This window comes from Rhodocyclus tenuis (genome assembly GCF_014197755.1).
GTDB classification, from domain to species: domain Bacteria; phylum Pseudomonadota; class Gammaproteobacteria; order Burkholderiales; family Rhodocyclaceae; genus Rhodocyclus; species Rhodocyclus tenuis.
The window spans coordinates 55,980-282,636 of the sequence record NZ_JACIGE010000002.1 but is presented as its reverse complement, the minus strand read 5'-3'; the positions used below and the strand labels follow the sequence as shown (position 1 = coordinate 282,636).

The 226,657-nt window shown below is 65.2% G+C and carries 202 protein-coding genes, 1 tRNA gene, 1 other RNA gene, 1 pseudogene and 1 riboswitch (2 of these 206 only partly in view); of the genes and pseudogenes, 112 read left to right on the top strand and 93 right to left on the bottom strand.

The features are described 5' to 3' along the window. Positions 1-310 carry the final stretch of a hypothetical protein gene (locus GGD90_RS03920; RefSeq protein WP_153114505.1) on the top strand. Its footprint begins 512 nt before the window's first position, so the window shows 310 of its 822 coding nt (coding positions 513-822); its start codon lies beyond the left edge, outside the window; the stop codon is at positions 308-310. A 145-nt stretch (positions 311-455) separates the two neighbouring features. On the opposite strand, the gene GGD90_RS03915 is transcribed toward GGD90_RS03920, so the two are convergent. The 18 genes from GGD90_RS03915 to GGD90_RS03830 all read right to left on the bottom strand — a co-directional run bounded on the left by GGD90_RS03915 (position 456) and on the right by GGD90_RS03830 (position 18,283). After that, complete coding sequence (locus tag GGD90_RS03915; protein ID WP_153114504.1) at positions 456-1,262, bottom strand: alpha/beta hydrolase; 807 nt, start codon at positions 1,260-1,262, stop codon at positions 456-458. Between the two features lie 42 nt (positions 1,263-1,304). Next, positions 1,305-2,093 carry an ethylbenzene dehydrogenase-related protein gene (locus GGD90_RS03910; RefSeq protein ID WP_184414917.1) on the bottom strand — a complete coding sequence of 263 codons (789 nt, stop codon included), beginning with the start codon at positions 2,091-2,093 and terminating at the stop codon, positions 1,305-1,307. A gap of 80 nt (positions 2,094-2,173) precedes the next feature. Next, complete coding sequence (locus GGD90_RS03905; protein WP_153115977.1) at positions 2,174-2,755, bottom strand: NapC/NirT family cytochrome c; 582 nt, start codon at positions 2,753-2,755, stop codon at positions 2,174-2,176. A gap of 328 nt (positions 2,756-3,083) precedes the next feature. Then, a complete protein-coding gene (gene ccmI / locus GGD90_RS03900; RefSeq protein WP_153115976.1) occupies positions 3,084-4,376 on the bottom strand; it encodes a c-type cytochrome biogenesis protein CcmI in 1,293 nt (430 codons plus the stop codon). Further along, positions 4,373-4,945, bottom strand: coding sequence for a cytochrome c-type biogenesis protein (locus tag GGD90_RS03895; protein ID WP_153115974.1), 573 nt, complete (start codon positions 4,943-4,945; stop codon positions 4,373-4,375). Before GGD90_RS03895 ends, ccmI begins: the two co-directional genes overlap by 4 nt. Then, positions 4,942-5,526 carry a DsbE family thiol:disulfide interchange protein gene (locus GGD90_RS03890; protein ID WP_153115972.1) on the bottom strand — a complete coding sequence of 195 codons (585 nt, stop codon included), beginning with the start codon at positions 5,524-5,526 and terminating at the stop codon, positions 4,942-4,944. The genes GGD90_RS03895 and GGD90_RS03890 overlap by 4 nt, the downstream gene beginning before the upstream one ends. 106 nt (positions 5,527-5,632) lie before the next feature. Then, positions 5,633-7,624 carry a heme lyase CcmF/NrfE family subunit gene (locus GGD90_RS03885; RefSeq protein ID WP_153115970.1) on the bottom strand — a complete coding sequence of 664 codons (1,992 nt, stop codon included), beginning with the start codon at positions 7,622-7,624 and terminating at the stop codon, positions 5,633-5,635. A 42-nt stretch (positions 7,625-7,666) separates the two neighbouring features. Next, positions 7,667-8,131, bottom strand: a complete 465-nt coding sequence (ccmE, locus tag GGD90_RS03880; RefSeq protein WP_153115968.1) for a cytochrome c maturation protein CcmE — start codon at positions 8,129-8,131, stop codon at positions 7,667-7,669. Continuing rightward, on the bottom strand, positions 8,128-8,328 hold the full coding sequence (gene ccmD, locus GGD90_RS03875) for a heme exporter protein CcmD (RefSeq protein WP_153115966.1): 201 nt from the start codon (positions 8,326-8,328) through the stop codon (positions 8,128-8,130). The genes ccmE and ccmD overlap by 4 nt, the downstream gene beginning before the upstream one ends. 71 nt (positions 8,329-8,399) lie before the next feature. Further along, positions 8,400-9,158 (bottom strand): heme ABC transporter permease, encoded by a 759-nt coding sequence (locus tag GGD90_RS03870; RefSeq protein ID WP_153115965.1) that lies wholly within the window; start codon positions 9,156-9,158, stop codon positions 8,400-8,402. Positions 9,159-9,171: 13 nt separating this feature from the next. Further along, positions 9,172-9,840: a heme exporter protein CcmB gene (gene ccmB / locus GGD90_RS03865; RefSeq protein ID WP_153115964.1), complete on the bottom strand. Its 669-nt coding sequence runs from the start codon at positions 9,838-9,840 to the stop codon at positions 9,172-9,174. A gap of 1 nt (position 9,841) precedes the next feature. Next, complete coding sequence (ccmA, locus tag GGD90_RS03860) at positions 9,842-10,459, bottom strand: cytochrome c biogenesis heme-transporting ATPase CcmA (RefSeq protein WP_153115963.1); 618 nt, start codon at positions 10,457-10,459, stop codon at positions 9,842-9,844. A 129-nt stretch (positions 10,460-10,588) separates the two neighbouring features. Then, positions 10,589-11,347 (bottom strand): 5,6-dimethylbenzimidazole synthase, encoded by a 759-nt coding sequence (bluB, locus tag GGD90_RS03855; RefSeq protein WP_153115961.1) that lies wholly within the window; start codon positions 11,345-11,347, stop codon positions 10,589-10,591. Positions 11,348-11,359: 12 nt separating this feature from the next. Beyond that, positions 11,360-12,685, bottom strand: coding sequence for a cobyrinate a,c-diamide synthase (locus GGD90_RS03850; RefSeq protein WP_153115959.1), 1,326 nt, complete (start codon positions 12,683-12,685; stop codon positions 11,360-11,362). Between the two features lie 7 nt (positions 12,686-12,692). Next, positions 12,693-13,469, bottom strand: a complete 777-nt coding sequence (locus tag GGD90_RS03845; RefSeq protein ID WP_153115957.1) for an ABC transporter ATP-binding protein — start codon at positions 13,467-13,469, stop codon at positions 12,693-12,695. A 2-nt stretch (positions 13,470-13,471) separates the two neighbouring features. Then, positions 13,472-14,464 carry a FecCD family ABC transporter permease gene (locus GGD90_RS03840; RefSeq protein ID WP_153115955.1) on the bottom strand — a complete coding sequence of 331 codons (993 nt, stop codon included), beginning with the start codon at positions 14,462-14,464 and terminating at the stop codon, positions 13,472-13,474. Between the two features lie 9 nt (positions 14,465-14,473). Continuing rightward, positions 14,474-16,324, bottom strand: coding sequence for a TonB-dependent receptor domain-containing protein (locus GGD90_RS03835; RefSeq protein WP_153115954.1), 1,851 nt, complete (start codon positions 16,322-16,324; stop codon positions 14,474-14,476). A gap of 111 nt (positions 16,325-16,435) precedes the next feature. Then, positions 16,436-18,283, bottom strand: coding sequence for a TonB-dependent receptor domain-containing protein (locus tag GGD90_RS03830; RefSeq protein WP_153115953.1), 1,848 nt, complete (start codon positions 18,281-18,283; stop codon positions 16,436-16,438). Between the two features lie 127 nt (positions 18,284-18,410). After that, a riboswitch (cobalamin riboswitch) is annotated at positions 18,411-18,620 on the bottom strand. Positions 18,621-18,825: 205 nt separating this feature from the next. Between GGD90_RS03830 and GGD90_RS03825 the strand changes: the two genes are divergently transcribed. The 4 genes from GGD90_RS03825 to GGD90_RS03815 all read left to right on the top strand — a co-directional run bounded on the left by GGD90_RS03825 (position 18,826) and on the right by GGD90_RS03815 (position 20,620). Further along, positions 18,826-19,053, top strand: a complete 228-nt coding sequence (locus tag GGD90_RS03825; protein WP_153115952.1) for a hypothetical protein — start codon at positions 18,826-18,828, stop codon at positions 19,051-19,053. Between the two features lie 9 nt (positions 19,054-19,062). Continuing rightward, complete coding sequence (locus tag GGD90_RS03820) at positions 19,063-19,425, top strand: cell division protein ZapA (RefSeq protein ID WP_153115951.1); 363 nt, start codon at positions 19,063-19,065, stop codon at positions 19,423-19,425. Between the two features lie 49 nt (positions 19,426-19,474). After that, positions 19,475-19,655: non-coding RNA, 6S RNA (gene ssrS / locus GGD90_RS18435), on the top strand. Between the two features lie 158 nt (positions 19,656-19,813). Continuing rightward, the gene (locus GGD90_RS03815) at positions 19,814-20,620 is read left to right on the top strand and encodes a sulfite exporter TauE/SafE family protein (protein WP_153115950.1); all 807 of its coding nucleotides are present in this window, start codon (positions 19,814-19,816) and stop codon (positions 20,618-20,620) included. A 62-nt stretch (positions 20,621-20,682) separates the two neighbouring features. Here the strand turns inward: GGD90_RS03815 and GGD90_RS03810 are convergent, their stop codons facing one another. After that, entirely contained in the window at positions 20,683-21,462 is a 780-nt protein-coding gene (locus GGD90_RS03810) for an enoyl-CoA hydratase/isomerase family protein (protein ID WP_153115948.1), read from the bottom strand. A gap of 163 nt (positions 21,463-21,625) precedes the next feature. After that, positions 21,626-22,384 carry a GntR family transcriptional regulator gene (locus GGD90_RS03805; protein WP_153115946.1) on the bottom strand — a complete coding sequence of 253 codons (759 nt, stop codon included), beginning with the start codon at positions 22,382-22,384 and terminating at the stop codon, positions 21,626-21,628. 123 nt (positions 22,385-22,507) lie between these two features. On the opposite strand from GGD90_RS03805, the gene scpA reads away from it, so the two are divergent. From scpA to accC (GGD90_RS03785), 4 genes are read left to right on the top strand one after another with little or no spacing between them, the layout of a single operon-like run. After that, on the top strand, positions 22,508-24,670 hold the full coding sequence (gene scpA, locus GGD90_RS03800) for a methylmalonyl-CoA mutase (RefSeq protein WP_153115945.1): 2,163 nt from the start codon (positions 22,508-22,510) through the stop codon (positions 24,668-24,670). An 18-nt stretch (positions 24,671-24,688) separates the two neighbouring features. Next, positions 24,689-25,687, top strand: coding sequence for a methylmalonyl Co-A mutase-associated GTPase MeaB (gene meaB / locus GGD90_RS03795; protein WP_153115944.1), 999 nt, complete (start codon positions 24,689-24,691; stop codon positions 25,685-25,687). A 28-nt stretch (positions 25,688-25,715) separates the two neighbouring features. Further along, positions 25,716-27,248 (top strand): acyl-CoA carboxylase subunit beta, encoded by a 1,533-nt coding sequence (locus GGD90_RS03790; protein ID WP_153115943.1) that lies wholly within the window; start codon positions 25,716-25,718, stop codon positions 27,246-27,248. Positions 27,249-27,268: 20 nt separating this feature from the next. Then, complete coding sequence (accC, locus tag GGD90_RS03785; protein ID WP_153115942.1) at positions 27,269-29,257, top strand: acetyl-CoA carboxylase biotin carboxylase subunit; 1,989 nt, start codon at positions 27,269-27,271, stop codon at positions 29,255-29,257. A gap of 96 nt (positions 29,258-29,353) precedes the next feature. On the opposite strand, the gene GGD90_RS03780 is transcribed toward accC (GGD90_RS03785), so the two are convergent. The 3 genes from GGD90_RS03780 to lgt all read right to left on the bottom strand — a co-directional run bounded on the left by GGD90_RS03780 (position 29,354) and on the right by lgt (position 32,578). Further along, positions 29,354-31,141 (bottom strand): hypothetical protein, encoded by a 1,788-nt coding sequence (locus GGD90_RS03780; protein WP_153115941.1) that lies wholly within the window; start codon positions 31,139-31,141, stop codon positions 29,354-29,356. A gap of 166 nt (positions 31,142-31,307) precedes the next feature. Further along, positions 31,308-31,781 (bottom strand): VOC family protein, encoded by a 474-nt coding sequence (locus GGD90_RS03775; RefSeq protein WP_153115940.1) that lies wholly within the window; start codon positions 31,779-31,781, stop codon positions 31,308-31,310. After that, a complete protein-coding gene (lgt, locus tag GGD90_RS03770) occupies positions 31,778-32,578 on the bottom strand; it encodes a prolipoprotein diacylglyceryl transferase (RefSeq protein WP_153115939.1) in 801 nt (266 codons plus the stop codon). Before lgt ends, GGD90_RS03775 begins: the two co-directional genes overlap by 4 nt. Before the next feature lie 131 nt (positions 32,579-32,709). Here lgt and GGD90_RS03765 point away from each other — a divergent pair, with 131 nt between their 5' ends. The 9 genes from GGD90_RS03765 (at position 32,710) to GGD90_RS03725 (ending at position 44,323) form a co-directional block, all read left to right on the top strand. Then, complete coding sequence (locus tag GGD90_RS03765; RefSeq protein WP_153115938.1) at positions 32,710-34,497, top strand: dienelactone hydrolase family protein; 1,788 nt, start codon at positions 32,710-32,712, stop codon at positions 34,495-34,497. A gap of 124 nt (positions 34,498-34,621) precedes the next feature. After that, positions 34,622-36,475, top strand: a complete 1,854-nt coding sequence (gene ilvD, locus GGD90_RS03760; protein WP_153115937.1) for a dihydroxy-acid dehydratase — start codon at positions 34,622-34,624, stop codon at positions 36,473-36,475. Between the two features lie 225 nt (positions 36,476-36,700). Continuing rightward, the gene (locus GGD90_RS03755; RefSeq protein ID WP_153115936.1) at positions 36,701-38,866 is read left to right on the top strand and encodes a thioredoxin domain-containing protein; all 2,166 of its coding nucleotides are present in this window, start codon (positions 36,701-36,703) and stop codon (positions 38,864-38,866) included. 41 nt (positions 38,867-38,907) lie between these two features. After that, positions 38,908-39,252, top strand: coding sequence for a c-type cytochrome (locus tag GGD90_RS03750; RefSeq protein ID WP_153115935.1), 345 nt, complete (start codon positions 38,908-38,910; stop codon positions 39,250-39,252). 182 nt (positions 39,253-39,434) lie between these two features. Beyond that, a complete protein-coding gene (locus tag GGD90_RS03745; protein ID WP_153115934.1) occupies positions 39,435-40,727 on the top strand; it encodes a branched-chain amino acid ABC transporter substrate-binding protein in 1,293 nt (430 codons plus the stop codon). A 132-nt stretch (positions 40,728-40,859) separates the two neighbouring features. Beyond that, positions 40,860-41,783: a branched-chain amino acid ABC transporter permease gene (locus GGD90_RS03740; RefSeq protein WP_153115933.1), complete on the top strand. Its 924-nt coding sequence runs from the start codon at positions 40,860-40,862 to the stop codon at positions 41,781-41,783. After that, the gene (locus tag GGD90_RS03735) at positions 41,780-42,859 is read left to right on the top strand and encodes an ABC transporter permease subunit (protein ID WP_407690631.1); all 1,080 of its coding nucleotides are present in this window, start codon (positions 41,780-41,782) and stop codon (positions 42,857-42,859) included. Before GGD90_RS03740 ends, GGD90_RS03735 begins: the two co-directional genes overlap by 4 nt. Then, positions 42,856-43,626: an ABC transporter ATP-binding protein gene (locus GGD90_RS03730; RefSeq protein ID WP_153115932.1), complete on the top strand. Its 771-nt coding sequence runs from the start codon at positions 42,856-42,858 to the stop codon at positions 43,624-43,626. Before GGD90_RS03735 ends, GGD90_RS03730 begins: the two co-directional genes overlap by 4 nt. Beyond that, a complete protein-coding gene (locus GGD90_RS03725; RefSeq protein WP_228273675.1) occupies positions 43,619-44,323 on the top strand; it encodes an ABC transporter ATP-binding protein in 705 nt (234 codons plus the stop codon). Before GGD90_RS03730 ends, GGD90_RS03725 begins: the two co-directional genes overlap by 8 nt. A gap of 36 nt (positions 44,324-44,359) precedes the next feature. Here GGD90_RS03725 and GGD90_RS03720 read toward each other — a convergent pair whose 3' ends face one another. Next, positions 44,360-45,517 carry an EAL and HDOD domain-containing protein gene (locus GGD90_RS03720; RefSeq protein WP_221227648.1) on the bottom strand — a complete coding sequence of 386 codons (1,158 nt, stop codon included), beginning with the start codon at positions 45,515-45,517 and terminating at the stop codon, positions 44,360-44,362. A 140-nt stretch (positions 45,518-45,657) separates the two neighbouring features. Here GGD90_RS03720 and GGD90_RS03715 point away from each other — a divergent pair, with 140 nt between their 5' ends. From GGD90_RS03715 to GGD90_RS03705, 3 genes are read left to right on the top strand one after another with little or no spacing between them, the layout of a single operon-like run. After that, positions 45,658-46,551 (top strand): SDR family oxidoreductase, encoded by an 894-nt coding sequence (locus GGD90_RS03715; protein WP_153115929.1) that lies wholly within the window; start codon positions 45,658-45,660, stop codon positions 46,549-46,551. Further along, positions 46,539-46,952, top strand: a complete 414-nt coding sequence (locus GGD90_RS03710; protein WP_153115928.1) for a CopD family protein — start codon at positions 46,539-46,541, stop codon at positions 46,950-46,952. The genes GGD90_RS03715 and GGD90_RS03710 overlap by 13 nt, the downstream gene beginning before the upstream one ends. Positions 46,953-46,960: 8 nt before the next feature. Beyond that, the gene (locus GGD90_RS03705) at positions 46,961-48,103 is read left to right on the top strand and encodes a THUMP domain-containing class I SAM-dependent RNA methyltransferase (RefSeq protein ID WP_153115927.1); all 1,143 of its coding nucleotides are present in this window, start codon (positions 46,961-46,963) and stop codon (positions 48,101-48,103) included. 323 nt (positions 48,104-48,426) lie between these two features. On the opposite strand, the gene GGD90_RS03700 is transcribed toward GGD90_RS03705, so the two are convergent. Together GGD90_RS03700 and GGD90_RS03695 are read right to left on the bottom strand one after the other, a co-directional pair. Beyond that, positions 48,427-49,563 (bottom strand): PilT/PilU family type 4a pilus ATPase, encoded by a 1,137-nt coding sequence (locus GGD90_RS03700; RefSeq protein ID WP_153115926.1) that lies wholly within the window; start codon positions 49,561-49,563, stop codon positions 48,427-48,429. Positions 49,564-49,621: 58 nt separating this feature from the next. Beyond that, on the bottom strand, positions 49,622-50,665 hold the full coding sequence (locus GGD90_RS03695; protein WP_153115925.1) for a type IV pilus twitching motility protein PilT: 1,044 nt from the start codon (positions 50,663-50,665) through the stop codon (positions 49,622-49,624). 111 nt (positions 50,666-50,776) lie between these two features. Here GGD90_RS03695 and GGD90_RS03690 point away from each other — a divergent pair, with 111 nt between their 5' ends. The 4 genes from GGD90_RS03690 to GGD90_RS03675 are packed head-to-tail and all read left to right on the top strand — an operon-like array spanning position 50,777 to position 53,231. Further along, positions 50,777-51,481: a YggS family pyridoxal phosphate-dependent enzyme gene (locus GGD90_RS03690; protein WP_153115924.1), complete on the top strand. Its 705-nt coding sequence runs from the start codon at positions 50,777-50,779 to the stop codon at positions 51,479-51,481. Between the two features lie 59 nt (positions 51,482-51,540). Continuing rightward, on the top strand, positions 51,541-52,389 hold the full coding sequence (gene proC / locus GGD90_RS03685; RefSeq protein WP_153115923.1) for a pyrroline-5-carboxylate reductase: 849 nt from the start codon (positions 51,541-51,543) through the stop codon (positions 52,387-52,389). Then, positions 52,386-52,931, top strand: coding sequence for a YggT family protein (locus GGD90_RS03680; protein WP_153115922.1), 546 nt, complete (start codon positions 52,386-52,388; stop codon positions 52,929-52,931). Before proC ends, GGD90_RS03680 begins: the two co-directional genes overlap by 4 nt. A 9-nt stretch (positions 52,932-52,940) precedes the next feature. Beyond that, positions 52,941-53,231 carry a DUF167 domain-containing protein gene (locus GGD90_RS03675; RefSeq protein WP_153115921.1) on the top strand — a complete coding sequence of 97 codons (291 nt, stop codon included), beginning with the start codon at positions 52,941-52,943 and terminating at the stop codon, positions 53,229-53,231. Positions 53,232-53,288: 57 nt separating this feature from the next. Here the strand turns inward: GGD90_RS03675 and GGD90_RS03670 are convergent, their stop codons facing one another. The 13 genes from GGD90_RS03670 to GGD90_RS03610 form a co-directional block, all read right to left on the bottom strand. After that, positions 53,289-54,536 (bottom strand): dihydroorotase, encoded by a 1,248-nt coding sequence (locus GGD90_RS03670; RefSeq protein ID WP_153115920.1) that lies wholly within the window; start codon positions 54,534-54,536, stop codon positions 53,289-53,291. Positions 54,537-54,540: 4 nt separating this feature from the next. Beyond that, positions 54,541-55,500 carry an aspartate carbamoyltransferase catalytic subunit gene (locus tag GGD90_RS03665; RefSeq protein ID WP_153115919.1) on the bottom strand — a complete coding sequence of 320 codons (960 nt, stop codon included), beginning with the start codon at positions 55,498-55,500 and terminating at the stop codon, positions 54,541-54,543. Continuing rightward, complete coding sequence (pyrR, locus tag GGD90_RS03660) at positions 55,493-55,999, bottom strand: bifunctional pyr operon transcriptional regulator/uracil phosphoribosyltransferase PyrR (RefSeq protein WP_153115918.1); 507 nt, start codon at positions 55,997-55,999, stop codon at positions 55,493-55,495. The genes GGD90_RS03665 and pyrR overlap by 8 nt, the downstream gene beginning before the upstream one ends. 36 nt (positions 56,000-56,035) lie before the next feature. Further along, positions 56,036-56,500, bottom strand: a complete 465-nt coding sequence (gene ruvX / locus GGD90_RS03655; protein ID WP_153115917.1) for a Holliday junction resolvase RuvX — start codon at positions 56,498-56,500, stop codon at positions 56,036-56,038. Next, positions 56,493-57,053, bottom strand: coding sequence for a YqgE/AlgH family protein (locus GGD90_RS03650; protein WP_153115916.1), 561 nt, complete (start codon positions 57,051-57,053; stop codon positions 56,493-56,495). Before GGD90_RS03650 ends, ruvX begins: the two co-directional genes overlap by 8 nt. Positions 57,054-57,159: 106 nt before the next feature. Then, entirely contained in the window at positions 57,160-57,342 is a 183-nt protein-coding gene (locus tag GGD90_RS03645) for a hypothetical protein (protein WP_153115915.1), read from the bottom strand. Positions 57,343-57,344: 2 nt separating this feature from the next. Continuing rightward, a complete protein-coding gene (locus GGD90_RS03640) occupies positions 57,345-57,923 on the bottom strand; it encodes an electron transport complex protein RnfA (protein WP_153115914.1) in 579 nt (192 codons plus the stop codon). Continuing rightward, on the bottom strand, positions 57,916-58,572 hold the full coding sequence (rsxE, locus tag GGD90_RS03635) for an electron transport complex subunit RsxE (protein ID WP_153115913.1): 657 nt from the start codon (positions 58,570-58,572) through the stop codon (positions 57,916-57,918). Before rsxE ends, GGD90_RS03640 begins: the two co-directional genes overlap by 8 nt. Then, entirely contained in the window at positions 58,569-59,279 is a 711-nt protein-coding gene (locus GGD90_RS03630) for an FMN-binding protein (protein ID WP_221227647.1), read from the bottom strand. The genes rsxE and GGD90_RS03630 overlap by 4 nt, the downstream gene beginning before the upstream one ends. After that, a complete protein-coding gene (locus GGD90_RS03625; RefSeq protein WP_153115912.1) occupies positions 59,276-60,415 on the bottom strand; it encodes an RnfABCDGE type electron transport complex subunit D in 1,140 nt (379 codons plus the stop codon). The genes GGD90_RS03630 and GGD90_RS03625 overlap by 4 nt, the downstream gene beginning before the upstream one ends. Then, on the bottom strand, positions 60,412-61,779 hold the full coding sequence (rsxC, locus tag GGD90_RS03620) for an electron transport complex subunit RsxC (protein WP_153115911.1): 1,368 nt from the start codon (positions 61,777-61,779) through the stop codon (positions 60,412-60,414). Before rsxC ends, GGD90_RS03625 begins: the two co-directional genes overlap by 4 nt. A 92-nt stretch (positions 61,780-61,871) precedes the next feature. Further along, positions 61,872-66,818, bottom strand: coding sequence for a 2-oxoacid:acceptor oxidoreductase family protein (locus GGD90_RS03615; protein ID WP_153115910.1), 4,947 nt, complete (start codon positions 66,816-66,818; stop codon positions 61,872-61,874). A gap of 166 nt (positions 66,819-66,984) precedes the next feature. Continuing rightward, positions 66,985-67,866 (bottom strand): (Fe-S)-binding protein, encoded by an 882-nt coding sequence (locus GGD90_RS03610; protein WP_153115909.1) that lies wholly within the window; start codon positions 67,864-67,866, stop codon positions 66,985-66,987. A gap of 467 nt (positions 67,867-68,333) precedes the next feature. Between GGD90_RS03610 and GGD90_RS03605 the strand changes: the two genes are divergently transcribed. The 3 genes from GGD90_RS03605 to GGD90_RS03595 are packed head-to-tail and all read left to right on the top strand — an operon-like array spanning position 68,334 to position 70,612. After that, complete coding sequence (locus GGD90_RS03605; protein WP_153115908.1) at positions 68,334-69,809, top strand: cryptochrome/photolyase family protein; 1,476 nt, start codon at positions 68,334-68,336, stop codon at positions 69,807-69,809. Positions 69,810-69,869: 60 nt separating this feature from the next. Next, entirely contained in the window at positions 69,870-70,388 is a 519-nt protein-coding gene (locus GGD90_RS03600; protein WP_153115907.1) for an acyl-CoA thioesterase, read from the top strand. Continuing rightward, positions 70,385-70,612 carry a TIGR02450 family Trp-rich protein gene (locus GGD90_RS03595; RefSeq protein WP_153115906.1) on the top strand — a complete coding sequence of 76 codons (228 nt, stop codon included), beginning with the start codon at positions 70,385-70,387 and terminating at the stop codon, positions 70,610-70,612. Before GGD90_RS03600 ends, GGD90_RS03595 begins: the two co-directional genes overlap by 4 nt. Positions 70,613-70,632: 20 nt before the next feature. Here GGD90_RS03595 and GGD90_RS03590 read toward each other — a convergent pair whose 3' ends face one another. Further along, positions 70,633-70,908, bottom strand: a complete 276-nt coding sequence (locus tag GGD90_RS03590; RefSeq protein WP_153115905.1) for a hypothetical protein — start codon at positions 70,906-70,908, stop codon at positions 70,633-70,635. A 526-nt stretch (positions 70,909-71,434) separates the two neighbouring features. Here GGD90_RS03590 and GGD90_RS03585 point away from each other — a divergent pair. Next, a complete protein-coding gene (locus GGD90_RS03585) occupies positions 71,435-73,834 on the top strand; it encodes a bifunctional diguanylate cyclase/phosphodiesterase (RefSeq protein WP_153115904.1) in 2,400 nt (799 codons plus the stop codon). Positions 73,835-73,982: 148 nt separating this feature from the next. On the opposite strand, the gene GGD90_RS03580 is transcribed toward GGD90_RS03585, so the two are convergent. From GGD90_RS03580 to GGD90_RS03555, 6 genes are all read right to left on the bottom strand, one after another. After that, positions 73,983-76,040 (bottom strand): nucleoside recognition domain-containing protein, encoded by a 2,058-nt coding sequence (locus GGD90_RS03580; protein WP_153115903.1) that lies wholly within the window; start codon positions 76,038-76,040, stop codon positions 73,983-73,985. 102 nt (positions 76,041-76,142) lie between these two features. Then, a complete protein-coding gene (locus GGD90_RS03575) occupies positions 76,143-82,055 on the bottom strand; it encodes an Hpt domain-containing protein (protein ID WP_153115902.1) in 5,913 nt (1,970 codons plus the stop codon). Positions 82,056-82,083: 28 nt separating this feature from the next. Further along, complete coding sequence (locus GGD90_RS03570; protein WP_153115901.1) at positions 82,084-84,273, bottom strand: methyl-accepting chemotaxis protein; 2,190 nt, start codon at positions 84,271-84,273, stop codon at positions 82,084-82,086. 77 nt (positions 84,274-84,350) lie between these two features. Further along, positions 84,351-84,860, bottom strand: coding sequence for a chemotaxis protein CheW (locus GGD90_RS03565; protein ID WP_153115900.1), 510 nt, complete (start codon positions 84,858-84,860; stop codon positions 84,351-84,353). Between the two features lie 10 nt (positions 84,861-84,870). Beyond that, on the bottom strand, positions 84,871-85,233 hold the full coding sequence (locus GGD90_RS03560; protein ID WP_153115899.1) for a response regulator transcription factor: 363 nt from the start codon (positions 85,231-85,233) through the stop codon (positions 84,871-84,873). A gap of 43 nt (positions 85,234-85,276) precedes the next feature. Next, positions 85,277-85,678 carry a response regulator gene (locus tag GGD90_RS03555; RefSeq protein WP_184414916.1) on the bottom strand — a complete coding sequence of 134 codons (402 nt, stop codon included), beginning with the start codon at positions 85,676-85,678 and terminating at the stop codon, positions 85,277-85,279. A gap of 341 nt (positions 85,679-86,019) precedes the next feature. Between GGD90_RS03555 and thiD the strand changes: the two genes are divergently transcribed. From thiD to hemL, 3 genes are read left to right on the top strand one after another with little or no spacing between them, the layout of a single operon-like run. Next, positions 86,020-86,910 carry a bifunctional hydroxymethylpyrimidine kinase/phosphomethylpyrimidine kinase gene (thiD, locus tag GGD90_RS03550; protein WP_153115898.1) on the top strand — a complete coding sequence of 297 codons (891 nt, stop codon included), beginning with the start codon at positions 86,020-86,022 and terminating at the stop codon, positions 86,908-86,910. Then, a complete protein-coding gene (gene thiE, locus GGD90_RS03545) occupies positions 86,903-87,634 on the top strand; it encodes a thiamine phosphate synthase (protein WP_153115897.1) in 732 nt (243 codons plus the stop codon). Before thiD ends, thiE begins: the two co-directional genes overlap by 8 nt. Continuing rightward, positions 87,631-88,917, top strand: a complete 1,287-nt coding sequence (gene hemL, locus GGD90_RS03540; protein WP_153115896.1) for a glutamate-1-semialdehyde 2,1-aminomutase — start codon at positions 87,631-87,633, stop codon at positions 88,915-88,917. The genes thiE and hemL overlap by 4 nt, the downstream gene beginning before the upstream one ends. A gap of 103 nt (positions 88,918-89,020) precedes the next feature. On the opposite strand, the gene GGD90_RS03535 is transcribed toward hemL, so the two are convergent. Then, positions 89,021-89,923, bottom strand: a complete 903-nt coding sequence (locus GGD90_RS03535) for a DMT family transporter (protein WP_153115895.1) — start codon at positions 89,921-89,923, stop codon at positions 89,021-89,023. Between the two features lie 238 nt (positions 89,924-90,161). Here GGD90_RS03535 and GGD90_RS03530 point away from each other — a divergent pair, with 238 nt between their 5' ends. The 3 genes from GGD90_RS03530 (at position 90,162) to GGD90_RS03520 (ending at position 92,775) form a co-directional block, all read left to right on the top strand. Next, positions 90,162-90,698: a DUF924 family protein gene (locus GGD90_RS03530; protein WP_153115894.1), complete on the top strand. Its 537-nt coding sequence runs from the start codon at positions 90,162-90,164 to the stop codon at positions 90,696-90,698. Positions 90,699-91,267: 569 nt separating this feature from the next. Further along, positions 91,268-91,687, top strand: a complete 420-nt coding sequence (locus GGD90_RS03525; RefSeq protein ID WP_153115893.1) for a hypothetical protein — start codon at positions 91,268-91,270, stop codon at positions 91,685-91,687. An 11-nt stretch (positions 91,688-91,698) separates the two neighbouring features. Further along, positions 91,699-92,775: a beta family protein gene (locus GGD90_RS03520; protein ID WP_153115892.1), complete on the top strand. Its 1,077-nt coding sequence runs from the start codon at positions 91,699-91,701 to the stop codon at positions 92,773-92,775. Positions 92,776-92,778: 3 nt separating this feature from the next. Here GGD90_RS03520 and GGD90_RS03515 read toward each other — a convergent pair whose 3' ends face one another. After that, positions 92,779-93,567, bottom strand: a complete 789-nt coding sequence (locus GGD90_RS03515) for a sce7726 family protein (protein WP_153115891.1) — start codon at positions 93,565-93,567, stop codon at positions 92,779-92,781. Between the two features lie 381 nt (positions 93,568-93,948). On the opposite strand from GGD90_RS03515, the gene GGD90_RS03510 reads away from it, so the two are divergent. Next, a complete protein-coding gene (locus GGD90_RS03510) occupies positions 93,949-94,224 on the top strand; it encodes a helix-turn-helix domain-containing protein (protein ID WP_153115890.1) in 276 nt (91 codons plus the stop codon). Between the two features lie 88 nt (positions 94,225-94,312). On the opposite strand, the gene mgtE is transcribed toward GGD90_RS03510, so the two are convergent. Continuing rightward, positions 94,313-95,755, bottom strand: a complete 1,443-nt coding sequence (gene mgtE / locus GGD90_RS03505; RefSeq protein ID WP_153115889.1) for a magnesium transporter — start codon at positions 95,753-95,755, stop codon at positions 94,313-94,315. A gap of 208 nt (positions 95,756-95,963) precedes the next feature. Here mgtE and GGD90_RS03500 point away from each other — a divergent pair, with 208 nt between their 5' ends. Continuing rightward, entirely contained in the window at positions 95,964-96,458 is a 495-nt protein-coding gene (locus GGD90_RS03500; RefSeq protein ID WP_153115888.1) for a hypothetical protein, read from the top strand. A gap of 22 nt (positions 96,459-96,480) precedes the next feature. Here the strand turns inward: GGD90_RS03500 and mtgA are convergent, their stop codons facing one another. The 7 genes from mtgA to GGD90_RS03465 all read right to left on the bottom strand — a co-directional run bounded on the left by mtgA (position 96,481) and on the right by GGD90_RS03465 (position 103,644). Then, positions 96,481-97,176 carry a monofunctional biosynthetic peptidoglycan transglycosylase gene (gene mtgA, locus GGD90_RS03495; protein WP_153115887.1) on the bottom strand — a complete coding sequence of 232 codons (696 nt, stop codon included), beginning with the start codon at positions 97,174-97,176 and terminating at the stop codon, positions 96,481-96,483. Then, positions 97,173-98,126 carry a shikimate dehydrogenase gene (aroE, locus tag GGD90_RS03490; RefSeq protein WP_153115886.1) on the bottom strand — a complete coding sequence of 318 codons (954 nt, stop codon included), beginning with the start codon at positions 98,124-98,126 and terminating at the stop codon, positions 97,173-97,175. Before aroE ends, mtgA begins: the two co-directional genes overlap by 4 nt. A 29-nt stretch (positions 98,127-98,155) precedes the next feature. After that, a complete protein-coding gene (locus GGD90_RS03485) occupies positions 98,156-99,049 on the bottom strand; it encodes an energy transducer TonB (RefSeq protein ID WP_153115885.1) in 894 nt (297 codons plus the stop codon). A 1-nt stretch (position 99,050) separates the two neighbouring features. After that, a complete protein-coding gene (locus GGD90_RS03480) occupies positions 99,051-101,153 on the bottom strand; it encodes an RNB domain-containing ribonuclease (protein WP_153115884.1) in 2,103 nt (700 codons plus the stop codon). A gap of 160 nt (positions 101,154-101,313) precedes the next feature. Continuing rightward, complete coding sequence (locus GGD90_RS03475; protein WP_153115883.1) at positions 101,314-102,138, bottom strand: undecaprenyl-diphosphate phosphatase; 825 nt, start codon at positions 102,136-102,138, stop codon at positions 101,314-101,316. Positions 102,139-102,257: 119 nt separating this feature from the next. Further along, positions 102,258-103,355: an NADH:flavin oxidoreductase/NADH oxidase gene (locus tag GGD90_RS03470; protein WP_153115882.1), complete on the bottom strand. Its 1,098-nt coding sequence runs from the start codon at positions 103,353-103,355 to the stop codon at positions 102,258-102,260. A gap of 28 nt (positions 103,356-103,383) precedes the next feature. Further along, the gene (locus GGD90_RS03465; protein WP_153115881.1) at positions 103,384-103,644 is read right to left on the bottom strand and encodes a YkgJ family cysteine cluster protein; all 261 of its coding nucleotides are present in this window, start codon (positions 103,642-103,644) and stop codon (positions 103,384-103,386) included. Between the two features lie 206 nt (positions 103,645-103,850). Between GGD90_RS03465 and GGD90_RS03460 the strand changes: the two genes are divergently transcribed. Continuing rightward, on the top strand, positions 103,851-105,041 hold the full coding sequence (locus tag GGD90_RS03460; protein WP_228273674.1) for an MFS transporter: 1,191 nt from the start codon (positions 103,851-103,853) through the stop codon (positions 105,039-105,041). Between the two features lie 157 nt (positions 105,042-105,198). Here GGD90_RS03460 and thiC read toward each other — a convergent pair whose 3' ends face one another. After that, positions 105,199-107,115 carry a phosphomethylpyrimidine synthase ThiC gene (thiC, locus tag GGD90_RS03455; protein ID WP_153115879.1) on the bottom strand — a complete coding sequence of 639 codons (1,917 nt, stop codon included), beginning with the start codon at positions 107,113-107,115 and terminating at the stop codon, positions 105,199-105,201. A gap of 340 nt (positions 107,116-107,455) precedes the next feature. Between thiC and GGD90_RS03450 the strand changes: the two genes are divergently transcribed. Continuing rightward, complete coding sequence (locus tag GGD90_RS03450; RefSeq protein ID WP_153115878.1) at positions 107,456-108,856, top strand: carbonic anhydrase; 1,401 nt, start codon at positions 107,456-107,458, stop codon at positions 108,854-108,856. Between the two features lie 20 nt (positions 108,857-108,876). On the opposite strand, the gene GGD90_RS03445 is transcribed toward GGD90_RS03450, so the two are convergent. Then, positions 108,877-110,280: an aminotransferase-like domain-containing protein gene (locus GGD90_RS03445; protein WP_153115877.1), complete on the bottom strand. Its 1,404-nt coding sequence runs from the start codon at positions 110,278-110,280 to the stop codon at positions 108,877-108,879. 211 nt (positions 110,281-110,491) lie between these two features. Here GGD90_RS03445 and GGD90_RS03440 point away from each other — a divergent pair, with 211 nt between their 5' ends. After that, positions 110,492-111,073 carry a hypothetical protein gene (locus GGD90_RS03440; RefSeq protein WP_153115876.1) on the top strand — a complete coding sequence of 194 codons (582 nt, stop codon included), beginning with the start codon at positions 110,492-110,494 and terminating at the stop codon, positions 111,071-111,073. Here GGD90_RS03440 and GGD90_RS03435 read toward each other — a convergent pair. Further along, positions 111,066-112,892 (bottom strand): bacteriohemerythrin, encoded by a 1,827-nt coding sequence (locus GGD90_RS03435; RefSeq protein ID WP_153115875.1) that lies wholly within the window; start codon positions 112,890-112,892, stop codon positions 111,066-111,068. The genes GGD90_RS03440 and GGD90_RS03435 overlap by 8 nt on opposite strands. 285 nt (positions 112,893-113,177) lie before the next feature. Here GGD90_RS03435 and GGD90_RS03430 point away from each other — a divergent pair, with 285 nt between their 5' ends. The 5 genes from GGD90_RS03430 to GGD90_RS03410 all read left to right on the top strand — a co-directional run bounded on the left by GGD90_RS03430 (position 113,178) and on the right by GGD90_RS03410 (position 120,430). Further along, complete coding sequence (locus GGD90_RS03430; RefSeq protein WP_153115874.1) at positions 113,178-113,897, top strand: TetR/AcrR family transcriptional regulator; 720 nt, start codon at positions 113,178-113,180, stop codon at positions 113,895-113,897. Further along, the gene (locus GGD90_RS03425; protein ID WP_153115873.1) at positions 113,894-115,006 is read left to right on the top strand and encodes an efflux RND transporter periplasmic adaptor subunit; all 1,113 of its coding nucleotides are present in this window, start codon (positions 113,894-113,896) and stop codon (positions 115,004-115,006) included. The genes GGD90_RS03430 and GGD90_RS03425 overlap by 4 nt, the downstream gene beginning before the upstream one ends. Then, positions 115,003-118,110: an efflux RND transporter permease subunit gene (locus GGD90_RS03420; RefSeq protein WP_153115872.1), complete on the top strand. Its 3,108-nt coding sequence runs from the start codon at positions 115,003-115,005 to the stop codon at positions 118,108-118,110. Before GGD90_RS03425 ends, GGD90_RS03420 begins: the two co-directional genes overlap by 4 nt. Before the next feature lie 172 nt (positions 118,111-118,282). Further along, a complete protein-coding gene (locus tag GGD90_RS03415; RefSeq protein WP_153115871.1) occupies positions 118,283-118,936 on the top strand; it encodes a protein-L-isoaspartate O-methyltransferase family protein in 654 nt (217 codons plus the stop codon). Positions 118,937-119,077: 141 nt separating this feature from the next. Further along, positions 119,078-120,430: a TolC family outer membrane protein gene (locus tag GGD90_RS03410; protein WP_411841040.1), complete on the top strand. Its 1,353-nt coding sequence runs from the start codon at positions 119,078-119,080 to the stop codon at positions 120,428-120,430. A 74-nt stretch (positions 120,431-120,504) separates the two neighbouring features. On the opposite strand, the gene waaA is transcribed toward GGD90_RS03410, so the two are convergent. Both waaA and waaC read right to left on the bottom strand, forming a co-directional pair. Next, positions 120,505-121,863, bottom strand: a complete 1,359-nt coding sequence (waaA, locus tag GGD90_RS03405; protein WP_153115869.1) for a lipid IV(A) 3-deoxy-D-manno-octulosonic acid transferase — start codon at positions 121,861-121,863, stop codon at positions 120,505-120,507. Continuing rightward, positions 121,863-122,975 (bottom strand): lipopolysaccharide heptosyltransferase I, encoded by a 1,113-nt coding sequence (gene waaC, locus GGD90_RS03400; RefSeq protein ID WP_153115868.1) that lies wholly within the window; start codon positions 122,973-122,975, stop codon positions 121,863-121,865. Before waaC ends, waaA begins: the two co-directional genes overlap by 1 nt. A gap of 62 nt (positions 122,976-123,037) precedes the next feature. Between waaC and GGD90_RS03395 the strand changes: the two genes are divergently transcribed. The 26 genes from GGD90_RS03395 (at position 123,038) to GGD90_RS03270 (ending at position 151,132) form a co-directional block, all read left to right on the top strand. Next, the gene (locus GGD90_RS03395) at positions 123,038-123,886 is read left to right on the top strand and encodes a glycosyltransferase family 2 protein (RefSeq protein WP_153115867.1); all 849 of its coding nucleotides are present in this window, start codon (positions 123,038-123,040) and stop codon (positions 123,884-123,886) included. Beyond that, positions 123,883-124,890, top strand: coding sequence for an NAD-dependent epimerase (locus GGD90_RS03390; RefSeq protein ID WP_153115866.1), 1,008 nt, complete (start codon positions 123,883-123,885; stop codon positions 124,888-124,890). Before GGD90_RS03395 ends, GGD90_RS03390 begins: the two co-directional genes overlap by 4 nt. Positions 124,891-124,915: 25 nt before the next feature. Next, positions 124,916-125,980, top strand: coding sequence for a dTDP-glucose 4,6-dehydratase (gene rfbB, locus GGD90_RS03385; protein WP_153115865.1), 1,065 nt, complete (start codon positions 124,916-124,918; stop codon positions 125,978-125,980). Continuing rightward, the gene (rfbD, locus tag GGD90_RS03380) at positions 125,977-126,894 is read left to right on the top strand and encodes a dTDP-4-dehydrorhamnose reductase (protein ID WP_153115864.1); all 918 of its coding nucleotides are present in this window, start codon (positions 125,977-125,979) and stop codon (positions 126,892-126,894) included. Before rfbB ends, rfbD begins: the two co-directional genes overlap by 4 nt. Before the next feature lie 37 nt (positions 126,895-126,931). Then, entirely contained in the window at positions 126,932-127,828 is an 897-nt protein-coding gene (rfbA, locus tag GGD90_RS03375; protein WP_153115863.1) for a glucose-1-phosphate thymidylyltransferase RfbA, read from the top strand. Then, positions 127,825-128,367, top strand: coding sequence for a dTDP-4-dehydrorhamnose 3,5-epimerase (gene rfbC / locus GGD90_RS03370; protein ID WP_153115862.1), 543 nt, complete (start codon positions 127,825-127,827; stop codon positions 128,365-128,367). Before rfbA ends, rfbC begins: the two co-directional genes overlap by 4 nt. Positions 128,368-128,552: 185 nt before the next feature. Further along, positions 128,553-129,005 (top strand): MarR family EPS-associated transcriptional regulator, encoded by a 453-nt coding sequence (locus GGD90_RS03365; protein WP_153115861.1) that lies wholly within the window; start codon positions 128,553-128,555, stop codon positions 129,003-129,005. Continuing rightward, complete coding sequence (gene fcl / locus GGD90_RS03360; RefSeq protein WP_221227646.1) at positions 129,002-129,985, top strand: GDP-L-fucose synthase; 984 nt, start codon at positions 129,002-129,004, stop codon at positions 129,983-129,985. Before GGD90_RS03365 ends, fcl begins: the two co-directional genes overlap by 4 nt. Before the next feature lie 11 nt (positions 129,986-129,996). Beyond that, on the top strand, positions 129,997-131,091 hold the full coding sequence (gmd, locus tag GGD90_RS03355) for a GDP-mannose 4,6-dehydratase (protein WP_153115860.1): 1,095 nt from the start codon (positions 129,997-129,999) through the stop codon (positions 131,089-131,091). A gap of 149 nt (positions 131,092-131,240) precedes the next feature. Next, the gene (locus tag GGD90_RS03350) at positions 131,241-132,008 is read left to right on the top strand and encodes a class I SAM-dependent methyltransferase (RefSeq protein ID WP_184414915.1); all 768 of its coding nucleotides are present in this window, start codon (positions 131,241-131,243) and stop codon (positions 132,006-132,008) included. A 40-nt stretch (positions 132,009-132,048) separates the two neighbouring features. Then, on the top strand, positions 132,049-133,074 hold the full coding sequence (locus GGD90_RS03345) for an acylneuraminate cytidylyltransferase family protein (protein WP_153115858.1): 1,026 nt from the start codon (positions 132,049-132,051) through the stop codon (positions 133,072-133,074). Between the two features lie 101 nt (positions 133,075-133,175). Continuing rightward, a complete protein-coding gene (locus GGD90_RS03340) occupies positions 133,176-134,675 on the top strand; it encodes an N-acetylneuraminate synthase family protein (protein ID WP_153115857.1) in 1,500 nt (499 codons plus the stop codon). Positions 134,676-134,680: 5 nt separating this feature from the next. Then, positions 134,681-135,586, top strand: coding sequence for a class I SAM-dependent methyltransferase (locus GGD90_RS03335; protein ID WP_153115856.1), 906 nt, complete (start codon positions 134,681-134,683; stop codon positions 135,584-135,586). Between the two features lie 8 nt (positions 135,587-135,594). Then, positions 135,595-136,248, top strand: a complete 654-nt coding sequence (locus GGD90_RS03330) for a hypothetical protein (RefSeq protein ID WP_153115855.1) — start codon at positions 135,595-135,597, stop codon at positions 136,246-136,248. 40 nt (positions 136,249-136,288) lie between these two features. After that, on the top strand, positions 136,289-137,173 hold the full coding sequence (locus GGD90_RS03325) for a capsular polysaccharide export protein, LipB/KpsS family (RefSeq protein WP_184414914.1): 885 nt from the start codon (positions 136,289-136,291) through the stop codon (positions 137,171-137,173). A 954-nt stretch (positions 137,174-138,127) separates the two neighbouring features. Further along, positions 138,128-138,814: a class I SAM-dependent methyltransferase gene (locus GGD90_RS03320; RefSeq protein WP_153115853.1), complete on the top strand. Its 687-nt coding sequence runs from the start codon at positions 138,128-138,130 to the stop codon at positions 138,812-138,814. Positions 138,815-138,823: 9 nt separating this feature from the next. Next, entirely contained in the window at positions 138,824-140,089 is a 1,266-nt protein-coding gene (locus GGD90_RS03315; RefSeq protein WP_153115852.1) for a lipopolysaccharide biosynthesis protein, read from the top strand. After that, a complete protein-coding gene (locus tag GGD90_RS03310; RefSeq protein ID WP_184414913.1) occupies positions 140,086-141,501 on the top strand; it encodes a hypothetical protein in 1,416 nt (471 codons plus the stop codon). Before GGD90_RS03315 ends, GGD90_RS03310 begins: the two co-directional genes overlap by 4 nt. Positions 141,502-141,788: 287 nt before the next feature. After that, the gene (locus GGD90_RS18200) at positions 141,789-142,715 is read left to right on the top strand and encodes a glycosyltransferase family 4 protein (RefSeq protein ID WP_184414912.1); all 927 of its coding nucleotides are present in this window, start codon (positions 141,789-141,791) and stop codon (positions 142,713-142,715) included. A gap of 129 nt (positions 142,716-142,844) precedes the next feature. Beyond that, positions 142,845-143,984 carry a glycosyltransferase family 4 protein gene (locus tag GGD90_RS03300; protein WP_153115849.1) on the top strand — a complete coding sequence of 380 codons (1,140 nt, stop codon included), beginning with the start codon at positions 142,845-142,847 and terminating at the stop codon, positions 143,982-143,984. 59 nt (positions 143,985-144,043) lie between these two features. Then, complete coding sequence (locus GGD90_RS03295) at positions 144,044-144,916, top strand: class I SAM-dependent methyltransferase (RefSeq protein ID WP_221227645.1); 873 nt, start codon at positions 144,044-144,046, stop codon at positions 144,914-144,916. 46 nt (positions 144,917-144,962) lie between these two features. Beyond that, the gene (locus GGD90_RS03290; RefSeq protein WP_153115848.1) at positions 144,963-146,102 is read left to right on the top strand and encodes a glycosyltransferase family 4 protein; all 1,140 of its coding nucleotides are present in this window, start codon (positions 144,963-144,965) and stop codon (positions 146,100-146,102) included. Beyond that, positions 146,102-147,082, top strand: coding sequence for a UDP-glucose 4-epimerase family protein (locus GGD90_RS03285; RefSeq protein ID WP_153115847.1), 981 nt, complete (start codon positions 146,102-146,104; stop codon positions 147,080-147,082). Before GGD90_RS03290 ends, GGD90_RS03285 begins: the two co-directional genes overlap by 1 nt. A gap of 140 nt (positions 147,083-147,222) precedes the next feature. After that, positions 147,223-148,191 carry an MraY family glycosyltransferase gene (locus GGD90_RS03280; protein WP_228273672.1) on the top strand — a complete coding sequence of 323 codons (969 nt, stop codon included), beginning with the start codon at positions 147,223-147,225 and terminating at the stop codon, positions 148,189-148,191. Positions 148,192-148,351: 160 nt separating this feature from the next. Continuing rightward, positions 148,352-150,271, top strand: coding sequence for a polysaccharide biosynthesis protein (locus tag GGD90_RS03275; protein WP_153115845.1), 1,920 nt, complete (start codon positions 148,352-148,354; stop codon positions 150,269-150,271). A 27-nt stretch (positions 150,272-150,298) separates the two neighbouring features. Further along, positions 150,299-151,132, top strand: a complete 834-nt coding sequence (locus GGD90_RS03270; protein WP_153115844.1) for a symmetrical bis(5'-nucleosyl)-tetraphosphatase — start codon at positions 150,299-150,301, stop codon at positions 151,130-151,132. Between the two features lie 84 nt (positions 151,133-151,216). Here the strand turns inward: GGD90_RS03270 and GGD90_RS03265 are convergent, their stop codons facing one another. The 11 genes from GGD90_RS03265 to GGD90_RS03215 all read right to left on the bottom strand — a co-directional run bounded on the left by GGD90_RS03265 (position 151,217) and on the right by GGD90_RS03215 (position 160,773). Beyond that, a complete protein-coding gene (locus GGD90_RS03265) occupies positions 151,217-152,083 on the bottom strand; it encodes a lysophospholipid acyltransferase family protein (RefSeq protein ID WP_153115843.1) in 867 nt (288 codons plus the stop codon). 161 nt (positions 152,084-152,244) lie between these two features. Then, the gene (locus tag GGD90_RS03260; RefSeq protein WP_153115842.1) at positions 152,245-153,003 is read right to left on the bottom strand and encodes a GNAT family N-acetyltransferase; all 759 of its coding nucleotides are present in this window, start codon (positions 153,001-153,003) and stop codon (positions 152,245-152,247) included. Positions 153,004-153,184: 181 nt separating this feature from the next. After that, positions 153,185-153,658, bottom strand: coding sequence for an outer membrane lipoprotein (locus tag GGD90_RS03255; protein ID WP_153115841.1), 474 nt, complete (start codon positions 153,656-153,658; stop codon positions 153,185-153,187). 84 nt (positions 153,659-153,742) lie between these two features. Beyond that, a complete protein-coding gene (locus GGD90_RS03250; RefSeq protein ID WP_153115840.1) occupies positions 153,743-154,678 on the bottom strand; it encodes a carbohydrate kinase family protein in 936 nt (311 codons plus the stop codon). A 146-nt stretch (positions 154,679-154,824) separates the two neighbouring features. Next, entirely contained in the window at positions 154,825-156,093 is a 1,269-nt protein-coding gene (locus GGD90_RS18290; RefSeq protein WP_153115839.1) for a DUF3426 domain-containing protein, read from the bottom strand. Positions 156,094-156,096: 3 nt separating this feature from the next. Continuing rightward, positions 156,097-156,990 (bottom strand): 50S ribosomal protein L11 methyltransferase, encoded by an 894-nt coding sequence (prmA, locus tag GGD90_RS03240; RefSeq protein ID WP_153115838.1) that lies wholly within the window; start codon positions 156,988-156,990, stop codon positions 156,097-156,099. Between the two features lie 5 nt (positions 156,991-156,995). Then, on the bottom strand, positions 156,996-158,360 hold the full coding sequence (gene accC, locus GGD90_RS03235; protein WP_153115837.1) for an acetyl-CoA carboxylase biotin carboxylase subunit: 1,365 nt from the start codon (positions 158,358-158,360) through the stop codon (positions 156,996-156,998). Between the two features lie 5 nt (positions 158,361-158,365). Next, the gene (accB, locus tag GGD90_RS03230; RefSeq protein ID WP_153115836.1) at positions 158,366-158,830 is read right to left on the bottom strand and encodes an acetyl-CoA carboxylase biotin carboxyl carrier protein; all 465 of its coding nucleotides are present in this window, start codon (positions 158,828-158,830) and stop codon (positions 158,366-158,368) included. Between the two features lie 70 nt (positions 158,831-158,900). After that, a complete protein-coding gene (aroQ, locus tag GGD90_RS03225; RefSeq protein ID WP_153115835.1) occupies positions 158,901-159,404 on the bottom strand; it encodes a type II 3-dehydroquinate dehydratase in 504 nt (167 codons plus the stop codon). Between the two features lie 165 nt (positions 159,405-159,569). Next, complete coding sequence (locus GGD90_RS03220; RefSeq protein ID WP_184414911.1) at positions 159,570-160,121, bottom strand: TlpA family protein disulfide reductase; 552 nt, start codon at positions 160,119-160,121, stop codon at positions 159,570-159,572. A gap of 49 nt (positions 160,122-160,170) precedes the next feature. Next, positions 160,171-160,773: a hypothetical protein gene (locus tag GGD90_RS03215; protein WP_153115833.1), complete on the bottom strand. Its 603-nt coding sequence runs from the start codon at positions 160,771-160,773 to the stop codon at positions 160,171-160,173. A 248-nt stretch (positions 160,774-161,021) separates the two neighbouring features. Between GGD90_RS03215 and mpl the strand changes: the two genes are divergently transcribed. Beyond that, the gene (mpl, locus tag GGD90_RS03210; RefSeq protein ID WP_153115832.1) at positions 161,022-162,377 is read left to right on the top strand and encodes a UDP-N-acetylmuramate:L-alanyl-gamma-D-glutamyl-meso-diaminopimelate ligase; all 1,356 of its coding nucleotides are present in this window, start codon (positions 161,022-161,024) and stop codon (positions 162,375-162,377) included. An 84-nt stretch (positions 162,378-162,461) separates the two neighbouring features. Here mpl and rpoH read toward each other — a convergent pair whose 3' ends face one another. After that, positions 162,462-163,310: an RNA polymerase sigma factor RpoH gene (rpoH, locus tag GGD90_RS03205; protein ID WP_153115831.1), complete on the bottom strand. Its 849-nt coding sequence runs from the start codon at positions 163,308-163,310 to the stop codon at positions 162,462-162,464. Positions 163,311-163,455: 145 nt separating this feature from the next. Then, positions 163,456-163,671 (bottom strand): CsbD family protein, encoded by a 216-nt coding sequence (locus GGD90_RS03200; protein ID WP_153115830.1) that lies wholly within the window; start codon positions 163,669-163,671, stop codon positions 163,456-163,458. A 447-nt stretch (positions 163,672-164,118) separates the two neighbouring features. Here GGD90_RS03200 and GGD90_RS03195 point away from each other — a divergent pair, with 447 nt between their 5' ends. From GGD90_RS03195 to GGD90_RS03185, 3 genes are all read left to right on the top strand, one after another. Beyond that, positions 164,119-166,200, top strand: a complete 2,082-nt coding sequence (locus tag GGD90_RS03195; RefSeq protein WP_153115829.1) for an AAA family ATPase — start codon at positions 164,119-164,121, stop codon at positions 166,198-166,200. 264 nt (positions 166,201-166,464) lie between these two features. Further along, positions 166,465-167,571, top strand: a complete 1,107-nt coding sequence (locus GGD90_RS03190; RefSeq protein WP_153115828.1) for a hypothetical protein — start codon at positions 166,465-166,467, stop codon at positions 167,569-167,571. Positions 167,572-167,647: 76 nt separating this feature from the next. Further along, entirely contained in the window at positions 167,648-168,427 is a 780-nt protein-coding gene (locus GGD90_RS03185) for a glycine zipper 2TM domain-containing protein (protein WP_184414910.1), read from the top strand. A 55-nt stretch (positions 168,428-168,482) separates the two neighbouring features. Here GGD90_RS03185 and GGD90_RS03180 read toward each other — a convergent pair whose 3' ends face one another. Together GGD90_RS03180 and GGD90_RS03175 are read right to left on the bottom strand one after the other, a co-directional pair. Next, positions 168,483-168,680 carry a hypothetical protein gene (locus GGD90_RS03180; RefSeq protein ID WP_153115826.1) on the bottom strand — a complete coding sequence of 66 codons (198 nt, stop codon included), beginning with the start codon at positions 168,678-168,680 and terminating at the stop codon, positions 168,483-168,485. Between the two features lie 318 nt (positions 168,681-168,998). Beyond that, complete coding sequence (locus GGD90_RS03175; RefSeq protein WP_153115825.1) at positions 168,999-170,738, bottom strand: PAS domain-containing sensor histidine kinase; 1,740 nt, start codon at positions 170,736-170,738, stop codon at positions 168,999-169,001. A 351-nt stretch (positions 170,739-171,089) separates the two neighbouring features. Between GGD90_RS03175 and GGD90_RS03170 the strand changes: the two genes are divergently transcribed. Then, positions 171,090-171,650 carry a hypothetical protein gene (locus GGD90_RS03170; RefSeq protein ID WP_153115824.1) on the top strand — a complete coding sequence of 187 codons (561 nt, stop codon included), beginning with the start codon at positions 171,090-171,092 and terminating at the stop codon, positions 171,648-171,650. A 90-nt stretch (positions 171,651-171,740) separates the two neighbouring features. On the opposite strand, the gene ftsX is transcribed toward GGD90_RS03170, so the two are convergent. Genes ftsX through ftsY form a run of 3 tightly spaced genes read right to left on the bottom strand, consistent with a single transcriptional unit; the run spans position 171,741 to position 174,273 of the window. Continuing rightward, entirely contained in the window at positions 171,741-172,637 is an 897-nt protein-coding gene (gene ftsX / locus GGD90_RS03165) for a permease-like cell division protein FtsX (protein ID WP_153115823.1), read from the bottom strand. After that, positions 172,634-173,311 (bottom strand): cell division ATP-binding protein FtsE, encoded by a 678-nt coding sequence (locus tag GGD90_RS03160; protein ID WP_153115822.1) that lies wholly within the window; start codon positions 173,309-173,311, stop codon positions 172,634-172,636. The genes ftsX and GGD90_RS03160 overlap by 4 nt, the downstream gene beginning before the upstream one ends. Further along, positions 173,308-174,273 carry a signal recognition particle-docking protein FtsY gene (gene ftsY / locus GGD90_RS03155; RefSeq protein ID WP_153115821.1) on the bottom strand — a complete coding sequence of 322 codons (966 nt, stop codon included), beginning with the start codon at positions 174,271-174,273 and terminating at the stop codon, positions 173,308-173,310. The genes GGD90_RS03160 and ftsY overlap by 4 nt, the downstream gene beginning before the upstream one ends. A 207-nt stretch (positions 174,274-174,480) precedes the next feature. Between ftsY and GGD90_RS03150 the strand changes: the two genes are divergently transcribed. The 5 genes from GGD90_RS03150 to GGD90_RS03130 all read left to right on the top strand — a co-directional run bounded on the left by GGD90_RS03150 (position 174,481) and on the right by GGD90_RS03130 (position 178,662). Then, entirely contained in the window at positions 174,481-175,848 is a 1,368-nt protein-coding gene (locus tag GGD90_RS03150) for a M16 family metallopeptidase (RefSeq protein WP_153115820.1), read from the top strand. Positions 175,849-175,859: 11 nt separating this feature from the next. Further along, positions 175,860-177,155 carry a M16 family metallopeptidase gene (locus GGD90_RS03145; RefSeq protein ID WP_153115819.1) on the top strand — a complete coding sequence of 432 codons (1,296 nt, stop codon included), beginning with the start codon at positions 175,860-175,862 and terminating at the stop codon, positions 177,153-177,155. Positions 177,156-177,268: 113 nt separating this feature from the next. Continuing rightward, on the top strand, positions 177,269-177,814 hold the full coding sequence (gene rsmD / locus GGD90_RS03140) for a 16S rRNA (guanine(966)-N(2))-methyltransferase RsmD (RefSeq protein ID WP_184414938.1): 546 nt from the start codon (positions 177,269-177,271) through the stop codon (positions 177,812-177,814). Between the two features lie 85 nt (positions 177,815-177,899). Then, a complete protein-coding gene (gene coaD / locus GGD90_RS03135) occupies positions 177,900-178,382 on the top strand; it encodes a pantetheine-phosphate adenylyltransferase (RefSeq protein WP_407690632.1) in 483 nt (160 codons plus the stop codon). 19 nt (positions 178,383-178,401) lie between these two features. Continuing rightward, on the top strand, positions 178,402-178,662 hold the full coding sequence (locus GGD90_RS03130; protein WP_153115817.1) for a YfhL family 4Fe-4S dicluster ferredoxin: 261 nt from the start codon (positions 178,402-178,404) through the stop codon (positions 178,660-178,662). A 166-nt stretch (positions 178,663-178,828) separates the two neighbouring features. Here the strand turns inward: GGD90_RS03130 and GGD90_RS03125 are convergent, their stop codons facing one another. From GGD90_RS03125 to mutM, 3 genes are all read right to left on the bottom strand, one after another. Beyond that, complete coding sequence (locus GGD90_RS03125; protein WP_184414909.1) at positions 178,829-180,424, bottom strand: sensor domain-containing diguanylate cyclase; 1,596 nt, start codon at positions 180,422-180,424, stop codon at positions 178,829-178,831. Positions 180,425-180,563: 139 nt separating this feature from the next. Continuing rightward, entirely contained in the window at positions 180,564-182,564 is a 2,001-nt protein-coding gene (locus GGD90_RS03120) for a dynamin family protein (protein WP_407690630.1), read from the bottom strand. A 114-nt stretch (positions 182,565-182,678) separates the two neighbouring features. After that, positions 182,679-183,506, bottom strand: coding sequence for a bifunctional DNA-formamidopyrimidine glycosylase/DNA-(apurinic or apyrimidinic site) lyase (mutM, locus tag GGD90_RS03115; protein ID WP_153115815.1), 828 nt, complete (start codon positions 183,504-183,506; stop codon positions 182,679-182,681). Positions 183,507-183,762: 256 nt separating this feature from the next. Between mutM and GGD90_RS03110 the strand changes: the two genes are divergently transcribed. The 9 genes from GGD90_RS03110 to gluQRS all read left to right on the top strand — a co-directional run bounded on the left by GGD90_RS03110 (position 183,763) and on the right by gluQRS (position 192,051). Continuing rightward, complete coding sequence (locus tag GGD90_RS03110) at positions 183,763-185,661, top strand: tetratricopeptide repeat protein (protein WP_153115814.1); 1,899 nt, start codon at positions 183,763-183,765, stop codon at positions 185,659-185,661. A 95-nt stretch (positions 185,662-185,756) separates the two neighbouring features. Next, positions 185,757-186,398, top strand: coding sequence for an outer membrane lipoprotein LolB (locus tag GGD90_RS03105; protein WP_184414908.1), 642 nt, complete (start codon positions 185,757-185,759; stop codon positions 186,396-186,398). Between the two features lie 2 nt (positions 186,399-186,400). Further along, entirely contained in the window at positions 186,401-187,282 is an 882-nt protein-coding gene (gene ispE / locus GGD90_RS03100) for a 4-(cytidine 5'-diphospho)-2-C-methyl-D-erythritol kinase (protein ID WP_153115812.1), read from the top strand. 107 nt (positions 187,283-187,389) lie between these two features. Next, positions 187,390-187,466: transfer RNA gene (locus GGD90_RS03095), tRNA-Gln, on the top strand. A gap of 78 nt (positions 187,467-187,544) precedes the next feature. After that, positions 187,545-188,495: a ribose-phosphate pyrophosphokinase gene (locus GGD90_RS03090; RefSeq protein WP_153115811.1), complete on the top strand. Its 951-nt coding sequence runs from the start codon at positions 187,545-187,547 to the stop codon at positions 188,493-188,495. Between the two features lie 127 nt (positions 188,496-188,622). Then, entirely contained in the window at positions 188,623-189,222 is a 600-nt protein-coding gene (locus GGD90_RS03085; protein WP_153115810.1) for a 50S ribosomal protein L25/general stress protein Ctc, read from the top strand. A gap of 138 nt (positions 189,223-189,360) precedes the next feature. Continuing rightward, a complete protein-coding gene (gene pth, locus GGD90_RS03080; protein WP_153115809.1) occupies positions 189,361-189,927 on the top strand; it encodes an aminoacyl-tRNA hydrolase in 567 nt (188 codons plus the stop codon). A gap of 14 nt (positions 189,928-189,941) precedes the next feature. Further along, complete coding sequence (ychF, locus tag GGD90_RS03075; protein WP_153115808.1) at positions 189,942-191,033, top strand: redox-regulated ATPase YchF; 1,092 nt, start codon at positions 189,942-189,944, stop codon at positions 191,031-191,033. Positions 191,034-191,070: 37 nt separating this feature from the next. Next, positions 191,071-192,051 (top strand): tRNA glutamyl-Q(34) synthetase GluQRS, encoded by a 981-nt coding sequence (gene gluQRS, locus GGD90_RS03070; RefSeq protein ID WP_153115807.1) that lies wholly within the window; start codon positions 191,071-191,073, stop codon positions 192,049-192,051. Between the two features lie 80 nt (positions 192,052-192,131). On the opposite strand, the gene clsB is transcribed toward gluQRS, so the two are convergent. The 4 genes from clsB to GGD90_RS03050 form a co-directional block, all read right to left on the bottom strand. Further along, positions 192,132-193,292 (bottom strand): cardiolipin synthase ClsB, encoded by a 1,161-nt coding sequence (clsB, locus tag GGD90_RS03065; protein WP_153115806.1) that lies wholly within the window; start codon positions 193,290-193,292, stop codon positions 192,132-192,134. Next, positions 193,282-194,145, bottom strand: coding sequence for an endonuclease/exonuclease/phosphatase family protein (locus GGD90_RS03060; protein ID WP_153115805.1), 864 nt, complete (start codon positions 194,143-194,145; stop codon positions 193,282-193,284). Before GGD90_RS03060 ends, clsB begins: the two co-directional genes overlap by 11 nt. 41 nt (positions 194,146-194,186) lie before the next feature. Continuing rightward, positions 194,187-195,296 (bottom strand): quinolinate synthase NadA, encoded by a 1,110-nt coding sequence (nadA, locus tag GGD90_RS03055; protein ID WP_153115804.1) that lies wholly within the window; start codon positions 195,294-195,296, stop codon positions 194,187-194,189. Positions 195,297-195,433: 137 nt separating this feature from the next. Next, positions 195,434-195,883, bottom strand: coding sequence for a rhodanese-like domain-containing protein (locus GGD90_RS03050; protein WP_153115803.1), 450 nt, complete (start codon positions 195,881-195,883; stop codon positions 195,434-195,436). Positions 195,884-196,205: 322 nt separating this feature from the next. On the opposite strand from GGD90_RS03050, the gene glnA reads away from it, so the two are divergent. The 19 genes from glnA (at position 196,206) to GGD90_RS02955 (ending at position 216,184) form a co-directional block, all read left to right on the top strand. After that, positions 196,206-197,618 (top strand): type I glutamate--ammonia ligase, encoded by a 1,413-nt coding sequence (glnA, locus tag GGD90_RS03045; protein ID WP_153115802.1) that lies wholly within the window; start codon positions 196,206-196,208, stop codon positions 197,616-197,618. A gap of 128 nt (positions 197,619-197,746) precedes the next feature. Then, positions 197,747-198,208: a DUF4124 domain-containing protein gene (locus GGD90_RS03040; RefSeq protein WP_153115801.1), complete on the top strand. Its 462-nt coding sequence runs from the start codon at positions 197,747-197,749 to the stop codon at positions 198,206-198,208. Positions 198,209-198,333: 125 nt separating this feature from the next. Then, the gene (glnL, locus tag GGD90_RS03035) at positions 198,334-199,410 is read left to right on the top strand and encodes a nitrogen regulation protein NR(II) (RefSeq protein ID WP_153115800.1); all 1,077 of its coding nucleotides are present in this window, start codon (positions 198,334-198,336) and stop codon (positions 199,408-199,410) included. Between the two features lie 82 nt (positions 199,411-199,492). Next, positions 199,493-200,917 carry a nitrogen regulation protein NR(I) gene (gene ntrC / locus GGD90_RS03030; RefSeq protein ID WP_153115799.1) on the top strand — a complete coding sequence of 475 codons (1,425 nt, stop codon included), beginning with the start codon at positions 199,493-199,495 and terminating at the stop codon, positions 200,915-200,917. Between the two features lie 242 nt (positions 200,918-201,159). Further along, positions 201,160-201,975 (top strand): biotin--[acetyl-CoA-carboxylase] ligase, encoded by an 816-nt coding sequence (locus tag GGD90_RS03025; RefSeq protein WP_153115798.1) that lies wholly within the window; start codon positions 201,160-201,162, stop codon positions 201,973-201,975. Then, complete coding sequence (locus GGD90_RS03020) at positions 201,972-202,697, top strand: type III pantothenate kinase (RefSeq protein ID WP_153115797.1); 726 nt, start codon at positions 201,972-201,974, stop codon at positions 202,695-202,697. The genes GGD90_RS03025 and GGD90_RS03020 overlap by 4 nt, the downstream gene beginning before the upstream one ends. A 117-nt stretch (positions 202,698-202,814) precedes the next feature. After that, entirely contained in the window at positions 202,815-204,173 is a 1,359-nt protein-coding gene (locus GGD90_RS03015; protein ID WP_153115796.1) for a TrpB-like pyridoxal phosphate-dependent enzyme, read from the top strand. Between the two features lie 10 nt (positions 204,174-204,183). After that, positions 204,184-205,059 carry an SPOR domain-containing protein gene (locus GGD90_RS03010; protein WP_153115795.1) on the top strand — a complete coding sequence of 292 codons (876 nt, stop codon included), beginning with the start codon at positions 204,184-204,186 and terminating at the stop codon, positions 205,057-205,059. Next, positions 205,056-205,679: a dephospho-CoA kinase gene (gene coaE / locus GGD90_RS03005; RefSeq protein ID WP_153115794.1), complete on the top strand. Its 624-nt coding sequence runs from the start codon at positions 205,056-205,058 to the stop codon at positions 205,677-205,679. Before GGD90_RS03010 ends, coaE begins: the two co-directional genes overlap by 4 nt. Before the next feature lie 57 nt (positions 205,680-205,736). Then, positions 205,737-206,492, top strand: coding sequence for a cell division protein ZapD (gene zapD / locus GGD90_RS03000; protein ID WP_153115793.1), 756 nt, complete (start codon positions 205,737-205,739; stop codon positions 206,490-206,492). A gap of 172 nt (positions 206,493-206,664) precedes the next feature. Then, complete coding sequence (locus GGD90_RS02995) at positions 206,665-207,903, top strand: tyrosine-type recombinase/integrase (RefSeq protein ID WP_153115792.1); 1,239 nt, start codon at positions 206,665-206,667, stop codon at positions 207,901-207,903. Between the two features lie 974 nt (positions 207,904-208,877). Next, positions 208,878-209,405: a hypothetical protein gene (locus GGD90_RS02990; RefSeq protein ID WP_153115791.1), complete on the top strand. Its 528-nt coding sequence runs from the start codon at positions 208,878-208,880 to the stop codon at positions 209,403-209,405. A 378-nt stretch (positions 209,406-209,783) separates the two neighbouring features. Continuing rightward, positions 209,784-210,128 (top strand): helix-turn-helix domain-containing protein, encoded by a 345-nt coding sequence (locus GGD90_RS02985; RefSeq protein WP_153115790.1) that lies wholly within the window; start codon positions 209,784-209,786, stop codon positions 210,126-210,128. 100 nt (positions 210,129-210,228) lie between these two features. Next, the gene (locus tag GGD90_RS02980; RefSeq protein WP_153115789.1) at positions 210,229-210,906 is read left to right on the top strand and encodes a hypothetical protein; all 678 of its coding nucleotides are present in this window, start codon (positions 210,229-210,231) and stop codon (positions 210,904-210,906) included. A 113-nt stretch (positions 210,907-211,019) separates the two neighbouring features. Continuing rightward, positions 211,020-211,223, top strand: coding sequence for a helix-turn-helix transcriptional regulator (locus tag GGD90_RS02975; protein ID WP_153115788.1), 204 nt, complete (start codon positions 211,020-211,022; stop codon positions 211,221-211,223). Next, a complete protein-coding gene (locus GGD90_RS02970; RefSeq protein WP_153115787.1) occupies positions 211,220-211,519 on the top strand; it encodes a hypothetical protein in 300 nt (99 codons plus the stop codon). Before GGD90_RS02975 ends, GGD90_RS02970 begins: the two co-directional genes overlap by 4 nt. Then, on the top strand, positions 211,516-211,725 hold the full coding sequence (locus GGD90_RS02965) for a hypothetical protein (RefSeq protein WP_153115786.1): 210 nt from the start codon (positions 211,516-211,518) through the stop codon (positions 211,723-211,725). Before GGD90_RS02970 ends, GGD90_RS02965 begins: the two co-directional genes overlap by 4 nt. Before the next feature lie 12 nt (positions 211,726-211,737). Then, positions 211,738-214,599, top strand: coding sequence for a DUF927 domain-containing protein (locus tag GGD90_RS02960; RefSeq protein WP_153115785.1), 2,862 nt, complete (start codon positions 211,738-211,740; stop codon positions 214,597-214,599). Positions 214,600-215,965: 1,366 nt separating this feature from the next. Then, positions 215,966-216,184 carry a DNA gyrase inhibitor YacG gene (locus GGD90_RS02955; protein WP_153115784.1) on the top strand — a complete coding sequence of 73 codons (219 nt, stop codon included), beginning with the start codon at positions 215,966-215,968 and terminating at the stop codon, positions 216,182-216,184. Between the two features lie 106 nt (positions 216,185-216,290). Here the strand turns inward: GGD90_RS02955 and GGD90_RS02950 are convergent, their stop codons facing one another. Beyond that, positions 216,291-217,397 carry a Nudix family hydrolase gene (locus tag GGD90_RS02950; RefSeq protein WP_153115783.1) on the bottom strand — a complete coding sequence of 369 codons (1,107 nt, stop codon included), beginning with the start codon at positions 217,395-217,397 and terminating at the stop codon, positions 216,291-216,293. Positions 217,398-217,489: 92 nt separating this feature from the next. After that, positions 217,490-218,344: pseudogene (locus tag GGD90_RS02945) on the bottom strand (ATP-binding protein); the annotation flags it as partial. Between the two features lie 62 nt (positions 218,345-218,406). On the opposite strand from GGD90_RS02945, the gene mltA reads away from it, so the two are divergent. After that, on the top strand, positions 218,407-219,750 hold the full coding sequence (gene mltA / locus GGD90_RS02940; protein WP_153115782.1) for a murein transglycosylase A: 1,344 nt from the start codon (positions 218,407-218,409) through the stop codon (positions 219,748-219,750). A gap of 32 nt (positions 219,751-219,782) precedes the next feature. Here the strand turns inward: mltA and GGD90_RS02935 are convergent, their stop codons facing one another. Further along, positions 219,783-221,474 (bottom strand): cation:proton antiporter, encoded by a 1,692-nt coding sequence (locus tag GGD90_RS02935; protein ID WP_153115781.1) that lies wholly within the window; start codon positions 221,472-221,474, stop codon positions 219,783-219,785. A gap of 4 nt (positions 221,475-221,478) precedes the next feature. After that, the gene (locus GGD90_RS02930) at positions 221,479-222,372 is read right to left on the bottom strand and encodes a universal stress protein (protein WP_153115780.1); all 894 of its coding nucleotides are present in this window, start codon (positions 222,370-222,372) and stop codon (positions 221,479-221,481) included. Positions 222,373-222,657: 285 nt separating this feature from the next. On the opposite strand from GGD90_RS02930, the gene GGD90_RS02925 reads away from it, so the two are divergent. Further along, positions 222,658-223,860, top strand: a complete 1,203-nt coding sequence (locus tag GGD90_RS02925) for an ammonium transporter (RefSeq protein ID WP_153115779.1) — start codon at positions 222,658-222,660, stop codon at positions 223,858-223,860. A gap of 369 nt (positions 223,861-224,229) precedes the next feature. After that, a complete protein-coding gene (locus GGD90_RS02920) occupies positions 224,230-224,895 on the top strand; it encodes a hypothetical protein (protein WP_153115778.1) in 666 nt (221 codons plus the stop codon). A 222-nt stretch (positions 224,896-225,117) separates the two neighbouring features. On the opposite strand, the gene GGD90_RS02915 is transcribed toward GGD90_RS02920, so the two are convergent. The 3 genes from GGD90_RS02915 to GGD90_RS02905 all read right to left on the bottom strand — a co-directional run. Beyond that, positions 225,118-225,525: a GNAT family N-acetyltransferase gene (locus tag GGD90_RS02915; protein WP_153115777.1), complete on the bottom strand. Its 408-nt coding sequence runs from the start codon at positions 225,523-225,525 to the stop codon at positions 225,118-225,120. Between the two features lie 92 nt (positions 225,526-225,617). Then, positions 225,618-226,046, bottom strand: a complete 429-nt coding sequence (locus tag GGD90_RS02910; protein ID WP_153115776.1) for a VOC family protein — start codon at positions 226,044-226,046, stop codon at positions 225,618-225,620. 111 nt (positions 226,047-226,157) lie between these two features. Next, positions 226,158-226,657, bottom strand: the 3' end of a protein-coding gene (locus GGD90_RS02905; protein WP_228273670.1) for a TonB-dependent copper receptor. The gene runs 1,555 nt beyond the window's last position; only the last 500 of its 2,055 coding nucleotides appear in the window; its start codon lies beyond the right edge, outside the window; the stop codon is at positions 226,158-226,160.

The window sequence follows — 226,657 nt, the reverse complement described above, 5'->3', positions numbered from 1 at the left end:
GCTGATGGAACCCGTTGCCGCGCACGTCATCCTCGACGACGAATTGCTGATCGGCGGGCTGACGCTGTACTACCGGCCGGTATACGCGTTCGAGTTCGCTTGGCGCGACAAGCGGGGCGTGGTCGAAATCGACGCGCTCACCGGCAGCGTCAACCGCGAGGGCAGCATGTTGAGCAGCATGGCCCGGCAGATGGTGACGCGCGACGTACTGTTTGACGTCGGCGCCGAACTGGCAAGTTCGCTGGTGCCGGGCGGCGGTGTGGTGGTCAAGCTGGTCGGTGCGGCGACCAGACCGGTCACGCCGCCCTGATGTGCGCTCCCGTGCCAGGAGAATTCCGCTGTCCGGAATGATGCCGACGGTTCTGCACCTGCCGCGCCGAGTGCAGTCGCCATTCGCGGCGGAACTTGGTGTGGCCGCATCGGCGCTACAAGTTAAGGCTGTGGCGGGTTTTCGCTCAGCGCGGCGATAACAGGGCAGCAGCTGCCCGCAGCAACGCGGCGCGCACCGCCGCCTGGCGTTCGGGAGTGGTGGCACCGCAGAGATGAGTGCATACGCCGTCGGTCGGCGACTCGAAGTCGCAGTGACTGGCGTTCTCGATCAGCCGCTCCTCGCGCAAGTCAGGCATGGCGGCGGCCCACGGCGCTGCCCTGCGGAAGACATTGCAGGCACTGGGTGGGCCGTGCAGCAGCACGGCCGGAATTTGCAGGTGATGCGCCGCCGCCAGTCCTTCGCGGTCGGGAAAATCGACCGGGTCGAGCGCGATGTAGCCGGCCAGATCAGGCGTATTCACGGCAGCGAACAGTGCCGCCAGCGCGCCGGCCGAGAAACCCGCAAGGACAATGCGCTCGACCGGCATGCCAAGCGCTCCGGCACGCATCAGTGCTAGCAGATCGGCGAGCGCTTCGCCGTTGTCGCGGGCGCTGACGCCGTAAGGCAGATCGCTGGCTACCGTGAGATATCCCGCCTCTGCCAATGCTGCGGCGTGTCCGGCGAGCGAGGCGCGCGTGCGCATGAAGCCATGCGCGAGGACGACGGCATCGCGCCCCTTGCCGGCGGGCGCATGGACGTCAACGCGCACCGGCCGCTCGCTCAATGTCAAAGTGAGCGTGCGCACCGCGTTTGCCGCGTCTTCGCGGGTCTCTCCGGCCGCTGAACTGCGCATCTGTGCCGCGACCTGCGGCGAAGAGACGAGCACGCAGACGGCGAGTGCCGCGGCTGGCAGCGCTCGCCAGCGCGGCACGCCGGGCGGGAATGGCAGCATCGTTGCCGCAGTGCCGTGCGCCGGGGTTGTCGCCGCTCGTCGCTACTGCTTCGCCGCCTGCACCTCACCCGGCGCGCCGCCGATGCCGAGCCGGTAGCCGAGCGAGACGTAGTGCATGCGGCCGGCCGCACGGTTGGCGTGGATGGCGATGCCGAAGGGAACGCTGCGCCCCTCGACGACGGCGCCGCCGAGCTTGCGCGAGAAAGTGACGGTAGTCCTGTCGCCGTCCTTGCCGCTTTCCACCTTGACGCCGGCCGGCAGCGCCGCCGACGTCTTGCCGCTCTTCCACTGCAGCAGCTCGAAGCTGCCGGCGCTGACGTACTTGCCCTTCTTCGCATCGCCGCCGGGCATGCCGCGCATGTCCTTGTGGCAGCTCGTCCAGCAGCCGGCGAGCTTGGCCTGCGGCACCTTGTCGTCGAGCAGCATGATCGCCGCCTTGAGTTCGTTGTCGGCGTCGCTACCGGTCTTGCTGTCGGCCGGCGGTTTGAACGACAGGCGCACATTGAGCGTTCCCTTTTCCACTGCTGCCTGCACGCTCACCGGGAAGCTCACGGTCTTCGGCATTGCCTGCGCGTCGGGTTCGCGCGGCGCCAGTTTCTTGGCGGTGTAGTCGAGGCCCTTCTTCGTTTCGTGACAGATGATGCACGGCTGCCCGGCCTTGACGATGCTGGCGCCGGGGTGCTCGCTGCCGATCCACTCGAACGAGGTTGCACCGGCGTGGAACACCGTGATCTCGCGCGCCGGAATCTTGCTCCAGTCGGGCGCGGCAAACGCGGCGCTGCAGGCGAGCGCGAGCGGGAGAACGAGGGCGAGGCGGGTCGATGGCTGCATGACACTCCTTTCAGATCGGTCAGACGGAAGTCGGCGAGGCTGGCCGGTCGTGCAAGCGCGTTGCCGGCCGGGGCAGGGTTTCATTCGCCCTCGGGCATGTTCTCGGGCAGCTGGTGGGCGATTCCCTTGTGGCAGTCGATACAGGTGCGGCCATCCTGGCCGATCATGCTGTGCATGGCGCCGGCGCGCGGTGTCTGCTTGTCGGCCGACATGCCGTCCACCTGGTGGCAGCTGCGGCATTCGCGCGAGTCGGTGGCCTTCATGCGCGCCCATTCGTGCTGCGCGAGTTCGAGGCGCTTGGCGGCGAATTTTTCGGGCGTGCTGATGCTGCCGGTGATCTTGCCCCACAGTTCCTTGGCCGAGACGATCTTCTTCTCGAGTTTCGGGCCGAGCGGCTGCGGGATGTGGCAGTCGGCGCATTCGGCGCGCACGCCGCTGCGGTTGCTGTAGTGCACGCTCTGCTTGTACTCCGCGCTTACCGTCGCCATTTCGTGGCAGGCATCGGCGCAGAACTGCGGCGAGCTGGTGACTTCGAAGGCGTAGTGCGTGCCGCCGATGAAGGCGACGCCGGCGAGGAAGCCGACGACGAGCAGCGTCAACAATGAGTAGCGTGCTGACGGGCGCAGGAAGGTCGCCCAAAAGCCGTGTTTTTCACGGAACATGTGCTTCTATCTCCGCTTTGGGCCAGCCGTGGCAGCTTGCATTGCCGCCGCTGGCGTTTGCCGACAGGGAAGGCAGGCAACGCGAGAACCGCGTGTGCTTGCCCGTGAGTCCGGACGCCGTGCTCCCGGCGCGCTCCTGAACAAGGTGAGGCTGACCGGGCGTAACGACAGTGCAAGTCTAACCCGGCACGCCCGCAGCGCCTTTGATTCAGGCCGGCTTGCGCGCCCCGGCAAGGGAGCGGCGGCCCGCGTCGCGCCCGCCGGCGGCAGCGGGCGCCTCTTCCGGAGTGGTGCGCGGGACTGCGCCCTTGCCCGGGGCGCGCCGCTTTCAGGGCTCGATCTTGTCGATCAGCAGCTGCAGGCCGCTGCTGCCGGGACGAACGCCGGCAACCCGGCCATAGAGGTCGCCGCTGCTGCTTTGGGCAATTCCCGCGCGGGCGATACGCGCTTCGACGACGACCGTCGCCACCTCCGACATCTTGCGTCCGCCGGGTAGCGCCGCCGCGTCGTCGAGATGGAAGCGCAGCGGCAGGTTGGCGGCGTTGCCGCGCAGCGCGGCGAGCGGCCGGCGTTCGCCGTCTTCGGCACGGGCAAAGACGAAGATCACGTCATCGGGTTTGACGCGTGCGGCCAGCGCCGGTGCCAGCTTCACCTCGCCGGCAATGCTGCTGTCCGCGGCGGCGGCCTTGCTCTTGCGGCCGTCGTTCGACTGCGCGGCAGCGCCTGCGGCCGGTGCGGCCGTCGCGCTGGCGCCGTGCCGGGCGATTTCGCGCGCCTTGGCTGCGGCGTCGGCGAGCGCACGCGTTTCCTCGCCGTTCGGGTCCATCTGCTTGAGCAGGCGCTCCCAGTAGTCGGCAGCGGCGCCAAACTGCCGCTCCTCGCTGGCCGCAGCGCCAGCCAGGAACAAGGCCTGCGGCTCGTCGGGGTTGATCTTGAGCGCCTGTGCGATCAGTTCCTGCGGCCGGCCGAGCAGGCTGCCGTTGGCAATCTGACCGAGCGTTTCGGCGTAGTCGGCAAGCAGCGGCGCACTTTCCTCGACCATGCGGCCGCCGCGGGCGTAGGCACTGGCCGCTTCGGTGTAGCGGCCGAGCGTCTTGTACGAGCGCGCCAGCGTCACCCAGCCTTCGAGGTCGTCGGGCTTGGCCTTGAGCCGCTCGGCCAGCTGCTCGACCAGCGCCAGCATCTGCTGCTCGCTCACTTTCGACGCCGGCTGCGTCAGCTGCGGGTTGAGCGCGCGCGGTTCGCCAAGCGCGGCGTAGCCGGCGGCGATGGCAATCGGTAGCGCCAGCAGGACCAGCAGCGCCGACTTGCGGCCGGCAGCGGCGCTGGCAGCGCTCGGCGCTGTGGCGGGCTGCGCTTCTTCGGCCTGAGTTTCTTCAAGCAGACGACGTTGCAGTTCGCCCTTGCCCTGTTCGAAATCGGCATCGGAGAGCGTGCCTTCGCGGCGCTCGTTCTCGAGCTCGGCGAGCTGGTCGCGCAGGATCGCCAGATTGGCTTCGCGCCGGTTGCTGCCGCTGGCTGCCGTGCTGCTTGCCGCCGCATCGCGGCGCAGCAGCGGCACGGCCATGATCAGGATGGCCGCGGCGACGAGCAGCGCGGCGAGTACGATGAATTCGGTCATGACTTGTTGCCGTGTTGGTCGCTGTTGTCCGCGCTGCCGGCGTTGAGCAGCGCGTCGGCGCGACGCGCTTCGTCGGCCGATAGCGGCGTCGCGGCGATGGCGACGTTGCGTTGGCGCAGATAGCGGAACAGCGCGAAGATGCCGATCAGCAACAGTGCCGCCGGGCCGAGCCAGAGCAGCAGCGTCGAGCTCTTCAGCGGCGGCCGGTAACGCACGAAATCACCGTAGCGGCTGACCAGGAAGTCCATGATCTCGGCGTCGCTCTTGCCGTCCTTGATCAGGCCGCGGATCTCACGGCGCAGATCATTGGCGAGTTCGGCCTGCGAGGCGGCCAGCGTTTCGTTCTGGCAGACGAGGCAGCGCAGTTCCTCGGAAATCGCCAGCAGGCGCTTCTCGGTCACCTCGTCGGCGACGAGCGGCGCTGCCTCGTTGGCTACTGCCGCCGGCGCCAGCAGCGGCTGCAGTGGCGGCAGCAGCGCGCCGATGGCGAGCACGGGGGCGGCGAAGAGCAGTGCGCGCAGCAGCGAGCGCGCAGAGGTCAGCGCGGACGTCTGCCAGCCGCGCCTCATTTCGACAGCTCCGCCACCAGCGGCATGATCTTGCCGGAGAGGGCCTCGGGCGTCAGCGGCCCGGTGTGCTTGAGGCGGATGATGCCGGCCTTGTCGATGACGTAGGTCTCGGGAACGCCATAGACGCCGTAGTCGATGCCAACGCGGCCGTCGAGGTCGAGCGCGGTCAGCGTGTACGGATTGCCGTGCGCTTCCAGCCAGCCGGCAGCGCGCTGCCGTGCCTGCCTTTCCTCGTCGTCGGCGCCGATGCGGCTCATGTCGACGCCACCGTCGCCACGCAATTCCTTGTAGTTGAGGCCGATCAGCGGCACCGCCTGCTTCTTGCCGAATTCGACCAGCAGCGGATGCTCCTGCCGGCAGGAAACGCACCACGAGGCCCAGACGTTGAGCAGCCACACCTTGCCGCGCAGGTCCTGCGGCGAGAAGGTCTGGTCGGCTGCACCGAGCTGTTTCAGCGTGAACGCCGGCGCCGGCTTGCCGACCAGCGGCGAGGGCACATCGCGCGGGTTGAGCGTCAGCCCGACGCCGAGCAGGGCAACGAGGACGGCAAAGCCGACGAGCGGCCAGAGGAACTTGTTCATGCGGCTTGTCTCCCGAAACGGAGTGCGCGCCGACGCGACGGCCGGCAGGCGGAAACGAAGGGGGCGGGCAGGCGCGGCGAAGCGCGCTGCGGCAGGTCGCCCATGCTCAGGCGCCCTGCATCTGCGTCGCCGATGCCGGCGCGGCGGCGCGCGCGCGCAGGCGGTAGCGACGGTCGAGCATGGCCAGCAGGCCGCCCAGCGCCATCAGGCCGCAGCCGCCCCAGATCCAGTCGACGAAAGGCTTGTAATAGACGCGTACCGCCCAGGCGCCACCCGGATTGCTGCGGTCGATCGGTTCGCCGAGCGAAACATAGACGTCGCGCAGCAAGCCCGAGTCGATCGCCGCTTCGGTCATCGGCATCGACGACGACACATAGTTGCGCTTTTCCGGGGAGAGCGTGCGCAGCACCTTGCCGTCGCGCGACAGCTCGACTTCGCCGACCAGCGCCAGATAGTTGGCGCCCTGTTGCTGGCTGACGCCCTTGAAGGTGAAGGTGTAGCCGGCAACCTCGACGTGGTCGCCGAACTCCATGCGCACGTCCTTTTCCTGTTCGTAGCCCTTGACCATGCTTACGCCGACGACGAAGACGGCAATGCCGAGGTGCGCCAGCTGCATGCCGTAGAAGCTTTTCGGCTGGCGCGCCAGGGCGGCGGCGAAGGAGCCGCCGGCACGCGTCGCCTGTGCGCGCTGGAAGATGCCGAGGAACACGGTCAGCGCGATCCACGCCGCCAGCAGCAGGCCGCAGGCAACCAGCGGCGACCAGCTGCCGTAGAAAAAGGGAATGGCGATGCCGACGACGGCAGCGACGACGAAGGCGACGCGCAGCGTGCGCACCAGCTCGCCGGCCGAAGCCTTCTTCCAGCGCGCGAACGGGCCGACGCCGATGAGGAACAGCGCTGGCGCCATCAACGGCGCAAAGACCGTGTCGAAGTAGGGCGGGCCGACCGACAGCTTGCCCAGGCCGAGCGCGTCGACCGCCAGTGGGTAGAGCGTGCCGAGCAGCACCGAAGCGCAGGCGACGACCAGCAGCACGTTGTTGGTGAGCAGCAGCGATTCGCGCGAGAGCAGGCCGAAGCGGCCGCCGAGGCCGATGTTTGGCGCGCGCCAGGCAAACAGCGCGAGCGACGAACCGATGACGGCGACGAGGAAGCCGAGGATGAAGATGCCGCGGCCCGGATCGGTGGCGAAGGCGTGTACCGAGCTGAGTACGCCGGAACGGACGAGGAAGGTGCCGAGCAGCGAGAGCGAGAACGCTGAAATTGCCAGCAGCACCGTCCAGTTCTTGAAGCTGCCGCGTTTTTCGGTGACTGCCAGCGAGTGCACCAGCGCCGTGCCGACCAGCCAGGGCATGAACGAGGCGTTCTCGACCGGATCCCAGAACCACCAGCCGCCCCAGCCGAGTTCGTAGTAAGCCCACCATGAGCCGAGCGCGATGCCGATGGTGAGGAACACCCAGGCGGCGGTGGTCCATGGCCGCGACCAGCGCGCCCAGGCGGCGTCGAGGTTGCCCGAGAGCAGCGCGGCGACGGCGAAGGCGTAGGCCACCGAGAAGCCGACGTAACCCATGTACAGCATCGGTGGGTGAATGACGAGGCCGGGGTCCTGCAGCAGCGGGTTGAGGTCGCGCCCTTCCTCGGCGCCCGGCAGCAGGCGCTCGAAGGGGTTCGAGGTGATCAGGATGAACAGCAGGAAACCGGCGGCAACGAGGCCGAGCGTGCCGAGCACGCGCGCGCGCATGCGTTCGGGCAAGTCGCGCGAGAAGATCGCGACGGCCAGCATCCACAGCGCCAGCATCAGCGCCCACAGCAGCAGCGAACCCTCGTGGCCGCCCCAGACGGCGGCGACGCGGTAGGTCAGCGGCAGCAGCGAGTTCGAGTGCTGGGCGACGTAGAGCACCGAGAAGTCGTTGTTCACGAAGGCCGTGGTGAGACAGGCGTAGGCGGCGATCAGCATCAGCGTGAAAGCGAAGGTCGCCGGCCGCGCCAGTGCGATCCACGCCTGCCGGTTGCGGTGCGCGCCGACCAGCGACAGCGTGCCCAGCGTCAGCGCGATGCAGAGAGCGGCAATCAGCGCGAAGTGGCCGAGTTCAGGAATCATGCGTTCATCCGGTTGTGGTTCGGGCGCTTGCGGTGGCAGCGCCTATTGCTTCAGGCTGTGCGAGGCCTTTTCGTTGACCGCGCGGCTGCCGGCATCGTCGAGCGCCTTGGCGGCTTCCGGCGGCATGTAGTTCTCGTCGTGCTTGGCGAGCACTTCGCTGGCGACGAATACATCGCCCGCGCCGAGCTTGCCCTGCGCGACGACACCCTTGCCCTCCTTGAACAGGTCGGGAAGGATGCCCTTGTAGTTGACGGTCATCTCGCGCGCCGTGTCGGTGACGACGAAGCGCATGGTGACGCCGTCGGCCTCGCGCGTCAGCGAGCCTTCCTTGACCATGCCGCCGATGCGGAAGACGCGGTCCTTCGGCGCTTCGCCCGAGGCGACCTGCGTCGGCGAGAAGAAGAAGACGAGATTGCTCTGGAAGGCGTTGAGGACCAGCGCGGCGGCGATGCCGAGCACGGCGAGGCCGCCGACGATCAGGGCGATGCGTTGCTGACGCGCTTTCATGCCGGACTCCTGCGCTGCGTGTGCTGATTGCGCTCGGCGCGGAACTGGCGCTGCAGTTGCGTCGTCAGCGCGCTGTTGCGCCGCGCGATGATGATCGGCTCAAGCATCATCAGCAGCGCCGTCGCGCCGACCGAGCCCCAGACGTACAGGCCGTAGCCGCCCATTGCCAGAAAATCGGAAAAGCTGTTCCAGACCATTGCGCACTTTCCTTGGTTGCGGCGCGCCGTCGGACGCGGCGAGCCGTTCTTGCAGATTCTGCTGGTCGCGTTCAGCGGCCGGCGGCAGCCATCGTCACCTGCTGTTTCACCCACTCGCTGTTGCGTTCGCGTTCGAGGATGATTCCGCGCACGCGCATCAGCGCGACGGCGACGCTGTACATCCAGAACGCCAGCGCGCAGAGCAGCATGGCCAGCAGCATCGTCTGCGCCATCGACGGTGCTTTCGTCAGGCTGACCGAAGCGCCCTGATGCAGCGTGTTCCACCATTTCACCGAGAAATAGATGATCGGGATGTTCACCACGCCGACCAGCGCGAGGATGGCACCGGCCTTGTCGGCACGGCGCGGATCGTCGATCGCCGCCTGCAGCGCGATGAAGCCGATGTAGAGGAAGAACAGGATCAGTTCGGAGGTCAGCCGTGCGTCCCACACCCACCAGGCGCCCCACATCGGCTTGCCCCAGAAGGCGCCGGTCCACAGCGCGAGAAAGGTGAACATGGCGCCGGTCGGCGCCAGCGCGCTGGCCATCATTCCCGACAGGCGCGTCTTGTAGATCAGGCCGATTGCCGCCCAGAAAGCCATCACCAGGTAGATGAACATCGACATCCACGCTGCCGGAACGTGCAGGAAGATGATGCGGTAGCCCTCGCCCTGCTGCGCATCGGTCGGCGCAACGAAGAAACCGAGATAGAGGCCGGCGACGCCGAAGATCACGGCGAGCGCCCAGAAACCCGGAATCATTTTCCCGGCGAGCGGGAAGAAGCTTTGCGGCGAGGCAAATTTGAACCAGTTGAGCAGACGGTTATTCATTGCATCCTTCGCATCATTCAAGAGCCACGCGCAGGGCGGCGGCAGTGGCCCACGGCGCAAAGAACAGGCCAGCGAGCGAGAGCGCGCCGAGCACCGACAGGTGCGCCTGCGCGCCGAGCCCGCCGGCCGTCGCGTCGACCGCGCCGGCGCCGAAGATCAACACCGGAATGTACAACGGCAGCACCAGCAGTGACAGCAAAACACCGCCGCCGCGCAGGCCGAGCGTCAGCGCCGCACCGATGGCACCGATCGCCGACAGTGCCGGTGTGCCGATCAAGAGCGCCAGCACCAGCATCCACACGGCGTCGGCCGGCAGGTCGAACTGCGCGCCGATCAGCGGCGAGAGCAGGGTCAGTGGCAGTCCCGACGACAGCCAGTGCGCCAACGTCTTGCCGAACACGGCGACGGCCAGCGGCTGCGGTCCGAGCGCCAGTTGTTCGAGCGTGCCGTCGCGGAAATCGTCGGCGAAGAGCCGTGGCAAGGAGAGCATCGTCGCCAGCAAGGCCGCCACCCAGAGCACGCCGGGCGCCAGCCGACGCAGCAGATCGGCTTCCGGGCCGACGCCGAGCGGGAACAGGCTGACGACGATGATGAAGAAGAACAGCGCTGAAACGATGTCGGCCTGCCGGCGCATGGCCAGGCGCAGGTCGCGGGCGACGACCGTTTTGAGTAGCGCGAGCATCTCAGCTGCCCAGCCGCAGTTCGCGGATGCTGCCGGCGGCGACGGCCACCGGCTGGTGTGTCGTCAGTACGGCCAGCCCGCCGCGTTGCAGGTGCGCGCCGATCAGGCCGGCGACCATGTCGACCGCGGCAACGTCGAGCGCGACGTAAGGCTCATCGAGGATCCACAGCGCGCGCCGCTCATGCACCAGCCGCGCCAGCGCGACGCGCCGCTTCTGCCCTTGCGACAGGTAACGGCAGGCGAGGTCTTCGCGGCCGGCGAGTCCAACCGTTTCCAGCGCGTCGAGCGCATTGTCCTCAGCCAGCGGCTCGCCGGCGAGCCGGGCCGAGGTGAGCAGGTTCTCGAGCGGCGTCAGCTCTTCCTTGATCGCGTTGTGGTGTCCGAGGTAACAGAGCTCGGCGCGGAATTCGCCGCCGAGCTTGGCCGTCGCTTGCCCGCGCCAGCGGATTTCGCCGGCGGCCGGCGCGGTCAGGCCGCAGAGCATGCGCAGCAGGCTGGTCTTGCCGGAGCCGTTGGCCCCCTGCAGAGACAGCAGTTCGCCCGCGTCGAGGCGAAAACCGACGCCGGCAAACAGGCGGCGCTCGCCGCGTACGCACTCCAGATTCGACGCTTCGAGCATGCGGCTAAGGGTCCGGGAAAACCATCGGGCGTTATTGTGCAGGCGCGAGTTTAGCCTTGGATTGACCAGAGTCAAAATCGGCGCCGGGCGCGTCTTCCCGATGGCACCGCCGCCGCCATGCCGATGGGCTCAATAGGCCGGTGGCGTCGTCGTCTGCAGCGCGTCGGCGTCGGCCGGCCAACGTTCTTCGAAAAGTAGCGATGCGAGCGGCAGGCGACGGCCCCAGCCGGCGTCCTCGAACATCGGCCGCGGGTAGAACTCGCGCACGCGGCCGATGCAGAGCACGGCGAGCGGGCGGGCGCCGGCGGGGAGCTCGAGCAGGGCGGCGAGCGCGTCGGGGTCGTAGAACGACACCCAGCCAAGACCGATGCCTTCGGTGCGTGCCGCCAGCCACATGTTCTGGATGGCACAGCCGAGCGAGGCGACGTCCATCTCGGGCAGCGTGCGCCGGCCGACGATGTGCGCTTCGCGCCCCGGCATCAGGCAGGCGACGAGCACTTCGGCGCAGTCGAGGATGCCCTCGATCTTGACTGCGCGGAACTCATCGTTGCGCGAGGGCAGCAGCTCCGCCGTGCGCAGGCGCTCGGCTTCGACCAGCGCGTGGATGCGCTCGCGCTGCTCGCGGCTGCGGATGCGGATGAAGCGCCAGGGCTGCATGAAGCCGACCGAGGGCGCCAGATGCGCGGCTTCGACGAGACGCTCGAGCGTGCCTTCGGGCAGTGCGTCGGCGACGAAATGGCGCATGTCGCGGCGTTCGCGCAGCGCGCGCCACAGCGCGGCGATCTCGGCATCGCTGTAGCGGTCGGCGTTCGGCGTGTCGTTCCGGGCTGCCGGCGCGTTCTTGGCGGCTGCCGGAACGGTGTCGTTGGAATTTGCGGAGGTATTCATCTGGAGTCTCGTTTACGGCAGGAACAGTTGCGCAGCGGCGCGCGGATTTGACGGAAAGTAGAAGTGCATGTAGCTCGCCGTCAGCCGCTGCTGGCGGTAGATCGCCTCGCCCGGCCGGCCATCGGCGCGCAGCGCGCGGGCGAACGGCGTCAGCGGCGTTTCGGCGCGAGAATAGTGGAAGCTGTGGCCGCGCAGTTCGTCGTCGGCAGTCGCTTCGCCGGCAGCCACCGGCAACCGTGCGGCGCACATGCCGAGCGCTGCGAGCCGGCGCTGCATGAAAATCTCGCCGGGCAGCAGTCCGGCCATGGCGTGGCGTCGGCCGTCGCCATCGGTGATGCCGGCGAACAGCGTCATCATGCCGCCGCATTCGGCGAGCAGCGGCTTGCCGGCGGCGACATGCGCGGCCAGCGCCGACCACAGCGCGCTCTGCGCCGCGAGGCGTTCGCCGTGCAGTTCGGGGTAACCGCCGGGCAGCCACACCGCGTCGCAGTCGGGCAGCGCTTCGCCGGCCAGCGGCGAGAAGAAGACGAGCGTCGCACCGAGTGCGCGCAGGCAGTCGAGGTTGGCCGGGTAGAGGAAGCAGAAGGCGGCGTCGCGCGCGACGGCGATGCGCCGGCCGGCGAGCAGCCCGGCAATCGCCGGCGCCCGGCTGGCGGCGATGCGCGAGAAATCGAGCGGCGGCGGCAGTGTCGCCGCGGCGGTGGGCGCCAGCAGGTCGGCGAGACGGTCGAGGCGTGCGTCGAGTTCGGCAATTTCGCCGGCCGGCAGCAGGCCGAGATGGCGTTCGGGCAGCGCGCTGTCGGCATCGCGTGCCAGTGAACCGTACCAGTCGATGTCGGCCGGCAGTCCGGCGCGCAGCAGTTCGGCGTGGCGTTCGCCGGCGACACGGTTGGCCAGCGCGCCGACGAGGTTCGTTCCCGGCCGGTAGTGCTTGAGACCGTGCGCGATGGCGCCGAAGGTGGCGGCCATCGACGCGCCGTTGATCACGGCGAGGATCGGCAGTCCGAAGCGCGCGGCGATCTCGGCACCCGAGGGCTCGCCGTCGTAGAGGCCCATCACGCCTTCGACCAGGATCAGGTCGGATTCCCTGGCTGCGGCGGCGAGCCGCCAGGCGCCGTCGGCCTCGCCGCACATCCACAGGTCGAGGTTGTAACAGTCGGCGCCGGCGGCGACGCGGTGGATCTGAGGGTCGAGAAAGTCCGGGCCGCACTTGAACACGCGCACGCGCCGGCCGAGTCGCGTGTGCAGGCGCGCCAGCGCGGCGACGATCGTCGTCTTGCCCTGGCCGGAAGCGGGGGCGGCGATGAATAGCGCCGGGCAGGCAGTGGTGGTGTTCATGGTTCGCTTAGCGCGGGATGAAACAGCTGCGGCCATCGATATTGGCGGCAAGCAAGGGGTGCTGGTAGAGCGCCGACAGACGCTCGGCGGTGAGCATTGCCGCAACCGGACCTTCCTCGGCACGGCCGTCGCCGTGGAGCAGCAGCGCGCGGTCGGCAAAGCGCAGCGCGAGGCCGGGATCGTGCAGCGACATGGCGACGGCGACGCCGTCTTGGGCGGCGCTGGCGAAGAGTTCGAGCAGCGCGATCTGGTGGTTGAGGTCGAGGTGCGCGATCGGTTCGTCGAGCAGATAGAGCTGCGGCGCCTGCGCCAGCAGCGTGGCAACGGCCAGTCGCTGGCGTTCGCCACCGGACAGCGTGAGTACGTCGCGCGCTTCGAAGCCCTGCAGACCGACGGCGGCGAGCGCCTGCCGCGCGATGTCGGCGTCGTCGGCCGATTCCCAGTGCCAGCGGCCGAGATGCGGATGACGGCCGGTAAGCGCGGTTTCCAGCGCGGTCGAACCGAAGGCGTCTTCGCGTTGCTGCGCCAGCCAGCCGCGGCAGCGCGCCGACTGGCGCGGACCGAGCGCGGCGTAAGTCTGGCCGGCCAGCAGCAGCTCGCCGCTGGCCGGCGCGCGCAGCCCGGCCAGCGTTGTCAGCAGCGTCGTCTTGCCGGCGCCGTTGCGACCGAGGATGGCCAGACGTTCGCCGGCGGCAAGCTTGAGATCGAGCGCGTCGCAGACCGGCTTGCCGGCGATGCTCACCTTGAGCGCGCGCGTTTCGAGCAGCGGTGTGCTGGTGTTCATGGTCAACGCCTCGCCAGCGGCGCGCGCGCCAGCAGATAGAGAAAGACGGGGACGCCGATCAGCGCGGTCAGCACGCCGACCGGAAGCTGTTGCGGCGCAACGACGGTGCGCGCCAGCGTGTCGGCGATCACCAGCAGGCTGCCGCCGGCGAGCGCGGCGGCGGGCAGCAGCAGGCGCTGGTCGTTGCCGAGCGCGAGGCGCACCAGATGCGGAACGATCAGGCCGATGAAGCCGATCGAGCCAGCGTAGGTGACGACGATGGCGGTGGCCAGCGAGGCGACCAGATAGACGCCAGCGCGCAGGCGGCCGACGGCGACGCCGAGCGTCTGCGCCGTGTCGGCGCCACGCGCCAGCAGATTGAGTTCGCGCGCGAAGGGCAGCGCGACGGCGAGCACCAGCGCCAGCGCCGCCAGCGGCAGCAGCGGGTCGCCGCCTTGTGCCAGGTCGCCCATCAGCCAGAAGAGCATGCCGTGCAGCTTGTGTTCGGGCGCCACCGACAGGGTCAGCGCGACCACCGCGCCGCAGCCGGCGGCAACGATGACGCCGGTGAGCAAGAGCCGCGTCTGCGTCCAGCCGCCGTCGCCGTGCGCCAGTCCGAAGACCAGCAGCATGGCGGCGAGTGCGCCGACGAAGGCGAGGCCGTTCACGCCGCTCACCGACAGGCCGAAGAGGATCGCGAACATGGCGCCGACACCGGCGCCGCCGGAAATGCCGAGTACGTATGGGTCGGCCAGCGGGTTGCGCAGCAGCACCTGCAAGAGCGCGCCGGCCAGCGCCAGCAGCGCGCCGCAGGCGAAACCGCCGAGCGCACGCGGCAGGCGCAGGCTGCGCACCACATCGCCGCTCATGCCGTCGCTGCCGCTCGCGAACAGCGTGGCGAAAACCTCGTTCAGCGGCACGTGGATGCTGCCCACCGACAGCGCCAGCGCAATGCTCAGCAACGCCAGCCCGGCGAGGACGGCGAGGATGAGTACGGCGCGGCGGCGGGTGGGCATCGGCCGATTTTACTTCTGTGCGTAGCGGATGCCGACGAAAACGCTGGCGCCGGGGGTGAAGTAGTCCTGCACCAGCGTGTATTGCTTGTCGAAGACGTTGTTGGCGCGGACGAACAGCGAGACCTCCCGGTCTATGCGGTAGCTGGCGTTCAGGTTGAGCAGCGTGTAGCCGCCCAGGCGAACGATGCGCTGCCGCCCGGGGGCGCTGGCGGCGTAGACCGAGTCGTTGCGCATGCTGCTGCTGACGAGTTCGCTGCCGAAGGACCAGCGGCCGCTCTGGTAGTCGGCGCCGAGGCTCGCATGCTCGCGCGAGCGGCGCAGCAGCCGGTCGTCGCTGGTTTCGTTGCGCGGGTCCTGCAGGTCGATGCTGGTGCGCAGCGAGAACGGCCCGTAGTTGCCCTTCCAGGCGAGCGTCCAGCCGGTGATGCGCGCCGCGATGTTGCGCGGTTCCTTGGTGGCGCCCGAGTAGTAGGCCCATTCGATGAAGTTGTCGATGCGGTTGTCGAACCAGGTCAGCGATGCCTTCTGCTGCGGCGTGTCGTAGTGCAGCGACAGCTCGCGGTTGCGCGCGTACTCGGGCTTGAGGTCCGGGTTGCCGACGCCCATGCCGGGAATGTTCGAGTACAGGTCGTTCAGCGTCGGCAGCTTGAACGCCGTGCCGTAGGCAGCGGCAGCACGCCAGGCGTCGGTGAACTGGTAGCCGTAGGACGCCGCGCCGGTGCTTTTTGCTGTCTGTCCGGAAACGTCATCGTGGCGGGCGTTGAACTGCCAGCGATGGGCGCCGGCGGCAGCGCCCCAGCCGGCGAGCAGCGAGCTGATCGTGCGTCCGGTCTTGTCGTAGCGTCCCGACGTCGTCAGATCCTGCTTCAGCCATTCGGCGGCCACGAGTGCGCGGCCGAGCGGCAGGTCGATGTCGTTCTGCCAGGAAACCTGATCCTGCTCGGTGCGGTAGTAGTTCTTGGGTACGCCGTCGGTGTGGTCGGTCGAGTCGTCGATCGAGTGGCCAAGGCGAACGCTGCTCTGCCACGCGGGACGAAGGCGGTTGCGTGAATACAGGCTGTAGCTGCTGACGCTGTTGTCGATGCGGTAGTCCTTGGTCTTGCTCAGACCGTCGTACTGGTTGCGCCCGTCGCTGCTGAAAGCGTTCAGGCCGACTTCGTTGTCGGCGTCAAATTGATAGGCGAGCTTGCCGCTGAAGCTGCTGTCGCGAAAGCCGTCCTTGTCCGGGTTGGCGTTGAGCTTGTTCGAGTAGCCCGCCGTTTCGTCGCGCGCTGCCTGGAAGCTGTACTTCCAGCGTTCTGCCTGGCCGCTGACGCCGGCCGTCAGCCGCGTGGTGTTGTAAGTGCCGTAGCCGGCTTCGGCGTTGAATCTGGCCGGGCCGCTGCCCTGCCGGGTGAATATCTGGATGACGCCGCCAATGGCGTCGGCGCCGTAGAGCGAGGATGCCGGGCCGCGCAGGATCTCGATGCGCTCGATCTGGGATAGCGGAATCCGCGACAGGCTCGCCTTGCCCATCGTCGCGGTATTGATGCGCATGCCGTCGATCAGCACCAGCGCGTGTTCGCTGTTGCTGCCGCGGATGTAGAGGCTCATCGTGCTGCCGGCACCGCCGTTGGCATCGAATTCGATGCCCGCTTGCCGGCCGAGCAACTCCGGCAGGCTGCTTTGTCCGGCGGCTTCGATTTCTTCGCGCGTGATGACCGAGACGTCGCTGAGCAAGTCGTTGCTGCGCGCTTCCTGGCGGGTGGCGGTGACGATGATCGGGTCGATTGCGTCCGCGGCGCGTGTTGCATCCGCAGCAAGAACGAGAAGAAGCGTGGCCAGCGTTTTCGTCGCTCGAAGGGGGTGGATGGTGTTCATGAAATCTCCGCATGCAGGCGCGCTCGCGCACGCCCGTATTCGTTCAGGTGTGCGAATGGCCGCCGCCGCCGCCGCCGGTGTCCGGCGCGGCGGCGGGGCGAAGCGTGTTGGCTACTTCTGCTGGTAGCGGACGCCGACGAAAACGCTGGCGCCGGGGACGCCGTAGTCGCGCACAATTTCGTAATCGCGGTCGAAAATGTTGTTCGCACGGGCGAATAGCGTCCATTCGCGGTCGAGGCGCTGTTCGACGAACAGGTTAAGCAGGGCATAGCCACCTTGACGTTGCCTGTTGGTGGCGTCGTTGAAACGATCGCCGACTGCCTGCCACTCGCCTCCGAGTTTCGTTACGCCGTGGGTCCACGCGAGGTGGACTTTCAACTGTTCGTCGGCACGGTGCGCCAGGCGACGGCCGGTATCGTCATCGCGCGCGCGCTGCAGGTCGATCGTGACGCCGCCGGAGAAATCGCCATGACTGCCGCGGTAGGCGAGCGAGGTGCCCGAGAGTGTCGCTTTGCCAACGTTACTCGGCAGGTAAGTCGGCGGCGGCGAGATGATCAAATCCTCGACCTTGTTATGGAAGTAGGTAGCGGACAAGCGTTGCCCCTGCTTTTCCCAAGTCACGCTGCCTTCGGCGTTGCGCGAGTTCTCCGGCTTGAGATTCGGGTTGGAGTAGCCGGGATAATAAAGATGACTGAACGAAGGGGCCTTGAATGCCGTTCCATAGGACATGCCGGCGCGCAATTCGGGAGAGAACTGATAGCCGTATGCGGCTGATCCCGTGGTTTTGCCGCCGAATTGCGAATTGTCGTCGTGGCGCAGGTTGAACTGCAGTCGATTGTCGCCGATGCTGCCATTCCATCCAGTCAGCAGGGACTTGACGCTGCGTTCACGCGACAGAGCCGCCGACGTTGCCGAAAGCTCTTCCTTCAGATATTCGGTCGCAATCAGTGCCCGACCAAGCGGTAGCTGGATGTCGTTTTGCCAGGAAGCCTGGTCCTGGCGGGTGTGGAAGACGTCGGCAGCGATGCCGTTGTTGAGATTGGTCGAGTCATCGAAACTGCGTCCGACGCGCAGCGTGCTGGTCCAGTCGCTAGTCAGGCGGTTGCGCGAGTAGAGCGACACGCTGCCGATATCCTGCTGGGCGGCTTTGTCGTTGGTGGCGCCGTCGTCGTAGTGGCTCTTGCCGTTGGCGAGCAGGAAGCTGGCGCCAACTTCGTGGCCAGCTGCCGGGCGAATCGCGAGGCTGCCACTGGTGCTCTGGTTGCGGAAGCCGTCGCGGTCGGCGTTATAGATGCCCCAAGGTGCTTGCGGATTGCGGACGGTACTGAAGCCCTTGGTCTCGTAATGGCCGGCTTGCAGACTGTAGGAGACGGTCTCGTTGCCGCCGGAGACACCGAGCGTGCTGTCGCTGGTGCCGTAGCTACCGTAGCCGGTGCTGGCGTTGATGCGCGCCGGGCCTTCGCCGCGGCGAGTAAATATCTGGATGACGCCGCCGATGGCGTCGGCGCCGTAGAGCGATGACGCTGGGCCGCGCAGGATTTCGATGCGCTCGATCTGTGCAAGTGGCAGGCGCGAGAAGTCGGGACCGCCCATGAGCGAGCCGAAGCGTTGGCCGTCTATCAGAACTACCGTGTGGTCGCTGTTGGCGCCGCGAATGGATACGCTGCTGCTGCTTCCTGGGCCGCCATTGGCCCAGAACTCGATGCCCGGTTGCTGCGCGAGCAATTGCTCGATGCTCGTCTGTCCGGCCTGTTCGATCTGCTCGCGTGAGATCACCGTCACGTCGGAGAGGAGTTCGTTGCTGCGTGCTTCCTGGCGCGTTGCAGTGACGAAAATGGTGTCGCTGTCAGCTGCCTGCGCGCCGGATGCAAAGCAGCTGGCAAGGGCGGCGGCGAGCGGAGCGATGCACTGCAGGGTAATGCCGGCCGTGGCGTGCCGAAGGGGCTTCTGATGCTTCATGGATGTTTTCTCCCTGACTCCGGCAGGCGTCCCCGCGTACCGGATGATCGATGTGTGGAAACATCGGGAGAGAAACGTCGGTCGGGCGTGCCAAGGCCCAGCTGCCGCCGTCGCCTCCCCGCGACGCTTCCGCTCTTCGTGCCAAGGCCGGTATCCGGGCTCGCGAGTCTTGATGCGTCGCCTTCCCAGGTGTTCACCCAGTGGCATATCGACGCACCCGCACTCGCTGACCGTTGCGGGGGCAGCGCAGGCTTTGCATCCCTGAAGGACGCGCACCTGCTTCCCGTTTAACCGCTGCGAAGAAATCGCGCGCGGCACCTTGCACGTTGTCTTGCCGCCCACAGGCGGCAAGAGCGCGAATTATAGGCGTGGCGTCCTTACGCGGCGTCGTTCGCGCAGGAAAGCGCGCTGCCGGGCCGCTGCCGGCGTTGTTTGGCTGCAACGAGCGACTTGCGCCGGCCCTGTGCTTTTCCGATAAACAACTTTCAAAAAAGCAGCTTAGTCCTTGACCGGTTGTGGTTTTTCCCTCTATATTCGCCGCCATGGTCAATGAACTCAACGCGCTCGAGAGCAAGATCGCCCAAGTGGCGGCCTTGTGCCGTTCACTGCGCGCCGAGAATTCGGAGCTGCGCCTGCAGCTCTCGGCCGCCGAGGCAGACCGGGTGCGCGCGATTCAGCGCATGGACCTGGCGCGCGAACGCATTGAGGCGCTCGCGCTGCAACTGCCGGGTTCGGCTGAAGACGCTGCCGATCCGGCGTGCACAGACTGAGGTTGCGCCATGTCCGACGAAAGCCGCTTCCTCGATATCTCTCTGCTCGGCAAGGAGTACCGCGTCGCCTGTCCGCCGAACGAGCGCGAGGCGCTGCTCGCGGCGGTCGCGCTGGTCGACGGCAAGATGCACGAGATCGCCGAGAAGACGAAGAGCAATATCGCCGAGCGTATCGCCGTCATGGCCGCGCTCAACATCGCTCACGAACACCTGAGCTTCCGCGACGAGCAGGCGCGGCTGGCAAAAACCGGCGCTGAGCACACTGACATAGCGAAAAATCCGGGTTTGGATTTCGGCGCGGTCCGTCGTAGAATCGTCGACATGGAGGCACAGCTTGACGTGGTTCTCCGGCCACAGGAAAAGCTGCTCTAGCGGGTCTTCGGAGTTGTTATTGCCGATCCGTCTGCCTGCCTCCGCCAAGTGTTCCCTGCGGTGTTCGTCAAGGTCATACATTCCTTGAACCAATGCTGTATGGCGTCGGCTGCTGACCGTTGAAACCGCTGTTGTGCGCGCCCTTCGCCGGGTGTGCCTGAAGCGGGAGGGAAGTGGCCAAACTGAACCCAGGTTCAGGATGCCGGCCTGACGGCACTCGCGGGGAGCCAGAATGCGACAGCGCGGAAAGCCTGCTTTCCGCGCTGTTTCTACTTTGGGCCTGCCTTTGATGCATCGGCTCCGGCAAGGCGAAACGGAGTGAGCCGATGTACGCCGCCGGTTCCCTTGCTTGCCCGTTCATCGTCGCCGGTCCGGCTTGGAGCGTTGCTTGATCTGGTTGCTGTCCTATCTGGCGCTGGGCCTCTTTGCCGGCTTTTTTGCCGGCATGCTCGGCATCGGCGGCGGTACGGTGATGACGCCGTTGCTGGTGATGCTGTTTGCGGCGCAGGCGGGTTTTCCTGCTGGCGAGATATTGCATCTTGCCCTCGGCACCTCGATGGCGACGATCCTGTTCACCTCGCTTTCCAGTCTGCGCGAGCATCACCGGCATGGCGCCGTGCTCTGGCCGGTGGTGCTGACGATCACGCCGGGAATCCTCTGCGGTACGCTGGCCGGCACGCTGCTCGCTGCACGCGTTCCGGCGCAGCCTTTGGCGATCTTTTTTGCGGCCTTTGTCTGCATCGTCGCGCTGCAGATGCTGCTCAACCTGAAGCCGAAACCGACGCGCGAGCTGCCGGGCAAAGGCGGGCTGTTTGGCGTCGGCGCCGGCATCGGCGCGGTGTCGGCACTGGTGGCGATCGGTGGCGGCGCGCTCACCGTGCCCTTCCTCTCCTGGTGCAATGTGCGTGTACACAACGCGATCGGTACGTCTTCGGCGATCGGTTTTCCGATCGCCGTCGGTGCATCGCTCGGCTACATCTTCAACGGCTGGGGCCATGCCGGCTTGCCGCCGTGGAGCTTGGGCTTTGTCTATCTGCCGGCATTGGCCTGCCTAGCGGTGGCGAGCATGCTGGCGGCGCCGCTCGGCGCGAAGACGGCGCATCGTCTGCCGGTAGCGACGCTGAAACGGGTTTTCGCCGTGCTGCTCATCCTGTTGGCGACGAAGATGGTGTTCGACATCTTCACCGCCGGCTGAGCGCGCTCGTCAATGCGCCGGCGTGTGTTTGACGCCGGCGCCTCTGCGTACCGGTCGCCGCTCTAGCAGCCGCGAAACTCCGGCTTGCGTTTCTCGAGGAAGGCGTGCAGCCCTTCCTGATAGTCGGCGCTGTCGAGGTAGGCAAAGGAGCTGCGCAGCTCGTCGGCGCTGAGCGCTTCCGGGGCTTGCAGGCGGCGTACCCACTGCTTGTGCCAGCGCGCGACCAGCGGTGCGCCTTCGGCGATGCGCCGGGCGCAGGCGTCGACTTCGGCGTCGAGTTGCGCATCGGGAATGACGCGCGTCACCAGTCCGCGCATCAGCGCTTCGTCGGCGTCGAGGATGCGCCCTTCGATGAGCAGTTCCAGCGTCGTTGCCGGTCCGGCCAGGCGCAGCAGGCCCTGCATTTCTTCCGGATACATCGAGAAGCCGAGCCGGTTGATCGGCACGCCGAAGCGCGCCGTCTTGCTGCACAGGCGCAGGTCGCACTGACTGGCGATTTCGAGGCCGCCGCCCATGCAGGGGCCTTCAATGGCGGCGATGGTCGGGTGCGGGCACTCGGCGATGGCGCGCAACGCGCCGACGACTTCGGCGTGATAGATCTGCGCGTGTTCAAGCGTTTCGCGTTCGGTCAGGAATTCCTCGATGTCGCCGCCGGCAGCAAAGGCTTCGCCGCCAGCGCCGCGCAGGACGACGCAGCGCAGCGTGTCGTCGGCAGCAAGGCTGCGCAGCGTTGCCGCCAGCGCGCGCCACATGCCGAGGTCGAGCGCGTTGCGTTTGGCCGGATGGTCGAGTGTGACCGTGGCCGTGTTGTTGTTGATCTGACAGAGAATGCGACCGCTCATGATGATTGACGTAGGTAGTGATGAAAGAAGGTCAAGGCGCAGGAGGCTGCACTGCGCAGCGCAGCGGAGCAGCCGTTTCCCGGGCGAGCAGCGGCGTCGCTGGTCTGAATACGGGGCCGATCATTTTGGCGCTGTGCTGACGGTTTGCCGTAGTGCCCAAAGCTCAAGCAGCCGGGGGGCGTGCGCCGAGTGGACGGGCGAGCGCCTTGCGGCCGGCGAGCAGGTGATCCCGCATCGCTGCTTCGGCGGCGTCGGCATCGCGCTGGCGCAGGGCGGCCATGATCACCTGGTGTTCGGCCATGGCTTGCTGCAGGCGGCCGTCGACGGTGAGTGAATACATGCGCGTCAGTTTGAGTACCTTGCGCAGATCCTGCGCCAGTTGCAGCAGCCAGCGATTGCCGGAAAGCTCCTGGATCAGCCGGTGGAAGTCCTGATTGGCTTCGAAGAACAGGTCGACCTGGTTGGCGGCGGCGTAGGACTCGAGCCTGGCGTGGATTTCCTCGAGTCGTGCGAGGTCTTCGGGCTGACACTTGCGGGCGGCTTCCCAGGCGCTGCGACCCTCGAGCATCGCCATCAGCGGAAAGATGTCGTCGAGGTCCTGCTCGGAAACTTCGGTCACATAGCAGCCGCGCCGCGGCTTCAGGGTCACCAGTCCCTCTGTGGCCAGCACCTTGAGCGCTTCGCGCAGCGGCGTGCGGCTGATGCCGTAATCGGCAGCGAGCGCCTGCTCGTCGACCCAGTCGCCCGGTGCCAGTTCGTGAGCGAAAATGCTCTGCCGCAGCCGCTCGGCGACTTCGAGATAAAGGGCGGTCTGCGCGATGCGTGCGGGGGGCGCGACGCCGCCCGGAGCGTCGCCGTTTCTGGCGCTGTTTCCGGCGTCGCCGACAGGCGTCGAATTGGGTGGTTGCGGCCTTGCATTCATAATTATGGATACAGTATTATCAAGGGTTTCGAGTGTCAAGCTCGCGCGTTGTCTTGCCCGGCGTCGATGCCCGGCAGGCGTCGGCAGGCGCTTCGTCGATCCGCTTTCGTGAAAGGTTCTTACATGTCCCAATCGAGCAAGCCCGCCCAGTTTGATTCCACGCAGCTCGACGCATGGAAGAAAGCCGCCGCCAAATCTGCGCCGGGGGGCGACGTCGACGCGCTGACCTGGGTAACGCCCGAGGGGCTCGCGGTCAAGCCGCTGTACACCAAAGCCGACGTCGCCGGTCTGCCGAACGCCGATACGCTACCGGGTTTTGCGCCCTTCGTGCGCGGCCCGCAGGCGACGATGTACGCGGTGCGGCCGTGGACGATCCGCCAGTACGCCGGCTTCTCCACCGCTGAGGCGTCCAACGCTTTCTATCGCAAGGCGCTCGCCGCCGGTGCGCAAGGCGTTTCCGTCGCTTTCGACCTGGCGACGCACCGCGGCTACGATTCAGACCATCCGCGCGTTACCGGCGACGTCGGCAAGGCCGGCGTGGCGATCGACTCGATCGAGGACATGAAGATCCTGTTCGACGGCATCCCGCTCGACAAGGTGTCGGTGTCGATGACGATGAACGGCGCCGTGCTGCCGGTGCTCGCCGGCTACATCGTCGCCGCCGAGGAGCAGGGCGTTGCGCAGGACAAGCTGTCGGGGACCATCCAGAACGACATCCTCAAGGAGTTCATGGTCCGCAACACCTACATCTACCCGCCGGCGCCGTCGATGCGCATCATCGCCGACATCATCGGCTACACCGCGCAGCACATGCCGAAGTTCAACTCGATCTCGATTTCGGGTTACCACATCCAGGAAGCCGGTGCGACGCAGGCGCTGGAACTGGCGTTCACACTCGCTGATGGCCGCGAGTACGTGAAGACCGCGCTCGCGTCGGGGCTCGATGTCGATGCCTTCGCCGGCCGGCTGTCGTTCTTCTTCGCCATCGGCATGAACTTCTACCTCGAAGTCGCCAAGCTGCGCGCTGCCCGCTTGCTGTGGCACCGCATCATGAGCGATTTCAAGCCGAACAATCCGAAGTCGCTGATGCTGCGCACGCACTGCCAGACATCGGGCTGGTCGCTGACCGAGCAGGACCCGTACAACAACGTCGTGCGCACCACCATCGAGGCGATGGCTGCGGTGTTCGGCGGCACGCAGTCGCTGCACACCAACGCGCTCGACGAAGCAATCGCGCTGCCGACCGAGTTCTCGTCGCGCATCGCGCGCAACACGCAGTTGATCATCCAGGAAGAAACGGCAATCACCAAGGTCGTTGATCCTTGGGGTGGTTCGTACATGATGGAGTCGCTGACGCAGGACATCGCCGACAAGGCTTGGGCGCTGATCGCGGAAGTCGAAGCCATGGGCGGCATGACCAAGGCGGTCGAATCGGGCTGGGCCAAACTGAAGATCGAGGAATGCGCTGCCGACAAGCAGGCACGCATCGACTCGGGCAAGGACGTCATCGTCGGCGTGAACAAGTACCGGCTGGCCGAAGAGGCGCCGATCGAGATTCTCGACATCGACAACGTCGCCGTGCGCGATTCACAGATCGTCAGGCTGCAAAAGATCCGCGCCACGCGCGACAATGCGGCGGTGACGGCAGCCCTCGCGGCGCTGACCAACTGCGCCGCCGGCGCCGAAGGCAACCTGCTCGCGCTGGCCGTTGATGCGGTGCGTGCGCGTGCTTCGGTCGGCGAGATTTCCGACGCGCTGGAAAAGGTCTGGGGCCGTTTCCGCGCCACCACGCAAACCGTTTCCGGAGTCTATGGCGCCGTGCTCGAAGACGACAATGGCTGGAACTCGCTGAAGGCCGAGATCGACCAGTTCGCCGAAGAAACCGGCCGCCGGCCGCGCGTGATGATCGCCAAGCTCGGCCAGGACGGTCACGACCGCGGCGCCAAGGTGGTTGCCAGCGCCTTCGCCGACCTCGGCTTCGACATCGACGTCGGTCCGCTCTTCCAGACGCCGGAAGAAGCCGCACGGCAGGCGATCGAGAACGACGTGCACGCCGTCGGCATGTCGACGCTGGCCGCCGGCCACAAGACGCTGGCGCCGGCGCTGATCCAGGCGCTCAAGGCGCAGGGCGCCGACGACATCATCGTCTTCGTCGGCGGTGTCGTGCCGGCGCAGGACTATGCCTTCCTCTTCCAGTCCGGCGTACGTGCCGTCTTCGGTCCGGGAACGCGGATCGAGGATTCGGCGCGCCGCGTGCTCGAAGAGATCCGCAAGATTACCGACTGACGCAAACGGCCCGGCCCGATGCGCGAGCCCACGCCGTCGCTTTCGCCCGTTGATCAGGCACTGGTCGACGGCGTTCGCACGCGTGGCCGGCGCGCGCTGGCGAAGACCATCACGCTGATCGAATCGACTCGTGCCGATCATCAGCAGCGCGCGCGCGCTGTCGTCGCTGAGCTGCTGCCGCACAGCGGCAATTCGATCCGCATCGGCATTTCCGGCTCGCCGGGTGCCGGCAAATCGACCTTCATCGAAGCACTCGGCAATCACCTGCTCGACGCCGGCCATCGGCTGGCGGTGCTGGCTGTCGATCCTTCGTCGTCGATTTCAGGTGGCTCGATCCTCGGCGACAAGACGCGCATGGAAAGCCTGTGCCAGCGCGAGGAAGCCTTCATCCGGCCGAGCCCGTCGGCGGGCAGCTTAGGCGGTGTCGCCGAGATGACGCGCGAGGCGATCCTCGTCTGCGAAGCCGCCGGTTTCGACGTCATCATCGTCGAGACGGTCGGCGTCGGTCAGAGCGAGACCACCGTCGCCGGCATGGTCGATGTCTTCGTCCTGCTGCAGTTGCCGAACGCCGGTGACGATCTGCAGGCGATGAAAAAGGGCATCGTCGAGATCGCCGACCTCGTCGTCATCAACAAGGCCGACATCGATCCGCGCGCCGCCGCTGTCGCGCGCAGCCAGATGCAGACGGCAATGTCGATGCTGCGCCCGAGCATCGCCGGTTGGCGGCCGGCGGTGCTGGTCCTGTCGGCGCTGCAGAAGCAGGGAATCGACGCCTTCTGGGCTGAAATCGAACGTTACCGGACAAACATGACGGCCTGCGGCGAATTCGCCGCCCGCCGCCAGCGGCAGGCACTAGACTGGATGTGGGCGCAGATCGATTCCGGATTGCGCCGGCGTTTTCACGCCCATCCGGCAGTGCGCGCCGAACTCGAACCCCTCTCCGCAGCGGTCGCGGCCGGGCGCACGACGCCCGCCGCAGCTGCGCAAACCCTGCTCGACCATTTGCAGGTTCGCTGATTCTGAATCCGAACTTAGGGAGCACTTCATGCACGACATCATCCGCCAGCTCGACGAGAAACGCGCCGCTGCGCGCCTCGGCGGCGGTCAACGGCGTATCGACAGCCAGCACAAGAAGGGCAAGCTGACTGCCCGCGAACGCATCGAGCTGCTACTCGATCCCGATTCCTTCGAAGAATGGGACATGTTCAAGGAACACCGCTGCAACGACTTCGGCATGGCCGAGCAGCTGATTCCGGGCGACGGCGTCGTCACCGGTTACGGCACCATCAACGGCCGCCTGATCTTCGTCTTCTCGCAGGACTTCACCGTTTTCGGCGGCGCCCTGTCGGAAGCGCACGCCGAGAAGATCTGCAAGATCATGGACCACGCGCTGAAGGTCGGCGCGCCGGTGATCGGTCTGAACGACTCGGGCGGCGCGCGCATCCAGGAAGGCGTTGCCTCGCTCGGCGGCTACGCCGACGTCTTCCAGCGCAACGTGATGGCCTCGGGCGTCATCCCGCAGATCTCGATGATCATGGGCCCCTGCGCCGGCGGCGCGGTGTATAGCCCGGCGATGACCGACTTCATCTTCATGGTGAAGGACTCTTCGTACATGTTCGTCACCGGCCCGGAAGTGGTGAAGACGGTGACGCACGAAGAGGTTACCGCCGAAGAGCTCGGCGGCGCTGTCACGCACAACACCAAGTCGGGTGTTGCCGACCTCGCTTTCGAGAACGATGTCGAGGCGCTGAACATGCTGCGCCGGCTGATGAACTACCTGCCGGCGAACAACCGCGAGAAGCCGCCGGTCGAGAAGACCAACGACCCGGCCGACCGCCTCGACTTCTCGCTCGATACGCTGGTGCCGGACAACGCCAACAAGCCGTACGACATGAAGGAGCTGATCATCAAGATGGTTGATGACTGTAACTTCTTCGAACTGCAGCCCGACTACGCCAAGAACATCATCATCGGTTTCGCGCGCATGGACGGCAATCCGGTCGGCATCGTCGCCAACCAGCCGCTGGTGCTCGCCGGCTGTCTCGACATCAAGAGCTCAATCAAGGCGGCGCGTTTCGTCCGCTTCTGCGACGCCTTCAACATCCCGGTGGTGACGCTGGTCGACGTTCCCGGCTTCATGCCCGGCACGGCGCAGGAATACGGCGGCATCATCAAGCACGGCGCCAAGCTGCTCTACGCCTACGCCGAATGCACGGTGCCGAAGGTGACGCTGATCACGCGCAAGGCCTACGGCGGCGCCTACGACGTGATGAGCTCGAAGCACCTGCGCGGCGACGTGAACTTCGCCTGGCCGTCGGCCGAAATCGCCGTCATGGGTCCGAAGGGCGCGGTCGAGATCATTTTCCGCGAGGAAAAGAACGACCCCGCCAAGCTCGCCGGACGCGAAGCCGAGTACAAGGCCAAGTTCGCCAACCCCTTCGTCGCCGGCGCGCGTGGCTTCATCGACGATGTGATCATGCCGAACGAAACGCGCAAGCGCATCTGCCGCTCGCTCGCCATGCTGCGCGACAAGAAGCTCGAAAATCCGTGGCGCAAGCACGGCAACATTCCGCTGTGAGCCGCGAGAGGACAGGACCCATGTTCAAGAAAATTCTGATTGCCAATCGCGGCGAGATCGCCTGCCGCGTGATCAAGACTGCCCGCAAGATGGGCATCGCCACCGTCGCCGTCTATTCCGAAGCCGACCGCGACGCGCGTCACGTCGAGTACGCTGACGAAGCCGTCTGCATCGGCCCGGCGGCGTCGAAAGAGTCGTATCTGGTGATGGACAACATCATCGCCGCCTGCAAGCAGACCGGCGCCGAGGCCGTGCATCCGGGCTACGGCTTCCTTTCCGAGAACGCCGAGTTCTCGCGTCGCCTGGAAGAGGAAGGCATCGTCTTCATCGGCCCGAAGCACTATTCGGTCGCCAAAATGGGCGACAAGATCGAGTCGAAAAAGCTGGCAATGGCGGCCGGCGTCAACACCATCCCCGGCTACAACGCGGCCATCGCCGGCCCCGACGAGGCGGTCGAAATCGCGAAAAACATCGGCTATCCGGTGATGATCAAGGCCTCCGCCGGCGGCGGCGGCAAGGGCCTGCGCGTTGCCTACAACGACAAGGAAGCGCACGAAGGCTTTGCCTCCTGCGTCAGCGAAGCGCGTAACAGTTTCGGCGACGATCGCGTCTTCATCGAGAAGTTCGTCGTCGAACCGCGCCACATCGAAATCCAGGTGCTCGGCGACGCGCAGGGCAACACGGTTTACCTGTGGGAACGCGAGTGCTCGATTCAGCGCCGTCACCAGAAGGTGATCGAAGAAGCGCCGTCGCCCTTCCTCGACGACGCCACGCGCAAGGCGATGGGCGAGCAGGCGGTGGCACTGGCCAAGGCGGTGAATTACCAGTCGGCCGGTACCGTCGAGTTCGTCGTCGGTGCCGACCGCTCGTTCTACTTCCTCGAAATGAACACGCGTCTGCAGGTCGAGCATCCGGTCACCGAAATGATCACCGGTCTCGACCTCGTCGAACTGATGATCCGCGTTGCCGCTGGCGAGCCGCTGCCCTTCGCGCAGGAAGACATCCGCCGCGACGGCTGGGCGATGGAATGCCGCATCAACGCCGAAGATCCGTTCCGCGGCTTCCTGCCGTCGACCGGACGTCTGGTGAAGTTCGAGCCGCCCGCCGAAATCGAAGGCCGCGTGCGCGTCGATACCGGCGTCTATGAGGGCGGCGAGATCTCGATGTTCTACGACTCGATGATCGGCAAGCTGATCGTGCATGGCACCAACCGCGCGCAGGCCATTGCGCGCATGCGCGGTGCGCTCAACGCCTTCGTCATCCGCGGCATCAACACCAACATCCCGTTCCAGTCGGCGCTGATGCAGCACCCGCGCTTCCAGTCGGGCAAGTTCAATACCGGTTTCATCGCCGAGGAATACCCGAAGGGCTTCGACGCGTCGATGGTGCCGCCCGACGATCCGGCCTTCCTGATCTCGGTTGCCGCTTTCGTGCATCGCCGCTTCATGGACCGCGCCGCGCACGTCTCCGGGCAGTTGCCGGGCCACGAGCGCAAGGTCGGCGACGACTGGGTCGTCCTGCGCGACGGTGTGCAGCATCAGGTCGTTGCCCGGCCGATCGACGGCGGCTATCTGGTCGACTACCAGGGACGTCACTTCGAGATCGTTTCCGGCTGGCGCCTCGGCGAGCCGATCATGCGCGGCATCTGCAACGGCGAGGAATTCACGCTGCAGCTCGAACGCCACCGCATGAAGTACCGCTTCTTCCACTGGGGCGCGCAGATCGACCTCACCGTCGTCACCGCGCGCGCTGCCGAACTGCTGGCGCTGATGCCGGAAAAGGCGCCGCCCGATCTGTCACGCTTCCTGCTGTCGCCGATGCCGGGCCTGTTGCGCGAGCTTGCCGTGCGCGAAGGTCAGGAGGTCAAGGCCGGCGAGAAGCTGGCGGTGATTGAGGCGATGAAGATGGAAAACATCCTCAAGGCCGAGCAGGACTGCAAGGTGAAGAAGATCGTCGCCAAGACCGGCGAGAGCCTGTCGGTCGACGAGGTGATCATCGAGTTCGAATAAGCGCTCGGGTCAGCTGCGGGCGCCGGACAGCTTTCCTGCTCCCGCAGCCCGGCAAAAAGCCGCCGCCATCATTGGCTGCGGCTTTTTTCTTGCAGCTCAGGGCGCGGCGCTGCACTCCCAGACTTCATCGCCGACGCCGTGTTCGCGGCACTGCAGCAGCCGATAACGGTGCTTGTCGCTGCCATTGAGGGCGAGCGCGCTGCTGCGGCCGGGCAGCCCTGCCGGCACGACGGCCAGATACTGCTGTTTGCCGTCGCCTGGCTGCGGGACATCGTCCTGGCCGGTGAGCGAATCGCTGGCCGCCGCTGACTCCGTGATGGCCAGCAACAGCGCTGTTTCGCGCAGCTGGCGGCCGCCGCTGCGCTCGCGCGCTTCCGCCAGCAGCGCCTGTGGCGTGCCCGGCAGCAGATGAACGAGCAGCGACAGCGATCCGTCCAACCGGGCGAGGACGCTATCGACGCGCAGCAACTGCACGCCCGTTTCGCCGGGCAGCTTGGCTGCGATCAGTTCGCGCGGCGACAGGCGACCACTGCCTGTGCCGGCCGGCCGGCACAGGCGGAGCTGGCGCTGGTTGGCCTTCGCCGGATCGGTACCAGCGTCTTCGGCCTGACAGGCGTCGCATTCTTCCTGCGCCAGCTGCCAGACTTCAGGTGTGATCGCCGTTGCCTCGTTGCGCACGACATGGCCGAAGATGGCGATCTGTTCCTGTTCCCGCCGCTGCAGGCGCAGCGCTGCGTCGTCTGTCGCCGCGAGCGTCGGGCCGCCCAACCAGTGATAGATGTCGGGCAAGCCGGCAACGACGCCGAGACGCGGGGATTCGCTGCCGTTCGTTCCGTCACAGGCGCGCAAGGGCGCTCGCCGCGCGGCTTCCTTCAGGCGTGCCATCAGCGTATCGAGCAGCTTGCTGCAATCGTCGGCAGACAGTTCGCTGCCGAGTTTCAGCGCTTCCGGCGATTCGCCCTCGGCCAGCGCACGCCGGCGCTGCCGCATCTTGCGCAGTACGCCGTCGAGCACCAGCCAGCGCGGGATGCCGGGAACCTCGCCGCGACGCGGCAGGGCCCGGTCGAGCGCGAGGTCGAGGGCGAGCAGTCGCGTCGGCGCTGCCGCAGCGGCTTTGCCGGAGGCGTCGTCCCGCTGTGGGCGTTCGCTCAGCACGGGTACTGTCTCGCGCCAGCGGGCAAACCAGCGGCTGCAAGCCAGGAACTGCACGCGCGATAGTGACCAGGCCTGCGCCAGGTGAAGCAGCAGCGCCATTGCGTACTGGCCACCGATCGTTGAATCGCGTGTTTCGCCAAGCAAGCGGTCAACTACCGTCGTGTCGCGCACGCCGAACTCTTCCGCCGTCGCCAGTATCGCGTGCAGATTCCGCCACAGCGTGCCATCGGCTTCGTGTGCGGCGAGCAGGTTGTTGGTCAGTTCGAGACGCAGGCTGACCAGCGCGCGGTGCGCGACGCAGGCGGCGAACTGCGTAATGCGAGCCGGATCGCCACCGGACGCAGTGGCATCGACCGCGCTGCGCAGGCAGTGCAGATAGCCGGTCGCCGCGGCGTGCCAGAGGCGGCGCGCGGTGTCGAACACCCGTTGCTCGTTCTCGGCCAGCGGCAGCGGCTTGCGCTCAAAGCGTCGCCGGCATTCGTCGTCGACGGCAAACAGCGTCTCGCGCAAAGCCTCGAGTGCGTCGAAGCGCTTTTGCGCCGGCAGGCGCCAGCCGTTCATCGCTTCCAGCGCCTGCAGCAGCGAGCTCTGCAGGCCCAGCGCATTGGCCTGCGGTTGCCGTGCCAGCCAGGCGCTGGCGCTGGCCGCGTCAACGACGACGGGAGTGGCGGCATTGGCACCGTCGCCGCTCGGCGGGTCTTGCGTCAGCGGCAGGTTGAACCAGGTCATGGGGCGCTGTCCTCGACGTGTTCTCGCTGCCCGGCGGGTCGCCAGGCGGTATTCAGCGTAGCAGTTGCGCGCTTGCCGCGCGCAGCTTTCGCAGCCACGCCGGCAGGGTAGTAGCGCAGTACGGTGCGGATCTTGCCGGCGATCCGCAGCATGGAAGACGGTGGTTTTAAGGGGCGAGCCGGGCGAAAGCCGCGACGACTTCCGGCGGTGCCTGCACCAGTTCGATCAGCACGCCTTCGCCGGCGATGGGGAATTCGTCGCTGGCTTTCGGGTGCAGGAAGGTGATGTCGAAACCAGCGGCGCCGCGGCGGATTCCGCCCGGCGCGAAGCGCACGCCCTGTGCCGTCAGCCACTCCACCGCCACGGGCAGGTCGTCGATCCACAGGCCGACGTGGTTGAGCGGTGTCGCATGCACGGCCGGCTTCTTTTCGGCGTCGAGCGGCTGCATCAGGTCGACCTCGACCTTGAACGGACCGCTGCCGATGGCGGCGATGTCCTCGTCGACGTTCTCGCGTTCGCTGACGAAGTTGCCGGTGATCTCAAGACCGAGCATCTCGATCCACAGCTTGCGCAGCCGGGTCTTGTCGGGTCCGCCGATGGCGATCTGCTGGATGCCGAGGACCTTGAACGGGCGATTCATCGAGACTCCTTGCGATAGAAATGGATGAGCAGGGCAACGCCGACGACGATCATCGGCAGCGACAACCACTGCCCCATGCTGATCGTGTAGGACTGGCCGAAAATGCCGTCGTCGGGCGTGCGGAAGTACTCGGCGACGAAGCGGAAAGCGCCGTAACCGATCAGGAAAACCGCGGAAACGGCGCCGCGCGGCCGCTCGCGTCGCGCGAACAGCCACAGGATGACGAACAGCGCCAGACCTTCGAGCCCGGCCTGGTAGAGCTGCGATGGATGGCGCGGCAGCGCGTCGACCTGCGGGAAAACCATCGCCCACGGCAGCGAGGCGTCGGCAGCGCGGCCCCACAGTTCGCCGTTGATGAAGTTGCCGAGGCGGCCGGCGGCCAGTCCCAGCGGTACCAGTGGCGCGATGAAATCGGTGATCTCCCACCAGCTGTGGCCGGTCTTGCGCGAGTAGATCGCCATCGCCACCAGCACGCCGAGGAAACCGCCGTGGAAAGACATGCCGCCTTTCCAGACGGCGAGCATTTCCAGCGGGTTGGCGAAGTAGTAGCCGGGGTCGTAGAAGACGATCTGGCCAAGGCGGCCGCCGACGATGACGCCGAGCACGCCGTAGAAGAGCAGGTCGTCGAGCTGCGTCACCGTCCAGCCGCTGCGCGCAAGCCAGGGCTGGCTGGCGATGCGTTGCCGGCCGAGCCACCAGAACTGGACGAAGGCGAGCAGATACATCAGCCCGTACCAGCGCACGGACAGTGGGCCGAGCGAGAAGGCGACGGGATCGAACTGCGGATGAACGAGCATGCGGGAGTGGTGTCGAAACGACCGTTGCGCGGGAAGCCGGCAAGGACGTTACGAAAATGACGGATGCCGGGATTCTAGCGCAGAGCGGGCCGCCCCGTCCGGCGGCCTTGCCTTGATAATGGAGTCAATGCATGTCGATGTTATTCCGCAAGTCCTCCCGTTCGGGCGGCGCATATCCAGCGGCGCTGCTGGTGGCGTTTGCCGCGCTGCTCGCGCTGGCGGCGGCAGTCTGGCATTTCACGCGTGCTGCGGATGGCATCAGCGTCAGCCGCCTGGTCATCGGCCAGACGCCAGCGACGCTGTTTGCGCCGGCGTCCGGAGCAAAGGCGCCGGTGGTTGTCATCGCGCACGGTTTCGCCGGTTCGCAGCAACTGATGCAACCCTTCGCGCTGACGCTGGCGCGCAACGGCTACGTCGCGCTCAGCTTCGACTTTCCCGGCCATGGCGCCAACCCGCAGCCATTGGCCGGTGGCGCCGACGACGAGGCTGCGCTCGACGCCAGTACGCGCGCGCTGCTGGCGTCGCTCGGCGAAGTGGTCGCTTACGCCCACACGCTTGAGCAGGGTGACGGCCGGCTGGCGCTGGTCGGTCATTCGATGGCGTCCGACATCGTCATCCGCTATGCGCGCGAGCATCCGGAAGTCGCTGCCACGGTTGCCGCCTCGGCTTTTTCCAAGGAAGTGACGGCGACGTTGCCGAAGAACCTGCTGGTGATCTACGGCGCGCTCGAACCATCGATGCTGCTCGATCAGGGGCGTGAGATGGTGGCGCAGGCGAGTCCGGCAACGCCGCCGACGCAGCTGCGCGAACGCGAAACCTTCGGCAGCTTTGCCGACGGTACTGCGCGCCGGCTGGTACTGTCGTCCGGCGTCGAGCATATCGGCGTTCTCTACTCGCGCGAAACGCTGGCCGAAACGGCCGACTGGCTCGACCATGCCTTTGCCCGCAGCGGCGGCAGCGCTGGCAGCGCTTTCATCGATGCGCGCGGCGGCGCCATCGGCTTGCTTTACCTCGGTCTGCTGCTGCTCGCCTGGCCCTTGTCGTGCCTGCTGCCGCGGCTGTCGCCGCAACCGCTCGGCGCCGCATTGAGCTGGCGCGAGGCGTGGCCGGTGATCGTGCTGCCGGCGCTTGCGACACCGCTGCTACTGGCGTACGCGCCGGCCGATCTGCTGCCGCTGCTGCTCGGTGGCTATCTGGTACAGCATTTCGCACTCTACGCCGTGCTCAGCGCACTCGGCCTGCTCTGGGTCGAGCGCACACGCCGGCGGCAACAGCGGCCGCCGGTCATCGCCGCCTCCGTGTCGCGCCGCTTTCTGCAAACACCGTTCATCGGCCGCCACCTTGTTGCCGACGAAGGTGTTGCCGCGCGTCTGGCACTGGCCGACGGCAGCCCGGATGTGCTGTCGCTTGGCGCTGGTGCGGCACCCGCTGCTGGCACTGGCGGGCCGGAATCTGCGCCAGCGTCGCTCACCGCTCGCGGCACGCAGCCGCTGCTGCTCGCCGTGCTGGCGACCTCCGCCTACAGCCTGTTCGCCGTCGGCCTGCCGACCGGCGCCTGGGTGTCGAACTTCATTCCGGACGTGTCGCGCGCGCCGCTGATCGCCGCGCTGCTGCTTGGTACGCTGCCTTTCTTCGTCGTCGAGGAATGGGCAACGCGCGGCGTCGGCGCGCCGCGCGCTCTGGTGCCAGCGAGTCGCGCCGCCTTCCTCGTTTCGCTGATGCTCGCCGTCGCCGTCAATGCCTCGCAGCTGTTCTTCCTGGTGATCATCATTCCGGTGATCCTCGTCCTCTTCCTCGTCTATGGTCTGTTCAGCGAATGGGTGTATCGCCGCACCGGCCAGCCGCTGATCGGCGCGGTCGCCAGTGCGCTGAGCTTCGCCTGGTTGATCGCGGTGAGCTTTCCGGTGATGGCGCGCTGAACGTCGCGCCAGCCCGCCGGGCGCCGCCCCGGTGGCGGCGGTCTTCGGTAGAATTCAGGGTTTCCGCGCGGCGCCAACATCGCAGCCCCGCCTTGCCACCGACATCCCGTTCCGGAGTCCCGCCATGCCCGCCTATCGTTCCCGTACCTCGACCCACGGCCGCAATATGGCCGGCGCCCGCTCGCTGTGGCGTGCCACCGGCGTCAAGGAAGGCGATTTCGGCAAGCCGATCATCGCCGTCGTCAATTCCTTCACGCAGTTCGTTCCGGGCCACGTGCACCTGAAGGATCTCGGCCAGCTGGTGGCGCGCGAGATCGAGGCGGCCGGCGGCATCGCCAAGGAATTCAACACCATCGCCATCGACGACGGCATCGCCATGGGCCACGACGGCATGCTCTATTCGCTGCCCTCGCGCGACCTGATCGCCGACTCGGTCGAGTACATGGTCAATGCGCACTGCGCCGACGCCATGGTGTGCATCTCCAACTGCGACAAGATCACGCCGGGGATGCTGATGGCGGCGATGCGCACCAACATCCCGACGATCTTCGTTTCCGGCGGGCCGATGGAAGCGGGCAAGGTCGAGTGGCAGGGCAAGACCATCGCCGTCGACCTGATCGACGCGATGATCAAGGCCGGCGACGACAAGGTCTCCGACGCCGAGGTCGACCAGTTCGAGCGTTCCGCCTGTCCGACTTGCGGTTCGTGTTCGGGCATGTTCACCGCCAATTCGATGAACTGTCTGACCGAGGCGCTCGGTCTGTCGCTGCCGGGCAACGGCACCATCGTCGCCACGCACGCCGACCGCAAGGGCCTGTTCCTCGAAGCTGGCCGGCGCATCGTCGAACTCGCGCGCCGCTGGTACGAAGAGGACGACAGCTCCGTGCTGCCGCGCGCCATCGCCAGCCGCGCCGCTTTCGAAAACGCGATGGCGCTCGACGTCGCCATGGGCGGTTCGACCAACACCGTGCTGCATCTGCTGGCGGCGGCGCAGGAAGCCGGCGTCGATTTCACGATGGCCGACATCGACCGCATCTCGCGCCGCGTTCCCTGTCTGTGCAAGGTCGCGCCGGCGACGCAGCAGTACCACATCGAGGACGTGCATCGCGCCGGTGGTGTCATCGGCATCCTCGGCGAACTCGACCGCGCCGGGCTGCTCAAGCGCGATCTGCCGACGGTGCACGCGAAGACGCTGGGCGAGGCGATCGACCTCTGGGACGTGATGCGCGCGCACGACATGCGCGTCTTCGACTTCTTCCGCGCGGCGCCCGGTGGCGTGCCGTCGCAGGTGGCGTTCTCGCAGGATCGCCGCTACCCGGAACTCGATCTCGACCGCACGCACGGCTGCATCCGCGACCTCGCCAGCGCCTACAGCCGTGAGGGTGGGCTGGCGGTGCTCGCCGGCAACATTGCGGTAAACGGCTGTATCGTCAAGACCGCCGGCGTCGATGAGAGCATCTGGAAGTTCTCCGGCCGCGCGCGTGTCTTCGAAAGCCAGGACGAGGCGGTCGCGGCGATTCTCGGCGACGCCATCGTCGCCGGCGACGTGGTGGTGATCCGCTACGAAGGCCCGAAGGGCGGTCCGGGAATGCAGGAAATGCTCTACCCGACCTCGTACCTGAAGTCGAAAGGGCTCGGCAAGGCCTGTGCGCTGCTCACCGACGGCCGCTTCTCGGGCGGTACCTCAGGCCTGTCGATCGGCCACGCCTCGCCCGAAGCTGCCGACGGCGGTGCCATCGGACTGGTGGAAGAGGGCGATACCATCGAGATCGACATTCCGGCGCGCAGCATCCACCTCGCCGTCAGCGACACAGAACTCGCGCGCCGGCGCGCCGCCATGGAAGCCAGGGGCGACGCCGCCTGGCAGCCAGTCAAGCGCCAGCGGCAGGTGTCGGCGGCACTGCAGGCCTACGCGCTGATGGCGACTTCGGCCGACCGCGGCGCCGTGCGCGACGTGACGCAGATCCGCCGCCGCTAGCGATCGCAGCGCGGAGGGCGGTAGCCGCCGCACGCATCACGGCCTGTCTCCCGGCTCTTTTCTCGATTGCCGGCGAAAGCGACGGTCGCCTTGCGACTGGCTGATGGCCTTCGCCTGAACAGCGGCGCCACACGCTGATGACGCGTGTGGTGGAACTCGCGCCGGCCTTTGCCGTCGGACTCGCAGCCCGGGGTTTTTCTCGCGCAGCCATGGACGGAGCCGACGATGAGCAAGCGACTTTCCCGCGAGACCTCGCCTTACCTGCGCCAGCACGCCGACAATCCGGTCGACTGGCATCCGTGGAGCGCCGCAGCACTGGCGCTGGCGCGCGCCGAGGATCGGCCGATCCTGCTCTCGATCGGCTATTCCGCCTGCCACTGGTGCCACGTCATGGCGCACGAGTCTTTTGCAGACGAGGCGACCGCGGCGCTGATGAACGCGCACTTCGTCAACATCAAGGTCGACCGCGAGGAGCGGCCCGACCTCGACCAGATCTACCAGACCGCGCACCAGATGCTCACCGGCCGCGCCGGTGGCTGGCCGCTGACGCTGTTCCTGACGCCCACCGGCGTGCCGTTTTTTGGCGGCACCTACTTTCCGCCGGCGCCGCGCCATGGCCTGCCGGCCTTCGGCGAACTGCTGTTGGCCGTTGCCGACGCCTGGCAGCAGCGCCGCGGCGAGATCGAGGCACAGAACCGCGAACTGACACGCGCGCTGGCGCAAACGGTCAGCAAGGGCGCGACGGCGGCAGCTGACTTCGTCAGCGACCCGCTGGCGCTTGCCGTCGCTGAACTGGCCGCGAATTTCGATGCGCAGGACGGCGGCTTCGGCCCTGCGCCGAAGTTTCCGCACGCCAACGACCTCGACCTGCTGCTGCGCGTCGGTACGCCGGAAGCACTGACGATGGCGACGACGACGCTGACGCGCATGGCTGAAGGTGGACTGTTCGACCAGATCGGCGGCGGCTTCTGCCGCTACTCGGTCGACGAGCGCTGGGAAATTCCGCACTTCGAGAAAATGCTCTACGACAACGCGCAGCTGCTGCGCGTCTATGCCGATGCGTGGACGCTGACCGGCGACGCACGCTATCGCGACGTCGTCGAGGCGACGGCCGCATGGGTGCTGCGCGAGATGCAGTCGCCCTCGGGCGCCTACTACGCCTCGCTCGACGCCGATTCCGAGGGCGGTGAGGGCGCCTTCTACGTCTGGCAGCGTGCGGAGTTTGCCGCAGCGCTGAGCGCCACCGAGGCAGCCGTTGCCAGCGCGCACTGGGGGCTCGACGCGCCGGCAAATTTCACCGACGAGGAGGGGCAAAGGCGCTGGCACCTCAAGGTCGCACAGCCACTCGGCGAAGTCGCCGCCGCGCAGGGGCTGTCACCGGCGCAGTGCCGCGAACTGCTCGCCTCGGCGCGCGAGAAGCTCTTTGCCGTACGCAGCCGACGCCCGCCACCGGCGCGCGACGAGAAGATCCTCGCCGGCTGGAACGCGCTGATGATCGAAGGCATGGCGCATGCTGGGCGCGTCTGCGGTCGTCCCGACTGGGTCGATTCGGCGCGGCGCGCACTCGCCTGCGTGCGCCGCGAGCTGTGGCGAGACGGCCGTCTGTACGCCAGTTGTCGCGACGACGCTGTTTCGCTCGCCGGCGGCACGCCAGCGGCGCCTGACGCGGCCGCCAGCCAAGCTCCGAACAAGGCCGGCCTGCTCAATGCCTACCTCGATGACCACGCCTTCCTGCTTGCCGCCATCCTCGAGTTGCTGCAGGACGAATTCGTTGCCAGCGACCTCGACTTTGCGGTCGATCTTGCCGACGAGCTGGTCGACGCTTTCGCCGATGTCGGTATGCCGCCAGCCGCGCAGGTAGCGCTCGTCGCAGACTCGGGGAATCCCTATCGCGGCTTTTTCTTCACCCGTCACGACCATGAGCCGCTGATCCACCGGCCGAAGCCCGGGCACGACAACGCCACGCCTTCGGGCAACGCCGTTGCCGCGCGTGCGCTGCTGCGTCTTGGACAGGTCACCGGTGAAACGCGCTGGCAGGCAGCGGTGGAAGGCGTAGTGTCGCTTTTTCACAACGAAGCGACACGTTCGCCGGCCGGCTTCGCGTCGTGGCTGATGGCGCTCGAAGAGTTCCGGCAGCCGCCGCGGCGCGTCGTCCTGCGCGGACCGCAGACCGGGTTCGCCCCCTGGAAATCTGCGCTGAGCAGTCGCTATCTAGATGATTTAATGGTCGTCTTCTTGCGCAATGGCGAACGGGATCTGCCGCCGCCGCTGAGGCTGCCGGAAAGCGATCACGTCAACGCCTGGGTATGTACGCGCGTTACTTGCTTACCGCCCGTTTCCACCCCCGAATCCTTGATCAAGGAGCTTTTCAAGGCGGGGGAACTGAAATAACATCCGCGGGGTTTCAAACTTATTACCTAACGGAGTCATTGATGAAAGCAATTTACGTTTCGCTGCTGGTCGCCGCCGGCCTGTTCTCCGCCGCCGGCGCGCAGGCAGCTGGCGCTGAAGACCTGGCCAAGACCAAGGGCTGTCTCGCTTGCCACGCCCCGGACAAGAAGGTCGTCGGCCCGGCTTATGGCTGGGTTGCCAAGAAGTACGCCGGCGACGCCGGTGCGGTTGCCAAGCTGTCCGACAAGGTCATGAAGGGCGGCGCGGGCGTCTGGGAAAAGCAGCTCGGCGCCAAGATTCCGATGCCGGCGAACAACGTCACCAAGGACGAAGCGACCACCCTCGTCAAGTGGGTGCTCAGCCAGAAGCCGCTCGACTACAAGTAAGCGACTTTTCTGCAGGGAAAATGCCGGCCGGTGGCCGGCTTTTTTCTTGGTGCGGCGTTTTCGCAGACAAACTTGCTGAGCCCTTAAGCACATCCCGTTATTGACAAGGGGTGATGCGCTCCGCAGAATCAGGCGCCCGCTTTTGTTCTGTCCGAATCACTTTCTCTCCTGGAGGTTAAGCCATGCAATTCCCGCGTCTTACCAGCATGTCACTCGCTGTCGCTGCTGCTCTGGCCCTCGCCGCATGTGGCGACAAGAAGGAAGAACCGGCACCGCCGCCCGCTGCTCCTGCCGCTCCGGTCGCGAAGCCGGAAGTGACGGTCAACATCGGCCACGTCGCGCCGCTCACCGGTCCGCAGGCGCACCTCGGCAAGGACAACGAGAACGCCGCCCGTCTCGCCATCGAAGAACTGAACGCCAAGGCACTGGAAATCGGCGGCGCCAAGATCAAGTTCGAGCTGCTCGCCGAAGATGACCAGGCCGATCCGAAGCAGGGCACCATCGTTGCGCAGAAGCTGGTCGATGCCAAGGTCAACGGCGTCATCGGCCACCTCAATTCGGGGACGACGATTCCCGCTTCCAAGCTCTACTCCGACGCCGGCATCCCGCAGATTTCGGGCTCGGCGACCAATCCGAAGTATACGCAGCAGGGCTTTGCCACGACCTTCCGCGTCATGGCCAACGACGTGCAGCAGGGCCATGCGCTCGGCGAGTTCGCGGCGCAGGCGATCAAGGCCAAGACCGTCGCCATCATTGACGACCGCACCGCGTACGGCCAGGGTCTGGCCGACGAGTTCGAGAAGGCGGTCCTCGCCAACGGCGGCAAGGTCGTGACGCGTGAATTCACCACCGACAAGGCAACCGATTTCGCCGCCATCCTGACCAAGATCAAGTCGAAGCGCCCCGATGTCGTCTTCTACGGCGGCATGGACGCGCAAGGCGGCCCGATGGTCAAGCAGCTGAAGTCGCTTGGCCTGAAGGCGAAGTTCCTCACCGGCGACGGCGGCTGCACACCCGAACTGATCAAGCTCGCCGGCGCCGCTGCCGAAGGCCAGTACTGCTCGCTGCCGGGCGTGCCGCTCGAACAGATGCCGGGTGGCAAGGAATTCGGCGACAAGTTCTCGGCCAAGTACGGCCAGATCCAGCTCTACGCGCCCTACGTCTATGACGCGGTGTATGTCATGGTCGAGGCGATGAAGCGCGCCAACTCGGTCGAGCCGGCCAAGTACCTGCCTGAAGTGGGCAAGACCGACTTCCAGGGCGTCAGCTCGAAGATTGCCTTCGACGCCAACGGCGACCTGAAGAACGGTGCCATCTCGCTGTATCAGGTCAAGGAAGGCAAGTGGGAGTATCTGCAGACGATCGGTGGTGCTGCCGCCGAGCCGGAAGCTGCGCCGGCACCTGCTGCCGACGCCGCCAAACCGGCCGAAGCGGCGCCGGCTGCTGCGCCCGCTGCAACACCTGAAAAGAAATAAGTCACACTCGCTTGATCGTGGACGGCGCCTGCGGGCGCCGTTCGCGTATCCTTGCGGCGCTTTTCCCCTGAACGCGTTTTCCCCGTTATTCCCGGTTTCTCCGGCATCACCGACGATCGGCAACAGGCTCCGATGGATATCTTCATTCAACAAATCATCAACGGCCTCGTGCTCGGCAGCATCTATGCGCTGGTCGCGCTCGGCTACACGATGGTCTACGGCATCATGGGCCTGATCAACTTCGCGCACGGCGAAGTGGTCATGATCGGCGCCATGGTCGCACTCACGGTCATCAATCTCCTGCTCGGCAGCGGTCTGCCCGGCGTCGTCATGGCGCTGATCGGCCTCGCTGCTGCGGTGCCGGTGTGCATGGCCACCGGCTTTGCCATCGAGCGCATCGCCTACCGGCCGCTGCGCAATGCGCCGAAGCTGGCGCCGCTGATCACCGCGATCGGCGTTTCGATCGTCTTGCAGAACGTGGCGATGCTCGTCTGGGGACGCAATTACCATGCTTTCCCGCCGATTCTGCCGTCCGTGGACTTCGAGGTGTTCGAGGCGACCATCACCGGCGTGCAGGTCGCCATCATCGCCATCGCCGCGCTGATGATGATCGGCCTGACCTTGCTCGTGCAGCGCACGCGTCTCGGCCGCGCCATGCGCGCCACGGCGGAAAATCCGTCGATCGCGCAGCTGATGGGCGTCGACACCAACCGCATCATCTCGCTGACCTTCGTCATCGGCTCGTCGCTGGCCGCCGTCGCCGGCTTCATGGTCAGCGCCAACTACTCGATCGCGCATTACTACATGGGCTTCATTCTCGGCCTGAAGGCGTTTACCGCGGCGGTGCTCGGCGGTATCGGCAACCTCGCCGGCGCCATGCTCGGCGGCATCCTGCTCGGCCTGATCGAATCGCTCGGCGCCGGCTACATCGGTGACCTCACCGGCGGCTTCCTCGGCAGTCACTATCAGGACGTTTTCGCTTTCTTCGTCCTCATTCTCGTCCTCGTTTTCCGGCCGTCTGGGCTGGTCGGGGAGAAGGTCGCGGAGCGCGCATGATGCGATTCGAAGCTCTCCGGCACGACAAGCGTGCCGCCATCGCCGCGACTGTCCTTATCGGCATCCTGCTGGCGGTGGCGCCCTTCCTGATCGGCTCTGCCGCCGGCTCAACCTGGCTGCGCATCGTCGATTTCGCGCTGCTCTACATCATGCTCGCGCTCGGGCTGAACATCGTCGTCGGTTTTGCCGGCCTGCTCGACATGGGTTACATCGCCTTCTACGCGGTCGGCGCCTACATGTACGCGCTGCTGGCCAGCCCGCAATTCGGCCTGCATCTGCCGATGTGGGCGATCCTGCCCGCCGGCGCCGCTGTCGCCGGCATCTTCGGCGTGCTGCTCGGTGCGCCGACGCTGAGGTTGCGCGGCGACTATCTGGCCATCGTCACCCTCGGTTTCGGCGAGATCATCCGCATCTTCCTTAACAACCTCAACGCGCCGGTGAATATCACCAACGGCCCGCAGGGGATTTCGGGCATCGATCCGATCCGCATCGGCGGCGTTTCGCTGTCGAAACCGATCGACCTGTTCGGCTTCACCCTGCCGTCACTGCACGCCTACTACTACCTGTTCCTGGCGCTGGCACTGGCGATTGTTTTCGTCACCATCCGTCTGGAGAATTCGCGCATCGGTCGCGCCTGGGTGGCGATCCGCGAGGACGAGATTGCGGCCAAGGCCTGCGGCATCAACACGCGCAACATCAAACTGCTCGCTTTCGCCATGGGCGCCTCCTTCGGCGGGGTCGCCGGTGGCCTGTTTGCCGGCTTCCAGGCCTTCGTCAGCCCCGAATCGTTCAGCCTGATGGAATCGGTGATGGTGCTGTGCATGGTCGTGCTCGGCGGCATGGGCAACATTCCGGGCGTCATCCTCGGCGGCATCCTGCTGACCATCCTGCCCGAGCTGTTCCGCCATGGCGCCGGACCGGTGCAGCAGGCGGTGTTCGGCAAGATCCTGCTTGATCCGGAAGCGCTGCGCATGCTGCTCTTCGGTCTGGCGCTGATCGTCGTCATGCTTTATCGACCCGCCGGCCTGTGGCCGTCGACGCGACGTCGGCGCGAGTTCAAGGGGGGCGCGGCATGAGCGCGCTACTGCTCGAGGCGAGGAACATCGCCAAGCACTTCGGCGGTGTCAAGGCGCTGCGCGACGTCTCGCTGACCATCCGCGAAGGCGAGATCTACGGTCTGATCGGCCCCAACGGTGCCGGCAAGACGACCTTCTTCAATGTGCTCACCGGGCTGTATACGCCCGATGGTGGTGATCTCGTCTTCGCCGGCCAGAAGCTGGTGGCGAGCGCGCCGCACAAGGCCGCGCAGCGCGGCATCGCACGCACTTTCCAGAACATCCGTCTGTTCGGCAACATGACGGCGATGGAAAACATCATGGTCGGTCGCCATGTGCGCACCTCGGCCGGCGTCATCGGTGCCGTGCTGCACGATCGCCGCACCTGTGCCGAAGAAGCGGCGATCCGCCGGCGTGCCGAGGAACTGCTGCACTACGTCGATATCGCCGACCGTGCCGACGATCTGGCGCGCAACCTTTCTTACGGCGATCAGCGCCGGCTGGAGATCGCGCGCGCGCTGGCGACCGATCCGAAGCTGCTCGCGCTCGACGAGCCGGCCGCCGGCATGAACGGTACCGAAACCGCCGAACTGCGCGTGCTGATCGAGGGAATTCGCGCCGACGGCATCACCGTCCTGCTCATCGAGCACGACGTCAAACTGGTCATGGGGCTGTGCGACCGTGTCGCCGTGCTCGATTATGGCGCCAAAATCTGCGAGGACGTGCCGGCGGTGGTGCAGCACGATCCGCGCGTCATCGAAGCGTATCTGGGAGGCGCCGTTGCTTGAGGTTACCGGACTCCGTGTCGCTTACGGCGGCATCCAGGCCGTTCGCGGCATCAATTTTCACGTCGCCGAAGGCGAGATGGTGGCGCTAATCGGCGCCAACGGCGCTGGCAAGACGAGTACGCTGAAGGCGCTGGCGCGGTTGCTCAATGCCGCTGGCGGCAGCGTGCGTTTCCGTGGCGAGGAAATCTCGAAACTGGCGCCGCATGCGCTGGTATCGGCGGGTATCGCGCTGGTGCCGGAAGGCCGCGGCGTCTTCCCGCGCATGAGTATCGTCGAGAATCTGCAGATGGGCGCCTATTGCCGCAGTGACAAGGACGCGATTGCTGCCGACATCGAGCACATCTTCGGACTTTTTCCGCGTCTGAAGGAGCGCGCGCGGCAGATGGCCGGCACCATGTCGGGCGGCGAACAGCAGATGCTGGCGCTCGGCCGCGCGCTGATGAGCCGGCCGAAGATGCTGCTGCTTGACGAGCCGTCGATGGGCCTGGCGCCGATCATGGTGCAGAAGATTTTCGAGGTCATCCGCACGGTCGCCAGCGAGGGAATGACTGTCCTGCTGGTCGAGCAGAACGCCAAGCTGGCGCTGGAAACCAGCCAGCGCGGTTACGTCATGGAAAGCGGCGAGATCACGCTAACCGGCGACGCCGCCGACCTGCTTTCCGACCCGAAAGTGCGCGCCGCCTATCTCGGCGAGTAGAACGCGGCGGGCGGTGCCGCCCGCCCGTCTGCGCGGCTAGAACTCCATCGCCTCGGCGAAAGCCAGCGCCGACAGTTGCGCGCGGTTGAGCCGTTCGGCGCTGATGCCGAGCATTCCGGCCTGCTCCGCGAGCGCTTCGCGGTCGTTGCCTTCGCAGGCGGCGGCGAGGTCGAGGAAGGGCGCGTAGAGGCCGCCCTCGCCAAGCAGCGCATCGCTGATCGGCTGCGGCAGATGCATCGCTTCGAGCGCGTGTTCCATGCTCACGCCAAGCAGCGCGTCGAGCAGCGAGAAGGCGCCGGTGATGAACAGGTTGTCGTGCTCCTGGCTGTCGACCAGGCCGTCGCCGAGCAACTCCATCAGTCGCGCCCGCGTCAGCGCCGTGTGCATCAGTGCCGGTGCCATCGATGCCTTGCTTGCCGTTGCCAGCAGCAGCGACAGCCATTTGTTCAGCTTGCCGTAACCGAGGATGGTCACGGCGTGGCGGAACGACTGGATTTCGCAGGACAGGCCGAACCCGGCCGAGTTGATGTAGCGCAGCAGCTTGTACGAGAGTGCGACGTCCTGCTTCAGCGCGGCTTCGATTTCGCGGAGGTCGGCGTTCTTGCGCACCAGATTGAGCACGCGAATGATGTGCGCCTGTCCGGGATTCAGCGTCTTTGCCGGTGCACTCGTCGGATGCTTGAAGAACCAGCTGGCAGCAGCGGTCATGCCGGCTTCCAGCGTCGCCTTGAAAGCCTTTTCGGAATCGACATTGAGCGCGACGCCGATGCCGTAGGGCTGCATCTTTGCCGCCAGCGTTTTCAATTGCGCGACCGTCTGGCTCTTCGCGTCGTAGGCGATGAAGCGGAAAGCGAGGCCGGCAGCGAGTGCCTCGCCGGCCTGTTCATCGTAATCGAGGCAGAGCGAAGGGCGTTGCCGGTGCAGCGCGGCGAGCAGTTCGCCGGCGCGCGCGTCGCAAAAGGCGGCACCGGGAAATTCCAGCGTGGCGTTGGCCGGAATGTTCCAGTCGAGCAGGCGGCCGTCGGCGTCGGGGCAGGCGACGAAGACCGGCCGCTCGCCCTGCGGCCAGACGTCGGCCAGTGCGTTGAGCATGCGTGCAGCGTCGCCGCTGGCTCCGTGCAGGCGCAGGCGCAGCGCGATGATCCGGCTCTGCCGGTTGACCAGCGGTTGGCGGGTGATGAAGACGTCGGACATGATGGGCGATTAAGTGGGCTGATCAGACGGAACGGGAAAACAGTTTACCTGCGTCCGCCACGCGGTGCCGGCCGCCGGCTGGACTTTGAGCGAAAAACGCATCGACTCTTCCTGTCTTCCGAATCCGGTAAAATCCGCTGGTGCAGAACTTGTTGATCGTCGGCTGCGGTGATGTCGCCCGCCGCGCCTTACCCGCCCTGCTTGCCCGCTACCGCGTCTTCGCCCTGTTGCGCGACCCGGCGAAGGCTGCTGTCTGGCGGGCTGCCGGCGCTGTCCCCATTCTTGCCGATCTCGACGACGCCGACAGTCTCGCGCGCATTGGCGGGATCGCCGATCTCGTCCTGCATATGGCACCACCCGGCGAGCATGGCTGCATCGACCTGCGCACCCGGCGCCTGCTGGCAGCGCTGGCGAAAGGGCAAAGTCTACCACAGCGCCTTGTCTACATTAGCACCAGCGGCGTCTATGGCGACTGCATGGGCGAGCGTGTCGACGAAACGCGCCGGGCGCGGCCGGCAACGGCACGCGGCCAGCGCCGGCTTGATGCCGAGCGGCAGCTGCGCGCTTTCGGCCGGCGTTACGATGTCGTCGTCAGCATCCTGCGCGCGCCCGGCATCTATGCCGCCGACCGCCTGCCGCTTGATCGCCTGCGCGCCGCTCTGCCGGTGTTGAACGCCGAAGATGATGTATTTACCAACCACATCCACGCCGACGATCTGGCGACGATCGCCGTCGCCGCGCTGCGGCTCGGACTGCCCAACCGCGTCTACAATGCGAGCGACGACTCGGCGATGAAGATGGCCGGGTATTTCGATCTGGTTGCCGACCGCTTTGGCTTGCCGCATCCGCCACGCGTTGCGCGCGCCGACGCCGCCCGGCACCTTTCGCCGGCACAACTCTCGTTCATAAGCGAGTCGCGCCGGCTCAGCAACTGCCGTATCAAGAACGAACTCCGGGTCCGCCTGCGTTATCCCTCGGTCGGGGATGGCGTCGAGGCGGCCTGGCAACAAAGGAACAAGCAATGCTCGAACTGAAGGCCCTGCACATTTCGTTGGTCATCGCCTGGTTTGCCGGGCTGTTTTACCTGCCACGCATCTTCGTCAATCTGGCGATGGTCGAGCCCGGTACTCCCGAACGCGAGCGCCTGCTGCTGATGGCCGGCAAGCTCTACCGTTTCATGACGCCGCTCGGCGTGCTGGCACTGGCTTTCGGTACCTGGCTGTGGCTCGGCTACGGCTTCGCCGGCGGCTGGCTGCACGCCAAGCTGGCGCTGGTCGTCGTACTCGTTGCTTACCACCTTTACTGCGGCCGTCTGCTCGCCGGCTTTCGCGCCGGCCGTGTCACGCGCGGCCATGTCTGGTTCCGCTGGTTTAACGAGATGCCGGTGCTGGTGATGTTCGCCGTCGTCTTTCTCGTCGTCCTGAAGCCGTTCTAGGAAATACCGTGGAAAAATTCTTTGCCAGTTGCCCGCGCGGTCTCGAACCGCTGCTCGCCGAGGATCTCGCCGCTGCCGGCGCGATCGACATCCAGACCCTGCCGGGCGGCGCGCATTTCCGCGGCGACTGGGCCAGTTGTTACGCCGCCAACCTCAACTCGCGCATCGCCACGCGCATTCTCTGGCGCGTTGCCGAAGCGGCGTATGCGCGCGAGGAAGACGTCTACAAGCTGGCGCTCGAGGTGCCGTGGCCGCGCCTGTTTGCCGTCGAGCGGACGATCCGCGTCGACATCACCGCGGTGAAGAGTCCGCTGAAGAGCCTCGATTTCACGACGCTGCGCATCAAGGATGCGGTCTGCGACCGCTTTCGCCGCGAAACCGGCGCCCGGCCGAGCGTCGATACGCGCGCCGCCGAGGTGCGCATTTCCGGTTTTCTCACCGCCGACCGCTGTACTCTTTACGTCGACACTTCGGGCGCGCCGCTGCACCAGCGTGGCCTGCGCCAGAAGACGGTGACCGCGCCGCTGAAGGAAAACCTCGCCGCCGGCATCCTGCGTCTTTCCGGCTGGCAACCGGGAGCGCCGCTGCTCGACCCGATGTGCGGCGGCGGCACCTTCCTGCTCGAGGCCGCGCAGCTGGCGCTCGGCATCGCGCCGGGTGCGCGCCGCGAGTTCGGTTTTATGCGTCTGGCGAGCTTTGATGCCGGCGTCTGGAATAAGCTGCTGGCTGACGCTCACGCCCGCGAACTGCCGGTGGCACCGGCGAATATCTACGGTGCCGACCGCGACCCGGTGGCGCTGCGTGCGGCGCTCGCCAACCTCGACCGCGCCGATCTGCTCGACGCGGTCGAACTGATCGAAGCCGACATCCTTGATCTCGACGCGCCGGCGCCGGCCGGCGTCATGGTCGCCAACCCGCCCTACGGCGAACGCCTGTCCGAACTCGAAGAACTGGCGACCTTCTACCCGCTGCTCGGCAGCGCGCTGAAGCGCAGCTTCGCCGGCTGGAACTGCCACATCTTCACCGCCGACACGCGCATGCCGAAACTGATGCGCCTGTCGCCGAGCCGCAAGACGCCGCTCTACAACGGCGCGCTCGAGTGCCGGCTGTACGAGTTCAGGATGGTCGCCGGGAGCAACCGGCCGAAGTAGCGCAAGCACGGGGCTGGAGCTAAGGAATTACTCGGCCCGTGCCGGCGGCGCGCCTCCAGAATTCTTTGGCGCCAGGGAATCAAGTCCGGAGCGCGATCCCGCCCCAGTCAAGGCGAAGGCGAGACAAGGCGGCAAGCTGTGCGGCAACGAGACGGTGGCAGCGCCGCGGCGAGGTGCCGCCATCGTTTACATGGAGGCCGCGGGTCGGCCGAACCGTGATCACCCTTCCCTCGGGGAAGGGGTTGGGGGATAGGCCGATTGATCGCGAGCGACGGGCCGCCCCGAGCCGCGATCCCTTCAACGCAGTATCGCCGAGCGAGTGATCAGACGATGTCGAGGTGGCCGATGCCGGCCGACAGATCCCGATCCTTCGACTCCTTGCCGTGCAGCTTGATCTGCAGGCGCAGGTCGTTGATCGAGTCGGCGTTCCTGAGCGCGTCCTCGTAGCTGATGCGGCCGGCTTCGTAGAGGTCGAACAGCGCCTGGTCGAAGGTCTGCATGCCGAGTTCGCGCGACTTCTTCATGATCTCCTTGATCTCGTGCACTTCGCCCTTGAAGATCAGGTCGGAGATCAAGGGCGAGTTGAGCAGCACCTCGATCGCCGCGGTGCGTCCCTTGCCGTCGCGCAGCGGCAGCAGGCGCTGCGAAACGAGCGCGCGCAGGTTGAGCGAGAGGTCCATCAGCAGCTGCTGGCGGCGCTCTTCCGGGAAGAAGTTGATGATGCGGTCGATCGCCTGATTCGAGTTGTTGGCGTGCAGCGTCGCCAGACAGAGGTGGCCCGTCTCGGCGAAGGCCACCGCGTAGTCCATCGTTTCGCGGTCGCGGATTTCGCCCATGAGGATGACGTCGGGTGCCTGACGCAGCGTGTTCTTCAGCGCCGACCCCCAGGAGTCGGTGTCGACGCCGATTTCGCGTTGCGTGACGATGCAGTTCTTGTGCTCGTGGATGTACTCGATCGGGTCCTCGACGGTGATGATGTGCCCGTAACTGTTGCGGTTGCGGTAATCGACCAGCGCCGCCAGTGAGGTCGTCTTGCCGGTGCCGGTGCCGCCGACGAAGATCACCAGACCGCGCTTGGTCATGGCGATGTCCTTGAGCACGGTTGGCAGGTTGAGTTCGTCGAGCGTCGGAATGCTCATGTTGATGGTGCGCAGGACGACGGCGACGCGGCCCTGCTGCACCAGCGCATTGACGCGGAAGCGGCCGATGCCGGCCGGCGAGATGGCGAAGTTGCACTCCTTGCTCGACTCGAACTCGGCCGCTTGCCGGTCGTTCATGATCGAGCGCGCCAGTTCCGAGGTGTGCTGCGGCGTCAGCACCTGGTTGGATACCGGCGTCACCTTGCCGTCGATCTTGATCGCCGGCGGGAAACCGGCGGTGATGAACAGGTCCGAACCCTTCTTCTGCGCCATCAGGCGCAGCAGGTCGTGCATGAATTTCAGTGCCTGATCGCGTTCCATGTGCAGACTTCTCCGGGAATTGTGGGCGGTCGCTGCCGATTCTGCGAATTGGGGCGGCTTAGCCGGGGAAGTTGTCCTTGTTGGCAGCCTTGCTGCGCGCTTCCGCCGGGGAAACCAGATTGCGGCGAACGAGTTCGATCAGGTTCTGGTCGAGCGTCTGCATGCCGAACTGCTGCCCGGTCTGGATCGACGAGTACATCTGCGCGACCTTGTTCTCGCGGATCAGGTTGCGGATGGCCGGCGTGCCGATCATGATTTCGTGCGCCGCGATGCGGCCCTGTCCGTCCTTGGTCTTCAGCAGCGTCTGCGAAATGACCGCGCGCAGCGACTCGGAGAGCATCGCGCGCACCATTTCCTTCTCGGCGGCGGGGAAAACATCAACGATACGGTCGACCGTCTTTGCCGCGCTCGAGGTGTGCAGCGTGCCGAACACCAAGTGGCCGGTTTCGGCGCCCGAGAGCGCGAGACGGATCGTTTCCAGATCGCGCATTTCGCCGACGAGGATCACGTCCGGGTCTTCGCGCAGCGCGCTGCGCAGCGCGTTCGAGAACGAAAGCGTGTGCGGCCCGACCTCGCGCTGGTTGATCAGGCACTTCTTCGAATCATGGACGAATTCGATCGGGTCCTCGACGGTGAGGATGTGGCCGTACTCGTTTTCGTTCACGTGGTTGACCATCGCCGCCAGCGTCGTCGACTTGCCCGAGCCGGTCGGTCCGGTAACGAGAACGATGCCGCGCGGATACTCGGCGATGTCCTTGAAGATCTTCGGGCAGTTGAGTTCTTCGAGCGTCAGCACCTTCGACGGAATGGTGCGGAAGACGGCGGCGGCGCCGCGGTGCTGGACGAAGGCATTGACACGGAAACGCGCCAGATTGGGGATTTCGAAGGAGAAGTCGCACTCCAGCGTCTCTTCGTAATGCTTGCGCTGGCCGTCGTTCATGATGTCGTACACCATCGCGTGTACGTCCTTGTGCTCCATTGCCGGCAGGTTGATGCGGCGGACATCGCCGTGCACACGGATCATCGGTGGTAGGCCCGACGAAAGGTGCAGGTCGGACGCCTTGTTCTTGACGCCGAAAGCAAGCAACTCGGTGATGTCCATCAGGAGGAATCCTTGGGCTGGAGGCGGGGGGGCGGACGGCGGGTCCGGCAGGTGGCGAGGGGGCGGCTGGGGCTGGTGTTATACTCGCCGCATGCCTTGCGCCGCCTGATTATGACTAGAATCGCCGCCAACCTGCAAGCCGTGCGCGCGCGCATCGACGCCGCCGCCCGCGCTGTCGGCCGTGCCCCCGAAAGCGTGACGCTGCTCGCCGTGAGCAAGACCTGGCCTGCCACCTGCGTGCTGGATGCTGCTGCCTGCGGGCAGCGTGCTTTCGGCGAAAACTACCTGCAGGAAGGGCTCGACAAGATTGCCGCGCTCGCCGCGACAGAGTCGCCTGGCGGACTCGAATGGCATTTCATCGGCCCCTTGCAGAGCAACAAGACGCGGCCGGTGGCCGAGAACTTCGCCTGGGTGCATTCTGTTGATCGGCTGAAAATCGCCGAGCGCCTTTCGGCACAGCGTCCCGCCGGTCTGCCGCCCTTGTCGGTCTGTCTGCAGGTCAACGTCAGCGGCGAGGCGAGCAAGAGCGGCGTCGCGCCGGACGATGTGTCCGAACTGGCACGGCAAATCGCCGCGCTGCCGCAACTGCGCCTGCGCGGGCTGATGGCGATTCCGGCACCAAGCGACGATCCGGCCACGCAGCGCGCACCCTTCCGCGAGTTGCGCCAGCTCTTCGAGCGCCTGCGCGCCGACGGCCTGCCGCTCGATACGTTGTCGATGGGCATGTCACACGATCTCGAAGCGGCGATTGCCGAAGGCGCGACGCTGGTACGCATCGGCACCGCCATCTTCGGCGACCGTAGCGCGTCGGTTTAAACCGACGCCGTGATCCGCTGCTATCCTCTGTCCCAACTTTCGTTTTCAGGAATCCGAGCATGAAAATCACCTTCATCGGCGGCGGCAACATGGCCAACGCGCTGATCGGCGGTCTCGTCAATACCGGTTTTGCTGCCGCCGATCTCTGTGCCGTCGATATTTCGCCGGAGAGTCTGGCTCGCCTCGAACGCTCCTTCGGCGTGCGCACGCAGGGTGTCGCCGACGCTGCCGCGCTCGCCTGCGACGTCGTCGTGCTGGCCGTCAAGCCACAGCAGGCGCGCGCCGTCTGCCTGGCGCTGGCACCGCTGCTCGAGCGGCAGCTGGTGGTCAGCATCGCTGCCGGCCTACGCATCGATGATCTGTCGCGCTGGCTCGGCGGCCACGCCCGGCTGGTGCGCGCGATGCCCAATACGCCGGCGCTGATCGGCGCCGGCATCACCGGCCTGTGTGCCGCGCCGGCCGTTTCGGCCGACGAGCGCGATGCGGCCGAGCGCGTGCTGCGCGCCGTCGGCGAAACGCTGTGGGTCGCCGACGAAAGCCAGATTGACGCCGTCACCGCCGTCTCGGGCAGCGGCCCGGCCTACCTCTTCCTGCTGATCGAGGCGATGCAGCAGGCCGCCAGCGAACTCGGCTTTTCCGCCGACGATGCGCGCCGCCTGTCGGTCGGTACCGCGCTCGGCGCCGCGCGTCTGGCGGCGCAGTCGAGCGAAGCGGCAAGCGTGCTGCGCGAACGCGTCACCTCCAAGGGCGGTACCACCGCCGCGGCGCTGGCGGCGATGGCCGAGCACGGCGTCAAGGAAGGCATCGTCGCCGGCGTTCTCGCCGCTGACCGGCGCAGCCGCGAGCTCGGTGTCGAACTCGGTGCCGACCCGGTCGCTGTCACTCCTCCCGCGGCAGGCAAGCCATGAGTACGGCGACGCAGGCGGGACTGTTCCTGCTCGACACGCTGCTCGGCTTCTTCAGCGTCGCGCTACTGCTGCGCTTCTTCATGCAGGCGTTTCGCGTCTCTTTCGCCAATCAGGTCGGTGCTTTCGTCGTGCAGCTGACCAACTGGCTGGTGAAACCGCTGCGGCGCATCCTGCCGGGGCTGTTCGGCCTCGATCTTGCCAGCCTGCTGCCGGTGTATGTGGCGCAGGTACTGCTGATGCTGGCGCTGGTCGCCAGCCGCGGCGGTTTCGATCTGGTGCCGCTCGAGAGCATCGTCGCGCTGGCCCTGTGGCAGGGGCTGCTGGCGACGCTGCGCCTGTGTCTCTATCTGCTGATCGGCGCGCTGATCGTGCAGGCGGTGCTGTCGTGGGTGGCACCGTATTCGCCGCTGGCGCAACCGCTCAACCAGCTGACGCGGCCCTTCCTCGCGCCAGTGCGGCGCGTCGTGCCGCCGATCGCCGGCATCGACCTGTCGCCGCTGGTCGTGCTGCTGCTGTTGCAGCTCGTCCTCTTCTTTCTCTGAGTCTGGCCGATGGCCGAGTGGCTGGATGCCGTTGCCGGCGGCTGCCTGCTGACCTTGCATATCCAGCCCGGCGCCAAGAAGAGCGAGGTCGTCGGCGTGCATGGCGACGCGCTGAAAATCCGTCTGGCGGCGCCGCCGGTCGATGGCCGCGCCAACGAAGCGCTGATCGCTTTCCTCGCCACGCGTCTCGGCTTGCCGAAGTCGGCGCTGACGCTGAAGAGCGGTCAGAGCAGCCGGCGCAAGCGCATCGAAGTCAGCGGCGCGCCGGCCGACGCTGAAAGCCGCCTGCTCGGCGGCTGAGTCGGCCGTTCTGCCGGCCGGCGCTGTCGCCGGCAAGCCGCACGCGCCTAGCGCCGCTCAGGCGCCGAAGACGACGCGCCCGCCGACCAGCGTCGTGCGCACGCGTCCGGCAAGTTCTTGGTTGAGGAAGGGCGTGTTCTTGCCGCGGCTGAACAGCGCGTCGGCGCTGACCTGCCAGCGCGCTTCCGGGTCGAAGATGCAGATGTCGGCGGCGTCGCCGACAGCCAGCGCCCCGGCACTGATGCCGAGGATTGCCGCCGGGTCGCTGGTGATACGCGCCAGCGCCGTCGGCAGCGGCGTTGCCGTTTCGTTCGCCCAGCGCAGCGTCAGCGGCAGCAGCAGTTCGAGTCCGGTGGCGCCGGGGTCGGCTTCGGCGAAGGGCAACTGCTTGCCGTCCTCGTCGACCGGCGTGTGGTCGGAGCTGATCGCGGCGACACCGTCGGCGACGGCAGCACGTAGCGCCTCGCGGTCGCTGCTCGCGCGCAGCGGCGGATCGAAGCGCGCACTACTGTCGAAGAAACCGATGTCGGCTTCGGTCAGGTGCAGGTGGTGAATCGACACGTCGCAGCTGACCTTGTCGCCGCTCGCTTGCGCGGCGCGCACCAGCGCGATGCCGGCGGCCGACGAGAGCCGCGCCAGATGCAGGCGGACGCCGGTGGCGCGCGCCAGTTCGAGGCTGCTGGAGACGGCGACCGTTTCGGCGCAGACCGGAATGCCGGCGAGGCCGAGCCGCGAGGCGACCTCGCCGTCGTGCGCGACGCCGTCGGCAGCCAGCTGGTAATCCTGCGGCTGCAGACGGATGGCGTAACCGAAAGTGGCAGCGTACTGCATCGCGCGCAGCAGCACCAGACGGTCCTGGACAGGTTTCTTGGCCTGCGAGAAACCGATGCAGCCGGCGCGGGCGAGGCTGTGCATTTCGGCCAGACGTTCGCCACCAAGCTGCTGCGTGAGCGCGCCGATCGGGTAGACGCGCGCCAGACCGAGCGCGGCGCTGCGCCGCACCAGACGATCGACCAGCCCCGGTTCGTCGAGCGGCGGATTGGTGTCGGGCGGGCAGGCGAGCGAGGTGACGCCACCGGCGACGGCGGCCGCGAGTTCGGTTTCGATTCCCGACAGGCGCGTCGACAGGTCGACCAGCCCGGGGCAGACGATACCGCCAGCGGCATCGATCGTGCGCTCGGCGACGAAGCCGGGCGGTGGCGTGCCGATGGCGGCGATGCGGCCGTCGGCGATGAAGAGATCGAGCGTGCCGTCGACGCCGTTCTTCGGGTCGATCAGGCGGCCGTTGATGATCTGAGTGCGCATTGTTTCAGTTCCCCGCCAGAATGCTCATCACCGCCATCCGCACGGCGATACCGAAAGTGACCTGCGGCAGGATCACCGCCTGCGGCCCGTCGGCGACTTCCGAGTCAATCTCGACGCCGCGGTTCATCGGTCCCGGATGCATGACGATGGCGTCGGGCTTGGCCAGCGCCAGCATCGCCGGCGTCAGCCCGTAACAGTGGAAGTACTCGCGTGCCGACGGCAACAGTGCGCCGTTCATGCGTTCGTTCTGCAGGCGCAGCATGATGATCACGTCGGCGTCGCGCAGACCGGTGGCGAGGTCGTGGCAGACGCGCACGCCCATCTTGTCGAGCGCCGACGGCAGCAGCGTCTGCGGGCCGACGGCGCGCACCTCGCCGGTGCCGAGTGCGGCCAGCGCGTGCAGGTCGGAGCGGGCGACGCGCGAGTGCAGGATGTCGCCGACGATGGCCACCGTCAGCTGGCTGAAGTCCTGCTTGTAGTGGCGGATGGTGAACATGTCGAGCAAGCCCTGCGTCGGGTGCGCATGACGCCCGTCGCCGGCATTGACCACGTGCACGTCGTCGCGGCCGACGCGCTGCAGGTGTTCGGCGATCAGGTAGGGCGCGCCCGACGAGGCATGGCGGACGACGAACATGTCGGCGTGCATGGCGACGAGGTTGTCGATGGTGTCGAGCAGCGTTTCGCCCTTGGCTGTCGACGAACGCGATACGTCGAGGTTGATGACGTCGGCCGACAGCCGCTTGGCGGCGATCTCGAAGGTCGTACGCGTGCGCGTCGAGTTTTCGAAGAAGAGGTTGAAGACGCTCTTGCCGCGCAGCAGCGGTACTTTCTTCACGTCGCGCGTCGAGATTTCAAGGAAGCTCGACGCCGTGTCGAGGATCTGCGTGATCACCTCGCGCGGCAGGCCGTCGGTCGACAGCAGGTGCGTCAGTTCGCCGGCGTCATTGAGTTGCGGATTACGCATCGCGGGCGACCCTCCAGTGCAGGTGGCCGTCGTCGGCAGACTCGAGGATCAGTTCCTCGTCGTCGTCGAGGTCGATCTGCCAGGCGCAGAACTGCGGCTCGATCGGCAGTTCGCGCTCGCCGCGGTCGGCAAGAACGGCGAGATCGACGCGCGCCGGCCGGCCGTAGTCGAACAGTTCGTTGATCGCGGCGCGCGTGGTGCGGCCGGTGAACAGCACGTCGTCGACGAGGATCAGCGGCCGGCCTTCGACCGAGAAGGGAATCGAGGTCGGCCGTACCTGCGGGTGCAGGCCCTTTTCGGAGAAGTCGTCGCGGTAGAAGGAAACGTCGATCAGGCCGATTTCTTCCTGCAGGCCGAGCAGTTCGCGCAGGCGGCGGGCGATCCAGACGCCGCCGCTGTGAATGCCGATCAGCGCGCTGTCGGGGGCAAGATGAGGTCTGATCATTTCCGCCAGTTCGGCGCATTGCGCCTCGGCGTCGGGGAGTTCAGCAGGCAGCATCGGGAGTGTCTTCCGGTTGTGAGGCGAACGGGGTAGTCAGCGGGCGTCGGCATGCGCTTCGAAGTAGGACTGCAGGATGATCTGCGCGGCGACGGCGTCGATCTTGTCGCGCGCCGAACGCGCGTCGTGGCCGCTTTCGCGCAGGAACTGGCCGGCTTCGAAGGACGAGAGGCGTTCCTCCGCATAGTCTACCGCCAGCGCGAAGCGGCCGCGCAGCTGATTGGCAAAACGCGTGCAGCGCGCGGTCATCGCATGCGGCGTGCCGTCGAGTGCAACGGGCAGGCCGACGACCAGGCACACCGGCTGCCATTCCTTGATCAGCGCCGCGATGGCGGCGAAGCGCTCGGCGTTGGCGGCGGTGTTGATGACGGTCAGCGGGTGCGCCTGCGCCAGCGAGGTCTCGCCGATGGCAACGCCGATACGTTTTTCGCCGAAGTCGAAAGCGAGCACCGCGCCGCCCGGCCGGGCAGCCGGCGGCGGCGTTGCGGCCGTTTCAGGCATGGCCGGCTTCCCCGGCGAGCTGCGTGAAATCGATACCGAGGCTCTTCATTGCCGAGTCGAGCCGGTCGACGAAGGGCATGTCGAAGAGGATGCGTTCGTCGGCTGGCGTCGTCAGCCAGGCGTTATCGGCGAGTTCCTGCTCGAGCTGGCCCGCCGACCAGCCCGAATAGCCGAGGGTGACGATCAGGTCGCCCGGTTCGCCGCTCTCGCCGACTGCCTGCAGGATGTCGCGCGAACTGGTCAGGCCGATGCGCTCGTTCACCGCCAGCGTCGATTGCCAGCGGCCGATCGGCCGGTGCAGCACGAAGCCGCGGTCGGTCTGCACCGGGCCGCCGAAATAGACCGGCTGCTCGACCAGAGCGGCGGCCTTGACCGGCGTCTCGATCTTTTCCAGCAGCGTCGCCAGATTCATGTCGGTCGGTCGGTTGACGATCAGGCCGAGCGCGCCGCGCTCGTTGTGTTCGGCGATATAGACCAGCGAACGCGCGAAAAACCGGTCACCCATCGCCGGCATGGCGATCAGGAAGTGGTCGGTGAGATTGACGCTGTGCATGGCGGCATTCTATCGGCGTCGACGCGCGAGTCCAAGCGCCTGGCCGGAGATGTCGTGCGCGCCGCTCTTCGCGCAGCGGCCGAGCACCGCCGCTGCGCCGCCCTGCTCAGTCGCAACTGCTGGCCGAACAGCCCTTGTCGCGTTGCGCGCAGCAGCTGCAACCGTCACTGCTGCGATACGGCCCGAGCTCGGGGTTGCGCGCGGCAAAGCGGCGGTAGACGCGGTCGACGGCGATGCCACCGGCGAGCAGCGCGAAGATCGCGGCAATGGCAGCAAGTGTCGTCAGCACGATCAGCTGCCGATGCCGGCGAAGCCCATGAAGCCGAGCGAGAGGATGCCGGCGAGCACCAACGTCATCGCCGTTCCCTGCGCAATGCCCGGCACGTCCGAGAGCTGCAGGCGTTCGCGCACGCTGGCCATGAGCACCAGCGCCAGCGTGAAGCCGGCGCCACCGCCGAGGCTGAAGGCCAGCGACTGCAGGAAGTCGTATTCGCGTGCGGTCTGGAACAGCGCGACGCCGAGTACCGCGCAGTTGGTCGTGATCAGCGGCAGGAAGATGCCAAGCGCGCGGAACAGCGTCGGGCTGCGCTTCTTCAGCACCATTTCGACCAGTTGTACCGCCGAGGCGATGATCACGATGTACGAGATCAGGCGCAGGAACTCTAGATGCAGCGACGAAAGCAGCAGGTTCAGGCCGAAGGCGCAGAGCGAGGCGACGAGCATGACGAAAGTGGTCGCCACGCCCATCGGGAAGGCCGTATCGAGGCGCGCGGAGACGCCGAGGAAGGGGCACAGGCCGAGGAACATGGCGAGAACGAAGTTGTTCGCCAAGAGCGCGCTGATGAATATCTGGGCGGCTGACTCATGCATGTTGGTGACCCTCCGCAGCCTTGTCGGCCGGCAGCGCGGCCTTGTCGCGGCGCTTTGCCCACCAGGCAAAGAGCAGCAGCCAGCCGCCAAGAACGAAGAAGCCGCCGGGTGGCAGCACCATGATCACCCACGGCTGGAAGTTGGCGCCAAAGAGCGAAATGCCGAACAGCGTGCCGTTGCCGAAGATCTCGCGCACCGTTCCGAGCGCCAGCAGACCGATGGTGAAGCCGGCGCCCATGCCCGCGGCGTTGATCACCGCCGTCAGCGGCGAGACCTTCGAGGCATGCGCCTCGGCACGGCCAAGGATGACGCAGTTGACGACGATCAGCTGGATGAAGGCACCGAGCGCGTCGTACAGCGTCAGGCTGATCGCCTGGATGGCGTAGTCGGTGACGGTGACGAAGGTGGCGATGATGACGATGTAGGTGGCGATGCGCACCTCCTTCGGGATCACCCGGCGCAGCAGCGACACCAGCAGGCACGAGCAGATCAGCACGAAGGTGGTGGCGACGCCCATCGACAGCGCGTTGATCGCCGAGACGGTGACGGCGAGCGTCGGGCACATGCCCAGCGCCATCACGAACACCGGGTTCTGGCGCCAGATGCCCTCCATGAATTCATCGAAGGTTTTCGCTTGGCCGAGGTTCATGGCTTGGTCCTGATCGAATCGAGGTGCGGGGCGACGCGCGGCAGCAGCGCCTGCGCGGCTTCGTTGATGCCGCGGCCGACCGCGCGCGAGGTGATCGTCGCGCCGGAAATCGCGTCGATCTGCCACGGCTGCGTCTTGGTGCCGTGCTTGACCGTCTTTACCTCGTTGGCGAGCGCGTTCATGTCAGCGTTGAGGCGAACGTCGAGCTCCTTGAAGTTGGCCAGAAAGTCGCGGTCGACGAGGATCTTGTCGCCGATGCCGGGCGTTTCGCGCGAAGACACCAGGCCGAAACCGGTGACGCACTGGCACTCGGGAATCCACGCGAAGAGGATGCGCACGACGTCGGCGTAGCCCTTGGCGGCGCCTTCGGCGGCAACGCCGGCGAGCTTGCCGTCGGCGTCGTAACCGGCGTAGAAGCGGATGGCGCCGGGGGGCGTATCGCCGCTCGCCGGCGTGACGCCGTTGGCGGTGGCGAAATACTCGCCGATCGACCTGGCGCTCGGAATCACCTTGAACACCGCGCGTTCGAGCGCGATGCGCTTGTTTTCCTGCACCGCCGAGAACGAGCCCTGGTAGGCGCCGACGATGATCAGGCCGCAGATGGTCGCGACCAGGCCGAGCGTGCGGATCATCGCCGCCGTCGGCGTGGTGGGCGCGCTCGGCGGGACAGGAGCGCTCGACGACTCGGGAGGCTGGGGCGCGTTCATGACTTCACCTTCGGTTTGAAGAGCTTCTTCGGCGCGCTGGCGCCGTCTTCTTCACGCGAAATGTACGAGGGGTGCAGCGGATAGGTGGCGCGGCGCACGCGACCGCCACGGCCGCGGCCGAACGGCGTCGGTTGCGTGATCTTCTCGATCAGCGGCGAGGCGGCGTTGGCGATCAGGATCGCGTACATCACGCCCTCGGGCAGGCCGCTGTAGTAGCGGATGACCACGGTCAGTACGCCGATCAGCGCGCCGTACACCCACATGCCCTTCGGCGTCACCGGCGAGGTCGCCATGTCGGTCGCCATGTACACCGCACCGAGCACCAGACCACCGGAAAGCAGCATGAAGAAGGGGTTCGGGTAACGCACCGGGTCGAAACCGTAGAGCGCCAGCGCGGTGATGCCGGCGGCGCCGAGGATCGACACCGGAATGCGCCAGTCGAGGTAGCGGCGCGACGCGAGATAGGCGCCGCAGATCAGGATCAGCAGCGGCGACGGGCCGACCGCCATGTGCCCGGCGAGCGAGGTGAGCAGCTCGTCGGCGCCGGCGACGATGCCGTCGAACTTCCACTTGGCGAGCGGTGTCGCGCTGGTCAGCGCGTCGATCGGCATCGCCTTGACCCAGGCCTCGGTCGACGCCGGCTGCATGAACGGCAGCGCCAGCGACGAGGGGATGAACTCGCTGAAGCGGCCGGGCAGGAAGGACGGCGTGTAGCTGGCGATCGCCGTCGGGAACGCCGCCTGCACGAAGGCGCGACCGACCAGTGCCGGGTTGAAGACATTGCGCCCGATGCCGCCGAACAGCGACTTGCCGATGGCGATGGCGACGATGCCGGCAACGGCGCCCATCCACAGCGGGAAGCCCGGCGGCAGCGACAGCGCCAGCAGGATGCCGGTGATCGTCGCCGACCAGTCGGAAACGTCGCCGGCCTGACCGCCCTGACGAACGAACAGGCGCTCGGTGGCGAGGCAGGAGGCGGTGACGACGATGATCAGCGCCGCCGCCGAAATGCCGTACTGGTAGATGAAGAAAAGACAGATCGGCAGCAGCGAGAAGACCACCTGCTGCATGATCTTTTCGACCGTGCGCCGGCCCTTGACGTGCGGCGCCGTGCGCAGTTCGATGCGTGCGCTCATTTGGCAGCCCTTTCGCGCAGCATCTGCTTGGCGATGCGGAATTGTTGAACGAGCGGAATGTTCGACGGGCAGACGTAGGTGCAGCAGCCGCATTCGAAGCAGTCGCCGAGGTGGTATTGCTCGCCCATCAGCTCGTAGTCGCGCTTGCCCGCGAGCATGCCGAGCTGCGAGGGGTTGAGTCCCATCGGGCACGATTCGACGCACTCGCCGCACTTGATGCACGGATAGATGCGGTGGCGCTCGCGGAACGAGATGTCGTCGCCGCGGAAGACGAGCACGCCGGAAACGCCCTTGGTGATCGGGATGTCCAGCGTCGGGATCGATTGCCCCATCATCGGCCCGCCGAGGATCACCTGGCGCGATTCGGCCGGCGCGCCGGCATAGTCGAGGATGAACTTGAGCGGCGTGCCGAGCGGCACGCGGTAATCGCCGGGACGCGCGACGCCGGGGCCGGTGACGGTGACGACGCGCTCGGTAAGTCCCTGCCCGAGCGGCAGCAGGCGGCCGAGCGCCGCCAGCGTGCCGACGTTATTGACCACCATGCCGAGCGAGATCGGCAAGGCGCCAGCCGGCACCTCGACGCCGAACAGCGCCATCAGCAGCATCTTTTCCGAACCCTGCGGATATTTGGTCGGCACCGCCTCGACGAAGATCTCGTGCTCCGGGTGGCGGCCGCTCGCCTTGTTGCGCGCGATCGCCGCGTCGATCATGTCGATCGCCTCGGGCTTGTTGTCTTCGACACCGATGATCGCGCGCAGCGCGCCGGTGGCACGCAGCGCGAAATGGATGCCGGTGATCAGATGGTCGGCTTCCTCGACCATGACGCGGTGGTCGCAGGTGAGGTAGGGCTCGCACTCGCAGCCATTGACCACCAGCGTGTGCGCCTTCGCCTGTTTCGGTACCGACAGCTTGGCGTGCGTCGGGAAGGCGGCGCCGCCCAGACCGACCATGCCGGTATCCCAGATCGCCTGCAGGATGTCCTGACCGCTTGCCGCGGACAGGTCGCGCGCTTCGCCCCACAGGTCTTCCTGGCTTGAGCCCGGGTGCACGCGGATGACGATCGCCGTCGCCCACGGGCCGCGGGCGCTCGGGCGCAGCTCGATCGCTTCGACGATACCGGAAGCTGGCGCGTGGTGCGGGATCGACAGCCAGTCGTCGGTGCGCGCGATCGGCTGACCGCGAACGACTTCCTGACCGACGCGGACGATGGCGCGCGGCGGCTTGCCGATGTGCTGCGACAAGGGCACGACCAGACGCGGCGCAAACGGCAGGCGGCGGATCGGCGTGTTCGCCGTCAGCTTCTGCGACGGCGGGTGAATGCCGCGCTGGAACGCCTCACCGCGAAAAAACGAAGAGATTTTCATGGCTCGCTCTGTTGCCGCGCACCGCGCAGGCAAAAGGGAGCGGTGCCGCTGGCACCCTCCCTTTCACCTGGCGCGTCGCGCAGCGCTTCCGATCAGTTGAACTTCGCGGCGCGTGCGATCAGCTTCTGGACACCCGGCTCGGCCATGTTCCACGGCGTTCCCGGATGGATGCAGCTGGCGGTGCACTTCTCGGCAGCCTTGACGATGTCCCCGAACTTGGCGCCCTTGGCGTCGATGACGATTGCCTGCTTTTCATCGTTGTAGTCGAAGACCTTCGGTGCGATGTTCATGCACTCGTCGCAGGCCGTGCACTCGGGACTTTCGACCCACACCGCGTCGTGCCCGCCCGCTGTCGCCGGCGCTGCGGCAGCCGGGGCCGGTGCGGCAGCGTCGGCGGCAGCAGCGACCGCGACGGCAGCGGCGGGCGCCGCTGTCACGGCGCCGCCAAGGCTGGCGGTGACGCGCTGGATCAGTTCGGCACGAATGCGTTCGGCAACGACTTCGGGGTTCTCCGGTTGCGGCCGCACTGCCGCCACATCCTTCAGCTGATGCCAGAACTGCAGGCGTTCCTCGCTGGCCAGCACCAGTTCCTGCGAAACGAGCAGACGCGACAGCTGGTTCTTGCGGTCGACCGCCCAGATGTACGGGAACTTGCCGTCGCGCTCGTCGGCGTCCATCTGCAGGAAGTCGGCGAGCGGGATCATGTCGGCGTTCCACGTCTCGGCCGGCGCGCGCTTGAACTGCTTGGCAAAGCGCGCTTCGGTCGCGGCGAAGTCGGCAAAGGTCATCGGCAGCGTCAGCGACTGCTCGTTGCCCTTCGGATCGCGGTAGCGCAGCGTGTAGGTCGGCCAGTCGGTATCGAGCGACGGGTTGCCTTCGAGGCTGACGCACTCGCTGAAGGTGGTGCCGGCATCCGGGTCGAACTTGAACAGCGGATAGGCGCGGCCTTCGACGGCGAGCTTGCTCTGCGCCGTCGTGCGGTCGTCGCCGACGCCGTGTTCCGGCGGGCAGACGGCGTAGATGTTGAACAGCGCCGGACGGCGGCTGTTCAGACCGTCGATGAAGCCTTCGAGCAGGTGCGTGACGTTGGCGACGGTGCTCTGCATCACGTAGGCGGTGCGGTGTGCCATGCCGATCAGCGAGATTTCCTTGCGCGCTTCGCGCTTGCCCTTGCCGGCGGCGCCGTACGGGGCCATGTCCGATACCTGGCTGATGAAGCCCGAGGTGCAGGCCTGGCCGCCGGTGTTGGAGTACACCTGCGTATCGACCACCAGCACCTTGATCGGCATGCCCGACATCAGTGCGCGCGACAGGTTCTGGAAGCCGATGTCGTACATCGCGCCGTCACCACCGACGCTGACCACCGGCGGGCAGAGGTGCCATTCCTCTTCGCTGAACTGTTCCCAGGCAAAGCGGCGGAAGAAGTCTTCGTGCTTCTCCTGCGAGTATTCGCCGGCCAGTTCGAGTTCGGCCATGCGCACCGCCTTGAAGCCTTCGGCCATCTTCGCCATGTGCCCTTCGAACAGGCCCATCGCCACCGAAGGCGAGTCCTGGAAGAGATGCGAGGTCCACGGGAAGGGGTAGGGGTGGTAGGGGTAGGTTGCCGCCCACACCGAGGTGCAGCCGGTCGAATTGACCATGCCCATCTCGGCGCGGCCATTCTTGCTCGGGCCTTCGACGTAGCGCCACTTCAGGTCCTTCAGCTTTTCGAGCAGCTGCGCGGTGGCGCGCACCCACTGCGGGTCGAGCGGACGCGAGGGCTTGTCGGCCATCACCTTGGCCGACAGTTCGGCCAGCGTCAGGTCGCGGTCGCGTGCGGCGTCGACCGCCGCCACCATTGCCGCCGTGTCGCCGATGTCGATCGACTCGGTCAGGCGCATGCGCAGGTGCTTCTCGAGGCGGGCGATGAGGTCGTCGATGCGCGCCACGAAGGCCTTCACGCGCGGCTGCATCAGCGCCGTCACCGTCGAGGTGAACAGGTGGATCGCCGTCTTTTCGCCGCAGCCGAGGCAGGCGCCGTCGCCGCAGCTCATCGAGTTGTAGTTGTGCTTGTCAAGCAGCAGCGTGTCGAGCGCGCCGATCTTCTCGTCGAGGCTGTCGATGCGCGAGAACTGCGCCGGCGTCGTCGGCAGATCCATCCACAGGTTCCAGTCGCGCTTCATCTTGGCGACCGTCTCGTCGGTTTGCGGCGTCATCTTCAGCGCGTCGTCCTCGCAGACCGCGACGCACAGGCCACAGGCCTTGCAGGTGTAGGGATTGACGGTGATCGAGAAGAGGCCGCCGCTGCCCTTGGCCTTCTTTTCCAGTTGCGACCAGTAAGGCTTGGTCGCGGCGACGCGGAAGTCGCCGATCTGCGCGTTCAGCCAGCCGAGCTCCTCTGCGGTCTTCTCGCGTTCGGCTTCGGGCGTTTCGGCCAGCGTCGAGGCGATGGCGCTGGCCAGCGCCGCGGCGACGTTGGCGCCGTCAGCGCTGATCTGTTCGCGCAGCTTCTTTTCCAGCGTGCGCGACGCACGGCGCAGGAAGCGCGTCGGCTGACCGCCCTTTTCGATGCGGTTGATCGCCGTCGCGAAAACGTCGCCGACCGTGGATACGAGGCCGGGGATGGCGCTGTCCGGGCACTGCGTGTAGCACTTGCCGCAGGCGGTGCAGTTCTCGGCGATCCATTCCGGCTGCTCGAAGCGGATGCCGGTCATGTCGCGGAAGATGCCCGTCGCTGCCGGCATCATCGACATGCCGATGAACGGATCGACGAGGTTGTCCGAACCGTGACCGGTGGCGTAGAAGTGGCCGGTCTGTTCCCAGAAGCGCTGGATGTCGAACAGCTTGCCGTCGGCCTGCGGCTGCAGTTGCACCAGCGTCGGCAGGCCGCTGCTCTTCGGTGCGCCGCCCTTGCGCGTGACGCCGACGACCTTGTCGGTGATTTCGCTCAGTTCGCGGAAGCCGCGTTCGACGACGCGCAGGTTGTTGGTGACGACGCTCTTGCCCTTGCCGCCGAACTTGGCCTGCAGCTGGTCCTCGATGGCCTTGAACAGCGCCGGTTCGCTCAGGTTGGCATTCTGCATCACCGGGCTGGCGGCGAAGAAGGCGCCCTGGAAGGCGTTGCCCTGCATGCGCAGTTGCAGTTCGGGGCTGCCGGCTTCGTCGCGGGCGATCTGGAAGGCATCGAGATAGAAGACGCGGATTTCCTGGTCGACGATCTGCTTCTGCGCCCACAGCGGGAAGTGCGCCCAGGTTTCGGCGCCGAGGCTCGACTGGATGATGAAGACGCCGCCCTTCTTCAGGCCGGAGAGCGGGTTGCTGTGGCCGAACACCGCCGGGTCGGGCGAGAGGACGACGTCAACGAACAGGTATTCGCTGTTCACGCGGATCGGTTCCGGCGCAGCCGACAGGTAGTAGGTGGTCGGCTGGCCCTTCTTTTCGGAGCCGTACTTCGGGTTCGCCTTGATGTCATAGCCGAGCAGTTCGAACAGCGTCACGGCGAGGTTCTTGCCGGTGGTGATGGCGCCCCAGCCGCCGATCGAGTGCATGCGCACGGTGATCGCGCCCTTCGGCAGCAGGTTCGGGTTTTCCGAACCACGCACCGACAGTTCCTTGATGCGCGGGTAAGCGGCGATGATTTCCTGCTGGTGGATTTCGTCCTTCGGGTTGAGCGCTTCGCGCTGGAAGTCGACCGAGAGGTAGTAGAACTTGCGCTGCGCGCCGTCCGGCAGCATGTTCTCGATGGCGCCGACGATCGCTTCCGGCTGCATGTCGCGCGAGCCGAGGCCGTAGCAGCCCGAGTACAGACGCGGCATTTCGCCCTGGCTGTAGCAGGCGTAATCGGCATAGACCGGGTTGTTCGGGCTCATGCCGTTTTCGACGCACTTGATCACGGTGGCGCGCACTTCGCGCATCAGCGGCAGGTCTTCGGAGAGCGGCTGGTCGGTACGCTCGAGCACGGCGACGCCCTTCTTGCCGCGCAGCACGTGGCCGAGCAGGTCGCCGGGGAAGGGGCGGAACATGGTGATGTTGACCACGCCGACCTTGAGACCGCGCGTCGCGCGCAGGTAGTCGGCGACGGCTTCGGCCTGGACGATCATCGAGCCCATGCCGACGATCAGGTAGTCGGCGTCAGCGGCGGCGTAGGTCGACACGCGGTTGTAGCGACGACCGGTGAGTTCGGCGAACTCGGCCATGCACTTTTCGGAGAGGTCGGAGATGTGCGCGAAGAAGTAGGGGCGCTGCGCGGCGACGGCCTGCATGTAGGCGTCCTGGTTCTGCACGACACCCGAAACCATCGGCGTGTCAACGTCCCAGATCGCCGGTACGCGGCGGCGCTTCGGACCGTAGATCATCTGCTGCGCCGGCGTCGGCGAGTCGATCAGATCGTCCGGGCGGCCGAGGAATTCGGCGACGAGTTCGCGCTCGGGCAGGCGTGCCGATTCGATCAGGTGCGTCGTCAGGAAGCCGTCCTGGCCGATGATCGCCGGCGTCAGCGACAGCTCGGCGGTCTTGCGTGCGATCAGGTTGAGGTCGGCGGCTTCCTGCGCATTCTTGGCCATCACCTGGATGAAGCCGGTGTCGTCGACGCAGTGGTAGTCGTCGTGGCTGCAGTGCACGTTCAGACTGGCCTTGGTGATGGCGCGGCAGCCCATGTTGAGCACGTAGGGCAGACGCTTGCCGACGGCGCCGTAAAGCGACTCGTGCATGAATGCGACGCCCTGTGCCGACGAGAAGTTGACGGCGCGCAGGCCGGTCATTGCCATGCCGGCGGTGACGCCGGCGGCGGCGTGTTCGGATTCAGGCTCGATGAAGATCAGCGGCCGGTCGGAGATGTTGAGGTGGCCGGCGGCGACTTCCTCGGCCCAGTACTCGCCCATCTGCGTCGACGGCGTGATCGGGTAGGCGCCGGCGGCGTCGGACGCTTCGCGTTCGACGTGGATGACGGCGGTGTTGCCGTCCACGGCGTCGCGCACGCCGGGGTACTTCACGGTCTGGCCTTCCTTAGCGCTGGCAGTACCGCTTTCAAGCAGCGAGAAATGAAACAGTTTCTTCAGCATGGCAGATGCTCCGGATCAATGAATTCGTTGGTCGACGCGCCGTTCAGCGGGCGTCGTGGGCGGCAGCGCAGGCGTGCGTGCGCTGCCGCGGATGTTCTGCAGAGGGGCGCCATGGCGCTGGTGGGCCGTGGCGGGGATGGCGGGTGTCAGCATCGGGCGTCCTGTCTCAGGATTCGAGCAGCGGCAGCGGCTCGTTGCGCAGGACCTTGTGCGCCGACTTGCCCTTGACTGGCCGATCAGGCGTTTCGAACCAGACGATGGCGCCGGTCGAGCAGCGGTCGATCACGCTGCGCTCGGCCTTGTCGATCAGCGCCGGCTCGATCACCGCCAGATTGCGGTCCACGCGGATCAGCTCGGGCGCGGCGTCGGCGACGCACTTGCCGCAGGCCGTGCACGCCACTTCGCAGGCGGCTTCGGCAGTATCGCCGTCGGCCTGGTTCTTGCACGCGACCCACAGCTTGCTGCTGATCAGTTCGAGCGAGAACAGGCCCTTCGGGCAGACTTCGACACAGTCATTGCAGGCGGTGCATTTTTCGGGATCGACGACGGGCAGGCCGTGACTGTCGAGCGAGAGCGCGCCGAACTTGCAGACGCTGACGCAATCGCCGAGGCCGAGACAGCCCCACGCGCATTCCTTGCCGCCGCCGCCGACGACCGTTGCCGCGCGGCAGGTTTCCAGACCGGCGTAGCGCGCACGCAGAAAGGCAACGTGACGGCCGCCGCCACAGGCCAGGCGGGCGATCTTCCTGGCGATGCTGCCGGCGTCGACGCCGAGCGTGCTGGCGATTTCGGCGCGCTGCTCGGGCGAGCTGACCGTGCACTGCGCCGGAACGACGTCGCCGTTGACGACCTTCTCGGCGAAATCGCGGCAGCCGGCCTGACCGCAGGCGCCGCAATTCGATTTCGGCAGCAGTTCTTCGACCTCGCCGATGCGCGGGTCTTCCCAGACGTAGAGTTTACGATTGGCGGCCGCCAGCATGGCCGCCAGGAAAACGCCCAGCCCGGCCATGAACACGCCAGCGATTGCCAATGTCGATAAAGATTCCATTGCGCGCTCCGCCCCTGCCGCTGTCGGCCTGGGGCTCATGTTGCTCGTTGCACGAGTGACACGGTCGCGAAAGACAGGACAGCCGCGCCACTGTTGCGGCGCAGCAAGAGACAGTCAATTCGCGATCTGGGCCCGGGCTCAGCGTCCGCTGCCTTGAGGGCACGGGCCGCGAGGCCGGTCACGGCGCGGCCGGAGGTCTTGTCCGGCCTGCATGGCGGGAGGCGGCTTACTGCTTCCCGAGGTTGAGACGCGAGCGACTTCGGTAAGTCGCGCACGTTCGTGAGGCGTGCATTATAGAAACTTCGCCGCAATGCAACAACCCGTTCTTTTAGTCAGGTTTTGTGCGCCGTTCGCTGCCGCCTGCGCGACGATAGCGACGCTTTGCCGCTGCGTTCACGCATCCTTCGCCGATAATGGCCGTCAAGCCGCCCAGCGGGCACAGCTTTCGTCACTGCCGACTCATGAAAATGCTCGATTCCATCCTCGTCTGGTTTCGTCGCGACCTGCGCGACGACGACAACGCCGCTCTCGCCGAAGCGCTGCGCCGCGGCCGCCGCGTGCATTGCGTCTTCATTTTCGATCGCGACATCCTCGACGCGCTGCCGTCCCCGGCCGATCGCCGCGTTGATTTCATCCACCGCAGCGTCGGCGAGCTCGACGCTGCGCTGCTGGCGCGCGGCGGCGGCCTGATCGTCGCTCACGGCCGCGCCGGTGACGAGATTCCACGGCTGGGGCGCCAGCTCGGTGTCGACGCGGTGTTCGCCAACCGCGATTACGAGCCGTCGGCGAAGGCGCGCGATGCGCAGGTGGCGGCAGCGCTCGCCGCCTACGGGATCGGTTTCGAGAGTTTCAAGGATCAGGTGATCTTCGACGGCGCCGAGGTACTGACGCAGGCCGGTCGCCCGTACACGGTGTTCACGCCCTACCGTAACGCCTGGCTGAAGCGGCTCGGCGGCGACGATCTGGCGCCGGCCGATGCTGCCGCCGGTGGCGCCGGCAAGGGCGCTCTGCAGGCGCCACCGGCGGCGCTGGCCGGGCTGCCGACGCTGGCGGCGCTCGGCTTCGTGCCGACCGGGCTCGACCGGCTCGCCATCGTTCCCGGAATGAGCGGCGCGCGCGCGCTGCTCGACGACTTCCGCGGCCGTCTTGGCCGCTACCACGAGCAGCGCGACTACCCGGCCTTGCGCGGTGTTTCCTACCTGTCGGTGCATCTGCGTTTCGGCACGGTCTCGATCCGGCAACTGGTGGCGCTGGCGCAGGCGCAGGTGCGGCAGGGCGGCGATGCCGCGGCCGGTGCGCAGGTGTGGCTCAGCGAACTCGTCTGGCGCGATTTCTATTTCATGATCCTCGACCAGTTTCCGCACGTCGTCGGCCATGCTTTCAAGCGCGAGTTCGAGCGCGTCGAATGGGAGAGCAGCGCGCGTGCCGACGCCGATTTTTCCGCGTGGTGCGCCGGGCGCACCGGCTATCCGCTGGTCGACGCGGCGATGCGCCAGCTGGCGTACAGCGGCTACATGCACAACCGCCTGCGCATGGTCGCCGCGTCTTTCCTGTGCAAGGACCTCGGCATCGACTGGCGGCGCGGCGAGGAATTCTTCGCCGCGCAGCTCAACGACTTCGACCTCGCCGCCAACAACGGCGGCTGGCAGTGGTCGGCGTCGACCGGCTGCGACGCGCAGCCGTGGTTCCGCATCTTCAACCCGGTGACGCAGTCGGAACGCTTCGACCCGCAGGGCCGCTTCATTCGCCGCTACGTCCCCGAGCTGCAGAACGTTCCCGATCGCCACATCCACGCGCCGTGGTGCATGAGCGTGGCCGAGCAATCGGCCTGCGGCGTGCTCATCGGTCGCGACTACCCGCCGCCGCTGGTCGACCACGCCGCGGCGCGCACGCGCACGCTGGCGCGCTACGGCGTCGTCAAGGATGCCGATGACAAGCGATAGAATGCGCGTGCTTTTCGGCCCAGCCCCCTTTCCTCAATTTTTCCGGACTCCCTTGCGAACATGACGACCCCCGGCCTTGCGAACGCCACGCCCACGCGGCAGATGACGATGACGCTGTTGATGACGCCGGACATGGCCAACTTTTCCGGCAACGTGCACGGCGGCATCATCTTGAAGCTGCTCGACCAGATGGCCTACGCCTGCGCCAGCCGCTACGCCGGCAAGTACGTGGTGACGCTGTCGGTCGATCAGGTGATGTTCCGCCGGCCGATCCACGTCGGCGAGATGGTGACTTTCCTCGCCTCGGTCAATTACGCCGGCAAGACCTCGATGGAAGTCGGCATCAAGGTCATCGCCGAGAACATCCGCACGCAGGAGCTGCGCCACGCCAACAGCTGCTTTTTCACCATGGTCGCCGTCGACGACGACGGCAAGCCCTGCGCCGTGCCGCCCTTTCATCCGGCCAACGCCGAAGAGCAGCGGCGTTTCGATTCGGCCAAGATCCGCCGCGAGCTGCGCCAGGAATTCGAGCAGCGCATCAAGGCCGTCAAGGCGCACTATCTGGCGCAGAACGCTTGAGCCCGGTTCGGCTGAACCCGCGCAAACTGCTGCTCAGCAAATGGACGGCAGTGGCGCCGCAGTACAAGGAAAAGCACTTCATCGTCACGCGCCTGGTCGAGCCGGCAGACCCGGCAGCGCCGCTTGAAGAAATTGAGCTGGAAGCTGTTCATTCGCGGCGCAGCCGGATCATGCCGTGGCGCGAGTTGTGCGACGAGACGCGCTGGCGGCAGGGCTGGCTGTAACCGGGCCGGACGCGCGAGCGCTAAGCCTGTTCCTCGAACTGCCAGCGCAACTCGCCGGCGCTGAGCAGCAGGGCCGGCGGGCTTTCCTGGCGGACGACTTCAAGGCCCGCGAAAGTGAGCGAGTGCGCCACCTCGAAGCTCGCGGTGGCTTTGCCGGCGCAATAGCCGAGCTTGAGCTGGCCGTTTTCCGGCTGGATTTCAAAATATCCCTGACAGTGCGGACAGCGTGCGCCGAGCACGCCGAGATCGGCATCCACCAGCTCGTTGCAAGCGTCGATGATGTTGTTCGGGGTCATGGTTGCCCCGCACAGCGGGCAGCTCGATTCGCGTTTTATCACGTGGCACCTCGGATTGGCAGAGACGGGCAGGGAGATATATACCACGCGGGCGGCGCAGGCCCGGCTTGCGCGTAACTGCGGTGCCAGGGTTGTCGTGCGCGATCAGCGGCGAGGAATCTCCATGACTCCTCAGTGGCACATGCACACGCTATCGAGCGCAACGAAGGTCAGCAGCGACTGTCCGGCGAGGCGCTCCTGTCCTTTCCGTGCACTGGCGAGCGCATCCCGGGCCGGTTTTGGTGGCGCGAGAAAACAGGCCCTAGCCGGGCACGCGGTCGCTGGCTTCAACTCCAGACGAGCCTGCAGGAAAAATACCGGGTGGTGCTGGCTATTTTTCAAAGAAACAGTGGCTTATCAATATTTCTGCTAACCTTTCAGCGCCGACTGAGCGATGAAATCACGGGGGCACCATCGCTGCTGCTGCACCGGCGTGCCTGATCATCAGGATCAGCCATGAAGCTCGACTTTCAGCCGGGATGACGATTTGAGCCTGCGCGCCCGCATTCTCCTGCTGGTACTGGTGGCCTCGATGCTGCCGGTGCTGGCCATGTTCCTGCTGCTGCTGGAGAACCGCACGGCAACGGTGGTTCAGGCCCGGACGCAGCTGCTGGTGCGGGCGGAAACCATCGCCGTCGAGCTTGACGACAAGATTGCCGGCACCGCTCAGTTGCTGTTCGGCCTGGCTCGTGTGCCTGTCCTCGGCGGCAATGACAAGCTCGCCTGTTCGGCATTTCTGGCTGACGTACTGAAAGAGCACCCGCAGTACACCGGCATCCTGACGCTCAGGCCGGATGGCAACATGCATTGCGACTCCTTGCGCAGCGGCCGCAGCCTGAATGTAAATGATCGCCAGTACTTTCAGCGCGCACTCGCGTCACGGAGCCTCATCGTCGAGCCTGCCATCGGGCGGCTCTCAGGCAAGAGCGTGCTGCAGATCGCCTACCCGGTGCTGAATGCTGAAGGCGGCGTCAACTACGTGCTGCTTGCCTCGCTGGACATGGACAGCTATGGCCGCACGGTGGCGCAGGCGCTGCCTTATCCAAGGATGCACTTCCAGGTCTGGAACCGCGACGGTTCCATCATCATGGACACCCCCGGGATTGGTTCGCAGCGGCTTGAAGTTGAGCCGGAACTGCGCCAGTTCATGCTGCATTCAGCCCAGCAAACACTGACGCTCGGGTCTGACGAGCAGACCCGCATCTGGGCCAAAGCCCCGCTGCTGGGCTCTCCCAATATCGGCATGAGCTTGGCGCTGAGCGTCCCGGAAGCCGATCTCAACGCCCAGGTCGATGGTCAGTTCAAGCGTACCCTGGCCGGCATTGTCACCTTGTCAGTCCTCATCTTTGTCGGTGCTGCTGCCCTCGGCGAATTTGCGGTCAGGCGGCAAACCAATCGCATCATGCAAGCCATTTCGCGCATGGACAATGGCGACTACAGCCAGTCCATCGGCGAGCCGTACCCGCGCGGTGAGTTGGGGCAGGTGATGCAGGCCATCGACCGGATGGCCGAGTCCCTGACGCAGCAGCGTCACGAGATTGCACGAAACACTGAATCGCTGGAGCGCCAGGCGCGGATAGATGCGCTCACCGGTCTTGCCAACCGCCACATGCTGAGTCTCCGGCTCGATCAGGCGCTGGCCTATGCGGGCCATGCCCAACGCGTTGCCGGCGTGCTCATGCTTGACCTTGATCGCTTCAAAACCGTCAATGACAGCCTTGGCCACAATCACGGAGATCTGTTGCTGCAGGAAGTGGCAAAGCGTCTGAGCCAGTGCATACGCGAGGACGACACGGTGGCTCGCCTTGGCGGCGACGAATTCGTGGTGGTGCTGGCTGACATGGCCAAACTGGAAGATATCGTACCGGTGGCGCAGAAGATCCTGCGCGCGCTGGCTGCGCCGCTGAAAGTCGGGTCGCAGGTGCTTTCCATCACCACCAGTCTCGGTGTTGCGGTCTTTCCGCGCGATGGCGACACCGCCGACGCACTCCTGCAATATGCGGACACGGCGATGTATCGCGCCAAAGAGCAGGGCGGTAATGCGATGACCTTCTTCTCGCCGGAGATGATGCAGACCATCCTTGACCGTCTGCAGATCGAGGCTGGTTTACGCCGTGCGCTTGAGCACGGCGAGTTACGCCTCCATTACCAGCCGATCATCGACGCCAAGACCGGGCACGTCAGCTCCGCCGAAGCGCTGATCCGCTGGCAGGATCCGCAACGCGGGCTGATCGCTCCCATTCATTTCATTTCCGTCGCGGAAGAAACCGGGCTGATCGTGCCGATTGGCGACTGGGTGCTGCGTGAAGCCTGCGCACAGGCGCGCGCCTGGCAAAGCAGCGGCCTGGGTGAGATACCGGTTGCCGTCAACCTGTCGGCATTGCAATTCAGCGCGCCATCGCTCGACGAGTCCGTCGTCCAGGCGCTGCGTGCCAGCCAATGCCCGGCCTCGCTGCTGCAACTGGAAATCACCGAAAGCTCGATCATGGCGCAGCTCGATCAGGCACTGGAGACCATGCGCAAGCTCACCGCTATCGGCGTGCAACTGATGATTGATGATTTTGGTACCGGCTATTCGTCGCTCAGCCAGCTCAAGCTCTTCCCTGTCAGCACCCTGAAGATCGACCGCACTTTTGTGCGTGACATCAACATCGATGCCAATGACGATGCGATCGTCGATACCATCATCACGCTGGCCAGGAAGCTCGGCCTGCGCACGGTTGCCGAAGGTGTCGAAACCCTCGAGCAAGTCGCCTTTCTCGAGGCACGTTGCTGCGACAAGTATCAGGGCTTCCTGTTTGCCCGCCCCTGTTCGGCAGAGGACTTCGAGAAGATCGTGCGCGAGCGCAATGCGACGACGGCATGCGCGCCCATCGCATCTGGCTGACATCTGCCCACCTTCTCCTGTGACATCACGCCGTCGTCAGGATTAACACGTTGCCCGAAACGCGGGACCGCCGGCGCAGCGCTTTTCATCGCCGTCGAGAAGCTGCTGGTATCGTATCTGCGCGACGCGCGCTTGCGCGAATCCGCGCTCAGACGACAAGCCGCAGTGCTTCCCCAAGCACCCTTGCCAGCCCGGCGAGGGCCAGCGCGCCGACCACCGAGAGCAGCACCGAGAACAGCGCGTCACGCCGGCCGAGGGTGCGCAGCATCACGGCAAAGGTGGAGAGGCAGGGGATGTAGAAGGTGAGGAAGACGAGGAAGGTGAATATCTGCACCCAATCGAGCAGCGGCACGATTTCCTGCGTGCCGAGCGCCTGATAGATCATCAGCAGCGACAGTTCCTTGCGCAGGATGCCGAACAGGATCGGCACGCCGAGAACGACCGGCAGTCCGAGCCACCACAGCGTCACCGGGGTCAGCGCGCTATTGATCACGGCGTCGGCGCCGAAGTGGCTGAGCAGCGCGAGGACGACGCTGCCGACGACGAGCAGTGGCGTGACGACGGTGACGATGTCGCTGGTGCGCTCCCAGGTCTTGCGCCACAGCGCGTTCCACGCCGGCAGCCGGTAGGCGGGGATTTCCTGCACCAGGCCGGGGGTGTCGTCGGCAAAGCGGTGCGCCAGCGCCCGGCCGAGGATGGCAATCACCAGCAGCGGCAGCAGGAACAGCACAAAGACGCCGAGCACGCCGAGATACTTGCCGCCGAGCGCGAGGATGATCGCCGAACGCGCCGAACAGGGAACGAAGGTGATGAGGATTGCCGCCACCACGCGCTCGCGCCCCGACGAGGTGGCTGCCGCCGCCGAAATCGCTGGCACGTTGCAGCCGAGCCCCATCAGGAAAGGCACGGCAACGCCGCCGTGCAGGCCGATACGGTGGAAACCGCGGTCGAGAACGAAAGCGACGCGGTACATGATTCCCGACTCTTCGAGTGCGACCAGCAGCAGCACCAGCGGCAGCATGTAGGGAACGACAATGCCGACCAGGCCGACGAGGCCGTCGGCAACGGCGCGGCCGATGACACCGCTGGTCGTCTCGGGCTGCCACTGCTGCACCCATTCGTTCAAGCGCGCCGAGCTGAGCGAATCGAGAACAGCGCTGACTTCGAAGACGAAGAAGAGCACCACGGCAAAAACCGCCAGACTGCCGAAGAGGCCCCAGCGCGGGTGCAGAAAGACTTCATCGAGCCAGCGCCGCCACGGTGCGCCGTGTTCGGGCGCGCGCGCGCTGGTTACCGCCTCGAACAGCATCGCCGCGCGGTGGTGGCGGTCGGCGTGCAGTTCTTCGGCCAGCGGTCGCGGCAACGCTGCGTCGGCGGCGTCGCGGGCGGCAAGCAGTGCCGGCATCACCTGCGGGAAATGCGTCGCGAGTTCGTTCCAGGAATAGCCGTCGTTGCCGGCGAGCAGCGACACCAGCAGTCGCCGCGGCATGCGGAAGGCGGCGTCGATCTCGGGCTTGCCGATGATTCGGTTGATCGTCTCCAGGCTGTCGCCCAGATGCTTGCTCGCCGACTGCGGCAAGGGGCAGCTGTTGCTGCGCGCGGCGGCAACGACGGTCTTGAACAGTGTCGAAATGCCCTTGCCCATGTGTGCGATGGTCGGCACCACCGGCACGCCGAGGCGCTCGGACAGGCCGCGCACGTTGATGTACAGCCCCTTGCTGCGCGCTTCGTCGAGGCGGTTGAGCGCGATCACCAGCGGCCGGCCGAGGCGACTCAGTTCGAGGCTGAGTTCGAGATCCTGCTTGAGGCTGGTGGCGTCGACCACCTGGATGAGCACGTCCGGTTCGGGGAATGCTGTCGCCGGCTGTTCGCCTTCGTGCCCGGCAATCGCCGGCCAGCGGTCGCCCCAGAGCAGGTAGCGCAGCACCACCTGGTCGCTTTCCGGCAGATGCAGCAGCGAGCGGATCGACGGCAGGTCAACGAGCGAAATCTGGTCGAGCCCGACTTCGACGATGCACTCCTGGTAGGCGCCACCGAGTCCGGCGAGGTGTTCGTGGCGTACCGCCGGGCTGGCGGCGGCGGCGAAGATCGTGCTCTTGCCGGTCAGCGCGCGGCCGACCAGCGCCACGCGCGGGCGTCGTTCACCACGCAACAGCGGACCATTCAACGGAATACGGGTGACAGTGGCGGCGGACGCAGTGCTCATGGGCGAAGGATAACCGAACTTACTGCGATCCGTTCGCATTCCTGCGTGCTGCTGCCGGCGCGCCGGCAACGGGCGGGGCCGGCGTGGCGGCGTTCGCTGCGATCAGCGATGTCCCTTGCGCACAAACTCGGCGACGGTGGCGAGCAGCTCTTCTTCCTGGAAGGGTTTGCCGAAGTAGCGGTCGACGCCGACGCTCGTCGCGTACTGGCGGTGCTTGTCGGCGGTGCGCGAGGTGATCATCACCACCGGCACGTCCTTCAGCCGCGCGTCGGCACGCACATTGCGCGTGAAGTCGAAGCCGTCCATGCGCGGCATCTCGATGTCGACCAGCAGTACGGCGGGCACGACGTCGAGCAGTTGCTCGAGCGCGTCGACGCCGTCCTTGGCGGTGAGCACGCGGTAGCCCTCGCGCGTCAGCAGGCGGCCGGTGATCTTGCGCACGGTCAGCGAATCGTCGACCACCATGACCGTCGGCGCGCTCGGCGCTTGCGCTGCGGGGGCCGGCGCGGCGGGCTTCAGCGACAGTAGCGGCGGCCGGCCGGCGAGCGCCACCGGGTTGATGATGAGCACGATCTGGCCGTCGCCGAGCACGGTGGCGCCGTCGATGCCGACGACGCGGGAGAGCTGCGGGCCGATGTTCTTGACGACGATTTCCTGCGCCCGCGACAGCCCGTCAACCTGCACGGCAACGCGCTGCGCGCCGCTCTTGAGCAGTAGCACCCAGGTCTGTCGCGGCGTCACCGGTATGCTCGGCGGCGCTGCGCCGAACAGCTCGCCAAGCACGCGGAAGGGATAACGCGCGCCCATCCACTCGGCGGCGCCGGCCTCGCGGATGCGTTCGAGTGCCGCCGCCTTGAGGTCGAGCGCCTGCGCGATCATCGTCGAGGGAATCGCGTAGGTGGCGCTGCCGGCGCGCACCAGCAGTGCCTGCGTCAGCGCCAGCGTCAGCGGCACGTAGAGGCGGAAGGCACTGCCCTGCTGCGCGCTGGAAACGACCTCGATACGGCCGCCGAGGTGGCCGATCTCGGTCTTGACCACGTCGAGGCCGACGCCGCGGCCGGCCACCTGCGACAGCTCGGCGGCGGTCGAGAAGCCCGGCGTGAAGATCAGTTCGACCAGCCGCAGTTCGTCGCTGGCGGCATCGTCGGTCAGTTCGTCGGCAGCGAGCAGGCCGGCGGCGATGCCGCGTTCGCGGATTGCCGCGAAATCGAGGCCGCCGCCGTCGTCGGCCAGCGTCAGCAGCAGTTCGTTGCCGTCCTGCACCAGCGTCAGCGTGATTTCGCCGATCTCGTTCTTGCCGCGCTGGCGGCGCAGTTCGGGCGCCTCGATGCCGTGGGCGACGGCATTGCGCAGCAGGTGTTCGAGCGGCGCGGCCAGATTGTCGAGCACACCGCGGTCGATTTCGATGCTGGCGCCGCGCAGGTCGAGGTTGGCGCGTTTGCCGAGCTCCTTGGCCGTCTGCCGCACGATGCGGTGCAGCCGGTCGGCGAGCTGGCTGAACGGCGCCTTGCGCACCGCGAGCAGTTCCTGCTGCAGGTCGCGGTTGAGGCGCGCCTGCGCGAGCAGCGCGGCGTCGGTGTCGTCCACGTGCTTGAGCGCCTGATGCTGCACGGTGGCGACGTCGTTGACCGTCTCCGCCATCATCCGCGTCAGTTCCTGGAAGCGCGTGAAGCGGTCGAATTCGAGCGGGTCGAAGCCGGCGTGGCGCTCTTCGCTTTGCGCGGTGCGCGACTGCATCTGCGTTTCGGCCTGGATGTCGACGTCGCGCAGCTGACGGCGCAGACGGATCACGCTTTCGGTCAGTTCGAGCAGAGAATCCTTCAGCGCGCGCATTTCGCCTTCGATGCGCGTGCGCGCGATCGACAGTTCGCCGGCGTCATTGACCAGCCGGTCGACCAGATCGGAACGCACACGCAGGCTGGCGCGCAAGGCGGTGCCCTCGTCGTCGACATCGCTGGCGCGCCGGTCTGCGGCGGGCGCCTCGCCGGTTGCGGCCCTGGCGGCCTTGTCGGCGGCTGTCGCCGGCTTGCCGGGCGCGCGCTGATCGTCACGCAGGCGGTCGATCAGCTGCGCCAGCGAATCGACGGCGGACTCGATCTCGTCGACCGCTTCCCCGTTGACCGCGCCGCTGAACTGCAGCGCCTCGACGCGCGTTTCGATGACGTGCGTGAATTCGCCGATGGTCATTGCGCCGGCCATGCGCGCGCTGCCTTTCAGCGTGTGCAGCAGGCGCGCCAGCGCGTAGGCGGCTTCCTCGTTGGTCGGCATCGCCTGCCAGTCGCGCAGCGCGGCGGCGATGCTGTGTTCGAGTTCTTCGGCTTCTTCGAGGAACAGCGGCAGCAGCTGTTCGTCGAAATCGTCGCGCAAGGCTGGCGGCGCTTCCAGGAAGTCCGCTGCCGGGCGGGCGTCCGGCTCGTTGCCGGCAGCAGGCGGCGAGGGCGCATCGCTGGCCGGCTCGCGCGCTGCCTCGCGCTCGCTGGCGTCGCCGGTTGCGGCCGCGTTTTCGTCGTCGGTCGGCGCCGCTGCCGGCGCCTTGTCGTCGCTGGTGAGCGTTTTCTCTTGCGCCGGGTAGAGCATGTCGAGCGCCGCCAGCAGTTGTGGCGCTTCTTCCGGCGCGCTGTCACGCGCGACGGTGGCGAGCATCAGCTCGAGTTCGGCAATCGTCTGCCGGATCACCTCGATGGCTTCGCTGCTCTCGGGTCGGGCGGCGTGCTGGCGGCGCAACAGCGCGTGTTCGAGCGCCAGCCCGAGGCGGTTGATCGCCGGCAGGCCGACGGTGCCGGCAATGCCGCCGAGCGTATGCGCGGCGCGATGCAGCGGCGCGCTGGTCGGCGCAGTCGGTGCTGCGACGAGGGCGGCGAATTCGTTCTGCAGGGTGGCAAGGTGCGCCTGCGCTTCCTCGAGGAAGATGTTCCACAGCGACGAAGAGACGCGGATGCGCTGGCCCGAGGTGTCGGGACGGGCTTTGTCTGCCGCGGCTGGGGCGTCCGCGTCCGCTGCCGGCGCGGCGTCGATGACGACGATGTCGTCTGCCTTTTCGTCAAAGGTCTCGGCAAACGCTTCGTCCGCAGGCTGGGTGTCGGCCGGGGCGATCGGGAAGTCATCCGCCAACTGTACCGACTGCGCGTCGGACAGTTCGGGCTCCGCCTGCGCTGCTGCCGCAGTTTCCGCTTCTGCCAGCGGCGCGGATTCGTCGTCTGCGGCCGTCTCCGCTGCCGGCTCAGCCCCGGACTCGATTGCGGGCGGCGACTCGCCGGCCTGTTGCTCCGCTGATTCCGGCTCCGGCACGGCGGCGCCGTTGGCGGCATCTTCGTCGCGTGCGGCGCGTTCAGCGCGGACGCGGTCGAGCGCGATCACCTCCGCGCCCTGCGGTGCTGTGCTGGCTTCGCTTTCAGCAGCGGTCGGTGGCCTGCCGCCACTGACTTCGTCCGCTGGCGCCCGGTTGGCGGCGGCTATCTCCTGCGCTTCTGGCGTCGGTGGCGCGATCTGGCTTGCGCCGTGTTCCGCCAGCGCTTCGTCGATGCGTTCCTTGCCCGGCCGCAGGGATTCGGCCAGCGCCACCAGCGGACGCGCGTCGGGGACGCCGCTGCCCGGATTGGCGAGGTGTTCGACCCAAAGCTCGAACAGCGCCTGCGCGTCATCGAGCAGGCCGCGCAGCGCCGGTGTGACCGCCAGTTCCTGACGCAGCCAGAGGTTCAGGGTCTGTTCGACGGCCCAGGCGATTTCTCCCAGCTCGCGCAGGCCGACCATGCGGCCACTGCCCTTGAGCGTGTGGAAGGCGCGGCGGATCGCCATCAGCGCTTCGTCATCGTGCGTCTGCACGGCGATGCTGGCGCGGTTCTCGGCGATGGCGGCGAGGACTTCCCGTGCTTCTTCGAGGAAGATCTCGAGCAGTTCGGCGTCGATTTCCTCGCTGCTGGCTTGCGACAGCTGCAGCGTTTCCGGCGATGGCGGCGGCGCCGCTGCAGCTTGCGGTGCCAGCGCGCTGTGCTTCGCTTCGGCCGCTGCGATGGCGAGCGCTTCGGCTGGCGTCCCGCTTTCCGCCTCGGCGGCGGACGGTGGCGCGTCGAGCGTTGCCAGCGCTTCGGCGGCTTCCTCGCCGAGGTCGCTGTCGCCGACCAGATCGGCGTCCTTTTGCAGCGCGCTGAGGCTTTGCCGCAACTCTTCGCGCACGCTGGCGTCGGCCGGTTGCTCCTGATAGGCGCTGAGCAGCGCCTGCGCGGCCTGTTTCTGCCGCTCGATCTCGGCTTCGACGCTGCCGCCGCTTTGCGTGGCCGGCGCGTCTTCGATTTCGGCGGATTCATGGCTGGCGGCGGCTTCCGCCGGATGTTGCAACTGGTGGCAGAAACGCGCGAAATCGCTGGCGCCCTGCGCCAGCGCGTCGACGAAAAAGCCGATCAGCGACAGCGTTTCGGCAACGCGTTCGAATTCGCCGGCAAGCGGCGTGTGCCCCGCACCGGCAAAGCCGGCGATGTCGGCCGCGCACTGGCGCAAGGCTTGAGCAGCGTCGTCGTGGCCGAGCATCGACAGCGCGCCGCCGACCTGCTTGAGCGGCGCATCGAGTTCGGCGAGTTCTTCCTGGCGGCCGGGGTCGCGGAAGAAGCTGTCGAGCGTCTGCTCGATGCGGCCGAGATTGTTCTGGATCTCACGCGCCACCTGCGCGATGAGCAGTTTTTCCTGCGCCCGCCGCGACATCTCGTCGAGCACCGGAACGTCGGCGCTTGCCGCCGGTGCGCTGCCGGCGATGCAGGCGTGCACGCGCGCCACCATGACGTCGACCTGCGGCGCGAAATCGGCACCGATATGCGGGTAGCGTTCCTGCGCGTTCTGCGTCAGCAGGATCGCCGTCGCCACTTCCATCGCCAGCGCTTCGCTCTGCCGCGCCGGGTCGTCGCTGAGCCAGCTGGCGGCAGCGAGAACGCATTGCGCCAGCCGTCGGCAGTCGGTGTTGCCAAGCTGCTTGGCGGCAGCAGTCAGCGCCTGCGCGTGTTCGATGAACAGCGGCAGCACCGCGGCACCGGCGCACAGGCGGCTCCACGATTCTTCGGCGGCATTGGCCGCATCGCGCAGGCGCCGGCGCGTCGCTTCCTGTTCAGCCGGCACCACTTCGTCGCTGCCGGGCAGCAACGCGGCCAGCTGGTAGGCGTTCTGCACCTCGCGCACGGCGGCATTGCTGCCGTCGGCGATGGCGACGTAGTAGAGCACGTCACGCAGCAGCCGTTCGGCGACGTTCTTCGAACCGTCCTGCTGGCGGCGCAACTGCATGTCAAGCCGGCCGCACAGCGGGCGCAGGTCGAGCCCCGGCGGCAGTGCGCCGCCCGCCAGCGCGCTCAGGAAAGCGCTGGTGACGCGCCAGAAGGTCCGTTCGCCGGCGCCTTCCTGCACCATCTCGACACGCTCGACGGCGGCGCGCATTTCGTTGGCGGCGGCAGCCGCCGCGGCACCGCCACCCGGCGCGGCGCGCAGCCAGTTGATCAGTCCGCGCTGGAAACGCGCGCGCTCGCGGCGTAGCAGCAGAGCGCGCTGCGCGTCGTTGATCGGCGGCAGCGCCGTGCCGCGGCGCGGCAGACGGACCGAGAGATCGGGGAAGAACAGGTCGGTCGGGCTGGCGTCGCTCTTGCCGCGCGCCGCCTGCAGTTCGCGATACAGCGGCAGCAGGCGCAGCGGCTGGTTCGGCGCGCCGCCGAGCAACGCGTCGAGTGTCTGGCCGATGGCGGCGATGGCGCCTTGCGTCAGCGAAACCGTGAGTTCTTTGCCGCCAGCGGCGAGTCGGCCGGCTTCGGCGTCTTCGAGCAAGGCCTCGGCGGTCTCGGCGAAGCGCGTCAGACCGTCAAGGCCGACGATGGTCAGCGCGCCCTGCACCTGGTGCAGGTGGGTGCGGCAGAAACGCAGCTGCGTCGTGTCGCCGCCGTCGGCGAACTGCTGCAGCGCCTCGCCGGCGCGCGTCAGCGCGTGATCGATTTCGCTCTTCACCCAGCCGAGTGGGCCGGTATCGAATTCGCTGGCAGCGTTCATCGCAGGCGCATCTCCGGTCGGCGACGACTCAATCGACCTTGAAGCCGGCGACCGAACCCTTCAGTTCGGTCGCCAGCCCGGCCAGTTCGCCGACCGCCTGCGCGGTGCGCTGCGTACCGGCGGTGGTCTGTTCGGTAATGTGCAGGATGTCCTGCATCTTCTCGGCAACACCGGTCGCCGAACTCGCCTGCTCTTCGGTGGCGCTTGAAATCCGGTCGATCAGCTGCGCCAGATTGCGCGACACCTGACCGATCTCGGCCAGCGCCTGGCCAGCGGCGTCGGAGCGCTTGGCACCCTCGACGACGCCCTGCGTCGACTGCTCCATCGCCGAGACGGCGTCCTGCGTGTCGGTCTGAATCGTCTTGACGATGGCGGCGATCTGCTTGGTCGCCTCGCCCGAGCGTTCGGCCAGCCGCTGCACTTCCTCGGCAACGACGGTGAAGCCGCGTCCGGCCTCGCCGGCCGACGCGGCCTGGATGGCGGCGTTTAGCGCCAGCACGTTGGTCTGCTCGGTAATGTCGGAAATCAGTTCGACGATTTCGCCGATCTCCTGTGACGATTCGCCGAGACGCTTGATGCGCTTCGAGGTTTCCTGGATCTGCTCGCGAATTTCGTTCATGCCCTTGATCGAATCCTGCACCGCCTGCGTGCCCTTGCCGGCGGCGGCCAGCGATTGCCGCGCCACCAGCGCCGACTGGCCGGCTTCGCCCGACACCTGTGTCATCGAGTTGGCCATGCTCAGGATCGAGCGGCCGGTGTCCTGAATTTCGCCCGACTGCCGCTGCGCGGCGGCGAGCAGCTCGGCCGAGGTCTTCTGCGCGATTTCGGTCGATTGCGTGACGCGACCGGCGGCATCGTTGATGCGCCGCACCAGCACGCGTAGTTCCTCGATGGTGTAGTTGATCGAGTCGGCGATGGCGCCGGTGATGTCTTCCGACACCGTCGCGGTGACGGTCAGGTCGCCGTCGGCGAGGTCGCCGAGTTCGTTCATCAGGCGCAGGATGGCGTCCTGGTTCTGCCGGTTGCGCGCTTCCGATTCCTGCCGGCTGCGTTCGGCCTCTTCGGCGCTGCGCCGCGCGTCGTCGAGGTAGACCTTGGCCATCATCGCCAGCGCGCCGACAGCGAGAGCGACGAGGACGGCGAGCGCGAAGCCGTAGGTCGCGCGTTCGGCCAGACTGGTGTGGTAAGCGCTGGAGAGCTGGTCGCTGCCGTCGAGCAGCGCCTCGCTGTCGCGCGAGATGCGCGCGCCGGCCTGTTTGGCCAGCACCAGTTTCTGCATTCCGCCGAGAATGCCGCCGACCGCCGCCTGGTATTCCTTGAAGCTGGCTTCGAGTTCGCCGAGTTTCTGCCGTGTTTCGCCTTCATTGGCGGCATTGATGCGCAGCGTTTCGCTACCCTTCTGCAACGCGGCGAGCAGGTCACGGAAGCTGTTCACGTCCTTGCCGAGCAGGAAGGCGACTTCCGGGTCAATCACCGCGCCGACCTGCAGCGCGTTGGCGTTCTTGGCGATACGCTGTGTCAGCATGACCAGCTGATTGGCCGCGGCGATTTCGCGCGCGCTGGCGCCGCCCTGCAGCTTCAGCGCCGCCACCTGCTCGGCGAGTTCGAGCAGTTGCGGGTTCTTGTTGTTGATCAGCGCCACGTCGCGGCCGAGCGAGACGAGGTTCTTCTCCATTTCGAGCAGTTGCGCAGCGTTCTTTGCCGTTTTTTCCCACTGGCCGGCGATCGACTGCAGTTGCGGCTGGATCGAATCGGGCGAGGGCGGAACGCTCACCTCATTGAGTTCGCCGCCTTGCGTCAGCCGCTCAAGGCGATCGGCGAAGGCATCGCGCGATTCGCGCAGCTGGCGGAAGGCCACCGGATCGCCCTGCAGCGCCAGGCTCGACGACTTCGCCAGGCGTTGCGAAAGCATGCGCATTTCGCCGGCGGCGGCGACGTACGCCGTTCCCCAGGTCGATTCGCGGTTGTCGTGATAGACGATGGCGGCAATGCCGAGCATCACCGCGAGCAGGCCACCACCGAGGATCTGCAGTTGCCGGGCGACCGGGTACTTGCCCAGCGGACCGACGCCCGTTCCCTTGCCGGCAGCCGCTGCCGGGGCAGCTGCGCTCTTGCTCGAGCGCGGGCGGGCGGCCGCGGGTGGGGCACCGGTGATGGTGGTGTCGGACGGGGTTTGCTTGCCTGCAAGAAAGGGAGGCAGCTTGATTTTCAACGCCATTTCGGTTCTCCGGGGGCGGGAGTCTGTGCGTGCGATCGGCCAGGGGCGGGAAGTTCGCGCATGTCTTCGGCGATGCTTCAGGCGCCGATTTCGAGAAACTGTTCGTCGACGAGCAGGCGGGCGACATCGAGCCGGCGCCAGCGTTGTCCTTCATTGTCGGTGAATTCTTCGCCGGCCCACGCCGGCGCATCGCCGGCCGCCGGGGCCGGCGTGAGCGCGTCGACGTTGCGCAGGCCGAGCAGGCGGTTCACCAGCAATGCCGCGTTGACGCCGTGACGCGCGCCGACCAGCAGCAGGCGCGACTGCGCGTTGCGCGGTGTCGCCTCGCCGCCGAGAAACGCCGAGAAATCGCTGACCGCGTAGAGCACGCCGCGGACATTGGCCAGACCGGCGAACCACGGCTGCGTCAGCGGCGCCGGCGTCAGCGGCGGCAGGCTGACGATTTCGCCGGAATCGGAAAGATTCGCCAGCCAGCGCTCGTTTCCGGACTGAAAGCCGAGCAGGCTGGCGGCGCGCTCGCTGCCGCCACCGCCGAGACGCGTCGCCAGATGTTCCTGGAATTCGCGGAGGCTGATCTTGCGCGCCATGAGCCGTCGATCAGAGCGCCGCGATGCGCGCGAGGAGTTCCTCGCCGTTGACCGGCTTGACCAGATAATCGAGCGCGCCCTGGCGCAGGCCCCAGATCTTGTCGGTTTCCTGGCCCTTGGTGGTGCACACGATGATCGGAATGTTCTTGGTCTGTTCGTCGCGCGTCAGCGTGCGCGTTGCCTGGTAGCCGTTGAGGCCGGGCATGACGACATCCATCAGCACCAGATCGGGCCGTTCGGACTTGGCCTTGGCGATGCCTTCTTCACCGCTTTCGGCGGTGATCACCTGATAGCCGGCTTCGGTGAGCAGTTCGCCGAGGAAATGACGTTCGGTCGGAGAGTCGTCAACGACGAGGATTTTCTTTATGGACATGGTCGGATTCCCTTGTTCACCACGAAATGTCGGTTGCGCAGGCTTACGCCGGTTTCGGCGCGAATTCGCTGACGCACTGCAGGAGGCTGTCCTTGGCGAAAGGCTTGGTCAGATACTGGTCGGAGCCGACCATGCGGCCGCGCGCACGGTCGAACAGGCCGTCCTTTGACGAGAGCATGATCACCGGCGTTGCCCGGAAACGCGGGTTCTTCTTGATCAGCGCGCAGGTCTGGTAGCCATCGAGGCGCGGCATCATGATGTCGCAGAAGATCACTTCCGGCTGGTGGTCGGCGATCTTGGCCAGCGCATCGAAGCCGTCCTCGGCGAGCACCACCTGACAGCCGGCCTGCACGAGGAAGATTTCCGCGCTGCGCCGGATGGTGTTGCTGTCGTCGATGACCATGACCTTGACGCCGCGCAGCGTCGACGCTTCAGCCAATTCCATTCTCCAAGGATTCGGGTATGACGCCGTCGCGAATGCCGGCGCCTTCCGCATTGTCGCCGAATACTATACCGGAATGGTCGCTGATACGACCTTTTGCATACCCTTTTGCCCGGCTTTACGCAGCGCTTGCCTGCCCGGACGCTGGTGTTTTTCCGGCTGTTTCGTGTTTTTCCCCGGTTTTGCCGTGCTTTCCCACGCTTGTCGGGCGGTCGGGCGCCTCTTGGCGGCTTCAAGTGCGGCGCTGGCCGGCGCCCGTGCCGGCCGCTGCGGCTTTTCGCGGTAGAATCCGGGGCTATCCCGTCTTTCCTGCTGCCGCCGTCTGGCGGTCCTCTGCCTGCCGCATGGAACAAACCGCCCGGCCCCTGCCTGCCTCCTCGCCGCCGATCGTGCTCAGCTTCGCTGCCAGCGATCCTTCGGGCGGCGCCGGTGTGCAGGCCGATCTGCTGACGCTGGCGGCGAACGGCTGTCATCCGCTGTCGGTGCTGACGGCGATCACCGTGCAGGACACGGCTGGCGTCGAAGCGGTATTGCCGATCGACGCCAACTGGGTCGGCCGGCAGGCGCGCACGCTGCTCGCCGACATGCCGGTGGCGGCGTTCAAGATCGGCCTGATCGGTAGCGCCGACAATATTGCGGTGATCGCCGCGATCCTCGCCGAACATCCCGACATTCCGGTGGTGCTCGACCCGGTGCTCGCTTCCGGGCGCGGCGACGAGCTCGCCAACGCGGCCGCCATCGGCGCCTTGCGCGAGCTGCTGCTGCCGCGGGTGAGCGTGCTCACGCCGAACAGCCTCGAAGCGCGCCGCCTGCTCGCGGACGACCAGGAATTCCAGCGCCGCCATGGCGATTCCGGCGACGCCGGCGAACCTTCATTGGCCGATTGCGCGGCGCGACTGATCACGCACGGCTGCCGCACGGTGCTGGTCACCGGCACGCACGAGAACACCGCGCAGGTGGTCAATACGCTCTACGACGCCAGCGGCTGCCTGCGGCGCGACGTCTGGGACCGGCTGCCCGGCGAATATCACGGTTCCGGCTGCACGCTGGCATCGGCAATCGCCGCCGGGCTGGCGCACGGCCTGCCGCTCGCCGAAGCGGTACGCGCCGGGCAGGACTACACCTGGCGCACGCTCGCCGCCGGTTTTCGCGCCGGCAGGGGGCAGTTCATCCCCGACCGCTTTTTTGACCGGTTCTGCGACCACGCCGCACAGCAGCGGAGCAGCAATGCCTGAACGCGCCCTGCGCCCGACGCGTTCGCCCGTGCAGCCGGTAGCGCTGCGCGGCCTCTACGCGATCACGCCCGACGGCCTGCCCGAGGCGACGCTGCTGGCGCAGGCCGAAGCGGCGCTGGCCGGCGGTGCCGCCGTGCTGCAGCTGCGCGACAAGTCGAGCGACGCCGCCCGTCGTCTGCGCCTGGCGCAGGCGCTCGCCGCGCTGTGCCGCCGCCACGGCGCGCTGTTCATCGTCAATGACGATCTGGCGCTGGCTCTTGCCGTCGGTGCCGACGGCGTGCATCTGGGCGCCGACGACGGCGATCCGCTCGCCGCGCGCCAGGCGCTGCCGCCGGGCGGCATCGTCGGCGTTTCGTGTTACGCAGATTTCGCGCGGGCGCGCGTTGCCGTTGCTGCCGGCGCCGACTACGTCGCTTTCGGCGCGGTGTTTGCGTCGCCGACCAAGCCGCAGGCGCCGCGCGCGTCGCTCGATCTGCTCGCACGGTCGCGCGCCGAACTCGGCGTGCCGGCCTGCGCCATCGGTGGCATCACGCTGGCCAATGCCGGCGAGGTGATCGCCGCCGGCGCCGATCTGCTCGCCGTCGTCAGCGAAGTGTTCTCGCCGGCGTCGGCGCCCGCGTCCTCATTCGCTTCTGCACCCACTTCCGCAGCTTCTTCCGCGACGTCCGCCATCCGTGCGCGCGCCGCCGCCTTTCAACGTCTCTTCGAGGAAAACCGAGCATGACCACCACCTCCCGCAACGACCAACTGTTTGCCCGCGCCCAGCGCCACATCCCCGGCGGCGTCAATTCGCCGGTCCGCGCCTTCCGTTCGGTCGGCGGCGCACCGCGCTTCTTCGTCTCGGGTTCCGGCCCGCGCGTCACCGACGCCGACGGCAAGAGCTACCTCGACTACGTCTGCTCGTGGGGCCCGCTGATCGCCGGCCACGCGCATCCGGAAGTGCTGGCCGCGGTCAGCGAAACGGCGGCCAAGGGCCTCTCCTTCGGCGCGCCGACCGAGATGGAACTCGACATGGCCGACCTGCTCTGCGACATCCTGCCGATGCTCGACATGGTGCGTCTGGTCAGCTCCGGCACCGAAGCGACGATGAGCGCGATCCGTCTGGCGCGCGGCTACACCGGCCGCGACCTGCTGGTGAAGTTCGAAGGCTGCTACCACGGCCACTCCGACAGCCTGCTGGTCAAGGCCGGCTCGGGCCTCTTGACCTTCGGTAACCCGGATTCGGCCGGCGTCCCGGCTGATCTGGCCAAGCACACGCTGGTGCTGCCGTACAACGACGCCGCCGCGCTGGAAGCCGCGTTTGCCGAGCATGGCGACAAGATCGCCGTCGTCATCGTTGAAGCCGTCGTCGGCAACATGAACCTGATCGCGCCGAAGCCCGAATTCTTGAAGGCGATGCGCGAACTGTGCACCAAGAACGGCTCGGTGCTGATTTTCGACGAAGTGATGACCGGCTTCCGCGTCGGCCCGCAGGGCGCGCAAGGCCTGTTTGGCATCGACGCCGATCTGGTGACGCTCGGCAAGGTGATCGGCGGTGGCCTGCCGGTCGGCGCCTTTGGCGGCAAGCGCGAAATCATGGAAAAGATCGCGCCGCTCGGCCCGGTCTATCAGGCCGGCACGCTCTCCGGCAACCCGGTGGCCGTCGCCGCCGGTCTGGCGACGCTCAAGCTGACGCGCGCACCGGGCTTCTACGAGACGCTTTCCGCGCGTACCAAGCGCCTCACCGACGGCCTCGTCGCCGCGGCGAAGAAGCACGGCGTCGTCTTCTCGGCGCAGTCGGTCGGCGGCATGTTCGGCCTCTACTTCGCGCCGGAATGCCCGGCCACCTACGACGCCGTGATGGCCTGCGACAAGGAAGCGTTCAACCGCTTCTTCCACGCCATGCTCGACGCCGGCCACTACTTTGCGCCGTCGGCCTTCGAAGCCGGCTTCGTTTCGGCCGCGCACACCGACGCCGACATCGACGCGACCATCGCCGCCGCCGAAGCGGTGTTTGCTGCCTGGTAAGCGGGCTTTTGCCGGCCACCGGTGTCTGCCGGTGGCCGGCTTCTACTCCGCCCGGCGGGCGGGGCCAGGCGTCGGCCGCAGCTGCGCGCGGCAATCAGGCGTATTACGCCCGGCGCGAGCCGCTGACCATCACCACCCCGATCAGCACGAAAATCGCCCCGAACAGAAAGCTTGCTTCGAGCGGCTCGTCGAGCAGCCAGACCCCGAAGCCCAGACCGAACAGCGGCGTCATGAACGAAAAAACGCCCAGCCGCGAAGCCAGGTAACGCCGCAGCAGCCAGAACCAGCCGAGATAGCTGGCGAAGGAAACAATCACCGACTGGAAGAGCAGGCTGCCGATCGACAGTGTCGTCAGCTCGATGCTCGTCTGCCCGAGCAGAATGGCGGCCGGCAGGAGCAGGACGAAGCCAGCTGCCAGCTGGTAGAACAGCGTCTGCGTTGCCGGCGCTCTCGATAGCTGCGACAGGCGCACGACGATCGTCGTGGCCCCCCAGAAGATTCCCGCCAGCAGCGCGAGCGCGTCTCCCCACAGGATGTTCGCCGGATCGGCCGCGCCGGGCGGCGCGTTGCGCCCGGCAAAGGTGACGACGATGCCGGTGAAGGCGAAGGCGATTCCCAGCCACTGCAGCCGACTCAGGCGCTCGGCCGGCAGCTTCGAGTGCAGGCCGAGGGCGACAAAGATCGGCGCGGTGTAGAGAAACACCACCATGTGCGATGCCGAGGTGAAGCGCAGGCCTTCGCCGACGAACAGGAACTCCAGGCCGAAGAACAAGCCGACCAGCAGCCCCGGCCGCCAGCTGCCGTCGGCAAGCGCGGGGCTTTCCTTGCGCCAGACCATCAGCGCGCCGACCAGCAGTGCCGCGATCCCCGAGCGCAGGGCGATCTGCATCAGCGGCGAAATGTCCGCCGCCGCGGCCTTCAACACCACCTGCTGCAACCCCCAGATCACGCAGAGCACCAGCATGATGCCGGCGGCGCGGCCGTCGAGCGCCTTGCGGCTATCCATGGCGGACGATCATCGGGGCGGGGTTCCTGGGCGGGTTTGAAGTGGGGTGGATATCAATAGGGCGGATAAAAGGGGCGAATAAAGGGGGGGCGAACATTTCGCGCCTGCGTCGCCGGCCGGACTGGTCAGCGCGCCCGGCCAAGTCTATCGTAAGCGCTGCCGGAGAAGCCGCTGGCTGCGGAACGCCGTATTTCGGAAACGCCTTTTCCCGACTGCCCCAAGCGCTGCAGGAGCCGCCATGTACAGAGAAGTGCTGGAGTTCTGGTTCAAGGAAATCGAGCCCAAACAGTGGTGGGCGCTTGATCCGGCCTTCGATGTCCGGCTGGGCGAGCGCTTCCTGCCGCTGCTGGAGAAGGCCGCGCGGAGCGAGTTGTTCGCCTGGCGGGTGACGGCGAAAGGGCGTTTGTCCGAAGTCATCGTCCTCGACCAGTTTTCGCGCAACCTCTACCGGAATACGCCTAAAGCCTTTGCGCAAGACGTGATGGCGCTGGCGCTGGCTCAGGAAGCCGTCGCCGCCGGCGCGCTGGAACAGCTGGCGCCGAACGAGCGCGCGTTTCTGCTCATGCCCTACATGCACAGCGAGTCCGCCGTGATCCACTCAGAGGCGGAGATCCTCTTCAAGGAGTGGGCTCCGCCGGGCAACTACGAGTTTGAACTGCGGCACAAGGCCATCATCGACCGCTTTGGCCGCTATCCGCATCGCAACCGGATACTGGGCAGAAGCTCGACGCCGGAGGAAGAGGCGTTCCTCAAGGAGCCGGGGTCGAGTTTTTAGGTTCGGGGATGCCCCTCAAGGCGCGAGGGTGGGTCACATTTGTCGGTATGACGGCCTTCTACTTGCTGTCAGTGCGCGCCTGTTCAGGCGGTGGAGCTGCTCGGTTGGTTGTCGTTCTCGATTCGGGGGGGGCGTCGGGGGGCTATGTCTCTTGGTCGGCCATTACCGACGTTGGGGAATATCGGATGCTACGGCAGCAGTCTGGCAAATTTCCGGCACTTGACAGTGTCGAGTAACCAAATAGTAGCGTCAGGCGCCAACGGGATACTAATCCTTGGGTCCAGGGGTCGATCCACTGCGGGCTCTAAAAAATCAACGGTTTAGGAAAAATTCCAAGCCGTTTCTCTTTGCCAGTGACAACAAAGTGACGATGGTGATTTGGTGGCTTCCACGCTCAGCGCTGTTAAGCACCACAAACGCATGACATATGGCATAAACTATCGCCGTGATACAAGCTGGAACACCTGCGGTACCTCGGAACTGCTAAAAACGAGCGGCCACACTCGGGATAGAAATGCATCGGGAGCACCAGCAATTTCCGATTCGCTCGCAAGCACAAGGAAAATGAAGTGCCCAAGGAACTCGATAAAATAGATACAGACACGGCCACACTTACCGGACAGTGGTGGGGGGCAGGAGGCTTTTTTATCGGGTTTATCGGCATCGGAATTACCCTATATTTCGCCTTTGCCCAGAAGCCCGAGATTTTCTGGCTTACTTTCTCTGGTTGGATGGCAGCACTCCTGAGTGGCATCTGCCTAGGTTACGTTGGTTACCGACTGGTAAAGCTTGCGGCAATCCAAGGTGTAAAGATCGAGGATCTAACTGGAGAACTGGAACGAGTTAAGGCCGAGAATAGCAGGCTGACCCACATCGCTGATTACGTGGTTTCGGTTCGGCAACGCGCAAAATCCCCATCCTCTAGGAAGGCTGCCCAGTCAACCGAACATCCGGCAGAACGTCCAGAGCAGGTAGAGACAGCAGAATAAGGAGATAGGTAATGGACGTTAGTTTCGAAGACTACAAGTACTACCCTGCCCTTAGGACCCGTCCGGCAGAGATGTATGGCTACAGGCAGTTGTCTGACGAAAGTAAAAGAAACATGCTACCGATCATAACTCTCGGTGCGTGGCGTAACCAAGAAGGTATCTCAGAATCTATTTCGCAACTTCAAAAGGCTGTCGGAGAGCGCCCCTTCATTCTGGACCTCACTGCGGAGTCTTCTCATCAAAATGCGGCACTGCGTAAAGTGCTTGATTCTGAGGAGAACTTCAAAGCATGGCAGTCTTACGTCACCGATATTCCTAACGCCGTTCCTGTTATACAGATCACGCCAAGCGCGAAGAACCAACAGATTATTCGGCAGACCAGGCAGCTTGAAAATAGCGGCCTAGGAAAAGTCGCATTCCGGATTACTGACTTTTTGTCTGAAACGGATAAAGTTACTACCGCGCTTTCCGCGATGGACTCGCCAGAAAATGCTCTGGTAATCATTGACGTTGGTTACATTCGGGAAACGATGGCAGCCTCCATTGCCGCCTGCGTGACAGCAATCAATCAGGTGCGAGAAGATGTTGAAGACGCAATAATCGCGGTCATTTCCACCAGTTTCCCAGCATCAGTGACTTCCCATCTCGATGCAAACAGTGGTGGCAAGCGTGGCATTATCGGCATTCTTGAGCGAGTTCTCCACCAAGAAATAGGTGGATCGGAAGTAGCAATCTATGGCGATCACAGCTCAATACACGCCAAGGTTTATGCCAACGCGGGCGGGCGATATACGCCACGGATTGACTATCCTCTTTACGATGCATGGGCCTTCGAGAGAAGGCCAGAAACAAACTCTACCGGATACATAGATGCTGCTACTACTCTAATAGAGAGCTACCCTGAGATTCTAGAGGATGGCAGCTGGGGAGCCGAGATGATCCGAAAAGCTGCAGAAGGACTAATTGATGGCATGAAAACCCCTTCAAGCTGGATTGCAGCAAGGGTAAATATGCATATTTCACGTCAGCTTGCGCTATCCCTTGAATCGCCTGATGGCGACGAGGAGGACTTCGATATCTACGAATAATTGTCACTCGCGAAACGTTCGACGCAATACCGCCGACGGCATACTTTCCGGCATCCCGCCGTACTTCTGAGATAGCCTGTCCAAGTCTAGGGAATGATAGCTCCTTGGACTTGGACTTTTCTCGTTCGAGACCTCTTTAGTCGTACTATCCCGTTGCTTTATGCTTAGCTTCGACTTGCTAAGGTTGTCGAGATCGATTTGTGTTGTCTTCGCCCCCTTTTGTTGCACGAATGTCTCAAATGTCTCGCGATATCGGCGTTTCAAGCAACCAAGAACAAATTGCCTCAAATCCTTTGTTGAGACTTGCTGAAACAGTGAAATTAGCGCCTGTCGTGGTTCGTCAGGTGACGCGCTTATTCCGTGCCGCCTCATCAAGGCTAGCAATTCCGACTTAAGAAGAAAACCACAGAGCATTCGCCTTGAGCTAATTTCTTTAGTTCGGCCACGACGCACTACCCTAAGCGTAATAGATTGGCTTTGACCTGACGCCTCCCATATTTCGACCTGCTCCGGCACTTGAGCTGTAACGGCTGAAATGAACTTAGCAGTGGTTACTACTGTGACTTTGTCGAAGCGATCAAGGTACGCTGAAACCTGTCCTTCTAGGCGATCAAGGCTGTCCAGGTCACTCTTGATCTCGTATGCGTAAAGACGACCATTAGCAACGGCAATATCTGCCCGCCTGTTCCAATTAGCAATTACCATTTCATTAATCAATACTGCCTCTTCGAGCATTCCTTTCTCGAAGAGGCGATCGATCAACGCGGTTTTAATATCCCGTTCGTTTAGCATCTCTCGTGGCTTCGTCTATGGTTGCCACTCCCCCGTAACTCTTCATTATACGAACTCAGTTTGACACCTCCAATAGACCAGATCAACGCACCCATGGTTTCTTAAGACGAGCAGTTAGGTCTCTAAGTTGGCGCATTGGCCCGCGCGCGCTTGATCGCAGCCGTTTAGCATCTGACCATTGAAGACCTATGACCGACAAAAGGCGAATCCTCAGCTCATAGCTGACGCGTTTGCTTTCCGGCTCGTATGGCCGCTTAGGCCGATCAACGGCCGCGGCTAAACGCCGATGACGCCCAACGACCATGATGAGTCATGGCAGGAGCTTGGTTTGCGCGCGCAATGACTTATCATCGCGAAACATGCCATTTGCCCTGATAAGTCATGCCAAAACTACGCAGCTTCGAAATTTCCCCCTTGCCCTTTGAGGTGCAAGCCTCGCTTGTGGCGCTGGGCCAGCGCATTGCGGCGGCGCGCAAAGAGCGCAGGCTCTCGCAGCGCGAGTTCGCCGACATGATGGGCGTTGGCCCGCAAACTGTCCTGTTCGTCGAGCAAGGAAGGCCGACTGTACAGATCGGGCATTACGCACGGGCGGCTTGGCTTCTTGAGCTGCGCGACGTGCCGTTGCTTAAATTGCTCTCTCCCGCTTATTCGGACTAGCCGCGGCGAGCAGCGCGCTCAGCTTCTGCTTGGTGTTCGGCCGGCGCCGAGGAGTAATCCTGCTGCGTCGCGCTCCGGCCGCCCCGCGCTACATCAGGAACAGCGTCGCCAGCCCGAGGAAGATGAAGAAGCCGCCCGAGTCGGTGAGGGCGGTGATCAGCACCGAGCCGCCGACGGCCGGGTCGGCGCCGAGGCGTTCGCGCAGCAGCGGGATCGAGACGCCGGCGACGGCGGCCAGCAGCAGGTTGAGCGTCATTGCCGAGGTCATCACCAGCCCGAGCGAGGCGCTGCCGTACATCCACCACGCCGCCACGCCGAGCAGGCCGCCCCAGACGATTCCGTTGATCAGCGCGACGTTGATTTCCTTGCGCAGCAGGCGGCGGATGGCGTCGGGCTTGACCTGGCCCATGGCGATGGCGCGGACGATCATGGTGATCGTCTGATTGCCCGAGTTGCCGCCGATGCCGGCAACGATCGGCATCAGTGCGGCGAGCGCAACGAGCTTTTCGATCGAGCCTTCAAAGGCGCCGATCACGCGCGAGGCGACAAAGGCGGTGACCAAATTCACCGCCAGCCAGGCCCAGCGGTTTTTCACCGAATCCCACACCGGCGCGAAGATGTCTTCCTCTTCTTTCAGACCGGCCTGCGCCAGTTGTTCGGCTTCGCTTTCTTCACGGATGAAGTCGACGACGGTATTGACGGTCACGCGGCCGATCAGCCGGTGCTGGCTGTCGACCACCGGCGCCGAGACGAGGTCGTAACGCTCGAAGGCCTGCGCCGCTTCTTCGGCTTCGTCGCCCGGCTGCAGGTCGATGAAGTCGGTGAGCATCAGCGTGCCGACTTCGGTATCCGGGTCGGAGACGAGCAGGCGGTTGAGCGGCAGCACGCCCTTGAGGTGCTCGTCGCGGTCGACAACGAAGAGCTGGTCGGTATGGTCGGGCAGTTCGTCGAAGAGGCGCAGGTAGCGCAGCACGACTTCGAGCGTGACGTCCTCGCGCACGGTGACCATGTCGAAGTCCATGATCGAACCGACCGATTCCTCGGGGTAGGACATCGCCGCGCGCAGCTGCTCGCGTTCCTCGACCGACAGCGACTGGAAAACGCCTTCGATGACCTCGTGCGGCAGGTCGGGCGCCAGGTCGGCGAGTTCGTCGGCGTCGAGGCTCTCGGCCGCGGCGACGAGCTCGTGCGAATCCATGTTCGCGATCAGGCTTTCGCGGACCGCGTCCGAGACTTCGAGCAGGATGTCGCCGTCGCGCTCGGCCTTGACCAGATCCCAGACGATCAGCCGCTCGTCGAGCGGCAGCGCCTCGAGGATGTAGGCGATGTCGGCCGGGTGCATGTGGTCGAGCCGCGTGCGCAACTCGTTCAGATGCTGCTTGTGCACCAGCCCTTCGACGAGCTCGTGGCGCGGCATGTCCTGCCGGTGCACCAGCCCTTCCACCAGCTTCTGACGGGCGAGCAGCGTCTGCACCTGGTCGAGGTGTTGCTGCAATTCGTCGCCGTCGGCGTGGTGGATTTCTTCGCTCATGGTGCGCTGCGCAAAAAGATGCGGGATTTTAACACCGACGCCCGTCCCGCCGACCCGTGCCGGCAACTCTGGCGGCACTTTGGCGCGGCTGAACGCCCGCGCCGAAATGCAAGTCATTCTTTCCTGAGGGGTGCCGGCGAATTCTGCGCGCGTCGCCGGTCTGCTGCCGATGGCTTACACTGGCGCGAAGTTTTCCTGGAGTCGCCTCATGACGCTTCCGCGCTGGCTTGGCGCCGGTGTTGCCGCTGTTGTCTCGGCAGTTCTGCCGGCCTGCGACGGCATCAATCTGCAGAAACTCGAACCCGGCGTGTCGACCGTCGCCGAAATCCGCTCGCGCATGGGCGAACCCAAAGCCGAGTATCGCAACGCCGACGGTTCGTATGTCTGGGAATACAACCGTCAGCCTGCCGGCATCGAATGTCACATGCTCAGCATCGGGCCGGACGGCGTGCTGCAGAAGATCGAGCAGGTGCTCGGCGAGGCCAGTTACGCCAGGGTGCGCGAGGGCATGAGCAAGGAAGACATCCTGCGCCTGCTCGGCCACCCGGGATCAAGCACGGTGTTCGCGCGCATGGGCGAAGAGGTCTGGGACTGGCGCGTCGGCAGCAGCTTCCCGAACGAGGAAGCGCACTTCCACGTGCATTTCGACGCCGAGACCGGGCTGGTCAGGAAGACTTCGCGGCGCGTCGAGCACAAGGGCTGAGCTCAGCGCGCGCCGTTGCCGCTCAGGGCAGTTCGGCCGCCGGCATTCGCCCGAGGATGATCGCGGTCTTCTTCGCCAGCCCCGGCGTGTTGCGGTTGCGGTCGTAGAAGCGCGGGTTCGGCACCATGCCGGCCAGCCGCGCCGCCTGCTCGGGCGACAGTTGCGCCGCCGAGACACCGAAGTAGTGGCGCGCCGCGGCTTCGGCGCCGAAGACACCCTCACCCCATTCGATGACGTTGAGGTACACCTCGAGGATGCGCCGCTTGCTCCACAGGCTTTCGAGCATCAGCGTGATCGCCGCTTCCTCGGCCTTGCGCCAGGGCGTCTTCGCCGGCGAGAGGAAGAGGTTTTTCGCCAGCTGCTGCGAGATGGTCGAACCGCCGGCGACGATACGCCCCTTCTTCTGGTTCTTCTCGATCGCCTTCTGCATGCCGTCCCAGTCGAAACCTTCGTGATCGACGAAAGTGCCGTCCTCAGCCGAGATGATCGCGCGCTTGAGCTGCGGCGAGATGTGCTCGTAAGTGACCCACTGCTGTTTCAGTTCGGCGCCGGGTTTCTTCTCGCGCAGTTCGGCGAGGCGGATTTCCATGAAGCGCGTCGTGCCGGGGTTATTGCTGTTCCACCACAGCACATGCGCGAACAGCCACAGCTGATAGATCACCAGCAGCGCGAGCAGGCCGATGACGATGCGCTTGATCCAGCGCGAGAAGGTTTTCACTTGTTTTGGCCTTGCGCCGGCGGGGAGTCTTGCGTGGCGGCGTGCGTAGCGGCGCGCAGTGCAGCCAGCACGGCGCTGCTGTCGGGACGCACACCGCGCCAGACGAAGAAAGCTTCCGCTGCCTGTTCGACGAGCATGCCGAGCCCGTCGGCGCAGCGTGCTGCACCGGCTGCGCGTGCGGCGGCGAGGAAGGGCGTATCGCCATCGGGCGAATACATCATGTCGTAGGCGAGGCTGCCCGGCGCATGGACGCCAGCGGGCAGCGGCGGCACTTCGCCCTTGAGGCTGGCGGCAGTGGCGTTGATGACGAGGTCGAAGCTCTGTCCGGCGAGGTCGGCAAAAGCGCCGCCGGCGATCGCCGGGCTGGCCGGCGCTGCGCCTCGCTGTGCGCTGGCGTCGGCGGCCTGCCGGCTGCTGGCGAACTGGCGCGCGAACTGGCTGGCGAGTGCCGCCGCCTTCTCGGCCGTGCGGTTGGCGATGAAAACCTGCGCCGGGCCGGCGGCGAGCAGCGGGCCGAGCGCACCGCGTGCGGCGCCGCCGGCGCCGAGCAGCAGCACGCGCCGGCCGGCGACGCGGCAGCCGAGATTGTGTTCAAGGTCGCGCAGCAGCCCGGCACCGTCGGTGTTGTCGCCGGTGATCAGCGCTGGCGTGCCGGCTGCGGCCGGGTCGGGCGCGACGAAGATCAGCGTATTGACGGCGCCGGCGAGTTCTGCGCGCTGCGTCAGGCGGCCGGCGAGGCGGAAGGCTTCTTCCTTGAACGGCACGGTGACGTTGGCGCCGCGCCCGCCGGCGGCAATGAAGTCGTGCACGCTCGTGGCAAAGCCGTCGAGCGGCGCGAGGATCGCCGTGTAGACGATGTCTTCGCCGGTCTGCGCGGCAAAGGCCGCGTGGATTGCCGGCGAGCGGCTGTGACTGATCGGGTTGCCGAAGACGGCGTAGCGCGCGCTCATCGCGGGGTCAGCTCGGGTTCGCGGGCACGTCAGCGGCTGGCCGCCGTCTGCAGGCTGTCGCCGTTGACGAAGCTCCACGCACGCGTGATTTCGAGGATGTCGGTATCGCGCCGGATGTCGGGCGGGAAGGGCGAGTAGGGCGAGGCCATCTGCACGATGCGCCGGGCGGCGTCGTCGAGGATGCGGTGGCCCGAGCTGCGGTTGATCTCGATCTTGTCGACGCTGCCGTCGTTCTTGATCGTCACCGTCAGCACCAGCGAGCCGTAGAGCTTGCCGCGCGCGGCGTCGGGATAGTTGAGCGTGCCGATGCGCTCGACCTTCTGCCGCCAGTCTTCGACGTACTGCGCGAAGCGGTATTCGTCGGTGCGCAGGCCGATGTTGCGCTTGCGCGGGCGCTTGTTGTACTCGTCGACGTTCTGCGCGATCTCGCCCTCAAGGCGCGCCATCGCCAGCGCGCTCTGCGCCAGATCGCGGCCGCTGATGGTGGCGTTCGGTTTCGGCTGCGCTTCGCTTTCCGGGCGGGCGGCGATCACCGGCTTGTTCTTCGCCTGCGTCAGCAGCTTCTGCTGCTGCGTTTCAAGCTGCTGCTGGCGCTGCCGCGCCTGTTCCAGATCGGCGCCGCTCTTGCGCTGTTCGGAAACCGGCAGCGAGGTCTTCGCGCGCCGGTCCTGCTCGACGTCGCCGCCGCCGTCGAGATTGGTCTGCGCCAGCGCCTGCGAATCGGTGGGCCGGCGTGCCGACTTGCTGTTGACCAGAACGATTTCGAGCGCCTTGTCCTGTACCACGCGCGACATTTCGGGAAAGCCGAAGTGCAGCGAGAGGGCCGCCGCGTGCAGCACGACCGATGCGCCGATGGCGATGCCGAGCAGCGAGTGCTCACCGGCGACAGCCGGGTGGGGCAGGCGCAGGGCGAGCGCGGCCATCTCAGCCGAGCGCCACCAGTGGCGCGTCGCTGGCGGCGAGGCGCTTGGCGTCCGCGCCGGCAGTGTCGGCGGCGCTTGCCGGTTCGCTCGGTTCGGCTATGTCGCCTGCGCCAGCGGCCGCTTCCTCATCGAGCACGGCTTCGGCCGGCGGGTTTTCTTCGGCCATGGCGACGATCGCTTCGGCTTCTTCGGCGTCGGCGACGAGTTCTTCTTCCTCTTCCGGCGCGGCGCCGTCGGCGGCGAGCGTTTCCAGCCAGCGACAGCCGAGTTCAAGCGTCAGCAGGTCGATGCGTTCGATCGACAGGCGGATGCGCGCGCCGGCCGGCAGTTCCGGTGCCGACGGTACGCGCTGCACCAGCGGCAGGCCGTCGAGGCGGGCACTGCCGTCGCGGCGCATGCTGGCGTCGATGCTGCGGCAGTCTTCCTGCTGCAGCCAGCGCAGGCTCCAGTAGCGCTCCATGCCACGCTGGAATTCGGCGTAGGCGGCGTAGGCGATGTCGAAATCGCGCACCACGGCGAACAGCTCCTGATTGCGTCCGCCCTTGGCGGCGAAGGGTGGCGCGTCGCCGTTGAGGCAGGCGATCAGCTGGCGCTGGTTGACGAGATCGACATAGCGGCGCAGCGGCGACGACATCCACGCGTATTGCGGCACGCCGAGGCCATCGTGCGGCGCCGGCTGCGTCGTCATGCGCACCTTGCCCGCCGACTGCGCGCGGTAGATCGCCGGGATGCGCTGCTCGGCGAGCAGGCCGCCCCACAGGCTGTTGGCGACGATCATCAGTTCGGCGACGAGCTTGTCGAGCGGGCTGCCGCGCGGCCGCTGGCTGATGTCGACGTGGCAGGATTCGGCGTCGGCCAGATCACCGTCGATGCTGAAGTTGTAGTCGACGAAGCTGGCGGCGCTGTTGGCCTTGCCGCGCCGCTCTTCGCAGGCGCAGGCGAGTTGCCACAGCGTTTTCAGTTCCGCGCTGTACTCGAATTCGCCGAGGCCGTCGGCCAGCGTCTGCGCGTTGAACAGCGGCTCGAGATCGTGGTGGCGCAGGTTGGCGGCGATGCGCACGCGCTCGATGCACGAATCGTGGCCGACGATGGCGAACTCTTCGTCGACGGTGAGGTAGAGCGACACCGCCGGACAGGCGCGGCCGGCGGCGAGCGTGAACTGCTCGACGACTGCGTCGGGCAGCATGGTGATCTTGTCGCCCGGCATGTAAACCGTCGACAGGCGCTCGCGCGCGATGGTGTCGAGCGGCGAAGCCGGCGCGATCGACAGCCCCGGCGCGGCGATGTGGATGCCGACGCGCCAGCCGACGCCGGGCAGGCGGGCGAGCGAGAAGGCGTCGTCGATTTCGGTGGTCGCCGCGTCGTCGATCGAGAAAGCGGGCGCATCGGCGAGCGGCAGCGTTGCCGGTGGTGTCGGCGGTTCGATGTCGGGGAAACCGGTGCCGCGCGGGAACTGTTCGCTGAGGAAGCGGCGCAGGTGGAAGGCGTGCGGCGAGCGGATGGCGCCGCAGCGCGCGAGCAGCGCCAGCGCAGACAGTCCGGTTTGCGCGCAGGCCGCTTCCAGCGCCTTGGTTTCGGGGCGGTTGCGGTCGGGCTTGTAGAGCAGTTGATCGAGCATCGGCACGAATTCGGGCGGCAGCGTCGATTCGGCCAGCGCCTGGCTCATGCGCTCGATCGCCAGCGCCTGTTGCCGCTTCTTTTCCAGCCCGGCCAGCGCGGCCTGCAGGATATCGGCCGGTGCCTTGCGGAAACGCCCGCGTCCCTTGCGGTGGAAATACACCGGTGCGGCGTGCAGGGCGAGCAGTAGTGCCGTCGCTTCGACCGCCGACGGCGCATGGCCGTAGTAGTCGGCGGCAAAATCGGCGAAGGCGAATTCGCCATCCGTCGCGCACTCCCAGAGGAATTCGGCTTCGATTTCGCCGGCCAGCGGCGTCGCCCGTTCGAGCAGTTCGCCGGGCGTCGGCGAGGCAAAACGCAGCAGCACGCTCGTCGCCTTGATCTTGCTGCGTTTGCCGGAAACGGCTTCGACCTGCAACGAGGTGTCGTTGTCGGTCAGGATTGCGCCGGTCTTGAAGGCGCCGTCTTCTTCGAAGAGAACATGCATGCGGCGATTATAACCTGCCGTTCAAGCCGCCGATTTGCCCGTGGAAAGGCAATTTCACGCGGTGAAAAGCGCGCTGGCGACGGGCGCGACACGCAGCTTGCGCGGGGCTTTTTACCGGCCGGCTGGCGACCCGGAAATCGGCGTGGCAGCGCAGCGCGGATCAGCCGTCGCTCCAGGCGATCACGCCGTAATGCCAGGTGAGCAGCACAACGATGCCGAAGGCGATGCGGTACCAGGCGAAGATCGTGAAGTCGTGCGTGCTGATGTAGCGCAAAAGCCCGCGCACGGCGATGAAGGCCGAGATGAAGGCAGCGACGAAACCCGCCGCCCACATGCCGACGTCGTCGAAGGAGAGCAGCGCGCGCTCCTTGTACAGCTGGTAGGCGGTGGCGGCGAGCAGCGTCGGGATGGCAAGGAAGAACGAGAACTCGGTGGCGGCGCGCCGCGACAGACCGAAGAACAGGCCGCCGATGATCGTCGCTCCCGAGCGCGAAACGCCCGGAATCAGCGCGCAGGCCTGCGCCAGGCCGAGCTTCATGGCGTCGAACAGCGACAGGTCTTCGACTTCGCTGACGCGTACGCGATGCTGCCGGCGCTCGGCCCAGAGGATGATCAGGCCGCCGACGATGAAGGTGGTGGCGACGGTCGGCGCGTTGAACAGGTTGGCCTTGATCGCCTTGCCGAAGAGCAGGCCGAGGATGGCCAGCGGCAGGAAGGCGACGGCGACGTTGATTACAAAGCGCTGTGCCCAGCGCTCGCTCGGCAGGCCGAGCAGCACGCGGATGATGCGTGCGCGGTACTCCCAGCAGACGGCGAGGATCGCGCCGGACTGGATGACGATCTCGAACAGCTTGCCGCGCTCATCGTTGAAGTTGAGCAGGTCGCCGGCGAGGATCAGGTGGCCCGTCGAGGAGACGGGCAGGAATTCGGTCAAGCCTTCAACGACGCCGAGAATGACGGCTTTCAGCAGAAGCAGCGGGTCCATGCGGCGAGGCTCGATAAGGTGAACAAGGGGCCGGATTATACCGGCCGGATGTTACCGCTCGTGTGCATTGCGCCACGGCCGCGCAGAGGCACTGCCGTGGCGGCTCTTGGCGGCTGGCGTCAGCGGCGGAAAACGTGTCCGGCTTCGGCCGGGGCGCCGCGCCAGTATTGCGGCGGCGCAGCGATCTGCGCGCCGAGCGCGGCGGCGGCGTGCCACGGCCAGCGCGGGTTCCACAGGATGCCGCGCGCCAGCGCGACGAGGTCGGCGTCGCCGTCGGCAATCGCGGCTTCGGCCTGCTGCGGCTCGGTAATCAGGCCGACGCCGATCGTCGTCAGCCCGGTTTCTGCCTTCACCCGCCGCGCGAAAGGCAGCTGGTAACCCGGCGCCGGCACGATCTGCTGCGCCGGTGACAGGCCGCCGCTGGAGACGTGCAGGAAATCGCAGCCGCGCGCTTGCAGCGCCTGCGCCAGCACCAGTGTCTGTTCGATCTCCCAGCCGCCGTCGACCCAGTCGGTGGCCGAGACGCGCAGGCCGAGCGGCTTCCCGGCCGGCCATACGGCGCGCACCGCGTCGAACACCTCAAGCGGAAAGCGCAGGCGGTTTTCCAGCGAACCGCCGTAAGCGTCGCTGCGCTGGTTGGCGAGCGGCGACAGGAACTGATGCAGCAGATAGCCGTGCGCCGCGTGGATTTCGACGGCGTCGATGCCGAGCCGGTCGGCGCGCCGTGCGGCAGCGGCGAAAGCGTCGCGGATGCGCGCAAGGCCACCGGCGTCGAGCGCCTGCGGCGCGCTTTCGCCCACTTCGAAGGGCAGCGGCGAAGGCGCCAGCGTCTGCCAGCCGCCAGCGTCGGGCGCCAGTTGACCACGGCTAAGCCAGGGCGCGGCGCAGCTCGCCTTGCGCCCGGCGTGCGCCAGCTGGATGGCGAGCGGCATCTGCGAGTGCTGGCGTGCCGCGGCCAGCACCGGCGCCCACGCCGCGGCGCAGGCGTCGTCCCACAGGCCGGGGCAGAGCGGCGTGATGCGGCCTTCCGGCGTCACCGCCGTCGCCTCGAGGATGAACAGGCCGGCACCGCTCTGCGCCAGCGTGCCGACGTGCATGGTGTGAAAGTCGCCGACTTTGCCGTCGACAGCCGAATACATGCACATCGGCGCGATGACGATGCGGTTGGGCAGCGTCAGCTCGCGCAGCGCGAGAGGGGAAAACAGGGGGCTGGTCATGCGTTCTCCTTGATCGATGTTCAGAAGGTCAGCTTCCGGGGGCGGTCAGTATCTCGAGCTGCGCCAGATAAGCGAGCGCCTGCTCGCGCGTTTCGCCGCACATTTCCGGCGATGCTTGCAGACCACCGCAACAGGCTGGACGTTCCGACCGCTGCCACAGGCCACAGCGCAGTTCGGGCGTGAGGTTGGCGCAGGCGACGCCGGCCGCCTTGCCCGCCGGATGGCCGGGCATCGGCGTCGCGATCGACGGGGCGATGCAGCAGGCAGCGCAGGCGGGGCGGCAATCCATGGGCAGTGGCGGGGGCGTCGGTGGTGGGGCGGGCAAGAAGGCGCAGGCCGCAGAGGCCGTGGCTGCCATTTTCGCTCATCCGGGCGATGAGTCGCCGTTTTCGCTCGCTATTTGCGGCCAGGCCCGTGCCGATGCCGCCACGCGGACCTCGCGGCATGGCTTCGTTTCGCAGACAATTGCCACCCAGACAAACTGCGCGAGACCTCTTGAACTTGCATCGCTTTTCACCGGCTGCCGTCGTCATCGTCTCGGGAATCGTCGCTGCCATGCACATCGGCAAGATCCCGCCGGCAATCCCGCTCTTGCGCGACGCCCTCGGCGTTTCGCTGGTCGAAGCTGGTTTCCTCCTGTCGCTGGTGCAGGTGGCGGGAATGCTTTCCGGCGTCTTCGTCGGGCTGGCGGCGGACGGCGTCGGCATGCGGCGCAGCGTCGTCGCCGGTCAGGCGATTCTCGCGCTCGCCAGTCTGGCGGCGCTGTGGGCGCAGCATCCTGCCGACCTGCTGTTGCTGCGGGCGCTGGAGGGCTGCGGCTTCCTGCTGGCGGTGTTGCCCGTTCCCGGGCTGATCCGGCAGCTGGTGCCGCCGCCGCAGCTCGCGCTTCACCTCGGCCTGTGGGGCGCCTACATGCCCGCAGGCGCTTCGCTGGCGCTGCTTTTCGGCCCACCGGTAATGGCCGGCTTTGGCTGGAGTTCGCTGTGGGCGGCGCTTGCCGTCCTGTCTTTCCTCACTGCCTTCGCGCTGCTCGTCAGCGTTCCTTCGGACCGGCAACGGCGCGTGGCGGCGCCGGTCGCCGCCGTCAGCGAACACTGGCGCGAGCGCTTGCTCACGACGCTCACCGCGTCCGGTCCGTGGCGGATCGCGATCAGCTTCGCGATGTATTCGTGCCAGTGGCTGGCGGTGATCGGCTTCCTGCCGTCGATCTACGCGCAGGCCGGCGTGAACGGACAGGTCGCCGGTGCGCTGACCGCGCTCGCGTGTTTCGCCAACGTCGTCGGCAACGTCGCCGCCGGTCGTCTGCTGCACGGCGGTTTTGCCGCGCGGACGCTGCTTTACGCCGGATTTGCCGGCATGGCCGGCGCCGCCTTGCTCGCTTTCAGTCCGGCCAGCGCCGACTTGCCGGTGCTGCGCTTCCTAGCCGTCGTCGGCTTCTCGGCGGTCGGTGGGCTGATTCCGGGAACGCTGTTCTCCCTGGCGGTGCATGTGGCGCCGAACGAGCGCACGGTGTCGACGACGGTCGGCTGGATGCAGCAGTGTTCGTCGTTCGGACAGTTCGCGGGGCCACCGCTGGTTGCCTGGATCGCCGCTGTTGCTGGCGGCTGGCAGTGGACCGGGGTGTTCTGCGGCGCCGCCGCGCTTGTCGGCCTGCTGCTGGCCCGCGGGCTCGAACGTCGGCACTGAGGCGTTCGTCGCTCCGTCCGGGGCGCATCGCTCCGCTCTGGTTCGCACGAGTACCTGCCTTGATTGCGCAGGGAGAAACTGTCCGCGAGTTGGCGCTCCCGGAAAGAAGACGAGCCGCATTCGCGGCTCGCTTTCTGGCGCAGCCTGTTCGGCAGGCTTACATCTTCTTGTACAGCTCCGCGCCCGCTTTCACGAACTCGACCGCTTTCGTCTCCATGCCTTTCTCGAGCGCGGCCTGTTCGTCGAGCCCCTGCGCCGCGGCGTAGTCGCGAACGTCCTGCGTGATCTTCATCGAGCAGAAATGCGGGCCGCACATCGAGCAGAAGTGCGCGACCTTGGCCGATTCCTTGGGCAGCGTCTCGTCGTGGAAGCTCTTCGCCTTGTCCGGGTCGAGCCCCAAGTTGAACTGGTCGTCCCAGCGGAACTCGAAGCGCGCCTTGGAGAGCGCGTTGTCGCGGATCTGCGCACCGGGGTGGCCCTTGGCGAGGTCGGCGGCGTGCGCGGCGAGCTTGTAGGTGATGATGCCTTCCTTGACGTCGTCCTTATCGGGCAGGCCGAGGTGTTCCTTCGGCGTCACGTAGCAGAGCATCGCCGTTCCGTACCAGCCGATCTGCGCGGCGCCGATGGCGCTGGTGATGTGGTCGTAGCCCGGCGCGATGTCGGTGGTCAGCGGGCCGAGCGTGTAGAACGGCGCTTCCTTGCACCAGTCGAGCTGCAGGTCCATGTTTTCCTTGATCATGTGCATCGGCACGTGACCGGGGCCTTCGATCATCACCTGCACGTCGTGGCGCCAGGCGATCTCGGTGAGTTCGCCGAGCGTCTTCAGTTCGCCGAGCTGCGCTTCGTCGTTGGCGTCATAGATCGATCCGGGACGCAGGCCGTCGCCGAGGCTGAAGGCGACGTCGTAGGCCTTCATGATTTCGCAGATTTCCTCGAAGTGCGTGTAGAGGAAGCTTTCCTTGTGGTGCGCGAGGCACCACTTGGCCATGATCGAGCCACCGCGCGAGACGATGCCGGTGAGCCGGCTGGCGGTGAGCGGCACGTAGCGCAGCAGCACGCCGGCGTGGATGGTGAAGTAGTCGACGCCCTGCTCGGCCTGTTCGATCAGCGTGTCGCGGAAGATTTCCCAGGTGAGGTCTTCGGCCTTGCCGTTCACCTTCTCCAGCGCCTGATAGATCGGCACCGTGCCGATCGGTACCGGACTGTTGCGGATGATCCACTCGCGCGTCTCGTGGATGTTCTTGCCGGTGGACAGGTCCATCACCGTGTCGCCGCCCCAGCGGATCGACCAGGTCATCTTCTCGACCTCTTCCTGGATGCTCGATCCGAGCGCCGAGTTACCGATGTTGGCGTTGATCTTCACCAGGAAGTTGCGGCCGATGATCATCGGTTCGGCTTCCGGGTGGTTGATGTTGGCCGGGATGATGGCGCGGCCACGGGCGATCTCGTCGCGCACGAATTCGGGCGTGATTTCCTCGGGAATCGACGCGCCGAAGCGCTCGCCGCGGTGCTGGCGGCCGATCAGATCGGCGAGTTTCTGCCCCTGCGGGCCGGCGGCGCGCAGGCCGTCGAGGTAGGCGCGGCGGTTATTGTTCTCGCGGATGGCGACGTATTCCATCTCCGGCGTGATGATGCCGCGCCGCGCGTAGTGCATCTGCGTCACGTTGGCGCCAGCTTTGGCTCTGAGCGGCTTGCGGTGCAGGCCGGGGAAGCGCAGCGCGTCGAGTTCGGGGTTGGCTGCGCGCTGCTGGCCGAAAGTGGAGGTCGGGCCGGGCAGTTCGTCGACGTTGGCGCGTTCGTCGATCCAGTTGGCGCGCAGCGGCGGCAGGCCGTTGCGCACGTCGATCGCGGCGTCGGGATCGCCATAGGGGCCGGAACAGTCATAGACGGTGATCGGCGGGTTCTTTTCACCGCCGAAGGCGGTCGGCGTGTCGGCTTGCGAGATTTCGCGCATCGGCACGCGCAGGTCGGGACGGCTGCCGCTGACGTAGATGCGGCGGGAATTCGGTAGCGGAGCGACGGCGGCCGCGTCCACATGGGCTTCTGCGGCGATGAATTGTTCGTTGGCGTTCATGGTTGATTCCTGGCAAAGGCGCTGGCAAGGGCGTGCGGCGCCCGTTGGGGCTGCAGACGGCGGCGCGGAGGGATGGTCGGCCGGCGTGCCTGCAGGCTGCTTCGTCGCGCTGGCTGTCGGTAGCGGCTGGCGGAAGCTGCCGGCGCTCGCGAGGGTGGCGCACCGGCGAGGGCAAGTTACTGTAATCGTCCGGCGATGGCAAGAAGCCGCCGGAATGTCGCGCTTTCCCCTGTCAGCTGAGTGTTTGGTGGCCGCTGCCGGCATTTCGTTCGCTAAAGTTTTCCGGGCGTTGTCCGTCAAGCAGGAGATAAGTCTGAAAACGTCGCCCGAAAGGCCGAGCATGCGCCTCATCTTTACTGCCTTCCTTGCCGCCAGCGCCCTGATCGCGGAGCCTGCTGCCCAGGCAGCGGCGGCGGCTACGCCAGCGTCGCGCTGGCAACCCATTCTGGTCGAGCAGGGCAAACGCATCGAGATCGACCGTTCGAGCATCAGCAAGGACGGTGGCAAGACGATGGCGCTCGGTCGCATCGTTCTCGACAAGCCGATCAACGACCCGAAAACCGGCACGTCCTACCGAATCATCGAGGCGCAGAGTCGCTACGACTGTGCCGCGCGCACTTATGCGACGCTGAAGCGCACCTACTATCGAGAGGAAGGCGAGCTGCTGCGCGAAGACGAGGTCAAGGCGGTGCTCGACATGCCGGTGCGTTCGGGAACGCTCGACGACCGCGTGCTGCGCGAAGTCTGCCGGCCGAAAACGCCGGCCGAGGTGCAGAAAGCCGCGCAGCGCACCGTCGCCGAGGCGGGCGAAGCCGCTGCCGAGCTGCGCAAGGCCAACGAGGAGTTGCTGCAGAAAGAGGCCAGACGCGCCGCCGCCAAGGCGGCCGCCAGAGCCACGCCGGTGCCGCTGAAGGAAGCTGCGCCCGAAGCCATCGCCGATACGGTCGTCCGCGCCGCGGCCAAACCGGCAATGCGGCCAGTGCGGCGCGAGCCGGTGGAATTGGCGCGCGCCGCGACCGGGCACAGCGCGCCGCGCGCTGCGGCGGCCGGACATGGCGGCCACGGTGCCGTGCATTGGTCATACACGGGCGAAACCGGCCCGGAAAACTGGGGGCGGCTGAGCAGCGAATGGGCGCAGTGCGCCAACGGCCGGCGCCAGTCGCCGATCGACATCCGCGACGGCATCCGTGTCGACCTCGATCCGCTGGCTTTCGATTACCGGCCGTCGTCGTTCTCGGTGCTCGATAACGGCCACACCGTGCAGGTGACGCTGGCCGGCGGCACGCTGACGCTGCTCGGTAACATCTATCAGCTCAAGCAGTTCCACTTCCACCAGCCGGCCGAGGAGCGCGTCAACGGACGCGCCGCAGCGATGTCGCTGCACATGGTGCATCAGGCCGCCGATGGGCGTCTGGCGGTGGTCGCCGTGGCTCTGGAACGGGGCGCGGAAAACCCGGTGATCCAGATGGTGTGGAACCACCTGCCGCTGGAGGCGAACGAGGATCTTTCGCCGCCCGGCCGCGTCATCGACGCCAGCGAACTGCTGCCCAAGGATCGCGCCTACTACACCTACATGGGTTCGCTGACGACGCCGCCGTGCAGCGAAGGCGTTCTCTGGCTGGTGTTCAAGCAGCCCCTGTCGGTGTCGCCGGAGCAGATCGCGATCTTTGCCCGGCTGCATCCGGGCAACGCGCGCCCGGTGCAGCCGGCGAGCGACCGGCTGATCAAGGAGTCGCGCTGATCGACCGCTGCCGGGCGACTTCAGCGCCCCAGCGCCTCGCCGAGAAAGCGTTCGAGCCGCGGATCGGTCGCGTAGGCGACGTTGAAGCGCAGCCACGGTGAGGCTTGCGTCTGCGGGCGGAAGATGCTGCCCGGCGAGAGCATGATGCCGGCGTCGGCGGCCTGGCGCGCCAGCGGCGTCGAGTCGGCGCTACCGGGAATTCTGGCCCAGACGAACATGCCGCCCTTCGGTTCGTTGTCGATCGCCAAGCCTGAGCGTTCGAGCATGCGCAGCGTCTGCTCGGTGACCGTCGCCAGCCGCCCCTGCACACGGTCGACGAACTTGCGGTAAGGCCCCTCGGTGAGCATCTGGTAGACGAGGCGTTCGGAGAATTCCGAGGTCGACACGCAGGTGATGATCTTGACGTCGGCCAGCCGCGCGGTCAGCTCGGGTGACGCGGCAAAGAAGCCGACGCGCAGCGCGCCCGACAGGGTCTTTGAATAGCTGCCGACGTAGATCGTCTGCCGGAAGCGGTCGAACTGCGCGAAGCGCGTCGCCGGGCCGGGGTGCAGGTCGCCGTAGGTATCGTCTTCGATGATCAGGAAATCGTGCTGCTCGGCCAGTTGCAGCACACGGAAAGCGTTGGCCGGTGCCAGATTGCCCGAGGTCGGGTTGTGCAGCACCGAGTGCGTGAAGAAGGCCTTCGGCCGATGTTCGCTGAGCAGTACGGCGAGCGCCTCGGGGTCCGGGCCGTCGTCGGTGCGCGGTACGCCGACCAGGCGGATGCCTTGCAGCCGGAGGTTGGCGAACAGGTTCCAGTAGCCGGGGTCGTCGACCAGCACGCAGTCGCCAGCGACGAGCAGCGTGCGCGCGATGATGTCGAGCGCCTGCGTCGCGCCGTGCGTGAGGACGATCTGTGCGGCCGGCGCATCGATGCCGATTTCGGCCAGACGCAGGCCGATCTGCTCGCGCAGCGGCGCGTAACCGAGCACGCTGCCGTAACCGGCAACGCGTGTGTCGGCGCGGCGCGCGAGCAGGCGGATGTTGCGGCGCAGCCCTTCCTCGTCGAGCCACTCGGGCGGCAGCCAGCCGACGCCGACCTTCAGCCGGCCGTTGCCTTCCTCGAGGCTTTGCTGCAGTACGCCGGCGTTGTCGAAGGCGCGCTCGACCGGGCCGGGCTGATGCTCGCGGCGCGCCGAGGCCGGTCGCGGCGCGACATAGAAGCCCGAACCGCGCCGAGATTGCAGGTAGCCGGCAGCGACCAGCCGGTCGTAAGCCTCGACGGCGGTGAAGCGGCTGATGTGATGGCTTTCGGCGAGTCCGCGGATCGGCGGCAGACGCATTCCTGGCCGCAGCAGCCGGTCGTCGATGTGCTGGCGGACGCTGCCGACGATCTGGTCGACCAGTGGCAGCGAGGATTCAGGGTCAAGGCGCAGTTGCAGCATCGGCGGCTCCGGTGTTTGCGGCTGGCTGCTGACTGTACCGGCGCTTTGGCCGGTACGGTGTCGTGCAGTGCGCGCGAGAGTGTTTCTGTTGATCGCTAAAAGTGTCCGTTATTGTCTGTTCCGGGTCAATGCACAGCAGCCCGCAGCAGGGTGGTCCCGGCGCCGCTGGCGCCGGCCCTGCTGCCAGGAGGGTTGCAGCGGGGAGATCGCGATGACGGACGCCCAGACACTTTCACTGCCGGCTTTGCCCTTGGCCGGTGTGCGCTTTTTCGCGGGTGGCCGCGACCGCTACGCCGCTTTCCGGCGCAGCCTGCGCAGCAGCGTCGCCTTGCTGTCGCTGCTCATGGCGCTTCTCGTTCCCGTCCTCGTCGCGGCCTGCTCGTCAGCGAGTGCGCCGCCGCGCCAGTTCATCGCTGAATGGCAGGAAGGCCGCCTGCTCTTTCTTGCCGACGGGCGCAATGGCCGGGTGCGCGCTTTCAGCCTCGCCGGCACGGCACCGATCCCCCTCGGCGAAATCCACTCGGCGGCGAGCAGCGGCGTGCGCGATCTCGCGCTCGATCCGCGTTCCGGACAGTTGTGGGTGCTTGGCGCCGAGCAGCTGGAACTGTTCGACGCTCGCCGCCGGCAGCCGCTCGGCCGCTGGCCGCTTGCGGCCGGTAGCGTGACGGGCCTGCGCATTGATGCCGGGAGCGTGCTGCTGCTTGCCGCAGACGGCACAGCAAGGGCGCGGATCGATGGGCGGGCGGCGGCGCCGGTGCTGACGGCCGGAGCGGTCAGGATGCCGGCTAATTGATGCTGCTGCTGGCCTCGACGAAGCCGGCGTAGGCGGCGTACTGCCGGCCTTCGCCGCAGATGTGCTGGTTCAGCCACTGCGTCAGGAAGCTCAAAAGCTCGTCTTCGATCGCCGTCAGGAAGCCTTGCAGGTACTTCCAGCGCGCGTTGTCGATGCGCGCCATGATCGTCGTGTGAATGTCACGGTGGCGCTGCCGGTCGGGGAAGCCGATCTGTTCGAGATAGGCTTCTTCACGGCGGAAGTGCTCGTGCACGAAGCTGGTCAGGTCGTCGAGGATGAACTCGATGCTGTTGTGGTTGCGCAGTTCGACGTTGACGCCAAGCTGGTTCACGATCTCGATCAGTCGCCGGTGGTCGTTGTCGAGCTCGGGATTGCCGACCGACATTGCGTCGCTCCATTCGATGAAGCGTGTCTTCGCCTTGCGCTCGTGCACGGCGCAGAAAGCGTCGACGACTGCCGGGTCAAAGTGAGTGCCGGCTTTCTCGCGGATCAGCCGCAGCGCGTCGGCGTCGCTCCACGGATACTTGTACGGCCGCTTGCTGATCAGCGCGTCGAAAACGTCGACGACGGCGACGATACGCGCCGCCAGCGGAATTTCCTCGCTGGCCAGTCCGTCCGGATAGCCGCTGCCGTCGTAGTGTTCGTGGTGGCTGCGCGCAATCTCGGCGGCCAGCTCGAACAGCTGCGCTTCGCCGTGCGTGGCGAGTAGCACCGATTGCTTGAGAATGTCGTGGCCGATGATGACGTGACGCTTGACCTGCTGCCGTTCGCCGGCGTCGAGTGGCCCCGGTTTGAGCAGCACGTTCTCGGAGACGGCAATCTTCCCGAGATCGTGCAGCACGCTGGCGTGGCCGATGTGTTCGAGCAGTTGCGGCGCAAGCTTCCGGCCGAAATCCTCGCGCGCCATCAGGCCGGCAATTTCGGCGCTCAGCCGGGCGACGCGCGTCACGTGGCGGGCGGTTTCGGTGTCACGGTACTCGGCAAGCATGGCCAGCGTCGAGATCATCGCGCGCTGCGTGCGCACCAGTTGCTGTGTCAGCTGACTGTGTTCGACCGCCGGCGCGACCGCACGCGTGAAGGATTCGAGAATGCGCTGACGCCAGGAAGGCAGCGCAGCGTCCAGTTGCAGAACGATCAGCGCCGGTTGCGTACGCTCGGCGGAAGTTTCGATGAACAGGGCCGCGTGTCCGGCGCCGAACAGGCTGCGCCGGCCGGTCCAGGCGGCGCCGGCGATGTCGCGCGCGGCGGCATCTTCGATGGCGGCCAGCGGCGTGCAATTGACGCCGGCGAAACTGCCCTTGCCAGCGACCGCGATCAGTTGCGCAGCCGGGTCGTGCCGTTCGATGCAGAACAGCGCGCCGCGACTGGCCAACTGGTGTTCATCGAGCAGATGCAGCGCCAGCGCGGCGACTTCGCCGAAACTGCGTCCACCGGCGAGCCGCGCCGGCGATTCGTTGACCAGCAGATGCAGGCGGCGCCGATCGTGTTCGCGCAAGGCCGCACTCAGCGTCGCCGCCCAGTCGGCAATGTCCTGCGTGAACAGGCGGTCGGCGACCCCCGAATCCCACAGTGCATCGGCCAGCACCGCCGGCAAGGCCGAGGCACAGCGCACCAGTACGGCCATCTGCGGCTGCACGGCCTGCACGCTTTCGACGTGTGCCGGTGCCGGATGCTCGTCGCTGGCGTGCAGCAGCGTGACGGCGATCGGCGTCCCGGCATTCAGCGTGTCGTGCGCTTCGTCGATGTCGCTCGCCAGGTGCAGCGTCGTGTTGGCGAGCAGCGGCGAACCGCGCAGCTGCTCGGCCAGCTGGCTGGCCATGCCGGAGACCAGAAGGATGGCGGCAGCAGGTCTGGCCGCGGGAACACTTGTTTCGGGAGTTGGGGCGATGGGCGGTGTCACGGTGGCGGAAGTGCGGCGCGGCGTACGGCGCGCGTGAATAACGACTCGTGGAGGCAGTCTAGGGCAAGACCGGGTTCTTCAGCAGGCGAATTTCCATTTTTATGGCGCCCTTCTTCGGCTTGCCGACGGCGTATGGCGGTGGCGTTTGACTTTGCCGCCTTGCCCCTTGTACATTACTGACCGATTGGTCAGTAGCAAATTCTCATGAATCCTTCGTCTTTCGTCAATTCTTTCCCGTCGGGTGCAAATGCCGCTGCGGCCGACGCCAGCTCGGTGAACCTGCGTGTCGGCGGCGACCGGCGCAAACAGCGCAGCCGGCGCAAGGAAGCGCGGCCATCGGAGCTGGCCGCAGCGGCGCTCGAGCTCTTCGTCGAGCGCGGTTTCGCCGCGACGCGGCTTGACGATGTCGCCGCCAGCGCCGGCGTTTCCAAGGGCACGCTGTATCTCTACTTCAACAGCAAGGAAGCTCTGTTCAAGGCGGTGGTCCAGGAGGCGATCGTCCCCGAACTGATCGCCGCCGAACAGTTCATGGCCAATCATCGCGGCTCGGCGGCCGAGGTGCTGCGCGAGCTGACCTTCTTCTGGTGGCGGCATTCCGGCGCGACGCGGCTGGCCGGCGTGCCCAAGCTGATGATCGCCGAATCGGGCAATTTCCCTGAACTGGCCAAGTACTACCACGATCACGTGATGATGCGCGGACGCGCGCTGCTCGGCGCGGTGCTGGCGCGTGGCATCGAATCGGGCGAGTTCCGGCGGGTTGATCTCGAAACCGCCATCGACCTGATCATTGCGCCGGTGATGATGTTGCATGTCTGGCGCTACTCGGTCTGTGCCCACGAGCGCGAAATCGATGCGGAGGCTTATCTGACGATGCACTGCGACATGATCATCCGCGGCTTTGCGACCGAAGGAAATCCGGCATGAGCTCTTGCCATCCCGTGCCGCCGCGGCAGGTTTCGGTGCTTCTTCCGGCGCTGCTGGTGCTTGCCCTCGGCGCCGCCGGCTGCAGCAAGCCGGAAATGCCGCCGGCGCCGCCGCGGCCCGTGCTCAGCATGCTCGTCGGCGAGAGTGGCGCTGAGGATGCGGCGAACACCTATTCCGGCGAATTGCGCTCGCGCTTCGAGACGCAACTGGCTTTCCGTGTCGCCGGCAAGATCATCGAGCGGCGCGTCGACGCCGGTGCCACGGTCAAGTCCGGCGAAGTGCTGGCCCGGCTTGATCCGGCCGATACCGCTTCTTCGGCGACGGCCGCGGCGGCGCAACTGGCGCTGGCCGAGGCCGACGCGCGTCGCTATCGCGATCTGCGGACGCAGAACTTCGTCAGTCAGGCGGCGCTCGACGCCAAGGAAACGGCGCTCAAGTCGGCGCAGGCGCAGGCCGAGCTGGCGCGCAACCAGAATGCCTACACGACGCTGCTCGCCGACGCGCCGGGCGTCGTCGCCGCCGTCGCCGGCGAGGTCGGGCAGGTGGTCGCTGCCGGGCAGACGGTTTTCCGCGTCGCGCGTCCGGGCAGCATGGAAGTGGCGATCGCCGTTCCCGAATCGCGCGTCGGCTCGCTGCGCATCGGTCAGCCCGCCGAAGTGAGCCTGTGGGCCGATGCGAGCGCCCGCTATCGCGGCGTGCTGCGCGAACTGGCCAGCGTCGCCGATCCGGCGACGCGCACCTTCGCCGCCCGTGTGGCCATCGCCGATGCCGACCTGCCGGCGCAAGACGGCAAGCGCGCGCGACCGCTGCTCGGCATGACGGCGAGCGTGCGTTTCCCTGCGGCGGCCGGAAGCCTGTTGCGCGTGCCGTTGACGGCCATCTTCCAGCAGGACGGCAAGCCGGCGGTGTGGGTGCTCGCTGCCGACTCGACGGTCGTCCTGCGGCCGGTCGAGGTGGCCGGATGGGGAGAGAAGGACGCCACCATCGCCAGCGGACTCGCCGCCGGCGAGCGCATCGTCGTTGCCGGTGTACACAAGCTCACCGCCGGTGAAAAGGTCAAGGTCGCCGCGGCGACAGTGAGCCCGGCTGCGGGCAACGCCGCGCAATGAGCGGGATCAATCTTTCCGAGTGGTCGCTGCGGCACCGCGCGATGATCGGCTACCTGATCGTCGTGCTGCTGGTCGGCGGCGTTCTTGCCTACTTCAAGCTTGGCCGCGCCGAAGACCCTGACTTCACCTTCAAGGTGATGGTCGTGCGCACGCTGTGGCCGGGCGCGACGGCGAGCGAAGTCGAGCAGCAGGTGACCGAGCGTCTCGAAAAGAAGCTGCAGGAAACGCCCTGGGTTGATGTGCAGCGCTCGGCGTCGAAGGCCGGCGAGTCGCTGATCTTCATCATCCTCAAGGACTACACGCCGAAGAAAGAGGTGCCCGAGGCCTGGTACCAGATCCGCAAGAAGATCGGCGACATCAGGAACACCCTGCCCGCCGGCGTCCAGGGGCCGTTCATCAACGACGAGTTCGGCGACACCTTCGTCAGCATCTATGCCTTGACCGGCGACGGTTTCGATCTCGGTGCGCTGCGCCGCGAGAGCGACCGCATCGCGCGCGAGCTGCGCCGGGTGCCCGAGGTGAAGAAGGTCGAACTCGTCGGCGTGCAGGACGAAAAAATCTACGTCGAGATGGCGCATGCCCGGCTGGCGGCGCTCGGCATCGACCCGCAGGCGGTGTTCGACGCCCTGCAGAAGCAGAACGCGGTGACGCAGTCGGGCTTCGTCGAAACCGCCAGCGATCGCGTGCGCATTCGCGTCAGCGGCGAGCTCGATTCGGTCGAGGCGGTGCGCGCGCTGGCCGTGCAGGCGGGTGGGCGAGTTCTGCGTCTGGGTGACATCGCCAGCGTGCAGCGCGGCTTCGTCGATCCGCCGGCGCCGCGCATGCGCTTTCAGGGCGAAGACGCGATTGGTGTTGCCGTCGCACTGAACAAGGGCGCCGACGTCCTTGCCATCGGAGCGAAACTGCGTCAGGAGATTTCGCGTCTGCAGGCCGATCTGCCGAAGGGGATCGACATCCACGTCGTCGCCGATCAGCCGCAGGTGGTCGAGGAATCGATCTCGCTGTTCATGTCCTCGCTCGCCGAGGCGCTGGCGATCGTGCTGGCGGTGTCTTTCATCAGCCTCGGCCTGCGCACCGGCGCCGTCGTCGCGCTGTCGATTCCGCTGGTGCTGGCGGTGACCTTCCTGCTCATGGTGGTCTTCGGCATCGACCTGCAACGCATTTCGCTCGGTGCGCTGATCATTGCGCTCGGCCTGCTGGTCGACGACGCGATCATCGCTGTCGAGATGATGGTGGTGAAGATGGAGCAGGGCTGGGACCGCTTCCGCGCCGCCACCTTCGCCTACACCTCGACCGCGTTTCCGATGCTTACCGGCACGCTGATCACCGCAGCGGCGTTCACGCCGGTCGGTTTTGCGCGTTCGGGCGCCGGCGAATACACCTTTTCGATCTTTGCCGTCGTCACCATCGCGCTGCTCGTTTCGTGGGTCGTCGCCGTGTTGTTCACGCCCTTCATCGGTTACAAGATCCTCAGCCAGGACAAGCTTTACGCCAAGGCGCAGGCGCATGGCGGCGACGTTTACGACACGCCGTTCTACCGGCGCGTGCGCGCCACCGTCGATACCTGCGTGCGTCGTCGCTGGTGGGTGATCGGCGGCACCGTGCTGGCTTTCGCGCTGGCGCTGGTCGTCTTCGGCGGCGGCGTGCAGAAGCAGTTTTTCCCGGCGTCGAGCCGGCCGGAGCTGCTGGTCGACCTCTGGCTGCCGCAGGGTTCGTCGCTGAAAGCGACCGAAACGGCGACGAAAAAGCTCGAACGCCTGCTGCTCGAAGACCCGGAGCTGAACAAGTCGGTGAAGTTCTTCGCCGACTACATCGGCAACGGCAGCCCGCGTTTCTACCTGCCGCTCGACCAGCAGCTGTTCAACGACAACTTCGCGCAGTTTGTCGTCACCACCAAGGGCATCGACGCGCGCGAAGATCTCAAGCAGCGGCTGGAGAAGCTGTTCGCCGCCGACGATGGTGAATGGAGTGGCCTGCGCGCGCGCGTGCTGCGTCTGGAGAACGGGCCGCCGGTCGGCTTTCCGGTGCAGTTTCGCGTTTCCGGCGAAGACCGCGGCGAGCTGCGCCGTGCCGCCGAGCAGGTGGCGGCGGTGATGCGCGCCAACCCGCACCTGAACGACGTCAATTTCGACTGGAACGAGATGGGCAAGAGCGTCCATCTCGAGATCGACCAGGAACGGGCCCGCGCGCTCGGTATCAGCACGCAGGAGCTGTCGTCCTTCGTCGGCGCGCTGCTCAACGGCGTCACCGTGACGCAACTGCGCGAGGGCGACCAGCTGATCGACGTCATTGCCCGCGCACCGGCCGACGAGCGCGCACGGCTGTCGACGCTCGCTGACATCAATATCCGCACTGCCAGCGGCAAGTATGTGCCGCTTTCACAGGCGGTGAAGATCAGCTACGAGCTGGAGGATGGCCTGATCTGGCGACGCAACCGCCTGCCGACGGTGACGGTGCGCGCCGACATCCGCGACAACACGCAGGCGCCGGTGGTCAGCGGCCAGATCGATCCGCAACTCGACGCCGTGCGCGCCCAGTTGCCACCCGGCTTTCGTATTGAAATGGGTGGCGCGACCGAAGAGTCGGCGAAGGGCGAGGAATCGATCAAGGCGGTGATGCCGCTGATGCTGGTTGCCGTCATCACGCTGCTGATGGTTCAGCTGCAGAGTTTCGGGCGCACGCTGCTCGTGCTGCTGACCGCGCCGCTCGGTCTGATCGGCGTTGCCATCGCGCTGCTGGTATTCCACGTGCCTTTCGGCTTTGTCGCCAACCTTGGCGTCATCGCGCTGTTCGGCATGATCATGCGCAACTCGGTAATTCTCGTCGACCAGATCGACCAGGACGAGAAGGCCGGCAAACCGAGCTGGGAGGCGATCGTCGACTCGACCGTGCGCCGCTTCCGGCCGATCATGCTCACCGCTTCGGCGGCGATCCTGGCGATGATTCCGCTGACGCGCAGCGTCTTCTGGGGGCCGATGGCGGTGGCGATCATGGGCGGCCTGATCGTTGCCACGCTGCTGACGCTGCTCTTCCTGCCGGCGCTCTACGCCGCCTGGTATCGCGTCAAGCCGCTGCCGGCGGACGCTGTGGTCACTCGGGTATAATCTTCTGGCTGAGCATTAGGCAATGCTAATATATTCGGGTCGCGGGTTTTTGCCGCAGCAGGCGACGGTTGCGCGGTGGTTTTTGCCCGTCGGCGGCGACGGGCGGCGCGACGGCAGCGGACGGCAGGCACGGCGAAATCGGGGCTAACACTCGGGCAAGGATGGGAGCGGCATGGACTTCGAACAGGCACGTTTCAAGATGATCGAGCAGCAGATCCGTCCGTGGGAGGTACTTGACCCGGCGGTGCTTGATCTGCTTTCTGTGGTGCGGCGCGAGGACTTCGTGCCGCCGGCGCTGCGCGATCTCGCCTTCACCGACATGGAGCTGCCGATCGGCAATGGCCAGAGCATGCTGGCGCCAAAAATCGAAGCGCGCATGCTGCAGGAGATCGGCGTACGCAAGACCGACGTCGTTCTCGAAATCGGCAGCGGCAGCGGCTACATGGCGGCCTTGCTCGCCTCGAAAGCCGAGTACGTGGTGAGCATCGAGGTCGACCCCGAACTGGCGCGGATGGCCGAGAAGAATCTGGCGCGCGCCGGCATCGCCAACGTCAGCGTCGAAGTCGGCGACGGCGCCCGTGGCTGGCCGGAACAGGCGCCTTACGACGTGATTGTCATCTCCGGTTCGCTGCCCGAATTGCCCGACACCATTCTCTCCCAGCTCAAGCTTGGCGGCCGTCTGGTGGCGATCGTCGGCGAAGCGCCGGCGATGAGCGTGCAACTCGTCACCCGTACCGATGAAGATGCCTGGAGCCGGGTGAATCTATTTGAAACCGTTGTCGCGCCGCTGGCCAATGCCGAGCGGCGCAGCGCTTTTGTCTTCTGAACGGGTTCCAGGGCGCTTTGCGCATGCCTTCCCTGCCGTCCACCACTGATTGTCGCGATTCGTGCGTCGTTGCCAAGGCCCGGCGAACCGCCTGAAGTATCCAGAAAGCGAGATGGTCCCATGCTTCCGATGAACTCCTCCGTGCTGTCTGATCTGGCTGCCGTCGGCTCCCCCGGCAAGTTGCTGGCGCGCGCCGGCAGGATTTCGTTGCTGCTCGGCGCGCTCTGCGCGGCGCCGCCGCTGCTGGCGGCCGATCTGCTGCAGGTTTATCGCGACGCAGTTGCTTACGACGCGCAGTACGCGGCGGCACGTGCCACCGCCGAGGCCGGCCGCGAGAAGCTGCCGCAGGGGCTGGCCGGCTTGTTGCCGGTGGTGGCCGCTTCGGCGAGCACGACGTGGAATCAGAACACCTACAACAGCATCGACCGCAATTTCAACAGCAACGGCTACGGCGTCAGCCTGACGCAGCCGCTGTTCCGCTGGCAAAATTTCGTCCAGTACGGACAGGCGCAGTATCAGGTGGCGCAGAGCGAGGCCAACTTCGCGCAGGCCAGGCAGGACCTGATCGTACGCGTCGCGCAGGCCTACTTCGACGTGCTCTATGCGCAGGAGAACCTGACCGCGGTGCGCGCCAACAAGTCGGCGATCGCGCAGCAGCTCGAGCAGGCAAAGAAGAACTTCGAGGTAGGCACGGCGACGATCACCGACTCTCATGAGGCGCAATCGCGTTACGACCTGGCGACCGCACAGGAAATCGCCGCCGACAACGATCTCGAGGTCAAGCGGCAGGTGCTGCGCGTGATCATCGGCAAGGATGCCGGCGAGCTGAATCGTCTGCGCGCCGACGCGACGCTGGCGCCGCCGCAGCCGGCCGCGCTCGACAAGTGGGTCGACGCCGCCGAGAAGGACAGCTTCACGGTGCAGGCGCAACAGGCGGCGGCCGAGGTGGCCGCACGCGAGGTCGAGCGCAACCGCGCCGGCCACCTGCCGACGCTCGATGCGGTTGCCAACTACACCGAAAACCGCGCCGGCGCGACGCAATTCAACGATGCTCGCTTCGAGTCGACGGCGCGCGGTGTCGGTCTGCAACTCAACATCCCGCTCTTTCAGGGCGGCTATGTGAACTCGAAGACGCGTGAGGCCGCTGCCAACCGCGAGGCGGCGTTTGCCGCGCTCGACGGCGCGCGACGCAACGCCGCACTTTCGGCACGCCAGTCCTACCTCGGTGTGGTCAACGGCATCGCGCAGGTGCGCGCCCTCGAAGCGGCGCTGGTGTCTTCAAACAGCGCGCTCGAATCGAACAAGCTCGGCTACGAAGTCGGCGTGCGCATCAACATCGACGTGCTCAACGCCGAACAGCAGGTCTACTCGACTCGCCGCGATCTGGCGCGCGCGCGCTTCGACACGCTGCTCGCGCAACTGCGTCTGAAAGCCGCCGTCGGCACGCTGGCCGAAGAGGACCTGCAGCAGATCAACGGCATGTTCGAGCGCTGATCTGGGAAGTGGGGAGAAGTAAGTAGGAAGTGGAGAGTGGGGCTGCCCACTTCCCACCCTCCACTGACCACCACCTAATCAGCAAACACAGCCGCCAGCGTGCGTGCCGTCGCGCCGCGATGCGCGCGGCTGAAAGCGAGCGCGCACTCGCGCATCAGCGCCAAGGCTTTCTCGTCGGCGAGCAGCGCGCGGGCGGTATTCGCCGCGTCAGCAGCGTCGGCAACCCGCCGCGCCGCGCCGGCGGCGATGGCGTCGGCGGTGGCCTGCGCGAAGTTGAAGCTGTGCGGGCCGACCAGCGTCGGGCAGCCGCAGGCCGCGGCTTCGATCAGGTTCTGCGCGCCGAAGGGCAGCAGGCTGCCGCCGATAAGCGCCAGATCCGCCGTCGCGTAGTACGCGGCCATTTCGCCCATGCTGTCGCCGAGCAGCACCTGCGTGCCCGGCGGCAGCGCCACCGCGCCGGCAAAGCTGCTGCGCCGGGCAAGCGACAGCCCGCGTTCGGCGACGAGCGCAGCGACCTCGTCGAATCGTTGCGGGTGACGCGGCACCAGCAGGAGCAGCGGTGGCGCAGCGTCGGCTTCGTTCGTGGCGCTATTGGCGGTGGCATCAGCCGCTGACCCGCTGGCGTTGACGCCAGCAAGCCAGCCAGAGAGCGCATCGAGCAGCAGCGCCTCCTCGCCGTCGCGCGTACTCGCGGCGAGCAGTACTGGCCGCGTTGCGCCGTCGGCACTGACGAAGCCGGTTTTCCACGCGGCGCCGAGCGCCAGCTTGTCGGGCGCCGGCGTCACGTCGAACTTGATGTTGCCGCAGACGACGACGCGCCGCGCACCGAGCGCGCGCAGGCGTTCGGCGTCAGCCTCGGTCTGCGCGGCGATCACCGACAGCGATGCGAGCGCCGGTTCGATCAGGCCGCGGATGCGCGCGTAGCCGGCGGCCGAGCGCGCCGACAGGCGGGCGTTCACCAGCGCCAGCGGCACGCCGCGCGCCGCTGCGGCGGCGCACAGGTTCGGCCAGATCTCCGTTTCCATGATCAGCCCGCGCTCGGGCTGGAAATGCGCGAAGAAGCGCGCGCAGGCGCCTGGCAGGTCATAGGGCAGGTAGGCCTGCACGATGCGTCCGGGATGGCGGGCGACGAGTTCGGCGCCGGTGGCGCGCCCGGTCGGCGTCATGTGTGTGAGCAGCAGCGCGTGCTGCGGATGCGCGGCGAGCAGCGCGTCGATGAGCGGCGCCGCCGCACGAGTTTCGCCGACCGAGACGGCGTGCAGCCACAGCAGCGGCCGTTCGCCGACCTGCGCGTGGTGGTCGGGGTAATGGCCCCAGCGTTCGCCGACGTGCTCGCGGTACTCGGGCTGGCGGCGTGCGCGCCAGAAGAGGAGGCGCGCGTGCAGCAGCGGCTGCGCGAGCGTGAAAGCGGCGGAGTAGAGTGCGCGCAGCATCAGTTGGCGCTCGTGGCGTCGACGTCTGCGCTCGGGACGGTATCGGCAAGGAGGGCCGCGCGCTCATCGCCGACGGCACGCAAGCTTGCATCGCGCGGAGCTTCGCGGGGCTTCTGCTTGCTCGGTGGCGCGGCACTGCGCAGCGCCATCTCGGCGATGGCGAGCACCTGCTCTGCCGTCGGCGCTGCGCCCTTGCCGCCGAGATTGCGCACGAAGCCGCGCGCCGCCGGCGCCAGTGCGCCGGTCAACGCCGGGTCGGTTGCCGTATAGACCGCCAGCGTCGGCGTACCGAGCGCGGCCGACAGGTGCACGAGGCCGGTGTCGACGCCGACGCTGAGTGCGGCGTGGCCGAGCAGTGCCGCGGCGTCCGTCAGCGTCAGCGGCGGTGCCGCGAGCGCGCCGGGAACGGCGGCGGCGAGCCGTGCGGCGCGTTCGCGCTCGGGCGCGCTGCCACCGGGGAAAACCGGCGTGATGCCGCGTTCTGCGAGCGTGCGGCCGAGCGCGACCCAGTTGGCTTCGTCCCACAGCTTGTCATCGCGCGAGGTGGCGCTGAGCAGGACGGCATGGCGCGGCGCCGCGCCGAGCCACGGCAGTTCGAGCGACGGCGGAACGATACCGTAGTCGAGCGGCGTCGTCTCGACGAAATCGGCGGGTAGGCCGAAGGCCGCGGCGGCGAGCCAGCGGTTGCGCGTCACCGCATGCAGGTTGCGCGGAATGGCGAAGGTCTGGTCGTAGAAACGCGCCGCCAGCGGCTCGCGCGCGGCGCCGGCGTTGTAGCCGAGGCGCACGCCCGGCGCCGCCTTGGCGATCAGGGCACTTTTGACGAGTCCTTGTGTATCGAGAACGAAATCGTAGTTCTCTGCGCCGAGCGTCTGACGGAAGTCGCCAATCTCGCGCCACACCGCGCCGCGCGTCAGCCCCTTGCGCCAGCGGCGAACGGCGACGGGGATTGCGCGGTGCAGGGCCGGGTGCAGGCGCGGGATGTCGGCGAAGGCTTCCTCGACGCACCAGTCGATGACGGCGTCGGGAAAGGCGCGCGCCAGATCGCTGAGTACCGGCAGATTGTGGATGACGTCGCCGAGCGAGGAGGTTTTGATCAGTAGAATTCGCATCGGCAGGTAAAATGTCAGGCTTGCGCCGCAAAGCGCCGATTATAAGAGACGCCGCCCCGCTCATGGCTTCTGCTCCCATCCCTTCTGTCGCCAGCGGCGCGCTCGCACACAAGCCGCTGTCGGTCGTGCTGATCACGCTCAACGCCGCGGCGCAGCTGCGGCCCTGTCTTGAGAGCGCGGCGTTTGCCGACGAGATCCTCGTCGTCGATTCGGGCAGCAGCGACGGCACGCAGGAACTCGCTGCCGCTTGCGGTGCGCGTGTGCTGCATCAGGACTGGCTCGGTTTCGGGCCGCAGAAGCACTTCGCGGTGACGCAGGCGGCGCACGACTGGGTGCTCTGCCTCGACGCCGACGAGCGCGTCACGCCTGAGCTCGCCGCGGCGATCAGCGCGGCGCTGGATTCCGACAGTGACGTTGCCGCCTTTCGCTTCGCGCGCTGCAACCGCTTCCTCGGCCGCTACCTGCGCCATGGCGAGGGTTATCCGGACTGGAGCCTGCGCCTGTTCGACCGCCGCCGCGCGCGCTGGTCGGACGACGCGGTGCACGAGAAGGTCGTCGCCGACGGTCCGGTCGGCACGCTCGCCGGCGACCTGCTGCACGACTCGGCGGAGACCATCGCGGCCTACCTCGCCAAGCAGAACCGCTACACGACGCTGGCGGCCGAAGGCGCCGTCGCCGCCGGTCAGCGCGCGCGCGCCGGCAAGGTGTGGGCGAGTCCGCTGCTGCGCTTCTTCAAGTTCTTCGTTGTTCGCCGGGGCTACCGCGACGGCTTGCCCGGCTTCATCCACATCGTCATCGGCTGCTTCAACAGCTTCACCAAGTATGCCAAGATGATCGAATTGCAGCGGGCGGCGTCTGCTTCCTCGTCCGTCTCCTCCACCACCCAAGCATCAAGGGATTCCCGAGCATGAAAGTTCTGGTCACCGGCGCGGCCGGTTTCATCGGCATGCACCTGTGCGAGCGCCTGCTCGCGCGCGGCGACGAGGTCGTCGGCTTTGACAATCTCAACGATTACTACCCGGTTGCGTTGAAGGAAGCGCGGCTGGCGCGGCTCGCCGGTCACCCGGGTTTCCGCTGCGTGCGCGGCGATCTTGCCGACACGGCTGCGGTAGACAGTCTCTTTGCCGAGGGCGGTTTCGCGCGCGTCGCGCATCTCGCCGCGCAAGCCGGCGTGCGCTATTCGCTGAAGAATCCGCTCGCCTACGCGCAGGCCAACCTGCTCGGTTTCGTGAACATCCTCGAAGGCTGCCGCCACAACGGCGTCGAGCATCTGGTCTATGCCAGCAGTTCGAGCGTCTATGGGGGCAACGCCAAGATGCCCTTCGCCGAGGAAGACGCGGTCGATCACCCGGTCAGCCTGTACGCGGCGACGAAGAAGTCGAACGAGCTGATGGCGCACACCTACAGCCATCTCTACGGCCTGCCGGCGACCGGGCTGCGCTTCTTCACCGTCTATGGCCCGTGGGGCCGCCCGGACATGGCGTACTGGAGCTTCACCGAGAAGATCCTCGCCGGGCAGACGATCGACGTCTTCAACCACGGGCAGATGCGCCGCGATTTCACCTACGTCGACGATATCGTCGAGGGCGTGCTACGCGTGCTCGACAAGCCGGCGACCGCCGATCCCGACTACGATCCGTTGCGGCCGACGCCGGCGACCGCGCGCGTGCCGCACCGCGTCTTCAACATCGGCGCCAGCGAACCGGTGGCGCTGCTCGATTTCATCGAAACGCTCGAACGGGCGCTCGGCCGCAGCGCCGACAAGCGCTTCCTGCCGATGCAGGACGGCGACGTGCCGGCGACCTACGCCGATACGCGCCGTCTCGAAGCCTGGGTCGGCTTTGCGCCGAAGACGCCGCTGGCGACCGGCATCGGGCGTTTCGTCGACTGGTATCGCGCCTACACCGGGCGCTGAACGACCGCAGGCAAAGGGAAGCGACATGATCCTCGTCACCGGCGGTGCCGGTTTTATCGGCGCCAATTTCGTCATCGACTGGCTGGCGCAGAGCGACGAGCCGGTGCTGAACCTCGACAAGCTCACCTACGCCGGCAACCTCGACAACCTGCGCGCGCTTGCGGGCGACGCGCGTCATGTCTTCATACGCGGCGACATCGGCGATGCTGCGCTGGTCGCGCGCCTGCTCGCCGAGCACCGGCCGCGCGCGGTGGTGAACTTCGCTGCCGAGAGTCACGTCGATCGTTCGATCCACGGCCCCGGCGCCTTCATCGAAACCAACATCGTCGCCACCTGGCGCCTGCTCGACGCGGTGCGCGCGTATCTGGCGACGCTCGAAGAAAGTGCGCGCGCCGCCTTCCGCTTCCTGCACGTGTCGACCGACGAGGTGTACGGCTCGCTCGACGCCGACGATGCACCCTTTGCCGAAAGCAACCAGTACCAGCCGAACAGCCCGTACTCGGCGTCGAAGGCCGCCTCCGACCATCTCGTCCGCGCCTGGCACCACACCTTCGGCGTGCCGGTGTTGACCACCAACTGCTCGAACAACTACGGTCCGCTGCAGTTTCCCGAGAAGCTGATTCCGCTGGTGATTCACAACGCGCTCGCCGGCAAGCCGCTGCCGATCTACGGTGACGGCAGCAACGTGCGCGACTGGCTGTATGTGGGCGACCACTGCGCGGCGATCCGCCGCGTGCTCGCTGCCGGCCGCGTTGGCGAGACCTACAACATCGGCGGGCGCAACGAGATGAGCAACCTGCAGGTGGTGCACACCGTCTGCGAGCTGCTCGACCGCCACGCACCGCGCGCGCAGGGCGGCAGCTATCGCCAGCAGATCGTCTTCGTCACCGACCGGCCCGGCCACGACCGCCGCTACGCGATCAACGCCGACAAGATCGCCGCCGAACTCGGCTGGCAGCCGGCCGAGACTTTCGGTAGCGGCATCGAAAAGACCGTGCGCTGGTACCTCGAACACGCCGACTGGGTCGCCAACGTCACCAGCGGCGCCTACCGCGAGTGGACCGAACGGCAGTACGGAGCCGGCGCGTGAGCACGCCGATCCTGCTGCTCGGCAAGGACGGCCAGGTCGGCTGGCAGCTGCAGCGCTCGCTGGCGCCGCTCGGCCGGGTAACGGCGCTCGGCCGCGGCGAATGCGATCTCGCCGACGCCGACGCGCTGCTGCGCACGGTACGCGCGTTGCGCCCGGCGATCATCGTCAACGCCGCCGCTTACACCGCGGTCGATCAGGCCGAACGCGAGCCCGAGTTCGCACAGCGCATCAACGCGACGGCGCCGGGAATCCTCGCCGACGAGGCGCGCGCGCTCGGCGCGCTGCTCGTGCATTACTCGACCGACTACGTCTTCGACGGCAGCAAGGCCTCGCCCTGGGTCGAGAGCGATACGCCGAATCCGCTCTCGGTTTATGGCCGCAGCAAGCTCGACGGCGAGCGCGCCATCGCCGCCAGCGGCGCGCGCGCGCTGATCTTCCGCACCAGCTGGGTGTTCGGCGCGCGCGGCAAGAACTTCGTCAAGACCGTGCTGCGCCTCGCCGGCGAAGGCCGGCCGCTACGCATCGTCGACGACCAGATCGGTTCGCCGACGCCGGCGGCGATGATCTCGACCGTTACCGGGCTGGTGCTTGCCGCGCTGCGCCGCGGCGAACGCGCGCCCGACGGCTGCACGCTCTACCATCTGGCGGCAGCCGATCCGGTCAGCTGGTGCGGCTTCGCGCGCGCCATCCTCGACGTTGCTGCGCGCACGCCGGGCTTCGACGGGCTGCCGGCGGCGGACACGGTCACGCCCATCGCCACCGCCGACTATCCGCTGCCGGCGCGCCGCCCGGCCAATTCGTGCCTCGACTGCACGCGGCTGGAACGCGATTTCGCGCTCGAGATGCCCGACTGGCTGCCGTATCTCGAACGCATGATGCAACTGCTCGCCCTCAAACGCGCCAACGGCTATTGAGACCGGCCGCAGCAACCGAACGACGGAGCTTGCCCACGTGACCGACGCACTTCCCCGCAAAGGCATCATCCTCGCCGGTGGCTCCGGCACCCGCCTCTATCCGGCGACGCAGGCGGTGTCGAAGCAGCTGCTGCCGATCTTCGACAAGCCGATGATCTACTACCCGCTGTCGGCGCTGCTGCTGGCGGGGATTCGCGACATCCTGATCATCTCGACGCCGCAGGACACGCCGCGCTTCGCGCAGCTGCTCGGCGACGGTGCGCAGTGGGGAATCCGGCTCTCGTACGCCGTGCAGCCATCGCCCGACGGTCTGGCGCAGGCTTTCCTCATCGGTGAGGACTTTCTCGCCGGCGCGCCGTCGGCGCTGGTGCTCGGAGACAACATCTTCTACGGCCATGACTTCGCCGCGCTGCTGCAGCGCGCCAGCGCGCGCGAAGCTGGCGCCACCGTCTTTGCCTACGCGGTGACCGATCCAGAGCGCTACGGCGTCGTCGAGTTCGACGCCGTCGGGCAGGCGGTCAGCCTCGAAGAAAAGCCGGCGCAGCCGAAGTCGCGCTACGCCGTTACCGGCCTCTATTTCTACGACAGCGACGTCGTCGCGCACGCCAAGGCGATCCTTCCGTCCGCGCGTGGCGAACTCGAGATCACCGACCTCAACCGGCGTTATCTCGACGCTGGCAAGCTCAATGTCGAAACCATGGGTCGCGGCTACGCCTGGCTCGACACCGGCACGCACGAGTCGATGCTCGAAGCCTCGCAGTTCATCGCCACGCTGGAGAAGCGCCAGGGGCTGAAAGTCGCCGCGCCCGAGGAGATCGTCTGGCGCCACGGCTGGATCGACGACGCGCAGCTCACCGCGCTGGCGCAGCCGCTGGCGAAGTCGGGCTACGGGCGCTACCTGCTCGGCCTGTTGCAGGAAAAGGTGTTCGGATGAAGGCGACGCCGCTATCCCTGCCCGAGGTGCTGTTGATCGAACCGAAGGTGTTCGGTGACGCACGCGGCTTTTTCTACGAGAGCTTCAACTGCCGCGCCTTCGCCGAAGCGGTCGGCGCCGCCGTCGATTTCGTCCAGGACAACCACTCGAAGAGCGCGCGCGGCGTCCTGCGCGGGCTGCACTACCAGTTGCCGCCGAAGGCGCAGGGCAAGCTGGTGCGGGTCGTCACCGGCGAGGTGTTCGACGTGGCCGTCGATATCCGCCGCGATTCGCCGAACTTCGGACGCTGGGCGGGCGCCGTGCTCTCCGCGGACAATCGCCGTCAGCTGTGGATTCCGCCCGGCTTCGCGCATGGCTTTCTGGTCATCTCCGAAACGGCCGAGTTCCTCTACAAGACGACCGACTACTGGGCGCCGGAGCTTGAGCGGGCGATCGCCTGGAACGATCCGGAGCTGGCGATCGACTGGCCACTTGCCGGGGCGCCGACGCTGTCGGCGAAGGATGCGGTGGCGCCGGGCTTGCGGACGGCAGGCCTCTGAACAATTCTGGCGATTGTTGGCGCGAAGGAATGCGAGTCCTTGCCCGAAGATGTGTCGATTTGATGGCCTTAAGTTGCTCGCGCAGAGCGCCTGCTGCGCCAGAAATCCACCTTGCATGCAGCGTGCCATGTCGTTACCATCAGCGTTCAACTTCTGAACGCACCTGCTGAACGCTAGCTCCCCCCGTGTCGCCCCACGAAATCGCCCATTTAAAGGTGCTCGAAAGTCTCGCGCAACAGCCGCAGCTGTCGTTGCGCGAGTTGGCGCGCGAACTCGGTGTCAGCCTAGGTAAAACGCACTATCTGATGAAGGCGTTGGCGGAAAAGGGGCTGATCAAGGCGAGCAACTTCCGCCGCAACGACAACAAACTCGGCTACCTCTACCTTCTTACTCCTGTGGGCGTTGCCGAAAAACTGCGTCTTGCCAGCGCCTACCTTGCGCGCAAGGAGGCCGAGTATGAGAGCTTGGGCAATGAGATCGCTTTGCTGCGTCGTCAGGTGGCTTTGGATGCGCAGGATGTTTCTTCTGCGACGCGCGTAGCCACCGAAGAACAGACCGCGAGCTCGGTCTTTGCTGAAAGATCCGGAAAAGCGGCGGCTGTCCCCGGTTTTGCCAGTCTCACAGGAGCAAAACCTTGATCCCAAGCCCCAAGATTTACGTTGCCGGCCATCGTGGCATGGTTGGTTCAGCGATCGTCCGCCACTTGCTTGCCCAAGGGCAGCCAGCGGAGCGCATCGTTGGGCGCACGCATGCAGAACTCGATTTGACCGACCAGTCGGCGGTTCGCGGCTTCTTCACCCAAGAAAAGCCAGATCAGGTCTATCTGGCTGCTGCCAAAGTCGGCGGCATCCACGCCAACAACACCTACCCTGCGCAGTTCATCTACGAAAACCTGATGATCGAGGCCAACATCATCGACGCGGCTTTCCGCAACGGCGTCAGGAAACTGCTGTTCCTCGGCAGCAGTTGCATCTACCCCAAGCTAGCCGCGCAGCCGATGTGCGAAGAGGCCTTGCTCACCGGAACGCTTGAAGCCACCAACGAACCGTACGCCATCGCCAAGATAGCCGGCATCAAACTGTGCGAGAGCTACAACCGCCAGTACGGCGAAAGCTACGGCATCGACTACCGCAGCGTAATGCCGACCAACCTCTACGGTCCTGGCGACAACTACCACCCGGAAAACAGCCACGTCATCCCGGCGCTGATCCGGCGATTCCACGAAGCCAAGCTGGGTCGGGCGCCCAGCGTTGCGATCTGGGGTACCGGCACTCCGCGGCGAGAGTTTCTCTACGTCGACGACATGGCTGCCGCCAGCGTGCACGTGATGAATCTCCCTGCCGATATTTACCATCAGCACACTCGGCCGATGCAGAGCCACATCAACGTCGGCTACGGCGAGGACGTCACGATCGCCGAGCTTGCACGCTCAGTTGCAGAGGTGGTCGGCTACGAAGGCGAAATCACCTTCGATCCGAGCAAGCCAGACGGCACCTCGCGCAAGCTGATGGACAGCAGCCGCCTCAATGCACTGGGCTGGCGGGCCCAGATGGGGTTGGAGGTCGGCCTGAAAAATGCCTACAGAGACTTCCTGCAGAACTGCGCGGCACATCCTTGAAGGATCAAAGAATGACAGAACAACCCAAAGTCGCCCTCATCACCGGTATCACCGGGCAGGACGGCGCCTACCTCGCCGAATTCCTGCTGGGCAAGGGCTACATCGTCCACGGCATCAAGCGCCGCACCAGTCTGTTCAACACCGACCGCATCGATCACCTCTACCGCGACCGGCACGAGCAAGGCGTGCGCTTCTTTCTGCACCACGGTGACCTGACGGACTCCTCCAGCCTCATCCGCATCATCCAGCAGACCCAGCCCGACGAGGTCTACAACCTCGCCGCCCAAAGCCACGTGGCCGTGAGCTTCGAGGAGCCCGAATACACTGCCAACTCCGATGCTCTAGGCGCCCTGCGCATACTGGAGGCCATCCGTATCCTAGGTCTGGAGAAGAAAACTCGTTTCTACCAGGCCAGCACCAGCGAGCTCTACGGCTTGGTGCAGGAAATCCCCCAGAAGGAAACCACCCCCTTTTACCCGCGCAGCCCCTACGCGGTAGCCAAGCTTTACGCCTACTGGATCACCGTCAACTACCGCGAGGCCTACGGCATCTACGCCTGCAACGGTATTCTGTTCAACCACGAAAGCCCCGTCCGCGGAGAAACCTTCGTCACCCGCAAGATCACCCGCGCCTTGGCGCGCATCAAGCTAGGGCTGCAAGACTGCCTTTTCTTGGGCAACATGGACGCCAAGCGCGACTGGGGCCACGCCAAAGACTATGTGGAAATGCAGTGGCTGATGCTACAGCAGGACAAACCCGAAGACTTCGTCATCGCCACGGGGGTGCAACACAGTGTGCGCGACTTCGTTAACGCGGCTGCCGGGGAGTTGGGCGTTCGAATCAGCTGGCAAGGAGAGGGCGTCGAAGAAATCGGTACCGACCCGAACGGCCGGGTGGTCGTCAAGGTTGATCCGCGCTACTTTCGCCCAACCGAAGTCGAAACGCTGCTCGGCGACCCTTCCAAGGCTAAAGTCAAGCTCGGTTGGGCGCCGAAAACCAGTTTCGAAGAACTCGTCGCAGAGATGGTGCGTGAGGACATCAAGAGCGCCGAGCGTGACGAACTGGTCAAGAAGAACGGCTTCGCCGCCTTCAACCGTTTTGAATGAGTGGTGCCCTTCCCATGCTGCTCCCTGTTGTACCTCGCGCTTCGGAGAGCCTTCAGAGGGTTGTGCGTAAACCCGTTAAGTGTGTTTTGTACTCCGGCGTAACTCCGCTTTGGGGGCGGCAGTTTGCTGCAATTGCAACGGCTGACAACATGACAAAACTACACTTCAATCACCGATTCCTGCTGGATGTGGCTGAGGCCGAGTCGCATGGCGCTATACTGGACTACGGTTGCGGCGACGGGGCAATGGTCGCTGGCGCTATGGCAAGAGGCGTCGATTTTTATGGAGTAGATTCCTTCTACGATGGCGGGAAACGCAAGGGGGCAGTGCTGGTCACGAGCTTGTTAGGGCGTCGCATTTTCGAGCTTGAAGGCGACAGGATCCCTTTTCCCCCGTCATATTTCGGCGCGGCGGTTAGTAACGAGGTTCTTGAGCACGTCGATAGCCTCGAAACGGTTCTGGCAGAACTGGCACGAGTAGTTCGTCCTGGCGGTTGGGTTCTGTGCATTTTCCCAACTAAGGGCACTTGGTGGGAAGGACACTTGCGCATGCCATTTGCCCATCTCGTGCCCGACATGTTCGGTCTTCAGCGCGCCTATATTTTCCTGTGCTTTGCATGTGGCTTCGGGTGCGTCGAGGATGGAGTGTCGGCCTGGGTTTGCGCCGGTCGTAAGCGTGACTACTTGAGACGTTGCACCCGATACCGCAGTGACCGCGAAGTAGATGCGGCATTTCTTGGCCATTTCGACGGTTTTGAATCACGGGAGCTAAGCTGGTTGTTGTCGAGGCTTGACCAGTCGCCGTCGCCCCTGGGGGGCTTGATTAAGACGGTCGCGACGTATTCATTGGGTCAGCGCCTGCTGATATGGTTAGTCAGGAAGCGCGCAAACAGAGTAATTATTGCGCGCTGTGCTTAACTGGCGCCTTGCCCCTCTAACTTATGGAATTTCGGTACAAATGAAAGTACTTGCGCTGATACCCGCGCGCTCTGGTTCGAAGAGCATTCGTCACAAAAACGTGAGGAGCGTCTTTGGAAAGCCGCTGATTCAATACTCAATCGATCAAGCATTATCCGCAAAGTCTGTTTCCCGCGTTGTGGTGAGTACCGATTCCGCGGAATATGCACAACTCGCGGAAGGGTTGGGAGCCGAGGCTCCATTTTTGCGTCCCGAGGCTATCAGTGGGGACCTTTCAACCGACCTCGATGTTTTCAAACACGCGCTGGAATGGTTTAAGAATAACGAAGGCTGGGCTCCCGATATCATTATCCATCTTAGGCCGACCCATCCAGTGCGTCGTCCAGAAGATATCGATGCCGCAGTCTTCTTGCTCGAGGAACATCCGGAATGGGACTCTGTTCGCTCTGTTGCGCCAGCCCCCCACCCCCCTTTCAAAATGTGGAATATTCAGGATGGCATGCTGCAACCATTCGCCGAATGCGGAGTTGAGGAGGCTTGGAATCATCCAAGACAAGCTCTGCCTCAGGTTTGGTTGCAAAATGCGGCAATCGACGTCACGCGGCCGCGAACGATTATCGACCTCCGATCAATGACCGGGCAGAAAATCGGCGCTTTTCCGATGCGAGATTTCTATGATGTGGACACCACGGAAGAGCTCGATCGAGCAGTGGCGGCACTTCTCCTGCGAGAGGAAATGCCGACAGGGAGAACGTTCGTTTTCGATATCGATGGCGTCATTGCTACACTCGCTCCTGCGAATGATTATGAACGCGCATTCCCGCTGGACGATAATATTGCCTTGATCAACAGACTGTACGACTTGGGTAACAAGATCGTTCTTTTTACGGCTCGAGGGTCGGCGACTGGGCGCGATTGGGTTGATTTGACTAGGGGGCAGATGAGCTCATGGGGCGTCAAATATCATGATCTCCGCTTCGGCAAGCCCGCTGCGGACTTTTACGTGGATGACAGGATGATGTCTGTTTCAGATTTGTCGAGTTGGATATCGACCACGCCTCTTTGATTGAATTGGCTGATTGTCCGTACTCACAGAATTATTTCCGGGTTCAACGGCGTTGCTCTGGTTTATATCCGTGGCGCCGACATATTAATAGGTCTGAATAAATGAATGATTTTTCCGAGCGCCCCCCGTTCTTCATATTTGAAATGGCTAATAACCACCAGGGAGATCTTGGGCATGGTCTACGAATAATCGAGGCGATGGGCGAAATTTCCAGGAAATTTGGAATTCGTGCAGGGGTTAAGTTTCAGTACAGAGACCTTGATTCGTTTATACACCCGAGTGCGGCAACCGGCGAGCAGAAGCATGTCGTTCGCTTTCGTGAAACCCGCATGGCAAAAGATGGCTATAAAGCCATGGTCGAGGCTGTGCGCGCAGAGGGCATGACCGTCGTTTGTACGCCGTTCGACGAGCAATCGGTTGCCGATCTTGTTAGTCATGGGGTTGAAATCATCAAAGTGGCAAGTTGTAGTGCGAATGACTGGCCCTTGCTCTCTGCAATCGTTGCTGCAAAAAAACCCGTAATCCTGTCGACCGGTGGTTTGAGTCTTGACGAAATCGATCAGGTGGTAACATTTTTGGAGCATCGGAACGTCGTATCTTTATCCATACTCCATTGCGTCGGAGTCTATCCGACTCCACCAGAGTTGATTAATCTGAATGTCATGAAGCGGTTGCAGCAGCGTTTTCGTCGCTATGAGGTTGGGTATTCTGGTCATGAGGCCCCCGACGATACGAGCGTGGTCATGTGCGCAATTGCGAAGGGCGCCCGGATTCTCGAGCGCCATGTCGGCTTGCCTACCGATAAAGTTAGCCTGAACGCGTATTCGATGTCGCCTCAGCAAGTTGAGCGCTGGGTTGAGGCAGCATTGGCGGCTCTTCGGATTGGGGGCAGAGAGGGGGGGGAGAAGGACATCTCAAGTAGCGAGGCTGAGTCACTGCGCTCGCTGCGCAGAGGCGCTTTCGTTCGGAGTTCGGTTAAGAAAGGAGACGCGTTAACCTCAAGCGAAGTTTATTTCGCCTTTCCGTGCGCAGTCGGCCAGACAAGCGCTTCGGAGTATCAGGATGGTATCTTGGCCACGCGCGCATACGCAGTAGATGAGCCCCTGATGGAGAGACGTGGCCCCTCGTCCGTAAGCGAAGTGCGCGGCATCATCCGGGAGGCGAAATCGATGTTGCGGGAGGCGCGCATTGAAGTAGGTAATCGCTTTTTGGTGGAAATGTCGCACCATTTTGGAGTCGAGAATTTCCGCAAAGTTGGCTGCGTATTGGTGAATGTGGTCAATCGGGAATACTGTAAGAAGCTATTGGTTATGATTCCCGGTCAGCGACACCCCAACCATAGGCACCTAATCAAGGAGGAGACCTTTCAGTTGTTGAGCGGTGATATCGAAATTACCGTTGATGGAAATGAGGTTCGTCGCCTGACGCCAGGGGAAACATTCCTGATCGAGCGCGGTCAGTGGCATGCATTTTCCACGGAGAGTGGCTGTATCGTCGAGGAGATATCTACGACACATGTTGTCGGTGACAGCGAGTATCAAGATCCGCTGATTTCGCGCCTCGACCCCATGCAGCGTAAGACCATTCTTGAGGCGTGGTGATCGGCATGGCTCCTGGCTACCCTGATTGCGTACCTCCCGTCGCTTTTTTGTCGGGATCTTACGAGCTGATGTATGAAGGAGTGATCCGCAATGGTGCTTATGGGGCTGCCACAGCGGAAAATTTTCGAGTATGGAGAGATGGTAAATCCGGCACGGCATTCCTCGATCCGATGCCATCGACTGATTATTTGTCCGATGACTATCGTGTTTCAGTAAATGGTGACGGTGGCATCGAAAGATATTTTCAACTGCATGACAAGGTGGCGCTTCAGCAATTCGCTCTTCTCAAGAGCGTTTTAAAGCGGGGCATGACGGTAGCCGACGTTGGGTGCGGTGGCGGTGCGCTGCTTGACCTCTCGGCAGGTTTTGCAGCGCAGCGCGTGGCTATTGAACCCTATTCCGGCTACCATTCGTCTCTGGCGGCTCGCGGGCATTCTCCTTTTATGTCGACCGCAGAAGCTCTGCGGAGTTTTGGCGGGGCTGTTGATTTGGTGTGGAGTTTCCATGTCATCGAGCACGTTCCAGATCCACTGGCGTTTCTTCGGGATATTGGAGAATTACTCACGGTGGGTGGAAGAGCATTCATATTAACTCCAAATGTTGACGATTTCTTGTTGTCTTGCTTGTTTGAAGACTATGCGCCTTTCTGGTTTCGCGTAGCACACCCCTGGTATTTCAGTGGCAAGGGCCTCGCCAATGTGGCGGAATATGCGGGATTGGAAGTCAGTGCGATCGGTTACCATCAGGAGTTTTCTCTCTCCAATTCTCTCCACTGGTTGCGTGACCGGCGGCCCCAGGGCGATATTCTGATGCCGGGGGTTGTTGGCGCAATGGACGAGCTTTGGCGTTTAGGTTTGGAACAGTCGGGGGCGGCCAGCGCTGTTTCGGTATTGCTGACCAAACTTCGCTAGGCGTTCCGATGGCTCCAAAGACTGTTCTCGCTCGCATGCGTCATGTGGGTAAGCTCTTCTCCACAAAATCCGGCCTGCGCGCGTTAGGAGGGCGCGGCTCGCGTTCAATCCGGCAGTCTCTCACGCAATGGACTGTGCAGTTGCGCGCCAATCCCTGGCGAGGCAGAGTCCGCGGGAGGGTTCTGATCCTTGCCAGCCGCAATGCAACGTGGATTGAATGGGCGCTTTACGCCGCGTGCATGGCGGTTTTGCGCGGGTGGCGTCCAACCCTTCTCGTTGTCAGGAAAGATTTCAGGCGGGTATATCCAGCTTGGGTCTGGCACGGGCTGATTCGGCAGCTTGAGTCGGTTCCTGAAATTGACGTGGTTTACCTGGAAGATGTGTGCGTAAGCCAAGACGACTTGAGTGTCTGGCTGAATTCAATCGCCGCTCATGTTGCGAGCTCAGTCGCCTACGACAATCACGTTGAAGAGGCGGAGGTTCTCAGTGATGAGAAGCGTTATGGGGCCAGTTGCCGTCGTCGCCGAGGCGATATGGTGCTCGCTGCTGCGGTGGTCAACAGGCTTCTTACAGAAAATCGCTTCGATCGGCTCTGGTGTTATAGCGGCCTCATAGATACTACTCCAGGAGTTCTCGCGGCAGGAAGTTCGCGCCGGCGTTGATACGATGTGTGTTGAAGGCTGGGCATGGCGTGAAGGGCATATGATCTACAACCGGAACGCGCCCGCTCTGGAGTACAACGTGGCTGGATGGTTAAGACATTTTGAGCCGTGGACTTCTGATAAAGAGCGTGACGTCGACTCCTATCTGAAGTTTCTCGACGGACAAGATGTTGGTGATGCCAGCTGGCTCGACAACTTCTATCGCATACAGCGCGAGAAATTAGCGGCTACCCTTCCCGAGGAGGTTGGTCGCTTCGTGGCTGGTCCGGAGCCTATCTTTTTGCTCACACCGAATGTCGTTGGCGACAGTTCAATGTTGCGGCGCGAGACGATTTTCAAGAGCCAGGAGGCCTGGGTTCGTGCCGTATGTGACCACTTTCGGGCTCATTCCTCCAGCAAGTTGATCGTCCGCGCCCATCCCGCCGAGCAGTGGGTTGGTGCCAAATGCAGTGTAAAGATGGGGAGCGTGGCGAAGAAATACGCAGCTGGTGCGGATAACATACTTGTGATCGATGGGGACTCGCCAGTCAATACGTTTTCTCTACTGCCTTTTGTGCGCGCGGGTCTGGCGTGGCTCAGTACTGCCGGGGTGGAAATGACCGTTCGCGGAGTGTCCGTCGCAGTCGCAGCGCGCGCGAAATATGCGGGCTTTGGTATCGTGGATGAGCCTTCATCCGTCGAGGAATATTTCAATTTGGTCGACAAATGGTCGGGGTTTTACTCTCGCCCTGATTCGGAGCAGATACTGGCTGGGAAGCGGTATCTCTATCTAGTGTTCAAAGGTTTTTCTTTTCCAGCGTTCGGTTCCGATTTCAGTGCAGCAACCTGCTTGATCAATCGGATGCCTTTTCAGGACGAGCATGATCGGTTTTACGACATTCTTCTCGGAGAGGAGCCCATGCCAGATGCAATCGAAGTTGGCTAGTTTGGGGTTCTGGCGCTTCATATGGCGTTGTTGTCAGGTTCTATTGGAGCGTTGGAGGTTTATTTGGTGGGGCGTTGTCGCTAACCTGTTTTTGAGGGTGCATCCGGCGGTGACCTGCTCTGGCTGGGTTACGGTAACGGGACCGGTCGTGTGGCGCCTTGACCCACGCGGGCGGCTTTCTATTGGAAAGAACGTAAGGCTGCATTCAGGGCATGCGATTAATTCCGTTGGTGGCCATCGGCGCCTTATCCTTGCGCTAGGTCCTGCGGGCGTCCTCATTTTGGAGGATGGGTGTGGAATCTCAAGTTCGACGATCGTTTGCCGCGAACGCATCCGGATCGGTGCCGGGGCAATGATTGGCGGAGGCTGCCAGATACTAGACAGTGATTTCCACTCGATCCTGGCGAACGAAAGGGCCTTGCCGGGAAATCCGGGTGCCCTAACGGCCCCGGTTGATATAGGCGAACGAGCCTTTGTCGGTACCGGCGTGATGATTCTGAAGGGGGGGCGCGTAGGTTTAGAGTCCATAGTTGGTGCTGGATCGGTTGTCACCGGCACTGTAGGTGACGGGGAGGTTTGGGCAGGTAACCCTGCTCGGCGTATCAGGGAGAAAACAGCATAGAGGCGAATCTATTGACTCCGTTGCTCGGCGAGTACTATCAGTCGGCGCACGGCCCGATCCCCGTGCCGACAACGGAAAGGGGCGCTTCCGCCTGTCGTGAGGTCGTAGAGGCCTTGGCTTCTGGACACTATCGATTAGAGTCCAGGCCGTGCCTTTGCGGCTCCGATACGGCCCGCATCGTTGCACGGGTCGACCGCTATCGGCTCCCATTCCCTACCGTTTTGTGTTTGCGCTGTGGGCTGCTGAGAACAGACCCGCGTCTTGACGCCGACTCGACCGAAGACTTCTATAAAACTCACTATCGGCGGATATACGAGCGTGCCGGACACTCGATGTCTTCGCTCTATGATGTTCAGGGGGCGCTGGCAAAAGGGCGTTTTCGTTTTGCGCGGCGCCATCTTGGTGCTCTCGATGGCATGCGCGTACTTGAAATTGGGTGCGGCGGAGGGTGGAACCTTTTGCCATTTGCAGATGCGGGCTGCGCCGTACGCGGATACGATTACGATGAGGAGTACCTTCACGAAGGGAGCAAGCGAGGCCTCGACTTGCGTATGGGCGGTTTGTCCGCAGCGCTGGCTGCAAACGAGAAGGCCGATCTGATCCTTTTGTCCCACGTTCTTGAGCATTTTCTAGACCCTCAAGAAACGCTTCATCAAATTCGATCGTTGTTAACTGATAAGGGTGTTTTGTTTGTCGAGGTGCCGAACCTATTTGCGATACGTGATCGCTTAATGCGCTCACTGCAGGGGGTGCATACCTACACCTTTGTCCCTAGAACGCTGGAGCGGTTGATGAATCGCGCTGGGTGGGGAAGAGTTGCGCTCAATCCCGTGATTCAGTCACTTTGGCGACCTGCCTCGGCGCGCGAGCCTGCGCCGTGGCCTGTGGACGAGTCACTGGCTCGTGAAACGCAGCGTTTTTTGTTGCGCTGGCAAGACGCTCACCCATTGCTATCGCGAATGCGCGCCGTTGGTGAGCGCTTAGGCGCTGCCGCTGCAACAATTGGCTTACTCGACTAAGGTCCCTCTGTGCATGACCAAAAGCCGGAACAAAAGTGTGAACCGGCGAGACTGCCTCTTTCCAGCCTATCTTCTCTGTTCCAGCATTTTGGTGAGGCCGTATGTTCCATTGCCGTGCTTCGCTGGATTGCTCCCGCAGAAATGGGCATATGGCAGGCGGCGTTGCTGCTCTATGCGGGGATAACGGTCTTTCGCCTTGGGGTGGTCAACGCAATGGCGCGCGACTATCCGTTTCATCTGGGAGAAAGTGACCTGCCTGCAAGCGAGGCTGTTCGAGATGTTGCTTGGACCTATAGCGTTTTACTCTCCGTGCTGATAGGTATCGCCTTTCTGGTGTCGTCCCTGGTGGTATATATTCTTGGTGACGATATGTGGAGCAAGGCGCTTGCTGTCCTCGCCACTTACACCGTTGCCAATACACTGATACCCGTTTATGAAAGTGTTGTTCGCGGTTCTCGGGATTTTGGCCGCTTGGGCAGGATACAAATTATCTCGACACTGCTGTCTTTCGCAACTTTGCCGATAGTTGCACGGTCGGGGTTTGACGGGTTTTGTTTGAGAATTGTCGTTCTCTCGGGGATTCAAATCGCGATCTATTCTTGGGGCGGCGGCGGATCGTTTTCGCTTCGTTGGGATTGGGGGAGGTTCCGCCATCTCATGCGATCGGGGATTCCGTTGCACATAAGCAATTATCTGGGGTTACTCTCCACCTCCGTTCCGCGCATTGTGGTACTCATCTTTGGCGATCTTGCGCTACTGGGGCTGTTTGCTCCTGTTGGGTCGATTTTGTCTTTTGGACAGGCTGCGTGCGGGAGAGTCAAGGCCTATTGCTATCCGCAGCTTTCGTACATGTACGGTCGTGGAATGTCAGCACGCGATATCAGCCGCTCAGCCGTTCGCATGAGTATCGGCATATTCGTCATTATGCTGGTGGTTGCATGCATTGTTTATCCGGTGCTGCCGCTCCTCCTGGTGGAGTATTCGCCCGCGTACTATGCGTCATTGTTGCCGATGCAGATAGGTCTATTTGTAAGCCTGGCCGCAGCAATCGAGTTCGTGCTGATGCCTTTGGTGATTATGAAGCAGCATCGTTTGCTGCTAATTTCTTCGATTCTGCAGCCGCCAATACTGTTCTCGGTATGCGCCATGGTCGCGCTATTCTCGCCGGACTCGCAACTGACGGGAATCGTCTGGGGTTTGCTTACAGGGCGCTTGCTGTGGCTGGCTATTAGCGCATACTTGGTGTTTTGGCGCGCCAGTATTGCACGGTCATGAGCAGTCCGTTATTCATGTTGGCTGCCTTTTTGGCTTGCCAGTTTATAAGTCTGACACGTGTTGCCTGGATCGGCTGGCTTGGCGGTGACGTCGGTCCGCTGGCAGCTGGAGCTAACGTCCTTTCAGTCATTTTTGCCGGCGGTCTGGCAGCTGCATATCTTCGTCGCGAGGGCCTCCAGCTGTCCGGTTTCGGCAAAAGTCTGCTGATCATGCTGGGCGCATGGGTAGGGGTGATGCTTGTTGTCGGTCTTTTACATGGGTGGATGCTGCGCGAAATTGCCATTGATTTCGCTGCCTGGCTCATCCTTCTCGCATTTTTGATTGCGGGTGCCTCTGACGCATTTTGGGATGACCTGCGAAAGGTTGCTCCGTATTTTTTGTTCGCTGGAGTGCTTGTCTGTGCTCTTAGCTTGCGTGAAATCTACCAATTGGCGGATCTGGCTATTTCTGGAGAGAGAATTGCGAGGGATCTCAGCGCATATCGCCTGGTCTGGGTTCTCTATCTTTTTCCGATAATGCTGCTGCTTGCTAACCCGCAGAAGCCAAGCCAGTACTTCTTAGCATCGCTAGCTGCCGTTCTCGCCCTGGAGTTGCAAATCATCTTTCAGAAGCGCATGGAAACCTTATTCATATGCGCACTCTTTGTATTGGTCATCTGGCGCCTTTTCTTGGCGCTACGTTCCGGGAAGCTGTTTCGCGCCGAAGGGCCGATCCGCATTCTGGTCGTGTCCGGATTCCTCCTTGTTGCAGCCAGCCTGCTTGCGGGCATCCTGGTTCCCAAGGTGCTCGGAACTCAGGCGCAGATGTTGGTCGGCCGCTTTTCAACGCTCACTGAGTCTCCCACAAATCTCCCGTCAGCAGAAATTATTGACGGGGAGGCGAGTTTGCAAGGCGCGAAGGTAGAAATTGAGGGGCGTTGGAATGAGCGATGGTGGATCGTGATGAACTCGTTGCGGGAGTTCGGTGCGGTGGACTGGGTCTTTGGACGTGGATTTGGTGGGTACGTTGCTTTTTCCCACCCGGTTATTGATTTATATATGAGTCGAGATGATCGGTCGCAGTTGTTGGCGGCTTATATAATGCAAGAGACGGGAGCTATCGGCCGCAGGCAAACCGAGATCGGTTTTGTTATGCCCCTGATAAAGGGTGGCTTCCCCGCCCAAATATTGTTTGTGATTACGTTGCTTTACGCCTTTTCACGAAAAGTTAATAGTGATTGGCTTGGCCACGCTTGCAAGATATTCCTCGCCTTGTACGTAGTGCGTTACCTGAACGGGGGGGCGTTCATCTTGAGCGATGCCGTGCAGTTCGCAGTGTTCTGCGCAGCTTTGGGTCGCTGCATGCGAGAGCAACGGCCAGCTTATTCTGGTCTCAATCCAAGTTCCCACACATGCACACAATTGCGATCGTAGGTGATTTCCTCTTTCCGTTCGGGTCGGCCGCTGCTGCTCGGATACGGAATCTCGCGATCGGATGCGCCGAGCATGGCGTCAAGGTCAGCATTTTTCCGATGGCACAAGTGGAACCACCTGTGGGTTATGACGGTTTAGGTCCATTCCTCCTGGAAAGGAATATCCAGTGGGCGTACCCTCAATTCTCCCCCGGCTGGTCTGAGGGTCGTCCGGGTTGGGCTCCCGAAGGGAGTGTTCCGGGAAAGCTCTGGTGGTACCGGGCTGTACGCCATTCTGCGAAAGCCGTCGTGGACTATCTTCGCTCTGCTGAATCGATCAACAGTAGCGATGTCGTTCTTCTATACGGGCGGGGTTGGTCCCGTCTAGAGCCGGTCGTTCGTCTTTGCCGTGAACGCGGTGCCCGGGTATTCCTCGATAGCGTCGAGATTCTTGATCGGTTCGACGGATTTGGTGGGTGTGCGAGTCCGATCTGGTGGGACTGGCGCTTGGGAACGCAGCGTCTGCCCGCTCTTGTTGATGGTGTTACGGCAATTTCGCGTCCGATCGAGGCTTGGAACATCAGCCGAGGAGCCCGGCGAACGCTCATTCTTCCGGCGATTGAATCGTGGGGGTGCCCTCCCCGGTCCTATCCTGCAGAGTGTGACAAGCCATTTTTTGTTGCTTATCTCGGCGCCTTGACGACAAAGGACGATCCGGAAACCATGCTCGCAGCAATGCGTTTGCTCGCAGAGGAGAATGTTCCGGTTCGACTCAAGATCGCAGGAGCATATGCCAAGACTGCGGGAGGAAAACGGTACATCGCCAAAGTGAATGCAGATCCCGTCCTGCGCGAGGTTGTAATCTTTTCCGGGTATCTTGCGGATGGCGAACGAGAGTCTTGGCTGGCTTCTTCAGACGCACTGATTCTGTTGCGCTCGGACTCGCTCGCAGAAAAACACTCGTTCCCTACCCGCTTGCCGGAAAGCTTGCGAACGGGCTTGCCGGTTATTACGAGCGATGTTGGAGATATGGCGTGGCATCTTCGTGATGGAGTCGATGCCGCGGTGGTGCCTCCAGGGAATCCGCGCGCCTTGGCCGCAGTTTTGCGGGGTCTCGCTGCCAAGGATGATCGAGGCCGTGAAATGGGGCTCTCGGGCTGGTTTCGGGGGGCGGAGCGATTCGATCGGAGACGCCATGCCCGTGCCTTCCTCGATTTTGTTGATGACTGCAGTTGATCGGACGCGTGGTGCATCTAGAAGACTGTCGATTGAGCCACACAAGCAAGCGAGTTAAATCTACAGTGTGGCGATCCCGAAGGGATACTTGGTGCTGGGCGTTGAGCGTCCTGCCGCTCCCGTTTTCCTATGCTCACTAGACCTGCACGTGTTTTTCACGTCATCACCGGCCTCGGTGACGGTGGCGCCGAAGCGGTGCTCTATCGGCTTTGTCAAGCTGACTCAGCAGCCATGCACCAAGTGGTGTCATTGATGGATGCAGGCAAGTACGGCCCATTGCTGGAAGACGCAGGAGTGAGGGTACATTGCCTCAACATGCCGCGTGGTAAGGTGTCTGCAAAGGGGCTTCTGCAGCTTTGGCGTTTGCTACGTGCCGAACGGCCAGATATCGTGCAAACGTGGATGTACCACGCTGATCTGATCGGCGGTACGTTGGCGCGCATGGCAGGCGTGCGACGGGTTTTTTGGGGGGTTCGGCACAGCACCCTGGAAGCCGGCAAGTCACGTCGTGCGACGATGCTTGTGGCGCGCATCAATGCTTGGCTCTCCAGCGCTGTTCCGACTGGGATCGTTTGCTGCGCACAAAAGGCGCGCGAAGTGCATCTTGCGCTGGGTTTCGCGGCCGAAAGGCTGCTAGTGATTCCAAATGGTTACGACCTCTCCCGGTTTCGGCCTGATACGGTAGCGCGCGTGCGCTTGCGTTCGGAGTTGGGGGTTGGCGATCAGACTCCGTTGCTCGGCATGGTCGGGCGCTTCGATCCGCAAAAGGACCATGAAAACCTTTTTCGGGCACTGGCGTTCCTCAAGCAGCGCGGAGTGCAGTTTTGCTGCGTGCTGGTGGGCCGCGGCATGGATCAGGGCAACACGGCCCTATGCGCCCGGCTGGAGCAATACGACTTGCAGGCAGAGGTGGTGCTGCTCGGCCAGCGCAGCGACGTTCCATCCGTGATGAGCGCACTGGATCTGCATCTACTCTCAAGTTCGGCAGAAGCATTCCCAAATGTGCTGGCGGAAGCCATGGCGTGTGGAACGCCTTGTGTGACGACCGATGTGGGCGATGCTGCGGCGATTGTCGGCGAGACTGGCTGGGTCGTGCCGCCTCTGCGTCCGGAACGACTGGCTGATGCCATCAATACCGCCTTGCTTGCGCGCTCCGATTTGGATGCTTGGGTGCTTCGCTGCAAGTCTGCGCGGCAGCGGGTTGGCGATAACTTCAGTATGGAAAAGATGGTTGCGGCATATCACGCAGTTTGGCAAGACCTGGGCTGAGCGAGCGGCGGGTCAGCTATGAACGATCAGACGTGCTTTTCGGTATTGGAAGGGGCTCTATGCTGTCAGCCATGAAGGCGAATTTGCCATGGTGGGCGAAAATTGGCGCCAAGATCGTTCTTGCGCGGGTGCCTGTTGCCTATGAATTTTGGCAGCGTTTGGGTCTGTTTCGCCATGGTTTCATGGACACGGCAGCATACGCGCTCAATGTGTTTGACGCGCACGTGAAGCGTGCGGGCCTCGATAAGGCCGACTTGAAAGGCATGACCATTCTCGAGATGGGGCCAGGCGATAGCGTCGCTACGGCAGTGATTGCCTGCGCACATGGGGCTAACGCAATTCTTGTCGACTCTGGAGCTTGGGCGAAGAATGCTCCCGAAGCCTACTTGGCGTTGTGCCGGTTGCTTGAGTCTCGTGGATTGTCGGTGCCCGATTTGTCGCAGTGCGGCACTCTCGAAGATTTGCTGCGAGTTTGCAATGCCCGGTATTTGACCGAGGGACTGACAGCTTGGCGTTCTATCGACGAGTCGACCGTAGATTTCGTTTTTTCCCAAGCGGTCCTCGAACATGTTCGCAAAAGTGATTTTCTGGCAACGCAAGTGGCGTGCTATCGCGCGCTGAAGCAAGGCGGAGTGGCCTCTCACCGTGTCGATTTGCGCGACCATCTCGGGGGCGCGTTGAACAACTTGCGTTTCAGCGAAAAGATGTGGGAATCGCCTTTCTTTGCTAACTCGGGCTTTTATACCAATCGCTTGCAGATGAGTGACATTCTTTGCCTGTCCGAACAGGCGGGTTATCGGGTTACGTTGCTCGGCGTGAATCGCTGGCGATCCTTGCCAACGCCCAAGGAGAAAATGCACTCCCAGTTTTCCTCTCTGGCAGACAGTGCCTTGAATGTTTCCGGCTTTGACGTCGTGCTCCGGAAGGTCTGATGGCTCGAGTCAATACCGATTTCTCTTTTCAGGCATTTCTGGGTATATGAGGATCGCTCTCGTCGGTACCACTGCTGGCTGTGTGCTCGGTTTTCGCGCCGACATGATCAAGGCATTGGTAGCGCAAGGGCATGTCGTGTATGCCTACGCGCTGGACTACGACGCCTCAACCCGCGCAAGGGTCGAGGCGCTCGGTGCGCACCCGGCCGATTACGCGCTCAGTCGCTCCGGGCTCAATCCCTTCGCAGACCTCGTGGCCACGTTCAGGCTTTCCCGGTTGCTGCGGTTGCAGGGGCCCGACTTGGTCTTCTCGTATTTCTCCAAGCCCGTAATTTTTGCGACCTTTGCTGCGGCGCTGGCCGGTGTCCGCCGCCGCATCGGCATGCTCGAGGGTCTCGGCTTTGTGTTTACCGATCCGCCCGGCGGTGCGGGAATCAAGCTAAAGCTGATTCGGCGCGCACAGGTTCTGCTCTACCGCTTGGCTTTCCCGTTGCTCGAGCGCGTTATCTTTCTCAATCTGGACGATCCGGTCGATCTGGTTGAAACATATTCGCTCAGCGTGCGCCGGATCAGTGTGCTCGGAGCCATCGGTCTTGACCTCGACGAGTATCGCTACGCGTCGCCCCTGGTAGGTGAGCCGACCTTCATTTTTGTTGCCCGTTTACTGGCCGAAAAAGGTGTGCGCGAATTTGTGGCGGCGGCGCGGATCGTCAAACACCGGCACCCTGAAGCGCGCTTTGTAATGCTCGGTGCCATCGATGAACAAAACCCCGGAGCGCTCACTGCTGCGGAATTGAAATCGCTCGTCGACGAGCGGCTTGTTCTTCACCCCGGGCATGTCGGCAATGTGGCTGAGTGGCTGGCGGCCGCGAGTGTTTTTGTTCTCCCCTCCTACTATCGCGAAGGCGTGCCGCGCAGTACGCAGGAGGCGATGGCCATCGGGCGGGCAGTGATCACCACCGACGTGCCGGGCTGCCGTGAGACAGTGGTGGATGGCGTCAATGGCTTTCTGGTGCCGCCATGGAATGCGCAGGCGCTCGCCGAGAAGATGCGCTACTTCATTGATCAGCCGCAGGCGGTTCGGGAGATGGGGCTTGCCAGTCGTCGGATGGCCGAAGAGCGTTTCGATGCCAAGGTGGCCAACGCCAGACTGCTCACCTACATCTCCGATGCGGAGTCGCCCTGATGCAGCACGTACGAAGAAGCGTTTTCCTTACCGGCGCGAGTGGTTTTGTCGGTGGTGCCCTCGCGCGAAGATTGGCGTCTACCGGTTGTCCGCGCCTTAATCTGGCCGTGCGCTCGGTATCGGATGGCTTTCCCGCCGGAGCCACGGGTTTTTTGTTTGATCAACTCGACGCGCACACCGACTGGACTGCGGGGCTCTCGGCCGCCGAGGTGGTGATCCATGCAGCCGCTCGCGTGCATGTGATGAATGATGCGGCACAAGATCCCTTGGCCGAGTTCCGCCGCGTGAACGTCGAAGGTACCCTGAACCTTGCGCGTCAGGCCGCGGCGAGCGGCGTCCGGCGGTTCGTGTTCTTGAGTTCGGTCAAGGTCAACGGCGAGCACACGCTACCCGGCTGCGCATTTTCAGCGGCTGATGCGCCAGTAGCGATTGACCCTTACGGCATCTCGAAACAGGAGGCCGAGCGTGGATTGCGGGCGCTGGCGGCTGAGTCCGGCATGGAGGTGGTGATCATCCGCCCGCCCCTGGTTTACGGCCCAGGCGTGAAGGCGAATTTCCTGAGCATGATGCACTGGCTGAAGCGCGGTGTCCCTCTCCCTCTCGGCGCAATCGACAATCGGCGCAGTCTCGTCGGCATCGACAATCTCGTTGATCTGATCGTCACCTGTATTGATCATCCTGCCGCCGCCAATCAGACCTTCATGGTCTCCGATGGTGAGGATTTGTCGACGAGCGATCTGCTCCGCCGTCTGTCGGCAGCGCTCGGTCGGCCGGCGCGCCTGTTGCCAGTGCCGCCATGGCTGCTCCGTGCCGGCGCCGCGCTGCTCGGCAAGCCGGAGCTGGCGCGTCGCTTGTGCGGCAATATGCAGGTGGATATTACTAAGACGCGTGAGCTGCTCGGCTGGTCGCCGCCACTGAGTGTCGACGAAGGCTTGCGGCGGACGGCGGTGGCATATCTTGCTGGCCTTGGGGCGCACTAAACTGCTATCGCTGGTCTGTACTTGCCCGCCCTGTGGTCGTTCCAATACTCTGGTGCGCCCATGCTTGGGTTAGTTAATTTAAGGGGCCCGTTTTGTCGTTTGCGTTGATGCTGCTTCTCGTGACGGTCGGGTTGATTTCCTTGGCGCTGACCGCTGCCCTGCGCCGCTACGCCTTGGCGCGCAGCCTGCTTGACATTCCGAACGCGCGCAGTTCGCACGCGCTGCCAACGCCGCGCGGCGGAGGGCTGGCGATCGTCATCAGTTTCCTGCTGGCTTTGCCCTTGCTGGTCTGGGCCGGGCTGCTGGCGGTGCATGCCTTCTGGGCATTGCTTGGTGCTGGCGCGCTGGTGGCGGCAGTCGGCTTTCTTGACGACCACCGTCATATCGCCGCGCGTTGGCGGCTGCTGGCGCACTTCGCCGCGGCGGCTTGGACGCTGGTTTGCATCGGCGGCGCGCCGCCGATCATGCTGGCCGGGTGGGCGCTGGCGCCAAGCTGGCTGGCGACGGCGCTCGTGGCGGTGTATCTGGTGTGGCTGCTCAATCTCTATAACTTCATGGACGGCATTGACGGCATTGCCAGTGTCGAGGCGATCTGCGTCTGCGTCGGCGGCGCATTGCTGTATGTGTTGGTGGGCCAATCAGAACTGGCTGCTGTGCCGCTGGCGCTAGCCGCAGCGGTGGCTGGCTTCCTCTACTGGAACTTTCCACCCGCGCGCATTTTCATGGGCGATGCGGGCAGCGGTTTTCTCGGTGTGGTGCTCGGCATTCTGTCGCTGCTGGCGGCAGTTCAGGTGCCGCAGCTGTTCTGGAGCTGGTTGATCCTGCTTGGTGTGTTCGTCGTCGATGCGACAACGACCTTGCTGCGACGCCTGCTGCGCGGCGAGAAGGTGTACGAGGCGCATCGCAGCCATGCCTACCAGCATGCCGCTCGTCACTATGGCAGGCATCTGACGGTGACACTGGCGGTGGCGGCGATCAATCTTGGCTGGTTGTTGCCGCTAGCGCTGCTGGTATCGCTCGGCTGGCTGAGTGGATGGCTTGGGCTGATTCTGGCTTACGCTCCCTTGTCATTTCTTGCGCTGCGCTTTCGCGCCGGATCGGCAGAGTAGGGGGCGGGGAGGGCCAAGCTTGCGATGCGCTGCTTCAAATTGCCGTCCGTTTTACGCTATAGTCCGGCCGGGTTAGTCACTTGGAATTCTTTCCCGCGTCGAGGCAGCTCTCCAGAAGCTCGCCGACGCAATTAATAGCGTCTCTTTCTCGCCAGAGCCAATGCCTCTTGATCGCGCAGCGCTTCCTGTCCTGTCCATGCCCCGTGCCGCCAAGCGACTGCTCGTGCTCACGGTCGACGCCAGCTTATGCGTGCTTACGGTATGGCTGGCGTTCTACTTGCGCCTGGGTGAATTCGTCGCGCTGAGCGGTCCAGCCTTGTGGGCAGCGTTGGCTTCGGTCGCGATCGCCCTGCCGATCTTCATTGTCTTCGGTCTCTATCGGGCGATTTTCCGCTATGCCGGCTGGCCGGCGCTGATGACGGTTTCCAAGGCCATTGCGATTTACGCCTTGATTTTCTCCGCCATCTTCACTGCGATGGGCGTGCCCGGTGTTCCACGCACCGTCGGGTTGATCCAGCCGATGCTGCTGCTGCTGACGGTGGGCGCTTCACGAGCGCTGGCGCGCTTCTGGCTCGGTGGCCTCTACCAAAGCCAGCTCAAGCTGGCTGCTTTGCCCAAGGTGCTTATTTACGGTGCCGGATCATCGGGCCGACAGCTAGCTGCGGCGATGACCAATAGCCTCGAAATGCGCGTCGTGGGCTTTCTTGACGATGACGAGCGTTTGCACGGGCATGTGCTCAATGGTTTGCGCATTTATCGGCCGGACGATCTTGCCGGGCTCGTTGAATCGCTCTCGATCAGTGATGTCCTGCTTGCCTTGCCGTCGGGAAACCGGCAGCGACGCAACGAAATCCTCGCGTCAATGCGCGCGGCGAAGGTGTCGGTGCGCACCCTTCCGAGCGTGACCGAGCTGGCGCAGGGCAGGGTCAGCACCTCTGATTTGCGCCCCTTGGATATTGACGATCTGCTCGGGCGCGAGCCGGTCGCGCCGAACCATATCCTGCTCGGGCGCAACGTCAGCGGCAAGGTGGTGTTGGTGACCGGTGCCGGCGGTTCGATCGGCAGCGAGCTGTGTCGGCAGGTGCTCAAGCTTGCGCCGCGTGTTCTGCTCTTGATCGAGCAGAGCGAGTTCGCGCTGTACGCCATTCACCGAGAGCTTGCAGGCAAGCTCGTCGATTCTTCGATTCAACTGATGCCGCTGTTGGCCTCAGTGCGCGATTCGGCGCGCATGCAGGAGATCATGCGCGCCTGGCGGCCTGAAACCGTTTACCACGCGGCGGCGTATAAACATGTGCCGCTGGTCGAGCACAACCCAGGCGAAGGTCTGCGCAACAACGTTTTCGGTACCCTCGCTGCTGCGCAAGCTGCGGCGGTTTGCGGTGTCGCCGACTTCGTCCTGATCAGCACCGACAAGGCGGTGCGCCCGACCAACGTCATGGGGGCTTCGAAGCGCCTCGCCGAGATGGTGTTGCAGGCCTTGGCCGCCGATGGCGCGAAAACGCGCTTCAGCATTGTGCGCTTTGGCAACGTGCTGGGTTCGTCAGGCTCGGTCGTCCCCTTGTTTCGTCAGCAGATCCGTGATGGCGGGCCGATTACACTGACGCATCCGGAAATCACCCGATACTTCATGACCATCCCCGAGGCCGCGCAACTGGTCATTCAGGCCGGCGCGATGGGGCGTGGCGGTGATGTGTTCGTGCTTGATATGGGGGAGCCGGTCCGTATCATCGATCTGGCGCGACGCATCATCGAACTGTCGGGGTTGAGCTTGCGCGACGAGGAGAATCCGGAAGGTGATATCGCGATCGAAGTGACCGGATTGCGTCCAGGGGAAAAGCTCTACGAGGAGCTGCTGATCGGCGACGATCCGCAGCCGACTTCACATCCGCTGATCATGAAGGCGCGCGAAGAGTACCTTCCCTGGTGCGTGCTTGAACAGAAGCTCGCCACCCTGCAACGCGCTCTCGATGCCAATGATGTCGGCGTGCTGCGCCAGTTGCTCCAGCAGCTGGTTTCCGGCTATTGCGCCGATGAGGCGATCGTCGATTGGGTGCATCTGCAAAACGCATCTGCGCAATGACCACGTCGCCCATTCGCTGAAACCCATATGTCCACCTACGCCATCGGCGACATCCAGGGCTGCTACGACTCCTTCCGTCGCCTGCTCGACAGTTTCGCCTTCGATCCCGCACGTGACCGCCTGTGGCTGGTCGGCGATCTCGTCAATCGCGGGCCGCGCTCGCTGGAGACGCTGCGTTTCGTGCGCAGCCTCGGCGATTCGGCGCTGACGGTTCTCGGCAATCACGATCTCTACCTGCTGATGGTTGCCGCCGGTCACGGCAAGCGTGGCAAGGACGATACGCTCGGCGCCATTCTCGCCGCGCCGGATCGCGACGAACTGCTCGACTGGCTGCGGCGGCAGCGCCTGTGCCACGTCGAGAACGGTTTCTGTCTGGTGCACGCCGGGCTGCTGCCGCAATGGACGGTGAGGCAGGCGCGTTCATTGGCTGCCGAGGTGGAGGCGGCGCTCGCCGGTGATGCGTGCGCCAAGTTCCTCGCCAAGATGTGGGGCAGCGAGCCGGATCACTGGTCCGACGACCTTGAAGGCTGGCCGCGCCTGCGCGTGATCGTCAATGCGATGACGCGGATGCGTTTCTGCAGCCCGGCCGGGGTGATGGATTTCCACGTCAAGGGCGAGGTCGCCAAGGCGCCGCACGGTTTTCTTCCCTGGTTCGACGTCCGTGGGCGCAAGAGCGCTGATTCGGTACTGGTCGTCGGCCACTGGTCGGCGCTGGGGCTGAAACTGACGCCCAATCTTTGCGCACTCGATTCCGGCTGCCTTTGGGGCGGCAAGCTGACCGCCTTGCGGCTGGAAGACCGGGCGCTGTTCCAGGTGGACTGTGCCGGCGGCGAAGCCGTGCCGCTGCATCCTGGCGGCTGATTACGTTTCCGGAATTCGCTTCGCCGGCAGCGTCTGTCGCAACCAAAACCGGGGACAGACCACGGTTTTCCGTTTCGCGTTGTTTCAGTTTTGCGCCAGCGGGTTTTCGACGCTGTTTTCGTTGCCGACGGCTGGTGGCGGGTTTGTCTCGGTACTATCGCCGGCCGAGGGGGCGACTGCCTCCGGCGTGCGCACTTCCAGCGGCAAGGCCAGCCGGTAGGCGATCGCGGCGCGTGCCATGTGGGCAAGTTCGCGCCGGCTGCGTCCGTCGGGAGCGAGTGGCGGCGTCGGCCGGACGCGTGCGATCAGCTGCCGCCGGCCGATGATCGTCAGCAGGCACTGCAGCAGGCTGGTGTCGCCGACATAGGCGGGCGCCAGACTGCGTTGTCCATCGGCTTCGTGGTAGGAGATGGCGACCGGCTGCAGCGGCCGGCCGGCAGCGATCGCCGGCTGCAGCAGTGCCGCATGGAAACCGAGCAGATGCGTGCCGTCGGTGGTCGTACCTTCGGGAAAGACCGCGACGTCCTTGTCGGCCTTGAGCAATTCGTCGATCCGCCCATTGACGATCCTGGCGTGGCCGCGGCTGCCGCGCTGCAGGAAGACCGTATCCGCCTGCGCCGAGATCAGCCCGATCAGCGGCCACTGACGGACTTCGGCCTTGGATATGAAGGCCACCGGCCGCGCTGCGTTGAGCGCGAAAATGTCCAGCCAGGAAATGTGGTTGGCGACGATCATGCTGCCGGGCTCGGCGCCGGCAAGGTGCGCGTCGAGGCGAACGCCGAGGACGTCGAGCAACTGGCGCGACCAGCGCTGCTTCAGCCACAGGCGCTTGCGGTCGCTAACCAGACGAAAGCCGATCGTTACCGTCGCCACGCCCCAGATGACGTGCAGCGCCAGACGGGTCAGGCGGAGCGTGCGCAGCGGCAGCGGAGCGGTTTCGGATCGGGGCATCGGGTTGCGTTTGCCGTCGCCGTGCGGGCCTGCGGGCCCCGTCACGAGGGGATTTGGCGGAGATTCGCGGAGACTTCCGGAGTGCTTCGGATCCGCGCCGGAAAGATGTTCCGGCGCGTCGGGCAGTGCGCCCGATTATACGCAGGCCGCGGCCTGCTGCATCACTTGCCGAGGAAGTGCTTGGCGTAACGCTGGCCGATGCGCGACATCGGCAGCAGGATCGGCAGGTCGGCGGTGTTGAAATCGGGATCCCAGGCCGGATCACCGCAAACGTAAGCGCCGGCGCGCAGGTAACCCTTCACCAGCGGCGGCAGTTCGGCGTGCTGGTCGTTGTCCAGCGCCGCCAGCGGCAGCGGGCAGCGCGGGAAAACGCGGTATTCAAGCGGGCTCATGTGCTCGCCGAGCTTGCGGTAGAGGCTCGCCGCGGCGTGGCCGCCGTCGGCCATGCTGATGCTGGCGCAACCGATCAGGTAGTCATGGCCGTGCTCGTGCATGTACTTGGCGAGCCCGGCCCAGAGCAGCGTGATCGTTGCGCCGGTGCGGAAATCGGGATGCACGCAGGAACGGCCGATCTCGACCATGCGTGGCTTGAGGTGCTGCAGGCGCGTCAGGTCGAACTCGTTCTCGGTGTAGTAACCACCGATGCGGCGCGCGTTTTCCGGCGAGAGGATGCGGTAGGTGCCGACGATTTCGCCGGAGTTTTCGTCGCGTACGACGAGGTGGTCGCAATAGGGGTCGTAAATGTCGTGATCGACGCCGGGCGTGCGCGTCGGCAGCTTGGCGCCGAGTTCGCCGGCGAAGACGCGGTAGCGGAGTTTCTGTGCGCCGAGAATCTCGCGCTCGCAGCGCGCGATATCGACGGTGAGATTGGGTCGCGCCGGTCGCGCGCTGTGCTGGCGAGTGCTCAGTGTCGTCGTCATTTGTTGTCTCCTGTTGATGTGGAGGCAACTTTAGGAGGGCGACATTACAGCGGGATTGCGCCAGCGTTAAATTTCGATTGAGGCAGCCGCACTACGCATGTGCAACGGCCGCCTATGCAGGCGGCCGTTCGCGGGCAAAACTGCGGGCGGGAGAGGCGGCCCGCAGCGTCTGACAACTCGCTCAGTGCGAAACGCGCGTCTCGCCGCGTCCCGAAAGAACGCGTACGCGCTCACCCGGATGGAAAACCTCGTCAGCTTCCTGAACGATGGCGATCAGGTTGCCGTTGTCGAGCTTGACGGTGATTTCGACGCCGTTCTTGCTGGTTGTGCTGTTCTCGATCGCGTTGCCGGCGACCGCTCCGGCCACCGCGCCAAGGATGGCGCCGACGATCTGCCCCTTGCCGCCGCCGACATTGCTGCCCGCCACGCCACCGATGGCACCGCCGGCGAACGTGCCGGCACCGCTCTTTGTTCCCTCGAGCTGGACTTCGCGCACGCTTTCGATGATGCCGGTGCGAACCGTCATTTCCTGGCGTGCCTGGTCGCGCGTATACACGCTGCCGGAGCGGCTGGTCGCGCAGCCGGCGAGGCTGACGATGCAGGCGCCGGCCACTACGGCGGCGGCGAAGCGTGCGGGACGAGAAAGCTGGATCATGATCACTCCTTTCAACAGGGCGAGTGTTGGCAAAGTCGGCAGCGCGGGGGTGCGCGCCCGCGCCCGACTCTTGTCAGCCGGCGATTACCACAGCGTTTCGCCAAAAGCCGCGGCGTAACGTTCGCCGATTTCAGCGCGGCTCGGCCGGTGGTTCTGGCCACCGCGCTGGGCAATCTTGATCGAGCCCATCAGCGAAGCGAGGCGTCCGCTCTTCTGCCAGTCCCAGCCGGCGGTGATGCCGTAGAGCAGTCCGGAGCGGTAGGCGTCGCCGCAGCCGGTCGGGTCGACCACCGCCTCGGCCTTGACGCAGGGGATTTGCAGACATTGGCCATCGACGCGGATTTCCGAGCCTTCGCCACCACGCGTGACGATCAGCGCGCTGACCTCGCCGGCCAGTTGGTCGAGCGTGCGTCCGGTACGGTCGCAGAGCAGTTGAGCTTCGTAGTCGTTGAAGCAGGCGTAGTCGGCGAGACGCAGGAATTCCATCAGGTCGTCGCCGGAGAACATCGGCAGGCCCTGGCCCGGGTCGAACAGGAAGGGGATGCCGGCGGCGGCGAAGTCGCGCGCGTGCTTCTGCATGCCGTCGCGGCCATCGGGGGCGACGATGCCAAGCGTGACGCCCTGCGTGTCGGCGACCGCATTCTCGTGCGAGAAGCTCATCGCGCCGGGGTGGAACGCAGTGATCTGATTGTCGTCGAGGTCGGTGGTGATGAAGGCTTGCGCGGTGAAGCTGCCGGGAACGCGGCGCACATGCGTGCGTGCCAGACCCAGTGCATCAAGCCGCGCCAGATAAGGGTCAGCGTCGTCGCCGACGGTGGCCATGATCAGCGGATCGCCGCCGAGCAGTTGCAGGTTATAGGCGATGTTGCCGGCGCAGCCGCCGAATTCGCGGCGCATCTCCGGCGCCAGAAAGGCGACGTTGAGGATGTGCAGGCGTTCCGGAAGGATGTGGTTCTTGAAGCGATCATGGAAAACCATGATCGTGTCGTAGGCGATTGAGCCGCAGATGAGAGTGGACATGTCAGTTTTCGGTTTGGGAACGTGAGAGCGCGATTATAGACGGGGCAGTGCGGCGCCAAGTCTGCTTCCGTCGGGGCAGTGCGGGATGTCTGCAACTAGATCATGCCGTCGTGCCCGTGAGCAGTGGGCGCGACGAGGGGAAACGCTCAGGGGTAGAAAACGTAGAGCCGATAGCCGGCGGCAGCGATGTCGCGCGTCTCGATCGGCAGGCGCAGCGCGATTTCGCTGCGTGGCGCGAACGGCGCGCTGGCGGCAGTGGGGTCTGGCAGGTACTGCTCGGGCGGGAAGACCTTGCGCGCCACCGCCTGGTCATGCGTGTCGGTGAGCGTCAGCTCGAGCATGGGCAGCGCCTGCGCGTAGGGCGCGCGATTGGCCAGCGTCGCCAGCAGCAGCAACTGTCCGCTGCGCGCCGGGTCAGCCTGCAGGTCGGAGCCTTCGATGCTGATCTGTTCGGCGTGACGCAGCGGCGGCAGGCCGGCGCCGAACATGTCGGCATAGGTGACGAGCGCCCGCCGCATGGACGGTGCGCTGGCGGCAATTTCACTACGGAAATGGAAGACGGCCTGCCCGGCGAGCACCAGCGCGAGCAGGGTGGCGACGACGACGAAGGTGGTCTGCGAAGTACCCGGTTGCACGCTGTCGATCGCCTGCGCCGGGCTGGCGATGGTCCCTTCGCTCCACTTGCTGTAACCGGGAATCTCGGTCATCTGCCGTGGCAGAACGCCGCCGTCTGCGGCGCTTGCGGGCAGCGAGCCGAGGGCGGGCTCGGCGGGGGCGGCGGGCGGCGAAGCTGGCGTGTCGTCGGAGCCGCCAGCCCCGGTCGCTGGCTCACTGCGAGTGGCAGGCTCCGCGTCTCCGTCTGCCGCGGCATGCGGCGAAGAGGCATCTTCGCTTTCGCTCCCGTTCTCAGTGCCGGCATCGGAGGGGGCCGTCAGCGTCCGCGCAACGATCAGCTCGCCCGGAGCCGATGAGTCGGTAAAGACAAAGTCCTCGCGAAGCTCCGGATAATCGACTTCGATCGTCTCCCGCGCGTCGTCCTCCTCGTGGGGTAGCGGCGAGGCTGCCAGCTCGATGAGCGGAGCTTCTTCCGCATCGGCTGCCGGGAAGTCCAGTGCCTCGACACGCAAGCCCGTGTCGCCAGTCGCGCCAGGCAGCGGTTCGCTGACGGGTATTTCGTCTGAAGCGCTGGCCGGATCGGCCGCCGTGGGTGCGGCAAGCGCAATTTCAGCGAGCGATTGCGGTGTCCCGGTTGCCAAAGCGGGTAGCGGCGCGAGCACGACGAGCTCGTCGATCAGCGTATCAAGCGCGTTGAAAACGCTGTCGCACTGCCCGCAGCGCACTTTCCCGGCGCGCGCCTTGAGCTGTTCCGGGGTGACCCGGAAGGTTGTCGCGCAGGCAGGGCAGCGCGTTTTCACGGTCTAACCCGTGCGCCTGCCGCTGAGGCAAACCCAGCCGTCGCGGCTGTCGGCGACGGCGAGTTCTATCCACTGTGCGTAGCAGGCGATCAGTTCGTCGGCCTGTTCGGCGAGGATTCCCGATAGTGCCAGTTGCCCGCCGGGGCGGACGAAACCGGCCAGCGCCGGGGCCAGCGCGCGCAACGGATTGGCAAGTATATTGGCGACAACGACGTCGAAAGTGCCGCTAACTGGCTGCGAAGCGTCGTAAAAACGGATGTCGACGCAGTTGCGTTCGGCGTTGTCGCGTGCGGCGACAATCGCCTGCGGGTCGATATCGACGCCTTCCACCTGGCCAGCACCCAGGCGCGCGGCGGCAATGGCGAGAATCCCCGAGCCGCAGCCGTAGTCGAGCAGCGAGTCGCCGCTGCCGACGCTGCGCTCGATCCATTCGAGGCACAGGCGTGTCGTCGGGTGCGAGCCGGTGCCGAAGGCCATTCCCGGGTCGAGTACGAGCACGATCGCCTCCGGGTCCGGCGCTTCGTGCCAGGAAGGAACGATCCACAGGCGCTCCGAAACGCGAATTGGCTCGAACTGCGCCTGCGTCAGCCGTACCCAGTCCTGTTCTTCGACGGTGGCGAGCGAATATGCGGGCGCTTGCGCCAGTCCGGCGGCGCTTGCAGCGTCGCCGATCAGTGTCGCGACATCGGCGTCTTCGGCGAGTAGCGCGACGACACGCGAGCGATCCCAGCCCGGCGTCGTCACCGAGCCGGGTTCGCCGAACTGCGGTTTCTCTTCGGCGGTGCCGGCAGCGGCGTCTTCAATGCTGGCCGAAAGGGCGCCAGCTTCCATCAGCGCGTCGGCCAGCACCTCGGCAGACGCACAGTCGGTTTCAATGGCGACGGAAAGCCAGGGCATGGAACTCAGCTGTGCTTCTTGACCTCGCCGCGCGCGGCGAGCTTCTGTTCAAGATAGTGGATGCTGGTGCCGCCTTCGACAAAGCGCGCGTCCTGCATCAGTTCCTGGTGCAGCGCGATATTGGTCTTGATGCCCTCGATGCTCATTTCTGAAAGCGCGATGCGCATGCGGCGTATCGCCTGCTCGCGCGTGTCACCATAGGCGATCACCTTGGCGACCATCGAATCATAGTGTGAGGGCACCGTATAGCCCTGATAGATGTGCGAGTCGACGCGGATACCGGGGCCGCCGGGCGGGTGATAAACGCTGATCTTTCCAGGAGATGGTACGAACGTGAAGGGATCTTCGGCGTTTATGCGGCATTCGACGGCGTGACCGCGGAACACCAGATCGCGCTGACGGTAGCGAAGTTTCTCGCCGGCCGCGACGCGGATCTGCTCCTGTACCAGATCGAGGCCGCTGATCATCTCGGTGACCGGGTGTTCGACCTGGATGCGCGTGTTCATCTCGATGAAGTAGAACTCGCCGTTCTCGTAGAGAAACTCGAAAGTGCCGGCGCCGCGATAATTGATGCGGCGGCAGGCGTCGGCGCAACGTTCGCCGATGCGCGTCAGGTAGCGCGATGCAATTCCCGGTGCCGGCGCTTCCTCGATGATCTTCTGGTGGCGGCGTTGCATCGAGCAATCGCGCTCGCGCAGGTACACCGCGTTGCGGAAACTGTCGGACAGCACCTGGATTTCGACATGGCGCGGGTTCTCGAGGAACTTCTCCATGTACACCATCGGGTTGCCGAAAGCGGTCTGCGCTTCCTGCTTGGTCATCGCCACGGCGTTGATCAGTGCCGCTTCGGTATGCACGACGCGCATACCGCGACCGCCACCGCCGCCAGCGGCCTTGATGATCACCGGATAACCGACGGCACGGGCGATGGCCTGGATCTCGCGCGGGTCGTCGGGCAGCGCGCCATCGGAACCGGGAACGCAGGGAACACCGGCTGCGCGCATCGCGGCTTTTGCCGAAACCTTGTCGCCCATCAGGCGGATTGTTTCCGGGCGAGGGCCAATGAAGACGAAGCCCGAGCTTTCGACGCGTTCGGCGAAGTCGGCGTTCTCCGAGAGGAAACCATAGCCGGGGTGAATGGCTTCGGAGTCGGTGACTTCGGCGGCTGAAATGATCGCCGGGATGTTCAGATAGCTTTGCGCCGAGGGTGCCGGGCCAATACAGACCGATTCGTCGGCGAGGCGCACGTACTTGGCCTCGCGGTCGGCTTCCGAATGCACGACGACGGTCTTGATGCCCAGTTCGCGGCAGGCGCGCTGGATGCGCAGGGCGATTTCGCCGCGATTGGCGATGAGGACTTTGCCGAACATGGCGCTTATCCGACGATGAACAGCGGTTCGCCGAATTCGACCGGTTGTCCGTTATCGACGAGGATGGCTTTCACCGTGCCGGCGACGTCCGCCTCGATTTCGTTGAGCAGCTTCATCGCTTCGATGATACACAGCGTATCGCCGACCTTGACCGTCGAGCCGACTTCGACAAAAGGCTCGGCGCCGGGGCTGGCGGCGCGGTAGAAGGTGCCGACCATCGGCGACTTGACCTCTTCGCCCTCCGGCTCTTCGTCCTCGTCGTCGAGCGACACCGACGAAACGGCTGCCGGGCTGGTTGCGGCCGGCGCCGCGGGTGCGTATTGCGGCGGCGCCCAGCCGGCGTTGTTACCGGCCGGATACGGCGAATGCTTGGCGATACGGACCTTTTCTTCGCCTTCGGTGACTTCCAGTTCGGAGATTCCCGATTCCTGGACAAGGTCGATCAGTTTCTTGAGTTTGCGCAGATCCATTTGATTTCTCCGTCAGAATTCTTTGCCACGCGTTGGCTTCAGGGCTGCGCCCGTGTCGGCGCCAGCCCGCTCAGTCGGCTTTCAGTTTGCTGATCAGGTATTCGAGCGCGAGCAGATAGCCTTCGCTGCCGAGGCCGCTGATGACGCCGATCGCCAGGTCCGAAAAGTACGAGCGATGCCGGAATGGCTCGCGCGCATGGACGTTGGACAGGTGGACTTCGATAAAGGGGATGCCGGCTGCAGCAACGGCGTCGCGCAGGGCGACGCTGGTGTGCGTGTAGGCGGCGGGGTTGATGATGATGTAGCGCACGCCCTCGTCGCGGGCGGCGTGCACGCGCTCGATCAGCGCGCCTTCGTGATTGCTCTGGAAGCTGTCGAGCTGCACGCCCGCGGCTTCGGCGCGGCGCGCCAGCGCCAGATTGATGTCGGCCAGTGTGGTCAGGCCGTAGTACTTGGGCTCGCGCGCACCAAGCAGATTGAGATTCGGCCCGTGAATAACCAGCAGGCGCGGCGTCTCGCCAGCCGCTTCGGCGCCATCAGGAGCCGATTTTCCCGTCTGCTTTTGCTTTTTCATGTCTGAAAGTTTGCCGCAAATCGCTGCATTTTGTCCACCTTGCGCCGATCTTGTGCTTAAAACACCGTATTGATCCTCTGTTGCGAAAGCAGCTTCTTGCGCCAGTGTACGCCGAATACGGAGCGCCGCACGATTGTTGTGCCGAGTCGCCGCGCAAGCCGGTCACTAATTGGCAAGTGCTTGTTGCAGAAGCGGTTCCAGATCACTTTCGGGCAGATAGCCCATGCGGGTCGAGCGCACTTTGCCGCCCGCATCGATGATCAGCGTGTAGGGCAGGGCAAGGCTGCTGTTGCCGACCGCGCGTGCCAGATCCGAGCCGTCGTCGCCGGCCAGCAGCTGCGGGTAGTCGACCGGGGTCGATTGCAGGAATGTGCGCACGTTGTCGGCATTATCCAGAGCGATGCCGACAAATTGGACGCCTTTATCGGCGAATTTTCTTTGCAGTCTGGCAAATCCCGGCATTTCTTCCCGGCACGGCGGGCACCACGCTGCCCAGAAATTGACCACTAGCGTCTTTCCCCGGTATTGCTCGAGTTGCTGTCCGCCGCCCTGCAGGTTGGTCAGGCGCGCGGCGAAAAGCGTCTCGGCTGCCTTTGGCGGAATCGTCGCCGTGCTCCCGGATGGCGAGCCATCCTGGCGCGACGAGGTGTAGAGGCCGGCGACGAGTGCCGCCAGTGCGATGGCAAACGCGGCGATGAAAACGACGATCCTGTTCAAGCGTGCTCCTTGTGGTAAGCGGTGGTGGCGACAAATTCCGCCGCGCAGGCTAGACGCTCTCGCCGGCGGCGACAAGCTGCAGCACGGCAGGCAGGCGCAGGCGCTCACGCACGCGGCCATCGCGCGTCTTCAGCGAAACGCGCTCTTCCTGCGGCGGATAGACGATCAGATTGACAACGTCTCCTGCGTTGTCGAGGCATAGCACCGCTTCGGCGCGGTCGCTGCGTGGCACGACGTGGCGGAAGTCGATGCCCGAGTTGAGCAGGAATATCTCCACATCCTTGGCGCTGTCGGTGAACAGCTGGATGTCGATCTCGGCGTGCCTGCCAGCGCTGCCATCAGCAACCGATCCGCTCAGATAGGGGTTGAATCGCTGCATGATCCGCATCTTTTCGGCGGCGATCGTCCGTAGATGCAGCAGCCTTTCCTGCTGCTCGCCATCCTGAAAGAGGCGCAGGCGGGTGCGCAATTCACTCTCGATGGCGCTGTCGTCGGGAAGTTCGACGCTGTCGGGCAATCCGAGCATGCGTGCGGCTTTGCGTTTGGCGGCGGCGTAGCCGCTGATGCCGTCTTCGGCGATCAGGCGCGCGGCGGTGCTGGCGATCAGTGCACGCTGCTGCGGAGCTTTGCGGGTTTCTCTGCGGCGGGTCATCGTTGATTTACCGTCGGTCGTTGGCGCTTGCAGTGGCGGGAAGGGGCGCGGCGTTCGAAGACTAGTCTTGCGCAGCGCGAGTGGCAAGTGCCGGAGCAATTGGGAGGCGGAGTATTGCCAGCGCTGCTGCCGGCTTCGCGCCAGTCGGCAGCAGCGGGTTTCCTTGAGGGGGCCGCAGGCGCAGCGCGCAGCTTGCCAGCCCGGGCAGCGTTACAATCGCGCTCCGGTCATTGCTGGTGTTTATAGGTATGCGAATTCACATTCTCGGCGTCTGCGGTACGTTCATGGGCGGGCTGGCGCAACTCGCCAGTGCCGCCGGGCATCAGGTCAGCGGCTGTGATGCCGGCGTCTACCCGCCGATGAGCGATCAGCTCAGCGCGGCCGGTATCGCGCTGATCGAAGGCTACGATCCGGCACAGATCGACCTCGGCGCCGAGCTTTACGTCGTCGGCAACGCGGTGTCGCGCGGCAATGCGCTGCTCGAGGCGATTCTCGATCGCGGCCTGCCCTATGTTTCCGGGCCGCAGTGGCTCGCCGAGAACGTGCTGCGCGGACGCTGGACACTCGCTGTCGCCGGCACGCACGGCAAGACGACGACCTCGTCGCTGCTCGCCTGGGTGCTCGAAGACGCCGGCCTGTCGCCTGGCTTCCTGATCGGCGGCGTGCCGCAGAACTTTGGCGTCTCGGCACGGCTTGCCGGCAGCCTGGCTGACTCGCCATTCTTCGTTATCGAAGCCGACGAGTACGACACGGCTTTCTGCGACAAGCGCTCGAAGTTCGTGCACTACCAGCCGCGGACGCTGGTGCTGAACAATCTTGAGTTCGATCATGCAGACATATTCGACGATCTGGCGGCGATTGAAACGCAATTCCATCATCTGGTGCGTACGCTGCCGCGTTCCGGCGAGATCGTCTCCAATGCTTCTGAAGACAGCCTGAAACGTGTCCTCGCCCGCGGTTGCTGGACGCCGGTCGAGTATTTCAACGATCCGCAAGGCTGGCATGTCAGCGGCGACGACGCCGATGGCAGCTTCCGGCTGTGGCAGGGCGAAGAGCTGATCGCCGAGACGCACTGGTCGATGACCGGCGAGCACAACCGCGCCAACGCGCTTGCCGCGCTGCTCGCGGCGCGGCACGTCGGCGTGCCGCTCCCGCGCGGTGTCGAGGCGCTGGCGCGCTTTGTCGGCGTCCGTCGCCGGCTGGAGTTGCGCGGCGTCGCTGGCGGCGTCGCTGTTTACGACGACTTCGCGCATCACCCGACGGCGATTGCCACCACACTCGCCGGTCTGCGGCGCAAGGTCGGCGACGCGCGCATCCTCGCGGTGATCGAGCCGCGCTCGAACACCATGAAGCTTGGCGTGATGAAGGCGCAACTGCCCGCTGCGCTGACCGCTGCCGATCTGGTCTTCTGCAGCGCTGCCGGGCTGGAGTGGGATGCCGCCGCTGCGCTGGCGCCACTTGGCGCGCGGGTGAGCGTAGCCAAGGATGTCGATTCGCTTACCGCCGCTATTGTCGCCGCCGCCCGACCCGGCGACCACGTGCTGGTGATGAGCAACGGCGGTTTCGGCGGCATTCACGGCCGCCTGCTTGCCGCACTCGGCTGAAGCTGACGCGCGCCAGGCGCAAGCAGCTGCGCAAAAGCGAAGGGGCCGCAGTGCGGCCCCTTTGGCTGCTGACTACGCCTCGTTTCAGGCGGCGGCGAGAACCGTGCGCATCTTCTGCATCGCCTTGGCTTCGATCTGGCGGATGCGTTCTGCCGAAACGCCGTATTCGGCGGCGAGTTCGTGCAGCGTTGCCGATTCGTCGTCGGCCAGCCAGCGTGTTTCGATGATGCGCCGGCTGCGCGGGTCGAGCGTTGCCAGCGCGGCTTGCAGGCCGTCGCCCTGCAGATGTTCGCGCGCCCGCGCTTCGAGCACGCGCGTCGGTTCGCTGCTCTGGTCGGCCAGATAGGCGATCGGCGCGAAGCTGTCCTCATCATCGTCGTTCGCTTCCATCGCCAGATCGCGGCCGGAGAGGCGCGTTTCCATCTCGACCACTTCTTCGGGGCGGACGCTCAGGCGGTGCGCGATATCGGCAACCTGCGCCGGCAGCAGCGTCGAACTGTCGGTCTTCATGCTGCGCAGGTTGAAGAACAGCTTGCGCTGCGCCTTGGTCGTCGCCAGCTTGACCATGCGCCAGTTGCGCACCACGTATTCGTGGATTTCGGCCTTGATCCAGTGCATGGCGAACGATACCAAGCGCACGCCGCGTTCCGGGTCGAAGCGCTTGACCGCCTTCATCAGGCCGATATTGCCTTCCTGGATCAGGTCGGCGTGCGGCAGGCCGTAGCCGAGGTAGCCGCGGGCGATGGAGATCACCAACCGCAGGTGCGACAGCACCAGCTGGCGGGCAGCCTCCACGTCCTCGTCCTTGCGGAAGCGTGACGCGAGTTCGAACTCTTCCTTTTCGCTGAGCAGCGGGAAGCGGTTCGCCGCCCGGATATAAGCGTCGATATCCCCAAGGGCCGAGGGGATCGGAAAAGCCAGAGCCTGAGTCATGTGTCAGTTTCCTCCGTGAGCAAAAGCACAGTGCTTGCGCTGAATTTTAGCACTCGATCGCACAGAGTGCTAAGCGGCGCAATAGTTCTTCGCTTCGACACTTGTTGTCGTTGAAATGCCTTTGCCACGAGAAGGGAGGCGCCGACTACTGCGGGCGCAACTCCTTGCTGTACGCCTCAAAGCTCTTGATCTGGTTGTCGGCTTCTTCTTCGGTCACGCCGTAGGTTTCCTTGAGCACCTGCAGCAGCTTCTCGCGCTTGCCCCCGATCTCGTCAAGGTGCGCGTTGCTGAGCTTGCCCCAGCGCATCTTCAGTTTGGGCTTGAAGGTGTTCCAGCTCTCGTCGGAAAAATCCCAGCTCATTTTGCAGCTCCTTAGATGCGTGCAGGCCGGCGGAATTGCCGGTGGCGTGCCTTTCCTGCCCACCAGTCCGCCTGCCTGTCGGCGCTTTCGACAGCAAAGGCGCGGCAACGAGGCGGGGAGGGGGCGCAAGGAATGACAGGCCAGACTAAAGAGCGCCTCTGGCGGCGTCTGTGCGCTGCAACACACTGGCGACCGGCGCTGGCCGCGAGGCCGGTGGCTGGATCGCTAGGCGGCAGACGGGAGTTTTTTCGGGTGAGCTCCCGCTGCCGCTTCCCGCGGATTCGTCTGCCTTGTGTCGGCTAGCGAACAGAAGCGCGCGGCAGAAGCGCAGAGCATCGTTGCCGGGAGAGGCTTTTCCTTCCCCGACGCGCTGCAGAAAGCCCTGTTAGCCGAACCGACCATGCTTTGCCCAGCTCCCGCACGCTGCCACGCAGGCGTCTTCCTGCCATGAGCAGCAAGCTTTCCACATCTGGTCCCGACGCTTCGACACCGGGCGCTGTGGGCCTGCGCTTAGCGCTCAGGAAGATCGCCGGCCGGTTGCAGGACTGGTTCGTCATCCAGCGGCTGGCGGTCAGGCTGACGGTGCTGCTGATGGCCGTGCTCATCCCGGCGACAGCGCTCTACTCATTGGTTCTCATCCAGAAGCAGAGCGAACTGGCCGGGCAGGTCGAGGCGATGGCCATAGGTGGCAAGGCCGGCGACGGCGTCTGGGCGCTCAACGACCGCTTGCCGGTGCTGCTCGGTACCGGCTCGGTATTGAGCTTCCTCGAAACGAATCCGGTCGAACGCGTCAGCGTGATCTACAAGCCGCTGCTCTGGAACGTTTCCGAGCGCATCGTGCTGATCGAGGCGCAGGGCAAGCAGTACGCGTACTACCCGAGCGACATGGAGAGCAAGATCTTCGCCGACAAGGCGGTGAACGCGCCGTGGGGTGGCAAACTGGTGTTCATCCCGCGCAGCGAGTTGAGCGCATCCAGCCAGGCGCTGGTCGAACGCCTCGACCTGCGCTTTGCCGGCGCGCGGCCGCAATCGGAAAAGGACGGCTGGAAATCGGCCGCCAGCGGCGTGCTGTCGGTGGTATTGACGCTCGGCCTGCTCGCTTTCCTGTTCTTTCAGCTGCGCGGGCAGTTCAAGTCGCTCAAGTTCATCGAGCCCACGCAGGTGCAGGGTTCGATCGACGATCTGGTCGGCATGGACGACATCAAGGCCGAACTGGCGCAGATCAAGGACCAGTACCTGCGTCGCACCGAGTACGCCGAGTACGGCATCAACAAGCCCTTCAACGTAATGTTCAGCGGCCCGCCGGGCACCGGCAAGACGCGGCTCGCCAGTTATCTGGCGAAGGCGCTGGGGCTGCCGATCCTGTTCCATTCGGCGGCCAATCTGGAGACGGGTTTCGTCGCCGGCGGCGCCAATACGCTCGGCCGCATCATCGCCATGGCGCGCCGGCGTCGGCGTTGCATCATCTTTCTCGACGAGGCGCAGGATCTGTTCATGAAGCGCGGCGGCCGCCGCAAGTACGACGACGACACGGCGAACACGCTGCTTTCGGTGCTCGACGGCGTGCGCAGCCGCGACGAGGCCGAGATCATCTGGATCGTCGCCAGCAACTTCAACAGTGAAAGCATGGCGATGGACGAAGCGATGCTGCGCCGCTTCCAGATGAAGGTCGATTTCCGCATGCCCAACCGCGAAGAGCGGCGGGCGATCATCACGCATTACCTCGCGCAGCGCGCCGACAAGGTGCTGCCCGACCTCGACTTGCGCCATCTGGTCGCCGTCACCGAGGGGCGCAGCCCGGCCGATCTCGAAACCATCGTCAATCAGGCGGGAATCAGCGCCGTGCAGGCCGGCGAAATGATCGGCGCCGACACCTTGATGCAGGCCGCCGAGCGCGTTCTGGTCGGCAACGTCAATACGCAGACGACGCAGGAGCACGAGCGCGACCGCCGCATCGTCGCCACGCACGAGTGGGGCCACTTCCTCGTCGACCTCGCGCACGAGCGCGCGCTGACCGGCGACAACTGGGAGCAGATTCTGGCCGACATGAAGACCATCAAGATCTCGCTCAAGGCCAATCCGCGCACCAATGCGCTCGGCTTTGTCTTCCACAAGCTTGGCGACAACCTGTTGAAAACCCGCGCCGACATCGAGCATGAGGTGCGCGTGCTGCTCGGCGGCATGGCCAACGAGGAACTGTTTTTCGGCGAGGAGGGCACCACCAACGGCGCGCATAACGACATCACGCGCGTCACCCGCCTCTTGCACCACGCCGCCGGCGAGATGGGCATGTACCGCAAGACCCGCCTCAACTTCGGCGCGCTCAAGCGCGACAGTTCCGGCGGCGACGTAGACGACGAGACGCGCAGCATCATGGAAGCGCAGAGCGAGCGCCTCTATGGCGAAACCCGCGCCATCCTGGCCGGGCTGATGCCGCTGACTGCGCATCTGGTCGGCAAGTTGCTCGCCGCCAACGAGATGACGCTGAGCGAGGCGCTCGACGCGGTTCGCCGCTTCGAGGCCGCCTGAGCGACGCGGCTCGCGCACTTTCTGGGCTGTCGGTGGCGCGTGCCTTGCCATTCGCGAAGTCGCTATGCGCGGCAGCGCACCGACGCGTGCCGCAGTGGCAGGCATCTTGGCGCGCTGACAAGTCCGGACTTTTGCGGACGACGCTTTTTTGGCGGAGGAAAGAATGCGCTTGATCGGGTATCGACGGCTGGCAAGTGCTCACCCGGCATCGGCTGCAGGAACTGTTGCGTCTGCCGGGCAGCGGTGCTGAGCGGGAACGCGGCAATGGACTCGGCGTCGGTCCAGGCAACTTCGCTCCCCGGCAATGCCCTTGCGGCGGCGCAGGCGGCTGCGGCGTTCGCTTCTTCATCGGCAGCGTCGGCCGCCCTGCTCGCAGCGGCCGGTGCACCGCCCGCCAGCGTGCCGAAGAGCCTCGCCGAATGGCTGGCCAGCGCTGCTGCCAGCACCGTGGTAAGCCTTGGTGCCAGTGTGTCCTTGCCCCAGCTGTACAAGGCCAGTGGCTTGCTCGATTCGCCGTCGTGGCTTGACGCGATCATCGGCAGCACCTCGCCGCCGGCTTTCGATGCCGCGCTTCCGGGCAGTGCGGCGGAGCGCCTGCAGAACAATCTGGCGCTTGCCCTCGGCCTTGATGTGAATGCCGGCGGCGGCGCGAGGACGGTGACGACGACGCTCGATTCGCCGCCACCGGCGACGGCAGCAGCAGTGGCCGGCGTGCTGGCGAACAGCGCGCCGACGGTCGCTGCGGCAGAGCAGCAGGCATTGAACGATCTGCTGGCGGCGGTGATGCAGGCGTCTGCCGGCAGCTCGCCAGTCTTGTTGGCAGGGCAGGGCAATGGCGCGGCGAGCAGCGGCGGCGACATCGGGAGCGGCCGGGCCGAGACCGCGTTTCCCTCGCCGCAGGCGCTTGCGCGCACAGCGGGCGAAACGCTGCGCGACAATTCGGCTGCTGAGGCTTTCGAGGCTGCCGTGACCGCGACGTCCGCTGCCGCAACCGTCACGGCGCCGCTGACGAACGACAGTTCCCCCAGTCAGCCAGCGGCGCGTGCTTCCGCGCAACTCGCAACCAGCGCCATTCCGGCCAGGGCCAGCGCCACAAGCGCCGTGCCGCTGACGGCGACTGCTACGCCGACTTCGGCGGCCGTCGACGCCGTCGACATCCGCCTGCAGAGCTTGCGCGTCAGCGCGCCAACGCGCGCCGTCCCGACGGTGGACGCCGATCCGATCCGTGCCGCGGCGATTGCCGCTTTTCAGGTCAATGCCGCGATTCAGCGTCTATCCAGCGACAATGCGGGCGGGGCCAAGGCGCCGGCAAGCGTCAGGGCGACACCGCTGGCGCCGGTCGAGAGAATCCAGGCAGTGAGAGCCTTGTGAACGCTCAGCTGCGGAACAAGGCGACGCGCGCCAGATGCGCCACAGTCATTCCACCGTCAGGCAAAGGAGCAGTTCGATGAGCAACAGGATATTCAACGGGTTCTTGCTGGCGATTGCCCTCGCCGCGTTGCCGCTTGCCGAGGGCGTCGCGCAGGCACAAACTACCTCGGTCGCGGCGCCGGGCATCGAGGCTTTCAATGTGGCGCCGATCGCCACGGCAGCGCCGGGCAACGAACTGGTGTTTACGCTGTACGGCAGTCCGGGCGGCGCAGCGGCGGTGCGCATCGACGGCGCGACCGGCGCGGTCGTGCTGGCCGAGAGCGAGGTCGGCGTGTACGAAGGCAGCTACACGATCAGAAAGCGCGACAAGATCACGGCGAAAAGCAAGGCGACGGCCAATCTGCGCCTCGGCAACCGGGTCGTCAGCGCCGTCATCGACGGGCCGCTGGTCGGTCGTGCGGCGGCGAGGCGGCCGCACAATGCAACACCGGCAAAGGCACTGGCGTCGCCGGCCTGCGCCGCTTGCGGCGTGGTCGAGGCGGTCAACCTGGTCGAAGTGAAGGGCGAGGGCAGCTACATCGGCAAGATCGGTGGCGGCCTCGCCGGCATCTTGCTCGGCAGCCAGATCGGCAGCGGTCGCGGTACGACAGTGGCGCAAGTGGCCGGTGCCGCCGGTGGCGCTTACGCCGGCAACGAAATCGAGAAGCAGCTGAAGGCGAGCAAGCATTACGAAGTGCTGGTCCGGCTCGACAACGGCGGCACGCAGACGGTGACTTACGCGGAACAGCCGGGTTTCAATGTCGGTGATGAGGTGAAGATCGAAAACCGCCGGCTGGTACTGATTCAGGCGCAATAGCTGGCAGGCGGCAGAGCGATGCAGGACGTGGCAGGGTCAGCGACCCTTGCCGCGTTTACTTCCGCGCATCCCTCGCCGACTCCTTGATCGCCTCACCGGCTTTCTCGATCTGCTCGCCACTCTTGGTGACCGCGTTGTCGACCTGCTTGCCGGCTCTCTCGACCGGGCCTTCCTGTTTCTGGCAGCCGCTGGCGAGCAGCAGCACTGCACTGGCGAACATCGCGGCGCCAAGCGCTTTTCTGGAACTGATCATCTTTGTTTCCTCAATTCATGTATTCGGCAGACTCTGCCGGGGCCTTGTCCCGTGCTTAGCGGAGACCAAAAAATCCAAGGATAAACAACACGATAACGACGAGTCCAACGAGATAGACAATATTGTTCATGAAATCACCTCTGTGTCGGTTAGCGCTGTCGGTACGCCGGGGCGACGCACCCGTCAGCACACGACACATTACCCGTCGGCACCTGCGAATTCGGTACGCTGGCACACAGAGTCCGGGCCGAATTCAGTGGCTCTGTCGCGTCATCCGCCGCCGAGCGCAGCGCCGGCGATGCGCTCCGCTCGCGCCGGCTATTCGCGGTTTTCTGCAAGCGGCAGCTCGATTTCGAACACGCTGCCTTTCCCGGGGAGCGAGCGGCAGCGGATCTCCGCGCCGATCAGCCGCGCCTGGCGCAGGACGATCGACAGTCCGAGGCCGACGCCTTTTTCCGGGTCGCGCTCTTCATTGCCGATCTGGTAATACTCGCCGAAAATCAGGTCGAGGTTTTCCGGGGCGATGCCGCTGCCGGTATCCCATACCTGGATCAGTGCGTGCTTGCCGCGTCGCCGGATGCCGACCAGTACGCCGCCGTGATCGCAGAATTTCAGCGCGTTGTCGAGCAGGTTGCGCAAGATGCTTTTCAGCAGCTTGATGTCGGTGAGCAGAAAAACTTCCCGGAGCGGGAAAAACAGCATGAAACGCAGTCGCTTGCGCATGAACACCGAGGCGAACTCGTTGTCGAGCCAGCGGCACAGCTCTCCCGCACACTCGACGGAGAAGTTCGCTTCGATCGCCCCTGAGTCAAGTCGCGCAATGTCGAGCAGCGTGTTCAGCATTTCGCCCAGCGAGCGCACGCAGCGCCCCATGTGATCGGTGAGGCGGCTCTGCTCCTGGTTCAGGGGGGTGCGCGACAAGGCGTCGAGAAAGAGGCTGATGGCCATCAGCGGCTGGCGCAGATCGTGACTGGACGCGGCGAGAAACTTCGTCTTGGCCTGGTTGGCCGCTTCGGCAGCGTCCTTGGCAACGGCCAGCTCGCGCGTCCGTTGCTCGACCAGTTGCTCCAGCTGCAGGCGGTAACGGTCGAGTTCAAGCGCGGCTCGTCGCTGCTCGCTGAGATCGAGATCGACGCAATACATCTCTGGCTCGCCGGCGATGCCGCGCAGCATCACGTGGCTTGAATAGACCGGAACCGGCTTGCCGTCCTTGTCGTGCAGCAGCAGGTCTCCCGGCGGGATCGCGGCGCCGCCGCGGGCCCAGGAGGTGATGGCCTCAACCACACCGTCGCGGATTGGCGGCGGAATGACGAGGTCTTCCAGCCGGCGTCCAAGTGCCTCTTCGGCACGATAGCCGTAGAGATTCTGGCTCGCCTTGTTCCAGAAGATCACCTCGCGCCGCTGGTTGTAGCCCTGCACGGCGATATTCTCGATCTGCTCGAACAGCGAGCGGAAGCGCGCCTCGCTTTCGCGCAGGCTGCTCTCGCTCCGCTTGCGTTCATGCAGTCCGGCCAGCAACCGGGCAAATACGCCGTGCAGCTGGAGTTCCTCAGTTGCGAACGGCGCTGTTTCTACAGCCTTACAGAAGACAAGGCAGCCGAAACAGCCCCCCTTGCCGCTCAGCGGTAGCGCAATCAGCTTTTTCGCCTGCCCGGCGTTCAGGAAATCGCCTAGGCCGCTGGCAGCGAGTGTGCTCAGGTCGTCGATGGCGACTGTCTCGCCGCGCGCGTGTCGCGAAGGCCAGTCGGCGATGTCGGCCAGGGGAATGAGCGGCAGCGCCCACGGGCTGCCCTCCGCAGCGTGCCAGTGATGCTTGACGAAAGCGATTCCGGCCGCGACGTCGTAGACCAGGATGAAGGCATGGTCCGCTGCGCTGATTGCCGCCACCTGGGCCTGCGCGTCGTCAATGGCGTCATCGATCTCGTCGACCGGAAGGCTGATGAACGATGCTGCCAGTTCGAGCAGCAGATCCCGGTAATCGTCGCATGCTTTCGTGCTGCCGTGCGTCAGGACGTGCCCTTTGTCGGCAGCGAGGATCTTCTCAGGTACTTCCATCATGACCGCGTAAAGACAAAGCCGTCATTCTCGGCGAGAGGAAGGCCAAAGCCAAATTTTCATTACCGGGCAACGACGACTTCTCGGTCGGCAGGAAGCCGGCCCGTCACCTCAACGGCGCGCGGCTTGCGCCGGTGTCGCTGTTGCGACAGGCGCTTGGCGCCCGGCACGACAATGTGGGTTGGGCTGTCGCACTTGCTGCAAATGTCGGCGCTGTCATTCCGCGCCGCCTGCATCGCTTTCTCCGCGAACGTCGGCTTGGCGCGGGATTGTGTGCGAAGAGCCGAGGTTTTGCGCAGGCGGCGCGTTTCTTGCAGGGATGAGGCTTTCCCATCCCTGTGCGAGGACCCCGCAATGCTTCTAGATTCGTATGCGCAACAAGGCCTGTACCTGAACATGAACTTCAACGACAAGACCTCAGCCGGCCAGCAGGCCTATCGCGGCGATCTGGCGCTGGTTCTCGGCGAGGTCGCCGATGCCTCGGGTCGTCGTCTGCCGCCGACCGCAACGGTTCGCCAGGCGGTGTTGCTTGCTGCTGCTGACAAGCTTCTGCTCGCCGCCGGCTTCCTTGACGATGTTGCCAAGCTGGGCCTGTTCGAAGAGCGCTATGCCGGCGATTTCGCGCCGGACGTGAAGCTGCTGTTTTTTGTCGCCAACATCGGCAAGCCTCTGGTCGTCAGCTTGCAGGGCGCGACCGCCTCGCTGGTTCCGCTCGATGACGGGATGGTCTGGAACGAACTGCTGGAAGTGCTGCATCTCGAAAAGGACGACCTCAAGGGCCAGTCTGCCGCCGACAAGGTGACCACCGTTCTCGGCGCTTTTGCCGCCTACAAGCCGAAGGGCGACGTGGTGACGCTGGCCGAAGCGCTGACGCGCACCATCGAGGTCAGGCTCGGCGGCCGGGGCGCCGTCTAGCAGTATCAGGCACGCGGCCCACGGCCATTCCGCTGGCCAGGGCTGCGTCGCCCCGCACGTTGTTCCGCCGGGGACGATCGCTTTCCGGTTCTAGCCGATGCGCCGCAGGTGAATGGCGACCGAGATTTCGGCGCCGATCCAGCCGAGCAGGGCGCCGCCGCCGGCGAGTGCGGCGACTTCGCCGCCGCTGAAACCGCGCAGCGCGAAGCTGCCACCGTAAAGCGTGGCGAGTTCGCCGGCCGGGCCGGCGAGCAGTCCTCCGCCGATGGCAACCATCGCCACCGCGAGCAGGCCGCCGAGCGCGCCTTGCAAGGCGCCGTAGTACTGGAAGGGGCGGCGGATGAAGTCGTCGGCGGCACCGATCAGGCGCGCCACCTCGATTTCGGCGGCGTGCGCGAGGATCTGCAGGCGGATGGTGTTGAAGGTGACGGCGATCAGCCCGGCCGCAAAAACGCCGGCGATCAGGCCGACGGCGAGCCGCGCGATGCGCACGAAGGCGTCGAAGCGACGCACCCACGCCGAGTCGAGTTGCACATGTTCGACTTTCGGCCACTCGGCGAAGGTCTTCGCTGCGGCTTCGAGCGCTTCCGGGCGCGTGTCTTCGGCGTCGACGACGAAGGCGTCGGGCAGCGGGTTGCGTGGCAGGCCGGCGGTCAGGTCGGCCAGGCCTTCGCGGTTCTGCAGCGATTTCAGCGCCTCGTCGCGCGAGACGAAACGAAACTGTCCGATGTTCATTTCGCGCAGGCGTTTTTCGATCACGGCGACGTCGTTCGCGCCGGCGCCCGCTTTGAGGAAGAGGCTGATCTGCTGCGCCTTGGCGGCGTCGCCGACGGCGATGCGCAGATTGTCGATGGTCAGCCAGCCGGCTGCCGGCAGCGCCAGCGCGATGCCGATGACCAGCAGCGAAAGCAGGGTGTTGAGCGGCGCCGACGCCAGCCGGCGGATGGCGTCCGACGCCGCGGCGAGATGCTGCGCGAGCCAGCTCATGCGCCTCCTCCTGCTGGCTCGACCGTGATTGGCCGGCCCTGCTCAAGGCGCAGTACGCGCGGCGTCACGCCGGCGAGCGGCTGCGGGTCGTGCGTGGCGACGACGACGGTGACGCCGACCTGATGAAAGGCGCGGAAGATGCCAAGGATGTCGGCCGCCGAGTCGGCGTCGAGGTTGGCGGTCGGCTCGTCGGCAAGCAGCAGCGCCGGCCGGTTGACGACGGCTCTGGCGATCGCCAGTCGCTGCTGTTCGCCACCTGAGAGCGCCACCGGCATCGCCTTGGCGCGGCCCTGCAGGCCGACCTTGTCGAGCGCGGCGAGCGCGCGCCGTTCGGCCTCGCGCGTCGGCAGTCCGGCAATGGCCAGCGGCAGCAGCACATTGGCCAGCGCGTTGCGATCGAAGAGCAGCTTCTGGTCCTGGAAAACGAGGCCGATGTTGCGCCGCAGGTAGGGAATCGCCTTGCGCCCGAGTGCGGCGAGGTTCTGGCCGTTGACGACGATGCCGCCCGACGTCGGCCGCTCGATCGCGGCGATCAGGCGGAACAGCGTCGTCTTGCCGGCGCCGGAGCGGCCGGTGATGTAGGTGAGTTCGCCGTCGGCGATTTCGAAGCTGACGTCCTTGAGTGCTTCCCGACCTTCCGGGTAGCGCTTGCAGACGGCGCTGGCGGTAATCATTCGAACAGTGCGTCCACGAATTCGCGCGCCTTGAACGGGCGCAGGTCGTCAATGCCTTCGCCGACGCCGATGAAACGGATCGGCTTCGGGCATTGCGCGGCGATGGCGGCAACGACGCCGCCCTTGGCGGTGCCGTCGAGCTTGGTCAGCACCAGCCCGCTGACCTCGATGGCGCGGTCGAAAGCCTGCACCTGCGCCAGCGCGTTCTGGCCGATGTTGGCGTCGAGTACGAGCAGGGTTTCGTGCGGCGCGCTCGGGTCGGCCTTCTTGATGACGCGGCGCACCTTGGCGATTTCTTCCATCAGGTGCAGCTGCGTCGGCAGACGGCCGGCGGTGTCGGCTAGGACGACGTCGATGCCGCGCGCGCGCGCCGAGGCGATGGCGTCGAAGATCACCGCCGCCGGGTCGCCGCCGTCCTGGCCGATCACCGTGACGTCGTTGCGTTCGCCCCAGGTCTCCAGCTGTTCGCGCGCGGCGGCACGGAAGGTGTCGCCGGCGGCGAGCAGAACGCTCTTGCCCTGCGCCTGGAAGTGCTTGGCGAGCTTGCCGATCGACGTCGTCTTGCCGGCGCCGTTGATGCCGGCGAGCATGATGACGAAGGGCTTGTGCGTCGAGATGTCGAGCGCTTCTTCGAGCGGCAACAGGATTTCATGCAGCGCGTCGGCCAGTGCCTGCTGGATCGCTTGCGGCGTTTCCAGCTTTTCGCGTTTGGCGCGGGCTTTCAGGCCGTTGAGCAGACGCTGCGTCGCCTCGATGCCGACGTCGCTCATCAGCAGGCGCGTCTCCAGTTCCTCGAGCAGTTCGTCGTCGACCTTGCCGCGGGCGAAGATTGATCCGAGTCCGCCGAACTGCGCACGCGTCCGCGTCAGCCCGCTTTTCAGCCGTTCGCGCCAGCCGGGTGTCGCATTGGTGCTGGCGGCAGCGGTGCCGTCGGGAGTGGATTTCTTCAGGAAACCAAACATGGTGGGCGGGTCGGAAAGAAAGGTTGGCAAAGAGACGACTGCTGCAATGCCCGTTCGGCGACAGCTGCGACAATCAGGGCCGGGTTGCCGCCAGCTGGCGATCATGGCTAGCCGGTTTTCGCCGGCTGCAGCCGCTGGCAACGCCCCGTCCTTGCGGCGATGGTAAGATTCGACCGCGAGAACGCCCCATTTTAACAGAAGCGACTCATGCCCATGCGCTGCACAAGACTGATCCCCCTGCTCTGCCTGCTGGTCGCGCCTTTGGCGGCGCATGCCAATCCCTTCGAGCACAAGCTCGCCAACGGGCTCAACGTCATCGTCAAGGAAGACCGGCGCGCGCCGACGGCGGTGCACATGGTCTGGTACCGCGTCGGCAGCATCGACGAGAAGAATGGCCTGACCGGCGTTGCCCACCTGCTTGAGCACATGATGTTCAAGGGCACGCCGAACGTTGGTCCGGGCGAGTTCAACCGCCGCGTCGCCGCTGCCGGCGGCCGCGACAACGCCTTCACCAACCGCGACTACACCGCCTACTTCCAGCAGACGCCGAAGGCGCAGCTCGAAGAGATGATGCGCCTCGAAGCCGACCGCATGCGCCACCTGACGCTCGACCCGAAGGAATTCGCGCAGGAAATCAAGGTGGTCATGGAAGAGCGGCGCATGCGCACCGACGACCAGCCGCCGGCGCTGCTTTACGAGCAGATGAACGCCGTTGCCTTCCAGGCGAGTCCTTACCGGGCGCCGGTGATCGGCTGGATGAACGATCTCGAGAACATGAGCGTCGAGGACGCGCGTGACTGGTACGACCGCTGGTACGTGCCGAACAACGCCTACGTGGTGGTCGTCGGCGACGTCGATCACGACGAGGTGTTCCGCCTCGCCGAGCAGTACTACGGGCCACTCGAACCGCGCGCGCTGCCGCTGCGCAAGCCGCAGGAAGAGCCGAAGCAGCTGGGAATCCGCCGCCTGACGGTGAAGGCGCCGGCCGAACTGCCGGTGCTGCTGATGGCCTACAAGGCGCCGGTGATCCGCGACGTCGAGCGCGACGTCGATCCCTACGCGCTGGAAATGCTTGGTGCCATCCTCGACGGCCACGACGCGGCGCGCTTCCCGCAACGGCTGGTCAAGGAACTGCGCGTCGCGGTCAACGCCGGCTCTGGCTACGATTCGACGGCACGCGGGCCGAGCCTCTTTTTCCTGCAGGGCTCGCCGAGCGAGGGGCGGACCGTTGCCGAACTCGAAGCCGCTTTCCGCGCCGAGATCGCGCGCATCCAGAAAGACGGTGTCGGCGCCGACGAGCTGGCGCGCGCCCGTGCGCAGCTCGTCGCGGCTGAAATCTACAAGCTCGACTCGATGTTCGCGCAGGCGATGGAGATCGGCCAGCTCGAAGCGGTCGGCATTCCTTATCGCGCAAACGAACGCTTGATCGAAAAGCTGCAGGCGGTGAGTGCCGCCGACGTGCAGGCGGCGGCGCGCAAGTACCTTGACGACGATTCGCTGACCGTCGCCGTGCTCGACCCGCAGCCCCTGCCGAAAACGCCGCGCCCGCGTTCCGGCGCCGTTCCCCGCCATTGAGAGGTTTGCCCATGAAGTTCGCCAAGCTCTTTGCCGGCGTGAGCCTTTGTGTTGCCGCGCAGTTCAGTCAGGCCGGTGTGACCATCGAGCACTGGCAGGCGCCATCAGGTGCGCGCGTGTTCTTCGTCGAAAACCACACGCTACCGATCGTCGATGTGCAACTCGATTTCGCCGCCGGTACGGCCTATGACCCGGCGGGCAAGTCCGGGCTCGCTTCGCTGACTCGCGATCTGCTCGACCTCGGTGCCGGCGCCCTTGATGAAACGCAGACCGCCAGCCGGCTCGCCGATCTCGGCGCGAGTCTCGGCGGCGGTGCCGACATGGATCGCGCCAACGTTTCGCTGCGCACGCTGTCGGCGGCCGACAAGCTGACTCCGGCCTTGGCCATCCTGCGCGACGTGGTGAGTGCGCCGCGCTTCGATGCCGCCGTTTTCGAGCGCGAACAGGCGCGCACGATCGCCGCGCTCAAGGAAGCGCTGACTCGCCCGGAAACCATTGCCGCGCGCGCCTTCTGGTCGGCGATGTATCCGCAACATCCCTATGGCGTGCAGTCCTCGCCCGAGTCGCTGACGGCGATCACGCGCACCGATCTCGTCGCCTTCCACGCCCGCCACTACGGCGCGGCACGCACGACGCTGACGCTGGTCGGCGATCTGACGCGCGCGCGCGCCGAGGCGATTGCCGCCGAACTGACGGCGGCCTTGCCGTCGGGCAGCGATGTCGCGCCGCCGCCCGAGCTGGCGCCCGCCGTCGGCAGCGAGCGGCGCATCGCGCACCCGGCGGCGCAGGCGCATCTGCTGATCGGCATGGCGGCGGTGCGTCGCGGCGATCCGGATTATTTCCCGCTGCTCGTCGGCAACTACACGCTCGGCGGTGGCGGCTTCGTCTCGCGCCTGATGAAGGAAGTGCGCGACCGTCGTGGTTACGCCTACAGCGTTTACAGCTATTTCATGCCCATGCAGCAACCGGGGCCGTTCAACATCGGCCTGCAGACGAAGAAGGCGCAGGCCGGTGCCGCGCTCAAGCTGACGCGTGAAGTCCTCGCCGGCTTCCTTGCTGAAGGCCCGAGCGCCGAGGAATTGCAGGCGGCCAAGCTCAATCTGGTCGGCAGCTTCCCGTTGCGCCTCGACAGCAACCGCAAGATCCTCGAAAACGTCGCGTCGATCGGCTTTTACAAGCTGCCGCTCGACTATCTCGACCGCTACGCCGAAAAGGTCGAAGCGGTCAGCGCTGACGATGTGCGCGCCGCCTTCGCCCGCCATGTGCAAGCGGGCAAGCTGACGACGGTCGTCGTCGGTGGCGAATAGATGTCTGCGGTGAGGGCCTCGGCGTGAGCGCCAGCCGCCCGGCGCGCGCGCCGTCCGCGGGTAAGCTCGCTCCTGCGCGCCCCGCCGGGCGGCCGGCAGCGACCGCCGGCTCCCTGCGCATCATCGGTGGCGAATGGCGTCGCCGTGTCTTGCGCTTTCCCGAAGCAGAAGGCCTGCGGCCGACGCCCGATCGTGTACGCGAGACATTGTTCAACTGGCTCGGTCAGCGCCTCGACGGTCGGCACTGTCTCGACCTGTTTGCCGGTAGCGGCGCGCTCGGTTTCGAGGCTGCCTCGCGTGGCGCCGCCAGTGTCGTCATGGTCGAGCGTGCGGCAAAGCCTTTCGCCGCCTTGCGCGACAACGCGACGCTGCTCGGCGGCGATTCCCGGCTGGAGATTGTGCGTGCGGATGCGCTAGAATTCGCGCGTTCGACAAATCGGCGCTTCGATGTCCTCTTCCTCGATCCGCCATTTCGCCAGGGCTGGTTCGAGCGTTTGTCGCCGCTGCTGCCGCGTTTGCTGAGCGATGACGCGGTGATCTACGCGGAGGCGGAAGCGCCGCTGGCCGCGCTTGGCGAGTGGCAGACGCAACGTTCCGGGCGAGCCGGTCAGGTTTGTTATCACTTCATGCGGCGAGGCGAATCCAGTGACGCAAATTGATCCGGGTGGCGGTGCGGAGAACTCAGGCGCGCAGAGCCTGGCCGGGGCGGTGACTGCCTCGCCCGCCGATGCTGCCAGCAAGCGCATTGCCGTCTATCCGGGCACCTTCGATCCGATGACGCGCGGTCACGAGGATCTGGTGCGGCGCGCCGGCAATCTGTTCGACAAGGTCATTGTCGGCATCGCCGAAAGCCGCTCGAAGCGGCCATTCTTCACGCTCGATGAGCGCCTGGAGATGGCGCGCGAGGTGCTGGCGCCCTACGGCAACGTCGAGGTCTGCGGTTTTGACGGGCTGCTGATGGATTTCCTGCAGCTCAAGGGCGCGCAGGTGATCCTGCGCGGCCTGCGCGCGGTGTCCGATTTTGAATACGAATTCCAGATGGCGGGGATGAATCGCAAGCTTTACCCCGACGTCGAAACGGTGTTCCTGACGCCGGGAGAACAATACATGTTCATCTCGGCGACGATGGTTCGCGAGATCGCCATTCTCGGTGGCGATGTCAGCAAGTTTTCCCAGCCGGCGGTTTGCGCCCGTCTGGCGAAAAAATTTTCCGAGAAATTTCAATGATCTGAAGGAAATTGCAGCCATGTCTTTGAAGATTACCGACGAATGCATCAACTGTGACGTGTGCGAACCGGAATGCCCGAATAGCGCGATTTCTCCGGGCGACGAAACCTATGTCATCGACCCGGGCAAGTGCACCGAGTGCATTGGTCACTACGACACGCCGCAGTGTGTCGAAGTCTGCCCGGTCGATTGCATCATCAAGGACCCGGACAACGCCGAAAGCGGCGATCAGCTCTGGGGCAAGTACGAGCAGCTGACCGGCAATTCGCGTCCGGCCTGAACGTCGCCACAAGCGACCCGCGCGCATCTCGAGACGCCGCACCCCTTGCCGGGGCGCGGCGTTTTTCGTCGACCGGCAGCGCTCGGCAGCAGCTTTGGCGCCGAGCGTTACCGAAGCAGGCGGGCGTCTTGCCGCCGGCACCGAGCCGCGGGGTGGCGCCGGCGTCTCAGCACAGCGGGGTGCCGGCAGTCCATCCGGCCAGGCGCGGGGAGCTGTTGGCCGGTGGGCTGTCGTCGAGATTGCCGCAGCGACCGAGGCTGCCCTTGCCGCCGCCCTTGGCGGCATACATCGCCTGATCGGCGGCGCTGAGCAACTCTTCCGGAGTGCTGCCGTCGGTAGGGAAGATGGCGATGCCGATGCTGGCACTGACCGGCACTGACTTTTCGCCGATCAGTGCAGGTTCGGCCAGCGTCTTCAGGATTTTATCCGCGACATTGAGCGCGTCCTTGTCCTTGCGGATGTCGCTGAGCACCACGACGAACTCGTCGCCGCCGAGACGTGCGGCGATGTCGCAGTTGCGGATGCTGTCCTGCAGGCGGCGTGCTACCGTTTGCAGCAAGGTATCGCCAGCGGCGTGGCCATGGCTGTCGTTGACTGGCTTGAACTCGTCGAGGTCGACGAAAAGTACCGCCACTTGCGATTGCTGTCGCTGCGCCAGCGCCACCGTTTTTTTCAGATGGCCGAGCAGCAGGAGACGGTTGGGCAGGCCGGTCAGTGTGTCATAGAGCGCGAGGAATTCGATCTGTTGCCGCAACTGCGTCTGTGTCCGCAGGAAGGCGAAGAGCAGCGCCGCGCTCAGTGCCGAGGCGACGGCGCTGACGGTCAGCGCACCCAGATCGAAGTCGCTCAGGCGCAGCTGGCGCTCGAGAGTCAAGTGAACTGGTTGCGAAAAATCTTCGACTTCGCGGTCGAATTTCAGCCGAGGCAAGAGTAGCGCAGACAAGGTGTCGGCCGGCTTCGCGGCGAGGTCGAACAACTCGGCTTCGTTGCTGACGGCGGTGAAGTTGCCACGCAGGAAAAGCGTGTGGCGGACGGCCGGCAGCAAGGCCGCTCGTGGCGGTACCAGATCGACGGCGCGCACTACCAGCAGCGCGTAACGGGGGCTGGCGGCGTTGAGCTGATCGAGCTTGCTGCTGATGACCGGCCGGAAAATGATGTAGCCAAGATCGCCTTCGAGCAGGCGGAAGGTTTCACTGCTGACAGCGACACCCTGGCGCTCCGACAGGAGTAGCCCCTCGATCACCGTCTTTCTGGCACTGATGTCGAGTCCGAGGATTTTTTCCGAGTATTCCGTGGTCGGCGCGGTGAAAACAACCGGATAGTAGAACTCGCGCTCATTGCTCGGGAGCGCGCGCAGTTCTCCTTCGGGCGAGAAGCCCCGCAAGCCGAAGTCGCTGTGCCCGGCGCGCTGCATGCGGCCGATCAGGCGCGGTACTTCCTGGCGGGCGACGCGGGCGACGATCTCCAGCTGATAAATGTGCGGGTAGCGCTCGAGCACCGAGGCCGCGTAGCTGGCCGCCGCTTGTTCGCTGGCGTGGCGGGCGCCGAGAAAGCTGGCAAATCCGTATAGCACCGCTTCGTTGGCGCGCAGCTTGTCGCGCAACTGCGTCTGCAGGGTTTCGCCATAGGCGCTGAACTCGCGTTCGTTGCGGCCGAGGTCGCGCTGCACGATGAAGCCGAATACCGCCAGCGACGCGAGCGCCCAGAGCACGACGGCGAGCACCAGATGCCACTGCTGGCCGCGTTGGTGAGAACGCGGCAATGCGTGCTGATGTTGTCGGACCTGCTGTTGGCTCATCGCGGCACCGGGGGCTGATCGCTGGCCGATGATAGGCCCCCGCGCCGCTGCTGAAAATAGGACCTAAGTCATAGAATATATTGCGCTTTTCCGGGCTGTCCTGTCACGCGGCGACGCGCGCGAAGGCGTTCCCGGCCGCTCCGTCAAGGCGGCGGCGAATCTCCTGTCCGACGCCCTCGAGGGCAACGATCTGGGCGACGAGGCCGTCCTCGACGTGGGTCAGTTCACCGATCCGGTTTTCCAGCGTGTCGGTTGCCTGGTGGATGCGCTTGATGCTTTCCAGGCGACGCTTGAGCTGGATCTGGTGCTCGCGCACTTGCGTTTCCATCGGCGCCATGATCGCCTTGAGCCAGGTTTCGGCGTCCTTGTTGGCGTGCTCGAAAGCACGGCGTACCTGCACGGCGACTTCCTCGAAAAACTTCTGCGTCAGCTTGCTCTTTTCGTGCGTGAGCAGTTGCAGCATGGTGTTCAGGTTGGCATCGCACCACTGTTCGAGACGCTCGATTTCCTTCTCGTAGCGCAGCAGCGAGAAAGCGCTCGGCGCGCCGAGCTTGAGGCCGTGTTCGACCGCGAACTTGCGGTAGATCGCTTCCATCATTGCGACGATTTCTTCGATTTCGCCCTTCGACTGATCCAGATTGTCGCGTGCGATACGGAAGAAATTGTTCATCGCTTCCGACAGCGTCGTCGAAAAGGTCGCTTCGAGCATCGCCGCGCGCGTCGTCTGCGTCAGCCCGCGCAGCGCGTCGAGACCGAGGTGCGCGAACAGCTTGTTGGTCTGTTGCGAAAAAACGCTGCGCAGGGCGTAGTAGCGCTGCAGTCCCGCTTCGAACTCCTCTTTCTCGGCGCGCACCTTGCCCATCATGTATTCGACGACACCCTTGTTCTTGCCGCGCAGTTCGGTGAGTTCGGCGATCTGCTCGCGCAGGCCGCCGAGGCGCGACTCGAGCAGGCCGCGCATGCGCATGTACAGGTCGTCGAACTCGGCTTCGGCGTTGTCGCTGACGATGTGGCGGCGGGCCGGAAGCAGGTCGTCGGCCAGCGCCCGTTCGAGCGCCGGCAGGCGGCTGCGCTCGAGCAGCGCGTCGTCGCCATTGATCTTGGCAACCAGCGCTTTCTGCGCCGACACGGGGAAGATGCGGCTCGCCGGCAGTCCGAGCGTTTGCGCGCAGGAGTCGACCTGGCCGTCGATTTCAGCGTCGATCGCCGCCAGCGTTTTCAGTTCGTCCCACAGGCCGTCGATCTTGTTGAGCACGACCAGTCGGCCGGCGCTGTTGCCGCCAGCGACGCCGAGATGATCGCGCCAGATGGCCAGATCGGATTGCGTGACGCCGGTGTCGGCGCCAAGAACGAAGAGCACGGCGTGCGCATTGGGCAGCAGCGACAGCGTCAGTTCCGGTTCGGTGCCGATCGCATTGAGACCGGGGGTGTCGAGGATGACCAGCCCCTGCTTGAGCAGCGGGTGCGGGAAGTTGATCACGGCATGGCGCCAGCGCGGGATTTCGACGCGTCCGTCTTCGCCGACGCGGAAAGTGTCGCCAGCACCGTCGGCGACCGGAAAGCCGAGCCGCTCTGCCGTCGCCGGATCGACGCGGACGACTTCGCTGACGTGGGCAAGCGCTTCGCGCATCGCTTCGGCCGAGCTGGTATCGAGCGGAAACACCCGCCATTCTTCGGGAAAGCGGCGGTATTCGGAAACTCCGGTGCTCGAGGCGCGTGTCTCGATCGGCAGCAGTTCGATCGCCGGCAGGCGAGCCGCGTCGTACATCAGCTCGCTCGGGCACATCGTCGTGCGGCCGGCCGACGAGGGCAGCACGCGATCGCCGAAACCGGCGAAGAAGATCGCGTTGATCAGTTCCGACTTGCCGCGCGAGAACTCGGCGACAAAGGCGACGAGCAGCCGGTCTTCGCGCAGACGGTCGAGCAGCTGGCCGATGCGCAGGTCGGTCTGCCCGTCGTTCAGTTCGTTGTCAGCGAGCCAGCTGCGAAAACGCTCGATGCTGGCGGCAAGGCCGCTGCGCCATTCACTGTAGGCGGCGAATTGCCGCGCCAGCGGCATGTCCGCTGCCGTGGCGTCGCCTGCCGCGGGTTTTGTCGGTGCCATGATCTTGTCTCCCCTGCAGGCGCCATTGACACCTCTCGATTCGGGCTGCTCACTCTATCACAAATATTTTTGCGATCAATTGCTTGGCGACGAAATTGAAGGTGATGTGGACGATCAGTGCTGGCAGCTCGGGCAGTAGAAACTGGAACGTCCGGCCTGGCGCAGCATGCGGATCGGCGTGCCGCAGACGTGGCAGGCGTCGCCGCAGCGGTCATAGACGGCACAGCTGAGCTGGAAGCAGCCGGCGCCGCCGTCGGTGTGGATGTAGTCGTGCACGCTGCTGCCGCCGGCGGCGATGGCATCCGCCAGCGTCTCGCGGATGCATCTCGCCAGCAACTGGCAGCGCGCGCGGCCAATGCGGTCAGCGGCGCGCTGTGGCGCGATGCCGGCGCGGAACAGGCTCTCGGCCGCGTAGATGTTGCCGATGCCGACGATCAGGTGGCTGTCCATCAGCACCGGCTTCACCGGCGAGTGCCGCCGCTGCAGCGCGGCATACAGCCATTCACCGTCGAATCCCGGTTCCAGCGGTTCGACACCGAGCCGGCAAAGCAGCGGGTGTTCGTTGACGCTCGGCCCTTCCTGCCACACCAGGGCACCAAAGCGGCGCGGATCGCGCAGGCGCAGTATCTGGTCGGGAAAAATGAGGTCGACGTGGTCGTGCTTCTCTATCGCCGTTCCCGGAGTCGCCAGACGCAGGCTGCCGGACATGCCGAGGTGCAGGATCAGCCAGCCACCGCCCGCGTTGCTTTCGCAGTCGAAGAGCAGGTACTTGCCGCGGCGCAGGATGGCATCGACGCGCAGTCCCTGGAGGCGCGTGGCGAGCGCCGGCGGCAGATCGTGGCGCAGCTTCGGCACGCGAAAAACCGCACCGGCGATGCGCTGCGCGGTGAGTCGGGGCACGAGCCCGAGGCGGCTGACTTCGACTTCAGGGAGTTCCGGCATTGCTGCAAGGGTAAAAAGTTCATAACATGCGACAACTATTATGGCCGAAAAGCTTCTGCGCCAAGCTTCTGTCGCCGCCAATGCTGCTTGCTGGCGGCGCTGGCGCAACGCCAGTTGGCAGCGCGTGGGGAATTCACCGCTGCCGCTGCTGTCCCTGTGAGGTGCGACTCGCCTGGAATCTGTCTCGCGTGCAGCCCGATGCTTCGCCCCGCGCGGTTTTTCGTCCCTTTCCCCTTTTACGAAGCCATTTCCGTCTATGAGAAACCGTCTGCTCGCCGCTACCCTGCCTGCGGCGCTAATGCTGGCCTTTGCCACGCCGGTGCCGGCGGCGGGCGATGTTGCCGCGGTGCCTTCGCCGACGGTTGCGCCAAAGCTTGCGCCATCGATCACGCCGGCAACGGCGCCGGAGGCTTCTCCTGTCGTCGTCGCGCCGGCCACTAAAGACGTGGCTCCGGGCGCACCTGCAGCAGCTTCGCCGGCGGTTCGCACGCCGGAGTTGCGGGCGCCGGCGAAGTCTTCGCGGAGTGTGGTGCGGCGCGCCGTCGATCGCCCGGTATCGGTCGACGAGCCCTTGTCGAGCGGCCAAGTCGTTTTCCAGGTGCTGCTTGCCGAAATCGCGCTGCAACGCGGTGACCTTGATCTGGCCAGCCGGGCCTGGACCGATCTGGCGCAGCGCACCCGCGACGCGCGTGCGCTCGAACGTGCCGTCGAAGTCGCCGGCTATTCGCGGCGGCTTGATCTGGCGCTGGAATCGGCGCGGCTGTGGCTGGAGATCGAGCCGACGTCGGCGCGCGCGCAGCAGATGCTCGCTGGCGTGTTGGTCGTCGGCAATCGCTTCGACGAGTTGGCGCCGCTGCTCATCCGCATGCTCGAAAACGAGCCGCAGGCACTGCCCGGCAATCTGCTTGGCCTGAACCGCATGCTTGCGCGCAGTCCGGATCGTGCTGCCGTGTCGCGTCTGGTCGATCAGGTGAGCGAACCTTTCCTGCGTTTTCCCGAGGCCAACTACGCGCGCGCCGTCGCTGCCAATTCGGCCGGAGTTCCGTCGCGGGCGATTGCCGAGGTGCGTCGTGCGCAGGAACTGCGCCCCGACTGGGATCTTGCTGCGCTGCTCGAGGCGCAGTTGCTGGCGCGTGAATCGAACGCTGCCGCCGTTGCCTCGCTCGAGCGCTTCGTCGCGCGTAATCCCGGCGCGCGTGATGTACGTCTGCATCTGGCGCGCGCGCTGATCGGCGAGTCGCGCTACGCCGATGCGCGCAGCCACTTCGATACGCTGCTGCGCGAGACGCCGGACAATGCCGAAGCGCTCTTTCCGGCGGCGATTCTCGCCTTGCAGATGAACGACGTGGCGCGCGCCGACAAGCTGCTGCGCCAGTTGCTGGGGCTTGATTTCCCCGACAAGAGCGTCGTTCGTTACTATCTTGGCCAGATTGCCGAACAGCGCCAGCAGGGCGAAGAAGCGATCGCTTTTTACCAGACGGTCGGCGTCGGCGACCAGTATCTTCCGGCGCAGCTGCGCGCGGCGCGCCTGCTCGGTGAGCGCGGTCAGAGCGACGACGCGCTGAGCCAGTTGCGCGCAGCCAAGCCGCGCAACGCGCAGGAACGGGCGCAACTGATCGCCGCCGAAGCGCAGATCCTGCGCGACGCCAAACGTACGCAGGAGGCCTTTGCGCTCGTCTCCGCGGAACTGGCCAAGCAGCCGGCCGATCCCGAACTGCTTTATGAGACGGCGCTGCTCGCCGAAAAGCTCGGACGCGTCGATCTGCTCGAAAAACACCTGCGTCGCCTGATCGAACTGAAGCCGGACAGCGCGTCGGCGTACAACGCCCTCGGCTATTCGCTGGCCGAGCGCAACCTGCGCCTCGATGAAGCGCGTACGCTGATCGAAAAGGCGCTGAGCCTGGCGCCCGATGATCCTTTCATCCTCGACAGCCTCGGCTGGGTGCTCTACCGGCAAGGCGATCTGGCCGGCGCGCAGGCGACGCTTGAAAGGGCCTTTTCTCTGCGTGCCGACCCGGAAATCGCCGCCCACCTTGGCGAGGTCCTGTGGCAGCTCAACCGGCGCGACGATGCCAGCCGCCTGTGGCGCGACGCGCAAAAGCGCAGCCCCGGCAACGAAGCGCTGGCCGAGGCGATCAAGCGCTTCACTCCTTGAGAATCGAGTTGTTTTGTCCTTGTTGCCGCTTCGTCGCGGCCGTCTCTTTGCTCGCCAGCCTGGCACTTGCCGGCTGCAGTACGCCGGGAGCGTCGGTGGCTGCCGCGCAGCCGGAGCGCTCGACGCTCGCCGCGAGCGGCAGTTTCGCGCTGGCCGCGCGTTTTTCACTGCGCGTTGATGAGCAGAATCATTCGGGCCGTCTCGACTGGCAGCATTCGCCGACGAGCGACGAATGGCTGCTCTCGTCGCCCTTCGGCCAGGGCCTTGCCGAGATTGTCAGCACGCCGGCGGTCGCCTGTCTCTCGGCTGGCGACGGCCGGCGCGAGTGCGATGCCAGCCTCGATGCGCTGACGCAACGAGTCCTCGGCTATCCGCTACCGCTTGCCGGTCTTGCCGACTGGGTGCGTGGCCGCGGCGCGGAGGGCGGTCGCGTTGATGCGCTTGGTCGGCCTTTGGCGCTCGCGCGCGACGGCTGGTACGTCGATCTGGCCTACGACAGCGATGCTGCCGACGCTGCCGATGCGCCACCGGGCAGGCTGTTCATCAGCCGCCCCGGAGGCCCCGAATTGCGCCTGGTCATCGATGCGTGGACGTTGCCGCTCGGCGCCAATGATGCGCCGGCAGCTGGCGTCGACGCCATCTCTCCGCTCGTCTTGCCCGTGGTGCCGGTGACTGCGGTCCAAGCCACGCCTTTGCCTGCCGCCACTCCAATGACTCCACTTTCCTCCGACCACTGAACATGAGCGCAGTACCTCTCGCCAATACCGCCGCCGCGGCCTGGACCTGGGACAGCGCCTACCCGGCGCCGGCCAAACTGAACCTCTTTCTGCACGTTGTCGGTCGCCGTGCCGACGGCTATCACTGTCTGCAGACCGTTTTCCGCTTCGTCGATCACGGTGATTCGCTGCGTTTCGCGCCGCGCGCCGACGGCGAGGTGCGCCTCGTCGCGCCCTTGCCCGGAGTTCCCGAGGAGCGCGACCTGACGGTACGCGCGGCGCGCCTGCTGCAGGCCGAGACCGGTTGCCGGCAGGGCGTCGACATCACCGTCGACAAGCGTCTGCCGATGGGCGGCGGGCTCGGCGGCGGCAGTTCGGACGCGGCGACGACGCTGCTCGCGCTCAACCATCTCTGGCAGCTTGGCCTGTCGCGGCAGCGCCTGCAGGCGATCGGCCTGACGCTTGGCGCCGACGTGCCGGTCTTCGTTTTCGGCGACAACGCCTTTGCCGAAGGCGTCGGCGAGGCACTGCGCCCGGTGAGCCTGCCGCCGGCGTGCTATCTGGTGCTCGAGGCGCCGGTCGAAGTGCCGACGGCGCTCGTCTTCTCGGCGCCTGACCTGCGTCGCGATACGCCGGCACTCGCTGCCGCTGACTGGCGGCCGGGCGAGGGCGGCAATGACCTGGAAGCGCCCGTCGTCGCGCGTTTCCCGGCGGTCGCCGAGCGCCTTGCCTGGCTGACGCAGCATGCGCGTGCGCGCATGACCGGTTCCGGCGCCTGCGTTTTTGCCGAATTCCCGACGCGCGCGGCGGCGGCGGCGGTGCTGCGTGCGGCACCAGCCGGTTTTGTTGGCTGGCTGGCCGAGGGACTCGACGGCCATCCCTTGCGCGAACTCGTCGCCGCCTGAGCGCCGATTCCGCCCACGAGCGGAATGGCGATCCGGATGCTGGTTTTTTTTGAAATTATCTTGTAAGATGCGCGCCTCGTTAGCCGGCCAGCCCGGTTGACGATTGCTGGGGAGTCGCCAAGCTGGTCAAGGCACCGGATTTTGATTCCGGCATTCGAAGGTTCGAATCCTTCTTCCCCAGCCATCCGAATTCCACGTCGGGCAGGTCCATAGCCTGCCCGTCTTCATTTGGGCGCCAGCGCACGGCGCCAGGAGTCCCGAAGTGGCTTACGACAGCCTGATGGTGTTCACTGGCAACGCCAATCCCAAGCTGGCAGCCGATGTGGTCAGGCGCCTGAACATCTCGCTCGGCCGCGCCAATGTTGGCCGTTTCTCCGATGGTGAAGTCAGCGTCGAGATTCAGGAACACGTGCGCGGCAAGGACGTTTTCGTTCTGCAGTCGACCTGCGCGCCGGCCAACGAAAACCTGATGGAACTGCTGGTCATGGTCGATGCGCTGAAGCGTGCGTCGGCCGGCCGCATCACCGCCGCCATTCCGTATTTCGGTTACGCCCGCCAGGATCGCCGCGTGCGCTCGGCGCGCGTGCCGATCGCCGCCAAGCTGGTTGCTGACCTGCTCACCGCCGCCGGTGTGCATCGCGTGCTGACGATGGACCTGCACGCCGACCAGATCCAGGGCTTCTTCAATATTCCGGTCGACAACATCTATTCGCTGCCGATCCTGCTCGCTGACGTCTGGAAGAAGAACTTCCCCGACCTGATGGTCGTTTCGCCCGACGTCGGCGGTGTCGTGCGTGCGCGTGCGCTGGCCAAGCGCCTCGAGTGCGATCTGGCGATCATCGACAAGCGCCGGCCGAAGGCCAATGTTTCCGAAGTGATGAACATCATCGGCGAAGTCGAAGGCCGTACCTGCGTGCTGATGGACGACATGGTCGATACCGCCGGCACGCTGTGCAAGGCGGCTTCGGCGCTGAAGGAACGCGGCGCGCGCAAGGTGCTCGCCTACTGTACGCACCCGGTGCTGTCGGGCGCGGCGGTCGAGCGCATCAACGCTTCCGATCTCGACGAACTGGTCGTTACCGACTCGATTCCGCTGCGCGACGATGCGCAGGCGTGCAAGCGCATCCGCCAGCTGTCGGTCGCCGATGTCATGGCCGAAACGATCCGCCGTATCAGCAACGAGGATTCCGTGTCCTCGCTGTTCATCGAATAAAGCCGGAGCGGGCGGGCGTCGTTTTGCGGCGCCAGCCTTTTCCGGTGTTTTTGCCGTCCGCTTTGCGGGCGGCATTCCCAACCCCCGTCTGGTCGCGGACGGGTTGCAACACCACCAGGAGTTGTCCATGAAATTTGAACTGAATGCGCAAAAGCGCACCGTGCAGGGGTCCGGAGCGAGCCGCCGCCTGCGTCGTGCGAATCTTGTTCCGGCTATCGTTTACGGTGGCAACACCGCGCCGCAGTCGATCGAAATCGAACACAACCAGATCCTGTTGTCGCTGCGCAAGGAAGCTTTCCACGCTTCCGTGCTGACGCTGATCGTCGATGGCGTTGCCGAGCCGGTGCTGCTGCGCGACGCGCAAGTGCACCCGTACAAGCCGCTCGTCCTGCACGTCGATTTCCTGCGTGTTGACGCGAACCAGCCGATCCACCAGAAGGTGCCGCTGCACTTCATCAACGCCGACTTGGCGCCGGGCGTCAAGCTCACCGGTGGCAGCGTTTCGCACATCCTCAACGAAATCGAAGTGGCCTGCCTGCCGAAGGATCTGCCCGAGTTCATCGAGGTCGATCTGCAGTCGCTGGCTGCCGGTCAGTCGATCCACATCTCGCAACTCGTCTTCCCGGCCGGCGTGACGCCGCTGACGCACGGTGACGACGGTGTGGTCGCGCTGATCCAGCAGAAGAAGGGCGCCGCTGCCGCCACCGAAGGCGAAGCCGCCGCCTGATAGCGCCGGTGCCGCCAGAAGGCCGTCGTCCGGCGCTCACCAGCGCCTGCGACGGCCTTTTTTCTTGGCGGTCGCCCGCTTGCAGCTGCGTAAAATTCTTCCTGCGTCCATGATTCCTTCGCTAGCGATCCCTCCGCGATGAACGCTCCCCGTCTGATCGTCGGTCTCGGCAATCCCGGTGCCGATTACGCCGACACCCGGCATAACGCGGGTTTCTGGTTCGTCGACCGGCTGGCGTTCGAACTGAAGGCAAGCCTGGCGCCGCAGGCGAAGTTTTTCGGCAGCGTCGGCCGCGCCGGCGAGCTGTACCTGCTTGAACCGGCGACCTTCATGAACCGTTCCGGCCAGGCGGTGGCGGCGCTGGCGCGCTTCTACCGTATCGAGGCGGCCGAGATCCTCGTCGTGCATGACGACCTCGACCTGCCGCCGGGCAGCATCCGCCTCAAGCAGGGCGGCGGTAACGGCGGCCACAATGGCCTCAAGGACATCCAGTCGCAGCTCGGCACGCCCGATTTCTGGCGCCTGCGCCTCGGCATCGGCCACCCCGGCGATCGCGCCGAAGTGGCAAACTTCGTCCTCAAGCCGCCGCGGCGCGAGGAGCGCGAGCTGATCGATGCTGCCCTCGACCGCTGCCTGATCGCCTGGCCCAAACTCGCCGCCGGCGACGTCGCCGCGGCGCAACGCCTTCTCCACGTCAAGCCTTAACCAGGAACCCGTCCATGAGCCTCAAATGCGGAATCGTCGGCCTGCCCAACGTCGGCAAGTCCACGCTGTTCAATGCGCTGACCAAGGCCGGCATCCAGGCCGAGAACTATCCCTTCTGCACCATCGAGCCGAACGTCGGCATCGTCGAAGTGCCCGATCCGCGTCTGGCGCAGCTCTCCGCGATCGTCAAGCCGCAGAAGATCCAGCCGGCGATCGTCGAGTTCGTCGACATCGCCGGCCTCGTTGCCGGCGCGTCGAAGGGCGAGGGCCTCGGCAACCAGTTCCTCGCCAACATCCGCGAGACCGACGCCGTGGTGCACGTGGTGCGCTGCTTTGCTGACGACAACGTGATCCACGTTTCCGGCAACGTCGATCCGATCCGCGACATCGAGACCATCGACACCGAACTCGCGCTCGCCGACATGACGACGGTCGAGAAGGCGATCAACCGTTACAAGCGTCCGGCCGCTTCGGGCGACAAGGAAGCGAAGATCCTCGTCGCCGTGCTGGAAAAGTGTTTCGCCCAGCTCGACCAGGGCAAGCCGGTGCGTGCGCTCGCGCTGTCGAAGGAAGAGCTCGCCAGCCTCAAGCCGTTCTGCCTGATCACCGCCAAGCCGGTGCTCTACGCTGCCAACGTCGCCGAAGACGGTTTCGCCAACAACCCGCTGCTGGCCGCGGTCGAGGCGCACGCCGCCGCCGAAGGTGCCGAAGTGGTCGCGCTGTGCGCGTCGATCGAAGCCGAGATCGCCGACCTCGACGACGCCGACAAGCTCGAATTCCTCGAGTCGATGGGCCTGCACGAGCCCGGTCTCGATCGCCTGATCCGCACCGGCTACCACCTGCTCGGCCTGCAGACCTACTTCACCGCTGGCGTCAAGGAAGTGCGCGCGTGGACGATCCACAAGGGCGACACCGCACCGCAGGCGGCCGGCGTCATCCACACCGACTTCGAACGCGGCTTCATCCGCGCGCAGACGATCGCCTTCGACGATTTCATCGCCTTCAAGGGTGAGGCGGGCGCCAAGGAAGCCGGCAAGATGCGCGCCGAAGGCAAGGAATACGTCGTGCGCGACGGCGACGTGCTCAACTTCCTGTTCAACGTCTAGTCCGGACGCGCCGAGGCCAGGAGCGCTGGCGCACGTCATGGCGCAGGCAGCGGCTGACACATCGCCCAGCGGCGTCGCCGGGGAATCAGGCTCGCCGAGCGCGTCGGCGGTCGCCGCTGCTTCCTGCTACCGCGGACGTTTCGCGCCGTCGCCGAGCGGTCCGCTGCATTTCGGATCGCTGGTCGCTGCGCTCGGCAGTTATCTCGACGCACGCGCGGCCGGCGGCGAATGGCTGTTGCGCATCGAGGATGTCGACGCGCCGCGCAGCGTTCCCGGTGCTACCGAGTCGATCCTGCGCACGCTCGACGCCTTCGCTTTCCAGTGGGACGGCGAGGTGCTGGTGCAAAGCCGCCGCCTTGATCGCTACCACGCGGCACTGGTGCGTCTGCAACTCGATGGCGAGGTCTATCCCTGCGCCTGTTCGCGGCGCGAGATCGCCGATTCGGTCGTCGCGGCGTCGGTCGATGGCGGCCACGTCTATCCCGGTACCTGCCGCGCCGGGCTGGGCGACGGGCGGGCAGCGCGTTCCTGGCGCATGCGCACGGCGGACGCGTGCATCGGCTTCGTCGACCGCGTGCAGGGCGCGCAGGCGCAGAACCTCGAACGCGAACTCGGCGATTTCATCCTCTTCCGTGCCGACGGCCAGTTCGCCTATCAGCTGGCGGTTGTCGTCGACGACGCCGATCAGGGCGTCAATGCCGTCGTCCGTGGCGCCGACCTGCTTGCCTCGACGCCGCGGCAGATCTGGCTGCAGCAGCGCTTGGGTGTGCCGACGCCGACCTATGCGCACCTGCCGGTGGCGACCAACGCCGCCGGCCAGAAGCTCTCCAAGCAGACCTTGGCGGCGGCAGTCGATCCGGTACGTGGTGTCGCCGCGTTGGTCGAGGTGCTGGCCTTTCTCGGGCAAGAGATTCCGCAAGGACTGGCGCAGGCGAGTCTCGCCGAGTTCTGGTCGTGGGCGATCGCGCACTGGTCGATGGCGCGCGTTCCCAGTCGACAAGCGCAGGTACTGGTCTGAAAAGGACGCGCAGCCAGCGGCGGCTGCTCAGCGAGGCAACGGTGCAGTGGGGAAGCGGGCCGCAACTCGGCAGACCGTGCTCATGAGCGGCGCCGGCCGCTACCAAGCAGTCCGATGGCGAGGCTGATCAGTGCATAGGCGATGCGCCGCAACAGTCGCGCCGGCCACGACAGCTGGCGCCTGCTGCCCGGGGGCAGTTCGCGTGCGCCGTCGCTGATCAGGTTCAGCAGGCTTTGCCGCAGCTCGCCGGCGAAGGCGCCATCCTCGACCAGCAGATTCCCTTCGCGCGCCAGCAGCAGGCTGAACGGATCGATATTCGAAGAGCCGACGGTCGCCCAGTTGTCGTCGATGACCGCGACCTTGGCGTGCAGGAAACTGCGCTCGTAGAGGTGGATGCCGATGCCGGCAGCGAGCAGCTGCGCGTAGAGCGCCTGCGTCGCGTAGTGCAGCAGCGGGAACTCGACGCGCGCCTGCAGCAGCAGCCTGACGCGCACGCCGCGCGCAGCGGCGTCGCGCAGCGCGTGGCGAAAACGCCGGCCGGGGAGAAAGTAGGCGCTGGCGATGAGGATGTCCTCGCGGGCATTGGCAATCGCCTCAAGGTAGGCGCTTTCGATCGCGTGGCGGTGGCGCAGGTTGTCGCGAACGATAAAGGCGGCACGCTGACTGCCGCAGGGCGCCGGTGTGCTCCTGTTGGTCGCGATGCGGAATGCGGAGTTGAGGCTGGCAAAGGCGACGAGGTTCCACAGTCGGCGCATGGCGTGTTCGACCGACGCCAGCAGCGGTCCTTCGATGCGTGCCGCGTAGTCGATGCGTGGCGGCGTCTGCCGCGGCGTGTTCATGTCGTCGATGATGTTGATGCCGCCGACGAAGCCGATTGTTCCGTCGATCAGCGCCAGCTTGCGGTGCAGCCGGCGCAGGCGCTGTCGGTGCAGTGAAAAACGCGCGATTTCCGGGCGATAGACCAGCGCCTGCACGCCAGCGGCGAGCAGCAGCGGAAGGCGTTGCTCGGCGCAGTTGCGCGCGCCGAAACCGTCGATCAGCAGGCGCGTGCGCACGCCACGCGCGGCGGCGCGGCTCAGCGCATCGGCGACGGCCTGGCCGGTCGCGTCGTCGGCGAACAGATAGGTTTCGAGATGAACCTCGCGCCTGGCCGCGTCGATGGCGGCAATCAGCGCCGGAAAGTACTCGCTGCCGTTGCTGAGCAGCGTCAGCCGGTTGCCGCCGACAAATTCAGTCGCCATGGTGCGCGCCGGCCTTGTCGGCGCGGCGCAGATGCGCCGACAAGGCCGCGTGATCGGAAACGCGCAGGCCAGTCTCGACGAACTGCAGTCCGGCCTGCTCGACGCTGAAACCGCGCACGTAAATTCGGTCGAGCCGCAGCAGCGGTAGCCGCGCCGGAAAACTTCTCGCCGGCCGGCCACGGCTGCTGAACACCTCGCCGAGACCAAGACGCCGCGCCAGCATGCGCTCGCCATCGTTGCGCCAGTCGTTGAAATCGCCGGCGATGATCAGCGGCGCGTCGGCGTCGATGGCGCTTTCCAGATAGTCGGCCAGCGCGCTCATCTGTCGCCGGCGCGAGTGCGCGAACAGCGACAGGTGCACGCAGACGCAATGCAGCAATTCTCCCGCCGGCGCGAGCGCTGGCGGCAGCTGCGCAATCGCCGGCGGCCCGGCCCGGTGTGGCGTGGGCGTTGTCGTCCGCTCGGCGTTTTCCGCCGTTGGCAGGCGCAGCGTGCAGTGCAACAGCCCGCGGCGTTCGAAGCGCAGGTGCGTCACATCCTGGTTGTGCGCGTACTCGATCGGAAAGCGCGAGAGGATGGCGTTGCCGTGATGGCCGCGACCATGCACGACATTGCGTCCGTAAGCCGCGTCCGGCCAGACATCTTCGGCGAGAAAATCATGCTGCGCCGCCGCCGGCCAGTTGCCATGCCGTGCGGCGTGGCCCGAATGCGCGCCCTGCACTTCCTGCAGGAAAACGATGTCTGGCGCGAGGCTGCGCAGGCGCTCGCGCAGTTCATGCACCGTCAGCCGTGCGTTGAAAGGCGAGAAGCCCTTGTGGATGTTGAAACTGGCGACGGAGAGTACGTACGCCATGGCCGTTCTTGCTTCAGGAAGCGAGCTTCATGTTGCGGCGCTCACGAAACGGCGAGCATGCGTTCAAGCGCCGTTTTCGCGTTGCCGGCGTCGCGCGCGGAAACGCGGATCGGGTTCACGACGCGTCCTTCGGCGAGGTTCTCCAGCGTCCATGCCAGATGCTGCGGGTCGATGCGCTGCATTGTCGAGCACATGCAGACGATCGGCGACATGAACTCGACGATCTTGCCCTCGCTCTTCACTTCCTCGGCCAGCCGGCTGACCAGATTCAGTTCGGTGCCGACCAGCCAGCGCGTGCCGGGCGCGGCTTCCTTGATCGTGCGCACGATCAGTTCGGTCGAGCCGACGTGGTCGGACGCGGTACACACCTCGAAGCTGCATTCCGGGTGGGAGATGACGATTCCTTCCGGGTGTTCGGCGCGAAAACGCGCGATGTGCTGCGGCTGGAACATCTGGTGCACCGAACAGTGGCCCTTCCACAGCAGCACACGCGCGCGGCGGATCTGCTCGGGCGTCAGCCCGCCGAGTTCGAGGTCGGGGTCCCACACCGGCATCTCGTCGAGCGGGATTCCCATCTGCGCACCGGTCCAGCGGCCGAGGTGCTGGTCGGGGAAGAACAGCACCTTCGGCCGTTGCGCGAAAGCCCACTCGGCGATCCTGCCGGCGTTCGACGAGGTGCACACGATGCCGCCACGTTCGCCGCAGAAAGCCTTCAGATCGGCCGCCGAATTGATGTAGGTGACCGGCGTCACTTCGGCGTCGACGTCGATCACGCTCGCCAGTTCGCGCCAGCAGCGCTCGACTTTCGCCAGATTGGCCATGTCAGCCATCGAGCAGCCGGCGGCGAGGTCGGGCAGGATGGCGATCTGCTCGGGGCGCGACATGATGTCGGCGACTTCGGCCATGAAATGCACGCCGCAGAAGACGATGTACTCGGCGTCGGTCTGCGCCGCGAGGCGCGACAGCTTGAGCGAGTCACCGGTGAGGTCTGCGTACTGGTAGATGTCGGCGCGCTGATAGTGGTGACAGAGCAGCGCGGCGCGCGCACCGAGGCGCGCACGCGCGTCGCGGATGCGCGCGTGGCATTCCGCGTCGTCCATGCGGTTGAACTGGTCGAAGCCGAAGGCGGGAGAGATGATCGAGGTCTGCATGAGCGGGTGATTGATCTTGTTCGCTGTTCCGGTGCGACCATATTCCTGGTCGCGACCTTGTCGAGTCGGGGAATGGATCGGCTGCGGCCGCGCCTGTCGTTTGTGGGGGGCTTGCCTGAGAGCGGCGCTGGCTGGCGCTAGCTGAGCCAGGGCAGTCCGGCGAAACGCCAGCCGCCGAGTTTGCCGCGCTGGCCGCGAGCATCGACATCGCCTTCGAAGCCTTCGAGGACATTGTAAACATTGCCGAAGCCGGCTTGCGTGGCCAGCAGCGCCGCCTGGTGCGAGCGGGCGCCGCTGCGGCAGATGAACAGGATCAGATCGCCGACTTCTGCCTGATGTTTCAGTTGTTGCAGGAAATGCGGATTGCGCGCGCCCTCGGGGTAGCTCTGCCATTCGATCTCGATGGCGTCGGGAATTCGCCCGACCCAGTCGCGTTCGGCGCGCGTGCGCAAGTCGATGAGGTGGCTGCCCGGCGCTTCCTTCCAGAGAGTGTGCGCTTCGGCGGGCGTCAGCGCCCCGGCGTAAGGCAGGCCGAGTTCTTCCCCGCGCGATTTTGCCAGCTTCAGGATGTCGGTCAGTGCGCCCATTTGCGTGTCTCCGCGATTTCGGATGCTGGAGTATAAACCCTCGCCTCTTCCTTGCAGGGGCGAAGCTTCCCGGGAGCCGGGCAGCTCAGCCGAGCAGGGCGACGAAGGTCGAATGGCGCACCGTTTTGGTGCATAATGCTCTGTGTTGCTCGCTTTTGGTGCGCCAATCCGGGCTGTCGGCTGGAGAAAACTTTATGGCACAATGCCCGATCAGCTGAAAACCAATGGCACATGTTTTGCTGAATAGTTCCGCGCTGGTTTACCACTCATCCCTATTGATTTCCCGCCGGAATGACCGGCATCTGCTCAGGAGACTTTCCAGATGGCAAGCCCACAAGACGTTCTGAAGATGATCAAGGAAAACGACGTCAAGTTCGTCGATTACCGTTTCACCGATACCCGCGGCAAGGAGCAGCACGTCGGCGTTCCCGCGCACACCGTCGACGCAGACAAGTTCGAAGAAGGTCACGCCTTTGACGGTTCGTCGATCGCCGGCTGGAAGGGAATCCAAGCCTCCGACATGCTGCTGATGCCCGATCCCGACACTGCTTTCATCGACCCGTTCTTCGATGAGACCACGCTGGTTCTTACCTGTGACGTCGTCGACCCGGCTGATGGCCGTGGCTACGACCGCGATCCGCGCTCGATCGCCAAGCGCGCCGAAGCCTATCTGAAGTCTTCCGCCCTCGGCGACAAGGCCTTCTTCGGTCCGGAACCCGAATTCTTCATTTTTGACTCGGTCGAATGGAAGACCGACATGTCGGGAACCTTCGTCAAGATTTTCTCGGAAGAAGCCGCATGGACTTCCGGCGAAAAGGTCGACGGCGGCAACACCGGCCACCGTCCGGCAGTCAAGGGCGGCTACTTCCCGGTGCCGCCGGTTGATTCGTTCAACGACATCCGCGCTGCGATGTGTCTGGCGCTCGAAGCTGCCGGCGTCGAAGTCGAAGTGCACCACCACGAAGTCGCGACCGCCGGTCAGAACGAAATCGGTACCAAGTTCGACACGCTGGTTCGTCGCGCCGACAAGACGCAGCTGCTCAAGTACATCGTGCACAACGTTGCGCACCAGTATGGCAAGACCGCCACCTTCATGCCGAAGCCGATCGTCGGCGACAACGGCTCGGGCATGCACGTGCACCAGTCGGTCTGGAAGGACGGCAAGAACTTGTTCGCGGGCAACGGCTACGCCGGCCTGTCGGAAACCGCGCTCTACTACATCGGCGGCATCATCAAGCACGCCAAGGCGCTGAACGCGATCACCAATCCGGGTACCAACTCGTACAAGCGTCTGGTTCCGCACTTCGAAGCGCCGGTCAAGCTCGCCTACTCGGCGAAGAACCGTTCCGCGTCGATCCGCGTTCCGTACGTCGCTTCCGACAAGGCACGCCGCATCGAAACGCGCTTCCCGGATCCGATCGCCAACCCGTACCTGGCTTTCTCCGCCCTGCTGATGGCCGGCCTCGACGGCATCCAGAACAAGATTCACCCCGGCGATCCCGCCGACAAGAATCTCTACGACCTGCCGCCGGAAGAGGATGCAAAGATCCCGACCGTCTGCGCCAGCCTCGAAGAAGCGCTGGAGTCGCTGGACAAGGATCGCGAGTTCCTGACCCGTGGTGGTGTCTTCTCCAATGAATGGATCGATGCCTTCATCGCCCTGAAGATGGAAGAAGTGAACAAGGTCCGCATGACGACGCACCCGATCGAGTTCGATCTGTACTACAGCTGCTGATCGTTCGGCGAGGCTGAAAAAAGGGACGGGCTAGCCTGTCCCTTTTTTTTCGCCACCCTGCCGCCTCTTGCCATACGGGAAGTCGTGGTGCTCCAATAGCCCCCTGTCAAATCCACGGACGGATGACGATGAACTCGCGACTACTGCCTCTCCTGTTTGCGCTGGCTGCACTGGCGGCGTCGCCGGCGCGAGCGGACATTTTCAAATGCGTCGATGGCGAAGGCCATGTGACGTATTCCAACATGCAGACGCAGAACTGCAAGAAGCTCAACCTTGATCCGGTCAACTCAGCGCCGGCGCAACGTCCGGCGGCGAAGACACCGACCCCGGCGAGTTTCCCGCGTGTCGATGCCGACGCGCAGCGCGCCCGCGACACCGACCGCCGACGCATTCTCGATTCCGAACTGGCTGCCGAACAGAAGAACCTCGAACAGGCACAGAAAGAACTCGCCGCGCAGGAAGCCGTGCGCAATGGCGACGAGCGCAACTATCAGCGCGTGCTCGATCGCCTGCAGCCGTTCAAGGAGCGCGTCGCGCTGCACGAGCGCAATATCGAAGCGATCCGCAAGGAAATCGCCAATCTGCGCTGAGTGGCGAGCTCGCCCGCTGCCGCTGCCGCCGGCGTGTGCGCCGAAACTTCGCTATCTCCTGCGGCGCCTTCCGGCGTCGCCAGCTGTCTGCCCGTCCGTCTGCCTGCGTTTGGACCGAATCCCGCATGTCTGAAACTCCTTTCAATCCTTTCAGCGGCCTTGACCTGCTGTCTTCGTCGGTGGTCCTGCTCGACGAGGCCCTGGCGATCTGCTACCTCAACCCGGCAGCCGAGAATCTTCTCGCCGGCAGCAGCAAGGCGCTCGCCGGCAAGCCGCTCTCGGGCATTGCCGCGTGGTCGCCGACCTTGCAGAAAGCGCTCGACAGCGCGCTTGACCAGGGCTGGAGCTACACCGGCCAGAACATCGAATTGCGCCGCGCCGACGGCGAAACTCTGCGTCTGAACTGCACGGTCAATCCGACCGAAGTGCCCGGTGCGCGTCTGCTGCTCGAACTGTGGCCGATCGACCAGCAGTTGAAGGCGAGCCGCGAGGAGCAACTGATCGCGCAGCAACAGGCCAATCGCGAACTGATCCGCAACCTCGCGCACGAGATCAAGAATCCGCTCGGCGGCATCCGCGGCGCCGCGCAACTGCTCGAGCACGAACTCAACAACCCGGGACTGCGCGAATACACGCAGATCATCATCAAGGAAGCTGATCGCCTGCAGGATCTGATGCAGCGCCTGCTTTCGCCGCATCGCGTGATGCAGCCGGCGCCAGTGAATATCCACGAAATCCTCGAGCGCGTGCGCAGCCTGCTGACGGCGGAATTTCCGCAGCAGCTGACCGTCCGCCGCGACTACGACACCAGCCTGCCCGATCTCGTCGGCGATCGCGAGCAGCTGATCCAGGCAATCCTCAACCTCGCGCGCAACGCCGCGCAGGCGATCCTCTCGCAGGGAACGGCCGGCGGTGAAATCGTCCTGCGCACGCGCGCCGCGCGGCAGGTGACGCTGGTCAAACGCCGTCACCGCCTGGCGCTCGAAATCCAGGTCGTCGATAACGGTCCGGGAATCGCCGACGACATCCGTGAACGCATGTTCTACCCGCTGGTTTCCGGCCGCGAGGGCGGCAGCGGACTCGGCCTGACGCTGGTACAGAGCTTCATCCAGCAGCACCAGGGGACGATCGACTGCGAGAGCCGTCCCGGTTACACCTGTTTCACGCTGCGCATGCCGCTCGCCGCTAATGGCGCCCGTTGATGACTCATTACCACCGCTTCGCCGCCTGTGGCAGGCTTATTGCTAACGCACGGACACCACATTGATGACGCATGGGGAAACAATGAAGCCGGTCTGGATCGTTGATGACGACAGGTCTATCCGCTGGGTGCTGGAAAAGACCCTGTCGCGGGAGCAGATTTCCTTCAAAAGTTTTGCTTCGGCCAGCGAGGCGCTGGCCGAACTCGACGCCGGCGCCGAGCCGCCGCAGGTGCTCGTTTCCGATATCCGCATGCCCGGGCGTTCGGGGCTTGACCTGCTGCAGCAGGTCAAGGAACGCTTTCCGGACCTGCCGGTGATCATCATGACTGCCTATTCCGATCTGGAGAGCGCGGTCGCCGCCTTTCAGGGTGGCGCTTTTGAATACCTGCCGAAACCCTTCGACGTCGATCAGGCGCTCGAACTGATCCGTCGCGCCATCGACGAAGGTTCGCGGCAGAGCGGCAGCCCCGAGGAAGTCAGCTTGACGCCGGAGATTCTCGGTCAGGCGCCGGCGATGCAGGAGCTCTTTCGCGCCATCGGCCGGCTCAGCCAGTCGCACGCGACCGTGCTCATCACCGGCGAATCGGGTGCCGGCAAGGAACTCGTCGCGCGCGCGCTGCACCGGCACAGCCCGCGCGCCGACCGCGCCTTCATCGCCATCAACACCGCGGCGATCCCCAAGGATCTGCTTGAGTCCGAGCTCTTCGGCCACGAGCGCGGTGCGTTCACCGGCGCCGCCGCGCAGCGCCGCGGCCGCTTCGAACAGGCCGACGGCGGCACGCTGTTCCTCGACGAAATCGGCGACATGCCGGCCGAACTGCAGACGCGCCTGCTGCGCGTCCTTTCCGACGGGCACTACTATCGCGTCGGCGGCCACGCGCCGCTGAAGGCGAACGTGCGCATCATCGCCGCGACGCACCAGAACCTCGAGGCACGCGTGCGCGAAGGCTTGTTCCGCGAGGACCTGTTCCATCGCCTCAACGTCATCCGCATCCGCCTGCCCAGCCTGCGCGAGCGGCCCGAGGACATTCCCATCCTGGCGCGTCACTTCCTGCAGAAAAGTGCGCAGGAGCTTGGTGTCGAAACCAAGCGCCTGTCGGAAGGCGCGCTGCGCCATCTTTGCGGCCTCGACTTCCCTGGCAATGTGCGCCAGCTGGAAAATCTCTGTCACTGGCTGAGCGTGATGGCCCCCGGTCAGACCGTCGAGCTTGCCGATCTGCCGCCCGAGTTGCGCGAAAGCAGCGCGACGCCGCCGGCGACCGATTGGGAATCGGGGCTGGCGCTGGAAGTCGACCGCCTGCTCGCCGCGACGACCGGGCAATTGCACGAGAAGCTGTCGCAGCGCTTCGAGCGCATCCTGATCGCGCGTGCGCTGGCGTCAACCGGCGGACGCCGCATCGAAGCGGCGCAGGCGCTCGGCATTGGCCGCAACACGATCACGCGCAAGATTCAGGAACTGAAACTCGACGGCGGCCGTCTCGCCGACGAGGAAAACGCTCCGGGCTAGGCCGATCCACCACCTCTGCGCCGTCCGCAAGCCGTCCACTTGCCCAGGCGGCGTTGCGTCGGCGTGACAATCGCGAGCAAAACGCCCGTCAGACATCGCCCGCTCGCGCGATTGAGGGTGTTGACGCGCGAATATCGGGGATAATGGCCGCCTTTTGCGAGGTGGCTGTTTGTCGTCGGGCCGATATCAGGCTCGGTAACAAGCGCATCTTGCACCGTGCCTTTTTCCCTGCTGCTATCGCGATGACCGACTGCCTGATCGATCCCGTCCGCCTTTCCGCCCTGCTCGGGCGGGCGCGCGGTCGCGTCGACGCCGAGGTGCTGGCCGAGTGCGACTCAAGCAACAGCGTCTTGCTGGAGCGCGCCGCGCATGGCGCCCCCAGCGGCGCGGTCGTCATTGCCGAGCGGCAGACGGCCGGCCGCGGCCGGCGCGGTCGCGTCTGGCGCGCGGCAGCGGGCGACTCGCTCACCTTTTCGCTGCTGTGGCGCTTTGGCGGTGATATATCGCGGCTGGCCGGCCTGTCGCTTGCTGTCGGCGTGGCGCTGGCGCGTGCGCTGGAGTCCTGTGGCGTTCGCGGCGTCGCGCTGAAATGGCCGAATGACCTGCTGCTCGACGGCGGCAAGCTCGGCGGCGTGCTGATCGAACTCGCCAGCGAGCGCGGCGCCACCGCCGCGGTGATCGGCATCGGCATCAATCTGCAGCCGCCGCCGACAGTTGACGGCTTTGCCCTGCCGGCTGCCTCGCTGGCCGGCTCTGGCTACACGTCCAATTACCACGAATTGCTCGCCGCGCTGCTCGATTCGCTGATTGCAACGCTCGATGTCTTTGTGGCCGACGGTTTTGCCGCATTGCGCGAAGACTGGCAGGCGCGCCACGTCTGGCAGGGTTTGCCGGTGCGGCTGCTCGATTCGGCGAGCGGCGAAAATGCTGCTGCCACAGTAACGCTGGCCGAAGGCATCTGCCTCGGTGCCGCTGCCGACGGCGCACTGATCCTCGCCACGGCAGACGGCGGTCAGCAACGTTTCCTGGTCGGCGACGTGTCGCTGCGTGCCGCATGATTGTCGCCATCGACGCCGGCAACAGCCGCATCAAGTGGGGAATCTGGGCCGATGGTGGCTGGGGTGGCATGGGCGCGCTCGAAACCGCCGACGCCGCTGGACTTGTTGCCGTCGCCTCCGGCTGGCCTGCCGATGCGCGCATCGCCGTCTGCAATGTCGCTGGCGAAGGCGTTGCCGCCGCCCTGCGTGCGGCACTCGGCGCGCGCGCCGACGCTGCCCGCTGGTTGCGCCCCGGCTTGCGTCAGTGTGGCGTCGAGAGTCGCTACCTGCCCCCCGAACGGCTCGGCGCCGATCGCTGGGCGGCGCTGATCGGCGCGCGCGCGCGCGTCAGTTCGGCCTGTCTGGTCGTTTGTGCCGGCACGGCGACGACGATCGACGTCCTCGACGCAGACGGCGTCTTCCAAGGCGGACTCATCGTTCCCGGCGTCGACCTGATGCGCCGTTCGCTGGCCGGCGCCACCGCCTTGCTGCCCTATGCCGACGGCGAGTTCGCCGATCTGCCACGCTGCACGCAGGACGCCATCGCCAGCGGCTGCCTGCATGCACAGGCGGGTGCTGTCGAACGTCTCTACCGGCAGTTGCCTGCCGGTTCGCCCTGCCTTCTCTCCGGCGGTTCGGCACCGGCGCTCGCCGCACACCTTGCACTGCCGGTGCGGCGGATTGACAATCTGGTTCTGGAAGGACTGGCGCGCTTCGCCGTCACCGAAGGCGCGACAGCATGACGGTTGGCGGCTGTTGCAAAGACAGCCGCGGTATTGTGCTGGATCTTGTGTGCGGGGCGAATGACGCGCGCCGGACGCTGATTCTTCGCAGAAAATAAGACAGACAGGGAGACTGGTTTGGAATCGCTGCGCATCGTTCTCGACGCTTCGGAAATCCCGACGCACTGGTACAACGTCGTTGCCGACATGCCCAATGCGCCACTGCCGCCGCTCGGGCCCGACGGCCAACCGGTGGCGGTCGAGCAGATGGCGGCGATCTTCCCGATGAACATCCTCGAACAGGAGATGTCCGCGGAGCGCTGGATTCCGATTCCGCAGGAAGTGCGCGAGATCTACCGCCTGTGGCGGCCGTCGCCGCTGTGTCGCGCGCGTCGGCTGGAAGAAGCGCTCGGCACGCCAGCGCGCATCTACTACAAGAACGAGGGTGTCTCGCCGGCCGGTTCGCACAAGCCCAATTCGGCGGTGCCGCAGGCCTTCTACAACCGTCAGGCCGGCGTGCGCCGCCTGACCACCGAAACCGGCGCCGGCCAGTGGGGCTCGTCGATCGCTTTCGCCGGCCAGATGTTCGGCATCGACGTGCGCGTCTACATGGTCAAGGTCAGCTACGACCAGAAGCCGTTCCGTCGCTCGATGATGCAGACTTGGGGCGCTGAGGTGCTGGCCAGCCCCTCAGCGATAACGCAGACCGGCCGCGACGCGCTGGCGCGCGATCCGCACAGCAACGGCTCGCTCGGACTGGCGATCTCGGAAGCGGTCGAGGAAGCCGCCGGCCGCGCCGATACCAATTACGCGCTCGGTTCGGTCTTGAATCACGTGCTGCTGCACCAGACGATCATCGGCCTCGAAGCGAAGAAACAGTTCGAGAAGGCCGGCGACTGGCCCGACATGATCTTCGGCCCCTGCGGTGGCGGTTCGTCCTTCGGCGGCATTGCCTTCCCCTTCCTCGCTGACAAGGCGGCCGGCAACAGCCCGAACCTGCGCCTCGTTGCCGTCGAGCCGACCTCGTGCCCGTCGCTGACCAAGGGCGCCTACGCCTACGACTTCGGCGACTCGTCGGGCTTCACGCCGCTGATGAAGATGTATACGCTCGGCCACGACTTCATGCCGCCCGGTATCCACGCCGGCGGCCTGCGCTACCACGGCGCTTCGCAGCTGGTCTCGCAGCTCTACCACGAGGGGCTGATCGAAGCGCTGGCCGTGCCGCAACTCGGCACCTTCGAGGCCGGTGTAATGTTCGCTCGCGCCGAAGGCATCATTCCGGCGCCCGAGTCGAACCACGCCATCCGCGCCACCATCGACGAGGCACTGCGCTGCAAGGAGTCCGGCGAAGCGAAGACGCTGTTCTTCAACCTCACTGGCCACGGACACTTCGACATGGCCTCGTACGACCGCTACCTTGCCGGCCAGCTGGAGAACTACGAGTATCCGGCAGAAGCCATCGCCGCCTCGCTCGCCCACCTGCCGCAGGTCGGCTGAGAGCGCCGCCATGCGCGCCCTGGTCTTCGCTCTGGTCTTTGCCAACCTGCTGCTGTTTGCCTGGGCGCAAGGTTATTTCGGCACGACCGAGAGCGCTGACGCGGCGCGCATGCAGCAGCAGCTGAACACTGACAAGCTGTTCATCGTCAAGCGCGGCGAAACGGCGGCGAGCGACAAGGCGCCGGCAACGGCGGAGTCTGCAGGGCCCGAGAGTGCGCCGGAAGGTGAGAAGCCTGCCGAGCCTACGGCAGAGAAGTCAGCGGAAAAGAACGCAGCGAAGGCGCCCGAAAAAGCCACTGAAAAAGCGCCCGAAGCGGCGCCGGCCAAGGCGGCGGCGAAGCCTGCCGAGGCGCCGGCGGGCAAGCCGCTGGCGAAAGCGGCCGAGACGAAGGCGGCTGAATCGAAAACGGCGCTGCGCTGCCTGCAGTGGACCGACCTGGCTGCAGCCGATGCCGACCGGCTCGAACATCTTTTCGCCGAGCGCTTTGCTGCTGCTGCGCATACGCGCAGTGCGCCGCCGACAGCGGCCAGCGCCGCCGGCTGGTGGGTGTTCATTCCGCCGCTGACCAGTCGCGCCGACGCCGAGCGCAAGGCGGGCGAGCTGAAGCGTCTGGCCGTTCCCGAGTTCTTCATCGTGCAGGTGGCCGGGCCCAACCGCTTTGCCATCTCGCTCGGCATCTTTTCCAGCGAGGAAGCGGCCAACGAGCGCCTCAACGAGCTGCGCGAAAAAGGCGTGCAGTCGGCACGTGTCGGCGAACGTACGAATGTCGTTCGCGGCGCAACGGTCGAGATAAAGGTTGCCGACAGCGATTTCGAGGCCTTGCGCCTGGCTGTCGCGCAGACACTTCCCGCCGCGCGTGCGACCGCCTGCGGCGGCGCGCGATGAGTTTCGTCGTCGGCCTGACCGGCGGCATCGGTAGCGGCAAGAGCGCGGTGACCCGCTGTTTCGCCGATCTTGGCGTGCCGCAGGTCGACACCGATGTCATTGCGCATGCGCTGACCGCCGCCGGTGGCACGGCGATGCCGGCGATCTGCGCGGCCTTCGGCGATGCCGTGGTGCAGGCCGACGGTGCGCTCGACCGGGCGGCGATGCGGCGCATCGTCTTCGCCGACCGCGGCGCGCGCGCGCGTCTCGAGTCGATCCTGCATCCACGCATTCGCAGCGAAAGTAGCGCGCGGGTCGCGGCGCTGGGTGAGGTTCCTTACCTGTTGTTGGTAGTGCCGCTGCTGGTGGAATCCGGCGGCTGGCGCAGCCGTGTCGACCGCGTTCTGGTCGTCGATTGCGCCGAGGAAACGCAGATTGCCCGCGTCATCGCGCGCAGTGCTCTGTCGGCCGACGAAGTGCGCGCCATCATCGCCGCGCAGGCATCGCGCGCGCGCCGTCTGGCGGCGGCCGATGACGTGTTGCATAACGATGGCGACCTCGGCGAGATCGCGCCGCGCGTTGCCACTCTGCACCGGCGCTATCTTGAGCTTGCAGGCGCGAAACTTGCAGCGGAGCGTTGAGCTTTTCCGGTAAACAGTTCAGAATTCCGCCACTTTGGCGACACTGGCGACCGCGGCGTGATTACTTACGAATATCCTTTCAATGAGCGCATCCGCACTTTGCTGCGTCTGGAGGATCTATTCGACAAGACGGCGCATTTCAGCCAGCACGAAGGCGCGCAGGAGCACCACGTTGCGCTGACGACCCTGTTCGAAATCCTCGAAGTTGCCGGCCGCGCCGACCTGAAGATGGACCTCATCCAGGAACTCGAGCGGCAGCGCCAGACCTTGCTGGCTTATCGAAACAACCCCGATATCTCGGAAGAGGCACTTTCCGGTGCGCTTTACGAGATCGAGCAGGCGTCTGCCGCGCTGCTCTCGATGACCGGCAAGATCGGTCAGCATCTGCGCGAGAACGACTGGCTGATGAGCATCCGCAGTCGTGCCGCCATTCCCGGCGGGCTGTGCGAGTTCGACCTGCCCTCGTATCACCACTGGTTGCATCAGTCAGCGGAAAGCCGGCGCGATGCGCTTGCCACCTGGCTGAAGCCGATGTTGCCGCTGCGCGATGGTCTGGTCATTGTCCTGCGCCTGCTGCGCGCTAGCGGCCGTCCCGAGCAGCAACTGGCCAAGGGCGGTGCCTTCCAGATGATGCTCGGCGGCAGCGCAACGCAGATGGTGCGCGTGACGCTCAAGCTGAAAGACAGCTTTGTTCCCGAAATCAGCGCCAACAAGTACGCGCTGAACATCCGTTTCGCACGCGCCGAGGGCGACCACAAGCCGCGTCACTGCGACACCGATGTCGCTTTCGACATGACTTTCTGTAATCTGTAGCTACCTTTCAGGGCGTCGCAGGACGACGCAAAACGCCAGTCAAAGCCCCGCGAATGCGGGGTTTTTGTTTTCTGGCCGTTGCACAAGGACGCAGGACAGCGCATTATTTCCGGGTAGCTAGGTGGGTAGCTAGCGGGTGGCTGGGTAGCTAGGCGGCAAGAAGGGGGCGATCATGGGCAAGCTGAGCGACGTTCAGATAAAGGCATGGGTCAAGGCAGGGCAGCCGGTGGCGAAAGCAGACGGTGACGGGCTGACCTTCACCCTGTCGGAGAAGGGCACGGCCGCATGGGCGCTGCGCTATCGCCTCGGCGGCACCCGCAAGGAATTGACGCTGGGACGTTACCCCGATATCTCGCTGGCACGGGCGCGGGAGATCGCCAGCGCCAAGCGCGCCGAGGTGCAGCAGGGCGTCGACGTGGGCAAGGAGAAGCGGCGGGCCGAACAGGACGCAGCCACCGCTTGGACCTTCGCCCGATTGTCTGATGACTACCTGAGCAAGGCAGCTGACTACCTGGCTGACAACACCATCAGCGGCAGGCGGCAGCAGCTGCGCGCCTACGTCCTGCCGAAGATCGGGAGCATGAAGGCGGCCGAGGTTTCGCCCGCCGATATCGTCGGCATTGTTGAGGCTACCGCTACCAAGTCGCTCCACGTCGCGCGCCTGGTGATGGTCGCCATCCGCGAAGTGTTTGCCCATGGTGTCGGGCGGCATGTGGTCGAGACGAACCCCTGCGCGCACATCAAGGCAAAGGCCATCATCGGCGGCAAGCCAGAGCAGCGCGAGCGGGTGATGCTGACCGATGCCGAACTGGCGGCGATGCTTCCCGCCCTTGCCAGCATCGGGCGTCAGAACGCCTTGATGGTTCGCATCCTGTTGGCGACTGGCGCCCGCATTGGTGAGCTGACGCGCGCCGAGTGGGCTCACGTTGATTTCGAGCGCGCTGAGTGGTCTATCCCGCCCGAGCATGCGAAGAACGGCGCCCCGTTCGTCGTTCCTCTGCCGCCGATGGTGGCGGGGTGGTTTGCCGAACTGCAGACGATCGCCTTTCAGTCGCGCTACGTGCTGCCGATCCGTTCGCGCAAGGACGGCCGGGAGGGCGACGCCCACATGGAAGCCGCCACCCTGAACGTTGCCCTGAATCGTCTTGCCAAGGAGCTGCCCGGAAAATGCAGGCGCTTCACTCCGCACGATCTGCGCTCTACCTGCCGTAGCCACTTGGGCGCCCTCGGCGTTGATGTGCTGGTTGCCGAAAGATGCCTTAATCACTCGCTGGGCGGTCTGGTCGCAATTTACGATAAGCACGACTACCTGACAGAGCGCCGCCGCGCCCTTGAATTGTGGGCTGCAAAGCTCGCCACCATTGAGCAAGGGGGCGGCTTCAACGTCGTGATGCTCAAGCGGACTGGCTGACGGGAAAAAGGTAAGTTCTTCTATATGTCATGACTGTTGACACTCATCTACACCCCGGTTTTTCAAGTATCGCAATCGCAGCCGCAGAAAGCCCGCCCCCTCGTTTTTGACTGGGACAACTGGGACAACTGGGACACTTCTAGCAAACCCTTGCCATTGCTGGGCTTGGTCTTTTCGGGTATCCATTTGTCACTGGGACGGCGCTGGGACACGCTGGGACACTCGTTATCAGGAAGGCGCAGAGCGGCGCGCGCAAGCAAGGCCGCAGGCGCCCGCCCTGTCGTTTCCGCGCTTTTATGTCTGTCCCGACAGCCGCGCGAAAGGACTGCCGGCGCCATCAATCCGCGAGGCGAAAAAGGGAGGAAAACGGATATCTACGCGGAGAGTGGCCGGGAATGAGGTGTTTTCTATCCGCTCGCCTTGTGGCTGTGGCTTTTCAGCATGCTGCTTTTCAGACAAATAGCTTGTGGCGGCATGTGGCCGCGTCGCCTTGCTGGTACTGACAGGGACAGTGCACACGTCTGCACCGTCCCTGTCCCGTCTTCGGCTGTTGCTACTCGAGCCGTCAGCCGAGGGGCGCCAGCTGGTGCCGCCGGTCGCGATTGCCGGCTACCCAGCTGGCTACCCGCTGGGCGCTGGTGTGACCGCTTCGCCCTGGTGCGTGGTGGGCGCCCTGTCACCGGCCGATGGCGAGCGAGCCGGCGCCTCGCTTATTGACGAGAGCCTTCATCCTGGCGCATGATTCGCACGTCGGGAAAAAGACCGACACAGGATTGGCGTCCTGAGATTCCAAGGCGGACAACCGCCGCAGCGCGGTTTTTTTACGTCCGCTGCATGGCTACCCTATGGGCGGGCCGTGCGGGGAGGGGAAACCCTCACCAGCCCTTGGACTGGCACGCCAACCCGCACGGTTCCGCCCACCCCGATTGGCGTCGGGTAGGCGGAGATTAAGACCGCCTCCAAGGAGTATTGCCATGTCTCAAGCCCCAGGCGCGCCGCGCCGCACCCGCAAACAGCCTCACCTTCTCGCTTTCCGCCCAAAGCTGAAAATAGCCGCGCATCGCCTGCCGTTCGTCGGCAAAGAGCACACCGAGGACAATTCGTTTTCGTTCTGGAATGTGCCCGCCAAAGGCGACTACATGGGCGGCAGAACGACCGGAGAAGCCATTGCCGGGATGTATCTGAAGCATATCCGCGAGGACGCCAACGACTGCTGCGGCCTGTATCTCGGCTGGATGGTTTTAGCCTGGATGGAGCGCCTTTCTTCCGGAGATATCAAACACGGCAGCCCTGAATACGAATCCTTGCGCGGCCAGATGGTCGGGTGCATGTCTGAGCTTTCAAGGTGGCTTGGTGCAGCTGCGCGAGCGCTCGGTTCGAGCCTGGATGACACGACCAATGAATCCCTGCTGGCCAATGCGAACCGCGGCATAGGATTCGACACCGAAGCCTTCTTCGAGTACTGCACTCGCAAAGAGCAACTCGAGGAATCTAGGGGCTAGCGATGAGCGGCGATCAGCCGAGTGCACTGACCGACAGGGCAGTTCACCGGCTGCACGGCGCCGCCCGTCCTCTGCGGGCTAGCGAATTATCGGCATTCGATAATCCGTTATTGCCGCGTTTTAGTGAAATTTCGCCCAAAAGCCGGCGCGCAGAGGGGGCAAAACAGGGCGAAAAATGGCGATTTCCCACTTTCATGGCAAAAACAGGCTGTTTTTGGTGCTGTTTTCCCACTTCGGAAAATGGTGCGCATAACTAGCGTTATGTAAAATTGTCGTTCCCCACAATTGGGACGAAACAACACTTTTCGTAAAACTGGGTTGTATGAGCTATGATCGCGCCATCCCTCGCGCGCGCGAGGAAAGTAGAAAGGAAGAGCCATGACCGGAGACGAGTATCGCGCTGCCTTGCGGGCGCTGGGGTGGAAGCAGTCTGACCTGGCGCGGCGGGTGCAAATGTCTAAAAACGCCTGCAGCAACTGGGCGCAGGAAGGCCCGCCCGCATGGGTTGGCGAGTACCTTGGCGCACTGATGGCGATTGATGATATTCACCGGCGCTTCGTCCGGCCGCTTGCGAAAGGCGTGCCCAAGGCGCCAGCGACGCCGGAAGAGGAAAACGCGGGACCGCTGCCAACTGGGACGCGCGCAGCTGCCGTGGCTCAGTCCCTCTTGAGCTTTGACCTGGCAGCCGTTTCACAAAAGGTGGCGCCAGACTGCGCCGCCTGATCGAGCAACGCCGCGCCTATCTCGACGGGGAGAAAACCGGGAACCCTTGCCCGGCTGGCGCGGCGCCATTACCCAAGGGGACGCGCACAAGGGGTGCGTAATGACTATGAAATGGGAAGATTTCGCCGCTTTCGGTGACGTCTTCGAGATCGAAGACCTATGCGACAAGCTGGGCGAGCTGGCGGCTACTGATCCGAAGATTCGCGATCCGGCCGAGCGGCTTACCGGTGAGAAGTCCTATCTGTACGAACGCATAAAAATCCAAGCGGAAGCATCCGAAGCGATTCTTGAAAAGGAAAAACCCGGTCTCTTTCGCCGGACCTATCTGCATGACGACCTATGGCGCTTGTCTGTTCTTCTCTATGAGGTGACGGAAAAGCCGTACAGGCTCGCGGAAGTATTGCCGGATATCCGCGAGCTGTTGTTGAAAGCCCTCATCGCCGCTCATGAGGTTTTCGACCCGCATCATCGCGCGGCTTTGGTGGCAAAGGCAGAGGAGGCCGGGCGAAGCTCGGGCGTAGAAGCCCAGCGCGCTGCGCAGAGTCAGCAGGCAAAAGACGCGGTATCGAAACGCGCGGATCAGCTTCGAAAGTCTGCTTTCATGACCTGGGCAAAGGCGGCGCTAGACGCGGGCGCAACTGCGAGAACTGTCGAAGAGTTGCAGGGACTGAAAGACTTCGATCCGTCTTGGTCGAATTCGAGTTTGCAGACGCTGAAGAAATGGTCGAGGGAAGCGGGGTTTCAGTTCAAGCGGGGGCGCCCTTCAAAGAAGAATTAGCGCCAAACGCGCTTAAATACATTTAAGGCCGATCCTCTGCTTTTTCCGTCCTGCGACGGCAAATATTGTTCGTTTCGTCGCGCCATAACGGCGCATACAACGGAGCGAACAACATGCCACGTCTTGAACGAATCCCTACGGCCGCAGGCCGCATGGGCGTATCCCCTTCTCAGGTGTACCGTGAAATCAAGGCAGGCCGCATCGGCCCCTTGGTCAAACTCGGTGAACGCGCATCCGCCCTGCCGGCTGAAGCTGTCGATGCGTGGATTGCGGAGCGCATCGCCGAGGCCAGCCAGCCGAAAGGCGGTGCGGAATGAGCGAGGCCAGAGCTTCCGTCAACCTGTCAGAGATCGAAGCCCATGCGGCCATTGCAATCAACGGCTTCGTTGATGAAGGGCAGCGTTGCATCGATGAGAAATTCGGCGCCGGACATGCAAAGGCTGCGCCGGCGTTGCTCGCTGGATACGTGCAAGCGTGCGCACTCTACTATCTGACCGAACGGCTAGTGGGCCTAGATCAGATCGCAGAAGCCATAGCCGTTGCGGGTAACGCCTTGGCAGTTCGCCTTGATCTGATCGACGATGCCATTGACGCGCACGGGGTGCTGGAATGAAGCAGGGCAGTGTTCCCCCCGCGTGGCGTTCGATCGCCAATGATGCAGAAAGCTGCCTGACGGTGGCGCAAGCCATCGAAGCCGCAAATTTGCCTGCCGGCAAACATGGCAAGGCAGTGCTGCCTGCTTTGATCCTCGCACTGGCGATGCTTCGCGGCGCGTTTGCCGTGGCCAATGCCGTCAGTTCGATCGGGCGCGACGTTTAGGAACGGTGACGCATGGCCTCAGATCAATGGATAGCCCGCGTCGCTGACGCCGCCCTGGCGCAGTTCGATAGCGTCACCGACTGGCTGGGGCTCGCCGGTGGCAAGAATCAGGGCCGCGAGTATCTACCGCGCAACCCGAAGCGCAACGACGGAAAACCCGGCTCGTTCTCGATCAATCGCGACACCGGGCACTGGCAAGACTTCGCCACCGGCGACCGCGGCGGCGATCTGGTGGCGCTCGCGGCCTACCTGCGCGACGTGAAGCAGGGCGAAGCCGGCCGCCAGCTCGCGGCCTTTCTCGGCATCGCAATAGCCGAGCCGCAGCAACGCGCTGCAGCGAGCGACCGCGAGGCCGGCAAGGGAGCAGCCGCGCCCGCCCCGGCGCCATCGCCCCGGCAAGCGCCCGCCGCGGCTGATAGCGCTGTTTTCGTCTCGCCCGTGCCCGACGATGCGCCGCCGCCACCGGCAGCGCATGCGCGGCACGGCAAGCCGGCGGCACGCTGGGCCTATACCGACGCCGCCGGGCGGGTCTGCTTCTATCACGACCGATTCGAGCCGGCCGGCGAGCGTAAGCAGTTCGCCCCGCTGACACTGTGGCGCCGTCCCGATGGCCGGCTGTTCTGGCAGTTCAAGGCGCCGCCAGCGCCGCGCGTGCTGCTGGGCCTGCCCGATCTGGCGGGGAAGGCCGCGCCCGCCGTGCTGGTGGAAGGCGAGAAGGCCCGCGATGCGGCGGCGCTGCTGCTGCCGGCACATCCTGTCCTGACCTGGCAGGGCGGCGCGCAGGCCGTGAGCAAGGCGGATTTCACGCCGCTGGCCGGGATCGAGGTTTGGCTATGGCCGGACAACGACGAGGCCGGCGAGAAGGCCGCCGCCGATCTGGTTGCGGCACTGGCAGCGGTGGGCGCCGGGCCGGTGAAGCGCTTCAACCTGGCGTTGCTCGCGCAGCAGCCGGGCGAAGCCGAAGGTGTGGCGACCTTGACCGCCGGCGGCGAGCTGGGCGCCGGGGACGATGCTGCAGACTTGGCCGCGCGTGGTTGGCAGGCGACGCACCTGGCACTGCTGCTGACGAACCCGGACGCCCTGCAGGCGGTTACGGTGCAGACGTCTGCACTGTCCGGGAAGGGGGAACCGGCGGGCGCCAGCTCGCCAGACGCGGCGCCGGAAAAGCCTTCTCGCCGATTCGAGCTGCAGGAACGGGGCGTCTATTTCTTCGAACCCGACAAGTCGCCGCGCTGGATATGCGCGCCCCTCGCCGTAACGGCGCTGGTGCGCGATCCGCAAAACTCTGGCTGGGGGCTGCTGACTGAATTTACCGACCCCGACCGCAAGCTTCATCAGGTGATTGTGCCGATGCAGGCGTTTCGCGGTGATGGCGCCGAGGTTGCCGGCCTGCTGCTCGATCACGGTTTGAAGATCGCCCCGAGTGGCAAGCCGCGCCTGATTGAGTACCTGCAGACGGCCGAAACGAAGAAGCGGGCGCGCGTAACGACTCGCACCGGCTGGCATCCGGACGGGCCGGAAGGCGCGAGCTATGTTCTTCCTGGGCAGGCTTTCGGCCCGAATGATGGCGCGTGGATTTTCCAGAGTGATGGCGGGGCAAGCACCTTTGCTGAGCGTGGCACGCTGGCCAGTTGGCAGCGCGAGGTTGCGGCACTGTGCAGCGGGAATTCCCGCCTGGTGTTCGCGGTTTCGATGGCATTTGCTGCGCCGTTGCTCTACATCGCCGGATCGGAAAGCGGAGGCTTTCACCTGCGCAGCAATTCGAGCGACGGCAAGACGACAGCGTTACGCGTGGCGGCCAGTGTGTGCGGCGGGCCGGAGTTCATGCAACGCTGGCGCGCCACCGATAACGGGCTTGAAGGGTTGGCGTCGCAGCATTGCGACGCGCCGCTGCTGCTTGATGAGCTGGCGCAGATCGATCCGCGCGCGGCCGGCGAAGTGGCCTACATGCTCGCCAACGGTAGCGGCAAGGCGCGGGCGGGGCGTACTGGTGGCGCGCGGGAGCGGGCGACCTGGCGCGTGCTGTTCCTGTCGGCGGGTGAAATCGGCTTGACCGAGCACATGGGCGAGGCCGGCAAGACGCCGAGGGCGGGGCAAGAATTGCGCCTCGCCGAACTTCCCGCCGACGCTGGCGCCGGCATGGGGGTTTTTGAGGACTTGCACGGCTACAAGGGCGGAGGGGAATTCGCCAAGGCGCTTGACCGGGCGGCGCGCCAGCATCACGGCGTCGCGTTCGTTGCCTACCTGGGGAAGCTCGCCAAGATGCAGCAGGACGTTGTCGACGTGGTGCGCGAGGCGCAGCGCTTCTTTGAGGCGCATTGCTTGAGCGATGACGCCCACGGGCAAGCTCGCCGGGTTGCCGGACGCTTCGCCCTGGTAGGCGCAGGCGGTGAGCTGGCGACGAAGCTGGGAATAACGGGCTGGGCTGCCGGTGAGGCCATGAAGGCGGCGCGTACATGCTTCGAGGCGTGGCTGTCGCGCCGTGGCGGCGAAGGCAATCAGGAAGAGCGCGCCATGCTGCAGCAAGTGCGGGAATTCCTGCGCCGGCATGGTGAGGGCGTCTTTACCGACTGGGACAGGCCAGCCAACGATACCGACAAGCACGCGCCCCGCATTACAGATCGGGCGGGCTATCGGCGCCACAATCCCGAGGCCGATGCTTCGGAGTTCTTCATCTTCGCCGAGCCGTTCAGAACGCGCGTCTGCAAAGGCTTTGATGCGGCAGCGGTGGGGCGGCTGTTGCTCGCCCGCGGCTACATCGCGAGGGGCACGGAAAAGGGTCGCGAGTGGCAGACGAAAATCGCCATTCCGACCGAGGGCCGGCCGCGCGTTATTCACGTCCTGCCGGCGATATGGGACGACGATGATGATTGATTGGGGGGCGATGTTCGAGCCAGAGGCGGCGAGCGATGAGGAAGCGCGCCCAGCCGCCGCCTCTGTGCCGCAATCGGCCCCCGGTGACGGCGATACGCTGCCACCGGATACGCCTTGCCCGCCCATGGCCGCCAGTGCAGCCGCATTCGCAGCCGTTGGGGCACCTGGGCTGCGAGAGCAGATCGAAGGCCGCGAGCAGCAAGGGGACAACCGGCGCCGCTGCCTGGAGTGCGCTGAGCGAAACTCCCGCGGGCGCTGCTTGGCGGTGGCACGTGGCGCCTTCGTCGCCGCCCGTGGCTATGAGCCTATCGCGAATATGCTGCGCCGCTGCGAGGGCTTCTCGCCCTTGCCTGATGACCCCGATCAACGATCAAGCGCGGACAGGTGGCCGGGCTTGGTGCGAGCGGCATCCTAAAGCGCCAGCGTGGCCGCACTCGCTCTAGTGCGCGATGGCCGCCCCGTCGGCGGCTGTTGCTGTCGAGCCGTTGGCCGAGGGACGCCAGCTGGCGCCGCAGGTCTCGATTACCAGCTACCGGCTGGCTACCCGCTGGGCGTTGGTGTGAGCTTCGCCCTGGTGCGTGGTGGCCGTCCCGTCGGCGGCTGTTGCTGTCGAGCCGTTGGCCGAGGGACGCCAGCTGGCGCCGCAGGTCTCGATTACCAGCTACCGGCTGGCTACCCGCTGGGCGTTGGTGTGAGCTTCGCCCTGGTGCGTGGTGGCCGTCCCGTCGTTGCTCTCTACCTGCTATGGCTGATCCGTGCGCCGTTCTGCGCCTTCCTGATAACGAGTGTCCCAGCGTGTCCCAGTGTTGTCCCAGTGACAAAGGCATAATTTGACAGGCCAAGCCCAGCAATGGCAAGGGTTTGCTTGAAGTGTCCCAGTTGTCCCAGTTGTCCCAGTCAAAAACGAGGGGTAGCTTAGGCGGAAGCCTTGAAAGCCGTCGCGTATGGGGTGGGGCGGGCAGGTTTGTTTGCGCTGCTGGCGGGCCGGATTGGTGCTGATGGGCGGGCAATGGCTACCCGGTAGGGGGGGCAAAATCTCTAGGCGGTCGATTGCTCGGGACCGGCCGCTTAGGCTTTTCTTTTCGTGCGGGAGTTTCGAGAGAGGGGGGGTACCCCCTTTTCTCGTCTTTGTAATGAAACCGGGGCGGGGATGCGGAATGCATGTTAATGGGGTTCCCTGTTCTCGTTTCCGGGGTGTGTAGGCTCCCGCCCGCGCATGCCTCGACCTAGGGCATAATTTGCCACCTTGACCCCTTGCGGGACGAATTGGGTAGCTAGGTGGGTAGCTAGAAAGAATCATGAAAAACGAAACCCTTGCCATGGCTGGCTTTCAGCCGTTCTTAAATCTTTCTTTCTGTAATCTCTGATGGCCGAAGCGGTGCGTCGTGTGCGCTGTCCGCAATGCGGCGGCGAATCCCTGTGGAGTCCGGACAATCGCTGGCGGCCTTTTTGCAGTGAGCGTTGCCGGTTGATCGACCTTGGCGCCTGGGCATCGGAGGCCTATCGCGTTCCGGTGCAGGCCAGCGGTCTGGACGATGCCGACAGCGAGTTCCCCCCAGCGCCGTCGGCCGACACCAAGTCCTGAAACGCCGCTGCGCGGCGTTTGCTGGCGCTGTCGCCCGCCATCCCAAGCCATTCCCGCTCGATTCGGGCGTTTCCCTCGCCAGTCAGGCCTTCCCGCAGTTTTCCGCTCAGCCCCAGCCGCGCATCAGCGCGATTCCCTGGGCGCCGTGCGCGCAGGCCGTCGCCAGCATTTCCTCGCGCATGCCGCCGAGCGCGTAGATCGGTAGCGGCGAGCGTGCCGCGAGTTGCGCGAACGCTTCCCAGCCGCAACCGGCGGCTTCGCTATGCGTTGGCGTTGGCAGCACCGGGCCGAGAACGGCGAAATCGCAGCCTAGCTCGGCTGCGCGAGCAAGTTCCGCTGCCGAATGGCACGAGGCGCCGACGAGCGGGAAATCAGGGCGTACGGCATCTTTCGCCAGCAGTCGCGCCGCCGGCAGATGCGCGCCATCGGCGCCGACGCTGCGCGCCAACGCCGCGTCGTCGTTGATCAGGACGCGCACGCCACTGTGCTGTCGCGCCAGTGCGACGACGCCGGCGGCGAGACGCTGCCGCTCCGCTGCCGGCAGTTCCTTGTCGCGCACCTGGACAAGACAGGCGCGTCCTTCATGCGCGCTGGCGGTCGCCGCTGAGCGATCGCCGAGCGCGCGTGCCAGGCGGGCGAGCTCGCCGTCGACGCTGTTTTCGGCGGCGTTGGTGATGAGCAGCCGCGCGGGCAGTTCGAGGGCGCGCAGGATCGGCCCGTTGGCCGGCAGGATCGGCTCGACCGGCGAAGGCGCGCCGGGCGTCAGCCAGGCGAAGCCGCTGTGTTCGATCGGCGCGATCCCGCCGCGCCAGGCTTCGACGCGGAAGAAGCGGATGCGCACGGTGGCGTGCGGATAGACGAATTCGCGCGTCAGCCAGGGTGTCGCCTGCGTGACCTCGATGCCGAGTTCTTCGACCAGCTCGCGGTCGAGCGCCTGGCGCATCGTCTCTCCCGGCTCGACCTTGCCACCCGGGAATTCCCAGTAGCCGGCGTACACCTTGCCCGGCGGGCGCTGCGCGAGCAGAAATTCGCGCGCGCCGGCGGAATTCGTGCGCAGGATGACGGCGGCGGCGACTTCGACGATGTCTGCCGACGGGGTTGGCGTCGTTGTGCCGGCCGCAGGCGAATTCGTTGCTGCATCCGTTGCCGCATCCGTCGCCTGAGTGGCTTCCTGCGCGGCGGCGCCGCGGTTGCTGGAGTCGGTGCTGCTCATCGCTGCGCCTCGCCAGTACGCGCCTTGCCGCTGCCTGCTTTCTTCGCTCCTGCGCGCTTGCCACCGCCCGGCTTCGCTGCCTTGCCGTGGCTCCCCGCCCAGTCGCGCGCGAACTGCCAGGCGACGCGGCCGCTGCGCGAACCGCGCAGCAGTGCCCAGTTGAGCGCTTCGCGTTCGGCCGCGGCGATCTCGTCCTTGCCGCAGCCGAAATGACCCAGCCAGTGCGCGACGATGTCGAGGTAGGCGTCCTGATCGAAGGGGTAGAACGACAGCCACATGCCGAAGCGCTCGGACAGCGACACCTTCTCCTCGATCGCCTCGCCCGGATGAATCTCGTCGCCGACGCGCTGGCTTTCCAGGTTCTCGGCGAAGTACTCGGGCATCAGGTGACGGCGGTTGGAGGTGGCGTAGATCAGCACGTTGTCGGGCGGTGCCGCCAGCGAGCCGTCGAGCACCACTTTCAGCGCCTTGTAGGCGGCGTCGCCGGCGTCGAAGGAGAGGTCGTCGCAGAAGACGATGAAGTGCTCGGGGCGGCCGGCGATCAGTTCGACGATGTCCGGCAGATCAATGAGATCGCTCTTGTCGACTTCGATCAGGCGCAGCCCGTCGGCGGCGTAGGCGTTGAGCAGTGCCTTGATCAAGGACGATTTGCCGCAGCCGCGCGCGCCGGTGAGCAGCACGTTGTTGGCCGGGCGGCCGGCGAGAAACTGGCGCGTGTTGGCGTCGAGTCGCGCCTTCTGTTCGTCGACGTCCTGCAGGTCGCCAAGACGGATCGAAGGCAGCTGTTGCAAGGCCTGCAGCCAGCCGGCTTGCCGGTTGCGGTCGCGCCGCCAGCGGAAAGCGACGGCAGATTCCCAGTCGGGCGCAGGTGTCGCTGCCGGCAGCAGCGGCTCGAGTCGGGCGAGCAATTGCTCGGCGCGCGTGAGCAGGCTGGCCAGTTGCTGCATCGGATCGGTCATGGTGAGGCGGTATACTCGGGCGGATGAAGACTCGCCACTCTAGCCAAACCATGCCGAATTTCCAAACGAAGGCTGTGCGCAGCGGCCTGCGCCAGTCGGCGCTATCCCTTGCCGGAAGCCTTGCGCACGATCGCCGGCACAGCAGCGCGGCGCTGCTTGCTGCAGTTGGCGCCAGCCTGCTGCTCGCCGCCTGCGCCACGCCGCGGCCGTCGCTGCCCGCCGTCAGCGAGGCCCCGCAAGCCTGCGCGCCGCAGGCGACTTGTCCGGTGTGCCCAGTGTGCGCGGCGGGCCCGAGCGCGCCGGTGGCGGCGCCGCAGCCCGCCGTCAAGCCTCTGCAAGCCGCGCGCTGGAGCGATCTGCCCGGCTGGGCCGACGACGACGTCAGCGCGGCGTGGCCGGGATTCCTCGCCTCATGCCGCGCGCTGGCGGGCAAGGGGCAGGCGGCGCAATGGCCGCTGTGGCGCCCTGCCTGCGAGGAAGCGCAGGCGCTGAAGAAGACCGACGCCGCCACGCTGCGTCGCTTCTTCGAGTCGCGCTTCGCGCCGTATCTGCTGACCAATCCTGACGGTGGCAGCAATGCGCTGATCACCGGCTACTACGAACCCCTGCTCACCGGCGGGCGTACGCGTGGCAAGATAAAAATCCGCTTCCCGGTGCTGGCGCCGCCCGACGACCTGATCACCGTCGACCTCGGCGACGTCGTTCCGGAAGTGAAGAACCTGCGCCTGCGCGGGCGTCTGGTCGGCAAGAAGATCGTCCCCTACTACCCGCGCGCCGAGATCGTCGGCCGCGAGGAAGAGCGTGGCGACCGCGTGCTCGTCTGGGTCGACGATCCGGTCGAGCTGTTCTTCCTGCAGATTCAGGGATCGGGCCGCGTTCGCCTGCCCGACGGCACGCTGATGCGTGTCGGCTACGCCGACCAGAACGGGCATCCCTATCAGTCGATCGGCCGCCTGCTCGTCGAGCGCGGCGAGCTGAAGCTCGAACAGGCATCGATGCAGGGAATCCAGGCGTGGGCGCGCGCGCATCCGGACAAACTGACCGAACTGCTCAACAGCAACCCGAGCTACGTCTTCTTCCGCGAACTGCCGGGCGGCGGCGACGAAGGGCCGCCGGGAGCGCTCGGCGTGCCGCTGACGCCGGGGCGCAGCATCGCCATTGACCCGCGTTTCACCGCGCTTGGTGCGCCGGTGTTTGTGTCGACGACGCAGCCAAATTCGGGCACGCCGATGAACCGCCTGATGCTCGCGCAGGATACCGGCGGCGCCATCCGCGGCCCGGCGCGCGCCGATTTCTTCTGGGGCTTCGGTGCCGAGGCCGGTGCCAAGGCCGGGCGGATGAAGCAGGGCGGCCGCCTGTGGGTGCTGCTGCCGCCGGGGCTGGCGCCGAAGTAGGCGCTCGCGCGCAGCTCCGCTCGGGGCGTCTTCTAGTCCTCGCCCTGAGCAAGCCGCGCCAGCACGTGCCGGCTCATGCCGTCCGCCAGTTCGTGCTCGCCGAGAAAGACGGTGCCGATCGCCTCCTGGCGCAGCAGCTCGGCTTCTTCTTCGGAGTGCGTGCGCACGACGATTCCCAGTCCCGGATTGAGCCGGCGCGACAGTTCGGCGATGCGCCGGATGTCGAGCGTATCGGGCGTGGCGATGACCAGCATGGCGGCGTCGGCGACATGCGCCTGCACCAGCACGGTCGGATCGGCGGCGTCGCCGGTGACCGCGACGACGCCACGCGTGCGCAAGTCCTCGACCTTTTCGCGCTGTTGTTCGACGACCAGATACTTGATGCCGTTTGCTTCCAGCTCGGCGACGATGCGCCGGCCGACGCGGCCGTAGCCGACGACGACGACCTGGCCGCTGATCTGCACCGGATCGGGGAGCGCAGAGGTCGGATGCACGCGCAGCTCAAGTTCGCGCGCCAGCCGGGAATGCTCCAGCAGCCAGCGGCGGATCGGCGGAATGGCGGCAAAGACCAGCGAGTTCGCCGCGATCGAGATCAGCGCACCGGCGAGGATCAGGCTCTGGCCGTCCTTCGGCAGCAGGTCGAGCGCGACGCCGAGGCCGGCAAGGATGAACGAAAACTCGCCGATCTGCGCCAGACTGGCGCCGACCGTCATCGCCGTGCCGAGCGGGTAGCGCAGCGCCAGCACCAGCCCGATCGCCGCCAGCGTCTTGCCGACGATGATGATGACGACCACCGCCGCCAGCTTGCCCGGCTGCTCGATGATCACCGCCGGGTCGAAGAGCATGCCGACCGAAACGAAGAACAGCACCGAAAAGGCGTCGCGCAACGGCAGCGATTCTTCGGCGGCGCGGTGCGCGAAAGCCGATTCGCGCATCACCGTGCCGGCGAAGAAGGCGCCGAGCGCAAACGACACGCCGAACAGCGCCGCCGAGCCGTAGGCAACGCCGAGCGCGACGGCGATCACGCAGAGCACGAACAGCTCGCGCGAGCCGGTTCCGGAGACGATCCACAGCAGGCGCGGCAAGGCCCGCCGCCCGACCAGCACCATCAGCGCGATGAAGGCGCTGACCTTGGCGAGCATGATGCCGATGGTCAGCCACAGGCTTTGTCCCGTTGCCTGTTCGGCCGCGTCGCCGCCACCGCCGACCGTCGCCAGCGCCGGCATGAGCACGAGGACGAGCACGCAGACGAGGTCTTCGACGACCAGCCAGCCGACGGCTATGCGGCCGTCGGCCGACTGCAGGATGCCGCGCGCTTCAAGCGCGCGCAGCAGCACGACGGTCGATGCGCAGGAGAGCGACAACCCGAGCACCAGCCCGGCGCCGAGCGACCAGCCCCAGGCGAGCGCGAGGCCGGTGCCGAGCGCGGTGGCGACGCCGATCTGCACGACCGCACCGGGCAACGCGATACGGCGCACGCTGAGCAGGTCGCCGAGCGAGAAATGCAGGCCGACGCCGAACATCAGCAGCATCACGCCGATTTCAGCGAGTTGTGCCGCAAGCTCGAGATCGCCGACAAAACCCGGCGTCGCCGGGCCGATGGCGACGCCAGCGAGCAGATAGCCGATCAATGGCGGCACTTTCAGGCGCGCTGCAATGAGGCCGAAAACCAGTGCCAGCGCGAAGGCCGCTACCAGCGTCGAGATCAGGGTGAATTCATGCATCGGATCAGCAATCGCCGCGCGGTGGCACGAGGAGCAGATCGCCGGGCAGTTCGCCGGCAAGGTGGGTGCTGACGCTGCCGAGCAGCGTCGCCTGCCAGTCGTTCTTGCCGGTGGTGCCGACGACGACCAGATCGGCGGCGACTTCGGCGGCGTAGTCCTTGATCAGCGTCGGCGGATAACCGTGGCGCAGCAGCCGGTGGCGATATTCGTTCTTGCCCAGCGCGTGCACGAAAGCCGCCATCTGCTGGCTGGCTTCGAACTCGCTGCGTTGCCGGTAATACTCGACCGCCTTGGCATCAGCGCCGGCGTAACTCATCTGGCGGGCGAAGGGCGTTTCGTAGGCATGGAAGAGATGCTGCCGCGCGCGCGGGAACAGCGCTCCGGCAAGCTCGGCGGCGGCGCGCGCTGCCGGCGAGAAGTCGGTGGCGACGACGATCTTTTCGTAAGCGGCGGGCGAATGCGTCTTCACCAGCAGCACGGGCGTCCGCGTCAGGCGCAGCAGCTTGAGTGCGGTGGCGCCGATGAACAGATCAAGCAGGAAGTTCTCGCCGTGCGCGCCGACGACGAGCAGGTCGGCAGCGCTCTCTTCGGCCCATTCGGCGATTGCCTGCGCCGGCCGGCCGCGCAGCACGCGTGTTGCCGGACGCGCGCCGCTCGCGGCGGCGCTTGCGGCAGCTTCTGCGATGCGGGCGCTCGCCGTGTCGACGATGCGCTGCTCGGAAAAGCCTTCTTCCTCGACCAGCCGACGCCAGGCTTCGGTCAAGGGAGGCAGGTGTACGGCGGTGACAAACTCGACGCTGGCACCGCTTGCTGCGGCTATCTGCTGGGCTCTTTGCAGTGCGGCTTCGGCAGCCGGCGAGAAGTCTGTCGCCGCGATGATCCGTCTGATCGTGCTCATGGCTTCCTCGTCTGTTCTCGGCGTAAGTCGGAAGGGTTCTCATTGTACGGTGCCCGGCGCCGCTGAAGAATTGTGGTCGACCGTGTTACCGATATCGGCTGTATTACGAAATGGTGCGTTGCTCTGTCGTGGTGCGTTGCGCACCTGTCTTGTGCGCAAAACTGCGCGATGCATCGTCGTGGTGCATTTGCGCGGCGGCCGTCTGCGTAAGACCATGAAAATACAGGCGAAGACGACGGGCGCGCTGCTTGCTTACGCAGGCGCAACTCTTTTCCCGGAGGCGCCATGGAAGCGCTCAAGACTACCGGCGGCGACGTCCTCTTCATTTTGCTCGGCGGCATCATGGTTCTCGCCATGCACGCCGGCTTTGCCTTTCTCGAACTCGGCACCGTGCGCAAGAAAAACCAGGTCAATGCGCTGGTGAAGATCCTTGCCGACTTTGCCGTGTCGACCATCGCCTACTTCTTCGTCGGCTACAGCATCGCCTACGGCATCAACTTCTTTGCCGGCGCCGAAACGCTGATGCAGAAGAACGGCTACGAGCTGACCAAGTTCTTCTTCCTGCTCACCTTTGCTGCCGCCATCCCGGCGATCATCTCCGGCGGCATCGCCGAGCGTGCGCGCTTCTACCCGCAGCTGGCGGCGACTTTCCTGCTCGTCGGCTTCGTCTACCCCTTCTACGAGAGCATCGCCTGGAACCACGCCTTCGGCATCCAGGCCTGGTTGCTGGAAACCTACGGCGCCGAATTCCACGATTTCGCCGGCTCGGTGGTGGTGCATGCGATGGGCGGCTGGATCGCGCTGGCGGCGGTGCTGCTGCTCGGCGCGCGCCACGGCCGCTACACGCGCAACGGCGTCGCCGCCCACCCGCCCTCATCGATCCCTTTCCTTGCACTCGGTGCGTGGATTCTCACCGTCGGCTGGTTCGGCTTCAACGTCATGAGCGCGCAGACGCTCGACAAGATATCCGGGCTGGTCGCACTCAACTCGCTGATGGCGATGGTTGGCGGCACGCTGGTCGCGCTTTTCGTCGGCCGCAACGACCCGGGCTTCGTGCATAACGGCCCGCTCGCCGGGCTGGTGGCGGTGTGTGCCGGCTCCGACGTCATGCACCCGATCGGCGCGCTGATCGTCGGCGGCGTTGCCGGCGGCCTGTTCGTCTACATGTTCACGCAGACGCAAAACCGCTGGAAGATCGACGACGTGCTCGGCGTGTGGCCGCTGCACGGCCTGTGTGGCGCCTGGGGCGGCGTTGCCGCCGGCATCTTCGGCGACCCGCGCCTCGGCGGCGCCGGCGGTGTCGCCTTCATGCCGCAACTGATCATGACCGCGCTGGCCATCGTGGTGGCGCTGGCCGGTGGCGCTGCGGTCTATGGTCTGCTCAAGATGACGATCGGCCTGCGCCTGGATCAGGAGCAGGAATATGAGGGTGCCGACTTGTCCATCCACAAAATAACGGCAACTGCCGAGCGGGAGACGAACTGGTAGTTTGTTTGGAAGGAATAGAGTCTGTCGGATGGTAATAAAGTCTGTCGGACCGTAGAAGACCAAAGCCCGGCTCTTGCCGGGCTTTGCGCTTTTGGGGCTTCCGTTGTTCGGCCAAAGCTGACGCTTAATGAGTCACGCCAGGAGCTTTGCTACCGCCCCGTAACCATCATTCACCGTATATAAGCCAATGTCCGCACTCCAATGGTTATCTGACATTTGGCGACGCAGTATCCGAAACCTGTTCTGGGTAAAAAAACATGCCTGATCGTTCAAGCGCTCGAGGGACGGATACTCTGGAATACTGATCACTTGAATATCTACTTTTCCCCAATGTGAGACGAAGGAGGCGAGATGTCATCTGAGGGAAGAATGAGCATCAACATGCAAAGGGTTGAATCTGGCCAAACCTCAGGGACTCTGCCGGAAGGGCAGGTTCACATGTACGCCGTCAATCACGAAAGTGCACGACGTTGGGTAGACCTCAATCTTCATCTCTCCGATTTTGAGGTCACTCTCGTTTGGCTTGAGCTTCTTACTCACAAGCACACTCAGCCAACGCCAGAAGCAGATGCCCTGTGGACGGCGGCGCTCACCATGTTCTTCAAATGCTTTAAACACAGCGCAAGTCGGAGAAAGCTTGATGCAGCGGTGGTCTTAGCGAATGAGCCAGAGGAGGGCCGTGCACAGTTTTCTGTTCTCCAAGCGTTGAGGGATAAGACGGTTGTGCATGATGAAAATGCGTACACGCAAGGTGCCGTATTGGTGCCAATTGCCAACCCCGATGGACCAGTGGCACGTGTAGGCTCGCCAGTTGTGACTCTCTTTAAGGCATCATCGCTCGATGATTGGCACATCAGCAATTTACGACTACTTACCTTGGCGTCAATCACTTACGTGAAATCTGCCATGGCTGAAGCTTCAGCAGAAGTCGAGGCCTACATTCGTTCTGCTTCTCGTGCCGATCTCGTGGCTGCTGGACCGTACCTCTTTACGTCACCTTCCGTAGACAACGTAAGTCAACGCAGGGGAAACTGATCCAGAAGCTCTTCAAGACCGACTGGAGCGTAGTCGATAGCAGATGCATAGTTCTGGCTTTGCCAATGACCGCCAGAGGCCGGCGTAGCACTTGCCATAATCGACCGCTAAGGCCGAATTCCCGCCTGTGCCAGGCAGCCAGAGGTTCCTCTTCCACCCCTACCAATCCCGCTTGCGACGTCCCCCATGCCTCCTCAAGCGTTTGGAGTGACCGCTCGGGCATCAATGCTCGCTGCCACCATATACCCACATTGGCTCGGTCTCGCCTGCCCTGGAAAAGCCCAGCGACTTGTAGAAATCAATGGCTTTTCCATCGGCCGTAAGCATTTGCTGGTGGAAGCCAGCGTACTTCTTCTGCATGGCATTCATCATCTGCCTGCCGACGCCTTTCCCCTGATGATCCGGGTGTACCAGCAGGTGCGGAAAGTAAACAACAAGATGGCCGTCGGAAATTGCGTTGCCGATGCCGATGAGCTGACCGTTGCGCCGCGCGGTTACAAGGCTGTGCGAGTTGCGAAGAGCAGCGAGGAGCTGATCGGGTTTTTCAGCAGATGACCACTTGTTTGCCCGGTAAAGGGCGATGACTTCCGATTGTTCCAGCGAGTCCTGCATCGATATTTCAGCGTACATGGAGTTTCCTTGCTGCCAGACGTCTGGAGTTTGCGGCACCGCGCTGAGGCGCCGTCGTAAGTGAAGCGGCAGGGGTTTGCGGCCGGCCGCGCCTAGAAAGTGATCGACACGGAGGCGGCGCTGCGTGTCGCGTCTCCGTGATAGACGGCCTCGATGTTATTGCCATCGGGGTCGAGGACGAAAGCTGCGTAGTAGCCGGGATGGTAAGCGCGCTCGCCGGGCGCGCCGTTGTCCTTGCCGCCGTGGGCGAGTGCGGTTTCGTAAAACTTGTCGACCATGGCTCGGTCCTGCGCCTGGAATGCCAGGTGATGGCGGCCCGTCAGCACCCCCAGCGCCGCCGGGCTGTCGACGGCGGTGACGAACAGTTCGTCGGCCCAGAAATACCCGTCGCCCGTGCCGCCCATCGGCACATTCAGCGACTCCAGAATGGCGGCGTAAAAAGCCTGGCTCGCGGCAATGTCCCTGACGACCAGCTGGATGTGATCGAGCAGACGGCCTCGATGCAGTTCTTGCGTTTCCATGAAACCTCCTGGGGTATGCTCCGGCGCCCGGTGCGATGTCGCCGCAGCATAACGCAGCGCTGATGGCGCAGCCCGCGGTGCGCGGGCTGCGTCAGTGCTTCAACCCACAGTTCAGTCGAAGGCGATCTGCCCCTTCAGCCAGAAGGTGCGGCCCGGTTCGTTGATGCGGGTGTTGGCCGGGAACAGCGCCGCGCCCGAAAGGCCTGAGGACTGGCCGGTCTTCGACAGGTGCTCGGCGTAGGCCTTGTCGAACAGGTTGTCGATGCCGGCGGTGAGCAGCGTGCCCTTGGCCGGGCGCCAGCCGGCGTTAACCGAAAAGACGCCGAAACCGCCGCTGCGGCCGATGTCCTTGCCGTTCATGACGATGTTGCCGGAGCCGATGTCGTAGCGGTCCTGCGCGGCGACCGCGCGCCACAGCGCGCCGAAGGAATGGCGGCCGTCGTCGTAGTTCAGCGACAGGCGCATTTCCAGCGGCGGCTGCTGCGCCAGCGGCTTGTTGTCGGTGTCGTTGCTGCCGCGCACGTAGGCCAGCGTACCCGTCGTCGACCAGGTCGGCGACAGACGGTAGGTGGCGTCGGCCTCGCCGCCGAAGATGGTGGCGTTGACGTTGC

Coding starts and splice junctions, on each gene's coding strand:
- GGD90_RS03915 (WP_153114504.1), bottom strand. CDS start 1,262: ATGCTGCCATTCCCGCCCGGCGTGCCGCGCTGGCGAGCGCTGCCAGCC.
- GGD90_RS03910 (WP_184414917.1), bottom strand. CDS start 2,093: ATGCAGCCATCGACCCGCCTCGCCCTCGTTCTCCCGCTCGCGCTCGCC.
- GGD90_RS03905 (WP_153115977.1), bottom strand. CDS start 2,755: ATGTTCCGTGAAAAACACGGCTTTTGGGCGACCTTCCTGCGCCCGTCA.
- ccmI (WP_153115976.1), bottom strand. CDS start 4,376: ATGACCGAATTCATCGTACTCGCCGCGCTGCTCGTCGCCGCGGCCATC.
- GGD90_RS03895 (WP_153115974.1), bottom strand. CDS start 4,945: ATGAGGCGCGGCTGGCAGACGTCCGCGCTGACCTCTGCGCGCTCGCTG.
- GGD90_RS03890 (WP_153115972.1), bottom strand. CDS start 5,526: ATGAACAAGTTCCTCTGGCCGCTCGTCGGCTTTGCCGTCCTCGTTGCC.
- GGD90_RS03885 (WP_153115970.1), bottom strand. CDS start 7,624: ATGATTCCTGAACTCGGCCACTTCGCGCTGATTGCCGCTCTCTGCATC.
- ccmE (WP_153115968.1), bottom strand. CDS start 8,131: ATGAAAGCGCGTCAGCAACGCATCGCCCTGATCGTCGGCGGCCTCGCC.
- ccmD (WP_153115966.1), bottom strand. CDS start 8,328: ATGGTCTGGAACAGCTTTTCCGATTTTCTGGCAATGGGCGGCTACGGC.
- GGD90_RS03870 (WP_153115965.1), bottom strand. CDS start 9,158: ATGAATAACCGTCTGCTCAACTGGTTCAAATTTGCCTCGCCGCAAAGC.
- ccmB (WP_153115964.1), bottom strand. CDS start 9,840: ATGCTCGCGCTACTCAAAACGGTCGTCGCCCGCGACCTGCGCCTGGCC.
- ccmA (WP_153115963.1), bottom strand. CDS start 10,459: ATGCTCGAAGCGTCGAATCTGGAGTGCGTACGCGGCGAGCGCCGCCTG.
- bluB (WP_153115961.1), bottom strand. CDS start 11,347: ATGAATACCTCCGCAAATTCCAACGACACCGTTCCGGCAGCCGCCAAG.
- GGD90_RS03850 (WP_153115959.1), bottom strand. CDS start 12,685: ATGAACACCACCACTGCCTGCCCGGCGCTATTCATCGCCGCCCCCGCT.
- GGD90_RS03845 (WP_153115957.1), bottom strand. CDS start 13,469: ATGAACACCAGCACACCGCTGCTCGAAACGCGCGCGCTCAAGGTGAGC.
- GGD90_RS03840 (WP_153115955.1), bottom strand. CDS start 14,464: ATGCCCACCCGCCGCCGCGCCGTACTCATCCTCGCCGTCCTCGCCGGG.
- GGD90_RS03835 (WP_153115954.1), bottom strand. CDS start 16,324: ATGAACACCATCCACCCCCTTCGAGCGACGAAAACGCTGGCCACGCTT.
- GGD90_RS03830 (WP_153115953.1), bottom strand. CDS start 18,283: ATGAAGCATCAGAAGCCCCTTCGGCACGCCACGGCCGGCATTACCCTG.
- GGD90_RS03825 (WP_153115952.1), top strand. CDS start 18,826: ATGGTCAATGAACTCAACGCGCTCGAGAGCAAGATCGCCCAAGTGGCG.
- GGD90_RS03820 (WP_153115951.1), top strand. CDS start 19,063: ATGTCCGACGAAAGCCGCTTCCTCGATATCTCTCTGCTCGGCAAGGAG.
- GGD90_RS03810 (WP_153115948.1), bottom strand. CDS start 21,462: ATGAGCGGTCGCATTCTCTGTCAGATCAACAACAACACGGCCACGGTC.
- GGD90_RS03805 (WP_153115946.1), bottom strand. CDS start 22,384: ATGAATGCAAGGCCGCAACCACCCAATTCGACGCCTGTCGGCGACGCC.
- scpA (WP_153115945.1), top strand. CDS start 22,508: ATGTCCCAATCGAGCAAGCCCGCCCAGTTTGATTCCACGCAGCTCGAC.
- meaB (WP_153115944.1), top strand. CDS start 24,689: ATGCGCGAGCCCACGCCGTCGCTTTCGCCCGTTGATCAGGCACTGGTC.
- GGD90_RS03790 (WP_153115943.1), top strand. CDS start 25,716: ATGCACGACATCATCCGCCAGCTCGACGAGAAACGCGCCGCTGCGCGC.
- accC (WP_153115942.1), top strand. CDS start 27,269: ATGTTCAAGAAAATTCTGATTGCCAATCGCGGCGAGATCGCCTGCCGC.
- GGD90_RS03780 (WP_153115941.1), bottom strand. CDS start 31,141: ATGACCTGGTTCAACCTGCCGCTGACGCAAGACCCGCCGAGCGGCGAC.
- GGD90_RS03775 (WP_153115940.1), bottom strand. CDS start 31,781: ATGAATCGCCCGTTCAAGGTCCTCGGCATCCAGCAGATCGCCATCGGC.
- lgt (WP_153115939.1), bottom strand. CDS start 32,578: ATGCTCGTTCATCCGCAGTTCGATCCCGTCGCCTTCTCGCTCGGCCCA.
- GGD90_RS03765 (WP_153115938.1), top strand. CDS start 32,710: ATGTCGATGTTATTCCGCAAGTCCTCCCGTTCGGGCGGCGCATATCCA.
- ilvD (WP_153115937.1), top strand. CDS start 34,622: ATGCCCGCCTATCGTTCCCGTACCTCGACCCACGGCCGCAATATGGCC.
- GGD90_RS03755 (WP_153115936.1), top strand. CDS start 36,701: ATGAGCAAGCGACTTTCCCGCGAGACCTCGCCTTACCTGCGCCAGCAC.
- GGD90_RS03750 (WP_153115935.1), top strand. CDS start 38,908: ATGAAAGCAATTTACGTTTCGCTGCTGGTCGCCGCCGGCCTGTTCTCC.
- GGD90_RS03745 (WP_153115934.1), top strand. CDS start 39,435: ATGCAATTCCCGCGTCTTACCAGCATGTCACTCGCTGTCGCTGCTGCT.
- GGD90_RS03740 (WP_153115933.1), top strand. CDS start 40,860: ATGGATATCTTCATTCAACAAATCATCAACGGCCTCGTGCTCGGCAGC.
- GGD90_RS03735 (WP_407690631.1), top strand. CDS start 41,780: ATGATGCGATTCGAAGCTCTCCGGCACGACAAGCGTGCCGCCATCGCC.
- GGD90_RS03730 (WP_153115932.1), top strand. CDS start 42,856: ATGAGCGCGCTACTGCTCGAGGCGAGGAACATCGCCAAGCACTTCGGC.
- GGD90_RS03720 (WP_221227648.1), bottom strand. CDS start 45,517: ATGTCCGACGTCTTCATCACCCGCCAACCGCTGGTCAACCGGCAGAGC.
- GGD90_RS03710 (WP_153115928.1), top strand. CDS start 46,539: ATGCTCGAACTGAAGGCCCTGCACATTTCGTTGGTCATCGCCTGGTTT.
- GGD90_RS03700 (WP_153115926.1), bottom strand. CDS start 49,563: ATGGAACGCGATCAGGCACTGAAATTCATGCACGACCTGCTGCGCCTG.
- GGD90_RS03695 (WP_153115925.1), bottom strand. CDS start 50,665: ATGGACATCACCGAGTTGCTTGCTTTCGGCGTCAAGAACAAGGCGTCC.
- GGD90_RS03690 (WP_153115924.1), top strand. CDS start 50,777: ATGACTAGAATCGCCGCCAACCTGCAAGCCGTGCGCGCGCGCATCGAC.
- proC (WP_153115923.1), top strand. CDS start 51,541: ATGAAAATCACCTTCATCGGCGGCGGCAACATGGCCAACGCGCTGATC.
- GGD90_RS03680 (WP_153115922.1), top strand. CDS start 52,386: ATGAGTACGGCGACGCAGGCGGGACTGTTCCTGCTCGACACGCTGCTC.
- GGD90_RS03675 (WP_153115921.1), top strand. CDS start 52,941: ATGGCCGAGTGGCTGGATGCCGTTGCCGGCGGCTGCCTGCTGACCTTG.
- GGD90_RS03670 (WP_153115920.1), bottom strand. CDS start 54,536: ATGCGCACTCAGATCATCAACGGCCGCCTGATCGACCCGAAGAACGGC.
- GGD90_RS03665 (WP_153115919.1), bottom strand. CDS start 55,500: ATGCGTAATCCGCAACTCAATGACGCCGGCGAACTGACGCACCTGCTG.
- pyrR (WP_153115918.1), bottom strand. CDS start 55,999: ATGCTGCCTGCTGAACTCCCCGACGCCGAGGCGCAATGCGCCGAACTG.
- ruvX (WP_153115917.1), bottom strand. CDS start 56,500: ATGCCTGAAACGGCCGCAACGCCGCCGCCGGCTGCCCGGCCGGGCGGC.
- GGD90_RS03650 (WP_153115916.1), bottom strand. CDS start 57,053: ATGCACAGCGTCAATCTCACCGACCACTTCCTGATCGCCATGCCGGCG.
- GGD90_RS03640 (WP_153115914.1), bottom strand. CDS start 57,923: ATGCATGAGTCAGCCGCCCAGATATTCATCAGCGCGCTCTTGGCGAAC.
- rsxE (WP_153115913.1), bottom strand. CDS start 58,572: ATGAACCTCGGCCAAGCGAAAACCTTCGATGAATTCATGGAGGGCATC.
- GGD90_RS03630 (WP_221227647.1), bottom strand. CDS start 59,279: ATGAACGCGCCCCAGCCTCCCGAGTCGTCGAGCGCTCCTGTCCCGCCG.
- GGD90_RS03625 (WP_153115912.1), bottom strand. CDS start 60,415: ATGAGCGCACGCATCGAACTGCGCACGGCGCCGCACGTCAAGGGCCGG.
- rsxC (WP_153115911.1), bottom strand. CDS start 61,779: ATGAAAATCTCTTCGTTTTTTCGCGGTGAGGCGTTCCAGCGCGGCATT.
- GGD90_RS03615 (WP_153115910.1), bottom strand. CDS start 66,818: ATGCTGAAGAAACTGTTTCATTTCTCGCTGCTTGAAAGCGGTACTGCC.
- GGD90_RS03610 (WP_153115909.1), bottom strand. CDS start 67,866: ATGGAATCTTTATCGACATTGGCAATCGCTGGCGTGTTCATGGCCGGG.
- GGD90_RS03605 (WP_153115908.1), top strand. CDS start 68,334: ATGCTCGATTCCATCCTCGTCTGGTTTCGTCGCGACCTGCGCGACGAC.
- GGD90_RS03600 (WP_153115907.1), top strand. CDS start 69,870: ATGACGACCCCCGGCCTTGCGAACGCCACGCCCACGCGGCAGATGACG.
- GGD90_RS03590 (WP_153115905.1), bottom strand. CDS start 70,908: ATGACCCCGAACAACATCATCGACGCTTGCAACGAGCTGGTGGATGCC.
- GGD90_RS03580 (WP_153115903.1), bottom strand. CDS start 76,040: ATGAGCACTGCGTCCGCCGCCACTGTCACCCGTATTCCGTTGAATGGT.
- GGD90_RS03575 (WP_153115902.1), bottom strand. CDS start 82,055: ATGAACGCTGCCAGCGAATTCGATACCGGCCCACTCGGCTGGGTGAAG.
- GGD90_RS03570 (WP_153115901.1), bottom strand. CDS start 84,273: ATGGCGTTGAAAATCAAGCTGCCTCCCTTTCTTGCAGGCAAGCAAACC.
- GGD90_RS03565 (WP_153115900.1), bottom strand. CDS start 84,860: ATGGCGCGCAAGATCAGCCTCCGCGAATTCCAGGAACATCTGGCGACG.
- GGD90_RS03560 (WP_153115899.1), bottom strand. CDS start 85,233: ATGTCCATAAAGAAAATCCTCGTCGTTGACGACTCTCCGACCGAACGT.
- GGD90_RS03555 (WP_184414916.1), bottom strand. CDS start 85,678: ATGGAATTGGCTGAAGCGTCGACGCTGCGCGGCGTCAAGGTCATGGTC.
- thiD (WP_153115898.1), top strand. CDS start 86,020: ATGGAACAAACCGCCCGGCCCCTGCCTGCCTCCTCGCCGCCGATCGTG.
- thiE (WP_153115897.1), top strand. CDS start 86,903: ATGCCTGAACGCGCCCTGCGCCCGACGCGTTCGCCCGTGCAGCCGGTA.
- hemL (WP_153115896.1), top strand. CDS start 87,631: ATGACCACCACCTCCCGCAACGACCAACTGTTTGCCCGCGCCCAGCGC.
- GGD90_RS03535 (WP_153115895.1), bottom strand. CDS start 89,923: ATGGATAGCCGCAAGGCGCTCGACGGCCGCGCCGCCGGCATCATGCTG.
- GGD90_RS03530 (WP_153115894.1), top strand. CDS start 90,162: ATGTACAGAGAAGTGCTGGAGTTCTGGTTCAAGGAAATCGAGCCCAAA.
- GGD90_RS03520 (WP_153115892.1), top strand. CDS start 91,699: ATGGACGTTAGTTTCGAAGACTACAAGTACTACCCTGCCCTTAGGACC.
- GGD90_RS03515 (WP_153115891.1), bottom strand. CDS start 93,567: ATGCTAAACGAACGGGATATTAAAACCGCGTTGATCGATCGCCTCTTC.
- GGD90_RS03510 (WP_153115890.1), top strand. CDS start 93,949: ATGCCAAAACTACGCAGCTTCGAAATTTCCCCCTTGCCCTTTGAGGTG.
- mgtE (WP_153115889.1), bottom strand. CDS start 95,755: ATGAGCGAAGAAATCCACCACGCCGACGGCGACGAATTGCAGCAACAC.
- GGD90_RS03500 (WP_153115888.1), top strand. CDS start 95,964: ATGACGCTTCCGCGCTGGCTTGGCGCCGGTGTTGCCGCTGTTGTCTCG.
- aroE (WP_153115886.1), bottom strand. CDS start 98,126: ATGAGCGCGCGCTACGCCGTCTTCGGCAACCCGATCAGTCACAGCCGC.
- GGD90_RS03485 (WP_153115885.1), bottom strand. CDS start 99,049: ATGGCCGCGCTCGCCCTGCGCCTGCCCCACCCGGCTGTCGCCGGTGAG.
- GGD90_RS03480 (WP_153115884.1), bottom strand. CDS start 101,153: ATGCATGTTCTCTTCGAAGAAGACGGCGCCTTCAAGACCGGCGCAATC.
- GGD90_RS03475 (WP_153115883.1), bottom strand. CDS start 102,138: ATGGACCCGCTGCTTCTGCTGAAAGCCGTCATTCTCGGCGTCGTTGAA.
- GGD90_RS03470 (WP_153115882.1), bottom strand. CDS start 103,355: ATGACCAGCCCCCTGTTTTCCCCTCTCGCGCTGCGCGAGCTGACGCTG.
- GGD90_RS03465 (WP_153115881.1), bottom strand. CDS start 103,644: ATGGATTGCCGCCCCGCCTGCGCTGCCTGCTGCATCGCCCCGTCGATC.
- thiC (WP_153115879.1), bottom strand. CDS start 107,115: ATGAACGCCAACGAACAATTCATCGCCGCAGAAGCCCATGTGGACGCG.
- GGD90_RS03450 (WP_153115878.1), top strand. CDS start 107,456: ATGCGCCTCATCTTTACTGCCTTCCTTGCCGCCAGCGCCCTGATCGCG.
- GGD90_RS03445 (WP_153115877.1), bottom strand. CDS start 110,280: ATGCTGCAACTGCGCCTTGACCCTGAATCCTCGCTGCCACTGGTCGAC.
- GGD90_RS03440 (WP_153115876.1), top strand. CDS start 110,492: ATGACGGACGCCCAGACACTTTCACTGCCGGCTTTGCCCTTGGCCGGT.
- GGD90_RS03435 (WP_153115875.1), bottom strand. CDS start 112,892: ATGGCCAGCCAGCTGGCCGAGCAGCTGCGCGGTTCGCCGCTGCTCGCC.
- GGD90_RS03430 (WP_153115874.1), top strand. CDS start 113,178: ATGAATCCTTCGTCTTTCGTCAATTCTTTCCCGTCGGGTGCAAATGCC.
- GGD90_RS03425 (WP_153115873.1), top strand. CDS start 113,894: ATGAGCTCTTGCCATCCCGTGCCGCCGCGGCAGGTTTCGGTGCTTCTT.
- GGD90_RS03420 (WP_153115872.1), top strand. CDS start 115,003: ATGAGCGGGATCAATCTTTCCGAGTGGTCGCTGCGGCACCGCGCGATG.
- GGD90_RS03415 (WP_153115871.1), top strand. CDS start 118,283: ATGGACTTCGAACAGGCACGTTTCAAGATGATCGAGCAGCAGATCCGT.
- waaA (WP_153115869.1), bottom strand. CDS start 121,863: ATGCTGCGCGCACTCTACTCCGCCGCTTTCACGCTCGCGCAGCCGCTG.
- waaC (WP_153115868.1), bottom strand. CDS start 122,975: ATGCGAATTCTACTGATCAAAACCTCCTCGCTCGGCGACGTCATCCAC.
- GGD90_RS03395 (WP_153115867.1), top strand. CDS start 123,038: ATGGCTTCTGCTCCCATCCCTTCTGTCGCCAGCGGCGCGCTCGCACAC.
- GGD90_RS03390 (WP_153115866.1), top strand. CDS start 123,883: ATGAAAGTTCTGGTCACCGGCGCGGCCGGTTTCATCGGCATGCACCTG.
- rfbB (WP_153115865.1), top strand. CDS start 124,916: ATGATCCTCGTCACCGGCGGTGCCGGTTTTATCGGCGCCAATTTCGTC.
- rfbC (WP_153115862.1), top strand. CDS start 127,825: ATGAAGGCGACGCCGCTATCCCTGCCCGAGGTGCTGTTGATCGAACCG.
- gmd (WP_153115860.1), top strand. CDS start 129,997: ATGACAGAACAACCCAAAGTCGCCCTCATCACCGGTATCACCGGGCAG.
- GGD90_RS03350 (WP_184414915.1), top strand. CDS start 131,241: ATGACAAAACTACACTTCAATCACCGATTCCTGCTGGATGTGGCTGAG.
- GGD90_RS03345 (WP_153115858.1), top strand. CDS start 132,049: ATGAAAGTACTTGCGCTGATACCCGCGCGCTCTGGTTCGAAGAGCATT.
- GGD90_RS03340 (WP_153115857.1), top strand. CDS start 133,176: ATGAATGATTTTTCCGAGCGCCCCCCGTTCTTCATATTTGAAATGGCT.
- GGD90_RS03335 (WP_153115856.1), top strand. CDS start 134,681: ATGGCTCCTGGCTACCCTGATTGCGTACCTCCCGTCGCTTTTTTGTCG.
- GGD90_RS03330 (WP_153115855.1), top strand. CDS start 135,595: ATGGCTCCAAAGACTGTTCTCGCTCGCATGCGTCATGTGGGTAAGCTC.
- GGD90_RS03325 (WP_184414914.1), top strand. CDS start 136,289: ATGATCTACAACCGGAACGCGCCCGCTCTGGAGTACAACGTGGCTGGA.
- GGD90_RS03320 (WP_153115853.1), top strand. CDS start 138,128: ATGTCTTCGCTCTATGATGTTCAGGGGGCGCTGGCAAAAGGGCGTTTT.
- GGD90_RS03310 (WP_184414913.1), top strand. CDS start 140,086: ATGAGCAGTCCGTTATTCATGTTGGCTGCCTTTTTGGCTTGCCAGTTT.
- GGD90_RS03300 (WP_153115849.1), top strand. CDS start 142,845: ATGCTCACTAGACCTGCACGTGTTTTTCACGTCATCACCGGCCTCGGT.
- GGD90_RS03295 (WP_221227645.1), top strand. CDS start 144,044: ATGCTGTCAGCCATGAAGGCGAATTTGCCATGGTGGGCGAAAATTGGC.
- GGD90_RS03290 (WP_153115848.1), top strand. CDS start 144,963: ATGAGGATCGCTCTCGTCGGTACCACTGCTGGCTGTGTGCTCGGTTTT.
- GGD90_RS03285 (WP_153115847.1), top strand. CDS start 146,102: ATGCAGCACGTACGAAGAAGCGTTTTCCTTACCGGCGCGAGTGGTTTT.
- GGD90_RS03275 (WP_153115845.1), top strand. CDS start 148,352: ATGCCTCTTGATCGCGCAGCGCTTCCTGTCCTGTCCATGCCCCGTGCC.
- GGD90_RS03270 (WP_153115844.1), top strand. CDS start 150,299: ATGTCCACCTACGCCATCGGCGACATCCAGGGCTGCTACGACTCCTTC.
- GGD90_RS03265 (WP_153115843.1), bottom strand. CDS start 152,083: ATGCCCCGATCCGAAACCGCTCCGCTGCCGCTGCGCACGCTCCGCCTG.
- GGD90_RS03260 (WP_153115842.1), bottom strand. CDS start 153,003: ATGACGACGACACTGAGCACTCGCCAGCACAGCGCGCGACCGGCGCGA.
- GGD90_RS03255 (WP_153115841.1), bottom strand. CDS start 153,658: ATGATCCAGCTTTCTCGTCCCGCACGCTTCGCCGCCGCCGTAGTGGCC.
- GGD90_RS03250 (WP_153115840.1), bottom strand. CDS start 154,678: ATGTCCACTCTCATCTGCGGCTCAATCGCCTACGACACGATCATGGTT.
- prmA (WP_153115838.1), bottom strand. CDS start 156,990: ATGCCCTGGCTTTCCGTCGCCATTGAAACCGACTGTGCGTCTGCCGAG.
- accC (WP_153115837.1), bottom strand. CDS start 158,360: ATGTTCGGCAAAGTCCTCATCGCCAATCGCGGCGAAATCGCCCTGCGC.
- accB (WP_153115836.1), bottom strand. CDS start 158,830: ATGGATCTGCGCAAACTCAAGAAACTGATCGACCTTGTCCAGGAATCG.
- aroQ (WP_153115835.1), bottom strand. CDS start 159,404: ATGAAAAAGCAAAAGCAGACGGGAAAATCGGCTCCTGATGGCGCCGAA.
- GGD90_RS03215 (WP_153115833.1), bottom strand. CDS start 160,773: ATGACCCGCCGCAGAGAAACCCGCAAAGCTCCGCAGCAGCGTGCACTG.
- mpl (WP_153115832.1), top strand. CDS start 161,022: ATGCGAATTCACATTCTCGGCGTCTGCGGTACGTTCATGGGCGGGCTG.
- rpoH (WP_153115831.1), bottom strand. CDS start 163,310: ATGACTCAGGCTCTGGCTTTTCCGATCCCCTCGGCCCTTGGGGATATC.
- GGD90_RS03200 (WP_153115830.1), bottom strand. CDS start 163,671: ATGAGCTGGGATTTTTCCGACGAGAGCTGGAACACCTTCAAGCCCAAA.
- GGD90_RS03195 (WP_153115829.1), top strand. CDS start 164,119: ATGAGCAGCAAGCTTTCCACATCTGGTCCCGACGCTTCGACACCGGGC.
- GGD90_RS03190 (WP_153115828.1), top strand. CDS start 166,465: ATGGACTCGGCGTCGGTCCAGGCAACTTCGCTCCCCGGCAATGCCCTT.
- GGD90_RS03185 (WP_184414910.1), top strand. CDS start 167,648: ATGAGCAACAGGATATTCAACGGGTTCTTGCTGGCGATTGCCCTCGCC.
- GGD90_RS03180 (WP_153115826.1), bottom strand. CDS start 168,680: ATGATCAGTTCCAGAAAAGCGCTTGGCGCCGCGATGTTCGCCAGTGCA.
- GGD90_RS03175 (WP_153115825.1), bottom strand. CDS start 170,738: ATGATGGAAGTACCTGAGAAGATCCTCGCTGCCGACAAAGGGCACGTC.
- GGD90_RS03170 (WP_153115824.1), top strand. CDS start 171,090: ATGCTTCTAGATTCGTATGCGCAACAAGGCCTGTACCTGAACATGAAC.
- ftsX (WP_153115823.1), bottom strand. CDS start 172,637: ATGAGCTGGCTCGCGCAGCATCTCGCCGCGGCGTCGGACGCCATCCGC.
- GGD90_RS03160 (WP_153115822.1), bottom strand. CDS start 173,311: ATGATTACCGCCAGCGCCGTCTGCAAGCGCTACCCGGAAGGTCGGGAA.
- ftsY (WP_153115821.1), bottom strand. CDS start 174,273: ATGTTTGGTTTCCTGAAGAAATCCACTCCCGACGGCACCGCTGCCGCC.
- GGD90_RS03150 (WP_153115820.1), top strand. CDS start 174,481: ATGCCCATGCGCTGCACAAGACTGATCCCCCTGCTCTGCCTGCTGGTC.
- GGD90_RS03145 (WP_153115819.1), top strand. CDS start 175,860: ATGAAGTTCGCCAAGCTCTTTGCCGGCGTGAGCCTTTGTGTTGCCGCG.
- GGD90_RS03130 (WP_153115817.1), top strand. CDS start 178,402: ATGTCTTTGAAGATTACCGACGAATGCATCAACTGTGACGTGTGCGAA.
- GGD90_RS03120 (WP_407690630.1), bottom strand. CDS start 182,564: ATGGCACCGACAAAACCCGCGGCAGGCGACGCCACGGCAGCGGACATG.
- mutM (WP_153115815.1), bottom strand. CDS start 183,506: ATGCCGGAACTCCCTGAAGTCGAAGTCAGCCGCCTCGGGCTCGTGCCC.
- GGD90_RS03110 (WP_153115814.1), top strand. CDS start 183,763: ATGAGAAACCGTCTGCTCGCCGCTACCCTGCCTGCGGCGCTAATGCTG.
- ispE (WP_153115812.1), top strand. CDS start 186,401: ATGAGCGCAGTACCTCTCGCCAATACCGCCGCCGCGGCCTGGACCTGG.
- GGD90_RS03085 (WP_153115810.1), top strand. CDS start 188,623: ATGAAATTTGAACTGAATGCGCAAAAGCGCACCGTGCAGGGGTCCGGA.
- pth (WP_153115809.1), top strand. CDS start 189,361: ATGAACGCTCCCCGTCTGATCGTCGGTCTCGGCAATCCCGGTGCCGAT.
- ychF (WP_153115808.1), top strand. CDS start 189,942: ATGAGCCTCAAATGCGGAATCGTCGGCCTGCCCAACGTCGGCAAGTCC.
- gluQRS (WP_153115807.1), top strand. CDS start 191,071: ATGGCGCAGGCAGCGGCTGACACATCGCCCAGCGGCGTCGCCGGGGAA.
- clsB (WP_153115806.1), bottom strand. CDS start 193,292: ATGGCGACTGAATTTGTCGGCGGCAACCGGCTGACGCTGCTCAGCAAC.
- GGD90_RS03060 (WP_153115805.1), bottom strand. CDS start 194,145: ATGGCGTACGTACTCTCCGTCGCCAGTTTCAACATCCACAAGGGCTTC.
- nadA (WP_153115804.1), bottom strand. CDS start 195,296: ATGCAGACCTCGATCATCTCTCCCGCCTTCGGCTTCGACCAGTTCAAC.
- GGD90_RS03050 (WP_153115803.1), bottom strand. CDS start 195,883: ATGGGCGCACTGACCGACATCCTGAAGCTGGCAAAATCGCGCGGGGAA.
- glnA (WP_153115802.1), top strand. CDS start 196,206: ATGGCAAGCCCACAAGACGTTCTGAAGATGATCAAGGAAAACGACGTC.
- GGD90_RS03040 (WP_153115801.1), top strand. CDS start 197,747: ATGAACTCGCGACTACTGCCTCTCCTGTTTGCGCTGGCTGCACTGGCG.
- glnL (WP_153115800.1), top strand. CDS start 198,334: ATGTCTGAAACTCCTTTCAATCCTTTCAGCGGCCTTGACCTGCTGTCT.
- ntrC (WP_153115799.1), top strand. CDS start 199,493: ATGAAGCCGGTCTGGATCGTTGATGACGACAGGTCTATCCGCTGGGTG.
- GGD90_RS03025 (WP_153115798.1), top strand. CDS start 201,160: ATGACCGACTGCCTGATCGATCCCGTCCGCCTTTCCGCCCTGCTCGGG.
- GGD90_RS03020 (WP_153115797.1), top strand. CDS start 201,972: ATGATTGTCGCCATCGACGCCGGCAACAGCCGCATCAAGTGGGGAATC.
- GGD90_RS03010 (WP_153115795.1), top strand. CDS start 204,184: ATGCGCGCCCTGGTCTTCGCTCTGGTCTTTGCCAACCTGCTGCTGTTT.
- coaE (WP_153115794.1), top strand. CDS start 205,056: ATGAGTTTCGTCGTCGGCCTGACCGGCGGCATCGGTAGCGGCAAGAGC.
- GGD90_RS02995 (WP_153115792.1), top strand. CDS start 206,665: ATGGGCAAGCTGAGCGACGTTCAGATAAAGGCATGGGTCAAGGCAGGG.
- GGD90_RS02990 (WP_153115791.1), top strand. CDS start 208,878: ATGTCTCAAGCCCCAGGCGCGCCGCGCCGCACCCGCAAACAGCCTCAC.
- GGD90_RS02985 (WP_153115790.1), top strand. CDS start 209,784: ATGACCGGAGACGAGTATCGCGCTGCCTTGCGGGCGCTGGGGTGGAAG.
- GGD90_RS02980 (WP_153115789.1), top strand. CDS start 210,229: ATGACTATGAAATGGGAAGATTTCGCCGCTTTCGGTGACGTCTTCGAG.
- GGD90_RS02975 (WP_153115788.1), top strand. CDS start 211,020: ATGCCACGTCTTGAACGAATCCCTACGGCCGCAGGCCGCATGGGCGTA.
- GGD90_RS02970 (WP_153115787.1), top strand. CDS start 211,220: ATGAGCGAGGCCAGAGCTTCCGTCAACCTGTCAGAGATCGAAGCCCAT.
- GGD90_RS02965 (WP_153115786.1), top strand. CDS start 211,516: ATGAAGCAGGGCAGTGTTCCCCCCGCGTGGCGTTCGATCGCCAATGAT.
- GGD90_RS02960 (WP_153115785.1), top strand. CDS start 211,738: ATGGCCTCAGATCAATGGATAGCCCGCGTCGCTGACGCCGCCCTGGCG.
- GGD90_RS02955 (WP_153115784.1), top strand. CDS start 215,966: ATGGCCGAAGCGGTGCGTCGTGTGCGCTGTCCGCAATGCGGCGGCGAA.
- GGD90_RS02950 (WP_153115783.1), bottom strand. CDS start 217,397: ATGAGCAGCACCGACTCCAGCAACCGCGGCGCCGCCGCGCAGGAAGCC.
- mltA (WP_153115782.1), top strand. CDS start 218,407: ATGCCGAATTTCCAAACGAAGGCTGTGCGCAGCGGCCTGCGCCAGTCG.
- GGD90_RS02935 (WP_153115781.1), bottom strand. CDS start 221,474: ATGCATGAATTCACCCTGATCTCGACGCTGGTAGCGGCCTTCGCGCTG.
- GGD90_RS02930 (WP_153115780.1), bottom strand. CDS start 222,372: ATGAGCACGATCAGACGGATCATCGCGGCGACAGACTTCTCGCCGGCT.
- GGD90_RS02925 (WP_153115779.1), top strand. CDS start 222,658: ATGGAAGCGCTCAAGACTACCGGCGGCGACGTCCTCTTCATTTTGCTC.
- GGD90_RS02920 (WP_153115778.1), top strand. CDS start 224,230: ATGAGCATCAACATGCAAAGGGTTGAATCTGGCCAAACCTCAGGGACT.
- GGD90_RS02915 (WP_153115777.1), bottom strand. CDS start 225,525: ATGTACGCTGAAATATCGATGCAGGACTCGCTGGAACAATCGGAAGTC.
- GGD90_RS02910 (WP_153115776.1), bottom strand. CDS start 226,046: ATGGAAACGCAAGAACTGCATCGAGGCCGTCTGCTCGATCACATCCAG.